Source organism: Neorhizobium sp. AL 9.2.2, from assembly GCF_013317225.1.
Classification (GTDB): domain Bacteria; phylum Pseudomonadota; class Alphaproteobacteria; order Rhizobiales; family Rhizobiaceae; genus Neorhizobium; species Neorhizobium soli.
Genome location: NZ_JAALXU010000003.1, coordinates 664,894 through 894,956 on the forward strand (window position 1 = coordinate 664,894; position 230,063 = coordinate 894,956).

The 230,063-nt window shown below is 60.1% G+C and carries 203 protein-coding genes, 2 tRNA genes and 2 other RNA genes (2 of these 207 only partly in view); 121 read left to right on the top strand and 86 right to left on the bottom strand.

Annotation, left to right across the window (positions count from 1 at the left end):
- On the bottom strand, positions 1–814 hold the 5' portion of the coding sequence (lgt, locus tag G6K99_RS09945; protein ID WP_062457920.1) for a prolipoprotein diacylglyceryl transferase. 5 nt of this gene lie to the left of the window's left edge; the window shows 814 of its 819 coding nt (coding positions 1–814); it begins with the start codon at positions 812–814; the stop codon falls past the left edge of the window.
- Positions 815–1,048: 234 nt separating this feature from the next.
- Here lgt and G6K99_RS09950 point away from each other — a divergent pair, with 234 nt between their 5' ends.
- The 4 genes from G6K99_RS09950 (at position 1,049) to G6K99_RS09965 (ending at position 3,535) form a co-directional block, all read left to right on the top strand.
- On the top strand, positions 1,049–1,333 hold the full coding sequence (locus G6K99_RS09950) for an accessory factor UbiK family protein (RefSeq protein WP_062582967.1): 285 nt from the start codon (positions 1,049–1,051) through the stop codon (positions 1,331–1,333).
- 538 nt (positions 1,334–1,871) lie between these two features.
- Positions 1,872–2,372 (top strand): YbjN domain-containing protein, encoded by a 501-nt coding sequence (locus tag G6K99_RS09955; protein WP_062455815.1) that lies wholly within the window; start codon positions 1,872–1,874, stop codon positions 2,370–2,372.
- Positions 2,372–3,187, top strand: a complete 816-nt coding sequence (gene proC / locus G6K99_RS09960) for a pyrroline-5-carboxylate reductase (protein WP_174196439.1) — start codon at positions 2,372–2,374, stop codon at positions 3,185–3,187. The genes G6K99_RS09955 and proC overlap by 1 nt, the downstream gene beginning before the upstream one ends.
- A gap of 6 nt (positions 3,188–3,193) precedes the next feature.
- Complete coding sequence (locus G6K99_RS09965; RefSeq protein ID WP_062455821.1) at positions 3,194–3,535, top strand: tRNA-binding protein; 342 nt, start codon at positions 3,194–3,196, stop codon at positions 3,533–3,535.
- Between the two features lie 93 nt (positions 3,536–3,628).
- Here G6K99_RS09965 and G6K99_RS09970 read toward each other — a convergent pair whose 3' ends face one another.
- The 3 genes from G6K99_RS09970 to G6K99_RS09980 are packed head-to-tail and all read right to left on the bottom strand — an operon-like array spanning position 3,629 to position 6,284.
- A complete protein-coding gene (locus tag G6K99_RS09970; protein ID WP_174196440.1) occupies positions 3,629–5,008 on the bottom strand; it encodes an ATP-binding protein in 1,380 nt (459 codons plus the stop codon).
- Between the two features lie 39 nt (positions 5,009–5,047).
- The gene (locus G6K99_RS09975) at positions 5,048–5,746 is read right to left on the bottom strand and encodes a response regulator (RefSeq protein ID WP_062455827.1); all 699 of its coding nucleotides are present in this window, start codon (positions 5,744–5,746) and stop codon (positions 5,048–5,050) included.
- 13 nt (positions 5,747–5,759) lie between these two features.
- A complete protein-coding gene (locus G6K99_RS09980; protein WP_062582974.1) occupies positions 5,760–6,284 on the bottom strand; it encodes a MarR family winged helix-turn-helix transcriptional regulator in 525 nt (174 codons plus the stop codon).
- Positions 6,285–6,500: 216 nt separating this feature from the next.
- On the opposite strand from G6K99_RS09980, the gene G6K99_RS09985 reads away from it, so the two are divergent.
- Complete coding sequence (locus tag G6K99_RS09985) at positions 6,501–6,695, top strand: hypothetical protein (protein ID WP_062455833.1); 195 nt, start codon at positions 6,501–6,503, stop codon at positions 6,693–6,695.
- Between the two features lie 68 nt (positions 6,696–6,763).
- Complete coding sequence (locus G6K99_RS09990; RefSeq protein WP_174196441.1) at positions 6,764–7,411, top strand: MBL fold metallo-hydrolase; 648 nt, start codon at positions 6,764–6,766, stop codon at positions 7,409–7,411.
- A gap of 78 nt (positions 7,412–7,489) precedes the next feature.
- Here the strand turns inward: G6K99_RS09990 and G6K99_RS09995 are convergent, their stop codons facing one another.
- Positions 7,490–7,705, bottom strand: a complete 216-nt coding sequence (locus G6K99_RS09995) for a cold-shock protein (protein ID WP_006725577.1) — start codon at positions 7,703–7,705, stop codon at positions 7,490–7,492.
- Positions 7,706–8,183: 478 nt separating this feature from the next.
- Complete coding sequence (locus tag G6K99_RS10000; protein WP_174196442.1) at positions 8,184–9,125, bottom strand: EAL domain-containing protein; 942 nt, start codon at positions 9,123–9,125, stop codon at positions 8,184–8,186.
- 220 nt (positions 9,126–9,345) lie between these two features.
- On the opposite strand from G6K99_RS10000, the gene G6K99_RS10005 reads away from it, so the two are divergent.
- From G6K99_RS10005 to G6K99_RS10015, 3 genes are all read left to right on the top strand, one after another.
- Positions 9,346–10,548, top strand: a complete 1,203-nt coding sequence (locus tag G6K99_RS10005) for a pyridoxal phosphate-dependent aminotransferase (protein WP_062455840.1) — start codon at positions 9,346–9,348, stop codon at positions 10,546–10,548.
- A 104-nt stretch (positions 10,549–10,652) separates the two neighbouring features.
- Complete coding sequence (locus G6K99_RS10010) at positions 10,653–10,937, top strand: type II toxin-antitoxin system Phd/YefM family antitoxin (protein WP_113166401.1); 285 nt, start codon at positions 10,653–10,655, stop codon at positions 10,935–10,937.
- Positions 10,938–11,390 carry a type II toxin-antitoxin system VapC family toxin gene (locus G6K99_RS10015; RefSeq protein WP_174196443.1) on the top strand — a complete coding sequence of 151 codons (453 nt, stop codon included), beginning with the start codon at positions 10,938–10,940 and terminating at the stop codon, positions 11,388–11,390. It abuts the gene before it with no gap.
- Here G6K99_RS10015 and G6K99_RS10020 read toward each other — a convergent pair.
- Positions 11,330–12,550, bottom strand: a complete 1,221-nt coding sequence (locus G6K99_RS10020; protein ID WP_174196444.1) for a PQQ-dependent sugar dehydrogenase — start codon at positions 12,548–12,550, stop codon at positions 11,330–11,332. The genes G6K99_RS10015 and G6K99_RS10020 overlap by 61 nt on opposite strands.
- Before the next feature lie 124 nt (positions 12,551–12,674).
- Positions 12,675–13,787 (bottom strand): calcium:proton antiporter, encoded by a 1,113-nt coding sequence (locus G6K99_RS10025; RefSeq protein ID WP_062455845.1) that lies wholly within the window; start codon positions 13,785–13,787, stop codon positions 12,675–12,677.
- Positions 13,788–13,988: 201 nt separating this feature from the next.
- Between G6K99_RS10025 and G6K99_RS10030 the strand changes: the two genes are divergently transcribed.
- On the top strand, positions 13,989–14,249 hold the full coding sequence (locus tag G6K99_RS10030) for a DUF2188 domain-containing protein (RefSeq protein ID WP_062455848.1): 261 nt from the start codon (positions 13,989–13,991) through the stop codon (positions 14,247–14,249).
- An 80-nt stretch (positions 14,250–14,329) separates the two neighbouring features.
- Here G6K99_RS10030 and G6K99_RS10035 read toward each other — a convergent pair whose 3' ends face one another.
- The 4 genes from G6K99_RS10035 to trxB all read right to left on the bottom strand — a co-directional run bounded on the left by G6K99_RS10035 (position 14,330) and on the right by trxB (position 18,272).
- Complete coding sequence (locus tag G6K99_RS10035; RefSeq protein ID WP_174196445.1) at positions 14,330–15,454, bottom strand: N-ethylmaleimide reductase; 1,125 nt, start codon at positions 15,452–15,454, stop codon at positions 14,330–14,332.
- Positions 15,455–15,505: 51 nt separating this feature from the next.
- Positions 15,506–15,802 carry a helix-turn-helix transcriptional regulator gene (locus tag G6K99_RS10040; protein ID WP_062455854.1) on the bottom strand — a complete coding sequence of 99 codons (297 nt, stop codon included), beginning with the start codon at positions 15,800–15,802 and terminating at the stop codon, positions 15,506–15,508.
- A gap of 590 nt (positions 15,803–16,392) precedes the next feature.
- On the bottom strand, positions 16,393–17,295 hold the full coding sequence (locus G6K99_RS10045) for a LysR family transcriptional regulator VtlR (RefSeq protein WP_062455858.1): 903 nt from the start codon (positions 17,293–17,295) through the stop codon (positions 16,393–16,395).
- Positions 17,296–17,297: 2 nt separating this feature from the next.
- Complete coding sequence (gene trxB / locus G6K99_RS10050; RefSeq protein ID WP_174196446.1) at positions 17,298–18,272, bottom strand: thioredoxin-disulfide reductase; 975 nt, start codon at positions 18,270–18,272, stop codon at positions 17,298–17,300.
- Positions 18,273–18,613: 341 nt separating this feature from the next.
- Between trxB and G6K99_RS10055 the strand changes: the two genes are divergently transcribed.
- The 3 genes from G6K99_RS10055 to G6K99_RS10065 are packed head-to-tail and all read left to right on the top strand — an operon-like array spanning position 18,614 to position 20,939.
- A complete protein-coding gene (locus G6K99_RS10055; RefSeq protein ID WP_174196447.1) occupies positions 18,614–19,084 on the top strand; it encodes an Lrp/AsnC family transcriptional regulator in 471 nt (156 codons plus the stop codon).
- A gap of 49 nt (positions 19,085–19,133) precedes the next feature.
- Positions 19,134–20,147, top strand: a complete 1,014-nt coding sequence (locus G6K99_RS10060; protein WP_174196448.1) for a Stealth CR1 domain-containing protein — start codon at positions 19,134–19,136, stop codon at positions 20,145–20,147.
- 60 nt (positions 20,148–20,207) lie between these two features.
- On the top strand, positions 20,208–20,939 hold the full coding sequence (locus G6K99_RS10065; protein ID WP_092660400.1) for a hypothetical protein: 732 nt from the start codon (positions 20,208–20,210) through the stop codon (positions 20,937–20,939).
- 23 nt (positions 20,940–20,962) lie between these two features.
- Here G6K99_RS10065 and G6K99_RS10070 read toward each other — a convergent pair whose 3' ends face one another.
- From G6K99_RS10070 to greA, 3 genes are all read right to left on the bottom strand, one after another.
- Positions 20,963–21,853 carry a 3-deoxy-manno-octulosonate cytidylyltransferase gene (locus G6K99_RS10070; protein WP_174196449.1) on the bottom strand — a complete coding sequence of 297 codons (891 nt, stop codon included), beginning with the start codon at positions 21,851–21,853 and terminating at the stop codon, positions 20,963–20,965.
- Positions 21,854–21,923: 70 nt separating this feature from the next.
- On the bottom strand, positions 21,924–22,976 hold the full coding sequence (locus G6K99_RS10075) for a glycosyltransferase (RefSeq protein ID WP_174196811.1): 1,053 nt from the start codon (positions 22,974–22,976) through the stop codon (positions 21,924–21,926).
- Positions 22,977–23,039: 63 nt separating this feature from the next.
- Positions 23,040–23,516 carry a transcription elongation factor GreA gene (gene greA, locus G6K99_RS10080; RefSeq protein ID WP_062457929.1) on the bottom strand — a complete coding sequence of 159 codons (477 nt, stop codon included), beginning with the start codon at positions 23,514–23,516 and terminating at the stop codon, positions 23,040–23,042.
- 242 nt (positions 23,517–23,758) lie between these two features.
- Between greA and G6K99_RS10085 the strand changes: the two genes are divergently transcribed.
- The 3 genes from G6K99_RS10085 (at position 23,759) to G6K99_RS10095 (ending at position 26,920) form a co-directional block, all read left to right on the top strand.
- Positions 23,759–24,991 carry a putative DNA modification/repair radical SAM protein gene (locus G6K99_RS10085; RefSeq protein ID WP_062455876.1) on the top strand — a complete coding sequence of 411 codons (1,233 nt, stop codon included), beginning with the start codon at positions 23,759–23,761 and terminating at the stop codon, positions 24,989–24,991.
- Complete coding sequence (locus G6K99_RS10090; RefSeq protein WP_174196812.1) at positions 24,991–26,442, top strand: UdgX family uracil-DNA binding protein; 1,452 nt, start codon at positions 24,991–24,993, stop codon at positions 26,440–26,442. The genes G6K99_RS10085 and G6K99_RS10090 overlap by 1 nt, the downstream gene beginning before the upstream one ends.
- 100 nt (positions 26,443–26,542) lie before the next feature.
- Positions 26,543–26,920, top strand: coding sequence for a DUF6693 family protein (locus G6K99_RS10095; protein WP_062455881.1), 378 nt, complete (start codon positions 26,543–26,545; stop codon positions 26,918–26,920).
- A 4-nt stretch (positions 26,921–26,924) separates the two neighbouring features.
- Here the strand turns inward: G6K99_RS10095 and G6K99_RS10100 are convergent, their stop codons facing one another.
- Both G6K99_RS10100 and carB read right to left on the bottom strand, forming a co-directional pair.
- The gene (locus G6K99_RS10100; RefSeq protein ID WP_174196450.1) at positions 26,925–28,493 is read right to left on the bottom strand and encodes an MFS transporter; all 1,569 of its coding nucleotides are present in this window, start codon (positions 28,491–28,493) and stop codon (positions 26,925–26,927) included.
- A gap of 106 nt (positions 28,494–28,599) precedes the next feature.
- Complete coding sequence (gene carB / locus G6K99_RS10105) at positions 28,600–32,088, bottom strand: carbamoyl-phosphate synthase large subunit (RefSeq protein WP_062576875.1); 3,489 nt, start codon at positions 32,086–32,088, stop codon at positions 28,600–28,602.
- Positions 32,089–32,336: 248 nt separating this feature from the next.
- Between carB and G6K99_RS10110 the strand changes: the two genes are divergently transcribed.
- From G6K99_RS10110 to G6K99_RS10125, 4 genes are all read left to right on the top strand, one after another.
- Positions 32,337–33,350 carry a phosphatase PAP2 family protein gene (locus tag G6K99_RS10110; RefSeq protein WP_062455890.1) on the top strand — a complete coding sequence of 338 codons (1,014 nt, stop codon included), beginning with the start codon at positions 32,337–32,339 and terminating at the stop codon, positions 33,348–33,350.
- A gap of 71 nt (positions 33,351–33,421) precedes the next feature.
- The gene (locus tag G6K99_RS10115; protein ID WP_174196451.1) at positions 33,422–34,669 is read left to right on the top strand and encodes an MFS transporter; all 1,248 of its coding nucleotides are present in this window, start codon (positions 33,422–33,424) and stop codon (positions 34,667–34,669) included.
- Positions 34,670–34,769: 100 nt separating this feature from the next.
- Positions 34,770–35,666 carry a neutral zinc metallopeptidase gene (locus G6K99_RS10120; RefSeq protein ID WP_174196452.1) on the top strand — a complete coding sequence of 299 codons (897 nt, stop codon included), beginning with the start codon at positions 34,770–34,772 and terminating at the stop codon, positions 35,664–35,666.
- A 381-nt stretch (positions 35,667–36,047) separates the two neighbouring features.
- Entirely contained in the window at positions 36,048–37,463 is a 1,416-nt protein-coding gene (locus tag G6K99_RS10125) for an MATE family efflux transporter (RefSeq protein ID WP_174196453.1), read from the top strand.
- Positions 37,464–37,505: 42 nt separating this feature from the next.
- On the opposite strand, the gene carA is transcribed toward G6K99_RS10125, so the two are convergent.
- A complete protein-coding gene (carA, locus tag G6K99_RS10130; RefSeq protein ID WP_174196454.1) occupies positions 37,506–38,711 on the bottom strand; it encodes a glutamine-hydrolyzing carbamoyl-phosphate synthase small subunit in 1,206 nt (401 codons plus the stop codon).
- Between the two features lie 307 nt (positions 38,712–39,018).
- On the opposite strand from carA, the gene G6K99_RS10135 reads away from it, so the two are divergent.
- From G6K99_RS10135 to G6K99_RS10160, 6 genes are all read left to right on the top strand, one after another.
- The gene (locus tag G6K99_RS10135) at positions 39,019–39,471 is read left to right on the top strand and encodes a GatB/YqeY domain-containing protein (RefSeq protein ID WP_174196455.1); all 453 of its coding nucleotides are present in this window, start codon (positions 39,019–39,021) and stop codon (positions 39,469–39,471) included.
- Positions 39,472–39,853: 382 nt separating this feature from the next.
- Positions 39,854–41,869: a DNA primase gene (gene dnaG / locus G6K99_RS10140; RefSeq protein WP_113110709.1), complete on the top strand. Its 2,016-nt coding sequence runs from the start codon at positions 39,854–39,856 to the stop codon at positions 41,867–41,869.
- A 537-nt stretch (positions 41,870–42,406) separates the two neighbouring features.
- Positions 42,407–44,458, top strand: coding sequence for an RNA polymerase sigma factor RpoD (rpoD, locus tag G6K99_RS10145; RefSeq protein WP_062455900.1), 2,052 nt, complete (start codon positions 42,407–42,409; stop codon positions 44,456–44,458).
- 113 nt (positions 44,459–44,571) lie between these two features.
- On the top strand, positions 44,572–45,894 hold the full coding sequence (locus G6K99_RS10150) for a DUF930 domain-containing protein (RefSeq protein ID WP_174196456.1): 1,323 nt from the start codon (positions 44,572–44,574) through the stop codon (positions 45,892–45,894).
- A gap of 25 nt (positions 45,895–45,919) precedes the next feature.
- The gene (locus G6K99_RS10155) at positions 45,920–46,342 is read left to right on the top strand and encodes a secondary thiamine-phosphate synthase enzyme YjbQ (protein ID WP_092660426.1); all 423 of its coding nucleotides are present in this window, start codon (positions 45,920–45,922) and stop codon (positions 46,340–46,342) included.
- A gap of 155 nt (positions 46,343–46,497) precedes the next feature.
- Positions 46,498–46,839, top strand: coding sequence for a hypothetical protein (locus G6K99_RS10160; RefSeq protein WP_113110862.1), 342 nt, complete (start codon positions 46,498–46,500; stop codon positions 46,837–46,839).
- Between the two features lie 78 nt (positions 46,840–46,917).
- Here the strand turns inward: G6K99_RS10160 and G6K99_RS10165 are convergent, their stop codons facing one another.
- Positions 46,918–47,685 carry an SIMPL domain-containing protein gene (locus G6K99_RS10165; RefSeq protein WP_062455912.1) on the bottom strand — a complete coding sequence of 256 codons (768 nt, stop codon included), beginning with the start codon at positions 47,683–47,685 and terminating at the stop codon, positions 46,918–46,920.
- A gap of 188 nt (positions 47,686–47,873) precedes the next feature.
- Here G6K99_RS10165 and G6K99_RS10170 point away from each other — a divergent pair.
- Together G6K99_RS10170 and G6K99_RS10175 are read left to right on the top strand one after the other, a co-directional pair.
- Positions 47,874–47,949 (top strand) — tRNA-Ile (locus G6K99_RS10170).
- Between the two features lie 16 nt (positions 47,950–47,965).
- The gene (locus tag G6K99_RS10175) at positions 47,966–49,699 is read left to right on the top strand and encodes a site-specific integrase (protein ID WP_174196457.1); all 1,734 of its coding nucleotides are present in this window, start codon (positions 47,966–47,968) and stop codon (positions 49,697–49,699) included.
- Positions 49,700–49,707: 8 nt separating this feature from the next.
- Here the strand turns inward: G6K99_RS10175 and G6K99_RS10180 are convergent, their stop codons facing one another.
- Positions 49,708–51,267: a hypothetical protein gene (locus tag G6K99_RS10180; protein ID WP_174196458.1), complete on the bottom strand. Its 1,560-nt coding sequence runs from the start codon at positions 51,265–51,267 to the stop codon at positions 49,708–49,710.
- Between the two features lie 2,045 nt (positions 51,268–53,312).
- Between G6K99_RS10180 and G6K99_RS10185 the strand changes: the two genes are divergently transcribed.
- Genes G6K99_RS10185 through G6K99_RS23500 form a run of 3 tightly spaced genes read left to right on the top strand, consistent with a single transcriptional unit; the run spans position 53,313 to position 57,390 of the window.
- Positions 53,313–54,053, top strand: a complete 741-nt coding sequence (locus G6K99_RS10185; protein WP_174196459.1) for a hypothetical protein — start codon at positions 53,313–53,315, stop codon at positions 54,051–54,053.
- 6 nt (positions 54,054–54,059) lie between these two features.
- The gene (locus G6K99_RS10190; RefSeq protein ID WP_174196460.1) at positions 54,060–54,848 is read left to right on the top strand and encodes a hypothetical protein; all 789 of its coding nucleotides are present in this window, start codon (positions 54,060–54,062) and stop codon (positions 54,846–54,848) included.
- 10 nt (positions 54,849–54,858) lie between these two features.
- Positions 54,859–57,390: an ATPase domain-containing protein gene (locus G6K99_RS23500; RefSeq protein ID WP_174196461.1), complete on the top strand. Its 2,532-nt coding sequence runs from the start codon at positions 54,859–54,861 to the stop codon at positions 57,388–57,390.
- 3 nt (positions 57,391–57,393) lie between these two features.
- On the opposite strand, the gene G6K99_RS10200 is transcribed toward G6K99_RS23500, so the two are convergent.
- Positions 57,394–58,437 (bottom strand): hypothetical protein, encoded by a 1,044-nt coding sequence (locus tag G6K99_RS10200; protein ID WP_174196462.1) that lies wholly within the window; start codon positions 58,435–58,437, stop codon positions 57,394–57,396.
- A 652-nt stretch (positions 58,438–59,089) separates the two neighbouring features.
- Here G6K99_RS10200 and G6K99_RS10205 point away from each other — a divergent pair.
- Positions 59,090–59,698 (top strand): recombinase family protein, encoded by a 609-nt coding sequence (locus G6K99_RS10205; RefSeq protein ID WP_174196463.1) that lies wholly within the window; start codon positions 59,090–59,092, stop codon positions 59,696–59,698.
- 143 nt (positions 59,699–59,841) lie between these two features.
- On the opposite strand, the gene G6K99_RS10210 is transcribed toward G6K99_RS10205, so the two are convergent.
- The 10 genes from G6K99_RS10210 to G6K99_RS10255 form a co-directional block, all read right to left on the bottom strand.
- Positions 59,842–63,033, bottom strand: coding sequence for a type I restriction endonuclease subunit R (locus tag G6K99_RS10210; RefSeq protein WP_174196464.1), 3,192 nt, complete (start codon positions 63,031–63,033; stop codon positions 59,842–59,844).
- A 16-nt stretch (positions 63,034–63,049) separates the two neighbouring features.
- A complete protein-coding gene (locus tag G6K99_RS10215; RefSeq protein WP_174196465.1) occupies positions 63,050–65,182 on the bottom strand; it encodes a DUF262 domain-containing protein in 2,133 nt (710 codons plus the stop codon).
- The gene (locus tag G6K99_RS10220; RefSeq protein WP_174196466.1) at positions 65,179–65,601 is read right to left on the bottom strand and encodes a hypothetical protein; all 423 of its coding nucleotides are present in this window, start codon (positions 65,599–65,601) and stop codon (positions 65,179–65,181) included. The genes G6K99_RS10215 and G6K99_RS10220 overlap by 4 nt, the downstream gene beginning before the upstream one ends.
- Positions 65,598–66,959 (bottom strand): restriction endonuclease subunit S, encoded by a 1,362-nt coding sequence (locus G6K99_RS10225; protein WP_174196467.1) that lies wholly within the window; start codon positions 66,957–66,959, stop codon positions 65,598–65,600. The genes G6K99_RS10220 and G6K99_RS10225 overlap by 4 nt, the downstream gene beginning before the upstream one ends.
- Positions 66,952–68,511 (bottom strand): N-6 DNA methylase, encoded by a 1,560-nt coding sequence (locus tag G6K99_RS10230; RefSeq protein ID WP_174196468.1) that lies wholly within the window; start codon positions 68,509–68,511, stop codon positions 66,952–66,954. Before G6K99_RS10230 ends, G6K99_RS10225 begins: the two co-directional genes overlap by 8 nt.
- Positions 68,512–68,645: 134 nt before the next feature.
- Complete coding sequence (locus G6K99_RS10235) at positions 68,646–69,788, bottom strand: hypothetical protein (protein WP_174196469.1); 1,143 nt, start codon at positions 69,786–69,788, stop codon at positions 68,646–68,648.
- A gap of 992 nt (positions 69,789–70,780) precedes the next feature.
- Positions 70,781–71,584 carry a M10 family metallopeptidase C-terminal domain-containing protein gene (locus tag G6K99_RS23505; protein ID WP_174196470.1) on the bottom strand — a complete coding sequence of 268 codons (804 nt, stop codon included), beginning with the start codon at positions 71,582–71,584 and terminating at the stop codon, positions 70,781–70,783.
- A gap of 422 nt (positions 71,585–72,006) precedes the next feature.
- Entirely contained in the window at positions 72,007–72,483 is a 477-nt protein-coding gene (locus tag G6K99_RS10245) for a TIGR02391 family protein (RefSeq protein WP_174196471.1), read from the bottom strand.
- On the bottom strand, positions 72,476–73,150 hold the full coding sequence (locus G6K99_RS10250) for a DUF5343 domain-containing protein (protein WP_174196472.1): 675 nt from the start codon (positions 73,148–73,150) through the stop codon (positions 72,476–72,478). Before G6K99_RS10250 ends, G6K99_RS10245 begins: the two co-directional genes overlap by 8 nt.
- 548 nt (positions 73,151–73,698) lie before the next feature.
- Positions 73,699–74,016: a hypothetical protein gene (locus G6K99_RS10255; RefSeq protein ID WP_062455952.1), complete on the bottom strand. Its 318-nt coding sequence runs from the start codon at positions 74,014–74,016 to the stop codon at positions 73,699–73,701.
- 372 nt (positions 74,017–74,388) lie between these two features.
- Here G6K99_RS10255 and G6K99_RS10260 point away from each other — a divergent pair, with 372 nt between their 5' ends.
- The 13 genes from G6K99_RS10260 (at position 74,389) to G6K99_RS10320 (ending at position 87,583) form a co-directional block, all read left to right on the top strand.
- Complete coding sequence (locus tag G6K99_RS10260) at positions 74,389–75,252, top strand: branched-chain amino acid ABC transporter permease (RefSeq protein WP_256413793.1); 864 nt, start codon at positions 74,389–74,391, stop codon at positions 75,250–75,252.
- A gap of 1 nt (position 75,253) precedes the next feature.
- Complete coding sequence (locus tag G6K99_RS10265; RefSeq protein WP_174196473.1) at positions 75,254–76,258, top strand: branched-chain amino acid ABC transporter permease; 1,005 nt, start codon at positions 75,254–75,256, stop codon at positions 76,256–76,258.
- The gene (locus G6K99_RS10270; RefSeq protein WP_174196474.1) at positions 76,255–77,034 is read left to right on the top strand and encodes an ABC transporter ATP-binding protein; all 780 of its coding nucleotides are present in this window, start codon (positions 76,255–76,257) and stop codon (positions 77,032–77,034) included. The genes G6K99_RS10265 and G6K99_RS10270 overlap by 4 nt, the downstream gene beginning before the upstream one ends.
- Positions 77,015–77,731 (top strand): ABC transporter ATP-binding protein, encoded by a 717-nt coding sequence (locus G6K99_RS10275; RefSeq protein WP_174196475.1) that lies wholly within the window; start codon positions 77,015–77,017, stop codon positions 77,729–77,731. The genes G6K99_RS10270 and G6K99_RS10275 overlap by 20 nt, the downstream gene beginning before the upstream one ends.
- Entirely contained in the window at positions 77,731–78,552 is an 822-nt protein-coding gene (locus G6K99_RS10280) for a phosphate/phosphite/phosphonate ABC transporter substrate-binding protein (RefSeq protein ID WP_174196476.1), read from the top strand. The genes G6K99_RS10275 and G6K99_RS10280 overlap by 1 nt, the downstream gene beginning before the upstream one ends.
- A gap of 92 nt (positions 78,553–78,644) precedes the next feature.
- Entirely contained in the window at positions 78,645–80,135 is a 1,491-nt protein-coding gene (hutH, locus tag G6K99_RS10285) for an aromatic amino acid lyase (RefSeq protein WP_174196477.1), read from the top strand.
- An 80-nt stretch (positions 80,136–80,215) separates the two neighbouring features.
- Positions 80,216–81,013 carry an NAD(P)-dependent oxidoreductase gene (locus G6K99_RS10290; protein WP_174196478.1) on the top strand — a complete coding sequence of 266 codons (798 nt, stop codon included), beginning with the start codon at positions 80,216–80,218 and terminating at the stop codon, positions 81,011–81,013.
- A 15-nt stretch (positions 81,014–81,028) separates the two neighbouring features.
- Entirely contained in the window at positions 81,029–82,462 is a 1,434-nt protein-coding gene (locus tag G6K99_RS10295) for an aldehyde dehydrogenase family protein (protein WP_174196479.1), read from the top strand.
- A 143-nt stretch (positions 82,463–82,605) separates the two neighbouring features.
- The gene (locus G6K99_RS10300; protein WP_092661083.1) at positions 82,606–83,493 is read left to right on the top strand and encodes a helix-turn-helix domain-containing protein; all 888 of its coding nucleotides are present in this window, start codon (positions 82,606–82,608) and stop codon (positions 83,491–83,493) included.
- A 140-nt stretch (positions 83,494–83,633) separates the two neighbouring features.
- Positions 83,634–85,808, top strand: a complete 2,175-nt coding sequence (locus G6K99_RS10305; RefSeq protein WP_174196480.1) for a TonB-dependent siderophore receptor — start codon at positions 83,634–83,636, stop codon at positions 85,806–85,808.
- A gap of 112 nt (positions 85,809–85,920) precedes the next feature.
- The gene (locus G6K99_RS10310) at positions 85,921–86,976 is read left to right on the top strand and encodes a siderophore-interacting protein (RefSeq protein WP_244631422.1); all 1,056 of its coding nucleotides are present in this window, start codon (positions 85,921–85,923) and stop codon (positions 86,974–86,976) included.
- A 112-nt stretch (positions 86,977–87,088) separates the two neighbouring features.
- Positions 87,089–87,178, top strand: a tRNA-Ser gene (locus tag G6K99_RS10315).
- A gap of 126 nt (positions 87,179–87,304) precedes the next feature.
- On the top strand, positions 87,305–87,583 hold the full coding sequence (locus G6K99_RS10320) for a hypothetical protein (RefSeq protein ID WP_062581198.1): 279 nt from the start codon (positions 87,305–87,307) through the stop codon (positions 87,581–87,583).
- 65 nt (positions 87,584–87,648) lie between these two features.
- Here G6K99_RS10320 and G6K99_RS10325 read toward each other — a convergent pair whose 3' ends face one another.
- Both G6K99_RS10325 and G6K99_RS10330 read right to left on the bottom strand, forming a co-directional pair.
- On the bottom strand, positions 87,649–88,308 hold the full coding sequence (locus G6K99_RS10325) for a peroxiredoxin (RefSeq protein ID WP_092660551.1): 660 nt from the start codon (positions 88,306–88,308) through the stop codon (positions 87,649–87,651).
- A 281-nt stretch (positions 88,309–88,589) separates the two neighbouring features.
- The gene (locus G6K99_RS10330; RefSeq protein ID WP_062455989.1) at positions 88,590–88,988 is read right to left on the bottom strand and encodes a DUF1236 domain-containing protein; all 399 of its coding nucleotides are present in this window, start codon (positions 88,986–88,988) and stop codon (positions 88,590–88,592) included.
- 390 nt (positions 88,989–89,378) lie between these two features.
- Here G6K99_RS10330 and G6K99_RS10335 point away from each other — a divergent pair, with 390 nt between their 5' ends.
- Positions 89,379–90,080, top strand: coding sequence for a hypothetical protein (locus G6K99_RS10335; protein ID WP_162734960.1), 702 nt, complete (start codon positions 89,379–89,381; stop codon positions 90,078–90,080).
- 11 nt (positions 90,081–90,091) lie between these two features.
- Here the strand turns inward: G6K99_RS10335 and G6K99_RS10340 are convergent, their stop codons facing one another.
- The gene (locus G6K99_RS10340) at positions 90,092–90,757 is read right to left on the bottom strand and encodes a response regulator transcription factor (RefSeq protein WP_174196482.1); all 666 of its coding nucleotides are present in this window, start codon (positions 90,755–90,757) and stop codon (positions 90,092–90,094) included.
- Entirely contained in the window at positions 90,754–92,136 is a 1,383-nt protein-coding gene (locus tag G6K99_RS10345) for a sensor histidine kinase (protein ID WP_371816157.1), read from the bottom strand. Before G6K99_RS10345 ends, G6K99_RS10340 begins: the two co-directional genes overlap by 4 nt.
- Before the next feature lie 271 nt (positions 92,137–92,407).
- On the opposite strand from G6K99_RS10345, the gene G6K99_RS10350 reads away from it, so the two are divergent.
- The 3 genes from G6K99_RS10350 to G6K99_RS10360 all read left to right on the top strand — a co-directional run bounded on the left by G6K99_RS10350 (position 92,408) and on the right by G6K99_RS10360 (position 94,552).
- Positions 92,408–93,070: a phosphatase PAP2 family protein gene (locus G6K99_RS10350; protein ID WP_062457946.1), complete on the top strand. Its 663-nt coding sequence runs from the start codon at positions 92,408–92,410 to the stop codon at positions 93,068–93,070.
- Between the two features lie 49 nt (positions 93,071–93,119).
- Positions 93,120–93,767 carry a nucleoside triphosphate hydrolase gene (locus G6K99_RS10355; protein WP_371816158.1) on the top strand — a complete coding sequence of 216 codons (648 nt, stop codon included), beginning with the start codon at positions 93,120–93,122 and terminating at the stop codon, positions 93,765–93,767.
- Positions 93,768–93,847: 80 nt separating this feature from the next.
- Complete coding sequence (locus tag G6K99_RS10360; RefSeq protein ID WP_062455998.1) at positions 93,848–94,552, top strand: Crp/Fnr family transcriptional regulator; 705 nt, start codon at positions 93,848–93,850, stop codon at positions 94,550–94,552.
- Here the strand turns inward: G6K99_RS10360 and G6K99_RS10365 are convergent.
- Positions 94,549–94,911, bottom strand: a complete 363-nt coding sequence (locus G6K99_RS10365; protein WP_174196484.1) for a response regulator — start codon at positions 94,909–94,911, stop codon at positions 94,549–94,551. The two genes, G6K99_RS10360 and G6K99_RS10365, sit on opposite strands and share 4 nt — an antisense overlap.
- Before the next feature lie 215 nt (positions 94,912–95,126).
- Here G6K99_RS10365 and G6K99_RS10370 point away from each other — a divergent pair, with 215 nt between their 5' ends.
- Positions 95,127–95,840 (top strand): Crp/Fnr family transcriptional regulator, encoded by a 714-nt coding sequence (locus G6K99_RS10370; protein WP_062456004.1) that lies wholly within the window; start codon positions 95,127–95,129, stop codon positions 95,838–95,840.
- Positions 95,841–95,849: 9 nt separating this feature from the next.
- On the opposite strand, the gene G6K99_RS10375 is transcribed toward G6K99_RS10370, so the two are convergent.
- The 9 genes from G6K99_RS10375 to G6K99_RS10415 all read right to left on the bottom strand — a co-directional run bounded on the left by G6K99_RS10375 (position 95,850) and on the right by G6K99_RS10415 (position 104,234).
- Positions 95,850–96,080 (bottom strand): hypothetical protein, encoded by a 231-nt coding sequence (locus tag G6K99_RS10375; RefSeq protein WP_062456007.1) that lies wholly within the window; start codon positions 96,078–96,080, stop codon positions 95,850–95,852.
- Between the two features lie 99 nt (positions 96,081–96,179).
- Positions 96,180–97,415, bottom strand: a complete 1,236-nt coding sequence (gene pepT, locus G6K99_RS10380) for a peptidase T (RefSeq protein ID WP_174196485.1) — start codon at positions 97,413–97,415, stop codon at positions 96,180–96,182.
- 125 nt (positions 97,416–97,540) lie between these two features.
- Positions 97,541–98,821, bottom strand: coding sequence for a TRAP transporter large permease (locus G6K99_RS10385; protein ID WP_062456012.1), 1,281 nt, complete (start codon positions 98,819–98,821; stop codon positions 97,541–97,543).
- The gene (locus G6K99_RS10390) at positions 98,821–99,342 is read right to left on the bottom strand and encodes a TRAP transporter small permease (protein ID WP_062456015.1); all 522 of its coding nucleotides are present in this window, start codon (positions 99,340–99,342) and stop codon (positions 98,821–98,823) included. The genes G6K99_RS10385 and G6K99_RS10390 overlap by 1 nt, the downstream gene beginning before the upstream one ends.
- A gap of 87 nt (positions 99,343–99,429) precedes the next feature.
- Positions 99,430–100,416 (bottom strand): TRAP transporter substrate-binding protein, encoded by a 987-nt coding sequence (locus G6K99_RS10395; RefSeq protein ID WP_062456018.1) that lies wholly within the window; start codon positions 100,414–100,416, stop codon positions 99,430–99,432.
- A gap of 51 nt (positions 100,417–100,467) precedes the next feature.
- Complete coding sequence (locus G6K99_RS10400) at positions 100,468–101,349, bottom strand: amidohydrolase family protein (protein WP_174196486.1); 882 nt, start codon at positions 101,347–101,349, stop codon at positions 100,468–100,470.
- The gene (locus G6K99_RS10405) at positions 101,349–102,500 is read right to left on the bottom strand and encodes a mandelate racemase/muconate lactonizing enzyme family protein (RefSeq protein ID WP_174196487.1); all 1,152 of its coding nucleotides are present in this window, start codon (positions 102,498–102,500) and stop codon (positions 101,349–101,351) included. The genes G6K99_RS10400 and G6K99_RS10405 overlap by 1 nt, the downstream gene beginning before the upstream one ends.
- Before the next feature lie 4 nt (positions 102,501–102,504).
- Positions 102,505–103,410: a 5-dehydro-4-deoxyglucarate dehydratase gene (gene kdgD, locus G6K99_RS10410; protein ID WP_062581182.1), complete on the bottom strand. Its 906-nt coding sequence runs from the start codon at positions 103,408–103,410 to the stop codon at positions 102,505–102,507.
- Between the two features lie 71 nt (positions 103,411–103,481).
- Positions 103,482–104,234: a FadR/GntR family transcriptional regulator gene (locus tag G6K99_RS10415; RefSeq protein WP_062456032.1), complete on the bottom strand. Its 753-nt coding sequence runs from the start codon at positions 104,232–104,234 to the stop codon at positions 103,482–103,484.
- 185 nt (positions 104,235–104,419) lie between these two features.
- On the opposite strand from G6K99_RS10415, the gene G6K99_RS10420 reads away from it, so the two are divergent.
- The 5 genes from G6K99_RS10420 to G6K99_RS10440 all read left to right on the top strand — a co-directional run bounded on the left by G6K99_RS10420 (position 104,420) and on the right by G6K99_RS10440 (position 109,538).
- A complete protein-coding gene (locus tag G6K99_RS10420) occupies positions 104,420–104,992 on the top strand; it encodes a DUF922 domain-containing Zn-dependent protease (RefSeq protein WP_180215476.1) in 573 nt (190 codons plus the stop codon).
- 31 nt (positions 104,993–105,023) lie between these two features.
- Positions 105,024–106,175, top strand: coding sequence for a M20 family metallopeptidase (locus tag G6K99_RS10425; protein WP_174196488.1), 1,152 nt, complete (start codon positions 105,024–105,026; stop codon positions 106,173–106,175).
- A 113-nt stretch (positions 106,176–106,288) separates the two neighbouring features.
- Entirely contained in the window at positions 106,289–107,845 is a 1,557-nt protein-coding gene (locus G6K99_RS10430) for a VOC family protein (protein WP_174196489.1), read from the top strand.
- Complete coding sequence (locus tag G6K99_RS10435; RefSeq protein ID WP_244631423.1) at positions 107,842–108,804, top strand: ROK family protein; 963 nt, start codon at positions 107,842–107,844, stop codon at positions 108,802–108,804. Before G6K99_RS10430 ends, G6K99_RS10435 begins: the two co-directional genes overlap by 4 nt.
- A gap of 5 nt (positions 108,805–108,809) precedes the next feature.
- Positions 108,810–109,538 (top strand): copper homeostasis protein CutC, encoded by a 729-nt coding sequence (locus G6K99_RS10440; protein WP_174196816.1) that lies wholly within the window; start codon positions 108,810–108,812, stop codon positions 109,536–109,538.
- 14 nt (positions 109,539–109,552) lie between these two features.
- Here the strand turns inward: G6K99_RS10440 and G6K99_RS10445 are convergent, their stop codons facing one another.
- The 4 genes from G6K99_RS10445 to G6K99_RS10460 all read right to left on the bottom strand — a co-directional run bounded on the left by G6K99_RS10445 (position 109,553) and on the right by G6K99_RS10460 (position 112,909).
- Entirely contained in the window at positions 109,553–110,194 is a 642-nt protein-coding gene (locus G6K99_RS10445) for a helix-turn-helix domain-containing protein (RefSeq protein WP_371816159.1), read from the bottom strand.
- Between the two features lie 78 nt (positions 110,195–110,272).
- Entirely contained in the window at positions 110,273–110,644 is a 372-nt protein-coding gene (locus G6K99_RS10450) for a transcriptional regulator (RefSeq protein WP_139283807.1), read from the bottom strand.
- A gap of 140 nt (positions 110,645–110,784) precedes the next feature.
- Entirely contained in the window at positions 110,785–111,405 is a 621-nt protein-coding gene (gene fixJ, locus G6K99_RS10455; protein ID WP_062456050.1) for a response regulator FixJ, read from the bottom strand.
- Positions 111,392–112,909, bottom strand: a complete 1,518-nt coding sequence (locus tag G6K99_RS10460; RefSeq protein WP_062581169.1) for a PAS domain-containing sensor histidine kinase — start codon at positions 112,907–112,909, stop codon at positions 111,392–111,394. Before G6K99_RS10460 ends, fixJ begins: the two co-directional genes overlap by 14 nt.
- Before the next feature lie 306 nt (positions 112,910–113,215).
- On the opposite strand from G6K99_RS10460, the gene G6K99_RS10465 reads away from it, so the two are divergent.
- Positions 113,216–113,611 (top strand): response regulator, encoded by a 396-nt coding sequence (locus G6K99_RS10465; protein WP_062456056.1) that lies wholly within the window; start codon positions 113,216–113,218, stop codon positions 113,609–113,611.
- Positions 113,612–113,627: 16 nt separating this feature from the next.
- Here G6K99_RS10465 and G6K99_RS10470 read toward each other — a convergent pair whose 3' ends face one another.
- The gene (locus G6K99_RS10470) at positions 113,628–114,884 is read right to left on the bottom strand and encodes an AGE family epimerase/isomerase (RefSeq protein WP_174196491.1); all 1,257 of its coding nucleotides are present in this window, start codon (positions 114,882–114,884) and stop codon (positions 113,628–113,630) included.
- Between the two features lie 160 nt (positions 114,885–115,044).
- On the opposite strand from G6K99_RS10470, the gene metH reads away from it, so the two are divergent.
- Entirely contained in the window at positions 115,045–118,815 is a 3,771-nt protein-coding gene (gene metH / locus G6K99_RS10475; protein WP_174196492.1) for a methionine synthase, read from the top strand.
- Between the two features lie 126 nt (positions 118,816–118,941).
- On the opposite strand, the gene G6K99_RS10480 is transcribed toward metH, so the two are convergent.
- The 4 genes from G6K99_RS10480 to G6K99_RS10495 form a co-directional block, all read right to left on the bottom strand.
- A complete protein-coding gene (locus G6K99_RS10480) occupies positions 118,942–120,003 on the bottom strand; it encodes an ABC transporter ATP-binding protein (RefSeq protein WP_174196493.1) in 1,062 nt (353 codons plus the stop codon).
- A 27-nt stretch (positions 120,004–120,030) separates the two neighbouring features.
- Positions 120,031–120,819, bottom strand: a complete 789-nt coding sequence (locus tag G6K99_RS10485) for an ABC transporter permease (protein ID WP_174196494.1) — start codon at positions 120,817–120,819, stop codon at positions 120,031–120,033.
- Between the two features lie 11 nt (positions 120,820–120,830).
- Positions 120,831–121,706: an ABC transporter permease subunit gene (locus G6K99_RS10490; RefSeq protein ID WP_174196495.1), complete on the bottom strand. Its 876-nt coding sequence runs from the start codon at positions 121,704–121,706 to the stop codon at positions 120,831–120,833.
- Positions 121,707–121,786: 80 nt separating this feature from the next.
- A complete protein-coding gene (locus G6K99_RS10495; RefSeq protein ID WP_062581155.1) occupies positions 121,787–122,890 on the bottom strand; it encodes an ABC transporter substrate-binding protein in 1,104 nt (367 codons plus the stop codon).
- A gap of 667 nt (positions 122,891–123,557) precedes the next feature.
- Between G6K99_RS10495 and G6K99_RS10500 the strand changes: the two genes are divergently transcribed.
- Positions 123,558–125,057 carry an amino acid permease gene (locus G6K99_RS10500; protein ID WP_062456074.1) on the top strand — a complete coding sequence of 500 codons (1,500 nt, stop codon included), beginning with the start codon at positions 123,558–123,560 and terminating at the stop codon, positions 125,055–125,057.
- Positions 125,058–125,272: 215 nt separating this feature from the next.
- Positions 125,273–125,989 (top strand): ParA family protein, encoded by a 717-nt coding sequence (locus G6K99_RS10505; RefSeq protein ID WP_062456077.1) that lies wholly within the window; start codon positions 125,273–125,275, stop codon positions 125,987–125,989.
- A 78-nt stretch (positions 125,990–126,067) separates the two neighbouring features.
- Here G6K99_RS10505 and G6K99_RS10510 read toward each other — a convergent pair whose 3' ends face one another.
- The gene (locus tag G6K99_RS10510; RefSeq protein ID WP_174196496.1) at positions 126,068–127,486 is read right to left on the bottom strand and encodes a L,D-transpeptidase family protein; all 1,419 of its coding nucleotides are present in this window, start codon (positions 127,484–127,486) and stop codon (positions 126,068–126,070) included.
- Between the two features lie 182 nt (positions 127,487–127,668).
- Here G6K99_RS10510 and G6K99_RS10515 point away from each other — a divergent pair, with 182 nt between their 5' ends.
- From G6K99_RS10515 to G6K99_RS10525, 3 genes are all read left to right on the top strand, one after another.
- A complete protein-coding gene (locus G6K99_RS10515; protein WP_174196497.1) occupies positions 127,669–128,502 on the top strand; it encodes a DUF4432 family protein in 834 nt (277 codons plus the stop codon).
- A gap of 74 nt (positions 128,503–128,576) precedes the next feature.
- On the top strand, positions 128,577–128,915 hold the full coding sequence (locus tag G6K99_RS10520) for a TIGR01244 family sulfur transferase (RefSeq protein WP_174196498.1): 339 nt from the start codon (positions 128,577–128,579) through the stop codon (positions 128,913–128,915).
- Positions 128,916–128,994: 79 nt separating this feature from the next.
- Complete coding sequence (locus G6K99_RS10525; protein WP_174196499.1) at positions 128,995–129,336, top strand: RidA family protein; 342 nt, start codon at positions 128,995–128,997, stop codon at positions 129,334–129,336.
- Between the two features lie 77 nt (positions 129,337–129,413).
- Here G6K99_RS10525 and G6K99_RS23410 read toward each other — a convergent pair whose 3' ends face one another.
- The 5 genes from G6K99_RS23410 to G6K99_RS10545 form a co-directional block, all read right to left on the bottom strand.
- Positions 129,414–129,536 carry a hypothetical protein gene (locus G6K99_RS23410; RefSeq protein WP_256413794.1) on the bottom strand — a complete coding sequence of 41 codons (123 nt, stop codon included), beginning with the start codon at positions 129,534–129,536 and terminating at the stop codon, positions 129,414–129,416.
- Between the two features lie 61 nt (positions 129,537–129,597).
- Positions 129,598–131,247: a thiamine pyrophosphate-binding protein gene (locus G6K99_RS10530; RefSeq protein WP_174196500.1), complete on the bottom strand. Its 1,650-nt coding sequence runs from the start codon at positions 131,245–131,247 to the stop codon at positions 129,598–129,600.
- Positions 131,244–132,443, bottom strand: coding sequence for a CaiB/BaiF CoA-transferase family protein (locus G6K99_RS10535; RefSeq protein ID WP_174196501.1), 1,200 nt, complete (start codon positions 132,441–132,443; stop codon positions 131,244–131,246). Before G6K99_RS10535 ends, G6K99_RS10530 begins: the two co-directional genes overlap by 4 nt.
- A 2-nt stretch (positions 132,444–132,445) precedes the next feature.
- Positions 132,446–133,411 carry a DMT family transporter gene (locus tag G6K99_RS10540; protein ID WP_174196502.1) on the bottom strand — a complete coding sequence of 322 codons (966 nt, stop codon included), beginning with the start codon at positions 133,409–133,411 and terminating at the stop codon, positions 132,446–132,448.
- A 54-nt stretch (positions 133,412–133,465) separates the two neighbouring features.
- The gene (locus G6K99_RS10545) at positions 133,466–134,428 is read right to left on the bottom strand and encodes an alpha/beta fold hydrolase (protein WP_174196503.1); all 963 of its coding nucleotides are present in this window, start codon (positions 134,426–134,428) and stop codon (positions 133,466–133,468) included.
- 149 nt (positions 134,429–134,577) lie between these two features.
- Here G6K99_RS10545 and G6K99_RS10550 point away from each other — a divergent pair, with 149 nt between their 5' ends.
- From G6K99_RS10550 to metF, 4 genes are all read left to right on the top strand, one after another.
- Positions 134,578–136,380 carry a hypothetical protein gene (locus G6K99_RS10550; protein ID WP_174196504.1) on the top strand — a complete coding sequence of 601 codons (1,803 nt, stop codon included), beginning with the start codon at positions 134,578–134,580 and terminating at the stop codon, positions 136,378–136,380.
- Between the two features lie 120 nt (positions 136,381–136,500).
- Positions 136,501–138,150 carry an energy-dependent translational throttle protein EttA gene (gene ettA / locus G6K99_RS10555; protein WP_062456108.1) on the top strand — a complete coding sequence of 550 codons (1,650 nt, stop codon included), beginning with the start codon at positions 136,501–136,503 and terminating at the stop codon, positions 138,148–138,150.
- A 150-nt stretch (positions 138,151–138,300) separates the two neighbouring features.
- On the top strand, positions 138,301–139,299 hold the full coding sequence (locus tag G6K99_RS10560) for a metalloregulator ArsR/SmtB family transcription factor (protein ID WP_062581130.1): 999 nt from the start codon (positions 138,301–138,303) through the stop codon (positions 139,297–139,299).
- Positions 139,300–139,309: 10 nt separating this feature from the next.
- Complete coding sequence (metF, locus tag G6K99_RS10565; protein WP_062456114.1) at positions 139,310–140,206, top strand: methylenetetrahydrofolate reductase [NAD(P)H]; 897 nt, start codon at positions 139,310–139,312, stop codon at positions 140,204–140,206.
- A gap of 411 nt (positions 140,207–140,617) precedes the next feature.
- On the opposite strand, the gene G6K99_RS10570 is transcribed toward metF, so the two are convergent.
- From G6K99_RS10570 to G6K99_RS10590, 5 genes are all read right to left on the bottom strand, one after another.
- Complete coding sequence (locus tag G6K99_RS10570) at positions 140,618–141,532, bottom strand: DMT family transporter (protein WP_174196505.1); 915 nt, start codon at positions 141,530–141,532, stop codon at positions 140,618–140,620.
- Between the two features lie 89 nt (positions 141,533–141,621).
- The gene (locus G6K99_RS10575) at positions 141,622–142,851 is read right to left on the bottom strand and encodes a lytic murein transglycosylase (RefSeq protein WP_174196506.1); all 1,230 of its coding nucleotides are present in this window, start codon (positions 142,849–142,851) and stop codon (positions 141,622–141,624) included.
- A 130-nt stretch (positions 142,852–142,981) separates the two neighbouring features.
- Positions 142,982–143,776: a GH25 family lysozyme gene (locus G6K99_RS10580; protein ID WP_113167058.1), complete on the bottom strand. Its 795-nt coding sequence runs from the start codon at positions 143,774–143,776 to the stop codon at positions 142,982–142,984.
- A 133-nt stretch (positions 143,777–143,909) separates the two neighbouring features.
- Positions 143,910–144,593: a class I SAM-dependent methyltransferase gene (locus G6K99_RS10585; RefSeq protein WP_244631425.1), complete on the bottom strand. Its 684-nt coding sequence runs from the start codon at positions 144,591–144,593 to the stop codon at positions 143,910–143,912.
- Positions 144,593–145,852 (bottom strand): DUF3419 family protein, encoded by a 1,260-nt coding sequence (locus G6K99_RS10590; RefSeq protein WP_174196507.1) that lies wholly within the window; start codon positions 145,850–145,852, stop codon positions 144,593–144,595. Before G6K99_RS10590 ends, G6K99_RS10585 begins: the two co-directional genes overlap by 1 nt.
- Before the next feature lie 108 nt (positions 145,853–145,960).
- Between G6K99_RS10590 and G6K99_RS10595 the strand changes: the two genes are divergently transcribed.
- Entirely contained in the window at positions 145,961–147,319 is a 1,359-nt protein-coding gene (locus G6K99_RS10595; protein ID WP_174196508.1) for a serine hydrolase, read from the top strand.
- On the opposite strand, the gene G6K99_RS10600 is transcribed toward G6K99_RS10595, so the two are convergent.
- The 3 genes from G6K99_RS10600 to G6K99_RS10610 form a co-directional block, all read right to left on the bottom strand.
- The gene (locus tag G6K99_RS10600; RefSeq protein WP_244631426.1) at positions 147,259–148,401 is read right to left on the bottom strand and encodes a transglycosylase SLT domain-containing protein; all 1,143 of its coding nucleotides are present in this window, start codon (positions 148,399–148,401) and stop codon (positions 147,259–147,261) included. The genes G6K99_RS10595 and G6K99_RS10600 overlap by 61 nt on opposite strands.
- Before the next feature lie 112 nt (positions 148,402–148,513).
- Positions 148,514–149,149, bottom strand: coding sequence for a hypothetical protein (locus G6K99_RS10605; protein ID WP_174196509.1), 636 nt, complete (start codon positions 149,147–149,149; stop codon positions 148,514–148,516).
- A 49-nt stretch (positions 149,150–149,198) separates the two neighbouring features.
- On the bottom strand, positions 149,199–150,410 hold the full coding sequence (locus G6K99_RS10610; RefSeq protein ID WP_174196510.1) for a pyrophosphate--fructose-6-phosphate 1-phosphotransferase: 1,212 nt from the start codon (positions 150,408–150,410) through the stop codon (positions 149,199–149,201).
- Positions 150,411–150,765: 355 nt separating this feature from the next.
- On the opposite strand from G6K99_RS10610, the gene G6K99_RS10615 reads away from it, so the two are divergent.
- From G6K99_RS10615 to G6K99_RS23415, 19 genes are all read left to right on the top strand, one after another.
- On the top strand, positions 150,766–151,509 hold the full coding sequence (locus G6K99_RS10615; protein WP_062456142.1) for a DnaJ family molecular chaperone: 744 nt from the start codon (positions 150,766–150,768) through the stop codon (positions 151,507–151,509).
- Entirely contained in the window at positions 151,506–152,276 is a 771-nt protein-coding gene (locus G6K99_RS10620; RefSeq protein WP_174196511.1) for an N-acetylmuramoyl-L-alanine amidase, read from the top strand. Before G6K99_RS10615 ends, G6K99_RS10620 begins: the two co-directional genes overlap by 4 nt.
- A gap of 243 nt (positions 152,277–152,519) precedes the next feature.
- The gene (locus G6K99_RS10625; RefSeq protein WP_062581112.1) at positions 152,520–153,146 is read left to right on the top strand and encodes a lytic transglycosylase domain-containing protein; all 627 of its coding nucleotides are present in this window, start codon (positions 152,520–152,522) and stop codon (positions 153,144–153,146) included.
- 67 nt (positions 153,147–153,213) lie between these two features.
- Positions 153,214–154,434 (top strand): FAD-binding oxidoreductase, encoded by a 1,221-nt coding sequence (locus G6K99_RS10630; protein WP_174196512.1) that lies wholly within the window; start codon positions 153,214–153,216, stop codon positions 154,432–154,434.
- Positions 154,435–154,476: 42 nt separating this feature from the next.
- Positions 154,477–154,923, top strand: an RNA gene (gene rnpB / locus G6K99_RS10635) — RNase P RNA component class A.
- A 443-nt stretch (positions 154,924–155,366) separates the two neighbouring features.
- Positions 155,367–155,801, top strand: coding sequence for a division/cell wall cluster transcriptional repressor MraZ (gene mraZ, locus G6K99_RS10640; protein ID WP_062457964.1), 435 nt, complete (start codon positions 155,367–155,369; stop codon positions 155,799–155,801).
- Between the two features lie 14 nt (positions 155,802–155,815).
- Positions 155,816–156,841, top strand: a complete 1,026-nt coding sequence (gene rsmH, locus G6K99_RS10645; protein WP_174196513.1) for a 16S rRNA (cytosine(1402)-N(4))-methyltransferase RsmH — start codon at positions 155,816–155,818, stop codon at positions 156,839–156,841.
- Between the two features lie 3 nt (positions 156,842–156,844).
- Entirely contained in the window at positions 156,845–157,312 is a 468-nt protein-coding gene (locus G6K99_RS10650) for a hypothetical protein (RefSeq protein WP_062581108.1), read from the top strand.
- Complete coding sequence (locus G6K99_RS10655; protein ID WP_062456158.1) at positions 157,312–159,060, top strand: penicillin-binding protein 2; 1,749 nt, start codon at positions 157,312–157,314, stop codon at positions 159,058–159,060. Before G6K99_RS10650 ends, G6K99_RS10655 begins: the two co-directional genes overlap by 1 nt.
- Before the next feature lie 59 nt (positions 159,061–159,119).
- Positions 159,120–160,592 (top strand): UDP-N-acetylmuramoyl-L-alanyl-D-glutamate--2,6-diaminopimelate ligase, encoded by a 1,473-nt coding sequence (locus G6K99_RS10660; RefSeq protein ID WP_062456161.1) that lies wholly within the window; start codon positions 159,120–159,122, stop codon positions 160,590–160,592.
- Complete coding sequence (locus G6K99_RS10665) at positions 160,589–162,022, top strand: UDP-N-acetylmuramoylalanyl-D-glutamyl-2,6-diaminopimelate--D-alanyl-D-alanine ligase (RefSeq protein WP_174196514.1); 1,434 nt, start codon at positions 160,589–160,591, stop codon at positions 162,020–162,022. The genes G6K99_RS10660 and G6K99_RS10665 overlap by 4 nt, the downstream gene beginning before the upstream one ends.
- Positions 162,023–162,052: 30 nt before the next feature.
- On the top strand, positions 162,053–163,156 hold the full coding sequence (gene mraY, locus G6K99_RS10670) for a phospho-N-acetylmuramoyl-pentapeptide-transferase (RefSeq protein WP_062456167.1): 1,104 nt from the start codon (positions 162,053–162,055) through the stop codon (positions 163,154–163,156).
- A 4-nt stretch (positions 163,157–163,160) separates the two neighbouring features.
- Positions 163,161–164,567: a UDP-N-acetylmuramoyl-L-alanine--D-glutamate ligase gene (gene murD, locus G6K99_RS10675; RefSeq protein ID WP_174196515.1), complete on the top strand. Its 1,407-nt coding sequence runs from the start codon at positions 163,161–163,163 to the stop codon at positions 164,565–164,567.
- A 2-nt stretch (positions 164,568–164,569) separates the two neighbouring features.
- Positions 164,570–165,724 carry a putative lipid II flippase FtsW gene (gene ftsW, locus G6K99_RS10680; RefSeq protein ID WP_062456173.1) on the top strand — a complete coding sequence of 385 codons (1,155 nt, stop codon included), beginning with the start codon at positions 164,570–164,572 and terminating at the stop codon, positions 165,722–165,724.
- 4 nt (positions 165,725–165,728) lie between these two features.
- Positions 165,729–166,853: an undecaprenyldiphospho-muramoylpentapeptide beta-N-acetylglucosaminyltransferase gene (gene murG, locus G6K99_RS10685; protein ID WP_174196516.1), complete on the top strand. Its 1,125-nt coding sequence runs from the start codon at positions 165,729–165,731 to the stop codon at positions 166,851–166,853.
- On the top strand, positions 166,850–168,259 hold the full coding sequence (gene murC / locus G6K99_RS10690) for a UDP-N-acetylmuramate--L-alanine ligase (RefSeq protein WP_062456179.1): 1,410 nt from the start codon (positions 166,850–166,852) through the stop codon (positions 168,257–168,259). Before murG ends, murC begins: the two co-directional genes overlap by 4 nt.
- A 1-nt stretch (position 168,260) precedes the next feature.
- On the top strand, positions 168,261–169,235 hold the full coding sequence (murB, locus tag G6K99_RS10695; RefSeq protein WP_113110663.1) for a UDP-N-acetylmuramate dehydrogenase: 975 nt from the start codon (positions 168,261–168,263) through the stop codon (positions 169,233–169,235).
- A gap of 5 nt (positions 169,236–169,240) precedes the next feature.
- Positions 169,241–169,507: a hypothetical protein gene (locus tag G6K99_RS10700; RefSeq protein ID WP_092660619.1), complete on the top strand. Its 267-nt coding sequence runs from the start codon at positions 169,241–169,243 to the stop codon at positions 169,505–169,507.
- Entirely contained in the window at positions 169,504–169,626 is a 123-nt protein-coding gene (locus G6K99_RS23415) for a hypothetical protein (RefSeq protein ID WP_256413795.1), read from the top strand. Before G6K99_RS10700 ends, G6K99_RS23415 begins: the two co-directional genes overlap by 4 nt.
- A 79-nt stretch (positions 169,627–169,705) precedes the next feature.
- Here the strand turns inward: G6K99_RS23415 and G6K99_RS10705 are convergent, their stop codons facing one another.
- Positions 169,706–171,010 carry an MFS transporter gene (locus tag G6K99_RS10705; RefSeq protein WP_174196517.1) on the bottom strand — a complete coding sequence of 435 codons (1,305 nt, stop codon included), beginning with the start codon at positions 171,008–171,010 and terminating at the stop codon, positions 169,706–169,708.
- Positions 171,011–171,404: 394 nt separating this feature from the next.
- Between G6K99_RS10705 and G6K99_RS10710 the strand changes: the two genes are divergently transcribed.
- The 8 genes from G6K99_RS10710 to ligA all read left to right on the top strand — a co-directional run bounded on the left by G6K99_RS10710 (position 171,405) and on the right by ligA (position 182,819).
- On the top strand, positions 171,405–172,331 hold the full coding sequence (locus G6K99_RS10710) for a D-alanine--D-alanine ligase (protein WP_174196518.1): 927 nt from the start codon (positions 171,405–171,407) through the stop codon (positions 172,329–172,331).
- Positions 172,319–173,239 (top strand): cell division protein FtsQ/DivIB, encoded by a 921-nt coding sequence (locus G6K99_RS10715; RefSeq protein WP_174196519.1) that lies wholly within the window; start codon positions 172,319–172,321, stop codon positions 173,237–173,239. Before G6K99_RS10710 ends, G6K99_RS10715 begins: the two co-directional genes overlap by 13 nt.
- Positions 173,236–174,567 carry a cell division protein FtsA gene (gene ftsA, locus G6K99_RS10720; RefSeq protein WP_062581091.1) on the top strand — a complete coding sequence of 444 codons (1,332 nt, stop codon included), beginning with the start codon at positions 173,236–173,238 and terminating at the stop codon, positions 174,565–174,567. The genes G6K99_RS10715 and ftsA overlap by 4 nt, the downstream gene beginning before the upstream one ends.
- Positions 174,568–174,649: 82 nt before the next feature.
- On the top strand, positions 174,650–176,410 hold the full coding sequence (gene ftsZ, locus G6K99_RS10725) for a cell division protein FtsZ (protein WP_062581089.1): 1,761 nt from the start codon (positions 174,650–174,652) through the stop codon (positions 176,408–176,410).
- A gap of 367 nt (positions 176,411–176,777) precedes the next feature.
- Positions 176,778–177,734, top strand: a complete 957-nt coding sequence (gene lpxC, locus G6K99_RS10730) for a UDP-3-O-acyl-N-acetylglucosamine deacetylase (protein ID WP_092660624.1) — start codon at positions 176,778–176,780, stop codon at positions 177,732–177,734.
- 192 nt (positions 177,735–177,926) lie between these two features.
- Positions 177,927–178,793, top strand: a complete 867-nt coding sequence (locus G6K99_RS10735) for an outer membrane protein assembly factor BamD (RefSeq protein ID WP_174196520.1) — start codon at positions 177,927–177,929, stop codon at positions 178,791–178,793.
- Between the two features lie 41 nt (positions 178,794–178,834).
- Positions 178,835–180,508, top strand: coding sequence for a DNA repair protein RecN (gene recN, locus G6K99_RS10740; protein WP_174196521.1), 1,674 nt, complete (start codon positions 178,835–178,837; stop codon positions 180,506–180,508).
- A gap of 133 nt (positions 180,509–180,641) precedes the next feature.
- Positions 180,642–182,819 (top strand): NAD-dependent DNA ligase LigA, encoded by a 2,178-nt coding sequence (ligA, locus tag G6K99_RS10745; protein WP_174196522.1) that lies wholly within the window; start codon positions 180,642–180,644, stop codon positions 182,817–182,819.
- Between the two features lie 3 nt (positions 182,820–182,822).
- Here ligA and G6K99_RS10750 read toward each other — a convergent pair whose 3' ends face one another.
- On the bottom strand, positions 182,823–183,362 hold the full coding sequence (locus G6K99_RS10750; RefSeq protein WP_174196523.1) for a GNAT family N-acetyltransferase: 540 nt from the start codon (positions 183,360–183,362) through the stop codon (positions 182,823–182,825).
- A 275-nt stretch (positions 183,363–183,637) separates the two neighbouring features.
- Between G6K99_RS10750 and G6K99_RS10755 the strand changes: the two genes are divergently transcribed.
- Together G6K99_RS10755 and G6K99_RS10760 are read left to right on the top strand one after the other, a co-directional pair.
- A complete protein-coding gene (locus G6K99_RS10755; protein ID WP_174196820.1) occupies positions 183,638–184,228 on the top strand; it encodes a 3'-5' exonuclease in 591 nt (196 codons plus the stop codon).
- Between the two features lie 66 nt (positions 184,229–184,294).
- Positions 184,295–184,792, top strand: a complete 498-nt coding sequence (locus G6K99_RS10760) for a CreA family protein (protein ID WP_174196524.1) — start codon at positions 184,295–184,297, stop codon at positions 184,790–184,792.
- Between the two features lie 79 nt (positions 184,793–184,871).
- On the opposite strand, the gene G6K99_RS10765 is transcribed toward G6K99_RS10760, so the two are convergent.
- A complete protein-coding gene (locus tag G6K99_RS10765) occupies positions 184,872–185,339 on the bottom strand; it encodes a chemotaxis protein CheW (protein ID WP_062457968.1) in 468 nt (155 codons plus the stop codon).
- Positions 185,340–185,462: 123 nt separating this feature from the next.
- Here G6K99_RS10765 and G6K99_RS10770 point away from each other — a divergent pair, with 123 nt between their 5' ends.
- The 3 genes from G6K99_RS10770 to G6K99_RS10780 all read left to right on the top strand — a co-directional run bounded on the left by G6K99_RS10770 (position 185,463) and on the right by G6K99_RS10780 (position 187,265).
- Positions 185,463–185,618 (top strand): hypothetical protein, encoded by a 156-nt coding sequence (locus G6K99_RS10770; RefSeq protein ID WP_165699872.1) that lies wholly within the window; start codon positions 185,463–185,465, stop codon positions 185,616–185,618.
- Between the two features lie 99 nt (positions 185,619–185,717).
- On the top strand, positions 185,718–186,317 hold the full coding sequence (locus tag G6K99_RS10775; RefSeq protein WP_062456221.1) for an SCO family protein: 600 nt from the start codon (positions 185,718–185,720) through the stop codon (positions 186,315–186,317).
- A gap of 66 nt (positions 186,318–186,383) precedes the next feature.
- Entirely contained in the window at positions 186,384–187,265 is an 882-nt protein-coding gene (locus G6K99_RS10780) for a 50S ribosomal protein L11 methyltransferase (protein ID WP_174196525.1), read from the top strand.
- Between the two features lie 80 nt (positions 187,266–187,345).
- Here G6K99_RS10780 and G6K99_RS10785 read toward each other — a convergent pair whose 3' ends face one another.
- Positions 187,346–187,519: a hypothetical protein gene (locus G6K99_RS10785; protein ID WP_062456227.1), complete on the bottom strand. Its 174-nt coding sequence runs from the start codon at positions 187,517–187,519 to the stop codon at positions 187,346–187,348.
- 238 nt (positions 187,520–187,757) lie between these two features.
- Between G6K99_RS10785 and G6K99_RS10790 the strand changes: the two genes are divergently transcribed.
- Positions 187,758–189,593, top strand: a complete 1,836-nt coding sequence (locus tag G6K99_RS10790) for an aminopeptidase P family protein (protein WP_174196526.1) — start codon at positions 187,758–187,760, stop codon at positions 189,591–189,593.
- 6 nt (positions 189,594–189,599) lie between these two features.
- Here G6K99_RS10790 and G6K99_RS10795 read toward each other — a convergent pair whose 3' ends face one another.
- From G6K99_RS10795 to pncA, 3 genes are all read right to left on the bottom strand, one after another.
- Entirely contained in the window at positions 189,600–189,923 is a 324-nt protein-coding gene (locus G6K99_RS10795; RefSeq protein ID WP_062457971.1) for an AzlD family protein, read from the bottom strand.
- Between the two features lie 11 nt (positions 189,924–189,934).
- Complete coding sequence (locus G6K99_RS10800) at positions 189,935–190,681, bottom strand: AzlC family ABC transporter permease (RefSeq protein WP_174196527.1); 747 nt, start codon at positions 190,679–190,681, stop codon at positions 189,935–189,937.
- 117 nt (positions 190,682–190,798) lie between these two features.
- Positions 190,799–191,425, bottom strand: coding sequence for a bifunctional nicotinamidase/pyrazinamidase (pncA, locus tag G6K99_RS10805; RefSeq protein WP_062456237.1), 627 nt, complete (start codon positions 191,423–191,425; stop codon positions 190,799–190,801).
- A gap of 304 nt (positions 191,426–191,729) precedes the next feature.
- Between pncA and G6K99_RS10810 the strand changes: the two genes are divergently transcribed.
- Positions 191,730–192,953, top strand: coding sequence for a YeeE/YedE family protein (locus tag G6K99_RS10810; RefSeq protein ID WP_062581070.1), 1,224 nt, complete (start codon positions 191,730–191,732; stop codon positions 192,951–192,953).
- A 507-nt stretch (positions 192,954–193,460) separates the two neighbouring features.
- A complete protein-coding gene (locus G6K99_RS10815) occupies positions 193,461–194,909 on the top strand; it encodes a DUF2778 domain-containing protein (RefSeq protein ID WP_174196528.1) in 1,449 nt (482 codons plus the stop codon).
- A 44-nt stretch (positions 194,910–194,953) separates the two neighbouring features.
- Here G6K99_RS10815 and G6K99_RS10820 read toward each other — a convergent pair whose 3' ends face one another.
- Both G6K99_RS10820 and G6K99_RS10825 read right to left on the bottom strand, forming a co-directional pair.
- Positions 194,954–196,099, bottom strand: coding sequence for an amidohydrolase (locus tag G6K99_RS10820; protein WP_174196821.1), 1,146 nt, complete (start codon positions 196,097–196,099; stop codon positions 194,954–194,956).
- Between the two features lie 68 nt (positions 196,100–196,167).
- Complete coding sequence (locus G6K99_RS10825; protein ID WP_174196529.1) at positions 196,168–198,744, bottom strand: ATP-dependent helicase; 2,577 nt, start codon at positions 198,742–198,744, stop codon at positions 196,168–196,170.
- Positions 198,745–198,962: 218 nt separating this feature from the next.
- On the opposite strand from G6K99_RS10825, the gene G6K99_RS10830 reads away from it, so the two are divergent.
- On the top strand, positions 198,963–200,141 hold the full coding sequence (locus G6K99_RS10830; RefSeq protein WP_174196530.1) for an efflux RND transporter periplasmic adaptor subunit: 1,179 nt from the start codon (positions 198,963–198,965) through the stop codon (positions 200,139–200,141).
- Positions 200,138–203,323 (top strand): efflux RND transporter permease subunit, encoded by a 3,186-nt coding sequence (locus G6K99_RS10835; RefSeq protein WP_174196531.1) that lies wholly within the window; start codon positions 200,138–200,140, stop codon positions 203,321–203,323. The genes G6K99_RS10830 and G6K99_RS10835 overlap by 4 nt, the downstream gene beginning before the upstream one ends.
- Positions 203,324–203,333: 10 nt before the next feature.
- On the opposite strand, the gene G6K99_RS10840 is transcribed toward G6K99_RS10835, so the two are convergent.
- On the bottom strand, positions 203,334–204,770 hold the full coding sequence (locus tag G6K99_RS10840) for a PLP-dependent aminotransferase family protein (protein ID WP_174196532.1): 1,437 nt from the start codon (positions 204,768–204,770) through the stop codon (positions 203,334–203,336).
- A 94-nt stretch (positions 204,771–204,864) separates the two neighbouring features.
- On the opposite strand from G6K99_RS10840, the gene G6K99_RS10845 reads away from it, so the two are divergent.
- From G6K99_RS10845 to G6K99_RS10855, 3 genes are all read left to right on the top strand, one after another.
- The gene (locus tag G6K99_RS10845; protein WP_174196533.1) at positions 204,865–205,728 is read left to right on the top strand and encodes a DMT family transporter; all 864 of its coding nucleotides are present in this window, start codon (positions 204,865–204,867) and stop codon (positions 205,726–205,728) included.
- An 87-nt stretch (positions 205,729–205,815) separates the two neighbouring features.
- A complete protein-coding gene (locus G6K99_RS10850) occupies positions 205,816–207,231 on the top strand; it encodes an FAD-binding oxidoreductase (RefSeq protein WP_174196534.1) in 1,416 nt (471 codons plus the stop codon).
- Between the two features lie 87 nt (positions 207,232–207,318).
- Complete coding sequence (locus G6K99_RS10855) at positions 207,319–211,047, top strand: AsmA-like C-terminal region-containing protein (protein WP_180215514.1); 3,729 nt, start codon at positions 207,319–207,321, stop codon at positions 211,045–211,047.
- Positions 211,048–211,098: 51 nt separating this feature from the next.
- On the opposite strand, the gene G6K99_RS10860 is transcribed toward G6K99_RS10855, so the two are convergent.
- The 4 genes from G6K99_RS10860 to ssrA all read right to left on the bottom strand — a co-directional run bounded on the left by G6K99_RS10860 (position 211,099) and on the right by ssrA (position 212,642).
- Positions 211,099–211,344: a ribbon-helix-helix domain-containing protein gene (locus tag G6K99_RS10860; RefSeq protein ID WP_062456265.1), complete on the bottom strand. Its 246-nt coding sequence runs from the start codon at positions 211,342–211,344 to the stop codon at positions 211,099–211,101.
- 98 nt (positions 211,345–211,442) lie between these two features.
- Positions 211,443–211,649, bottom strand: a complete 207-nt coding sequence (locus G6K99_RS10865) for a DUF4169 family protein (RefSeq protein ID WP_174196536.1) — start codon at positions 211,647–211,649, stop codon at positions 211,443–211,445.
- A gap of 9 nt (positions 211,650–211,658) precedes the next feature.
- Positions 211,659–212,162 (bottom strand): SspB family protein, encoded by a 504-nt coding sequence (locus G6K99_RS10870; RefSeq protein ID WP_062456270.1) that lies wholly within the window; start codon positions 212,160–212,162, stop codon positions 211,659–211,661.
- 111 nt (positions 212,163–212,273) lie between these two features.
- Positions 212,274–212,642: a transfer-messenger RNA gene (gene ssrA, locus G6K99_RS10875) on the bottom strand.
- 124 nt (positions 212,643–212,766) lie between these two features.
- Between ssrA and G6K99_RS10880 the strand changes: the two genes are divergently transcribed.
- The 5 genes from G6K99_RS10880 to G6K99_RS10900 all read left to right on the top strand — a co-directional run bounded on the left by G6K99_RS10880 (position 212,767) and on the right by G6K99_RS10900 (position 218,334).
- On the top strand, positions 212,767–213,561 hold the full coding sequence (locus tag G6K99_RS10880) for a thymidylate synthase (protein ID WP_062456273.1): 795 nt from the start codon (positions 212,767–212,769) through the stop codon (positions 213,559–213,561).
- Positions 213,561–214,088, top strand: coding sequence for a dihydrofolate reductase (locus G6K99_RS10885; protein ID WP_174196537.1), 528 nt, complete (start codon positions 213,561–213,563; stop codon positions 214,086–214,088). The genes G6K99_RS10880 and G6K99_RS10885 overlap by 1 nt, the downstream gene beginning before the upstream one ends.
- 162 nt (positions 214,089–214,250) lie before the next feature.
- A complete protein-coding gene (gene hflK / locus G6K99_RS10890; RefSeq protein ID WP_062456280.1) occupies positions 214,251–215,360 on the top strand; it encodes an FtsH protease activity modulator HflK in 1,110 nt (369 codons plus the stop codon).
- A complete protein-coding gene (hflC, locus tag G6K99_RS10895; protein WP_062581041.1) occupies positions 215,360–216,322 on the top strand; it encodes a protease modulator HflC in 963 nt (320 codons plus the stop codon). The genes hflK and hflC overlap by 1 nt, the downstream gene beginning before the upstream one ends.
- A 236-nt stretch (positions 216,323–216,558) precedes the next feature.
- Positions 216,559–218,334 (top strand): Do family serine endopeptidase, encoded by a 1,776-nt coding sequence (locus G6K99_RS10900; protein ID WP_371816162.1) that lies wholly within the window; start codon positions 216,559–216,561, stop codon positions 218,332–218,334.
- Between the two features lie 9 nt (positions 218,335–218,343).
- On the opposite strand, the gene G6K99_RS10905 is transcribed toward G6K99_RS10900, so the two are convergent.
- Both G6K99_RS10905 and serB read right to left on the bottom strand, forming a co-directional pair.
- Complete coding sequence (locus G6K99_RS10905) at positions 218,344–218,946, bottom strand: GNAT family N-acetyltransferase (protein WP_174196538.1); 603 nt, start codon at positions 218,944–218,946, stop codon at positions 218,344–218,346.
- Positions 218,947–218,972: 26 nt separating this feature from the next.
- The gene (serB, locus tag G6K99_RS10910) at positions 218,973–219,866 is read right to left on the bottom strand and encodes a phosphoserine phosphatase SerB (protein ID WP_174196539.1); all 894 of its coding nucleotides are present in this window, start codon (positions 219,864–219,866) and stop codon (positions 218,973–218,975) included.
- On the opposite strand from serB, the gene miaA reads away from it, so the two are divergent.
- On the top strand, positions 219,867–220,760 hold the full coding sequence (gene miaA, locus G6K99_RS10915; RefSeq protein ID WP_174196540.1) for a tRNA (adenosine(37)-N6)-dimethylallyltransferase MiaA: 894 nt from the start codon (positions 219,867–219,869) through the stop codon (positions 220,758–220,760).
- Positions 220,761–220,776: 16 nt separating this feature from the next.
- Here the strand turns inward: miaA and G6K99_RS10920 are convergent, their stop codons facing one another.
- The gene (locus G6K99_RS10920) at positions 220,777–222,966 is read right to left on the bottom strand and encodes a helicase HerA domain-containing protein (RefSeq protein WP_174196541.1); all 2,190 of its coding nucleotides are present in this window, start codon (positions 222,964–222,966) and stop codon (positions 220,777–220,779) included.
- Between the two features lie 382 nt (positions 222,967–223,348).
- On the opposite strand from G6K99_RS10920, the gene G6K99_RS10925 reads away from it, so the two are divergent.
- The 3 genes from G6K99_RS10925 to G6K99_RS10935 all read left to right on the top strand — a co-directional run bounded on the left by G6K99_RS10925 (position 223,349) and on the right by G6K99_RS10935 (position 226,811).
- A complete protein-coding gene (locus tag G6K99_RS10925) occupies positions 223,349–225,127 on the top strand; it encodes an acetolactate synthase 3 large subunit (protein ID WP_174196542.1) in 1,779 nt (592 codons plus the stop codon).
- A 70-nt stretch (positions 225,128–225,197) separates the two neighbouring features.
- Entirely contained in the window at positions 225,198–225,770 is a 573-nt protein-coding gene (gene ilvN, locus G6K99_RS10930) for an acetolactate synthase small subunit (RefSeq protein ID WP_062456299.1), read from the top strand.
- A gap of 30 nt (positions 225,771–225,800) precedes the next feature.
- A complete protein-coding gene (locus G6K99_RS10935) occupies positions 225,801–226,811 on the top strand; it encodes a capsular biosynthesis protein (protein WP_174196543.1) in 1,011 nt (336 codons plus the stop codon).
- Here the strand turns inward: G6K99_RS10935 and G6K99_RS10940 are convergent.
- Positions 226,808–227,650, bottom strand: a complete 843-nt coding sequence (locus tag G6K99_RS10940; RefSeq protein WP_174196544.1) for an aldo/keto reductase — start codon at positions 227,648–227,650, stop codon at positions 226,808–226,810. The two genes, G6K99_RS10935 and G6K99_RS10940, sit on opposite strands and share 4 nt — an antisense overlap.
- Positions 227,651–227,846: 196 nt before the next feature.
- Between G6K99_RS10940 and nthA the strand changes: the two genes are divergently transcribed.
- The 5 genes in view from nthA to G6K99_RS10965 are tightly spaced (at most 45 nt apart) and all read left to right on the top strand, a layout consistent with a single transcriptional unit that may run on beyond the window.
- Complete coding sequence (gene nthA, locus G6K99_RS10945) at positions 227,847–228,500, top strand: nitrile hydratase subunit alpha (protein WP_174196545.1); 654 nt, start codon at positions 227,847–227,849, stop codon at positions 228,498–228,500.
- Entirely contained in the window at positions 228,497–229,156 is a 660-nt protein-coding gene (gene nthB, locus G6K99_RS10950; protein ID WP_174196546.1) for a nitrile hydratase subunit beta, read from the top strand. Before nthA ends, nthB begins: the two co-directional genes overlap by 4 nt.
- Positions 229,143–229,532 (top strand): nitrile hydratase accessory protein, encoded by a 390-nt coding sequence (locus tag G6K99_RS10955; protein WP_174196547.1) that lies wholly within the window; start codon positions 229,143–229,145, stop codon positions 229,530–229,532. The genes nthB and G6K99_RS10955 overlap by 14 nt, the downstream gene beginning before the upstream one ends.
- Positions 229,533–229,577: 45 nt before the next feature.
- Positions 229,578–229,766 (top strand): type II toxin-antitoxin system HicA family toxin, encoded by a 189-nt coding sequence (locus tag G6K99_RS10960; RefSeq protein ID WP_174196548.1) that lies wholly within the window; start codon positions 229,578–229,580, stop codon positions 229,764–229,766.
- A gap of 3 nt (positions 229,767–229,769) precedes the next feature.
- Positions 229,770–230,063: the 5' portion of a type II toxin-antitoxin system HicB family antitoxin gene (locus G6K99_RS10965; protein WP_174196549.1), read on the top strand. The gene runs 138 nt beyond the window's last position; only the first 294 of its 432 coding nucleotides appear in the window; the start codon lies at positions 229,770–229,772; its stop codon lies beyond the right edge, outside the window.

Genomic DNA, 230,063 nt, shown 5'->3' on the forward strand with positions numbered 1-230,063 from the left:
CTTTCGCCGCGGAGGCGACGCGAGCCCGCGTGATCGCCCAGATGCCAACAGCAACCATCGGTAGTGATAGCACCATGCCCATCGTTAGCCAATTGGTGCCGAGCAAATAGCCGAGCTGCACATCCGGTTCGCGGAAGAACTCGACAAAAATTCGGCAGAGCCCGTAGCCGAGGACGAACGCGCCGCAGATGGTGCCCGGTACACGAAGGGCCTTGAAACGATAGATCAGGAGTGCCAGCACCAGAAGCAGGATGATGCCTTCCAGGCCTGCTTCATAGAGTTGGCTCGGATGGCGGGCGAACGGGCCACCGGTCGGGAAGACGACAGCCCATGGTGCATCGCTCAACCGTCCCCAGAGTTCGCCGTTGACGAAGTTCGCAATGCGGCCGAACAGCAGGCCGAACGGCACGACGGCGGCGACGATGTCGAACATGCTCCAGACGGGAATGGCATGGCGGCGGGCAAACACGATCATCGCGATCGTCGCGCCGAGGAAACCGCCGTGGAAGGACATGCCGCCGTTCCAGATCTCGATCGCGCGGATCGGGTTTTCCAGGATCGGGCCGAGATCGTAAAACAGGATGTAGCCGATGCGGCCGCCAAGGACGACGCCTGCTGCGATCCAGACGAGGAAGTCGTCGAGATGGACCGCGGTCATCGGGGCCTGACCGTTGGGCCACAGTGACGCGTTTGCGGTCAGCTTGCGGGCGTAAAGCCAGCCCAGCATGATACCGGCAACATAGGCAAGGCCATACCAGTGTACCGCAAGCGGCCCCAAGGAGAACGCGACCGGATTTATCTCGGGAAATGGCATGAGAGCAAAAAAATGAAGCGCTTCGTACAAATTACAGGTGTCTCGCTTACTCACAGTCGTTTGAAAAGATGGACTTGGGGACATCGCCGGTCAAGATGAATCTCATTCTGAGACGCGCGCAACAGTGGATGACGCTTGCAACGCGGCGACCCAAGCCCTACTTCAGATCCGATAGGACAAACACAGGCCGATATCGGGCCGATATCGCTGCCGATGGCAAGGAGACGGAACCTTATGTCGACCGGAACGAACCGCATATTCGACGATTTCGCACGGCTGATGACGGACGCTGCCGGCGCTGCACAGGGTGTGCGCAAGGAAGTGGAGACGGCTTTCCATGCCCAGGCGGAACGGTTCCTTAACAACATGGATCTGGTCAAGCGGGAGGAATTCGAAGCCGTTCGCGAGATGGCTGCCCGCGCCCGCGACGAGAATGTTGCGCTAAAGGCCCGTCTCGATGCGCTGGAAGCAAAATTCGGCCAGAGCCAGAGCCATGATCAGGGCCATTCAGGTCAGTAGGCCACTTCAGATCGGGCCATAAACTGTGGCCCCTCAGGGGATTCGCAATCTCCGTTTGAGATCGCCGTCAAAGTCCAGCGCCAAAAGCCTGCGCGGCGATCTTTCCCAGCCTATTCGCGATTGAGCGTCATCGCGTCTAATCGGCACAGTCAGGCGTCTGTTTTGCCTCGCCAAATCCCCATAAATTTACAAAAAATTAAGCCCTGTGGACACTCTTAAAAAAGCCAGCGTCCAGAGTCATTTAACCATCCGTTCTGATCTCATGCGCGAACCGGTTTCGGGGTTCAATCCACGGAAATCGGCATTCAGGGGATGGCAGCCGGACTCCGTCTAGCTACACTGATTTTACACGATGATTCGAAACGAGCCGGTGAGCTTCCGGTGGTGACCGATAGGTTACCGACGAGGCTGAAGGTAAGCTCCAGACAGGGTAACTCAGTTATTCTGGCGGCGACGAGCGATCATCGAAATGTAGTTCCGGTTAAGTGTTGGCGCGTTCCGCTCGAATTCGCAATCAGTCCGGTCAAAAAGGTGCCGCATGAGCCTCATGGAATTAAACGTTGAGCGTCAGTCGAACCCGGTGGACATGATCGAGTTCGTCGCAGCTTCCAACGATTGGACATTCGAACGGTCCGGCGAAGACGAGATCGCCATGACCGTGGAGGGTCGGTGGACGGACTACCACGTATCCTTCTCCTGGATGGAGGAGTTCGAGGCGCTGCATCTCGCCTGCGCCTTCGATCTGAAGATCCCCGATATCCGCGTGAACGAGGTCATCCGGCTTCTGTCCTACGTGAATGGACAGACGCTGATGGGGCATTTCGACCTGTGGCGTCAGGAAGACGTGGTGATCTTCCGCCAGTCGCTTCTGCTGGCCGGCGGTGCCGAGCCCACGAACCAGCAGGTCGAGGTTCTGTTTTCCAGCGCGCTTGATGCCTGCGAGGCCTATTATCAGGCGTTCCAGTTCGTCGTCTGGTCCGGCATGGAAGCCAAGGCTGCCATGGATTGCGTTCTGTTCGAGACGGTCGGCGAGGCTTGATGGCGTTGCAGCTGGGTTCGATCGTTCTCGTCGGTGCCGGCAATATGGGCGGCGCCATGCTTTCCGGCTGGTTGAAGAACGGCGTTCCCGGCGCATCCGTCACCGTCGTTGACCCATCGCCGTCCGAGGCGATGAGAGCGATGATGTCCGACGCCGGCGCGACGCATGTTACGGCACTTCCAAACGGTGCGTCGGCAGATATCCTGTTTCTCGCGGTCAAGCCGCAGCTGATGGATGCCGTTCTGCCGCCGCTGAAGCCTGGGGTCGGCGCTTCGACAGTCGTCGTCTCGGTCGCAGCCGGCAAGACGCTGTCCTCCATGCAGATCCATCTCGGGGACGGTGCAATGGTGCGCGCCATGCCGAACACGCCGGCCATGATCGGCCGTGGCGTGACCGGTGCCTATGCCAACGACAAGGTGTCGGCCGCCCAGCGCGATGCGGTGCATGCGCTCTTGAAAGTCAGCGGTCCGGTGGAATGGGTTTCGAGCGAGGCGGATATCGATGCCGTCACCGCCGTTTCCGGCAGTGGCCCGGCCTATGTCTTCTATCTGGTCGAATGCATGGCGGAGGCCGGGCGCAAAGCCGGTCTTCCTGCCGATCTTGCGATGCGGCTTGCGCGCGAAACCGTGTCGGGTGCGGGAGAACTTCTGCACCAGTCGACCGAGGATGCCTCAAGGCTTCGCCAGAACGTGACGTCTCCGGGCGGCACCACGGCTGCTGCCCTCTCCGTGCTAATGGCAGACGATGGGATGCAGCCGCTGTTCGACAAGGCAATCGAGGCAGCGCGGAGCCGCGCGGAAGAACTGGGACGCTGAGCAGCCATGTCTGACGAGATAAGCTTTGCCGACTTCGAGAAGGTCGATATCCGGGTTGGCACGATCGTCGAGGTCGAGCCGTTTCCGGAAGCCCGCAAGCCGGCCTTCAAGCTGAAGATCGATTTCGGGCCTGAGATCGGCGTCAAGAAATCGTCGGCGCAGATTACCGTCCACTATACGCCTGAAACGCTGCTCGGACGCCAGGTGCTGGGCGTCGTGAATTTTCCGCCGCGCCAGATCGGGCCGGTCCGTTCCGAAGTGCTGACGCTTGGCTTTGAAGACGAGAACGGCGCGATCGTTCTGGCTGCCGTCGAGCAGGGCGTTCCAAACGGCAAGAAGATGATGTGAGACGGCGCTAGGGCGTCCTCACCGGACACCCTTGCCGTTTCGCCAACAGTCTCCCCAACTCTCACGTGAGCTCTTTGACTGCCCGGCCTTCGCTCAGGCCGGAACGCGAACGATTGCCCTCAAGCCACCGCTCGGACTGTCGTCCAGCGTGACATTGCCGCCATGCGAGCGGGCGATGTCGCGGGCGATCGCGAGGCCGAGGCCGGTTCCGGACGCATCGAGATTGCGGGCCTCGTCGAGCCTGTGGAATGGCTTGAACACGTCCTCGCGGGATTGCGCAGGAACGCCCGGGCCGTCGTCATCGAGGGTCAATGTCAGCCACTTGGCGCTGTGGCGCGCATCGATATGCAGGTTGTCTGCGTAGCGCTGGCTGTTTGAGACGAGGTTTCCGAGAAGGCGGTTGAAGGCGTTCGGCCTGACGGCGATCTCGTCATCGCCTTCGATGTGGTAGGTGAGGATCTGGCCGTGCAGGCTGAAGCTCGCGCGGAATTTCTCGAGAAGCTCGCTGAGATAGAGCGTGCCGAAATCCTCCTCGGCCTCGCCCTTGGCAAACGCCAGATAGCCTTCCAGCATAGACTGCATGTCTTCGACATCCTGTTCCATGCCGGCGAGCTCAGGCTTGTTGCCGGCAAGTGCCAGCTGCAGCTTGAATCGGGTGAGGATGGTGCGCAGGTCGTGGCTGATGCCGGCCAGCATCGCGGTGCGCTGCTCCATCTGCCGTTCGAGCCGTTCGCGCATCTGGATGAAGGCAAGGCCTGCGCGCCTTACCTCGTCTGCACCGCGCGGCGAAAAGCCTTCGGTCTTTTGTCCCTTGCCGAAACTTTCTGCCGCCTGGGCAAGTCTCAGGATCGGGCGGATCTGGCCGCGCAGGAACAGGATCGAAATCACCACCAGCACGAAGGCGGTGCCGATCATCCAGATCAGGAAGATGTGGGTGTTGGACGCGTAGGTAGAGCCGCGTCTGGCAAACACCCGCAGCACCCGTTCGTCCATTTTTACGCGGATCTCGACGAGCCGACTGTCGCCCACCGTATCGATCCAGAACGGCATGCGGATCTGGCTGCTCAACTGTTCGGCAAGGATGTTGTCGAGGATCGCGAAGAAGGGGCGCTGGCGGGGCGGCGGGAGCTGGCCGTTCTCCTCGATTGCGATCGTCAGGCCGAGAGAGCTGTCGGCGATGCGGCTGACTTCGTTGTAGTTGCTGTCTTGCGGATAACTGCGGATGATCTCGATAATGGCGGCGATGTCGCGAACGGTGCCTTCAGACAGGCGCTCCGTCACCATGCGCCAGTGGCGTTCCATGAACACCGCGGCGACGACTGTCTGCAGCAGGAGCATGGGGAGAATGACGATCAGCAGCGAACGGGTGTAGAGGCCCGTCGGCAGCCAGCGACGCAGCCAGCGCGTGAACGGACGCCAACCGGGGAGGGTAAACCGGCTGGTCTCTCGCTTCAGCGTGTTGAAAATTGCCATTCGCCGCCCGTTATCGTCCTGTCGTCGGTCTCTTGTGCATCAGTCGATACTCAGCCTGTACCCGATGCCACGCACGGTCTGGAGATAGACCGGGTTGGCGGGGTCTTCTTCGATCTTACGACGCAGCCGGTTGATCTGCACGTCGATTGTGCGCTCGCCGACATCCGTATCGTCCCCGATCAGTTCGTGGCGGGGGATCGTTTCGCCGGCGCGCAAGGCAAACAGCATCATGATTTCCTGTTCGCGGTCGGTCAGGCGGATCGTCTCGGCCGCCTTGCGCAGTTCCTTGCGCGGGATCGAGAAGGTGAACGGACCAAACATGATCTGCTCGATCTTCGGTGCATCGGCCGAGCTGCTGCGGCGCAGGATGTTGTTGATGCGCAGGACCAGTTCGCGCGGATCGAAGGGTTTTGACAGGTAATCGTCGGCACCTGCCTCGAGACCGGCGATGCGCGATTCTGCCTCGACCCGTGCCGTCAGGAGGATGACCGGGGTGGTCTTCTTTTCATAAAGCGACTGGGTGAGCGACAGGCCTGTTTCGCCCGGCATCATCACGTCGAGAATGATGAGGTCGAAATGCAGTCCTTCCAACTTGCGCCGCGCTTCGGCGGCATCTCCCGCGACCGTGATGCGGAAACCCTGCTCCACCAGATAGCGGTTGAGGAGATCGCGGATGCGGGTGTCGTCGTCGACAACGAGAAGGTGAGGGGCGTCGTCCAAAAGCGGTGTATTGGTCATCTGTCTGTCCCGGTCAGATATCCTGACTGATGTCGATATCAGAAATCACGAGGTTCGGGTCACGTCCACGCATCCGTTGAAGGAAAAGGGTTACGCTTTCCCGCATCCCGGGGGTGAAGTCTTCCATGGCGCGTGCGATACGCTTGGATTGCGGCTCGCACAGGGCCAGCGCCAGTTCGCGGCCGGCAAGGGTCGGATAGAGGCGGCGCTGTCTGCGATCCTTGGCCCCGGCCATCTGCCGGATATAGCCAGTCTCGATCAACTGCTTCAGGACGCGGGCGAGGCTCTGCTTGGTGATCTGCAGCAGATCAAGAAGATCCGTCACCATCATCCCCGGCTGGCGGCAGACGAAATAGACAACCCGATGGTGGGCGCGCCCCATGCCGATCTTCGCCAGGATAGCGTCCGGATCGGACACGAAGTCGCGATAGGCAAAGAAGAACAGCTCGATCGCTTCGAAATCGATCTGGCCCTCGTCGACCACGGGCATCTGTGGCGGGACTTTCTTGACGGCTTTTCCCGTCGCTGCAGGCGGCACGCCGTTTCCTTTCGCTCGCTACGTCTTCATCGTGTGAAGCTGTTTAACGTAATCCTTTTGCGCTGTCGCCCGTGATAAATCGCTCTGGCGGTCAAAATTCGACCGGTTGTGTTGCTTTCAGGGAGAACACGCACTTTCTTTTGCGCGCATGACTTGTCCGGCGGAACCTTTATCCCCAAGCGCCATTATTCCCAGCGAACGACTGGAGATTATTCAATGAACGCGCACACTTATTCCGCAATGCCGCCGATCGAGCTGAACCAGACCAAGGCCGAAGCTCATCCGCTGCGCCCGGTCTTCATCACGGTGATTGCGCTGAAAGTCGTCGTCTCGGCATTTCTGCTGGCGACTGTTTCGCTGGCCCCGCCGGTTGCTGCCGAAGGCACGTATCTGGCCGCCGCTATCAACTGATTTTGAGGCTGTCATCGGCAAGCCTTCCGGCTATGAAGAACGACAACGTTCAGGGCAGGACAGGCATTATGGGTCGATTGCAGGCAAGCGTCATTCCGGTGACGCCATTTCAACAAAACTGTACCGTCTTCTTTGACGACGATACAAAGACAGCCGTCATTGTCGACCCAGGCGGTGACATCGGGGTTATTCTGGACCTCGTGCGCAAAAGTGGCATTACCCTTTCCGAGATCTGGCTGACCCACGGGCATATCGATCATGCCGGAGGCGCCGACGAACTCCGCGAGGTGCTGGGCATTCCGGTCGTCGGACCCCACCGCGACGATCTTCCCCTTCTTGAAAACCTTGAAAAGCAGGCTCAGATGTTCGGTGTCGACGGCGACGTCCGCAACGTCGTGCCTGATCGGTTTCTTGACGAAGGCGAAACAGTCTCGTTCGGCGAGCATGTGTTCGAGGTTTTTCATTGTCCGGGACATTCGCCCGGTCACATCATATTCTACAACAGAGACCATGCCTTCGCGCATCTTGGTGACGTCCTGTTTGCCGGGTCGGTCGGACGGACTGATCTACCCGGAGGCGATCACGCGACGCTGATGGACTCGATCCGCACCAAGGTTCTGCCGCTGGGAGACGAGGTAGGTTTTATCTGCGGTCACGGACCGGGAAGCCGGATCGGCGACGAGCGCCGCAGCAATCCATTCCTGAAGGGCCTGTAACCGGCAACAGGTATCACGGGCATAAAAAAACCCGGCATCACTGCCGGGCTCCAACTGGAATGAGCGAGCTTTTGAAGCTCAACCGGAGATCTGCAGATTGACGGCCTTGGGGCCTTTTCCGCGACGATCCGGTTCCGTGTCGAAGCTTACTTTCTGGTTTTCAGTCAGCCCGGACAGGCCGGAAGCCTGTACGGCGGAGATATGAACGAAGATATCGGCGCCACCGTTGTCTGGTTTGATAAAGCCGAATCCCTTGTCCGTATTGAAGAATTTCACAGTGCCAGTCTCGGCCATGCAGCAGGTCCTTTTCCTTCTGTCCGTGTTCAGCGGCGGACAGCATCAGAGTGTGCCCTCACGGGCGGCGGCAGGCAGCTTTAAGAAAGGGTCCCTGTGTTTACCGCGGCGACTGGCAGATAAGGTATAAAACCAAGCCCCCAGTTCCCGCCCGAAGTCTTGGCGCCTTCGGAGCGCGTCATTATAGGTCTTCCCATGCTCGTAAATTGCCCGAACATGGACAGAGTGCTGTGTTTATCAAAAATTGGCAAGAAAAAGTTTTTTGAAAGGCAGGCCCCTTCCAGCCTGCCTCATTTGGCCAAAAGCGCTGCAAATGCGGGCTTTGCGCATGGTCCGAAGGAAGTTGGATGGGCAACGGATCGCTGGCGATGCTTCGTCCGATCGGCTTTATGCCTGTTCGCGTCATGTTTGTAGCCGTTTCTCAACGTCTACACTCTCTGCGGGAAGTTCCACTGCGAACCGGTGAAAGTAAGGACGGCTAGCTGCCCTGATGTCTGCGGCCGAAGGTTTTCATCCGCTTGAGAGGGGTGGCCGACGGAAACGGGGCGGCGGCAGAGACGCGAATGGCGGATGCAGGCGAGGAGCTCATGTCGAGGTCGCCGCCGATGCGCGGCAGGCCGTGTTCCGGGAATGTCCTGTCGAACGTGGTCGGGGCGAGTTCAGGCCGTGCGAGCGCATATCCCTGCACGAGAGACGCGCCGAATTCCTCGCACACCTCCACCTGCCACATTTCCTCCAGTCCTTCGATGATCGGTTCGATCCCGTCATCCAGCATCTGCTGCAGGACGACGCGCAGGAGTGCTGCTCCTGCCGGATTGTCGAGAAAGTCGCGGACCCAGCCGGGTTCGAATTTGACGTAGTCAGGCTTCACCCGCTTGAGAAGCGCCAGATCGGACTCGCCCGCACCGTAATCATCGATCGCCACCTGGAAGCCGATGGCGCGCATGTGGCTGGTGAAGTCGGCGATGACGGCGGCGTTGGTCTCGGCGGTCTGGCGGATTTCGCAGACGATCCGGTTGACGGCAAGTCCGGCTTCGTGGCTCGCAAGTTTGATGCGTTCGACTTCGTGGCGCATGTCTTCGGGCGTGCGCACCAGACCCGGCTGGAACTTGACGAAGATCTTCGCCTGGCGTCTGTCGAGCCGGCCGGTGTTGAGAATATGGATCGTCCGGACCATGCTGTCGATATCGGCAACTTCGGCGGGATCAACGAGGCTGAAGAATTCGTGCGGGGGAACGGGCTCTTCGCCACGATAGGCGCGCACGAGCCCGACAAAGGCTTCGATGGCCAGCCGATTGCCGGGTTTCGACGTTCTGAAAATGGGCTGAAGCGCGGATCTGAGAATGAAAGGCCCGTATGCGGTCGACCATGCCCCGTCGTCGCCGCGAACCAGGTTGGCGAAAATGCTTCTCGATGCCATACCCGTACCGTCTCCTGCGCAATTTTGCAGATTGTAGGCGAGACGGGTTACGCGGTCGTAAATACGCGTCCGAAGGTTTTAATCAGCGACATTGATGGCATTCATTAATGCTTTTTTCTTGAAAGGCGCCGGTTCATTCTCCATACAGCTTGAGGCGGCCGCTCGGCGGCGAATGAGCGCACCCCGCCGTAGTGTTCAATCAGCCCAGGACCGAAACGACATGGCCTTTCTTGCCGACGCCCTTTCCCGTGTAAAGCCTTCAGCGACAATCGCTGTTTCCCAGAAAGCTCGCGAACTGAAGGCGAAAGGGCGTGATATTATCGGTCTCGGTGCCGGTGAGCCTGACTTCGACACGCCTGACAATGTCAAGCAGGCGGCGATCGACGCGATCAACCGCGGTGAAACCAAGTACACGCCGGTTTCGGGTATTCCAGAGCTGCGCAAGGCGATCGTCGACAAGTTCAAGCGCGAAAACAACCTCGACTACAAGGTCGAGCAGACCATCGTCGGAACCGGCGGAAAGCAGATTCTGTTCAATGCCTTCATGGCGACGATGAATGCAGGGGATGAAGTGATCATCCCAGCACCCTACTGGGTTTCCTACCCGGAAATGGTCTCGATCTGCGGCGGCACGCCGGTAACGATTTCGACCAAGCAGGAAAACAACTTCAAGCTGACGGCCGAAGAGCTGGAAAGCGTGATCACGCCGAAGACCAAGTGGTTCATCTTCAACTCGCCGTCGAACCCGACGGGCGCTGCCTACAGCGCGGATGAACTTAAGTCGCTGACCGACGTGCTGCTGAAGCATCCGCATGTGTGGATCCTGACCGACGACATGTACGAGCACCTGACCTTCGGCGACTTCAAGTTCGCGACGCCGGTCGAAGTGGAGCCGAAGCTCTACGACCGGACGCTGACGATGAACGGCGTTTCCAAAGCCTATGCGATGACCGGCTGGCGCATCGGCTATGCGGCCGGTCCGATCGAACTGATCAAGGCGATGGACATGATCCAGGGCCAGCAGACCTCGGGCGCATCGTCGATCGCACAGTGGGCGGCTGTCGAGGCACTCAACGGTCCGCAGGATTTCGTGACCAAGAACAAGGCGATCTTCGAAGGCCGCCGCGATCTCGTCGTGTCGATGCTCAACCAGGCGTCCGGCATTGTTTGCCCGAAGCCTGAAGGCGCATTCTACGTCTATCCGTCCTGCGCCGGCCTGATCGGCAAGACGGCTCCGACCGGCAAAGTCATCGAAACGGACGAGGATTTCGTGTCCGAGCTCCTGGAATCGGAAGGTGTCGCCGTGGTTCACGGATCGGCCTTCGGTCTTGGCCCGAACTTCCGCATTTCCTACGCGACGTCGGAAGACATTCTCGAAGAAGCCTGCAAGCGCATCCAGCGCTTCTGCGCAGCCTGCAAGTAAGTTTCGAGACACGAGTTTGATGGGAGAGCCCGGCCAAGCGCCGGGCTTTTTCGTGAGTGGTGGTCAGATTGACGCAGTGAAAGTGCGGGACTACTTTCTGCGGAATGAAGACCGTCTCGATCCGTGAAGCGCAGGACAAATTCGAAGAGCTTGCCCAGTCCGTGGAGCAGGGCGAGACCGTGACCGTGACCCGCGATGGCAAGCCGGTGCTTGATCTGGTACCCCGCATTGAGGCACTGACCGTCCTGCAAGGGAAACCTGGCGGATATGATCCGGAGGCGGGCGAAGCCTATTTGCGATCGAAAGGAATTGTCCGAGCGAAGGGCTTCGTTTCTACCGATTTCGACGATCCGCTGCCGGAGGATTTCCTGCTGAGGCCTTTTCCGTAGATGCGTCTGCTGCTCGACACGCATGTCGTCATTTCGATGGTCAATGACCGGTTCGCCGTAGAGTTTCCTCTCATTTACCGAATGCTGATCGACCGGTCGACTGACGCGACAGTGAGCGTCGCAAGCATTTGGGAGATAGCGATCAAGTCCCGGCTCGGGAAATTACGGACAGAGATCTCGGTTTCGCAGATACCGGCCTTCCTTCTAGCGTCCGGCATAGCGATCCTGCCGATATACGTTCCGCACGTGATAGCCATGGCGGAACCGGAGCTGTCGACGCGGGATCCGTTCGACCGGCTGCTTCTGACGCAATGCCAAGTGGAAGGCCTGCGGCTTGTGACGGTCGATCGTGCTCTGACCTCATCCACTGGCCTTCCTGGCTTAAGCTACCGTCACGCCTTGGTTAGCTTGACGATCGTCGAGGAGCCGGAACGGGTTTCGGTGACGGCGTAGACGGCGCCATCGGGGCCGACCTTGACGTCGCGGATGCGAGCCTTGAGCGGAACGTGTTCTTCGTGGCTCACCTTGTCGCCATCCATATGCAGGACCACCACGCCCTGGGTTACCAGACCGCCGACCAGGAATGCGCCCTTCCATTCGGGGATCGCATCGCCATCGTAGAAGGCCATACCGGAGGGGCCGATGACCGGATCCCAGTAATAGACGGGCTGTTCGGTCTGAGCCTTCTCGGTGATGCCGTCGCCTACCTTGCCGCCGCTATATTCGACGCCGTAGGTAACCTCCGGCCAGCCGTAGTTCTTGCCGGCTTCCGGTCGGTTCAACTCGTCGCCGCCCTTGGGGCCATGTTCGACCGTCCAGAGGCGGCCGTTGCCATCGAGTGCTGCTGACTGGAGATTGCGGTGGCCGTAGGACCAGATTTCCGGCCGCGCTTCGGGCTGATCGACAAAGGGATTGTCGGGCAGGGCCTTGCCGTCCATGTCGATGCGGAACACTTTTCCAAGACCGCTTTTGAGATCCTGTGCCTCGACACGCGGCTCCGGATCGGACCGCTCGCCGACCGTGACATAGAGCTCGTTGTTGGGGCCAAAAGTGAGGCGCGAGCCGAAATGCTTGTTGCCGTCATAGCTTGGCATCTGCTGGAAGATCACCTTGACGTTTTCCAGCTTGCCGCCGCCATCGTCGTTGGCGACGAGCTTGGCGGAGGCGACGGATGTGCCGTTGCCGTCTTCACGCTCTTCGGAGAAGGAGAAGAAGATCATGCCGGACGTTTCGTGATCCGGGGCGAGGGCCACGTCGAGAAGACCGCCCTGGCCAGCGGACAGGACTTTCGGAACGCCTTCGATCGCAGGGCCGGGCTTGCCGTCCTTGATGATATGCATCGCGCCTTCCTTGGCGGTCACGAGCATGCGGCCATCGGGGAGAAATTCCAAAGACCAGATGTGCGGAAGCCCTTCGGCAACGACTTCGGTGGTGATCTGAGGCATTTCCGTTGGCTGCGCTGCGCGGGTCTGACCGGTGAAGGCAGGCTTTTGATCCTTCGCATTTGGAGCGCCTGTTTCAACCGGTTTGCCACCGGTTTGCGCCATCGCGGGAGCGCCGACCAGTGCGAGAGCCAGGGCCGTGCCTGCAAGGAAGATGTTCGTGCGTTTCATGGGTCACCTCCGGACTTTGTCTTGATGCCTTTCAGTGGCGATCGCTCGCCAGACATTGTCCCATCTAGGGCGGCCAGTCCCGAAGACCGAACACAGGGTGTTCAACTCTTCTTTATTGCAGATGTCACAATCCGATCATCGTCAGCATGATGAAGGTCGCAAACAGCACAAAATGGGTCATGCCCTCGATCGCATTGGTCTGGCCGTCGTTGAGGTTGATCGCCGCAACCACGAGCGTGATCGCCACCATCACCGTCTGGACCGGCGTCATCGCCATGATGAAGGGCTGGCCGGTATAGAGCGCGATGCCTTCCATGACCGGGACGGTGAGAATGACCGTCGAGAGCGACGCGCCCATGGCGATGTTGACGACGGACTGCATGCGGTTCTTGAGCGCCGCCCGCATGGCGGTCAGGATTTCCGGCGCGGCGGAGATGGCGGCGACAACGACAGCGGTCAGCGCGATCGGCGCGCCGGAGCCTTCCAGGCCTTCGCCCATGAAGACCGACATGAATTCCGCCAGGAAGCCGATGATCAGAACGCCCAGAAGAATTATGCCGATCGATACGGCCGCGGAATCCTCGGCGGCCTCCTCCTGAGGCGCGGACGCTGTCCCGGCGGCTGCCGCCTTCTGGGTCCGCGGATAGGTGTAGCTGAAGAAGTAGCTGTGCGGCCCGACCTGCATCTTGAGAAAGACGCCGTAGAGCGCGATCATCGCGCAGATGGTAAAGGCGGAATAGTAGTGCCAGCTTTCACGCGGTACGAATTCCGGCACGATCATCGAAATGCCTACCGCCGTCATGATCATGACAGTGTAGGTGCGGCTTGAATCGTCGTTATAGGGTTGCTCGCCATGGCGCAGGCCACCGAGCAGGGCCGCGAGGCCAAGAATGCCGTTGATATCCAGCATCACCGCCGAATAGATCGTGTCGCGCACCAGCGTCGGTGAGGAATTCGAACCCATCATGATGGCGAGGATCAGGACCTCGACCGCCACCGCGGACAGGGTGAGGATCATCGTGCCATAGGGGTCGCCAACCTTGTGCGCCAAAACCTCCGCATGATGGGCGACACGTGTCGATGCAAGCACGATCACGCCGACGAAGAGCGCTGCTGCGATCAGCGACACCGTCTTTCCGGCCTCCAGAATTGAGTGTTCGATGAAGAAGCCGAGAATGGCGACGACGAGGGCGATCAGCAGGAATTTCTCCTGCCGGAGGTGGGTCGCGATTTGCACTGGAAGCTCCTGGAAACGATCTCGGAGAAACTAGGGTTGTCGGTCGACCTGCACAGAGGACGGTTTGCGATAATCGGTCTTTGGTGCCATTATCCTCGCCAGTGGAAGGAACTTCGCGGCGTATTCCGGCTTTTTTGCTCTACGCGGCCTTCTGGACCGAGACCGGTCGGGGCAGCCACGAAAAAACATACAGGAGGATCTATGACCAAGGTCGTTTACACAATCGTGCCACATGATGGCGGCTGGGCCTATCGACTGGGCGACGTTTATTCCGAAACATTCCCGAACCACAACGACGCGCTGCAGGCGGCCCGGATTGTGGCTGCCGAACAGCAGGTGGGTGGTGAGCCCGAAGAGATCAGCTGGCAGGACGCAAAGGGCGTCTGGCACACCGAGCACAGCGACGGCGGTGACCGTCCCGAAGCCGAAGTTGTGGATGGCGATCAGGCGGACGCGCGCTAAGCATTCGCTGCGACCAAAAACAAGGCCATGCCCGGGGTTTGTGCCAGGCATGGCCGATTTCAGGAAGTAGAGCCTAAAGCTTAGGCTTCTGCTGATTCAAGCGACGGGTAGTCGGTATAACCCTTTGCGCCGCCGCCGTAGAATGTGTTCTTGTCCGGCTCGTTGAGCGGCGCGTTTGTCTTGAAACGCTCGACCAGATCCGGGTTGGCAATGAACAGCTTGCCGAAGGCGACGCCATCCGCATAGCCGCTGGCCACAGCCTTTTCAGCCGTATCCTTTTCGTAGCCATTGTTGACCACCCAGGCGCCAGTGCCGCCAGCGTTGCGGTAGGTATCCTTAAGTTCCTGGTAATCGAACGGCTTGCCGCCCTGGACATAGTCGCGGTCACCACCGGTCGCACCCTCGATGACGTGGATGAAGGACAGGTTGCGGGTCGCGAGTTCCTTGACCAGATAGTCGAAGACCGTCTGCGGCGCATCGTCGGTGATGTTGTTGGCAGGCGTAACAGGCGACAGGCGAATGCCGACGCGACCGCTGCCGATGGCTGCAGCGACGGCGTCAACGACTTCGAGCGCGAACCGGGCGCGGTTCTCGACGGAGCCACCGTATTCGTCTTCGCGGAGGTTTGCGCCAGTCTTCAGGAACTGGTCGATGAGGTAGCCATTGGCGCCGTGGATTTCGACGCCGTCAAAGCCGGCCTCGATTGCAGCCTTTGCACCGGCAGCAAAATCGGCAACGACGCCCGGGATCTCGGAAAGTTCGAGAGCGCGCGGCTCAGATGTATCGGCAAACGCGCCGCTGCCATCCGGGTTGATGATGTAGGTCTTGCCCTTGGCGCCCAGTGCGGACGGGGCGACAGGTGCGCCTTCATTCGGCTGCAGCGAGGTGTGCGACACGCGACCGACGTGCCAGATCTGGGTAACGATCTTGCCGCCCTTCTTGTGAACAGCTTCCGTCACCTTCTTCCAGCCGTCGATGGCCGGAGCGAGGTAAAGGCCCGGAACGTCGGCATAGCCCTGTCCCTGCTGGCTGACCGGGGTGCCCTCGGTGATGATGAGGCCCGCGGAGGCGCGCTGTTCGTAATAGGCGATGTTGAGATCGTTGGGGATCGCCTTCGGCGAACGGTTGCGGGTGAGCGGCGCCATGACGACGCGGTTCTTCAGTTCGATGTCGCCGAACTTTACCGGTTCAAAGAGTGAGGTCACAGGAATATCCTTCCATGCTGCTTTGGGAGTGATTGAGTTAAGGGGTGGCATTCAGAGAGCGGAGCGAAGATTGGTCACGAAGTCTGCGATCTTCTCCTCGTCGCGGCTGTAGAACGCCCATTGACCAACCCGGCTCGTTTTCACGAGGCCGGCTTTTTCGAGGGTCGAAAGGTGCGCAGAGACGGTCGATTGCGACAGACCACATCGTCTTTCGAACTGCTTGGCACAGATGCCCATTTCGAGCGGATGATCCTGATCGGAAAAATGCTGCTCGGGCTGCTTCATCCATTCGAGGAACTCAATCCTCGTCGGATGGGACAGTGCTTTCAGTATCTCGGTGCGATCCATCGTCTTTCCATATCGTCTCTAACCGATATATAGATCGTCTGAAGACGATTTAAAGGAATGACGTTCCCATTTTTTTGAGGAAGGCAAAAAAAAGGGCCTCCAGATTGCTCCGAGGCCCGTCAGGTGTGAAGGTCTAAAACCTCCAGAGGGGAACAGCCGGCGCTGATAACGGGGACGTCATCAATTGCTCCGGCTGATCCCTATATGGGCGCAGCGATTTGTGAGAGCAAGGGGGGTGGCCGAAATATTGACCGTTTCGGTCCAATTACTCTGACAGGCAGCCGAGGATTGCGGCGGGCCGGCAAACCGCAGGGCAAAAAAAGAGGGCCACCGGATCACTCCAGGGCCCTTATAATTATGAAGGTTAAAAACAACCTCCAGAGGGGAACAGCTGCTGCGGTGGAACTGGGAGGAAAGCCACCATATGCATCAGCTGAGTGCGATATGATGGTTTTTTGGGCAAGCGGCAACGCTTTTTTGCGCAGGACTGCCATGCACGTTCTGCACAGCTTACTCTAGTCACTGAGTCGTGTATGAAATCGCTGCGAGAATCCCGGTGCCCATTCTGAGCGAAACGTCTTCGACAGCGATCAGAAATTCCAGTTACGCGCCTTGGCGACGATAAAATCGCGGAAGACCTTGAGCTTTGCAGCGTTCTTCATTTCATCCGGGTAGCAGAAGTAAGTGTCGAATGAAGGGATGTCGGCGCTCAGCGTCAGCTGGATCAACCCAGGGTCGCGGCCGACGATATAGTCGGGCAGGCAAGCGATGCCGATGCCAAGCAGGCAGGCTCGTTTGATGGAGGTCTGGCTGTTGATCTGCAGATGCGGCGTGCGGGTGTTGTCCGAAGAACGGCCGGCGGATTCGAGCCAGTTGACGTCGAGAAGGTAATTCGGGGCAGGCTCGCCGAAGGAGATGATGCGGTGGGTGTCGAGATCCTCGACCGACTGCGGTTCGCCATAGCGGTTGATATAGGACGGGGCTGCATAGACGTGCATGTGCACGGTGAACAGCTTGCGCTGGATCAGGTCCGACTGCTGCGGCTGGCGAAGGCGGATGGCGCAGTCCGCATGGCGCATGTTGACGTCGACTTCCTCGTTATCGAGGATGAGCTGGATCGACATTTCCGGATAAAGCTGCAGGAACTCCTGCACCTTGTCGGTGAGCCAGCCCTGGCCAAGGCCGACCGTCGTCGTGACGCGCAGCTTGCCCGACGGCTTTTCCGTCGTCTCGGTCAGCTGCATCTTCACGGTTTCGAGCTTCAGAAGCACGTCATGCGCGGTGCGATAAAGAAGCTCGCCCTGTTCGGTAAGGATGAGGCCGCGGGCGTGGCGGTGGAACAGTTTGACGCCGACGTCCTGTTCCAGCGCGCTGACCTGCCGGCTGATTGCCGACTGGGACAGATGCAGCTTGTCTGCCGCATGGGTGAAGGATCCCGCCTCCGCCGCAGCGTGGAAGATGCGCAACTTGTCCCAGTCGAGAGGTACGCCCATGCTTACTCCGCAGCAATGGCAACCGGCTGAATGCCGGCGAGGTAACGTTCGGCTTCGAGCGCTGCCATGCAGCCCATGCCGGCGGCGGTGATCGCCTGTCGGAAGGTGTCGTCGGTGACATCGCCCGCGGCAAACACGCCGGGAACGTCGGTCATCGTGGAATCAGGTGCCGTCCAGAGATAGCCGCCGTTCTTCATCTTCAGCTTGTCCCTGAAGAGTTCGGTCGCGGGCGCATGGCCGATTGCCACGAACACGCCGTCGATCGGCTGGTCGGAGATCGTGCCGGTCCTGGTGTCACGCAGGCGCACACCCTCGACCGATGGCGGCAGCGGCGCGCGGGCCGGCTTGCCGGTGACCTCGGCAATTTCGGTGTTCCACATGACCTTGACGTTGGGGCGCTGGAACAGGCGCTCGGACAGGATCTTTTCCGAACGGAACGAGTCACGCCGGTGGACGACCGTCACGGTCTTCGCGATATTGGAGAGATAGAGCGCTTCCTCGACTGCGGAGTTACCGCCGCCCACCACGATGACGTCCTTGTTGCGATAGAAGAAGCCGTCACATGTAGCGCAGGCGGAAACGCCAAAACCCTGGAACTGCTGCTCGCTTTCGATGCCGAGCCATTTGGCCTTCGCGCCGGTGGCGATGATGATCGTATCAGCGGTCCAGACGGTGCCGGAGTCGGTGCGGATCGTGAAGGGGCGATGGTTCATCTCGACCTCGGTCACGAGATCATTGACGATCTCGGTGCCCACATGGACCGCCTGCTGCAGCATCTGCTCCATCAGCCAGGGACCCTGGATCGGATCGGCAAAGCCCGGATAGTTTTCAACGTCCGTGGTGATCATCAGCTGACCACCCTGTTCCATGCCTGCAATCAAGACCGGCTTCAGCATCGCACGCGCTGCGTACACCGCAGCTGTATAGCCGGCGGGGCCGGAACCGATGATCAGAACCTCTGTATGACGGGCGGACATGATGACGTTTCCTTTCCAAGACCGTGTCGGGCGCCTGGCGCCGCTTCCTCATATAGGAAGACATTATTCGGTCTGCCGCTTTTGACACGTCATGTAAGGGCCATCCATGCAACATTGCAAGGGCAGCCTTGCGATAACAACAAGACAGTTGGAACCGCCCGGCAGAAACGGCAGGTCAACTGCGATTGGATGGGTCTCTAGGTGCACCTCGGTTGACAACATCTGGACCGGCGCGCGAAATTTTCTTGCGTCGGAACGATGTTATTGTATGTCTTCGCGACACCGAGATGGATACCCGGGAGCCTGCGTGCTCCCGTCAATTTTGAAGGCAGGCACTACACATGGTCGTGAAAGTCGAACTCGATACCATCGACCTGAAGATCCTTCGCGAATTGCAGAAGGACGGACGCATGACCAATGTCGAGCTGTCCGAACGGGTCGGCATATCGGCGCCGCCCTGTCTGCGGCGCGTTCGCAAGCTGGAAGAGAACGGCATCATCAAGGGTTATCGCGCCATGCTGCAGGCGTCGCTGCTCGGATACGATCTTGTCGCCTTCTGCATGGTGGGACTGAAGCAGCAGTCGGACAGCAAGCTGAAGGCCTTCGCGGCGGATATGGAAACGCGGACCTTGGTGCGTCAGGCCTGGATGGTCTCCGGCGAGACCGATTTCCTGCTGCAATGCGTGGCCGAGAACCTCACCGTCTTCCAGGATTTCGTCATCGAGGATCTGACCGCGGTCGACAATGTCGATACGGTTCGCACCATGCTGACGATCCGGCAGGTCAAGGACGCACCGGTCGTGCAGACCTAGGATCGTCGAGATCGAGGTCGTCCGAGGGACAGGGAGCAGGAACCAGAGCATGTCCAGCCGCGACATCGAGCTTGTGATCACCTGGGTTGATGGTTCGGACCCGGAGCATCGCGCGAAGCGCCTGCAATACGATGACGTTGCGTCGAGTTCGCACGCGGTGGCATCCAGCCCGACGCGGTTTGCCGATAACGGCGAGATCTACTATCTCATCGCCTCCGTGCTGAAATACGCGCCGTTCATCACAAAAATTCACATCGTCACGGACGGGCAGAAGCCGGAATTCGTCGACAGTTTTGCGCAGGCGGGTTTCTGCACGGAAGATTTCATCGCCATCGTTGATCACAACGTGGTCTTCGACGGGCTTCCGGCCGTGCTGCCGACGTTCAACTCGCTGTCGATCGAGGCTGCGGTCTGGAATATTCCGGGGCTTTGCGAGAATTTCGTCTACAGCAATGACGACTTCTTTCTGAACGCTCCGACATCTGCCTCCGCGTTCTTTCGCGACGGCAAGCCGATGCTTTACGGGCGCGTGAAAAGCGGATTGCGATCCCGCCTCAAGCAGTGCCTGCGGTGGTTCAAGCGGCAGCGGGCGGAAGCGTCCAACGCTGTTCCGAGCTTTACCGTCGCGCAGGAGAAGGGGGCAGAGCTGGCGGGTGCGAAGAACCGGTTTCTGCAGGTCGGCCATTACTTTCACGCGGTCAGACGCTCAACGCTTGCCGATTACTATGCAGCGCATCCCGACGTGCTTCGCCAGCAGCTCTCCCATCGCTTTCGCAACATCGCCCAGCATTCGCCGGTTGCGCTTGCCAATCATCTCGAGATGGAGCGCTTTGGCGCGACCCCGTTACCCGAACACCGCACGGCCTATATCAAGCCGCGGCAGAAGCGGGCGACCGCACCTGTACTCGCCATGATCGAACAGGGCAGCGCCCCGTTCGGATGTATCCAGAGCCAGGACGAACTCAGCATCGAGCTTCGCCAGGCGCTGCCTGACGTGATGATAACGAAATTTCACACCCATCTGCCGCACCGGCTTATCGAACACCTGCGGGCGGCAGACTGACGAGGTTACCGGTGTAGACAGGACTGCCGAGGCTACGGCAGCAAGACTTGGAGAACGTGCGTGGTACGCAAGAAGAGTAAGCTCGAGGCACTGCTGTCCTTCAACCGCTACCGCAAGCGCTGGGGAGCAGCAAAATACGCCAAGCTCGACCAGGATTACGCGGGCATGAAGCAGCGGCTGATCGAGGATTCGGATCGCGAGCACCGGTCGGGCAAGCAGAAGTCGCTCGACGATCACATGGCGAACCTGAGACTGGAGTTCAAAGGCCAGCCGGAACTGCTGTTCTATCATGCGCAGCTTATCGTCCTCATGCGGCGCGAATATAATGTCCGGGAGACGTACCAGCAGTTCAAGACCCTGTGGGAGAATGAAGCGCCGTTCCTCACCGCCCATCTCGATCTGCGTTGGCTGATTTCCGCGAGTGACAGCATTGCCGATCTCGACGAGGACATGACGGCAAGGGCGATCGCCATGATCGGCTCGTCGCTTGCCAACACGATCAAGGTCTACGAGACCGACCGCTTTATCCATGGCGGCGACGAGCGTCCTGTCTCACAAGATGCGATCGAACAGACGCAAGGTGCGCCGATGCACAGGTTCAACGGGATGTACCTGTTCAAGGTGGGGACCGACGACACGCTGCGAAACATGCGCTGGCGGCTCGATCCGTTTTTCAAGCAGGGGATTGCCGGCGAGATCGCCAAGGCGATCTACGACCGCCTGCAGGAGAACGACACGGCATTCAGCCGGTTACGAGCGCTCCACCACCGCGATCGCAGCGGGTGGTGGTAGCAGGCGCTTAAGCTGTCCCGGGTTCAGGATGGCTCGCCATTCTTTGCGCGCTGCTTTTTGCGCTGCTTCACCAGCCTGTCCTTCTTGGACCTGATCCGCAGACCTCTTGCGAGATTGTAGATGACGCGAAGCGGCATGGTGATCGTGATCAGCTTGCCGAGGTTGCGGTTGCTGTTTTCCAGCCGTTCGGAAAGGACCTGGATGGCGGCAAACACAAAGTTGCTATTGTCGATATCGGGGAAGTGGCGCGATAGCGCCTTGTAAGGATTGAAGGCCGTGCGTCCCGCCATTTCGAGCTTGTCGCTGTTGGCGAGCAGTTGCAGCACCGACTGTTCGAACGTCCAGTCGTGGATGTGGAACATCTGCCACTTGCGGCTGCGGCGTCCCGAGAAACCGCACAGCACGACCTTGGCCTGCGGCACCTTCTCGCAGAGCCAGACCGAAAGCGCGAAGCCCGAGCTGGCGGTATGGTCGCGCGGGTAGAAATCTTCGAGGTAACCGCACAGGTCGATGGCACCTGCTGCGACGCCGCCGAACTCGGCCGGTTCCGTCACCTGTTCCATCGTGGCGGCGCGCATGCTCATGACGCCGGTAAACCCGGGGCCCGGCAGCAGGGCCAGCACCTTGTCGAGAGCGTTGTCGTAGATCAGTTCGGACCCGACGCGGCTGGTGCGTGCCACCAGCAGCGAATTGCGCGTGAACGGCGTTTTCAGCACCTTGCTGACGTAGTTGAAAAAGACGAACAGCGTCGTTTCCGGATAGGCGGCGTGGATCTCGTTGAAGTTCTGCTCGTCACTGTTGGCGACAAGGACGATGTGGCTATAGCCGGCGAAAAACTGCTGCCAGTCTCCCTCGCTCAAAAGTCCGCTCGTCGTCGGTCTGTGCTGCGCCATCCCGGCAGAAAGTTCCGTCATTCGAAGCGTCCTCCATGCAGATGCGGGCAGAGCCGGACCGGTCGCGTGACACCGGATGCCTCTGAAGTTTTCATGGTCTGGTCTCTAAAAGCGTTTCGTAGATTTCCGCCAGATTGTTGGCTTCCTTTTCGATGGCGAAGGCGACGCGCACATGCTCGCGACCGCTCCAGCCCTGCTGGCCGGCCAGTGCAGGGTTTTCGAAATAGGTGCGCAGCGCATCGCGAAGCGCCGTGTAATCGCCGGCCGGAACAACCGATCCCGTCTCACCTTCGACGATCATTTCGGAATAGGCGCCGGCATCGCTTGCAACGACTGCGGTTCCCGATGCCATCGCCTCGAGCGGCGTCAATCCGAAGCCTTCATTGCGGGACGGTGCCACATAAAGAGACAGGCGACGGTACCAAGGTTTGATGTCGTCCACTTCGCCCATGAACAGGATGCGATCTGTCAGACCGCTCATGGCGACATCGGCTTTCAACGCATCGCCGAAAACCTTGTTGTCCGGCGTGACACGTCCGCAGACGACGCCCGTCCATTCGGGATAGGACGGCAACAGTTCGATCAGGGCGCGCACGAAAAGGTCTGTGCCCTTTTGATGCCGAACGCGCCCGAAGCATCCGATCAGATGCTTGCCGAAACCATCTGCCGGGGAGGAAGGGTCGGATGGGCCGGAGGGACGGAAGAGATCGAGATCGACGCCGTGGTGCACCACCTTATAGGGCGCTTTCAGGTATGAACCCGATCGTGCAGACGTCGCGACGACCGCATCCATCTTGCTGATCAGAAAACCCGTCCAGGCGGAATGGGTTCGTTGCGCGGCGGAGGTAAACAAGAGCTTCAGCGGCATCCGCAGCACATCGCGCATGAAGAGGCCGGGCAGCATTTCGATATTGCGGCGGGCATGCCAGACACGGGCGCGCCGCCCTGATGGCGGTGACCACAGCGCGGGAAGGTCGGCATAGCGGATGTGGGGGAGGTGGGAGGGCAGGCCGGGCCCGAGGACCGCGATCTTCTGACCCTTTGCCCTTTGCACCGGAATCAGCTGGACGATCGTGGACGTCACGCCGGAGAGCCGCTTCTTGAAGTTCGGCGCAATTACTTCGATATCGGATATATCGACCACGGAGCCGGGAGCGATACCGCTGCCCATCTCCGTGGCGACTTCGCCAGACGTTTCCACGAGCGATCAGCCCCAGGAAATGGCAAGGATCTCGTAGGCCTTGGAGCCGCCGGGGGCGACGACTTCGATACTGTCACCCTTTTCCTTGCCGATCATGGCACGGGCGATGGGCGAGGAGATCGAGATGCGACCAGCCTTCACGTCGGCTTCCTGATCGCCGACGATTTGATAGGTCTTTTCCTCTTCGGTATCCTCATCGATCAGCTTGACGGTTGCGCCGAACTTGATCGTGGAACCGGACATCTTGGAGAGATCGATCACTTCGGCGCGGGCCGTGAAATCTTCCAGCTCGCCGATGCGGCCTTCGTTGTGGCTCTGGGCTTCCTTGGCCGCGTGGTATTCGGCGTTTTCCGAAAGGTCACCATGGGCGCGCGCTTCCGCAATCGCTTCGATGATGCGGGGACGCTCCTCCTGCTGGCGCCAGCGCAGTTCTTCCTGCAACTGGGTAAACCCCTTCGGCGTCATCGGTACCTTTTCAACCATTTTCTTGTCCTTAAGGCGCATGTCCGCGGATGCCGCGGACACAAAAAGAAACAGGTTCCGGAGCGGTAACTTCGGAACCATCTGCAGCATCTGAATTTAGGGCATCATAACAGAATTTCGACTGCTCCCGCTAGGAAAATCGAAATGGTGTCAGATGCGCCAGCTGGAGTTGAATGAATCAAACGTCCCTCGATTTGTCAACGGGTTGACGCAGTCATAAAGAACATATAGAGAACGTACTAATGAAGAAGTCGCTGAAAGAACGGTTGGCGATCCTGTCGGACGCTGCCAAGTACGACGCCTCCTGCGCCTCCAGCGGGACATCAAAGAGAGATTCGTCGGTATCCGGCGGTTTGGGTTCGACCGAAGGGTCCGGCATCTGCCATGCCTATGCCCCGGATGGCCGCTGCATCTCGCTTCTGAAAATCCTTATGACGAATTTCTGCATCTACGATTGCGCCTATTGCATCAATCGTTCCTCCAGCAATGTCGAGCGGGCCCGGTTCACGCCCGAAGAGGTTATCTGGCTGACGCTGGAATTCTATCGGCGCAATTATATCGAGGGTCTGTTCCTGTCGTCGGGCATTATCCGCTCGTCCGATCACACGATGGGCGACATGGTGCGGATCGCGCGGGAATTGCGGACCGTTCATAATTTTCGCGGCTACATCCATTTGAAGACGATCCCAGAAGCTTCGCAGCAGCTGATCGAGGAGGCGGGGCTTTATGCCGACCGTCTGTCGATCAACATCGAACTGCCGACCGACGCAGGGATCAGCCAGTTTGCGCCGGAAAAGCGGCCCGCCAATATTCGTCGCTCGATGGGCGATCTGCGCCTGAAGATCGAGGAAATGCGCGATCCGACGCTGCAGACCAAGCGTCGCAAGCGGTTCGCGCCTGCCGGCCAGAGCACGCAGATGATCGTCGGGGCAGACGGCGCCAACGACGCGACGATCCTCGGGACGAGCGCCAGACTTTATGGCAGCTACAGCCTCAAGCGCGTCTACTACTCGGCCTTCAGCCCGATCCCGGACTCCTCGAAGACACTGCCGCTGATCAAGCCGCCGCTGATGCGCGAGCATCGGCTCTATCAGGCTGACTGGCTTTACCGGTTCTACGGGTTCGAGATCGGCGAGATTACGGCGTCGACGGAAAACGGCATGCTGGATCTGGACCTTGATCCGAAGCTTGCCTGGGCGCTCGGCAACCGCGACAAGTTCCCGGTCGATGTGAACAGGGCGGACAAGGAGACGCTGCTGCGGGTGCCGGGTTTCGGGACCAAGACCGTCGGAGCGATCCTGTCGTCGCGCAGGTTTCGCAAGCTGCGACTGGAGGATTTAAAGCGGCTGAGCGTGTCTCTGAAGAAGGTACAGCCCTTTATCACCTGCGAAGGGTGGACACCGCGCAAGCTTGCCGACCGGGCCGATCTGCGATCCATGTTCCAGCCAAAGCCGGAGCAGCTGTCGCTTCTATGATGTACCGAGTCTTGTTGCGGGGGAGAGGCGATCTGACCGAGTGGCGCGATGCTGCGCGTGCCTATCTCGCCGCCGGCATCGCACCTGATCGTGTCGAGTGGCGCACGATGGACGACACGGACGGATTGTTCGGGCTGGACGGCAACCAGTTGCCTGAGCCTGTCGACAAGCCGGTGACGCAGGGTGTTCCTCCAGCCTTTCTGAAGCTTGCCGCCTCGGTCATCTGCCATTCCGATCCGACGCGGTTCTCGCTTCTCTACCGGATGCTGTTTCGCATGGCGCACGGGCGCAATTTTCTGGGTATGGCGACCGATCCGGATGTGGTTGCGGCAAACCGGATGGCGAAATCGATCGGCCGCGACTATCACAAGATGACCGCCTTTGTCCGTTTCAAGGAAATCCCGCTGCCGGAGGGTGTTGCCGGACGCCGGCGCTTTGTTTCCTGGTTCGAGCCTGATCATTTCATCATCGACCGTGTGGCCCCGTTTTTCCAGCGTCGTTTCAACGACATGGACTGGCTGATCGTGACGCCCAGGGGTTCGGCGTCCTGGGATGGCGAGACCCTGCGGACCAGCGATGAGCCCGCCGAAAAGCCAGACCTTCGCGACGACACGGACGATCTGTGGCGGACGTACTATGCCAATATCTTCAACCCCGCGCGGCTGAAGGTGAAGATGATGATGTCGGAAATGCCGAAGAAGTACTGGAAGAACCTGCCCGAGGCAGAGCTTATTCCGGGCATGATCGCCAGCGCCGAGGCAAGTGTGATCGAGATGGGACGCAAGGCGGCGAGCGAACCCCTGGCGTTCCACCATCGCATCCAGGAAGCCGCAGCACGGGTGCCAATGCCAGAAGGGCCGACCGCCGGTACAATCGAGGCATTGCGGGAGGAAGCACGTCGCTGCACCCGCTGCGACCTCCATTGCATGGCGACCCAGACGGTTTTCGGCGAGGGGCCCGTCAATGCCAAGGTGATGATCGTCGGCGAGCAGCCGGGCGATCAGGAGGATCTGGCCGGGCGTCCCTTCGTCGGGCCGGCGGGCAAAGTGTTCAACGAGGCGGTGAGCGCGGCCGGGATCGACCGGACGCAATTCTACATCACCAATGCGGTGAAGCATTTCAAATACGAGCCACGCGGCAAGCGGCGCATTCACCAGAAGCCAAATATGGGCGAGGTGCAGCAGTGTCGCTGGTGGCTCGTCCAAGAACTCGATCTGGTGCAGCCCAAGCTGGTCGTCGCGATGGGTGCGACCGCGCTGTTTTCACTGACCGAGATGCGCCACAAGCTGGAGGACGTCCGGGGCAGGCCGATTGCCATGCAGAACGGTCGGATGCTGTTTGTCACCGTGCATCCGTCCTACCTGCTTCGCATCCCCGATCTGGGGCGAAAGGCGGAGGAGGTGGCGCGGTTCAAAGAGGATATCGTGGCAATCGGACGGTTGGCTTCGTAAGCGAAGCATCAGGTTCATTGGCGGGCCCAGGTTTCAATTGACTTCGTCTTAAAATGAAAGCTGTATTCGGCGGGGTCTCTCAAGACTATAGCTGGGGAATATGTCGAATACAGACGTTGCGGTCACGCCGCCATTCAAGACGCAACCTTTCGGATCCACGCTTCGGTGCGAATATTCGCTAATGGAGGCGGTCGGGTATATCATACTCTGGGTGATCATCAGTGTATTGACACTTGGGATCGGTGCGTTCTTCGCGGTTTACTACTTCTACAAGAGCATCATCAACAAGACCTACCTGATCGGCCGGGACGGCCAGCGGATCGCGCGGCTCGAATGTGAACTCAACCTGGCGGAGATGATAGGTCATATCCTGATCTGGATCCTGATCTCCATCGTGACGCTCGGGATCGGTCTTGTGTTCTACGTCTTCCGCACCTTGCGGCTCTGCTTCAACAGGACAAGGCTCGTTTATATCTGACAGCTCAGTGTCCCGAGCCGATCGCGCTTTCGTCGATATGGGCGCGGGCGTAGATCGTGCGAGCAGTCGCTGCGAGGATAAGCAGGACCAGTGAGGCGAGGAGGCAGCAGCTGGCAAAACCCGTCGAGAAGGATTGCCGGGCGGCCTCCAGCCAGACCGGGCCTTCGCCTGCCTGAAGAGCGCTTCCGCCGAGCCCGCGGGCCGTCTCGACGGCGCCGCCGATGGTCGCCCTGACCGTTGCTGCCTGGGCAGGGTCGAGGCCGGTCACATCCGCGCCATCCATTAGAATGCGATAGACCAGTGTGCCGAAGCTGCCGAGAAGGGCGACACCGAGGGCGCCGCCGAATTCGGCGCTGGTTTCGGAAATCGCCGAGGCCGAGCCGGAGCGTTCCGGTGGCGCGGTGCCGACGATCAGGCCGGTTGTCGTCAGGACGACCGGCACGAAGCCGATGGCGATGATCATGGTCGAGCCGAGGACGCCGTAGAGGCTCTCGGAATAGGCAGCGATCGACATGGAGAACATGCCGGCCGCGTTGATGACGAGACCGATGAGGACGGTGTTGACCGGGCCGAACCGGTTGGTGAAACGGTAGGCCTGCAGCGACATTACGGTAAAGACGATCGATGACGGGATCGACCAGAGGGCGGCTTCGAGCGGCGACAGGCCGAGAACGAACTGCAGGAAGAGGTTCTGGTAGAGAAACACCCCGAAGACGAAGAACATGCCCGCGAGATTGACGAGAAGCGAGGCGGTGAAGGCGGGGATGGCAAACAGCTTGAGGTCGATCAGAGGCTGCGTCAGGCGCTTCTGACGGCGGATGAACAGGTAGCCGAACGCAACGCCGACCGCGATCGGGATCAGATGCTGGCTCTGGAACCCATCTGCCGCCATGTGCTTGAAGCCGTAGATCACCGGCAGCACGGTGGCGAGCGACAGGACGACGCTGACGAGATCGAGCTTGGCACTTTCCGGGCTTTTGTATTCCGGCAGGAGGAACGGGGCGACGACCAGAAGCACCAGCATGATCGGAATGTTGATGAGAAACACCGAGCCCCAGTGAAAATACTGCAGGAGAAAGCCGCCGAGGAGCGGGCCAATTAGTCCGCCCAATGCGAAAGCTGTTCCCCAGATGCCGATCGCCCGGTTTCGCTCGGCTTCGTTCTTGAACAGGTTGACGATCAGCGACAGGGTCGAGGGCGCGATCGTCGCACCGGCGATGCCGAGAAGTGCACGGGCGGCGATGAGTTCCTGTGCTGTCGAGGAGAAAGCGGCAAGTGCCGAGGCGATCCCGAAGGCGAATGCGCCGATCAGCAGCACGCGGCGGCGGCCGATCCGGTCTCCGAGCGTGCCCATGGTGACGAGAAAACCGGCGACCATGAAGCCGTAGATGTCGTTGATCCAGAGCAGTTCGGACGCGGACGGGTCGAGATCGGCGACGATCGCGGGGACGGCGAGAAACAGGATGGACAAGTCCATCGAGTAGATCAGGCAGGCGATCGACAGGACGCAGGCACCGATCCATTCCCGGCGACCGGCAGGCTCGTGGCCCGGATGTTGCGACGGCGTCTGCATCGTTCCTCTCCCAGATATCGGCTTGCGGATTTACCGCACGTCTCAGGATCGGGCAACCGCGGGGCCAGCAAAGAAAACGGGCGCCAGAGGCGCCCGTTGGAGAGTGTTACGCGAAGTAGCTTTGCAGCGTACGCACTTCGAGATTGCCGGCCTTCAGCGCCTTGATCGCCATCGCAGCGGATTCGGCACCTGAAATCGTCGTGTAATACGGCACCTTCTGCATCAACGTTGCACGGCGCAGCGATTTCGAGTCCGAGATCGCCTTGTTTGAATCCGTCGTGTTGATGACAAGCTGGACCTGGCGGTTGCGGATGGCATCCTCGATATGCGGGCGTCCTTCCAGGACCTTGTTGATCTTGGTCGACTCGATGCCGTTTTCGGCGAGGAAGCGGGCGGTACCGCCGGTGGCGATGACCTTGAAGCCTATTTCCTTCAGCATGCGGATGGCCGGCAGCACGCGTGGCTTGTCGTCGTCGCGGACCGACACGAAGACCGCACCGTCGCGGGGCAGTTCGACGCTTGCACCGAGCTGGCTCTTGGCAAAGGCGAGCGCGAAGTCCGTATCGAGACCCATCACTTCGCCGGTCGAACGCATTTCCGGTCCGAGCAGGATGTCGACGCCGGGGAAGCGGGCAAACGGGAAGACCGCTTCCTTGACGGCGATGTGCTTCAGGTTGCGCGGATCGGGCTTGGTGCCGTAGGCCGCAAAGATCGCGTCGAGCTTTTCGCCGGCCATGGCACGGGCGGCGATCTTTGCGATCGGCGCGCCGATGGTCTTGGCCACGAAGGGGACGGTGCGCGAGGCACGCGGATTGACTTCGAGCACGTAGACGGTGCCGTCCTTGATGGCGAACTGGACGTTCATCAGGCCGACGACGTTAAGCGCCTTGGCCATCGACGTTGCCTGGCGTTCCAGCTCGTCGATCATCTCGTTGGACAGCGTGCGCGGTGGCAGCGAGCAGGCGCTGTCGCCCGAGTGAATGCCGGCTTCCTCGATATGCTCCATGATACCGGCGACATAGACGTCGGTGCCGTCGCAGAGGCAGTCGACATCGACTTCGATGGCGTTGGAGAGGTAGCTGTCGAACAGAAGCGGGTTCTTGCCGAGCAGCGTGTTGATCTGGCCGGTCTTGTCGTTCGGATAGCGCTGCTTGATATCCTCAGGCACCAGTTCCGGCACCGTATCGAGCAGGTAGCTCTGCAGCTGGCTTTCCGAATGCAGGATCTGCATGGCGCGGCCGCCGAGAACGTAGGACGGGCGAACGACCAGCGGGAAGCCGATTTCCGAAGCCACGAGGCGGGCCTGCTCGACCGAGTAGGCGATGCCGTTGTTCGGCTGCGTCAGGTCGAGCTTCATCAGGAGCTTCTGGAAGCGGTCGCGGTCTTCGGCCAGGTCGATCATGTCAGGCGCCGTGCCGAGGATCGGGATGCCGTTCTTTTCGAGCGCTTCGGCAAGTTTCAGTGGCGTCTGGCCACCGAACTGTACGATGACGCCGACGACTTCACCCTTTTCCTGTTCCGCGCGGAGAATCTCGATGACGTCTTCTGCGGTGAGCGGCTCGAAATAGAGGCGGTCGGACGTGTCGTAGTCGGTCGACACGGTCTCGGGGTTGCAGTTGATCATGATCGCTTCGTAGCCGGCATCCTTCAGAGCGAAGGCGGCATGGCAGCAGCAATAGTCGAACTCGATGCCCTGGCCGATGCGGTTTGGACCGCCGCCGAGGATGACGACCTTCTTCGCAGTCGAGACTTCGGCTTCCGAGCGCAGTTCGCCGACGAACGGCGTCTCGTAGGTCGAGTACATGTAGGCGGTCGGCGAGGCGAATTCGGCAGCGCAGGTATCGATGCGCTTGAAGACGGGCCGCACGTTGAGCGCGTTGCGCAGTTCCGCGACTTCCTTCGGGCGCTTCTTGGTCAGGCTGGCAAGGCGGGCGTCGGAGAAGCCCATGGCCTTCAGCATGCGCAGGTTCTCGGCATCGGCAGGCAGGCCGTGTTCGCGAACGCGGGCTTCCATGTCGACGATCGCCTTGAACTGGGCGATGAACCACGGATCGATCTTGCAGGCTTCATGCACTTCGGCTTCGGAGAGACCAAGACGGAGAGCCTGGGCGACCTGGCGCAGACGATCCGGCGTCGGCGTGCCGATGGCGGCGCGGATGGCGTTCTTGGAGCCTTCGCCCTCTTCCATGCCGGGGATCTCGATCTCGTCGAGGCCGGTCAGACCGGTTTCGAGACCGCGGAGCGCCTTCTGCAGCGATTCGGCAAAGGTACGGCCGATTGCCATGACTTCACCGACCGACTTCATGGCCGTGGTGAGGACCGGCGAGGCGCCCGGGAATTTCTCGAAGGCAAAGCGCGGGATCTTGGTGACGACGTAATCGATCGACGGCTCGAACGAGGCAGGGGTTGCGCCGCCTGTGATGTCGTTGTCGAGTTCGTCGAGCGTGTAGCCGACGGCAAGCTTTGCCGCGACCTTGGCAATCGGGAAGCCGGTGGCCTTGGAGGCGAGCGCCGAAGACCGCGACACGCGCGGGTTCATTTCGATGACGACAAGACGACCATCGGCCGGGTTGACCGCGAACTGGACGTTGGAACCGCCGGTCTCGACACCGATCTCGCGCAGGACCGCGATCGATGCGTTGCGCATGATCTGGTATTCTTTGTCGGTCAGCGTCAGGGCCGGTGCGACGGTGATCGAGTCGCCGGTGTGGACGCCCATCGGGTCGATGTTTTCGATCGAGCAGATGATGATGCAGTTATCCGCGGTGTCGCGGACCACTTCCATCTCGTATTCCTTCCAGCCGAGAACCGATTCCTCGATCAGCACTTCGGTGGTCGGCGAGGCATCGAGGCCGCCGCCGATGATCTCGAAGAATTCCGAGCGATTGTAGGCAATGCCGCCGCCGGTGCCGCCCATGGTAAAGGACGGGCGGATGATGGCGGGTAGGCCGACGACGTCGATAGCCTGTGCCGCAATCGCCATCGCGTGGCTGATATAGCGCTGCTTGCGGTCGGTTTCGCCGAGGTTCCACTGGTTTTCGAGCGCGTCGAGCGCCTTGTCGAGCTCGGCGCCGGACAGTTCGGCCTTGACCTTGTTGCGCTCGGCTTCGTGCGTCTTGCGGTCGGCATCCTTGATGTCGGTGGCGTTGGCCAGCATCGACTTCGGGGTTTCGAGGCCGATGCGGCTCATGGCTTCGCGGAAGAGGGCGCGGTCTTCGGCCATGTCGATGGCGGCGGGCTTGGCGCCGATCATCTCGACATTGTAGCGGTCGAGCACGCCCATTCTCTTAAGCGAAAGCGCCGTGTTCAAGGCCGTCTGGCCGCCCATGGTCGGCAGAAGCGCGTCAGGGCGTTCCTTGGCGATGATCTTGGCCACCACTTCCGGGGTGATCGGCTCAATATAGGTGGCATCGGCCAGGCCCGGATCGGTCATGATCGTTGCCGGGTTGGAGTTGACCAGAATGACCCGGTAACCCTCTTCGCGCAGCGCCTTGCAGGCCTGGGTGCCGGAATAGTCGAATTCGCATGCCTGGCCGATGACGATCGGGCCCGCCCCGATGATGAGGATCGATTTGATGTCTTGGCGCTTCGGCATGATCTCTATCCACTTTTTTCTGCGCGAAAAACCGGCACGGGGCGTGAAGCTCCGGTCGGGTGGCGTGCGCATGTTTTTTCTGGCTAGACGCGGCTTATAGGGAAATGTGCCGGGGAACGGAACCCCATAATTGAGCATATCGACAGGAATTGTCCGGATTGGACGTTGCACACGCAACATTCGGTGTCAGGCTGGTTTTAACTTTCGACGGATACACTCGTGCTGTTTGTGCAAGGTAGTCTGACGTCATGGATTTGGAACTGATCAGGGCGCGGTACGGGTTGCTGTCGCTCACCGTCGCCTCCTATGTGGTGGCTTTCGGATTGGCGCAGATTACCGGACTGAAAGTGGATTATGCCGGCGTCGGCAGGTCCGCGGGTTACTTTGTCGCATTGCTCGTCGTCGTCGGGTTTTACTGTCACGTCCGCAAGCTGAATGCGATGACGTTCGTTCTCGAAACGGTCACCTGTACTCTGCTTCTCATCGTGCCGGTACTCGTCTCTACCTATCTCAGCATCCGGGTCGGCATGCCGACTGCGGACGCGGTGCTTATGTCGTGGGATGCGGCACTTGGCCTGTCATGGCGAGGGTTCATAGCATTTGTTGATGCAAGGCCGTTGCTGGCTGAGATCCTCGGCCTCGCGTACCTGTCGTTTTCGTTCCAGTTGCTCCTGATTCCGGTCGTCCTCATCGCGACGGGGCGTCCTTTGCGTGCCTATCAGATGGCGATTGCATACGCGGTGCTATGCTACATCTCGAGCGTGATATCGATCTGGTTTCCGGCACTTGGAGCCTATGTCGTGTACGGTGTCGAGCCAGAGCAACTGACAAGCATCAACGCGTATTTCAGCTTTTTCTTTCTCGATCAGTTCAATGCCTTGAGGACAGATCCTGATTTCATTTTCAGAATGGAGGAGGTCGCCGGCATTTTGACATTCCCATCCGTGCACGCCGCAGTCGCCGCACTTTGCGCCTGGGCCGCATGGGATCTTAGATTCGCGCGCTATCCGATGATGGTGATCAACATCCTGATGGCTGTTGCGGCTGTTTCGCATGCCAGTCATTATTTTGTCGATGTGCTGGCAGGCGGGGTCGTCGCCGGCGTTTCCATCGTTGCCGTCAAACGGCTGACACGGGGACCAAACAGATCGCCGGTAATGGAAAACCAGGCTCTGTCACAGCCTCGACGAGACCCGTTTCCGAACCACGATCGTACCGTTTGCTCCCGTCCTGACATGGACAGGCCTGATTTGCCGCTCTAATCCTTGGCATACGTCAATATTTGCAGCGGCAACGATCCTTGAAGGACGAACACCCGCGCGGAGGAGCCCCGATGGCGGATGCCACGTCCAGACCCGTTGATGCAGCTGCAACCGTGCAGCCGGAAAATTCGGCTTCCGCCGCCCAGGCGGACAAGACTGTGATGCCGATCATTTTTGCGGTCAGCTTCTGCCATATGCTCAACGACATCATGCAGTCGATGATCTCGGCGATCTATCCGATGCTCAAGGCCGACTACAATCTCGACTTCTGGCAGATCGGCATTCTGACGCTGGCCTTCCAATGCACCGCCTCGCTGCTGCAGCCGGTGATCGGCATCATCACCGACAAGAAGCCGTTTCCGTATTCTCTGCCGATCGGCATGGGGGCGACATTTGTCGGCCTGTTTCTGCTGGCCGGTTCGCATGTCTATGTGATGCTTGTGGTGGCGGCGGCGCTGATCGGCATTGGGTCGGCGGTGTTTCATCCGGAATCGTCCCGGGTGGCGAGGCTGGCGTCCGGCGGGCGCTATGGTTTTGCGCAGGCGACCTTTCAGGTGGGCGGCAATTTCGGTCAGGCGATCGGGCCGCTTCTGGCCGCCTTCATCATCGTGCCGATGGGGCAGGGCAGCGTCGCCTGGTTTTCGGCAATCGCGCTCCTCGGCATCGTGATCCTCTCCTGGGTCGCGCGCTGGTACAAGGCGCATATGCTGGCCAACAAGGGGCGCAAGAAGAGCCTTGGCATCCACAGCCTGCCGCGGCGCACGGTGATGGTTGCGCTGGTCGTGCTGGCGATCCTCACCTTTTCGAAGAACATCTACATGGCGGCGATCGGCAGCTATTACACGTTCTTCGTTATCGAGCGCTTTGGCGTCACCGTGCAGTCGTCGCAGATCATGCTGTTCGTGTTTCTGGGCGCGACGGCGCTGGGCACGTTGATCGGCGGTCCGATCGGCGACCGGTTCGGCTCCAAGGTGGTGATCTGGATCTCCATTCTCGGCGTGCTGCCGTTCACGCTGGCGATGCCGTTCGCCAATTTGCCGATGACGATCGTGCTGTCGGGTATTGTTGGGCTGCTGATGGCGTCGTCGTTTCCGGCCATTATCGTGATGGCGCAGGAGCTGGTGCCTGGCCGGGTCGGGATGATCGCCGGCATCTTCTTCGGGCTCGCATTCGGCATGGGTGGCATTGCCGCCGCCGTGCTCGGCATCATCGCCGACCACAGGGGCATCAGTTTTGTCTATTCCATCTGCGCTTTTCTGCCGGCGCTTGGCCTTCTCACCGTCTTCCTGCCCAGCAAGGCGCAGCTCAGGGTCGCCTGAGCCAACAGCCTGACATCCCGACATGGATATTTGGCGGGCCTGTTCTATATCGTCGTCAGGGATCATTTCCGACCGAACTTATTAGAACCTGGGGTGCGATATGGAATGGAAAGGGCGTCGGCAATCCGACAATGTCGAGGATCAACGGGGTGCCTCGATGGGTGGCCGCGGTGGCGGTTTCCGCATCCCGATCGGTGGCGGCGGACGTGGCGGCGGTGGGCTTAGCATCGGCGGTATCGTCGTCGTTTTGATCATCTGCTGGGTGACCGGCATCAACCCGCTGACGCTTTTGTCGGGTGGCGATACCGGCATGGATACGGGCACCAGCACCACGCAGCAGGCGCCGCGTACGCCGGCTGACGACGAGATGACCGGTTTCGTCCGCACCGTTCTTGCCGACACCGAAGATACCTGGAACGAAATTTTCCAGAGCAATGGCGCTCGCTACGAAGAGCCGACGCTGGTTCTGTTTGGCGGCCAGGTCAAGTCTGCCTGCGGTTTTGCATCTTCGGCAAGCGGCCCGTTCTACTGCCCGGGTGACCGCAAGGTTTATCTCGATACGGAGTTCTTCAAGGAACTCAGCCAGCGGCTTGGGGCCGGCGGCGATTTTGCCGAGGCCTATGTGGTTGCCCACGAAGTCGGGCATCACGTTCAGAATTTGATCGGCGTGCTGCCGAAATTCAACCAGGCGCGACAGAGCATGAGCGAGACCGAGGCCAACCGCATGTCGGTTCGTGTCGAGCTTCAGGCCGACTGCTTTGCAGGCGTGTGGGGCAAGCGGACCCAGCAGAAGGGCTTTCTCGAAAGCGGCGATCTGGAGGAGGCTTTGAACGCCGCCCAGCAGATCGGCGACGATACGCTGCAAAAGCGCAGCCAGGGCTATGTCGTGCCGGAAAGCTTCAACCACGGAACATCCGCCCAGCGTTCGCGCTGGTTCAAGAAGGGCTTCGACACCGGCGACATGAAGGCCTGCGACACGTTCTCGGGTAATGTCTGAGCAGTGATCTCTGCTGCTCCGGCGAGCAGCAGAGCCGTGATTTAGAGATCAATCTTCGAAAAATCGTGTGGGCGGCGAAACCGATCGCCCGCACTTTCCCGGTTTCGGCGTGCTCGACTGCGCAAAGCCGGGGCCTATGCCGGGCTGCATTCGGCACCAGCCGGCGGCGATGGACAAGGCCGAGAATCCTTGCCGCACCATCCTCCCATCGATCGGTCCGTCAGACCTGTCACGTCACCCATCAACGTTAGTGAACTTCGCCCTACAATTTTTGCTGGATCGGTGCCGAGCCTTGATGAACCCCGATGCCTTCTTTATAGGCAGGGTACCGTGCCGCTGACCGTTTCTGGAAGCGGCTTTTTCCATTTGTAGGATTTATCGATGTCGGGCTTGCCGAACACTGCCGGTGCATCTGCGCCGCATGACGCCGTCATTACGGATCGTTCCTTGTCGTCGCATCTGCGCGGCACGTTTGCGCTCGGCATCCCGCTGGTGGGAGCCCAGCTTGCGCAGATGGCGATCCATACGACCGACGTCATTCTGGTCGGCTGGCTTGGGACGACCGAACTTGCCTCCGTGGTCATTGCGACGCAGCTGTTTTTCGTCGTTTTCATCTTCGGCACCGGGTTCACCAGCGCCGTCGTGCCGCTGGTTGCGCAGGCGCTCGGCCACGGTGACCGGATCGGCGTGCGCCGGTCGGTGCGCATGGGGCTGTGGGTGGTGATTGCCTATTGCACGGTTGTCGCGCCGCTGCTCTGGTTTAGCGAACCGATGCTGCTCGGCCTTGGTCAGGCGCCCGATGTCGCGGCCAATGCGCAGAGCTATCTGCGCATTGCGCAATGGGGCATGTTCCCGGCGCTCGGCCTGATGGCATTGCGCAGCTTCGTGACCGGGCTGGAGAAGGGCGGGATCGTTCTCTACATCACGATCGGCATGTTCATCATGAACGCGATCGTCGCCTATCTGCTGATCTTCGGTCATTACGGAGCGCCGCAGCTGGGTCTTCATGGCGCGGCGATCGCAGCCGTGTCCGCCAACCTGGTCGGCTTCCTGATCGCGATTGCCTATGTGCAGGCGCAGCCCGCCATGCGCGCTTATGAACTCTTCGTGCGCTTCTGGAAGCCTGACTGGTCGATGGTTCGGGAAGTCTTCCTGCTCGGACTGCCGATCAGCTTCACGATCCTTGCCGAAACGAGCCTGTTTGCGGCGGCTTCGCTGATGATGGGCAGTATCGGCAAGCTCGAGCTTGCCGCCCATGGGATTGCGCTGCAGCTTGCCTCGATCGCCTTCATGGTGCCGCTGGGTCTGGCGCAGGTCGCAACGGTTCGGGTCGGTCTTGCCAACGGTCGTGGCGACATGGTCGGTGTTCGAAGGGCCGGTGGGGCCGTGCTGATCGTCAGCATCATCTTCACGGCGATCGGCGGTGTCCTTTACGCCGTGATGCCGGGCGCGCTGGCGGGGCTTTTCCTCGACACCAGCCAGCCGGACGCCGCTGCGGTGCTCGCGCTCGCCACACCGCTGATTGTCATTGCCGGCATCTTCCAGCTGGTCGACGGGCTGCAGGCCGTAGGGGCCGGGCTTTTGCGCGGATTGAAGGATACGAAAGTGCCGATGCTGCTGGCGCTGATCGCCTACTGGCCGATCGGCTTCGTCTGCGCCTGGGTGTTCGCATTTCCGCTCGGCTATCGCGGCGAGGGTGTCTGGTTCGGTTTCGTGATCGGCCTTGCCGCCGCAGCTCTCTTCCTGTGCGGACGGTTCTGGATTCTTTTGCAGCGTCATAAGCAAATGGCCCGCTGAGAGCAGCGGGCCATCTGATTGAAACCGTGACTTGAGAAGGTTTTAGCGCTCGGCGAGCGCTGCCTCTCCCTTGTTCTCGCGCACCATGTTGATGAAGCGGCGGAACAGGTAGTGGCTGTCCTGCGGACCGGGCGATGCTTCCGGGTGATGCTGGACGGAGAAGACCGGCTTGCCGGACAGACGCAGACCGCAATTGGTGCCGTCGAACAGCGAAATGTGAGTCTCCTCAACACCCTGCGGCAGCGACTTCGAGTCGACCGCGAAGCCGTGGTTCATCGACACGATCTCCACCTTGCCGGTCGTGTGATCCTTGACCGGGTGGTTGGCGCCGTGATGACCCTGGTGCATCTTTTCGGTCGTGGCACCGAGTGCGAGGCCGAGGATCTGGTGACCGAGGCAGATGCCAAAGGTCGGGATGTCGGTCTTGACGATGTCCTTGATGACAGGGACAGCGTAAGCGCCGGTGGCTGCCGGATCGCCCGGGCCGTTCGACAGGAAGATGCCATCCGGCTTCAGCGCCAGAATGTCTTCCGACGAGGTCTGGGCCGGGACGACCGTGACCTTGCAGTCGAGGCCGGTGAACAGGCGCAGGATGTTGCGCTTCACGCCGTAGTCGATGCAGACGATGTGATACTTGGCATCCTCGGCCTTCAGTTCCTCGGAACCTTCGTTCCAGACCCAGGGCTTTTCGGTCCATTGCGACGACTGGCCTGATGTCGCTTCCTTGGCGAGGTCGAGGCCTTCGAGCCCGCTCCAGGCCTTGGCTTCCGCCTTCAGCGCTTCGATGTCGAAATTGCCGTTCGGGTCATGGGCGATCACGGCGTTCGGGGCACCGTTCTGGCGGATCCAGGAGGTCAGCGCGCGCGTGTCGATGCCCGACAGGCCGATGACGCCACGGCTCTTCAGCCAGGAGTCGAGATCCTTTGCCGAGCGGTAGTTCGAGGGTTCGGTGATATCGGCCTTGAAGATCGTGCCAACGGCGCCGCGGCGTGCAGCGGGCGTCAGGTCTTCGATATCCTCGTCATTGGTGCCGATATTGCCGATATGCGGGAAGGTGAAGGTGACGATCTGGCTGAGATAAGACGGATCGGTCAAAATTTCCTGGTAGCCGGTGAGGGCGGTGTTGAACACCACTTCGGCGGTGACCTTGCCGGTCGCGCCGATGCCTGTTCCTTCAATTACGGTTCCGTCGGCAAGCACGAGAACGGCGGTGGGTTTTTTCGTGGTCCAAGGGGTGGTCGCGGTCATATCCATCCTTCTGCCCCAGCGGCCCGTTTCCCGGAGAGGAAAACAGGGTGTCGAGGTCATCTCTCGTCGCAGAAAAGGGCGCGCGGAAACCCGCTTGCGGCCCACTATCCAAATGTTGTGCAGGTCCTCGACATAAACAAGGCAGAACAGCCGGTCAATTGCAGTTTACGAGAAAGCTGCGCGCAAAGCCCGGCAATCGGCGAGTTTTCTCGTGTGGGCAAATCGTTTGATCGGTGTTCCCGGTTGTTCTATGACGTCGCAAAAGATCGGTCCGCTGCGGATCGAGCGACGTTCAAGGAGACAGGCCATGTTGCGCGAGAAGCTTTCCGAAGCGATGAAGGAAGCGATGAAGGCGAAGGAAACCCGCAGGCTTTCGACCGTGCGGCTGATCCAGACCGCCATCAAGGACCGCGACATCGCCAATCGCGGCACCGGCAAGGACGCCGCCACCGACGACGAAATCCTGCAGATCCTGCAAAAGATGGTGAAGCAGCGCGAAGAGTCGGCGAAGATCTACGAAGACAACGCCCGCCCGGAACTTGCAGCACAGGAACGCGAAGAGATCGCAGTGGTCAAATCCTTCATGCCGGAACAGATTTCCGACGAGAAGGCGAGCGAGATCGTCGCTTCCGTCATCGCCGAAATCGGCGCTGCTGGCATGAAGGACATGGGCAAGGTGATGGCGATCCTGCGCGAGCGCTATGCCGGCCAGATGGATTTTGCCAAGGCGTCCGGGACGATCAAAGCGCAGCTGAGCTAAGGCTAAGGCTTCACCACAAGAAACGAGAAAGGCGGGAAGTCCTTCATGGAGTTCCCGCCTTTTGCTCTCCTACGCCTCCCATCGGTCGACCGCGGACATGCCACCGGCGGGAGAGGACGATCGCCTGCAGTCATTGCCGGCCGCCGTCCTGAAGAGCAATCCGTGACGCCGGTACCCGCCGGTTAAGCGAGTGACGGCACGATTGTCCGTTTCAAGGCTATGCAGGGAACCCGTATACCGCAAGTTACAATTCGTTAATTTCTGTGGGTTGGTCGGGGCGGTGTCCCGGAGCGGCGGCCTGTGAATAGCGGGCATGATTTGCCGCCGGGCTGGCGTTCCCGCTCGCTGAGCCTTAATATGGCATCTGGCCCACGAGGTAGACATGCGCTTTTCAAACAGTTTTCTTGACGAGATCCGGGATCGGGTGCCGATTTCGACGGTGATCGGCCGTCGTGTCACCTGGGATCGCAGGAAGACGAATGCTGCGCGCGGCGATTTCTGGGCCTGCTGCCCGTTCCATGGCGAGAAAAGCCCGAGCTTTCACTGCGAGGACCGCAAGGGCCGCTATCACTGCTTCGGATGTGGCGTGTCGGGCGATCATTTCCGCTTCATGACGGATCTGGAAGGGCTGAACTTTCCCGAAGCGGTGCAGCAGGTTGCCGATATGGCTGGTATCGCCATGCCGCAACCCGATCCGCAGGCGGAAAAGCGCGAACGGGAGCGGATGTCGCTTCTCGACGTCATGGAAATGGCGACGCGCTTCTTTCAGGACCAGTTGCAGAGCCCGACCGGCGCCAAGGCACGCGCCTATCTTCGCGACCGCGGACTGACGGCGCGCACGATCGAGAATTTCCGGCTCGGCTATGCGCTGGACAGCCGCAATGCGCTCAAGGAGTTCCTGGCCGGCAAGGGTGTGGCCAAGGAGCAGATCGAGGCCTGCGGGCTGGTGCGTCATGGCGAGGGGATTGCCGTATCCTACGACTATTTCCGCGACCGCATCATGTTCCCGATCCTGTCGTCGCGCGACAAGGTGATTGCCTTTGGTGGACGCGCGATGGCGCCGGATGCGCCGGCCAAATACATGAACTCGCCGGATACCGAACTCTTCCACAAGGGTCAGGTGCTCTACAATTTTACCCGCGCCAGGCGGGCGGCCCAGCCAGGGCCGGGATCCAAGGAGCCGGGCACGATCATAGCCGTCGAGGGCTATATGGATGTGATCGCGCTCAGCCAGGTGGGCGTCGAGAATGCCGTCGCGCCGCTCGGTACGGCCTTGACCGAAAACCAGCTGGAGCTGCTTTGGCGGATGACGCCGGAACCGATCCTGTGTTTCGATGGCGATGGTGCCGGTATCCGTGCTGCAAACCGTGCTGCGGATCTCGCGCTTCCCTCCATCAAGCCCGGCCGCTCGGTGCGGTTCGCGTTGCTTCCAGACGGCAAGGATCCGGACGATCTCGTCAAGCACGAGGGAAGAGCGCCGTTCGATGGCGTGATCGCGCAGGCGCGTCCGCTTGCGGAGATGGTCTGGCAGCGGGAAACCAATGGTGCCGCCTTCGAGACCCCGGAAAAGCGGGCGGAACTCGAGGCAAGGCTCAAGCAGATCGTTTCCGTGATTGCCGACGAAAGTGTGCGCCGTCACTACCAGCAGAATGTGCGCGATCGTCTCAACGGCTTGTTCCAGCCGCAGCGCAATGGCGGCGGTGGCGATCGTCGTCAAAGCTACCAGCAGCGCGAAGGCGGCGGGTCCGGCAGAGGCGGTGCGGCCGGCGGACGGGGTGGATCGTCGTTCCAGCAGCAGGGGCGCGGAATGGGTGTTTCCGACCGCCTGACGCGATCGGGGCTGGTGCGGGGACATCTCGACCTTCCGGCCCTGCGAGAAAGCGTGCTGGCGCTGACCATCGTCCATCATCCGCAGCTTCTGCTCAACGAGTATGACGAGATCGCCTCGATCGAATTCGAGAACCGCGATCTGAAGCGGATGTGGTCTTGCGTGCTGACTATTGTCGGGCAGGCCGGTGCCGGTTTGACGGTGCAGGAACTGAAACGGGAACTCGGCGAGAATGGCTTTGAGGAACTGTTGAAGTCAATGAACCAGCAGATCCGCAATGCGCGACTGTGGACGGCGACGGAAGAGGCCGATCCGCAGGATTCGCTGCAAGCCTACCGTCAGACCCGGGCACTGCATTCCAGAAACAAGGAGCTCCGCTGGCAGAAGATCGAGCTGGAGCGTGAACTCGCGGAGATGACCGAGGACGAGGCCGAGCGTGCCGAGATCCTGCTGCGTGCACTTCTGGAGGTACAGAATGAAATTTCCAGGCTTGAAAACCAGGAAGCGATCATCGACGGCTTCGGTGTTCTGTCAGGACGCGTCAAGGGCGCTGCCGTCAGTCACGGATAAAGGAGAGCTGCGCAGATACTAAACCGTGTTGAATTGGTCGCCTGATGGATTAACAGCGCGAGTGGAGTGGTCTATACAGCTCTTGATTGATCACTGTATTGTTGCAACGCATCGGAAAATGGCGTCAATCCCGCGCATTTCGGGTAGAGCCAAGGGTTTTTACCGGGCGGCGGGCTCTTGTCTTTCATTGTGCACCGCTTACATATGGCTTCAATATGACGGGAGTACCGCCAACGGGGACATGGTCGTAAGGTAATTTCCACTTTTCCTGGGCACAAGCTTTGGAAGAACTTGACGAAGCGTTATTTTGTGGGAATCACCATTTCGGGCAATATTGGTGGAGTGGGTCTAGCGCCGCGGCGATGTTCGGCATCTTCGTTCTGGCGGTCCCCGCGAGTAGCGGTCGCCGATGGTAATCGGGAGTTAAAGGTCATTCCGTTACGAGTTGGATATTGATTCGCGGCTGGTGTGGCTTTTGCCCTCCGCCGCAGGCCACGAAGCGCTGCGCAGTGGCGTTCAGGGAAAGCGACGACATACATGGCAACTAAAGTCAAAGAAAACGAAGAAGCCGATACCGAGCGCGAAGGCTCGGTCGACGGTCCGCTTCTCGATCTTTCTGACGACGCGGTCAAGAAGATGATCAAAGCCGCGAAGAAGCGCGGCTACGTGACGATGGACGAGCTTAACTCGGTTCTTCCGTCCGAAGAGGTCACTTCCGAACAGATCGAAGACACGATGGCGATGTTGTCCGACATGGGCATCAACGTCGTGGAAGATGAAGAAGCCGAGGAGGCCACCACCGAGGAGGAGGACTCCAACGAGAGCGAAGAGAGCGAAGGCGGCGAACTTGCCCCGACGTCCAGCACAGCTCTTGCCACGGCGAAGAAGAAAGAACCCACCGATCGTACCGACGATCCGGTGCGCATGTATCTGCGCGAAATGGGCTCGGTCGAGCTTCTGTCGCGTGAAGGCGAAATTGCGATCGCCAAGCGCATCGAGGCTGGCCGCGAGACGATGATCGCCGGTCTGTGCGAAAGCCCGCTGACGTTCCAGGCGCTGATCATCTGGCGCGACGAACTGAACGAAGGCACGACGCTGCTGCGCGAGATCATCGATCTCGAGACGACCTATTCGGGTCCCGAGGCGAAGGCTGCGCCACAGTTCCAGAGCCCGGAAAAGATCGAGGCGGACCGCAAGGCTGCCGAGGAAAAGGAAAAGACCCGCAAGGCTCGTTTCTCTGCTGCCAACGATGACGACATCACCGCTGTCGGCGGTGACCAGGGCTTGGAAGAAGAGGAAGAGGACGACGACGAGTCGAACCTTTCGCTTGCCGCCATGGAAGCGGAACTGCGCCCGCAGGTCATGGAAACGCTCGACACGATTGCGGATACCTATAAGAAGCTGCGCAAGCTTCAGGACCAGCAGGTCGAGCAGCGGCTTGCCGCCTCCGGCACGCTGTCTTCCGCTCAGGAGCGCCGCTACAAGGAACTGAAGGACGAGCTGATCACGGCAGTGAAGTCGCTGTCACTGAACCAGAACCGCGTCGAAAGCCTTGTCGAACAGCTCTACGACATCTCCAAGCGTCTGATGCAGAACGAAGGTCGTCTTCTTCGTCTGGCTGAATCCTACGGCGTCAAGCGCGACTCGTTCCTAGAGCAGTATCAGGGTGCCGAGCTTGATCCGAACTGGATGAAGTCGATCGCCAATCTGTCGGCACGCGGCTGGAAGGATTTTGCCAAGGCGGAGTTCAACGCCATTCGCGATATCCGTCAGGAGATCCAGAGCCTGGCCACCGAAACCGGTATTTCGATCACCGAATTCCGCCGGATCGTGTCGATGGTGCAGAAGGGCGAGCGCGAAGCGCGGATCGCCAAGAAGGAAATGGTCGAGGCGAACCTTCGTCTCGTCATCTCCATCGCCAAGAAATACACCAACCGCGGCCTGCAGTTCCTGGACCTTATCCAGGAAGGCAATATCGGCCTGATGAAGGCCGTCGACAAGTTCGAATACCGTCGCGGTTACAAGTTCTCGACCTATGCGACCTGGTGGATCAGGCAGGCGATCACCCGCTCGATCGCCGACCAGGCCCGCACGATCCGTATTCCGGTGCACATGATCGAGACGATCAACAAGATCGTCCGGACATCGCGCCAGATGCTGCACGAGATCGGCCGCGAGCCGACCCCGGAAGAGCTGGCCGAAAAGCTGGCCATGCCGCTCGAAAAGGTCCGCAAGGTCCTGAAGATCGCCAAGGAGCCGATCTCGCTCGAAACCCCTGTGGGTGACGAAGAGGATTCGCATCTGGGTGACTTCATCGAGGACAAGAATGCGCTGCTGCCGATCGATGCCGCCATTCAGGCGAACCTTCGTGAAACGACGACGCGGGTTCTCGCATCGCTGACGCCGCGTGAAGAACGTGTTCTTCGCATGCGCTTCGGCATCGGCATGAACACCGACCACACGCTCGAAGAAGTCGGCCAGCAGTTCTCGGTCACCCGCGAACGTATCCGCCAGATCGAGGCGAAGGCGCTGCGCAAGCTGAAGCACCCGAGCCGGAGCCGCAAGCTTCGCTCGTTCCTCGACAGCTGATCGCTGGACCATACCCATCAAAAGCCCGGCCGTTTTGACGTGCCGGGCTTTTTTATTGATGTTGTGATCGGGCCAGACTCGATCATGCCCGCAAACCATCCTACATGGGAGCCATGCCGGATATGTCTCCCGCCCCGCATAAGAAGGTGATCGCAACGGCGCTGGGTGCGTCCGTCGCTCTGCATCTGATCATCGCGGGCGCGCTCCTCGTCAAATTGCCGCTGCCGACCAATGCGGTTCCCGAGGAGGAAACCGTCCAGGTGGAGATCGTGCCGCCGCCGGAAGAGGAAAGGCAGGAGCCGGTCGAAGAGGCGAAGAAGCCTGACGAGCTGAACCTCAAGGAAGAGGCGAAGGCCGAAGAGCCGCCACCGGAAAAGCCGCCCGAGCAGAAGCCTCAGGAAGATCCGCTCGAGGACCCCGTGATTTCGGCGAGCAAGGCTTCGGCACCCGAGGCTGCTCCGCCGCCTTCCCCTGCGCAGGACGAACAGCCGGAGGAGACGAAGCCGCCGGAACCTCAGCCTCCCAAGCCTGAAGAACCAAAGCCCGAAGAGCCGCAGCCTCAAGAAAAGCCGCCCGAAGAAAAGGCGCCGGAAGAAGCGAAAGAGCCCGAGGCACCGCAGAAGGCCGAGCAGCCGGCACCGCCGCCGCCGCCTGCAAGCCCGACACCGGCCGAGGAGGAGAAGCAGGCGTCAGCGCCGCCGATGTCCGCACTGCGGCCTGTGTTCCAGTTTGGCGAAAAGGACAGCGGTCCGCGCCAGGCGCTTGACGGCAATGCTGCGGAGGATGCGCCAGCGCCCGCTGCGACCGATGCCGATCCGCCAGCGCCGGAGGAGCCTGCACAGACGGCGGGTCCCGACGTGCAGGGCGAGGGCGCGCCACAAGAAGCGCCGGTTCCGACCCAGATGACGCCACCGCAGCTCAGTGTTCCAGGCTCCGATCCGTCGGGAATGCCCGGACCTGCCGGCGGTGCGTCTCCTGATGCGATGACGGCCGGGCTCTTTACAGGGCCGCCTTCCTCCGCACCCGTGCCGACGCAAAGGCCGGCGCCGTCGAAACCATCCGATGCGGCCGGCGATCTCAAGCCCGTGAGAACGCTGTTTTCCGCGCGTGATACCGGTGATGCGCTTGCAACCGTTGCGATGGCCGGCATTCCGCGCGGCGTTCGGGCAGGGCAGCTCTGCTCGTCGGAACTCAGCGCGCAATTGCAGAACGGCTCGCCCGCCTACAATCCCGATGTCTTGCCCGCACCGAAGCTGCCCAATGGGACGGTTCTCGAGGCGCGCAATATCGGCTTTCGCGCCAAAGGCCAGTGGCATGATGTCAGCTTCCGCTGCGAAGTCGATGCCGATGCCACGAAAATCGTTTCGTTTTCGATGAATCTGGGTGGCCTCGTGCCGCGCTCGGAATGGCGCAAGCGCGGTTTTCCCGAGTTTTGATCTTCAAGCAGACAAGAGAATTTCGATGCCGCAGACCGCGATCCAGATTTCGACCAGAGGCCAAGGGCTATACGAGTTCACGGATGAAGCCGAACGCTTCGTGCGCCAGGCCGGGCGCGACGAGGGCCTGCTGACCGTCTTCGTTCGCCACACGTCCTGTTCGCTGATCATTCAGGAAAATGCCGATCCGGACGTGAAGCGCGATCTGAATGCGTTCTTTTCCCGCCTCGTTCCGCCGTCGGATGATCCTTCGATGGGCTGGGTCAGCCATACAATGGAAGGGCCAGATGATATGCCGGCACATATCAAGGCGGCACTGACGGCAGTCTCGATCGGCATTCCGATAACCGGCGGTAGGCTGGTGCTCGGCACGTGGCAGGGGATCTATCTCTTCGAGCACCGCGACAGCCCGCACAGGCGCGAGATCGTGCTGCACCTTTCGTCGTGATGATCGTTGTTTTCCAAATGAACAAATACTGAATGATCGGTTTTGCAGGCATTCAGCTGGGTTGGATAGAGTTGCATCGACCGTTGGCCCGAAAGGCCGGCGCGAGACAGCCGGACAACCGGTGACAGGTTCAGGAGAAGCAAAAGATGACTACAATCACACGCCTGATGGCGAAGGCCGGCCTTGCAGCCTTGATCGCCATGACAGGGATTTCGGCGTCCGCGCCAATCGCCGCCGCCGCCGGCCCTGAATTCGTACAGTACCGTGAGCGCGACTGGCGTCCGCATCACCCGCCGCGCTATGAGCGCCCGCGCCACATGCGTCCCGTCGGCTGCTCGCCGCGCCTGGCTGAACGTCGCGCCGAAGCGATGGGTCTGCGCCGTACCCGCGTCGTCGACATCTCCCGCCGCAGCGTGACCGTCGTCGGCGTCGACCGCCGCGGACGCGACCGGGTCGTGTTTGCCAATGTGCGCGGCTGCCCGCTCATCCGTCGCTAACGGATCTCAAGCGTCCCAGTCTATCTTCAGCCCCGTCCGGCATTCGCCGGGCGGGGTTTTGTCGTTGAAGCGATCCGATCAGGGATCGATGGAGAACACGACGTTGACGTTGACCGTGTAGCTGGTCTCGCCGGCCGCCACCGGAACGCCGTTGCCGGAATCCTTTGCCATTGTCATGCGCATCATCGGCGGGGCCATGGGCGGTGCCGAATTCTCGCTGATCTCCATGATGCGGCCAAGCTTGACGCCGGCGGCTTCCGTCAGCGTCTTTGCCTTGGCGAGCGCTTCGGCAACGGCTGCCTTGCGCGCCTGCGTCATCACTTCGTCGGTATTGGTATTGGTGAACTCGATCTGTCCGCCCTGGTTGACACCGAGCTTGACCGTCTTGTCGATCAGACCGCCGAGCTTTTCGAGATCGCGCACCTTCAGCGTCAGCGTGTTGGACACTTCGTAACCGATAATTTCCTGCGGCGGCTCGATGCCGTCCTTCGGGGCTACCTGGCGATATTGCGGGTAGATCGCAAAGCTGCTGGTCTGGACGTCGCGATCGGCAATGCCTTCAGCCTTGATGGCGGCGAGCACTTCGCTCATTGCCGTGTTGTTGGCGGAGACGGCCGCATCGGCGGTCTTTGCCTGCCTCACGACGGCAAGCGACAGGATCGCCATATCGGGCGCGACCGCGGCCTTGCCCTCACCGGACACGCTGATGATCGGTTCGCGCGGCGTGCGGGCTTCCTGCGCAGAGGCGACCGTTGCCGAAAACGGCGACAGCGGGAGGAAGGCCGTGCCGAGGGCAAGGGCTAGGAAAGCCGGCGCGAGAGAAGGGGCGGTGGGCAAACGGCGCATTGTGTCTCCTTTGATACTGGTTGTTCGACGATCCCGGCCAAATGCCTGAGTTGAAAGCCGAACACCCTCTAGGTGACGTGTGATTGTGAACCTATTGCGGCGAGGCCTTGTGAGCGTTCACAATTTGAGCTAGACGGACCCTTGCGACCGGCGAACCATTGCGCCAGTCGTCATGCCTTCAAAGGGCAGGGCCTGTAGCTCAATGGTTAGAGCCGGCGGCTCATAACCGCTTGGTTGGGAGTTCGAGTCTCTCCGGGCCCACCATCATCTGCTTAGGCATTTGATTTCGTTCGAAATACCTGTAAACAAAGACTTTATACCGTGCTTAGGTTCCAACATCGGTTCCAACATGGTGGGTCTTGCAGGTATTATTATGGCGAAAATTTCGGGCCTCACTAGAAAGAAATCGGCATACTTTTACGTGCGCCGCATCCCAGCCGATATCGCGGCACTATTTGGGAACCGACAACAACTAACAATTCCCCTTGATACGACAGATTACCGAATCGCATCTGATCGTGCGCGAGCGAAAGCCGCCGAGGTGGATAGGCAGTTTCAGGACGCAAGACTCGGCGTGCCAACAGTTGTCGAGCGGGCCGCCAAGGCTTCCCGCCAACACATCGAACAGGCTGTTCGTGTCTATCTATATCAGCGAGAGAAAGACGCCGAGAGCAAACCGGTTTCAGAAGTCGACCCCGAAACTGTCACCGAGTGGCTTAGTGTTCTGGACTCATCCTATGAGGGTTGGGCTGGGGACGTGCACAGAATTGCCATCGATATCGCGAGCCAATTTCAAATCAAGATAAAGCCCGGCGATCAGCACTGGCAGGATTTTATCCGGCTCGTGCATCGCGCAGAGCTGGAATTTTCCCGGCGCTCGCTGGATCGCGTTGCCCACATATACAGTTCGAAAGGTCATGACCGGTTATTCTCAGAGGTGTTTGCTACTGCGCCCGCGCCCAAACTTGTCGGCAGCAGGGGCCTGACTGTCGACGAATTGATCGCGCGTTTTGAGAGTGACCCTCTCCGAACGAACCTCACGGAAAGTGCTGCGAAAAAGTACCTTATTCCCTTTGAAGCGCTACGTGAAATTGCTGGTCGGGATTTTCCTGTCAGGGAAATAGATCGGGCAATGTGCGCTGATATGATTGAAACGATAGCCGCCTTGCCGCCGAACTATCGGAAGTACAAGCTCTTTGAAGGAAAATCTCTTCGGGAGATTGGAGAGATAAACGCGAAGCGCGGCGGGGCAAAGCTTGTCCGGGGAACCGTAGAGGTTTACGCACATCACCTTTCGGCATTCTTCAATTATGGAATATCGAAGGGCATTATCGAGACTAACCCAGCGACCCGGCTCCTCGCGGGCGCCGGAGCGCCGACAGCGCGCAAGCCCGTATTTGATGCCGATGAGTTAAAGCGGCTGCTCACGTCCCTTCCTGCATGGGGCGAGAATAGTCCGGGCAGACGTTGGCTTCCCCTGATCGCGTTGTTTTCCGGCATGCGACTGGGTGAAATCATCTGGCTCCGCCACTCTGATGTCCGTAAGGTTGATGGTGTCACCTGCTTCGTACTTGTTCCTATGGATGACCGGACCTTAAAAACCGAAGGCTCGGAGCGAGTCGTGCCGGTCCATCCGATGCTTGTAAAACTTGGTCTCCTAGACGAGATCGGGCAAGCCACAGACGTCGATGCACGCATATTCCGTGATCTTCCGGGAGACGATCAGAGGCATGCCGTTGACTTGTTTCAGAAGCGGTTTAGCTACTTCCTTCGAACTGACGTGCGAGCCCGAAAAGGCGTGTCCTTCCACTCGTTCCGACACAACTTCCGGGATGCCATCCGACATGCAGGCGTCCCTATCGATGTGACTAAGGCGCTTGGTGGATGGGGGCGCGGTTCGGGTATAGAAGACCGCTATGGGCAGGGCACGAGGGCTTCGGTGCTCGCCGGTTGGATGGCGAAGATCGAGTATCCCGAAATCGACCTGACGCCGATGATGAAGACGACGGGTTAGCTCCACACTCATCCCTTATCGTAGCCAGCATTCTGCCAGCCGATATCAGCGGCGGCGATAAGGTCGGGGACAGGGTCGTTTTCGCTCAAGGGCTGGATGTTGTGCTCCCGGCGGTATGCCTCCGCGCGGGCGTCCTCTTCGGCCTTGCGTGCTTCGCGCGCCGTGATCGAGTCCGGGTGCACTACCTGCCGGGAGCCCATCCGCTTGATGTTGCGCTCGACAATAGCGGCCTTCTGCCAAGCGGTGTCTGCCTGCTTCTTCGCCTTGGCGTTTTCTTCGCGCATCTTCCGGGTGGCGCGGTCTTCTGCGATCCGCATTCGGGCGGCTTCGTCTGACATGCCTTGCTTGATCGTCAACCGGCCGAACTCGCGCTCCTCAAAATCCTGCATGTCGGCAATCCAGCGGTCGGTGGTTTCCCTACCCCTCTCCACGAGGAAGTTGGCGTGATGCGCGAGCCAGAAACCGAGTTGCGGAAACTCCGGCGCGCGGTCCCTTTTCATCCAGACAAAACACGGACGGGACATCATGGCTTGCCAGTTGCCGACCGACCACCGGACGAAGGCGTGTGCCTCCTCAACGGTTCCCGCCCAACGCTTAATGAAAATATTTTTGACCATGCCCATGTCCTTCGGCGTCCACACTGGGAACACGGCTCCCGGCTGGTTCTTGAAGCGGTCGGCAAACTCCCGGCGGAAGGTCACTTCCAGTGAAACCGGTTTCAAAACCTTCTCTGCCTTGTCCCGGAGCTTGCGGTCACTCGCCGCCACCGGGGCCATCAAACTTTCCGAGGTCGTGAAGGAGGGGGACGGCGCAATGGGGGTGGACGAAAAACCTTTCGGGCGAGCCGCAGGCTCGCTATCCCAGCCGGAGGCGGGGTCAAATTTCAGCGAAGCGGAATGGGGAGCAGTGTCGAGCGGAAGCGAGGCAGGGCCTAACCCTTCTTGCTTAGAAAAATCCTGCTTAAGAAGTCTTGCTTTAAAGGGGTGACTGTTTTGGCACGGGGGTGGTGACTGTTCTGTCATGGGGGTAGTGACAGCCGTGTCACTGGTTTCCGCCCATCGGTCCATGTCTTCCGCCGTTACGGCGACAGGATTTGTCCCGTTCCGCAAGCCTTTTGGAACAGCGATCCTACAAACGTCTGGCGTCCATTGAAAGTTGATCGTGATGTCAAGCCCGGTTTGCAAGTCGGAGCGATCTACGAGGATCACCCGGCGCTCTTCGAGCGAGGCGATGATACGCATGAGGTTGCGCTTCCCGTGCCCGGTCCCCGCGTGCTCAGCGTCACCGAACTCCAGAAACCGATAGGTAAACTTGCGGGTTTCCTTGCCCCACGCCGTCATGGCTCCAAAGATCACAGAAATGACCTTGAACTCCTGATCGGGAAGAACGGACCACTTGCGCATAAGGATGCGCGCCGCATGAATTTGCCCAAGGGGCTGTGCGATGTTCCTCAAGTCGTTTTCTGATACCTGCCCACGCGAGTAGGCTTTCAGCGAGACCACCTCGCCTCCAGGCGTTTGCGCATGGCTATAGGCCTGCTGACGGCCAGAGGCCGGTAGTTCTGTCATTTGAATCCCCTTTGAGCCCCGACCCGCCAAGTGCCCGTTCAAGGGGTAAAAGGCGAGCACTTGGCGTCGGTGTGTTCCGCGCTGGCCAGCGCGATCAAAGCCGCGAGACTTGACCCCAAATACATACGCCACGATACACGTAATTTCAACGCATTTAAACTTAGGGTTGTTGACAAATACTTCGTACTTTTGTTGACGAATAGTTCGTTGCGCGCTGAATAGATTACGTTTTATGTTCTACTGCTCGGGATTTTTTGAAACCGGGTGCAAACAGCAATGGCTTCAGCCAGGGTAAGAGGTCACCTCATGTGACGATGGCGACTACAAGGAGACTATCAATGACGGTGAACTTCTTAATTGCCGTTCTCAGCACCTATCTGGCCGCTGGAGCTTGGTTCCCTCATGGCGTGGTTACCGATTAAAACGCGGCTACCATCCTAGATCGCAGTTCAGTGCAGACGGCCTTGCCCGCCTCAATCCCGGAGCAATCACCGCTATAATTTTGTTTATTGCTATCTGGCTTATCGTGCTTATCGCGTCCTTTTGTACTCGCTATCGAAAGTGACCAATGCTGCCCGACACGTCGTTTTTCCCCTTCATTCGAACCTGGACCAAACGCAGAGGATACGCATCCGTGACGTGGCGCCTAGGCAGATTAATTCTGCGGTGGAATTTGGCATGAAGCCGTCACGGCTGCGCTGTCACGCCGCTGGGGCAACGAGGGCAATATCGTGAGAAATTCGTGAGTATAATCATTCGCCACGCTGTTTGAGTGCACAGGCAATTTCCACGACCCGTCACGCTGTCGCCGAACTCGCCGCAAACGACGACAGAAGGAGCGCCGTGACGCTCTGGCCCCAACTCCTTGACCTTATGGTCGGGAGCCTGCGGCGTATGCAACAGGTTCTCCGAACTAAAGGCCGTAGGGACCGTATCCATTCGGTTTTCCAACTCCCTGATCACCAGAGATCAAGGGGATTCTTCGCGGGGGCGTACCGCGCGATTCCCTTATGGGGAAGCAATGGAAGTTCTAGCAGTATTTATTGGGTTAGGTGCGCTGATCGGGTGGCTCAGCTCTAGGAAGCGGATCTCCGTCGGTGCAGAGACCAGAGGTAACATTCCGGGTTCAGGCCCATCGCTGCGATACGTGGGAACCTCTGGTGCCGGGATTTTCGTCAGTTTGGACGGGACTATGCTTGCTCTGTGGGGAGATGGTCGTCCCCTAGACGTCTACAGATTGGATGATGCAGAAGATCGTCGCTTCAGGGAAGCTATCGGCTTCATCTACCAATCTGGTACCACGGAATATCTGCTTGTCCCAACTGTTCGCCTACCGGAGCTTTTTGGGGTGCATATGGGCATCACCACATTGCGCGATCAGATGGTAGCAAGGGAATGCTGCTTAAAACAGGTGGTCAGAAGCCGAAACCGAGTTGGGCAAAGCTTCCGAACGGTCTTGCACTAAGCCATTACCGAGTAATCACATCTAAGATTGTCGAGTATCTTGGTGATTTGTCCCATTCTGCCAAAGATTTTGCTTTGTCGCCGTTGAGTGCAGAAGGAGAGGCTATGCGAATCAGTCTGTTAGAGACGCTTTCTTCCCTTTCTGCTCATTCAGCCGTGGCGGCTAGATAGGCAACAGCCGCGGCAAAGCGAATACGAACGAGAATGAAAAATTCGGATCTCAAGCATTCTCTTCGCAGTGGAAGAACGGGCAGAAACCTAGTGCAGGAGAGGTCAACCTGCTGATTTGTCACCGTCATTCGTTCAGCCCTATGCAATCGCTCTCCGGAAACGGGGAAAGAATAGGGCTGATAAACAGTGCGGTGGATGTCGGAACTTGAGGTTGATGAACGGACGATAGAGATTGAGGCGGACGGCTTCGTCTGCTGCTGCGGTTGCAGCTATATCTCCTGTCGGATTGTTGCTCGTTTGCACCTTTGCGCGCTATCCGTGCTCGATTGACATCCCGTGCTCGCTGTAGTTTATTTGACGAAGCATTCTACCGGGTGATCTAGATGGCGTTGCCACCACGACCGGCTCACATGAGTCAAAGCGTTTATGAAAAAGTATATAGCGATTCGAATCTTGAAGACCTAGTCAAAGCTGAACTTCTAAACCTCTGCGCCAGTGCGACCAGCGAAATAGGGGTCAAGGAGACGTTCGATGCTTTCGCTTCAACGCGCCGTCTTACAGGCAGCAATGTAGTTTCGCTGAATAACGGCGAGATCGTCGGCAACATCAAGAACCTTCGGGGTCTGTCTGAATTCCTCGAAAGGGTGCTAGGCCAGCCACGAGCAGATATTGAGCAATCCTTTAGGATGCTCGCTGGGGCCGGAACTACCCTCGACGAAGAGGCGGCAAAGATCTGGTTTCGGGACGAGATCCTGGGACATACCGAAGTGATATATATCGCGCGCTCCCCGGCCTGGTTTTTTCGCAGCAATCCTGGCTGGAATGCTGAGGACGTATTTCGGCATTCAGACGTTGGTTGTTTGCCCTGCAGGCTGGGGCTGCCTATGTTGGTTGAGGAGAATCCGCTTCAGGCTGGCGTAGAGTATCTGGGTATATGCGTTCCAGGTGATCACCTTAGTAATATCCGCTTGCCTAGCTGTCTCGATGGGGACTACAAGTCTGTGAAAGATATCTGGCTTCATACGGGGTATACGCAACCCATCCCCCATGGATCCGGTACATGTGTCTCTCTGGGAGGCCTCCCGGAAGTGGTCGCCTCTGCCCCATCCTTCGCAGCTATATCTACAGACCTAACTCTTTTTGAGACCTGAAGGCTAATGGATCAACAACTCACCCAAACGATCGCGGACTACTGCGCGGGCCAAGAAGATTACTCAGGGACAGCCGCTATCGATTTGATGATCGCGCGCCTACGCAACGAAAATAGATTCAATGAAATTTCGGAGGCCCTGCAGCGGTATGTGAAGTCTAAGCCGATGCAAGAATCGCGAGAATGGTCTGCAATAAATTTGATCGTTGAAAAGCTGAATTTGCAGGATAGCAAACTCGCCCGGGAAATCGAGTTGACGCTGGATCGAAGTTTCCCACCGGAAGTTTTTGACCGCTTCCACCAGCTTCGAGCTTTCCAGGCTGCAGGAGGTTCTGTGACGCCAAAAGTTCTGAAGGGTGAATATCGTCTTCGAGACGAGCTTCCAGCTTTTTGGCTAGATCTGGCGATCGATGCCTATAAAGGCGATGAAATTGGCTTCGTAGACGCCGCAAGCGGATTAATACACTCAACTACCGTGACTTGGAAAGACATTCGGAAGCGTATCATAAAAATTGTAGCCGCTCTAGGTACTGGAGCCGGAGTTAGCGGACTTGCCGCCATTTCGAAAGCCTTTGCGGACCACGGAGACAGAAACGGCTTTCTCCAGGCAGTAAACGAGAGGCTAGGCACTCATCTTTCTGCCGATGCCGAGGGTGGTGCGGTGAAGGCCAAGTCCCATAGCGGGTCGGCCGGGCGCACCGTTAGCAAAAAAAGCGAGCTTCAACAGCGTGTGGTGGCATCTCTTACTAAGAGGAAGGTCTGGTACTCACAGCTAAACGACACCGTCGCTGCATAAAGGGTTAAAAGTGCGAGGAATTTCGATTGAAAATATTACCGCCCAGAATTTCCTGATCGAAAAGCCATTTGAGGATGGGTCGGACACTCTCTTGCGAGAGTGGTTCGCCGCTGCGAAGTTATTTACAAGTGCAAGCTCCCTAGACGAGCGGGAAGAGTTTATTGCTTCCGTCAACAGCTGCTTCCGATCTCTGACGAAACACTCAACACGGTTTGATGCTCATCTGTTCAGGGGCAAAAGTCCTATCTACAACAGCGCTCGCAGCCCTTCCGGTCGTAAAAATACCGGGGAAACGCGAGCGTTTTTGCTTATGGAAAAGGACTTTCAGGCATGGAGCGAAGTCGACTTAGATCTCTTTGTCAGCGAAGTCGGTGTTACGGCGTCCGAAAAGATTAAAGTATTCTCACCGCTATACTTCCTAAGACGTATGCTGACGGCTGACGACTTCCTCGAGAGTGAGGCGTACGCCCACGTCGTCATTAGGGCGGAGATCTATGCTGCGGCTGTGCGAAGCTTTGCCCCCCCTACGGGTGCAAATATCTATGAGTATATTGCTGATGCAATAAGATTTGAAAAAATATCGAAGTCGCTCACAACGATCGAGTCTTATATAGGCCGTCGTGACTCGTTTTACATGCATACAATAACCGACTTTATTGTGGGCAACCTATTGGCCTCCCAGGGTTACGGTCACTATGCTCTCGAACGTACCGACACAAGGGGACAAAAGAGAAGGAGGAGCGAACGCGCGTGGATGTCTTTGAACGAGTTCTTATCTAGGGCCGACATCGCGTTCACTGACAACGCCGGTTATGAAATTAAGTTCGTTTCTGACTTGGATGTTTTACCCTCTGCGTCGCAGATCCTGGCAGATCTCGATGGTATACCTATCGCTGTACCTGGTGCCCGAACGATCTTCTCAGGTGGGATACGTACGACGGAATCAAACGGCTCCGTCGTCCGCATTACGGGTAAGAGTGGAACGGGGAAAACGACACTAGCTCTGGCATTGTGTACTGCTCTCGCTCCTTTGGGTACTCGCAGCTTCTACCTCTCATGTGAGGAGGAGGAAGAGGATCTTGTCGATAGGATTTATAGCGTAACGCCGGGGTTCATAAACAAGATGCGCAATTACAGTGCGCCGCGCGCGAATGAGCCTCCCGGAGAAAGTTGGTTTACCGCGTATCATCTTGATGATCCAAATTCAGCGGAAAATCTTGATGCAGTTGATGTGTTCATCGATGCAGTGCTTGATTTCTACGAAAGCAACAATCTCGCGCTCGATCAGAAGAGACCTCCAGGTATCGTCCCGTTTGTGGTCGTGCTCGATGGCGTCCACGAGGTTATCAACAGCGAGCAAGCTGAGCAGGCAGTCTCTCAACTTCATCAACTGGTACAACGGCTCCGGGAGCTCAATGCCCTAGTAGTACTATTGTCAGCCGATGTTGATAGCCACGCATTTCGTTCACTAGATTATCTGGTCGATGTTGTTGTAAGGCTGGATAGTCTTGACGGGTCCGGAAATGCATTTGAAAAGTTAAGATCATTCCGTCTTGAGAAAACTCGCCGTCAGTTCTCTAACACGGGTAACCATAGATACCACATTTCCAAACAAGGCGGTGTGAAGATATACCCAAATCTTCCTTCAATACTTGAGACATTTAAGAGGACGAAATGGCAGGAAGCTAACACGGCTAGCTACTTTGACTTCCTCGGTGCTCAAGATCCAAACGTAGCACGTGAATTGAGGCGGCCGTGGCTAAAAATCTTTCAGAAGTCTCACACGCTGATCACTGGGAAAGGCAGCAGTGGCAAAGCCAGTTTTGCCCTGCGCCTACTAACGTCGCCGCTGCGGACCAATGGAACAAACGAGACGCTGTTTTCGGAAGGACGCTCACGCCGCGCACCATTCTACCGAAGAATTCTGATCGTTTCCTTCCTCTACCCGGAGTCTTACTACTCCACCCTCTTAGATCGGCTGCGTAGGGCCAAATTTAGCGATAGGCTTGGTCGCGTTCCTACCCCGGACATCGCCTACCATGTGATCGGGTTCTATCCCGGATTTTTACAGCCAGAGGTGCTGCTAGGTAAGATTTCAGATGAAATTCAGCGCGGTAATATAGATGGATTCCCTTATGATAGCATCTTGATTGATGGCCTTCATAACGTGTTCTTGCAGTTTCCTGGTATCGAAAGTAGTACGCTCATATGGCCTGTGCTCTCGGAGATCTTTCGTCGATGCGGGTTAACTGTAGCGATCACTCATGCCCATTTCAACGTTATTGGTATGGATCATGATCGGGATCTTGGGCATGAGGTTCGGACAATGGCGAACCGCTCCGTACCGCTGCTTCAAAATCTAGTCAATTCTGCTGATTACTACCTCGATGTGTCGCCTGCTCCTATGTCAACTCTGGGCGGTTCCGAGGCAAGTACTCTGAACGGTTCGATCACTGTCGCCACGGCTCTCGGCCAGCCGATCCCGCGACGTGCAAAAATTTGGAACCGGAGTACCCTAACTGTGGAAGACCCTGCCGACTAATCCCTACGACAGGATGAGAAGGTTCTCTGAGAGGTTCTTTTGTCCTCCTTGTTGAGGTGAGCTCCGCATATCACGAGTGTTGATGTGCCGCTCAATTTTGTACCCAACGGCGGCTGCTAACTCGCCGAGAATGACTGACGATCTGATCTCAACCCCGGCATATCTGCTGTTACCCACGATAATCCAGATCTTTCCGTTTGAGCGCAACCTCTGTCTCATCTGACTAAGAAGATCACGTAGCTCTGCGAAATACGCTCCAATCATGTCGATGAGCTTTGAGTGCCAGAGCCTTTCCTCAACACCGCGCAGTGCACGTATAGTTGTCTCAAGGGTTGGTGAACCTTCAGGCGGAGGGGCAAAGCTCCGAATGACTTGAACGTGCGACGCGAGAGTCCTCGAACGAAGAACGTGGTTTTCACGCCGTGAAGACAGGTAGCCAAGCATCCACAGTTCCAGATTATAGACATCTGTGTAGTCGAAGGAGTTTGGATAAGGTGGCGAAAACACCGCTAAATCGAATTCAGGGATACTTCCGATAGCGGCACGAGCGTCGTCATTAAGCACTTCTATGTGGGCCGCATGTCGATCCTTGAAGCTCTCGATATCAGAAAGGTACTTCATGAGGCGCGTTGAGAACTCAGATCTAAGCCTATCTGCACTTATAGATCGCCGTTCCCAGTTCGGCCGGTAGCGCCTACCTTTGCCATTGATAACTACGTTGGACGCAAAGGGCAGCATCGAGCCCATAGCAGTAAGAAACAGTCGTTTAATCTTAGGGTCGCGTTGCTGGTCGATCGCAGTTCTAGCTGAAGCCAAAACCCCAGCTGCTTCTCTGTTGAATATCCATCTATTGTTTTTTCCCGGCTCGATAAATGTCTCCGGACAACCACCAAAAACAGCTTCAGGATCTACTGTTGAGTGCAGAGCAGCAGAAAACTCATCGATTGCACTTTTCAAAAAAGCAGTGTCATATTGTTCTGTCTTTGCGCGTATCAAGTCCGCTAGAAACGGATTAACCTCGATCGTATGACAGGCAACCCCCAGCATCTGGCATGTTAGCGCCGTAGTTCCTGCCCCACCAAAGGGGTCGACACACCGTCTAACAGGGCGTCGACTCTCGCTAATCGCTTGCCTGATTACTTCGGGATTAAAGGCTTCTTTAAAACGATACCAGTCAGCGATTGGTAGTGATGCCGATCGGTGGTTGGTCCCGAGGTGAATCGGCGCGTACCCGCCCATCCATCGCTTTGACAGTGAATGGGTCGGCGCTTCTCGTAGGGGTTCAGTATCCAAGGGGGGGGCGTCAGATCTTTGCATCATCTACGACTAGACGAGTCTCCCGCCCCCGATAAGCGCATGGTTCAACACTTCGGGTCCTTTAGAGGCTTATCCCACGGAGTCTTGCGGCAAGCTGCAATATCGTCGCAGCTAGGTGACTAGTTTCTGACTTGGACACAGACGGATGCTCAATGGGAGCAGCTTTGTCCAATTCAAAGGCGGATGTCCCAAAGTTACTTCCTCAGGTTCTTTGGCGGGATAGCAGGCATAATTCGCCGGGTTCAGTAGGTCCTGATTGCTAGTTCAATTAGGGCATGCTCCAATAATACCACTCTAGGTCTGGTTCAGAAAATATGCTTTGACCAACCAAAATGTACCGCCTATTTCTGAACCATCCAAAGTGAACCGAAAGGCTTAACAAATGTTTGTTCGTTCGTATTTGCGTGCGTCCACGAACGAACAAGACGCCACTCGGGCGCGGGCACAGCTTGAAGCCTTTGCCAACGAACGTGGCTTGTCCATCGCGGCGACCTATGTTGAAAATGAAAGTGGAGCAAAGCTCGCCCGGCCGGAACTCTTCCGCCTTCTCTCCGACGCCCTTCCCGGTGACATTCTTTTGATCGAACAGGTGGATCGGCTCTCACGTCTAACCGCTGCTGATTGGCAGAACCTCCGCGCTGAACTTGAAACTCGACGGGTCCGCGTAGTCGCGCTAGATCTTCCCACCTCTTGGACACTGGCCGTACCCGCTGACGAATTTACCGGGCGTATGTTCTCTGCAATCAATGGCATGATGCTCGATGTGCTCGCCGCTGTTGCTCGGAAGGACTACGATGATCGCCGCCGTAGGCAAGCTCAGGGACAGGCCCGAGCAAAAGCTGAAGGTCTTTATCGCGGACGGCCCGAGGACGCCAAACGGAATAAAGGTATCGCTGCCATGCTGAAAGCCGGCGCTTCTTGGACGCAAATCCAAAACGCAACGGGGTGCTCTCGTGCAACAATAGCAAAAATCGCAAAGCGGGCGACATAATGCTCGCCGTGCAGAGTTTTTTTGCAACCGGTTTCAAATTTTCCTTTGGCTGAGAACCAAAGGTAAAATGACGCCTTCCTTTCCGTCGAAGAGCGGGGACTGACGCCGAAGCGAACCGCTCTAGAAGGTACGCCGCCGCGCTATCAGATGTGATTTGAAACTATCTCTTTCAACAACAACTCGGCCTGAGCCAGTACAGTCTGGACGGCCTCCTGCTCCAAGTCCGGCGGATATCCGAATCGCTTCAGAATACGCTTCACCAGAATCCGCATTTTCGCTCGGGCACTTGCCTTGTGCTGCCAGTCGACCGTGACCGAGCCACGCATCTGCTCGACGAGCTCGTGGGCAATTACGCGGAGTTGCTCGCTTCCCATTGCCTCAACGGCGCTGTCATTACCCGCCAGGGCATCGTAGAAGGCGATCTCCTCCGGAGTAAGCCCCATCTCTTCGCCACGGGCGGAAGCGGCCTGCATCTCCTTTGCCAAGGCAATCAGTTCCTGGATCATCTCGACAGTAGAAATGGCATTGGCATGGTAGCGCGTTACGGCTTCCTCCAGCCGACGTGAAAAGGTTTTGGCCTCGACCACGTTGGATTTCGAGCGGCTCTTGATCTCGCCGTTAAGCAGCTTTTTCAACGCCTCCAGGGCAAGATTCTTTTTCTCCATTTTCTGGACGTCGGCGAGGAACTGGTCGGACAAAACGGAGATGTCAGGACTCTCTAGGCCTGCAGCTTTGAGGATGTCGACGATCTCGGCATTGGCTACAGCTTGATTGAGAAGTTGCTCGACAGCCAGCGACTTTGCCCTATCGGAAATCTTGCCAGTGGCTGTGGTCTTGACGAGCGCGGCTCTAACGGCCTGGAAGAAACCCACTTCATCCCTGATCTCGGCGGCATCATCACTCGCAGACGCAAGAGCATAGGCCTTGCTGAGTTCCAGAACGGCATCCTGATATCGCCGGTGGGCCTGTTTCTTGGCCTCCTGACTGTCGACTTTCGCGGCCTCCGCCTGCTGCCACTTCAGGATCCAGTCGATGCCGTCTGCAAGTGCTCTGAGCCGCTCGAAGGGCTTACCCGATATGCCGAGCATGTAGTCATGACCAGCGAACATCCCGCGGACGATCTCATACTTCTCCAACAAGAGCGCTACAGCCTGTTCCTCATCGATCCCCGTTTTTTCACGGTCAGACTGGGAATACTGGGCGAGCGCCTTTTTCAGGTTGGTGGCGATGCCGATGTAGTCCACCACGAGGCCGCCCGGCTTTTCCTTGAACACACGATTGACGCGGGCAATCGCCTGCATCAGCCCGTGGCCCCGCATTGGCTTGTCGACATACATCGTGTGCATGCAAGGCGCATCGAACCCCGTCAACCACATGTCGCGCACGAGGACGAGCTTTAGCGTGTCCTCGACCTTCCTGGCCCGCTTGGCGAGATCGTCTCGACGCCGCTTGTTGCCGATATGCGCTTGCCAATCGAGCGGATCGGAGGCCGACCCGGTCATGACGATCTTGATTGCGCCTTTGTCATCGTCATCGGAGTGCCATTCGGGACGAAGGGCGACGATCTCCTTGTAGAGATCAACGCAGATGCGGCGGCTCATGCAAACTGCCATGGCTTTGCCCGGCAGGCCTTCGATGCGCTTTTCCAGATGCGCAACGAGGTCTGCAGCGACCTGCTTGAGGCGTTTTTCCGCACCTACCAGCCGTTCAACTGTGGTCCACTGAGACTTCTGTTTCTCCTGCTCGGTCAGCGCCTCATCTTCAAGCATCGCCTCGATAGCTGCGTCAATCTTCGGCTTCTCATCCTCATCCAGGGTAATCCGGGCGAGGCGGCTTTCATAGTAGATGGGCACCGTCGCACCGTCTTCGACGGCCCGGCTGATGTCGTAAATATCAATGTATTCGCCGAAGATGGCCGGCGTATTCACATCGGTTGCCTCGATAGGGGTGCCCGTGAACCCCATAAAGGAAGCATTCGGCAGCCCCTGGCGTATATAGTGGGCATAGCCATAACTGCGCTCACCGGTTTCCCGGTTCAGCTTGGCGTCAAATCCGTACTGGCTGCGGTGTGCTTCATCCGCCATGACAATGACGTTTCGGCGCTCGGTAAGAACCGGAAACACCTCCTCACCCTTTTCGGGCGTGAACTTTTGCACCGTGGTGAAGATGACGCCGCCGGAGGCACGGTTCAGCAGCTTGCGCAGATCTTCCCGACTGTCCGCCTGTTCAGGCGTTTGCCGGATCAGATCCTTGCACAGGCTGAAGGTACCGAAAAGCTGGTCGTCGAGATCGTTACGGTCGGTGAGCACGATCAGGGTGGGATTTTCCAGCTCACGGGATCGCACGATCATCCCGCCGAGGAAGGCCATCAGCAGGCTTTTGCCCGAACCCTGCGTATGCCAGATCACGCCGATCTTTCGGTCGCCCTCCGGCTTCACCGCTTCGACAGCGCTAGTGATGGCTTTACGGGCACCGTGGAACTGATGGTAGCCGGCAATGATCTTGAACGGACCTTCTCCGAGGTCGCCAAACACTGTGAAGTCCCGGATCAGCGCCAGAAAGCGCTCTTTATCGAACACACCGCGCAGCAGCGTATCCATCTCATAGGGACCGTGGGGCGTGAAGTCGCCATCCGCACCGGTAACCGAACGCCAGGGCATGAAGCGTTCTTCGTCTGCTGTCAGCGAGCCGATCCGCGCCAGCATGCCGTCAGACGCCACCATGATGGCATTGGTGCGAAACAGCGACGGGATCTGCTTCTTGTAGGTCTGAAGTTGCTGGTAAGCCTGATCGATGGTGGCGGTCTTGCTTGCGGCATTCTTGAGCTCAATGATGCCGAGCGGCAGGCCGTTGACGAAAACCATCACGTCAGGCCGCCGCGTATGCTTGCCCTCGGCGACGGTGAACTGGTTGGTGAGGAGAAATTCGTTATTCTCTGGGTGCTCGAAATCGATCAGCCAGACTTTGTCGCCTTTTACCTCGCCATTGCCGATGGAAAACTCAACATCGACGCCTTCGGTGATGAGCCGATGGATCCGACGGTTCTCTTCCACCAGCGACGGCGTTTCCGTGATGGAGAGCTGGCGGATCGCCTGTTCACGAGCATCTGCTGGGACGTTTGGGTTCAAGCGCTCAACAACAGTGGCAAGAATGCCAGACAAAAGGACGTCACCGTAGGCTAGGCGAGCTGGATTGCTGCCGTCCGGCGAGATCACCTGCGACGGCTGATATTTATAGCCGAGGTCCACTAAAGTGGAGATGACGACCTCCTCGACGAGGCCTTCAGAGAAGCCGGCGTGAGAAGTTGACTGCTGATGATAAATGACGTCGCCCATGATCCCGCAGCTCCGATCACACAAAGCGTTCTTTGATGTAGGCGATCGATTGGTCGCCGGTCATCTCGCGTGACGAGTTACCATTGCGGACGTAGAACCGATCCTGGGCAGCCCCGCCCTTGTCTGCCAGCTTGATGTAGATCGGCTTGTTGGCCGGCAGGATTTCAACCCGGCAGAGTTCCTTCTCTTCAACTTCAGGAAAGGCAAGCTTGAGCTTGGTTGCCGCAAAGGCCTCGCCGAAAGTGTTGATGATTAGGGTCTTGAGATGAAGTTCGAACTTGTCGCGATTGCCGCCGTTGAGCGATTTGTAGTCATTGTCCAGACCTGCGATCTCGCCGTTGTCGGCAACGCCGATCAGAAGCGTGCCGCCATGGGCATTCGCGAAGGCCGCAATCGTTTTCATGATCACGCCTTCCAACTCCTTGTTCACGGTGCCGAGCTTGATGTCCCAGCGCAACGTCTGCTTGAACTCGACCTCCTCGTTCTCCCCTTCGGCGATCATATCCTCAAGAGAGACTTTTTCGGCGACCGCATTGGTCTCTGCAAGTCCTTCCAACCAGGCATTCAGGCTGTCGGCGAGCATCTTGCGGCGGGTCTTGAGGAAGAGTTCGTAATTGTCGATCTGCCAAAGCTCGCGATCATCCGGGATGAGCTGCAGGCCGAGCGCGTTTGGCTGGTTCTGGGCAACGCCGGAGAGATAGGCTTCTGTTTCCTTGGCACCCTTGGATCTGTTGGCGGTCTGGGTGAGAATGGCGCGGTTTGTGAGTTCCTGCGCCAATTGATAGCGAAGTCTGTTCTCCTGGCCATATCCGGCTGCCTTCAAGTTGGCGAAGGCGAAGATGTGGTCGTATTCCAGCTTGTACTTCTCGCCCATCGGCTGGTGAATGGAGACGCCTGTCGTGAGACATTTTGCGCCCCGGCTCTTCAGATGCCAGCGCAGCAGCCCGAACAAGGGGTTTTGCACGGCACTGCCCACAAACTCGTCCGGCGTGATCGCGATGTTGCCGCCACGATCCTCGCGGATCACGTCCAGCAGCCGATCAAAGGGCGTTTCTGATGTCGCGACAATCTTGAGGTCATGATCCAGCTTCTGCGGAAGCTGGCTGACGTAGCGCCGGCGAACCTGCGAATAGTAGAACCACTTCACCACTTTCTGGATGTCGTTATGGCTGAGATTGCAGTTCATCCGGTGGCAATAGGCGACGATCGGGATGACCGCATAGATCGAGTTGATTTCATCGGTATGGTCGACGAAGGCATGGCCGCGCAGCAGGTTCGCCACATAGTCCAGGACCTTAGCGTCAAGCGCCTTCCAGACCTCGCGGATCGCATCGTTGTTGTCCACCGAGTGCAGCTTGCGCATATCGGAGCCGCCCTGATGCAGAATGGCCAGCAGCGCATAGACGATGAAATCCAGCTTGAAGATGAAGCCGTTTGTCTTCAGCGTATCAAGCTTCTTTTTGAACGCCTCGCGGGCCTGGGGCCAGTATCCGGAGATCTGGGCCAGCGCGAGTTCGGCGTCCGTCAGCGCCACGCCACCGGCATTGACGATGTAGAAGATATCGATGGCTTCTCGCAAAGAGGCTTTGATCGGAATATTCTGCTCGGGGAAGTCCCGGTCCAATATTCCTTGAACCGCGGCGAACGTATCGTCGATGCGGTCATAGTCCTCATCTGTGAGTTGCCGTCCCGCTTCCCCCAACGCCTTATCAACGTCCTTGGCCCGGACCTTCTTCTTAAAAATGTCGGTCAGGTTGATCCAGCGCGGATCGTTTTCCATGCGCTTCTGCCGATATTCGACCTCGCGCGTCTGAACTTGAACATGAAGCCCGCGCGTATCCTCGGTGATCTCCTCAAGCGTGTAGTAGGGCGGCAGTTCACCACGGATCAGCATGTAAAGCGTCGTCACGCGCTGCTGGCCGTCGAGCAGGATCTTGATTGCCCCCTGGAGCGGATCATAGACGTGACCGCCCTTCAGTTCGGGGGGCTGGTTGGTATCCCAGGTCAGGATGGTGCCTGTCGGATAGCCTTTGATCATTGAGTCGATCAGCAGCTTGGCGTCTTTCTTCTTCCAGACATATTCGCGCTGGAAGGCCGGCACGAAGAGCTGCCGTTCGTCGATTTTTTCCAGAATGCTGCTGATTTTCATGATGGCGCTCTGCCTGAGGTTGAGATTCCAGGATTTTCTGAAAGGGCTTTGATGGCGTCGATGATCGCCCGGACGTCGGTCAGCGTCTTCGGCACGAATTTGGCTAAGTCGGCGTTGGCAAGTTGCGGCATGTGTTCCAAGGCACTGTGGCGACCATACTGTCCAGGAACCTGTCGGAGCCGATCGGCACGATCGATCTCACACTCCACATCCGCTACATGCTCGGCTACCTTGGCGAGGCACCAGATATTGGGCGGTGTCTTAGCGCCTTTCTCGTACATCACGTCGAATGGGCCCCCGCCAGTTACTTGGATGACATATCGATTGGCATGGACGCCTTGATGCTTCGAGCGGTGCTCTCGCCCCGCTTGGTCCAGCAGCCGCTCAATCTGCTTCTTGAAGTTTGTGTCTTGGCTCATTGCGCGGCCTCCATCAGTTGCTCAGCCTCGGACAGGCGGATTTCGCCCGACATGAGCTTGGGGAGGAGGAGGTCGCGGGTTGCGGATAGTGTGCCATTTTGCTGATCATTCTCTTCTCGCAAAGCCAGCGTCGGTTTGACCATTTGCTCGAACGCTGCAAGCGATGCATCGCTGGGATAGAGAAGAGGCATTTCAGCTAACGTAGATGTGTTTAGGTTGGGCATCGTCGCCCCGATCGCGCGAGCGCGTATCCAATCTAGAGTGTTTTGATGATCGAGGGAGTAAAAGAGGTACTCAGCGGGAATATGCCCAGGCGGAAAGCTGATTTTGAGACATCCCGTGCCACACAACCATCCTTCATTGTACGGTCCGATCAATGCTTTTCGCCCAATATCGCCTCTTCGGCCATATACGATGTCGCCTGTCTTTAGACGATGCTTGTTCAGGCGTTCCGTCGTCTCCAGAGAAACGTATGAAAAATCCCCTTGGCGGAAGCCCGAGTAAGTCAAGTTTGCCGGCATCACCACAGGAAGTCCTGCGGACACGTAATCCGATTGATGAAGTTGGCTGCCAAAGGGTCCTGTTTGGACAATCCCTCCGGTCGCTTTGGCAACCGCACCAAGACTTGTTTCCCTCCAACCCAACGGCAGCCCATCATCACCAAGCGTGGCGGGGAAGAGATCGGCAAGGGCTTGCGCGCGTTCAGTGTCCTGTACGAGGCCACCCATGATGGTGCCCGGATCGATTGCGCCGTCCAGCTTGCGGCGGGTGGGGCCGAAATCCACAAACCAGTCGCGGAAGTTCGCTTGTGCCATCGCCTCCAGCGTCTCGTTCATCCGCCGATTCAGTTCGATCTTGTCGTCAAGGGAGCCGAGGACGTCAGCGATGGCACGTTGTTCCCTCAGATCTGGCAGCGCTACAGGGAATGAGGGGAACTCCTTGAGAGCTATCCGATCAACGGTCGCTCCGAAGACTGTCCGGCTCCGCAGAAAATCCTGAAACAACGGTGACAAATAGTAGTACAGGAAAAACTTCGGGTCGAGTTTACTTCGATCCGTGCGAACCAATCCCATGCGCCGACCCAAGCAACACTCGAAGCCTTCTGGAATGATGGCCGCCTGACCGAGCCTTGTTTCATAAGAAAATACCACATCCCGCGGCTGAGGTTTCACCCTGCGGGTCCATGACGCAAAGTCTTCCGGTGTGACGTGACGCGTTTCCCCTAGATTGATCCGTCCATCTTGTAACGCTCCGATACCGAGAAAAATCGGGCCTGCCGTGACTGTTTTAGGGGTCGCATGTGGGCCGTCAAATATCTTCGCGACATCTCCGATCGCGACGGTGGGCCACTCAGTCATTGTGAATGATCCCGCCTAGAGCCGCTTCGATATGTTTCTCAAGGTCTCGCCCTTGCTGGAATTGCCCGAGCAAGGTCTCCCTGAGTCCCTCGAACTTCTCCGCAAACGAAATTCCATCATCCTCGGCATCCGCCGCGCCCACATACCGCCCCGGCGTCAGCACGTGGCCATGGCTTCGCACCTCATCGAGACTGGCCGATCTGCAGTAACCCGGCTCGTCCGCATACTCCGCCCAGCCGTTCTTCGCCCGCGTTTCCGGCTTCGAGCGCCAGCGGTGATAGGCGCCCGTGATCTTGTCGATATCCTCAGCCGTAAACTCGCGGCGCACCCGGTCCACCATGAAGCCGAGCTTGCGGGCATCGATGAAGAGGATTTCGCCGCGCCGGTCGCGGTGGCCATTGGCGCTCTTGTCGCGGGCGAGTATCCAGAGACAGGCGGGGATCTGGGTGGAATAGAAGAGCTGGCCCGGCAGCGCCACCATACAATCCACCTGATCCTTCTCGATCATGTCTTTGCGGATATCGCCTTCGCCCGATTGCTGGGAGGACATGGAGCCATTGGCCAGCACCACACCCGCCGTGCCGCGCGGGGCAAGGTGGTGAATGATGTGCTGCAGCCAGCCGAAATTGGCATTGCCATTCGGCGGCTTGCCAAACTTCCAGCGGGCATCTTCCGACAGCCGCTCGCCGCCCCAATCGGAAATGTTGAAGGGCGGGTTGGCGAGGATGAAATCAGCCTTCAGGTCTGGCAGTTCGTCGCGGTGGAAACTGCCCTCGTTGTTCCAGCGGATATCGGCATCAATGCCCTGCACGGCGAGGTTCATCTTGGCCAGGCGCCAGGTGGTGTGGTTGATCTCCTGGCCATAGACGGCAATGTCGTTTCGCCGTCCGCCATGCTCCTCGATGAACTTTTCCGACTGCACGAACATGCCGCCCGAGCCGCAGCAGGGGTCATAGACGCGGCCTTTATAGGGCTCCAGCATCTCGACCAGGGTTCGCACCACCGAACGTGGCGTAAAGAACTCGCCACCGCGCTTGCCTTCCGAGCCGGCGAAACCGGAGAGGAAATATTCATAGACCCGCCCCAGCAGGTCCTTAGCCGTGTCCTTGCTGTCATGCAGGCCGATATTGGAGAAGAGGTCGATCAGTTCGCCGAGCATGGTCTTGTTCAGCGTTGGGCGTGCATAGTTCTTCGGCAGAACGCCCTTCAATCCCTCGTTCGACGGGAAGCGCTCGATGGCTTCCATCGCCTCATCGATCAGCTTGCCGATCTCAGGCCGCTTGGCATTGGCCTGCAGAAAAAGCCACCGCGCTTCCGTCGGCACCCAGAAGACGTTTTCCGCCAGATATTCTTCCGGATCTTCCGCATCAGCATGCTCGTCCGCCATCAGCTTGGCGTGCAGACCTTCGAAGGCATCAGAAATGTATTTCAGGAAGATGAGGCCAAGCGCCACATGCTTGTATTCCGAGGGCTCCAGATTGCCCCTGAGCTTATCGGCAGCCTTGAAAAGCTCGGCCGTAAAGCCGAGGTCACCATTATTCTCTTTCGCCACGAGGGCAGTCTCCCCAATTCATATCCAGTCGAGGCGCGTCGGCGACATCTCTGAGTGCTCCGTCTAGGTGAGCTGAGTTCAACATGGTCGAGTTTGTTGGCGCAGGCAGATGTTTACGATAGGGCCACCCATACTCAGGCCATTTTCGCGCGTTGGTAGTTTAGTATCTGTGTTTGCTCAGGTGAGAGCACTACGGGATGCGGAATTTGAAGCGCTTTGATCCGCAATTCGTCAAAAATCGATCGGTGGTAGTTCGGTCCGTGAGGAGAAAGATCAAACATGTCTTCGAGAATTTTAGACTTCCGGTCCGCGGGTATCGGATCCCAAACTGACGGTCTCAGAAACCAGTGATCCGTGTGGAAAACCATCCATGCTTCAACGAGATCTATCAAGGAAAGGTCCGTTTTCAACCCTCTAATGTACCGGTTTATGACATCCTTATCTTTGTCACTTCCAGCCAAATATATTAAAGATCCCTGCGACTGCGGTATCACGCCACATACCAAGGTTACCGACCGGCTCTCTACCTCATAGTCGATCAATCCTGATAGCGCGACGGGAATCAAAATATCCCCTTGGATCGAAGCAATATAAAGTTTTGACTCCCCGGTCCGCTCGATTGTCGGGAAATGCTGGTCGTAAAGGCTTTCAAGCGAGCTCAGCGCTCTGTTTCCGGTCAGTATATGGGTCTGCGCTACGCCAAACACACCGTCTTCTATTTGAGCACCTTCAAAGATGACGTCGTGCGTGCGTGCCTCTTCCCGAGCCTTAGTTTCAAACCGCAACATCATCTCTGAATAGGTTCGTTCAAGCCACTCCACATCATACCGTTTGCGTCGGATCTCGCGGCATATTGTCCGAAAAACCTGCAGCTCAACCGCTACTGCTGTATCGATCAAAGATTTTCTTTCAAATTCTCCAAATATAAGCTCGTGTTTCGAGCAAAATCCTGGAAAAGTTGAAGCTTCAGATGCGCCAACTCGTTTTAGCTGAAGTTCTCCGTCAGAAAAATGAGGTGTCAGCACGTGCCCCTTTTCGATTAATCCTGTAATGGGGCCGGTACGTTGCACCGTATGTGACTTTGAGATACTAGGCGACTGACAACCTCGAAACATGCACTGAATCGGTTGCTTCCAGCCCGCAGCTTTAGATTTCATCGACGCGAACAATGCTGCTTTGAGTTCACCTTCCGATGCGAACAGCTTTGACGGATCGTCAGCCAAAGCAAAAAGGCGGTCCATGTAATCTTGAACGTTGCGCGGAAAATTGGCGGTCATAGATTTTGCTTGCCTATCGTGAGAATCGAGCTGTCACCGTTATGTTTCAACTTTTGTCGGTGAACTAGAACTATCACGGGGTGATTAAAGCGTTTTGCCCTTTAACGAAAATTGTAATAGTGGCTCTCATAGATGGATTTGTCACATGCGACTTTGAGTGTGATCCGTAGCCAAGCCTACGCCCGTACGACCGAGTATGCCCGCACCGGTACGTTTGCAACGGGTCTCACAAAAACGACCAATTCCAACAACAGCTCCAACATAGGGTATTAGCTAGTTGATTTATAACGATTAAAATGGAGAGGTTCCCCTCTCTCCGGGCCCACCACCTTAATTCTTAGTTACTGTAGCCGGACGCGAATTTTCCGGAATTTTGACACGAGGTTCCGGAAATTCCATCTTTGTCAGAGCCAGTTAGCAGCCCGAGAGGCACTGATGGATGCCATTCCGTCGAGTCGCTCGTAGTAACTTCGGAAATGCTTTAGCTCCACGGTGCGTCCATGTGTGATGTAAATCTGCAGGAGCCAAACCAATTTTGGGAAGGCTTCAGAGGTTCCAAAGAGAGCACGAGGTCGGTCCCCTCCATAGCGGACCGGCATATCGAGTTGCTTTGTGGGTTGTAGGGAATGATGTAGCCGTCCGTCAAAGAGAAGATACCATTTGGCGCTAGCGTCTTTTCTGTTTTAGACGCGAGCTGTAAGGCCCGATCCAGAACGGTGGCAGCGTGCTACAAAGTGAGCCTGGTAGGCTATTCCCGCAACTGAAAGCACTTTTGGCTTAATTCATCCGATGTAGCTAGTGCCACTTCTGCGACGACTATTCGTGAACGGTGCGGGGATCGTCTAAAAACTCGAAGCATAACAAAGCGGCCTTGAAACCCCGCACCTATGCGGGTTTTCGTTGTTTCCGCTTGCGAAATTCAGCTATTTCGCCGTCCAATTGGGACTCGAATTTCTCTGGTGAGGCCGCCATCCGCGCTAAGATGTCACTCGCTAGAGCAGGAAGTCGTCCTTGTAGAGGGTTACGGCGTCGTCATACTTGATGGCGAAATCTACTTTTTTGTCGCCGTTCACGTCGGCATACACCATAGAATATGACCCGTGTTTTTCATATCTAAGCTCGCCAGCGTGGCCAGTGAATTTCTTGGTGCCGATCCAGTCGAAACCTTGATCCCCAACTACCTTCGCGTTCGCATCTATTTGGGAAAGATCCACGTGATCTCGGATGCCGCCTTTAGGGGCGTGCTCCCAGTCAGTGATGACGTCGAACGCAGTGGCTGTGCTTTCCTTGATCGACTTGAACAGAAACGTGTCTGCTCCTTGTCCGCCGGAAAGATAGTCTTTCCCCATTCCGCCGTACAAAATGTCGTTTCCGTCAAAGGCTATGAGCTTGTCATTTCCTGCGCCGCCCAACAGCTTATCCATACCGAAACTGCCACTGAGGGTATCGTTGCCGGGCGTGCCGCTTATGTCTTCCATCACGTCGGAGACGTCGTACATAATTCCTTTTGTGTCCAGTATTTGGCCGTCGAGATGGGCTGAAACGCGTATCAAAATATGCAGCTCGAGCGCTTCCATCCGCTCATAATCGAACTTCCCCGCGATGAGGATCTGGCTGCCCGATATGCTGAAGGAGTTGTCCTCAAGCGTAGATCCGTGATCACCATAAAGCTCGGACTGCACCGTATATGTGACGCCTGCCTGCTCAGGGAACGTCGAAACCGTGGCGAGCACTGTTCCAGCTTTTGACCCCTCAGGTACAGAGTTCAATACCTTGGTGATTACGATCTCGGTCACTGTTTCTGCTCCTCCAAGTTGCACGGGACTAGCAATAGCGAAAGTTTGGCATTTGACAACATCTGTCAGCGGCGATGGACACCGTCATTTGAAAGCCATATGAGGAGGGGAGCGGGGGCGGCATTTTGATTACACCGGAGGTCGGTTTCATAGCTGATCTTGCGAGGGGGGCGTTCAAAAAATCGCAATAAGATCCAGGGGAGGGCAGAGGGGCGTTTTGGGCCGAACGCTGTTGTTTTCGCTGCGCTAATCGACTTTCTCTGGGCCCACCATTTATGTCCATCGCCACAACAGGCTGGACTCTCCTCGCACAAGTCTGGATTCTTCGTCAGATGAAGTCGGATTCCGCACATGCAGACCGGAAAAGAAAGCTCCAAACGCTTATGCGAGGGGTGAATTCAATTTCGGCCGCCGCTGCAAGGTCACGGTGACATCCTGTCCTGAAGCCGCCGGAGCAAAGTCGAGGCCATCGAGAGATGATCGAGGCATTGATCTATCGTGTCGTGAATTATCTCATGTCCCCTCGGATTACGAATCGCCGACATAGAACCCGCGAATATGAATTTATAACCGCTCTGTTCGTCCAGCTCGCTCTGGGTGAGCATCTCTGTCAGCTTGATCTTAGTGTTCTTTTCTCCGAACGCGTTCATCATAAGACCATGACCGCTGTCGCTGACACCTGAGATTTTTTTTACATGAGTGTCTAGGAACTTGAAGGCTTCGAAAGTCGCCTGCGAATAATGTCCGTCGTCGAAAAGAGCCTTTGAGACTTTGGTGATTGCAGAGTGAATGTTTCGCTCGTCGAATGGATGGGCGGTCGGCACTGACGACTGGGGTGTGCTCCCAAAATTTCCCGCCGTTCTGGCGATCCGCTCGAACCGAGTGAGGTTCTTAAACATCGATCAGGTTGGCCTTGATGCTTTTGAAGATGTTGTCGTAAGTTTCCTGCGATCCTTCGGCTGGCAGATTGATCTCGATCCGCACCGTCAGCGCCATATCTCTTTTAGATGATGTGTGGTTTGGCAAGGAAACGGAGACAGGCTCCGTGGCGGTCTGAGCTGACTTGGCCTTTGCAGGTTTTGCTTTCGGGGTCTTGGAGTTGCCATTGGAAGCGGTTGCACGGGATTTGGAGGGAGCCGCCTGCTGCTCGTTTCCCGCGAGGCTGCTGAACGCCTGAAAGACCCCCGCCTGCCTCGCGCCGATGACTTCGCTGGTCTTGTCGTTGGTGCGGAAATACGCTGTCAGTTCGGGTTTAGTCAAAGTCCAAGCATCATCACCCCTAATTTCAAAGAGGTCCGCATATGCCTCACGGACTAGAGATGCGAATGCCTTTTCGAACTCTTCTGGAGGCAAGACAAATACTTCGTGTCCCTTTTCTGTGCGCTTCCCTTCTTCGTCGATGACCCCGAGAAATTGCAGGGCATTGATCACATAGCTCTCGTTGTTCGAAGCAACTTGGTATTTCTTGACAGTATCGGAAGACACGGTCGCAGGAAAATTCTGACGCAGGAAACCAATCATCTGTGTGATGTTGCCCGCGCCAGAGATATACGGATGCGATGCCATAGAATTCTCCTTGAATCGAGTGATCGATCAATCACGCGAGCCACGAAGTTAGTCAACCGAATCAAGTCTTGGTTGTGGAGTAGGACCGTCGCAGACGTACTTCATAAACAGATATTTTTCGGTGGTTGATTTGCGGGTGAAAATTTCCCTGTTCGACGTTCCGCACAGGGAACCTCACGGGTCCGGTGTTATTCGTCACCAACAGAGTTGGGCGGGCCCGCGATGACTGTTCGTGCCGGGCGTTGGCCAGGGACGTTGTTCAGGGTCTAACGGGATAGACAAGGACCCGTCTTGAGAACGGAACCTGGATCAACGATCCCGGGAACTGGAAGGTTTTTGTGGATAGTCTTGTGCTGACGACCGACCCGAAGACCAATGTCTAGGGCTGCCAGAGCCGAAAGTGGCGCCGGTCCCTGGGGAGAATACCGGTTGCCCTAAATCTCTGCCCATCGATAGGACAGCACACTACCCCAATTACTCCCACCACCACCCAAAAAAAAGCGCCCCCCGCGATATCGCGGAGAGCGCTTTTGGGGAAAAACTGCTGATTAGCAGTTGGTGCCCTGGACGGTTGTGCCGGTGTTGTTCGGGAGGTTGCCCGAGTTGGCTGCGTCACCTGGCTGGCCGCCGTTGTTGCACTTCTTGCTGCCTTCGCCCATCGTGCTGCTGCTCGGCATGGTGCTGTTGGTAGCTGTCGAATCGACGGTGCCGGAAGCTGCTGGCTTCGGCGGGATGTTGCCACCTTCGCCTGCGGTGTTCTGCTGTACATTGCTGCGGTCTGCGGCGGTGCCGGACGTTGCCGTCTGGGCCATAGCCGACGTTGCGAGACCAGCGGAAAGGATCGTTACTGCGAGAAGCTTCATCATTATGGTGTTTCCTTGTATTCCCTACGGTGACTTAACCCGATGGCGGGCAAAAGGTTTCCTCACATTAGCAAAAGATCTTCATGCGGGCGGGCCGTGGGTTTTTGATGATTGGCAGCTTCGTCGGTTCGGTTGCGTCATTCGGGAGCACGGTTGCCGGCAACTTCTAGGCCACTCGCTGGCGACTGGTCGGCCACGAGGCGGCTGGGGGCGTTCTTGCATGGTCGGTTCGCTTCGTTCGCCATGCCGGAGCCCCGCTCTGTGGATAACCGCATCTCGGGTGAATTCCGGCTTTTGTCACCCCAGCAATTTTCTTGACCTTCGGCTTCAATTATAAGCAGCCTGCAGTTCGGGACCGCATGGGAGGCGAGACGGTTGCAGACGATTTTGAGCATCGGTATCGATGCGCTCGCCTATGGCATGATCCTGTTCGTGATTTCGATCGGGCTTTCAGTGACGATGGGGCTGATGCGGGTGGTCAATCTCGCCCATGGTGCCTTCGCGATGATCGGCGGCTATGTCGCCTCCTACGTTTCGCGGGATCTCGGCCTTGGCTATGCGCCGGCCATCCTTGCCGCCGTGGTTGCGACGATCGTGATTGCGGCGCCGATCGAGCGGTTTCTCTATCGGCGCATCTATGGCGCGCCTAAGCTGACGCAGGTGCTGATGACGATCGGCATCACCTTTTGCATCATCGGGCTTGCCAATTACCTGATGGGGCCGACGCTGAAGACCATTCCGCTTTCGGATGTGCTGCAACAGCCGGTCGATCTCGGGTTCCGCAGCATTTCCGCGCATCGGCTGTTTGCGATCTTCTGCGGTCTTGCCGTGGCGCTTTGCCTGTGGCTTGCGATCGAGAAGACCGGTTTCGGCATCAGGCTGCGGGCCTCGGTCGACAATGCGGCGATGGCCTCAGCGCTGGGGGTTCGCACCGAAATCATCTATGCGGTCAGCTTTGCGGTCGCGGTCGGGCTTGCGGCCTTCGGCGGCGTGGTCGGGGCCGAGTTACTGCCGGTCGAGCCCTATTATGCGCTGCGCTATCTCGTGACATTCCTGGTCGTCGTTTCCGTCGGCGGGGCAGGCTCGATCGGGGGCACGTTGCTCGCCTGCCTGCTGCTCGGCGCGGTCGATACGACGGGCCGCTATCTCCTGCCCGAGTTCGGCGAGTTCTTCTTCTACCTTGCGGTGATCGCCATCATCTGCGTGTTTCCGAACGGCCTCATGAAGGGGGCGAAGTAGAATGGCGGTTGATGTGAGTTCAAGGGATATGGGCGCGATGCGCCGGCGGCGTTCGCTGATGCGCGATGTCGTGGGGTTCGGCGTGATCGTCCTTGCCGCGGCGATCGGCTATTTTGCCTTTCCGGATAATCTGGCGCTTCTGACGCGGATCATCGCGGTGGCGCTGCTCGTGCTTTCGCTCGATCTCGTTACCGGCTATTGCGGCGTGGCGACGCTTGGTCATGCGGCGCTGTTTGGCAGCGGCGCCTATGCGGCGGGTATTCTCTCTGCCCATTACGGCATCAACGATCCGCTGCTGATGACGCTTGCGGGTCTTGTCGGCGGAGCGCTTGCCGGGCTGTTGTCGGCGCTCGTCATGCTGCGTGCGCATGGGCTGCCGCAACTGGTTCTGTCGATCGCCCTCATTCATCTGTTTCACGAGCTTGCCAACAAGATGTCGTCCTTTACCGGCGGCAGCGACGGTCTTTCGGGGATCGCGCCGGATCCGATCTTCGGCCGTTTCGAATTCGATCTGTTCGGCAATACGGCCTATGTGTTCGCGGTCGTGATCCTGCTCGTCGTTTTCGTTTTCCTGCGCATTCTCGTGCGGTCGCCGTTCGGCATGCTGTGCCGCGGGCTCAAAGAAGATCCGCTCAGGATCCGGGCGATGGGCGCCTCGCCGAAGCGGGCGATCGTCAAGATGTACGGAATTTCCGGCGCGGTCGCAGGGCTGGGTGGCGCGCTCAACGCTATTTCCACGCAGGTGGTCGGGCTTGATACGCTGTCGTTTACCCAGTCGGCGGAAGCGCTGGTCATGCTGGCACTCGGCGGCACGGGATCGCTGTTCGGGGCCCTGGCCGGCACCGTCGCCTTCATGATGTTTCAGGACTATGTGTCGTCAGTCAATCCTTTCCACTGGCTGACCATGGTCGGCGCGCTTTTAATTGCCGTCGTGCTGTTTGCGCCGAAAGGCATCTACGGAACGGTGGCGGCGTTTCTTGAAAAACGGCGGGAGGGACGGCCATGACCGCAGCTGTCAGAAGTCCCGTGTTCGAAGTCGTCGCCCTCAAAAAGTCGTTCGGCGGGCTGGTTGTCACGAACGATGTGTCGCTGTCGATGGCGGCGGGCGATCGGGTGGCGTTGATCGGCCCGAACGGTGCCGGCAAGACGACCTTCGTCAATCTGGTGACGGGAACGCTGGCCCCCAGTTCCGGCGAGGTGCGGCTCGGCGGCGAGGTGATCACGGGGCTCGATGCAAGCGCTCGCGTCAAACGCGGGCTGGTGCGGTCCTTCCAGGTGACGAGGCTGTTTCAGGATATGACGGCGGCAGAGCATCTGGGCCTTGCGGTTCTTCAGCGGGAAGGGCGATCCGGCCGCATCTTCGGCAATTTCCTGACCATGCCTGATGTGATGCAGGAGGTGGAGCACCGGCTCGAGACATTGCGGCTGACCGCGCTCATGCACCGCAAGGTCCGCGAGATCGCCTATGGTCAGCAGCGTCTTCTGGAAATCGCCATCGCGCTTGCGTTGAAGCCGAAAGTGCTGCTGCTCGACGAACCGGCGGCCGGCGTGCCGCAAAGCGATGTCGGGCTGATCGAGCAGGCTCTCGACGAACTGCCGGCCGATCTGGCGGTGCTGATGATCGAGCATGACATGGATCTCGTCTTCCGGTTTGCCAAAAAGGTCGTGGTGCTTGCCGCCGGCGCTGTCATTTTCGACGGCGCGCCGGGCGACGCCACACGCGATCCCCGCGTCAGGGAAGCCTATCTGGGGAGCTATGCCGATGCCGGCCGCGTCGCTTAAGATCGAAAACCTGTCGGCGGGCTACGGCCCAACCAGGGTGCTGGAAGACATTACCATCACTGTTCCGGCCGGACGTCGGCTGGCCGTTCTCGGCCGCAACGGCATGGGCAAGACGACGCTTCTTGCGAGCCTTGCCGGGCAGACCCGTCGTTACGGTGGCCGCATTGCGATTGACGGTGCCGATATCAGCACTGCCGCGAGCGCCGACCGCGCCCGTGCGGGCCTCGGCTATGTGCCGCAGGAACGCTGCGTATTCCCGAGCCTGACAGTGGAGGAAAACTTGTTCGTCGGCCTCAAGGCGCGCCCGAAGGATGCGATCGAGGAGGCCTATGCCATGTTTCCGCGGCTGAAGGAGCGGCGCAGCAATCTGGGTAACCAGCTTTCCGGCGGCGAGCAGCAGATGCTGACGACGGCCCGCACCATTCTCGGCCGTCCCTCCGTGTTGCTTCTCGACGAACCGCTCGAAGGTCTCGCCCCCGTCATCTGCGAGGAACTGATGGTTGCCTTCACGGCGCTTGCGACATCAGGCGATATGACCATCCTACTGGTGGAGCAGCGGATCCAGAGCGCGCTCGATTTTGCGGAAGACGTCATCATTCTGGAGCGCGGGCGCATTGCCTGGAGCGGCACACCGGATGCCCTGTCGAAGGATCAGCAGACCGTGGACCGTCTGCTCGGCGTCGGCGGTCTGCATTGATGGACAAGGTCTCGCGGCTCGCCAGTCTGGCGATGTATGTCGCGCCGCCACTGGTTGCGCAGGCGACGGATGCGCTGTGGACGTTTCTTGCCCGCAGGCTCACCGATGCGGGCATGGCCGGGGTTCCCGGTACGCTCGACCGTTCGATCTCCCATGACGATGCCTGGATGCGGCCGGAGCTGCTTTTGTCGCAGACCTGCGGATACCCTTACGTCAGCAGTCTGCGCGGAAACGTGCGGCTGGTGGCGACGCCCTGCTATGCCTATCCGGGTTGCGACGGGCCGGATATGCGCAGCTTCGTGATTGTCCGCAAGGATGCGGGGATAGTCTCGCTCGAGGACCTGCGCGGGCGGTCGGCGGCGATCAACAGTCGGGACAGCAATTCGGGCGCCAATCTGTTTCGCGCCGCGATCGCGCCGATTGCGCGTGGATCCCGCATCTTCGGGAAGGTCATCGAAACCGGTGGGCATGCCGCCAGCATCGCGGCGGTTTCCAAGGGCAGGGCGGATTGCGCTGCGATAGACTGCATCACGTACGGTCATGTGGCGCGGTTCGCGCCTGAAGATCTCGCTGATATCGTCGTGGTGGCAGAGACACCGTCTGGGCCAGGACTGCCGCTGATCACCCGTGCATCTGCATCCGATGACGAGGTGGCGCTTTTGCGAGAAGCGCTTGAGGCAGCACTCGTTGACCCGTCACTTGCGGATGTGCGTGACGTGCTGGCACTGTCCGGTTTCGCGGTTCTCGACGATTCCCGTTACGAGAGGCTGCTCGAGCTTGAGCGGCAGGCCGCAGCGCTTGGCTATCCTGCCGTCGCCTGACACATCGACGCCGCTGCCGGGACTTTGCCTTATCCCTTGAGACGCCTATCGTAGCGCCTTCGCCAACCCCGGCCTTTCAAGGGACGCTGCCCGTGACGATCCTTATCGACAAGGTACTGACGTGGCGTGATGTCGCTCACGTTGCGGAAGGCGAGGATCTCGCGCTTTCGCAAGGGGCTTGGGACCGAATTGCTTATGCCCGCCGCATCGTTGAAGCGTTGGTAGACAGCGGCGCGAGGGCGTATGGCATCACGACGGGTGTCGGCGCGCTGTCCGATACGGTCGTCGATCGCGACGCACAGAGCCGGCTTTCGCGCAATATCGTCATGAGCCATGCCTGCGGTGTCGGACCGCTGCTTGGCCGCCGCGACGTGAGGGCGGTGATCGCGGCGCAGATCGCCAATTTCGCGCATGGGCATTCCGGTGTGCGGCCTCAGATCGTCAGGCATCTCTGCCGGTTTCTCGAGGCCGACTGCATTCCGGATATGCCGTCGAAAGGCTCGGCCGGGTATCTCATCCACAATGCCCATACGGCGCTGGTGCTGATCGGCGAGGGGCATGCGTCCGTGGCGGGGGAGCGGATGACCGGCCGCACGGCGCTTGCCGCAATCGGGCTCGAACCGCTGGTGCTCGGCGCCAAGGAAGGGCTCAGCCTCGTCAATGGCACCGCCTGCTCGACCGGTCTTGCCTGCGTGGCGCTCGCCCGTGCCGAACGGCTGCTCGATTGGGCCAATGCGATTGCCGCTGTGACGCTGGAGGCTGCCGGTTGCCAGATGGCGGCCTTCGATGAGGATGTGCTGGCGCTGAGACCTTCGGCCGGCATCGCTATGGTCGGAGCGGCGTTGCGGTCACGTCTTCAGGGAAGCGGCATCATCGCCGCCGCGGTCGGGCGGCGAACACAGGATGCGCTCAGTCTTCGCGCCATACCGCATGCGCATGGCGCCGCCCGCGACGTGTTTGCCCACGCGTGCGGAATTGTCGATCAGGAGCTTGCCTCCGTCACCGACAACCCCGCAATCGCCGGGACTCCGGATGCGCCGCTGGTCTGGTCCGAAGCCCATGCGGTGGCGCCGGCGCTCGGTCACGCCGCCGATGCTCTGGCAGCTGCGATTGCCCAGGTTGCGGCCATGAGCGAGCGTCGCATCGACCGACTGGTCAATCCGCTGGTGAGCGGCCTGCCGCCGTTTCTTGCGACCGATGCGGGAAGCCATTCCGGCTTCATGATCGCGCAGTATACAGCTGCCGCACTCGTCAACGACAACCGTCGGCTGGCCGCGCCCGCCGCGACCGATGGCGGTCTCACGTCGGGGCTTCAGGAGGACTTTTTGGCGCATCCGACCGCGGCAGCCAACAAGCTGCTCGCCATACTCGACAATGCCGAACAGGTGTTTGCGATCGAATTGATGGCGGGCGTCCAGGCGCAGGACATTCTCGCCGAAACCAATTCTCCCGCAAACGGCACCCGCGTCGTGCATGATTTGGTGCGGCAGCATGTGGCCATCTACGCGGACGATCGCCCGCTGGGTCAGGATATGGACTTGCTGCGCCAACTCATCGCCGGCAATCCGCCGCCGCCTGCTTGACCTCCCTTGCGCATCTTATAGTATGACTTCAGACATCATGTATGATGACATGCGATGGGAATCTGTCCTGGGGAGGATCAATGCTGAAGAGACTTTTGCTGACCGGCGCCGCCGGCGGGCTTGCGCGCGGAATTCGTCCGCTGCTGAGCGAGCTTGCAGAAGAAGTGGTGCTGTCGGATCTCACCGACATCGATGATCCCGGTGCGAACCAGCGTTTCGTGCGCTGCGATCTGTCCGATGCCGCAGCCGTCGCCAAACTGGTTGAAGGCGTCGACGGTATCATCCATCTCGGCGGTGTTTCGATCGAAAAACCGTTCGACATGATCCTGCAGGCCAATATCGTTGGCCTCTACAATCTCTACGAGGCTGCCCGCCACAGCGGCAAGCCGCGCATCGTGTTTGCCAGTTCCAACCATGTCGTCGGCTATTACAGACGCGACGAATTCATCGACAACAGCGTCGCACCGAAGCCGGACTCGCTCTATGGTGTTTCCAAAGTGTTCGGCGAGGCGGTTGCCAGCATGTACTGGCAGAAGTTCGCTCAGGAGACGCTGTCGATGCGGATCGGGTCCTGCTTCGACAAGCCGCTGACCCGTCGTATGCTGGCAACATGGCTGAGCTACCAGGATTTCGTATCGCTTTGCGGGCGGGCCTTCTCCGCTCCACGGCTTGGCCATACGGTGGTCTACGGCGCTTCGGCAAACGATGAACAGTGGTGGGACAACGGCAACGCGTCCTTCCTTGGCTGGAGGCCGCAGGACACGTCCGCGAAATGGCGCGTGGAAGTGGAGGCAGCGGCGGTTGACGATCCGGCCGATCCCGCGGTCATTTATCAAGGCGGTGCATTCACCACGGCCGGGCATCCGGACGATATCTGAGATAGGAATTTTGCAATGACGATCTACCAGAACCTGATTGCCGGCGAATGGGTCGGCACGGATGCGTCCGAGAACATCAGCCCGTCCGACACGAAAGATGTCGTCGGTCTCTATGCCCGCGGTAGCGCCGAGGATACCAAGACCGCGATCGCGGCGGCGAAGGCTGCGTTTCCCGCATGGTCGCGCTCCGGCATCCTGGAGCGGCACGCGATCCTGAAGAAGACCGCGGACGAGATCCTGGCCCGCAAGGAAGAGCTCGGCAAGCTGCTGGCGCGCGAAGAAGGTAAGATCCTGCCGGAAGCGATCGGCGAGGTGACGCGAGCCGCGCAGATCTTCGATTTCTTCGCCGGCGAAGCGCTGCGCCTGACCGGCGAGATCGTGCCGTCGGCACGGCCGGGCATTACTGTGGAGATCACCCGCGAGCCGCTCGGCGTCATCGGCATCATCACACCGTGGAATTTTCCGATCGCCATTCCGGCGTGGAAGATCGCGCCGGCGCTTTGCTACGGCAACACGGTCGTGTTCAAGCCGGCCGAACTCGTGCCGGGCTGCGCCTGGGCGATCGTCGATATTCTGCACCGCGCAGGACTTCCGAAGGGCGTGCTCAACCTGGTGATGGGAAGCGGCTCGGTGGTCGGTCAGGCGATGCTCGACAGCCGGGATCTCGGCGGCATCACGTTCACAGGCTCGACCGGAACCGGCAAGCGGGTGGCGCTTGCCTCGATCGAGCATAACCGCAAGTTCCAGCTGGAAATGGGCGGCAAGAACCCGATGGTGGTGCTTGACGATGCTGACCTTTCGGTCGCTGTCGAAGCTGCTGCCAATTCAGGCTTCTTCTCGACCGGCCAGCGCTGCACGGCCTCGTCGCGGCTGATCGTGACGGAAGGCATTCACGACAAGTTCGTGGCGGCCATGACCGACAAGCTGAAGTCACTGATCGTTGACAACGCGCTGAAGGCCGGCACGCATATCGGTCCCGTCGTCGACGAACGGCAGCTCAAGCAGGATACCGACTATATCGAGATCGGCAAAAGCGAAGGCGCCAAGCTTGCCTTCGGCGGTGAGGTCGTGTCCCGCGATACGCCCGGCTTCTATCTTCAGCCGACGATGTTTACCGAAGCGACCAACCAGATGCGCATCAGCCAGGAAGAGATTTTTGGCCCTGTCGTGTCGGTTATCCGGGTCAAGGATTATGACGAGGCGCTCGCCGTTGCCAACGATACGCCGTTCGGCCTTTCCGCCGGCATCGCCACGACCAGCCTGAAGCATGCGACGCATTTCAAGCGCAACTCCGAAGCCGGGATGGTGATGGTCAACCTGCCGACGGCGGGCGTCGATTTCCACGTTCCGTTCGGCGGCCGCAAGGCGTCGTCCTTCGGTTCACGCGAACAGGGCAAGTATGCAGCGGAATTCTTCACCGTAGTGAAGACAGCCTATACGCTGCCGTAACCGAATTTGGCCCCGGCGTAGCAGATGTTGCGCCGGGTGCAATCACCGTGATCCTCTGCAACGGGCAACCGGAATTGGCGGGGATTGATGCAAGCGCTTAAACTTGATAATCACAAACAAGTTTAATGTGCCACGGTGAATCGATGACCTTCCAGCCTCGGATGCGAAACCAGATCGAGGGTTTTTCGGTCATCGGCGGCATGCGTCGAAGGCACTGGAATGGGATCACCGTAGATCTGTGGGATGTGGAATGCGGCCCGCATGCGGGCGGTTATTACGTGGCGCAGGATCCGCGACTTTTCATCCTGCTGGAGCACCGGGGTGGTGGACGGCCGCTGGTTAAACGCAGTCCCCGGGCAGGCGGTTCGCCGCAGGACAGTTGCAAAAGCCCGATTTCCTATATTCCGGCCGAAATGGATCTCTGGGTGGATATCGAAGACGTCCAGTATGTGCGGCACCTCGACATTCATTTCGATGCGGATGGTTTGCGGCGCCGGCTGATGGACGAACTCGATCCGCGGCGTCTGACGGAGCCGCATCTTCTGTTTGCCGATCCGCGCGTGATGTCGCTGGCGCAGCTGATCGCGATGGAAGTCGCCAATCCGGACCCGCTCCATGATCTCTACGGCGATGGACTGGCGGTCGCGCTGCTCGTCGATGTGCTGAAGATCGTCAAACTCTCGGACACCCGCAAGCGCAGCACACTTGCCCCGTGGCAGTTGCGGCGCGCTGTGGAATTCATCGAGGCCAATTGCCTTCGCAGCATTCGGCTACAGGAGATCGCGGCCCTGACAGGGCTGTCGCAATCGCATTTCAGCCACTCGTTCAAGGCGTCGACAGGGTTTGCGCCGCACGAGTGGCAGATGAATGCCCGGCTCGACCGTGCCAAGCAGATGCTGATTTCCGGCGCCCGGCCGCTGACCGAAATCGCGGTCGAGAGCGGCTTTGCCGATCACGCCCATTTCAGCCGCGTGTTCCGCAAGCATGTCGGCACCACGCCGTCGAAATGGAAAAAGTCACACTCGGTTTGAATCGGCTGCGATGGGGTTCAGTCCAGCAACTTTGCCCAAGATCGTTCAAATATCGCGGATGCGGGCAAGCGACGGCGTTTAATTTGAGTTAAACACTCATCTATTGTGCCAGGTAGTGTGGCGGCGTGAGTGGGGCGAATATGAGTGGAATGTTGGGGAAGAACAAGGTGAAGGCGGCGCTTGGGGCAGGGGTTGCCCTTATGGCGCTCAGCGCATCGTTTAGCGCGCGGGCGCAGGTGCAGAGCGAGGGGACAACGCTTGCACCTATCGTCATCGAGGGCCAAGGAACGGAAGGCGGCGGTACCGGCCCTGTTGAGGGTTACGTCGCCAAGCAGACCACGACGGGGTCCAAGACCGATACGCCGATCAATGAAATTCCGCAGTCCGTATCCGTCGTCGGACGGCAGGAGCTGGAGGATCGCGGCGTCGTCGACAAGGTCGATCAGGCGCTTCTCTATACGCCCGGCGTCTTTGCGCAGCCTTACGGTTCGGATCCCGATACCGACTGGATTTATGTGCGCGGCTTCAACGCTTCGCAGACGGGTCTCTTTTACGACAATCTGGCTCTGACCAGCCACGCCTTCGGCAATTTCCAGATCGATCCGTTCCTGCTGGAACGGGTGGAGGTCCTCAAAGGCCCGGCATCGGTTCTGCTCGGGGGCGCCAATGCCGGCGGTGTCGTGAACCTGGTGCGCAAGCGCCCCACGGACGAGCCCTATTTCTACACCGAGCTCGGAGTGGACAGCAACGGCAGCGGTTATGCCGGCTTCGACTTCTCGGACAAGGCGCTCGGCAGCGATGTCGTCAGCTACCGCTTCACGGGCAAGCTTTCCGGCGGCCAGGGCTATTCGGATGAGCAGGATGACATCCGCGGCGTGTTCATGCCGCAGATCACATTCCAGCCGACCGACACGACCAGCCTCAATGTCTGGGGCTCCGTCAGCAAGCTCGATCAGACCCATACGTCCAACGGTCTGCTGCCCTATACGGGCACCGTGGAAAGCAATCCCGTGTTCGGCAAACTTGACCGTGACGTGTTTGTCGGCGATCCGGATTTCGATATCGGTCGCTCGACCCAGGCAATGGTCGGCTACGAGTTCGAGCATGAATTCGATAGCGGCTGGAAGTTCACGCAGAACCTGCGCTACGCGCATCTCGACAAGCGCGAACGCCAGATCTACGCGTTCGACTTCCTCTCGCAGACCGATGGTCTGGTGCTGACCTACGCAGACGACGTGCGCTCTTCGGCCGACTCGTTCAATATCGACAACCGGCTGGAGAACGAGTTCGAGCTTGGCGGCGCGAGCCACAAGGTGATGGCTGGCGTGGATTATCGCTACTACCGTCTCGACAACGATCAGCTCGCGACACCCTTCGGTTCCTATCCGCCGCAATACGATCCGCTCAACCCGAGCAATGACCTGCCAACACCAACACTCGTGCCTTCGACGCATCAGATCTACACGATCAATCAGGTCGGTGCGTATGTTCAGGACCAGATCAAGTTCGGCGGAGGCTGGGTCGCCACCCTCAACGGTCGCTTCGATTATCTTGAAAGCGAGGTGGACGACCGCCTTGGCACCGGTGATGCCAAGCTGAACGATACCGCCTGGAGCGGCCGTGCGGGCATCGCCTACGAATTCGAAAACGGTGTGACGCCCTATGCCAGCGTCGCCACCTTCTTCAGCCCGCTGGTCGGCACCGGTGCGGATGGCGCGCTGAAGCCCGAAGAAGGCGAGCAGTACGAGGCCGGCGTCAAGTACGAGCCGACCTGGCTCGACGGAAGTCTGACGGCGTCGGTGTTCCAGATCGACAAGCAGAACTATACGGTCAGTATCCCGGCCATCGGTGACCGTCAGCTCGGCGAAGTCCGCTCACGCGGTGTTGAACTCGAAGGCAAGTTCAATCTCGATCGCAACTGGAAGCTCATCGCTGCCGCCTCCTACACCGATCTCGAGTTCACCGAAAACCCTGGCGATTCGTCGCTGGAGGGCAATACGCCGGCGGTGGTGCCGAACGCGCAGACATCGCTCTGGCTGGACTACACGGTCACGGACGGACCGCTCGCAGGCGTGGGTCTCGGGGCCGGTGTGCGCTACCGCGGCAAGTCCTGGGCTGACGACGCCAATACGCTTCGGGTGGAGGACGCAACGGTGTTCGATGCCGGGATCCGCTATGAGAAGAACGACTGGAAGGCTGCGCTCAACGTGACCAACCTGTTCGACAAGGAATACGTTGCGGGCTGCAACACGATGTATTTCTGCGGCTACGGCGAAGCGCGTACGCTGACCTTAAAGGTGAGCAAGGTCTGGTAACTTGACAGCGCCGGTAAAGTTTAGCAGGAAGGCCCTACGGGGCCTTTCCATTTGACCGGCTCATGAACTGTTGACGAACGGGTGAGCGCAGAGGAGCGCGACGGGAATGTTGATGGACAGGTTTACGCTTTCCGGCCAGGCAATTCCGGTCGACCCGGAGCGCATGCTGTGCGAGATCTGCGAACATTTCGTCGAGCATAGCGAGGTCAAGCGCGACGGCGACCACGTCAATCTCGCAAGCGAGGTTGGCGAAGCCAATATCCGCAAGCAGGGCGGCTGCCTTTCGATCGATATTTCCTGCCCGTCGGCGCAGTTGCTGCAACTGGTGCGCAGCTCGATTGCCGAGCATCTCTTCATGTTTGCCGGCGAAGAGCCGCTTGAGCTGAACTGGCATGACGAAGCGGCCCTGACGCCGATCCCGGGCCTTACCGAAATTCGCGTCGTTGCCGCGCGGCATGTAACGCCGCATATGCGCCGCCTGACGCTTGCCTGCGACGACATTGCCCGGTTCGTCGGCGCCGACTACCACATTCGCCTGCTGATCCCGAAGAAGGGCCGCAAGCCCGTCTGGCCGGTCACCCGTGCGGATGGTCGCCTCGGCTGGCTGAACGGCGAAGACGAAATGGTGATCCGCATCTACACGATCCGCAGCGTCGATGTGGTCCGCGGCGAGATGGATATCGACTTCGTTCTGCATGAAAGCGACGGCCGGCCGATGCCGGGTGCCGAGTTCGGCCGCCATGCCGAACCGGGCGATGTCGCAGGTCTGCTGGGCCCGGGCGGCGGCGGTCTGCCGGATGCCCGGCACATGATCCTTGCCGGCGACGATACGGCCTTGCCGGCGATTTCCCGCATCCTCGCCGAAGCGCCTGCCGATGCGCGGCTGCAGGTGTTTATCGAAGTCGACGACGTTGCCGATCAGTTGCCGCTCTGCTCCAGGGCGTCGGTCGAGATCACCTGGCTGCATCGCAAGGGGATTGCGCCTGGCAAAGCCGGGATCCTCGGTCCCGTCGTTCTTCCTGTCATCGAGCAGGCGGGGCCTGACACCTATATCTGGATCGGATGCGAGAAGTCCGAAGCTCGGCCGATCCGCAATCATCTCAAGTCCCGCGGCCACGACAAGAAGCGCATGTGCGTGATCGGATACTGGGGCGAGAACAAGCACTGAGAGCGATTGCCGTGGGGCAAAGGCCCTAATCGTCGCGTGCGAGCGGCAACACGGTTGACGCCGGCAGGGCGAAGCAGATAGGACGCGATCGTTCCCTTTTAGGGAACAGTGCGGAGAGGTGGCCGAGTGGTCGAAGGCGCTCCCCTGCTAAGGGAGTATACCCGGAAGGGTATCGTGGGTTCGAATCCCATCTTCTCCGCCACTATTTTCCCAGATCGTTTCGTCTCGACATCTTTTCTGGGAACTTTTGCACCTTCAGAAAGATAAGTCAGGAACCACCTCGCGACGTACCCGTTGATAGTCATTCACCTATCAAGAAGGATACCCCATGGCTCGCGATATTTCCTCCGACATCGATCGTCTGTCCGATCAGCTCGCCGACCTGCGTTCGGCTCTCATGAAACAGGCCAGCTCTTCGGCAAGCGAGGCATCCAGCTATCTCGCGCCGCGTGCCCGCCAGGTGGCGCGGCAATTGCAGCACGGCAGCCATGACATTTCGGAGGTCGTACGCCGCAACCCGGGTACCGCAACCGGTGCACTCGTCGGCGCGCTTGCGATTGGAGCCGCAATCGGCTTCCTTCTGTACAGTGCCGCTGAGCGCGACTAGTTAGACCTGAAACAGGCGCGTGGATTTCTTCCATGCGCCTGTTTGCACATTGTGGACCGTAGGGCTCAGGCCGACGGCTGCTTCGTCTTGCGCAGATACGGAAGAACCGTGTCGAACGATCCAAAACGCGCAAGCGCATCCTCATTCGAAACCCCTGCCGTAATGATCACATCGTCGCCCTGCTGCCAGTTGGCGGGCGTTGCGACCTGATGCTTTGACGTCAGCTGGATCGAATCGATCGCCCTCAAGATTTCATTGAAATTGCGACCTGTTGTCATCGGGTAAGTGAGGATCAGTTTGATCTTCTTGTCTGGACCGATGACGTAGACGGAACGTACCGTCGCGTTGTCTGCAGGTGTGCGGCCCTCAGACGATGACCCGGCGCTTGCCGGCAGCATGTCGTAGAGTTTCGCGACGTTGAGATCCTTGTCGCCGATCAACGGATAATCGACATCGTAGCCGGTTGCCGTGCGAATATCGTCCTTCCACTTGCCGTGGCTTTCGACAGGATCGACCGAGATGCCGACGATCTTGACGCCGCGCTTGGTGAATTCGCCTTCGAGCCCCGCCATCGTGCCGAGTTCGGTGGTGCAGACGGGCGTGAAGTTCTTGGGGTGGGAAAACAGAACCGCCCAGCCGTCGCCGATCCAGTTGTGGAATTCAATCGTGCCTTGGGTTGTTTCGGCAGTAAAGTCCGGGGCGATGTCGTTGATACGCAGGCTCATGGTGAAGTCCTCCAGTGCTTTTCGCATTGTGATCGGTGACGGCGACATATCCGGTCGGGCGCCGCCTTTGGGCCACCTTAGATATTAGCGGTCGGCCCACTGAATACCACCACGTTTGTTCCAAATTGCGAGCGAGATGGGGCGAAAAGTTGCGCATCGAGTAACGATATCGAAGTCGCATTGCGCGGTCTGAGTTCGTCGCCGATGACCGGCATCTGAATGCAAATCAGCCTCGCGTTCCTTTCGGAAGGCGAGGCTGACGGGAAATCCTTCGATCGCGATTAGCGGATGATCTGGACGACCTTGCGGGTCTGCGGATCCACGATCACGCGTTCCTCGTTGACGACCGTGTAGGAATATTCCGGCGCTTCTGGGATCTGCGAGAGAACGACGGTTTCAGGAACCGCCTGGCCGACCACGATGCGCTCCTTGACGACGACGCGTTCGGTTGGCATCGGCTGCTGCTCGACATAGGTGACGACGCGCTGCGGCGGCGGATCGATTGCGCTGCCGACGATCGCGCCAGCGACGCCACCAACGGCTGCGCCGACAGGTCCGCCGACGATTGCGCCGGTAACCGCGCCGCCTGCTGCACCATTAACCGTGCCCTGCTGCGCCATAGCGACCGGCGCAATGCCGATGCTGAGAAGGGTAGAAAGAACGAGGATCTTCGTTTTCATAACGTTTACCTTTCGATGCCTGCGACGGGACCGGCCCGGCAGTTTTATGTTCCGCCAGATGCAACGGTCGTTTTCGACCCCGTTCTGGATGAGTATGGCGATGTCCTGATACCCAAAAGGATAATGTGTTCAGCGCCTTGATACGACCTGACAATGGCCGAGCGGGTGGTTCGTTCCAGCCATTGGGCTTCAGTCCTGTGCGGTATGGGACCAAAGGCTGACACTTCGCTGATCTTGCCGAAGAGACGGAAAAGACGGAACAATTCCGGCGGCCGATGGATTTCAAATACTCAGTGCACTGCGCAGGCGGGATGCTGACACCTCATGTGGCAAGAGGCCGATACGACGGGCAATGCGCCCTTTGTCACGGCACATTTGAAGAGCCAACAGATGATCACACGCCGAGACATACTCACCGCCGTCACCACCGCAGCATTCGTCACGGTGTTTCTGCCTGTGCAGCTTCGTTTCGATGTGGCGTCGGATGGAATGCTGATCAGCATCGCCCAGGCACAGGCGCAAGGCAATGGCGGTGCAGGGTCTGGGGGCGGAGCCGGCGGTAATGGTGGCAAGGGAGGCTCGGGTCAGGGTGGCTCGGGGCAAGGTGGTTCTGGCTCGGGTGGCTCTGGTCCCGGTGGCTCTGGCCCAGGTGGTTCAGGCCAAGGCGGGTCAGGGCAGAGCGGCGGCTCAGCGGGTGACGGCGCGGATGGCGGATCGAAGGGTGACGGGGGCAAGGGCGGCTCTGGTAGCGGTGCGCCGGGAGAGGGCAATCGCGGGGACGCGCAAAATGCCGGTACGTCGGGGACACCCTCTGATGCTCCGGCGAATGGAGCCGTGACTGATGGACCGCAGAACACCGGCACCCAAAAGGACAATGCGATCGGGACGACACCCGAGACACCGGACGTCTCGGCCGAAGGACGGAAGAAGACCTCTAAGAATTCGCGCTCGCTGTCTGTTCGTCATGCGAACGGAACCACAGAGCGGATCTCAGGCGATCGGTACGAGATGCGGGATTCACGGCAAAGACCGATCGTGAACCGCGAGGCCACACGATCGGACCGAAAGCGACTTGAGACGCTGAGCCGCTAACGGTTACCGCGCTAGGCTGCTCCGCCCGTCCGACTTTCGGTCGCGTCGCGAAGGGCCAGCGCTGCTTCGGTGCGGTTGGAGACTTTGAGTTTCGACAGAATGCGCGTCATGTGGTGCTTGACCGTCTTCTCATGCAGATCGAGCAGTTGCGCCACCCGCTTGTTGCTGAGACCCGATGCCACGAGGTTGAGGACTTCCTGTTCGCGATCCGTCAATTCCGCCATCAGATCCTGCTTGGCGGCATTTTCCCTTTCCTTTGCCATGCCGGCGAGAAGCCGGGCAGAGAGGCTAGGGGCCAGGTAGGGTTCTCCAGAGGCAACGGTGCGGACGACGTCGGCCAGTTCGCGGGATCCGATGCCTTTCAGAACATAGCCTTTCGCTCCAAGCTTCAGGGCACCTGCAATGTCCTCGTTGGCTTCCGATACGGTCAGCATGACGATCTTGATAGGGGGCCAGACCTCGACGGCGCCGGCAACGGCCTGCAGTCCGTTTCCGGGCATCGAGATGTCCATCAGCATCACGTCGGGGCGTATATGCTCGACGATATGAAGCGCCTCGTCCTTTGAGCCACCTTCCGCCACGATCTCGAAACCCCCCATTTCAGAGAGGCTGCGGATCACTCCCTCGCGAAACAGCGGGTGATCGTCGATGACGGCTATTCTGGTTGGGGCTTTCATACATGCTCCGATTCATGAACGTTCAGCGACATTCTGACCGTTGTTCCACGAGAAGACGTCGCGAGATCAAAGGTTCCCCCGAGGCTTTCAATCCGCTCCCTGAGACCAGCGATCCCCAGGCCTTCCGGCCTTATAGTGGATTTGTCGAAGCCGGGTCCATCGTCGCTTACCTCGACAATGATCATGTTGCCTTCGTAGGTTTGGGTGACTGTCTGGTTTGCGCCAGCGGCGTGCCTGTATCCGTTGTTCAACGCTTCCTGGACAAAGCGGTAGATACAGATCTTGGCGGAAGGAAGAAGCGGTCTGGCGGGCGATGCGATCTTGAGGTCAACGGTCGCCGCAGTCCGCTCGCGGTGAGCGCCAACGACCTTTTCGAGGATTTCCGGCACAGCTGCCGTCTCGATCTGCGGCAGGACAAGCCCGCTGCAGATGCTGCGGATCTCATCCATCGCTTCCTGCAAGCGCGCCTTGATTGCAGCAACCTCCGCTTCCCGGACATCGCGGGGAGCTTCCGGATCGACCAGGAGCGCGCTGTCGACGCGCAGCGCCGCGTAGGCGACAAGCTGGGCCGGGCCGTCGTGCAGGTCGGCACCCAGCCGCCGCAGGTAGCCTTCGTTCAACGCTGTTGCGCGTTGCGACGCGCGCTGTGCACGGCTGTGCAAGGTCCTGTTCTGGGTCAGCAGGCTCTGCAGATCCACCACCCGCTCCGTGAGGCTGCGCTGCTGCGCCTCGATCATCCGGCTGCCCTTGAAGACGATCGCCGACAAAAGCAGGAAGAACGTCGTCGTGACCCCGGCGACGGCCAGCCAGCTCTGAAGGCGCGCCTGCGACAGGCTTTGCTGGAAATCATCGGCGATCTCGTAGAATTCCGTGACCGCGATCACCTCGCCGGACCACGGCTGCAGGATCGGATTGTAGATTTCGAGAAGCGGCTTTCCGAAACTGCGCTGATCGAAACTTTCGGCATCATCGACATAGTCGAACTGTGCGACCATCTTGCCGGAAAAGGCTGCGGTCAGATCCTTGCCCGGCGGGAAACGTTTGCCCTGGATCGTTTTGTCCGTCGCATAGAGAACGGTGCCGTCTGCGCGCCACAGCCTGAAGGAGACGACCTGCTTCCCGAGAGCGCCCTGACCGAAGGTTTCGTCGAGAACCCGGTTGGTCACGTCGTCGAGCGTGTCCGTTGTCTTGAGATCCGGCAGGATCGGCGCAATGATGCTATCGACATAGAGTGCGGTGGTAGCCGCAGAATTGCGTGTGACCGCATCCTCGATGAGGTTCGTCACGAAGGCGCCGACCAGCAGCATTGCAACGATGGACACGATGCCGCCGGCAAACAGGAATTGCCGCGCCAGCGTCTGTTGGTTCCAGCGTTCCAAAATTCCTGTCTTCAGCAATGCCCCGTGGCCCCGATTGATCGAGCCATACCTATGGCAGCCGAAAGCAGGATCAATTGTGGCCGTGTCGTGAAAGGAGCGATGATGCCTCCACAACACATTCTTCATGCACCTTCTTTGCCTTCACGTCTCTCCTGCCTATCTGTTGCAGCAATGAAACCGACAACGACGTCGTCGCCATCGCGGCTGATGATGCAAACCCGGAGACGATGCCGTGCTGCAACGCCTGAGAACGATCATTGCCGAGCGGTTCATGACGTTTGAGCCTCTTGGCCTGATCATGTTCTCACTCCTGGCCGGTAGCCTCTTCCTGTTCATCAGCCTGACCGGTATCGTGATCGATGGCGAAACGCACGAATTCGACGAACGGATACTGCTTGCTCTGCGCCAGGCAGGCGACCCTTCGGTGCCCATCGGTCCCTACTGGCTGACCCATGCGGTCGGTGACATCACCGCGCTTGGCGGCATCACCGTGCTATCGCTTATGACCGTGCTTGCCACGATCTATCTTCTGCTCGCGGGCCGCCGCTCGATCGCCGTCTTCATGTTTCTATCCATTCTCGGCGGTTGGCTGCTCAGCAACCTTCTCAAGCTCGGCGTGGCGCGGCCTAGGCCGGACATCGTACCGCATCTCGTCAATGTCCACGACCTGAGCTTCCCGAGCGGGCATGCGATGCTTTCGGCGGTGACCTATCTCACCCTTGCGGCCCTGCTGTCACGTGCCGAACAATATCGCTCGACCCGCATCTTTTTCCTCGCGACCGGCATCCTGCTGACCCTGCTGGTCGGTCTCAGCCGCCTTTATCTCGGCGTTCACTATCCAACAGACGTGATGGCGGGGTGGTGTGCGGGTGCAGCCTGGGCTGCCGGCTGCTGGATTGTCGCGCGACGGTATATTTCATCACGCGCATCTTGAATGAAACGACCGCGTCGGGAATGAGTGGGCAAACGAAAAGGCAATAGCGATGGCGGACATGCAACTCGACGAACTGTGCGACCTTATCCTGAAGACGGAGGAGGGAAAGTCTCGCTCGCTCATCGCGGTCGCAGGACCGCCCGGAGCGGGGAAGTCGACACTGGCCGACATTCTGGCATCCAAGCTCTCCGGACGGGGGGAAACAGCCGAAGTCCTGCCGATGGATGGTTTCCACATGGACAACGGCATTCTCGAGGAGCGCGGATTGCTCGCCCGCAAGGGTGCGCCCAATACGTTCGACCTGCGCGGTTTTATCGATGTCGTCCAGGCCGTGAAAGCGGCCAAGGATGAAGTGCTCGTACCCGTGTTCGACAGGTCGCGCGAACTGGCGATCGCTGCGGCACGGGTCGTCTCGCCACGCCATCGGTTCATCGTGATCGAGGGCAACTATCTTCTGCTGGGCGAGGGTGGCTGGGAGCGTCTTGCACCGCTGTTCGACTACCGGATCCTGCTCGCCCCGCCGATCGAGGAGCTGCAACGGCGTCTGGAGGCGCGATGGACGTTCTACGGTCTGGCCGGCCAGGCGTTCGAAGACAAGATCCACGGAAACGACATGCCGAATGTTCGGTTGGTGCTGGAGAAATCGAAGGGCGCCGATCTGGTTCTCGGAAGACTGGATCTCGAAGCCGAACGATAAGTGCCCCCGGGGGGCTACACAGATCGACTTCGTGATCCAAATATAACAGGGTAACGATCACAGAGGACGGGTGAAAACCAATGCGATCACCCAACACGCTGCTATCCCTGTTGTCCGAGGACGACTACTCGCACGCGGAACGCTGCATGGAGGAGCTCGAATTGCCGCAGGGCATGCTCCTTTCCGGACCCGACGAAGTCGACCGATACTGCTATTTCCCCTATTCCGGGATCGGGTCGACCGTCGCGATCTCTGCGCGCGGCAAGCAGTCCGAGATCGGACTGTTCGGGCGGGAAGGCATGTCTCCCGCGTCGGCGATACTGGGATCCGATCGTAACCCGTACAAGGTCATCATGCAGGTTCCGGGGCACGGCGCACGCATCGAGGTCGGGCAGATGGTTGACCTCATCTGGAGCAGGCCGGAGATACGCCGGGTGTTTTTCCGGTGGGCGCATGTTTCTTCGGTGCAGGTTGCTCTGACTGCGCTGACCAATGCCACCCAGACGATTGAGCAGCGTCTGGCCCGATGGATCCTGATGTGTCACGACCGCACGGGCAGCGACGAAGTCAACCTCACGCACGAATTCCTGGCAATCATGCTTGCCGTCCGGCGTCCGAGTGTAACGACCTCGCTGCATGTGCTCGAAGGTCGGCAAATGATCCATTCGTATCGGGGAACGATTGTCGTGCGAGACCGTCCGGCGCTGGAGAAACTCGCAGCCGACTGCTATGGCGGAGGTGAGGTTGAATATCAGCGCGTGATGGAGATGTCAGCGTCAGTCTAAGCTCTGGCTGAAACCGCGGCGAGCTTCTGCTCGACGACGGAAACGACGAACGCTGGATCGGCCGGCTTGTCAATCCAGACGCCATCGCTGAAGAGTTCGTTTTCCCAGTCCTGCGGCTTTTCACTGCCCGAGTAGACCACGAATGGGATGCGAGCGTCATGCAACACCTGGATGACCGCATAGCAATCACCATCGGTCAGATGAAGATCGAGAATGACAATGCTCGGAACATTCTTCTGCAGCCATTCCAGCGCAGCTTGTTTCGAGCGCAGATTGATGACGTTATTCAGCCCAGCAGCCCCGAGCGCGTCCTCGATATCCAACGAAATGAGCGGCTGATCTTCAAGCAATAAAATCATATGTTTCGACAAACCAGTTCCAAAGGGTCACTGTGTTGAAAGCGCGGATTCGTTCTAATCAATTTGCTTCGGACTTTGTCCGTTGGTCTGATAGCGTACCGACGTTGGGAAGCGGGTTGTCTCGCTTATTTTATGGACATAGATGGAATCATTCTATTCAGGCGGAGATATCTCCATAGGCCGAGCAGGCTGGTCTCTGCCTTCAAGGGTTGGCGATGGGTGACATTCAGAAAGATACGGTCCGGAATTCGCTTCTCCGGCTGATGCCCCGAGAAAGCTTCGAAGCAATTGCGCCGCATCTCGAACATGTCGATCTTCCGCGTGGAACCGAGCTATCGGCTCCGAACGAAACGCCCCTGCACGCCTATTTCCCGGAATCCGGTATCGCCTCGATTGTGGCGAGGTCTCCGCAAGGGCAGCATGCGGAGATCGGAATTTTTGGTCGCGACGGAATGACCCCCACGGCGATGGTCCTTGACGCGGAATCGGACCCCTATTCGATCTTTATGCAAGTGGAGGGCCGTGGTTACCGTCTGGCCTCAGATCAGTTGAAGCTGGCTTTGAAGGATCGCGCCTGTCTCAACCTTCTGACGCGCTACAGCCAGGCCCTGTCAGTCCAGGGGGCCTACACGTCACTGTCCAACGCCGTCCATCACATCGACGAACGTCTGGCCCGGTGGATCCTGATGTGTCACGATCGGACCGACGGCGACGAGATCAGCCTTACCCACGAATTCCTCTCGATCATGTTGGCTGTCCGCCGACCGAGCGTGACGACGGCACTGCATCTGCTCGAGGGTCGCAAGCTGATCTACTCCGAGCGTGGCATGATCATCGTCAGAGACCGTAGCGCACTCGAGGATTTCGCCAAAGATGCCTACGGGGAATGCGAGCGGGAATACGAGCGTCTGATCGGACCCTTGAGGTAGACGTCGACCTCAGTTTGTCGCCGCGGGCAGGGAGAACTCCCCAACCTTCGTTCCCTTGTAGTCGCGAACTTCAATCATTGGTGAGACGGAAGGACGACCCTGTCGCAACCGGTCGGCCATGATTTCGCGCGCAGACGCCTCGGCCTCGGCCAGGGCGCTTGGAAGATCCGGAAGATCGTTGCCTTCTTCGTCTTCGATCAAATCTTTGCCGTCACGAACGTGGAAATAAAATCGGGGCATGTGGGTACCTAGCGAGCTTTTTATTCATACCCGCGAGGCTCGCTTAGGTTCCAGATCCGTGTTCATGTCGGCAAAGACTGTACGGTTGCGTACATAGGCTCAGGCGCGCTCTTCCCAGAGCTTGGCCAGTTCAACGATCGTGTCGACCGCCTTTTCCATATCCTGGCTGCTGACCCATTCCAGCGGGGAGTGGAATGCATGGCCGCCGGCAAAGATGTTGGGGCAGGGCAGGCCCATGAAGGATAGCCTTGAACCGTCAGTGCCGCCGCGGATGCTGCCGCGCTTCGGCGTCAGACCGGCCCGCTTGATCGCATCGATCGCATTCTCGACGATCTCAGGATGACGGTCGAGCACCAGCTTCATGTTGCGATACTGCTCGATGACGGTGAACGTGTAGGTCGAACCGGGATAGTCGTGCATGACGTCCTTGACGATATCCTCGAGCAACGTCTCCTTGGTCTTCAAACCCTCGTCGGCGAAGTCCCTGATGATCAGGCTGATCTTTGCCTTCTCCATGCTGCCGCTCAGATCCGTCGGATGGATGAAGCCGTCCCGGCCTTTCGTCGTTTCCGGCGCCATGTGTTTTGGCAGGCGATCGACGATGGCGCCGGCGATGCGGATCGCGTTTTCCATCTTTCCGTAGGCGAAACCGGGGTGGATCGCGACGCCGGTGATGGCGATCTCGACCGCGTCGGCAGAAAACGTCTCATCCTCGATCGTGCCGACTGTTTCGCCATCCAGCGTATAGCCAAAATCGGCGCCGAGCTTTTGAATATCCACCTTTTCCACACCGCGGGCGATCTCTTCGTCGGGCGTGAAGAGGAGGCGGATCGCGCCGTGCTTGATGTCGGGGTTGTCGATCAGGTATTTCGCGGCCGTGACGATTTCGGCAAGGCCCGCCTTGTCGTCGGCGCCGAGAAGCGTCGTGCCGTCGAAGGTGATGATGTCGTGGCCGATCTGGTTCTTCAGTTCCCTGTGCTCGCTCTCGCGGATCACGCGACCCGCATGGCCGGGAAGTGCGATATCGCCGCCCTGGTAGTTACGGATTACCTGCGGCTTAACATCGGTGCCGCTGAAGTCTGGTGCCGTATCCATATGCGCGCAGAAGCAGACGACGGGCACGTTGTTCTTACCCGTATTGGACGGCACCGTTGCATAGACATAGCCGTGTTCGTCGAGATGCGCGTCTGAGAGGCCGATCTCCAGCAGTTCTTCGACCAGAACACGGCCGAGCGTCAGCTGTTTCGAGGTCGATGGCTGGGTGGGTGAGGAGGCATCCGACTGGGTATCGATGACGACGTATCGGAGGAAGCGGTCGGTAACGGTATCGGTCATGAGCAAATATCCGGATCAAATCAAAGCCGGACTGTAGCCTGACATCTCCAAAATGCAAAAGGTCCCGTGCTGGACGGGACCTTTGATTTCAGGAGCGATGACTATCCGACTTGAACAGCCTCGGCCTACTTGAACAGAGCCGGCAGCCAGAGCGACAGGCCGGGGATATAGGTGACCAGCAGCAGCACGAAGATGCTGGCGCCAAAGAACGGCCAGATGGTCTTCATAGCTTCGCGGATGGTGATGCCGCCCACCGCGCAGCTGACGAAGAGCACGGTTCCGACCGGAGGCGTGTTCAGTCCGATACCGGCGTTGAGGATCATTACCACGCCGAAATGGACGGGATCGATGCCGAACGCCTTGACGACCGGCAGCAGGATCGGCGTTGCGATGATCACCATCGGCGCCATGTCCATGAACGTGCCAAGCACCAGCAGGATGATATTGATCATCAAGAGCACGATGATCGGATTGTCAGAGATGGCCGAGATCGCGGCGATGATCAGCGTCTGCACCTGCAGGAAAGCCATCAGCCAGCCGAACGAGGCAGCCATGCCGATCACCAGCAAGACCATTGCCGTGGTGCGGACAGCACCCATAACCGCTTCGACGAAACCATCCCAGTTCAGTTCGCGATAGACGATCATCGCGACAAGGAAGGCGTAGAGTACCGCGATGCAGGAGCTTTCCGTTGCCGTGAACACGCCCGAGCGGACACCGCCGAAAATGATGGCGATCAGGAGGATGCCCGGGAGCGACGCCAGGAAGTAGTAACCCACACGCCTGAAGCCGGGGAACGGGTCCGCCGGGTAACCGCGCTTGACGGCAACCCACCAGGCCGTGACCATCAAGGCGGCGGCGAGAAGCAGTCCGGGAATGATGCCCGCGGTGAAGAGATCGGCGACGGAGACATTGCCGCCGGCTGCGATCGAATAAAGGATCATGTTGTGCGACGGCGGGATCATCAGCGCGATGATCGCAGCATTTGCCGTCACGTTGACAGCATAATCCCGGTCATAGCCGCGAGCTGCCATCTGCGGGATCATCAGGCCGCCGACCGCCGAAGCGTCGGCCACCGCAGAACCGGAAATGCCACCGAACAGGGTCGAAGCGACCACGTTGACCTGGCCGAGGCCACCCCGCATGTGGCCAACCAGGCCGGCCGCAAAGCGGATCAGCCGAGTGGCGATACCGCCGCGTACCATCAGGTCGCCTGCGAAGATGAAGAACGGGATCGCCATCATGGCAAACACGTTCATGCCGGAATTCATCTGCTGGAAGACGACGATCGGGGGCAGGCCGATATAGAGCACTGTCGCGAAGGATGCGATGCCGAGGCAAAATGCGATCGGCATCCCGATGATCATCAGAAAGGTGAAGGCGCCGAAAAGAATAGTATAGGCCATTATGCGGCCTCCTGCACAAGTACGTCCGCTGCGATTTCCTCGCCGATCGCGACGTCGATGAAACGTTCGAGTGAAAAGATCGATATCATTGCGCCACCGACGATCATCGGAAAGAAATCCGTACCGCCAGGCCATCCGAGAACGGGGATGCGCGCCGTCCAGGTCCCGATCGCCAGAAGCGATGAGTAATAGGCCATGCCGATGCCAAACAGCACGATCAGTCCGAGGCTGAGCAGGTCCATGGCCCGCTGGATGGCCGGCGGCATGATGTAGCGAACAACGTCGAGCCCGAGATGGACGCTTTCGCGCACACCGACCGCAGCGCCAAGCATGATGAACCAGGACATCAGATAGAGCGACAACGGCTCCGACCAGCTGGGACTATCGTTGAGAATATAACGGCTGAAAACCTGCCAGCCGACGATCAGGGTCATCGAGACCATGCCGATACCGGCGATCCACAATGATGATCGGCTGATCATGCTAAGAACAGGTCTTATCGCCTGCATGAAATTTCGCATTGTCCCGTCCTCCAAAGCCCGACAGGTTCCCCGATGTCGGAAAAGCACAGCCGACCCCGGTGTGGCGGGGCCGGCCGATCAGGGCTGTCAGTTGACGGCCTGGATTTCTTCCAACAGGCTCTTCATCTTCGCGTCGGTCACGAACTTGTCGTAGACTGGCTTCATCGCGGCCGAGAACTCGTCCTTGTTGACGGTAATGACCTTTACGCCGCCGGCGCGGACCTTTTCTTCCGAAGACTTTTCGCGGGCAGCCCACAGTTCGCGCATCTTGACGACGCTGTCCTTCGCGGCCTGGCGGATGACCTTCTGGTCATCGGGCGTCAGCTTGTCCCAGGAGACTTTCGACATGACCAGAATTTCCGGGTTCATCGAATGCTGGGTCAGCGAATAGTTCTTGGCGACCTCGTAATGACGGGCCGATTCGTAGGACGGCCAGTTGTTTTCAGCACCGTCGACAACGCCGGTTTCCAGCGACGAGTAGACTTCGCCCATCGGCATCGGCGTCGGGTTTGCACCGAAGGCCTGCATCATCGCGATCCAGAGGTCGGACTGCTGGACACGGATCTTCATGCCCTTGAGGTCGGCCAGTTTTTCGACCGGCTTCTTGGTGGTGTAGAAGGAGCGCGCGCCGCTGTCGTAGTAGGCCAGACCGATCAGGCCGTGTGGTTCGAAGGCGGCAAGGATCTTGTCGCCGATCGGGCCGTCGACGACCTTATGCATGTGGTCGGTCGAGCGGAACAGGAAGGGCAGGCCAAGAACGACCGTCTCGGGGATGAGGTTGTTGAACGGCGCGGCATTGACGCGGTTCATGTCGATGACGCCGAAACGGGTCTGCTCGATCGTGTCCTTCTCGCCGCCGAGAACCGAGTTGTTCATCACCTGCACGCCGATGCGGCCGCTGGTGCGTTCCTTGACGAGGTCGCCCATGTATTTGACTGCCTCGACAGTCGGATAGCCATCAGGATGGATATCGGCAGAGCGCAGGGTGATCTCCTGCGCGCGGACGCTGGTATGGGCCGTGGTGGTGGCCAGCGCCAAGCAAAATGCGAGCCCGAGGGCTTTCGTCAGTTTCATGTCTTCCTCCTCCAAAAAGCCGTCGCCTCCACGCGCCGGCGGTGATTAAATTTATTTGGTCGATGCACTCCAGTCCGGAAGGCCAAACAGCTGTTCCGGGTTCTTCACGAGCGCCAGCTCAAGCGCTTCTTCGTCCGCCAGCCAGCTTAGAACCGTGTCGGTCAACGCGACGTCGTCCGGATAGTCCTTCTGCTCGCGTGCAAGGTTGTGCGGCCAGTTGCTGCCCCAGACGATGCGTTCAGGCGCGTAGGCGGCGATATCGCGCGAGAAGGCCGCGACATCGGCATAATCAGGTGCGCCGGACTTCGAGGACTCGTAGACGCCTGCAAACTTGAACCAGCATCTGCCGATATCCATCAGTCGCTTCAGCGCTGCGATTTCCGGGCCGTCAGGCGTTGCGCCGGAGAAGAACTTGCCGTGATGGTCGAACACCCAGCGGCTCTCGAGTTTGGCAAGGCGTGGCTCATGCTCGAGGATATTGCTGCCGTCGAACTGGACTGCGAGCATCCAGCCGCGGGCGGCAGCCTTGGCGTCGAGTGCTTCGAGCGCCGAAAGGTCCACGGCACCGCCGGGCAGATCCATGATGCGCAGGCCGACGATACCGGCTTCGGCGAGTTGGTCGAGTTCGCCATCGGAGACATCACCCGCGACTGCAGCGACGCCACGGGCAACATCGCCCATTTCCTTCAGGCAGGCGACCAGGTTGGTGTTGTCGCGCTGGTGGGCATTGCCCTGCGTGATCACGACACGATCGATGCCGAGCCATGCCATGAACTGGCGATACTGGTCCGCATCGGGAAGTGCGCCGACTGGAAGGCCCGGACCACCGGGCTGCGATGGGAAACCCGGCAGGTACATATGCATCTGCGAGTCGACTGCGCCCGCCGGCAGTTTGGTCGTTGGCGCGTCTCCGGAGAGCGGACGAACAAGCATCAGACGTCTCCCGACTTCGGTTCAGGCATTTTGAATTCCTTGAGCGCATCGCGGTTGATCTCGATCCCGAGACCAGGGCCATCGGGGATCTGCACCACGCCGTGCCGATGTTCGATCGGTGTTTTGATCACCGCCTGGCGGAAAGGGTTGTCGGTGCGGTCGAATTCGAGAATGGGTTCGATCGGATTGACACGAACCGGGCTCGGGATCATCGCCGCCATGAACTGCAGGGCGGCGGCGATATGGACGGCCGTTCCCCAGACATGGGGCACGACGCGGATACCATGGAGCGCTGCGAGATCGGCGACGCGCTTGGCCTCGGTAAACCCGCCGACGCCGGCGAGATCCGGCTGGAGAATGTCAACGGCGCGGGTTTCCACCGGCTCGCGCATGCCCCACCGGCTGTGCCACGTTTCACCGCCGGCAACCGGGATCGGCTGGCGGGCGCGCACTTCGCGGTAGGCGGCCAGCTGTTCCGGCACGACGGGTTCCTCGAACCAGTCGATATCGTATCGTGCCGCCGCATTGCCGAGTTTGACGGCTTCCACCGTGTCATAGCCATGGTTGGCGTCGATCATCAGGCGCATGTCGGGACCGGCTGCCTCGCGTACGGCGCGGATGACGCGGAGGTCTTCCTCGACGCCGAAGCCGATCTTGATCTTCGTCGCGTGGAAACCTTCGTCGCGGTAGCGGGCGACATCGCGGGCATTGTCTTCGACGCGGTCGACGCCGTCGCGCTTGAAGCTGCCGGTGGCATAGGCCTTGACGCTTTCGCGAAAACGGCCGCCAAGCAGGATTGAGACCGGCACGCCGAAATGCTTGCCCTTGATGTCCCACAGCGCGATGTCGATGCCCGAGAGAGCGGTGACTGCCAGGCCGCGCTGGCCTTGGTCACGCAGGGCGTTGTACAGTTTCGCCCAGATCTTTTCGGTTTCCAGCGCGTTTTCGCCGATCAGCCAGTTTGTATACGCCGCCACCACAGCTGCGTTGGGCCGGGCCGGGCCGAGGCATTCGCCCCAGCCGATGGTTCCGTCGTCGCACTCGATCTCGACCAGGATATGGGCGCGGCGATCAAAGCGCATCGAGGCGCTTTCGAAGGCGACATCCAGCCTGTGTTCAAGAAGGTGGGTGCGGACCGCAGCGATCTTCATGGGTTCACCGCTTCTGATCGCCGATGAGCTTCAGCAGAATCTGCTCTTCCTCTTCCGTCAGGTCGTCGAGCGGCGGGCGGACCTTGCCGGCATCAAAGCCCTGCAGGCGCACGCCGGCCTTGATGGCGGAGACCGCATAACCCTTGCGGCGGCCGCGAAGCGCCATGAAGGGGTAGAAGAATTCGGTGAGGATCTGTTCGCAGCGGGTGCGATTGCCGGCACGCAGTGCCTTGTAGAACTCGACAGCAAGACCCGGCACGAAGTTGAAGACGGCCGACGAATAGGTGGTGAAGCCGGCGCCGAGATAGGCTTCGGCGAACAGTTCCGCCGTCGGCATACCGCCGAGATACATCAGCCGGTCGCCCATCGTGGCCGTGATCTGGCGCACGAGGCCGATATCGCCGGTGCCGTCCTTGAAGCCGATCAGGTTCGGGCATTCGTCGCAGAGCCGCTGCAGCGTGTCGACCTGAAGCACGGAGTTGTCGCGGTTATAGACCATGACGCCGATGCCGACCGACTGGCAGATCGCCTTCACATGCTTGTACAGGCCTTCCTGCGGCGCATCGATCATGTAGTGGGGCAGAAGCAGAATGCCGTCCGCGCCTGCTTTCTCGACCTTCTTTGCAAGATCGACGCCCACATGCGTGCCGAAGCCGCAACCGGAGACGATCGCGGTCTTGCCGGACGCTTCCTTGGCGGATTTCACGATGGCGGGAATTTCATCGGGGGCCAGCGAGAAGAATTCTCCGGTGCCGCCGGCGGCAAAGAGAACGGGCGCCTCGAAGCCGGAAAGCCACTCGATATGACGCTGATAACTTTCAGGCTGAAACTGGCCCTCGGCATCGAAATGGGTCACAGGGAACGACAGCAGGCCGGCGCCAAGCGCTGCCTTGATCTCTTCAGGCGTCATGTAGTGTTATCCTCTCAGTGTCTCCTCCAGACAATGTTGTCGTACATGTATGATGAATTTGTGTCAACACGTCATCTGACAGATTGGCGAACTTCGCGCAGCAACGTCCGGTAGCGCAGTTGCGCGCCACGCAGATGGCTGCGCATGGCCTGCCTTGCGCCTTCTTCGTCGCCTTCCGAAATTGCCACGACGATCGCGTCATGCTCCTTGTCGAGAAGGGCGATATAGGCCGCCTGATCGGATTCGGAATCGTCCGGACGCAGGGCCGCACGGGGGATCAGCCGCTTGCCGATCATGGTCAGGAACTCGCGGAAACGTGGGTTGTTGGTCGCTTCTGCAATGGCGAGATGGAGGGCAAAATCCGCCTCGCTGGTCGGCTTGTCTGCCTCGAGACAGGCGCGGACGGCGTGGTGGTGTTCGAAGATGCTTTCTTCCTGCGCGGGCGAGCGGCGCACCGCTGCAAGGCCTGCAGCCTCGACTTCGACGGCGGTTCTGAGCTCCAGGAGCTCGATCATCGAGGACACCTGAGCAAGATCGATATTGTTGAGCGAGAGCATCGTGGGCTGGTTGTTTTGCCGTGGTTCCAGCACAAAGACGCCGGCACCCTGGCGCGCTTCCACAAGACGGTCGGCGCGGAGTGCGGCGATCGCCTCGCGCACAACGGTGCGGCTGACGCCGTGGGTCTCCGTCAGCTGCGCTTCGCTTGGCAGCCGCGCACCGGCCGTGAACTGACCGGCGGCGATCGCCTGGCGCAATGTATCCGTCAGCTGAGACACCAGCGTTCCTGCACCCTTTGCCGGCTCCAGCCTCGTCTCTCCAGCCATGCGTCTCTCCTTGCGCTCTCGTTATCTGCTCCCGTTAACCTGTATGATAAGTCGGCTTCGTTGTCACGGCTTTTGCTTATGGAGCCTTTGCGGCAGTTGAAAGCGGCCGCACTTGTCTCTAGGTTGCGGCATTGATTTCAGATGTCGGGTGATGAGTGCGCGAGAGAGTTCGGTGTATCGGTCTGTTGTGTGCTCTTAGTCTCTGGCCGGCGGCAGCCCAGGCGCAGTGGAAGCCGGTGGAGCAGGTGAAGACCTATCCGGTCAAAGGCACGTCCGGCATCGAGCTCTACTCCTCGATCGGCGAAAACGGCCCCAAGGTCGGCAGCCAGGTTCGGGCGATCGCCCATACGGATTTCAAGCTGACCTGGTCGCGCAAATACGAGCCGCAGCCCGACGGCGCCTGCACGCTGGTTTCGGCACGCCCCAACATCGTCATCATCTACACGCTGCCAAAGCTTGTCTCGAAGCTGTCGCCAGCGCTTCAGCAGAAATGGGACGCGTTTACTGACGGCGTGCGCCGGCATGAGCGGGTCCACGGCGCGATGATCGAGGATCTCGTGCGCCAGATCGAAGCGGCCAGTATCGGGCTTTCGGTGCCTAGCGATCCGAAATGCACCAAGGTGCGGGCTGAACTGCAGAGCAAGATCGCCGTCATCTTTCCCGCCCATCAGCAACGCAACCGGGATTTCGACAAGGTAGAACTCGGCGATGGCGGCAATGTGCAGCAGCTGATCCTCCAGCTCGTCAACGAGCGCTAGAGACAGGCGAATTTTTCAAAGGAAGCTTTCAATGACGCAGGTTCTTTCCGCTGGTGATGTCGATGCCGAGGCTCTGATCGAAGAGCTGAAAGAGTGGGTGCGGATCGAGACACCCTCCGGCAATGCGGCGGCGGTGAACCGTCTGGTTGATCGCGTCGAAGCAATCGCGGAAAAGGCCGGGCTTTCCACCGAACGGCTGCCGGGCACGCTCGGGTTCGGCGATATTCTCGCAGTCCGATCACCCCGGCAGGCAGGGAGCAACGAGAGATCGGTTCTGGTGCTCGCTCATCTGGATACGGTCCATGCGATCGGCGTGATCGATAACCAGCTCCCACTTCGCCAGGACGGCGACAAGCTCTACGGACCCGGGATCTACGACATGAAGTCCGGTGCGCTGATGGCGCTGGAGGCGTTGAAGATCGCGGTTGCAAAGGGCAGCAGAATGCCGGTCGATCTCGTTTTCGTGCCGGACGAAGAGGTCGGAAGCTTTTCGTCGCGGGCCTTCATGGAGGAATGCGCGCGTAGCGCCGGTTATACGCTGGTGGTGGAACCCGCGCGCGACGGCGGCAAGATCGTCATCGCCCGCAAGGGTGTGGCGATGTACGATATCGTCGTGCGTGGCCGGGCCTCGCATGCGGGCACACGGCCACAGGACGGACGAAGCGCCGTGCGGGCGGCAGCAAGGCTTGTGCTCGATCTGGAGGCGCTGAACGACGCAGGGCGCGGCATCACCGTCACGGTCGGAACGATCAGCGGCGGCACCGGTCGCAATACGGTGCCGGCGGAATGCCGCATGCAGGTGGATGTTCGCGTGCCCGACGATGCGACAGCCACGGAAGTCACGGCGAAGATCGCCGCCATGCAGCCGGTCGATCCGGATATCACGTTCGAGATCAAGGGTCAGATGAACCGGCCGCCGTTTGCGCAGTCGGATGCGGGGCGGAGACTGTTCGATAGCGCAGCGAAGGTCGCAACGGATCTGGGCATCGCGCTGGAGGGCGTCACGACCGGCGGCGGTTCCGACGGCAATTTCACCGCAGCGCTTGGCGTGCCCACGCTCGATGGTCTCGGCGCTGATGGCGCAGGCGCGCATACGTTCGAAGAGCATATCTTGCTGTCGAGCGTTGCGCCGCGGACCGCGCTCTTGGCCAACCTGATGATGTCGCTCGAGCCCGAAGCCTGACGGGTGCCGCTTTGTGAACGGTGCGGCACCGGCCGCACCCATCACGGCATCTTTTCATCGTCCAGAAATTGCGTCCATATGGCTGATATCGAAGACCAATCGGGAATTCCGACATGACCAGCGGCCTGCACCACATCACCGCCATCACCCGCAAGATACAGGCGAATGTCGACTTCTATGTCGGCTTCCTCGGATTGCGGCTGGTGAAACGCACCGCCGGTTTCGAGGATGCGCAGCAGTTGCATCTGTTTTACGGCGACGGTGCCGCATCGCCCGGATCGATCGTGACGTTTCTCGCCTGGGAAGATGGATCGCTCGGTCGGGTCGGGCATGGGGCGCCGAGCGAGATCAGCCTGGAGATTTCGCCGGAAGCGATCGGCTTCTGGCTGACGAGGGCCCTCCAATATAACATCAAGCTATCCGGGCCTGCGCAGGAATTCGGCCAGCCCGTGCTGCGGCTGACGGATCCGGACGGTATCATCGTCAAGCTCGTCGGCGTCGAGGAGACGGGACCCTGGGTCTGGTGGCCGGATGGCGGTATCGCCGAAGAAAACGCAGTCCGCAGGCTTTACGGCGCGACGATTCTTTCCGAGAAGCCCGAGGAGACTGCTGAATTCCTTGTGAGGCATATGGGGTTGGCTGTCGGAAGCCGGGAAGGCAACATCCAGCGTCTGGTCTCGGATGCGCATGATATCGTCGATGTCCGCGACGCTTCAGGCTTTTGGACTGCAGCACCGGGGACGGGCGCAATCGATCATATCGCGTTCCGGGCCTTGGATCGCGTGGCGGTCGAGGCGGTGTATGGAGATCTTGTTGCTGCCGATTCGGGCGAGATGAACATCCACGACCGGCAGTATTTCCATTCGCTTTACGTGCGCGAGCCGGGCGGCACGCTGATCGAACTCGCCTCGGACGGGCCGGGTTTTGCCACCGATGAACCGGTCGAGACGCTCGGAAGCCAGCTGTTCATTCCGAAGCATTTCAAGGCGGATCACGAGGCGCTGAAGGTGATGCTGCCGCAGTTCGGTCTCCCCGGCGAAGAGCGCGTCATCTACCGCGATCTGCCGTTTGTTCATCGTGTTCACATGCCTGACAACTGGGACGGCACGACGCTGGTGCTGATGCACGGCACCGGCGCCAACGAAACGGCGCTGCTGCCGCTCGGACGCAAAGTGGCACCCAACGCCCTGTTGATCGGTCTGCGCGGCCGCTCGCTGGACGAGGGCTATCCGCGCTTTTTCCGCAGGCTCAGCCAGACGACGTTCGACCAGAAGGAGATCACTTCTGAAGTGGAGGCTTTCGTCGGGTTCATCGAGGATATCGCTCCGGCCTATGGTGCCGACCCCGCTCGCACCGCGTTCCTAGGTTATTCCAACGGCGGCAACATGATTGGTGCGACGATGCAGCTTTACCCGGAGGTCATCCGCAGAGCGGTGCTGCTGCGCTCGATGAACGTGCTCGAAGACCGACCCGTCGTTGATCTTTCCGGGGCAGAGGTCCTGTCACTCAGCGCCACCAACGATTTTTACGGCCCACTTGCCGGCGAGATCGAGGACAGGCTACGGACGGCCGGGGCCGACGTGACGGCCCGGGTACTCGATGCCAATCATGGCCTCGACGCGGAAGACGAGGTCGTCGTGCACGAATGGCTCAAGGAGCGGATTGGTTGACAGGTAACGTGTTCACGACCGGAAACGACAAGCCGGTATTCTGTGCCGATATCGGCGGTTCGTTCATCAAGTTCGCGGTGTCGCCGAAGCCTGGTGTCATCGAGCCTCTGGAGCGGGTTCCAACACCCGCTTCCGACTGGGATGCGTTCGTGGCAGCGCTGTCTGACCTGATCGCGCGGCATGCCCATCTGGTCGAAGACAATGACTCGACGCCGCTGGCGTTGTCGATCACCGGGATCGTCGATCCCAAGACCGGCGTTTCGATTGCCGCCAACATTCCCTGCATCACAGGACGTCCCGTGGCGGCGGAACTTTCCGCGCGGCTCGGAAGGCCGGTCGTTGCGGCCAACGACGCCGATTGCCTGACGCTTGCCGAAGCCAGTGAAGGTGCCGGCAAGGGCCATGACGTCGTGTTCTGCGCCATCATCGGCACCGGGATCGGCGGTGGTCTGGCGATTGATGGCAAGCTGGTGCGCGGTGCGGGCGGCGTGACCGGCGAATGGGGCCACGGGCCGATCGTCAATACGACCGTCGAGATCGCCGGCGAGACGATCCACATTCCGCGCCTGGCCTGCGGTTGCGGCCAGTCCGGCTGTGCCGATACGGTCGGCGGCGCACGCGGGATAGAGCGTATCGACGGCCTGCTCCATGAGAGAGCCGAGACCAGCCACACGATCATCGCGGACTGGCAGGCCGGCGACGTGTTGGCGGAAAAGACCATCGCCGTCTGGCTGGAACTGATTGCCGATCCCCTGGCGCTTGCGGTCAACACGATAGGGGCGTCGGTCGTGCCCGTCGGAGGGGGACTGGCCTCCGTTCCGGCACTGATCGACCTGTTGGACGGAGCAGTGCGCAAACGCATCCTCAACCGGATAAGTTACCCATTGGTGATCCCGGCGCTTCGGCAGGCGGATGGTGGGCTGGTCGGGGCAGCGGTGCTCGGCCGGCAGGAGGGCTGATGGCGATGCGGATCACGCTCGAAGTCTGTGTCGATACGCCTGAGGGGTTCGAGGCGGCTGTGGCGGGCGGGGCCGACCGGATCGAACTCTGCGCGGCGCTCGATCTGGGCGGACTGACGCCGTCGCCGGGGCTGATGGCACTGGCGGCGAAAGCGTCGACCCCGGTCTATGCGATGATCCGACCGAGGGCAGGGGATTTCGTCTTCGGTCTCGGTGACGAGGCCGCCATGCTCGGCGATATCGACGCTGTGCGGTCCGCCGGGTTGGCGGGTGTGGTGATCGGTGCGAATCTGGCCGACGGCCGTCTCGATGTGGCGCTGCTCGAACGCCTGATGCGACATGCTGACGGTCTCGGTGTGACGCTGCACCGTGCCTTCGATCTGGTGCCGGATCCGGTTGAGGCCCTTGACGTGGCGATGACGCTCGGCGTTGGGCGCATCCTGACGTCCGGGCTGGTTCCGCGCGCCATAGACGGCGTGAACCTGTTGAAGCAACTGGTCGATCAAGCCGGGACACGGTTGTCGATCATGCCGGGCAGCGGGGTCACGCCGGCAAACGTTGTCGAATTGTTGAACTGCACCGGTGCCCGCGAGGTCCACGGCTCCTGCCGCGCTGTTCTCAAGCGCGGTGACGGCAGAGCTGTCGAGTTCGGTTTTGAAGCTAACCAATCATACCGGACAAGCGAAGTCATCGTGCGCGAGATGCGGACGATCTTGGATGGTGTCGGCGGCTGAGGGTTCGCTCAGCCTCAGGCGCAGAGGCTGGCGAGGGCCTTGAAGTCCTGGATCTGCACGCAGCGGACGCTTTGCAGTTTGATCAGGTTGGATGCGCGCAGCTTTGCGAACACACGCGAAACGGTTTCAATCGTCAGGCCGAGATAATCCGCGATGTCGAGTCTCGACATCGGCAGGTCGAAATGGTCGAGATTGCCCTGGCGGTTGGCCATGTCCAGCAGGAAGCCGGCGATGCGCTCCACCGCGGTCTGGCGACCGATGACCGCCAGGTGCTCCTGGGCGCGCAGCATGCCGCACAAGGCGAGCTTCAGAATGTCGTCGCCACTGCCGCGCTGGGAAAAGCTGCGCAGTCCCGTCGGAACGATCGCTTCCGCAAAAAAGGCATGCGTGCGGTCGGCTTCAAACCCAAAGGTCTCGCCGGAAAGGTAGAAGCCGATGACCTGACGGCGGCCATCGGACAGCAGCCGATGGAGGCGGACGGCGCCGAATTCGACCTCGTAGAACGTCCCGGATTTCTCGCCGGGCGTGTAGATTTCCTTGCCGCCGGCATAGGTCTGGACCTGGGTAACCCGGGTGACTGGTGCGGAGGAACACGGAAACGCGATCGGCGTTGCGTTTAGCATCTTTGCCTGGGCGTTCGCGACGGGAGCGTTCACGGCTCTTCCTCCAAGTTATCAGAGCTAGGATGCCGCAAGCCACTCGTCGGCGATATTGAGGTGTCTCCCTACGGAGTTCTACGTAGCGACCGGTGCCGGCGTGGCGTGGCTCAGATGGGCGAAATCCCTCACCATCCGCAGCAGTTCGGCGCCATCGAATGGCTTTATCAGGATGCGCGCCGTGTTTTTGGATGGGATCGGCGTCATTCCGTCTGCCAGCATGATGAAACGGCTGGGAGAGTCGAGAAGCTTGTGCTGGGCGTCGAGGTTGCCGTGGACCTCGTGGGAGTCGATGATCGTGCACGCGGACGAGGCTGCCGAAGCGTGGCCCGCGCACCAGCTTTCGTAGGAGAGAACCTGAAAACCTTCGACCTCCAGCGCGAACGCCAGCGACTGTCTAAGCCCGGCATCCGGAGCGATCACTGCAATAGTGGTCGAGGGTGACAACACGTGGACTATCCAGGATCCGGGGGGCGCTAGGGCGACATTGGACGCCGATTGTAATATGCGCGCCACGCCCCAAGCGGACTTTGCGTTAGATCAAGAAGTTGCAATTAAATCGCGGATTGTCCGTTTGTTCAGGTTCGGCGTCACTCCTGGTCGAAGCCGGCCGCCATGGTCATCCGAACCAGTTGCGGCAGGCTGCGCGCCCGCATCTTGGCCATCACGTTGGCGCGGTGGACTTCAACCGTCCGGGGGCTGATGTCGAGATCGTAGGCGATCGACTTGTTCGGCAAGCCGGCAACGACTGCCAGAAGGACCTGGCGCTCGCGATCGCTGAGCGACTGGAGGCGGCTCAACACTTCCTGCACCTCGGTCACTTCCGTCGGCTTTTCGACGAGGAGCTTGGCAGCCCGCTCGATTGCTTCGATGATGGTCGTATCGTCGAACGGTTTTTCGATGAAATCGACAGCGCCAGCCTTCATTGCTTCCACTGCCATCGCCACGTCGCCGTGGCCGGTTATGAAGATCACAGGCATCCGGATCTTCTGGGCGGCGAGCGACCTGATCAGCTCGAGTCCCCCGATATCGGGCATCCTGAGGTCGCTGATGAGCAGGGCGTTGCGAGTTCCGGGCGCAAATTTCAGGAAGGCTGTCGCGCTTTCATGCACGCGCACGGCAAATCCGTTCATCGTCAGCATGAAGGCGAGCGACTTGCGCACCGGCTCTTCATCGTCGACGATATGCACCACGTAGTCAGCGGTCGGCATTCTCTTCGTCCTCCTTGTACAACGGCAGCGTGAACCGGAACGTGGCACCTCCGGCGACATTTCGGGTGACCACCATCTCACCGTCATGGGCTTCGATAATACGTTTGCATATCGAAAGTCCGATTCCCATACCACCCGCCTTGGTCGTCACGAATGGCTTGAACAATTGGGCCTCGATCTCCTCCGCAATCCCGGGGCCTGTGTCTTCGACGACCACGGCCACGTGCTCGTCGTCCTGGACCAGCGTGCGGATCGTGAGCTCTTTCCGCTCACTGTCGCGCATCGCTTCGATTGCGTTGCGCATCAGATTGGTCAGGACCTGCTGGATCTGGATCTTGTCAGCGACGACGATTTCCGGGCCGTCGTTGAATTCGAACATCGTCCGCACGCCGTTTTCGCGAGAACCGACCAAGGCCAGAGCCGCCGCTTCTTCAATCAGCCGGCGGATGTTGTGGGGTGCTTTTTCCGTTTCGCCCTTCGTCACGAATTCGCGCAGGTGCTTGATGATCTGCCCGGCGCGGAGAGATTGGTTGCCGGCCTCCTTCAGCGCATCTCGCAATCGCGACGCCATGTCGTCGTCCATGTCCCGCAGGAGTCTTGCGCAGCCGTGGACATAATTCGCGATGGCCGAAAGCGGTTGGTTCAGTTCATGGGCAAGGGTCGAGGCCATTTCACCCATCTCGTTCAGTCGCGCGAGACGGGCGACTTCACCCTGCATTTCCTGCAATCGTGCCGCCGATTCGGCTCGTTCGGTAAGATCTCGCACGAAGCCGGTATAGAAGGTCTCGCCACCCGACCGGGTTTCGCCAACGGCAAGCTTCATCGGGAAGGTGGAGCCATCCTTGCGACGGCCGACCACGACGCGATCCCGGCCGATAATCCGCTTCTCGCCGGTGCGCGCGTAGCGCTCGAGATAGCCGTCATGCTCCCTGTGGTAGGGCTCCGGCATGAGGATACGCAGGTTGCGTCCGACGACCTCGTCTTCCGTATATCCGAACTGGCGAACGGCCGCGGAATTGAAGGAGACGATGATGCCTTCCTTGGTAATGACGATGGTGGCATCGAGCACGGTGTCGAGGATCGATCGCAGATGCGCCTCGCGAACCTCGGCCTTGGCCTGGGTCTTTGCGATGATGATCCGGGCGATATGCAGGACCTTGCCGGTGACGGCGATTGCCAGGCTGGTCAGAGCGACCACTCTCAGTTCCGCCGAGGTCGCGCTGACGGGTGACAGTTCCTTCAATGCCCAGACACCGATTACGGAGAGGACTGCAGCGACCACACCCGGTCTCAAGCCTCCGATGACGGAGGCGAAGATGATCGACGGCACGAAAAAGAAGTAGATTCCCTTGCCGTTCATGGGAACGGACAGAGCCAGACGAATTGCAAAGCCGACCAGGAAGCCGACCACAGCAAGGAGATAGACCTCACCACGGGTGAAATCACGTTTCTGAATGAACTGTACGAAGCGTTCGGTGCGCCCGGTCATTTCGCTTAGGATCATCGCTCATCCTACTGAAAAGGCGATCGACAGGCGCGCGGAGAGACGGGCGCGGATGTCTTGAACGCGTTGTAGCACAGGCTTAAATGCAGCGTCCAACGGGCAAATCAGGGAGGGGTCTTCATACACATGCTTTTCACCATATGTCAGAGAAACCGCGCATTCGCTCCGGAACCCTGTTCATCCCGGCGTGCAATTGATCGGTAAACCCGATAAGGCTGGGCCTTGGCCTAAACATTCCGCTAGGTTATCAACCAGAATCAGACTGGTAACACACACGCAGCCATGGCTGCTGCCGGAGAATTTGATATGTCGACCGTAGCCGCCGAAGCAAATGAAGGGCGCGCCGCACCGATCAAGGTTTTGTTCGTAGAAGACGAAGCCCTGATCCGCATCTCTACAGCCGATTTCCTGCAGGATGCCGGCATGGGCGTCGTCGAAGCCGGCACAGCGGGTGAGGCGCTGGGCCTTGCCTCCGAGCAGCCGGTCGATATCCTGGTTACCGACGTGCATCTGCCCGACATGACAGGCCTGCAACTGACCATCAAACTCCGCGCCCAATTTCCGGATCTCCCGGTCATCTTCGCGACGGGCGATCGCAATGTCGAAGGCGCCGAAGGCCTGTCGCGTTCGGGCCTGGTGACCAAGCCCTATGACTACGACAGCCTTGTATCGCTGATCCGCTCGATGGTCTCGGCTGGCTGACCGGCGGAACCGGCCGTCAGATTCGGCCGTCCGCCTCCACGATCATCTTCGTCAGGCTGCCATCCGCGGGAAACAGCGGGATGAGGCATGCCTGCAGCGCGTGATAGATGTCGCCCTTGCCGGGAAACAGGGTGTGAGCCGGCGCCAGATCTTCCGTGAGTTCCTCGTGCCAGCCGCCGTTCTTGTGGTCGATGAACTTGTTGGCGATGGTGCCCCAGATCAGCCTGTAGCTGTCTTCGTAGAAGCTGTCGGCCGGCAGATGCTGGTTGATGAAGTGGGCCGCTGCCGCGCCCTCGCACATCGGCCACCAGAGCTTGTTGGTCTTGGCGGGCTTGTCGTCCCAGTCGAGTGTGTAGAAAAAGCCGCCTTTTTCCTTGTCCCAGCCGAGTGACATGGCCTGCACGAACAGGTTCTTGGCCGCATCCGGCATCCAGGCGTGCTTCTTGTCGCCAAGCGTCCACAGTTGCAGCGTCAGGCGGGCCCATTCAAGCCAGTGGCCAGGTGTCGTGCCGGCCGGGCGGAACATCTCGTCCTTGTGGTAGTAGTTCTTGTCGATCTGCCAGTCGGTATCGAAATGCTCGGCGACACGGAAGCCCACGCTGCCGGCAAGGCGGCGGATGACGAGGTCTGCAATGCTTTCGGCCTTATCCAAATAATGCCGTTCGCCGGTTGCCTCAAAGGCCGCCATCAGCGCTTCGGTCAGGTGCATGTTTGAGTTCTGGCCGCGGTAGCTGCCACCGTCGATCGGCGACCAGTCGGACGCGAATTCTTCGGCGATGGCGCCGTGTTCGCGATCCCAGAACCGCGTTTCCAGCACGTCGGTAACGTCGGCGAGCATCGCGTCGGCCAGCGGATGGCCGACGACCTTGGCAGAGGATGCGGCGAGAAGCACGAAAGCATGGCCGTAACCCTGCTTGTTGCTGTCGGCCGGGCCATCGTCGTTCATCGACCAGGCATAGCCACCGTTTTGTTGGTCGCGGTGACCGTTCCAGAGAAAATTCATGCCGTGGTCGACCAGGTCGCCCGTACCCGGACGTCCCAAGAGATAGCCGATAGAATAGCAGTGCACCATGCGGGCAGACGCGTGAATGCCGCGAACGGGATTGTCGCCGGGGAGCGGGTTGCCGGTAGGATCGAGATCGAAGAAGCCGCCCTTGGGGTTGATGGCCCTGTGTTGGAAGAAATCGAACAGGCCGTCAGCCTGTTGCAGCAGCCAGCGCCGGTGGTAGGGCAGATCGCTCCAGAATTTCGATACCTGGCCCGCGTCGCTCATGCTTCTCTCCCTTTTGCATTCTGCTTCAAGGCTATACCGTGAGGAGTATGGCCTGTCATCGACAATTCGTTTATTACTCACGGCACGACGGCTGGACATCATATAAACGCATCTTTATATGATTATGAATACCGTTTGATGCTGTTCAGGAGTGTGTCCCTTGTTTGATGAACTCTTCGGTCCCGAAGGCGATCGCCGCGACGGTGCGGAAATCCTTGCAGCGCTAAAGGCCGCCGCACGCGAACGCATTCTCGTGATAGATGGCGCCATGGGCACCCAGATCCAGGGGCTCGGCTTCAACGAAGACCATTTTCGTGGAGAACGCTTTATCGGTTGCGCCTGTCACCAGCAGGGCAACAACGACCTTCTGATTCTCTCGCAGCCCCAGGCGATCGAGGATATCCACTATCGTTACGCCAAGGCCGGCGCCGATATTCTCGAAACCAACACGTTTTCCTCTACCCGTATCGCCCAGGCGGATTACGAGATGGAAGGCGCTGTCTACGATCTCAACCGCGATGGGGCACGGCTTGCCCGCCGCGCCGCGATCCGCGCCGAAAAGGAAGACGGCCGCCGCCGTTTCGTGGCCGGCGCCATCGGCCCGACCAACCGGACGGCCTCGATTTCCCCCGATGTCAACAATCCGGGCTACCGCGCTGTCTCTTTCGACGACCTGCGGATTGCCTATGGCGAGCAGATCGACGGTCTGATCGACGGCGGTGCCGATATCATCCTGATCGAGACGATCTTCGATACGCTCAACGCCAAGGCCGCGATCTTTGCCTGTGAGGAGCGCTTCGAGGCAAAGGGCATTCGCCTGCCGGTCATGATATCGGGCACGATCACCGACCTTTCCGGACGCACGCTGTCCGGCCAGACGCCGTCTGCGTTCTGGAACTCTGTGCGCCATTCGAACCCGTTCACGATCGGCCTCAACTGCGCGCTCGGGGCAGATGCGATGCGTCCGCACCTGCAGGAACTGTCGGGCGTTTCCGACACGTTCATCTGCGCCTATCCTAATGCCGGCCTGCCCAACGAGTTTGGCCAGTATGACGAGACGCCTGAGATGATGGCGAAGCAGGTCGAGGAATTCGCCCGCGAAGGTCTGGTCAACGTCGTCGGCGGCTGCTGCGGCTCGACGCCGGAGCATATCCGCGCGATTGCCGAAGCCGTCTCCAAGCACAAGCCGCGTGAGATCCCGGAGCATTCGCCGTTCATGTCGCTGTCGGGCCTCGAGCCCTTCACGCTGACCAAGGACATTCCGTTCGTGAATGTCGGCGAACGCACCAACGTCACCGGTTCGGCCAAATTCCGCAAGCTGATCACCGCCGGCGATTATGCGGCAGCGCTGGTTGTTGCCCGCGACCAGGTCGAGAACGGCGCGCAGGTCATCGACATCAACATGGACGAGGGCCTGATCGATTCGGGCCAGGCGATGATCGAGTTTCTCAACCTGATCGCCGCCGAGCCGGATATCGCGCGCGTTCCCGTCATGATCGACAGCTCGAAGTTCGAGATCATCGAAGGTGGACTGAAATGCGTTCAGGGCAAGCCGATCGTCAACTCGATCTCGCTCAAGGAAGGCGAGGAAAAGTTCCTGGCGCATGCCAAGCTGATCCGCAATTACGGCGCAGCCGTCGTGGTCATGGCGTTCGACGAGACGGGGCAGGCGGATACCTATGACCGAAAGGTCGAGATCTGCAGCCGCGCCTACAAGATCCTGACCGAGCAGGCAGGCTTTCCGCCTGAGGATATCATCTTCGATCCGAACGTGTTTGCGGTGGCGACCGGGATCGAGGAACACAACAATTACGGCGTCGATTTCATCGAGGCGACGCGCACCATCCGCGAGCGCATGCCGCTGGTGCATATTTCCGGCGGCGTTTCGAACCTCTCCTTCTCGTTCCGCGGCAACGAGCCGGTGCGCGAGGCGATGCATGCCGTGTTCCTCTACCACGCCATCCAGGCGGGTATGGACATGGGCATCGTCAATGCCGGCCAGCTGGCGATCTACGAGAACATAGATCCGGAACTGCGCGATGCCTGCGAGGACGTGGTGCTGAACCGCCGCGCCGACGGGACCGAGCGGCTTCTGGAAGTGGCCGAAAAATATCGCGGCGGCCCCGGCAAGGAAGCAAGGGTGCAGGATCTGGCCTGGCGCGAACGCTCGGTCGAAGAGCGGCTGTCGCATGCTCTGGTCAACGGCATCACCGAATTTATCGATGCCGATACGGAAGAGGCCCGGCTGCAAGCTGCGCGGCCGCTGCATGTCATCGAGGGGCCGCTGATGGCCGGCATGAATGTGGTCGGCGATCTGTTCGGCTCGGGCAAAATGTTCCTGCCGCAGGTGGTGAAATCCGCCCGCGTGATGAAACAGGCGGTTGCGGTGCTGTTGCCTTACATGGAAGAGGAAAAGCGCCTCAACGGCGGCGACCAGCGCAAGACTGCCGGCAAGATCCTGATGGCGACCGTCAAGGGCGACGTCCACGATATCGGCAAGAACATCGTCGGCGTCGTGCTCGCCTGCAACAATTACGAGATCGTCGATCTCGGCGTGATGGTGCCGGCGACGAAGATCCTCGAAACGGCAATTGCCGAGCAGGTCGATATCATTGGCCTGTCGGGCCTGATCACGCCGTCGCTCGATGAAATGGTGCATGTGGCAGCCGAAATGGAGAGGCAGGGTTTCAACGTGCCGCTGCTCATCGGCGGTGCCACGACCAGCCGGGTGCACACGGCCGTCAAGATCCATCCGCGCTATGAGCGGGGCCAGGCCGTCTATGTCACGGATGCTTCGCGCGCCGTCGGCGTCGTCTCGGCACTTCTGTCGCCGGACGCGAAGGATGGCTATGTCGAGACGATCCGCGGCGAATATGCGAAGGTCGCAGCGGCGCATGCCCGTTCTGAAGCGGACAAGAAGCGGCTGCCGATCGAGCGCGCCCGTGCCAATGCCGAGAAGGTCGACTGGACATCCTACGATCCGAAGCCACCGCAGTTCTTCGGCACGAAAGTGTTCGAAGGCTACGATCTGGCGGAACTCGCGACCTATATCGACTGGACGCCGTTTTTCCAGACCTGGGAACTGAAGGGTCGCTATCCGGCCATTCTCGAGGACGAAAAGCAGGGCGAGGCCGCGCGTCATCTGTTTGCGGATGCGCAGGCGATGCTGGAGAAAATCATTGCGGAGAAGTGGTTCCGGCCTCAGGCGGTGATCGGCTTCTGGCCGGCCAACGCTGTTGGCGACGACATCAAGCTGTACACCGACGAGACGCGCAGCACGGAGCTCGAGACGCTTTTCACGCTGCGCCAGCAGCTTTCCAAGCGTGACGGACGGCCGAATGTGGCGCTGTCGGATTTCGTGGCACCGGTTTCGAGCGGCAAGGCCGATTATGTCGGCGGCTTCGTGGTGACAGCCGGTATCGAGGAAGTGGCGATTGCCGAACGGTTCGAGCGGGCGAACGACGATTACTCGTCGATCCTGGTCAAGGCGCTCGCCGACCGGTTTGCGGAAGCGTTTGCCGAACGCATGCACCAGCGCGTGCGCCAGGAGTACTGGGGCTATGCGCCGGATGAGACGCTCACGAGCGACGAGTTGATCCACGAGCAATATGCCGGCATTCGTCCGGCGCCCGGCTATCCGGCGCAACCCGACCATACGGAAAAGGAAACGCTGTTCAGGCTGCTCGATGCCACCAAGGCGACAGGCGTGACGCTGACCGAAAGCTATGCGATGTGGCCGGGATCATCCGTCTCGGGCTTCTATATCGGCCATCCCGCCAGCTACTATTTCGGCGTTGCCAAGGTGGAACGGGACCAGGTCGAGGATTATGCATCCCGCAAGGGCATGGCCATCGAGGAAGTCGAACGCTGGCTCGGCCCGGTGCTGAACTATATCCCGACCAATGTGACCGCGGTCGAGGATGCCGCTTAGGCGGTCTGCCGCCATGTTCACAGATTGAATCAAGAAGCCGGCAAGTTGAATCACTTGCCGGCTTCTTCTGTTTGATATTGCTGTATTGTTAGCGATCGAGCATTTTCCGATCGCGGCGCGCTGCGCCTATTCCTTGACCACCAGCAGGTCGCTTGCGGCAAAGCGCAGGGTCACGGTTTCGCCGGGCTGCGGCAGGACCTTGTCCGGTGCGTTGAACATGTCGAACGAGATCTGGTTGCCGCCCACGGTAAACCTGGTGCGCACGACGGACCCTAAGAAATGCGTCGAGACGACGGTGCCGGTCAAAGCCGTATCGCCCGTGGCGCTCTCAGACAGCGAGCCAGCTTCGGGGCGCAGCGCGATCGAAACGGTGTCGCCCTGGTTCAAGGCGCCGATCGGTTCGCGCAGCGTGATGATGTTGTCGCCGATGCGGATGGTGTTGGCGGCCGGATCGACGACGATCGCATCGATGATGTTGAGCGTGCCGACAAACGATGCGACGAAGCGGGTGGCCGGGCGGTTGTAGATCTCCGACGGCGTGCCGATCTGGTCGGCGCGACCGGCGTTCATGACGACGATCCGATCCGAGATGGACAGTGCTTCTTCCTGATCGTGGGTGACGAAGACCGTGGTGATGCCGAGCTTCATCTGGATCTGGCGGATCTCCTCACGCAGGGATACGCGGATCTTTGCGTCGAGCGCCGACAGCGGTTCATCCAGCAGCAGGACCTGCGGTTTCGGCGCGAGCGCACGCGCCAGCGCGACGCGTTGCTGCTGGCCGCCGGACATCTGGTACGGGTAACGGTCGGCTAGATGTTCGAGGCCGATCAGCTTCAGCATTTCCTTCACGCGGGCGTCGATATCCGCCTTCGACATGCCAGCGACCTTGAGGCCGAAGGCGACGTTGTCGAACACGCTCATGTTGGGAAACAGGGCATAGGCCTGGAACACCATGCCGATATTGCGCTGGCTGGTTTTCAGGCCCGACTGGTTGCGGCCGTTGATGAAGATCGTGCCGTCGCTCGGGTTCTCGAACCCGGCGATCATCCTCAGAACCGTGGTCTTGCCGCAACCGGACGGTCCGAGAAAGGAGACAAATTCCCCTTTCTCGATCGCCATATGGAAGTCCTTGACGACCTGCGTCTGGCCGAAGCTTTTCTTGATACCGTCGAGAACGAGAAACGACATGAGGTGAAAATCCTTGAGGCGCAGTCCCTAAGCCCGGGAGGGTGCCATCTTGCTGAAACGGGAAACGAGCTGGAGCAGGCCCATCGAAAGCCAGGTGATTGCAAAGGCGATCACGGCGAGCGCCGAAGGCTCATAGGCCTTATTGGCGCCCACGAGCTGGAGATAGGGACCGAATGCGGGTCGGTTGAGGAGGGCGGCCATGGTGAACTCGCCCATCACGATCGCGAAGGTGATGAAGGCGCCCGACAGCACGCCCGACATCACGTTCGGGAAGATGCAGCGAAACAGGATCGTCGGCCATTTGGCGCCAAGGATTTCCGCCGCTTCCGTGAGGGTTCGAACGTCGATGGTGCGCATCGCCGTATCGACCGAGCGATACATGTAGGGCAGCGACAGGGTGATGTAGGACATGACCAGAAGCACGTTGGTGCCGAAGGTCGAACCGGTGAACGGGATGTAGGACGACGAATTGTAGAGCCTGAGATATCCGAAGACGATGACGATCGCCGGGATGACCAGCGGCATCAACGTGATGAACTCCATCACCGGTCGCATCTGGGGGACGCGCAGCCTGACCCAGTAGGCCGTCGGCACGATCAGCAGCATGCCGAAGATGATGGTGAGCAGCGCCATCAGCATGGAGAAGCCGAAGGTTGCCCGGAAGGCGGCATCCGAAAACACCGAGTCGTAGGCATCGAACGAGTATTCGCCGCGCCGCATGCGCAACGAGAATTCAAACGTGCCGAGCAGCGGCACGAAAAAGTAGATGACGCCGACGGCGATGGCGAGCCAGGCGAAGAATTTTGTCATCTTCATCTCGCGCATCCTCACTTCTGCCAGCGTTCGGCGCGCATGCGCAGCCAGATGTACAAGACGTTGGACACGCCTGTGATGACGATCATGCCGAGTGCCAGCGCATAGCCGAGGTTCGGATTGTGCAGCACGTCGCCGCGGATCTGCGCATAAAGCAGGATCGGTACGATGTTGAGCGAGGAGCCGGTCAGCGCATAGGCCGTCGCGATCGCGCCGAAGGCGTTGGCGAACAGAAGCAGGCTGGTGCCGAGGAGGCTTGGCCACAGGATCGGCATCGCCACCATGCGCCAATATTGCCAGGTGGAGGCACCGAGGATCTCGGAGGCTTCACGCCACTCCTTCTTCAGACCGTCGAGTGCCGGGGTGAGGATCAGCACCATCAGCGGGATCTGGAAGAACATGTAGGTGAGGGTCAAGCCCACGAAGGAGAGGAGATTGAAGCCGGTCGAATAGAGATTGAAGCCAAACCAGTCGCGCATGAAGACGGTCACGAGCCCTGTGCGGCCGAGCGTGGCGATAAAGGCGAAGGCGAGGGGCACGCCGGCAAAGTTCGAGGCGACACCGGAGAAAGTCAGGAGGCTCGATCGGATCCAGGACGGCAGGCCACCAAGAACGATTGCCCAGGCGAGCGCAAAGCCGATGATCGCGCCACCGAGCGATGAGGCGAAGGAGACCTTGATCGAGATCCAGTAGGCCGAAAGGATTGTCGGCGTGAACAGGTCTGCGATATTCTTGAAGGTGAACGTTCCCTCGGGCGTGAAGAAGGCGCCGACGACGAGATAGAAAGTCGGGACGATCAGAAACATCAACGCGAAGATCATGAACGGCGCGACGCCGAGCCAATCGACGACGGTACGGCGGTCGATGAAGGACGATGATGCGGTGGACATGAATCCAGTGTTTCTGTCGGAGGAGGAAAAAGGCCTCCCCGCGCCCATGAAAGCGGAGCGGGAAGGCCGTCTAGGCTAGATTACTTGACGTTGGCGCCGACCACGGAATCCCACTTCGTGGTGATCGCGGTCTTGCCGGCAGCCTGCTCTTCGAGTGTCGGGAATACGGCCTTCTCATAGGACGCGGCCGGCGGCAGGGCGTCGAGCAGTGCCTTCGGGATCTTGTTGTTCTTGGCAAGATCGTTGAACCGGATCGGGTGGCAATAGCCCTTCAGCCAACCGAGCTGACCTTCGTCGGAATAGAGGTATTCCATCCACAGCTTGGCAGCGTTCGGATGCGGTGCGAAAGCGGAGATCGCCTGCACATAGACGCCCGCGACGACGCCCGACTGCGGAACGACGACTTCGTAAGGCGGGTTGCCCTTCAGGCTTTCGCCCCAGGACAGAGCGTTGTAGTCCCAGGCGATGATGATCGGGGTGGAGCCCTGTGCGAACGGGGCAGCCTTGCCGATGACCGGAACGAAGTTGCCGGCCTTGTTGAGTTCTGCGAAGAACTTCAGGCCTTCTTCGCCAGCCTTGGCGGCATCGCCCTTAGCGGCGGAGAGACCGGCAGCATAGACGCCCTGGACAGCCTGGTTGGCAGAGCGCGGGTCGCCGGCGAGTGCGACGGCGTTCGCGTAGTCGGACTTCAGAAGATCCTTCCAGTCCTTCGGCGATTCCTTGACGAGATCCTTGTTCACCATGAACGCGAGAACGCCGTAATAGTCGCCGTACCAGTAGCCTTCAGCATCCTTGGCTTCGGCCGGGATCGAGTCCCAGGTGGAAACCTTGTAAGGCTGGATCAGGCCTTCGGCCTTGGCGGACGGGCCGAAGGACAGACCAACGTCGATCACGTCAGGAGCCTGCGGGCCCTTGTTGCCCTTGTTGGCCTTGATGGCTTCGATTTCGTCGCCCGAGCTCGCGTCCGGGTTCAGTTCGTTGACTTCGATTCCGTACTTTGCCTTGAAGCCGGCGATCACGTCGCCGTAGCCGCACCAGCTGTGGGGCAGGGCGATGGTGGTCAGCGCGCCTTCCTTCTTGGCGGCGGCGATCAGTTCCGCGCTCGGCTCGGCTGCTGCAAGGCTGGTGGAAGCGATGAGGACTGCTGTCGTCAGAGACAGCAGACGATGGGCGTTCTTGAGCACGGGTGTCCTCCTGGGGTTGAGCGTCTCGGCGCGACTCGTAGAGCCATTGTGTGTATCGTATGTGACAGCGCGCATTCCAAGCGCATGCTAGAAATCAGGCCTGTATTTCAGGAATTTAGAAGATATCCCTCACCAATTGAATCCGTTTGTCCGGAGGGAACTGCGCTCGGACACGGCAATCGTGTTTGCCCTGTCATCACTGGTCAATCCTGCCGGTCATACGAAAGCCGTTCCCTCCGGTCTGCGCCGGTTTGTGACAGGATTAACATTCGTTTCCAGGACCGAGTCAACGGGGCCTATGGAGGAGATTTGAGATTACCGTTGACGACGCGGCGGAAGTGAAGAATTCTCGTCGTGGTTAATGCGTGTTCATACTTCACGAAATCGCTTCAAGACCGATGTCGGCGGGATCAAAGGACAGTCATCGCGTCCGGCACTGACTTCACGACCTAGACTATGAACGAGTTTATTCGAAACGAAGCCGCCTACGGTCGAGGCAGGCTTTCGACGGGCCGGTGTGGGAACTCTCCAGCCGGTTTACTGAGAGACCAGGGGAACAGCCAGAGCTGCGGGATACCGACACCGACAAAAGCGGGCGGATCCGGAATGGACGGGGACGGCGGGCCGGACGGCCTCGCTGCCTATTTCTTTGATCAGGAGAGAAGGCATGGAAAGTTCATCAGCGGGCGTCAGCTACAAGAAGGCGGATGCTGCCTATTTCGAAAAGCGCGGGCTTTCGCGCTATGCAGGGGTCTGGTCGCTTTGGGCGCTCGGCGTCGGCGCCGTCATCTCAGGGCATTTCTCGGGCTGGAATTTCGGTTTCGCGACCGGCGGATGGGGAGGGATGCTGGTTGCCGGCATCATCATCGCCGTCATGTATCTCGGCCTGACGTTCTCGATCGCCGAGATGAGCCCGGCGCTGCCGCACACGGGTGCTGCCTATTCCTTTGCGCGAACGGCGATGGGACCCTGGGGCGGCTTCATTACAGGGCTCTGCGAGAACGTCGAATACGTGCTCACGCCCGCCGTCATCGTTACCTTCATTACGGCCTATGTGAATTCGATCCTCGGCCTCGATCCCGTCTACTCGCCGATCCTGTGGATCCTGTTCTACATCATCTTCCTAGCGCTCAACGTGTTCGGCCTCGAACTGTCGTTCAAGGTGACGCTGGTCATCACGATCGTTTCGCTGGCGGTGCTGGTGTTCTTCTGGGTCAGCGCCATCCCCAACATGGACTTTTCCCGCTGGGCGCTGAACATCGGCGTCGGACCTGATGGTGCAGCGATCGAACTGCCTGAAGGCAATGGCGACTGGTTCCCGTTCGGGATCACAGGCGTGCTTGCAACGCTCCCCTTCGCGGTCTGGCTGTTCCTTGCCATCGAACAGTTGCCGCTGGCGGCAGAAGAATCGGTCGATCCGAAGCGTGACATGCCGAAGGGCATCATCCTCGGCATGATGACGCTGATGCTGTCGGCCTTCATGATAGTGCTCCTCAATCCCTCTCTGCCGGGTGTCGGCGCCTTTCATCTGAGTACGGCGCTGGAGCCGCTTCTCGACGGGTTCAAGTCCGTTTATGGCGACGGCGGCGTCGTTATCCTCGGTCTGGTGGCGCTGACGGGTCTGATCGCCAGCTTCCATACGATCCTCTATGCACAGGGTCGCCAGATCTACTCGCTCTCACGGGCCGGCTATTTCCCGACGGCGCTCTCGGTCACGCATCCGACCTACAAGACGCCCTACGTCGCGATGCTGGCTGGAGCGCTGGTCGGTCTTGCCGTGATGCTGGTCATCTGGTTCTCGCTCGGTGCGGAAGCAGGCGGCAGCGCCATCGGCAGCGTGTTGCTCAACATGGCGGTGTTCGGCGCGATGTTCTCCTACATCATGCAGGCGATCTCGTTCATCATCCTGCGCAAAAAACTGCCCAATATCGAGCGGCCGTTCCGGTCTCCACTGGGCATCCCGGGTGCCGTCCTGACGATCGTCATCGCAGTGGTGACGCTTCTCTATCAGGTTCAGGATCCCAACTTCTTCAAGGGCGTCGTCTGGGTGGTGATCTGGTTTGCAGTCGCGATCGCCTATTTCGCGCTTGTTGGCCGCCATCGTCTGATCCTTTCGCCGGAAGAAGAGTTCGCGATGGAGCACAAGCAGGCGGCGGCGCTGGTCTGATCCCTAGACATCCGTGATCAACACGTGGCCCGCGATCGCTTCGCGGGCCACATTTGCGTTCTCAGCCTTTTTAGGTCGGCATGCTGAAATGTGACAGGCAATATGCGTTAACCCTTAATTTACGTCTCGTTAACCAAGTTCATGAAGAATACGTTAACTGCGCATGAAGCGGCGTGGTGGTGAGCGATGCGGCTCTATTTCATCAAGGACCGAGAATGCCCGTAATTTCATTTGCCAATGCCAAGGGCGGTGCCGGCAAGACGACTGCAGCCCTGCTGCTTGCCACGGAACTCGCCCACCAGGGATTTCGCATCACGATCATCGATGCCGATCCGCAGAAGTGGATCAGCCAGTGGTGCGAGATCTCTGGCCCCGTGCCCAACCTCTCGGTGATCTCAGAAGTCACGACGGCGTCGCTTCCATGCCACCTGCGCGAGATGGCATCTTCGACCGACTACTTCATCATCGATCTTGCCGGCGCGCGAGACGCGCTGGTAACCACTGCAATCGGGCTTTCCAACCACGTCATCATCCCGGTCCAGGGCTCGGCGATGGATGCGAAGGGCGCAGCACAGATTCTCGATCTGCTCGCGCAGATGAAGGACAAGGCCAAGCTCGACATTCCCCATTCCGTCGTCCTTACCCGTGTCACCTCGATGGTAACGACGCGAGCCATGCTGGCGATCAAGGGGTTGCTGGCGGCCAAGGGCGTCAATGTGCTGGAGACGTCGATCGGCGAACGGGTCGCGTTCAAGGAATTGTTCGAGACCGGCGGAACCCTGCACACGCTCGACGCGACAAAGGTCAGCAATGTCGACAAGGCAAAAGACAATGCGCGCAGTTTCGCTCAGGAAGTGATGCGCATGATGCCTGTCCGCGTCGTGCGCTCGATGGGATCGAAACTGTTTCCGTTTCGCCGCAACGCCGCCTGAAGCCAATTCAACGTAGCCATAAAAAAAGCCTCTCCGGTTTGCCGGAGAGGCTTTTTGCGTTGTAAAGTCTGGCAAAACCTACTCGAGGAATTCGACGGTCGTGCCGGGCTTGACCATCTTGGCAAGTTCCGTCGCATCCCAATTGGTGAGGCGCACGCAGCCGTGGCTGTTGGTCTTGCCGATCTTGGAAGGCTCCGGCGTGCCGTGAATGCCGTAGGTGGGTTTCGACAAGGCGATCCAGACCGTGCCCACCGGGCCGTTCGGACCCGGAGGGATCTGCAGGATCTGGGTGTTGTTGCCCTGTGTGAAGTTGATCTTCGGATTGTAGGTGTAGCCCGGATCGAGCGCGATGCGCTGGACCGTATGGTTGCCCGACGGCGATGGCGTATCGCTCGAACCGATCGTGGCCGGATAAGCCGAAATCAGCACACCGTCTTCACCGTAGGCGAAGACCTGCTTGCGATACTTGTCGGCAACGATCCGCGTCACCTGTCCGGTCTTCGGCGTGCCGGGGTTGATCACCTTGATGGTCATGCCGGGAATGGTGAAGTCGACGTTCGGGTTGAGCGACTTCAGGTAGTTCTCATCCATGTGGAACTGCTCGGCGAGCTTTTCGGTCACGGATGTGTAGGACATCGCCGGCAGAGTGGCCTTGTGAGCGTAGTCTTCCGGGATAGACGCAACATATGGTCCGGCAGCGTCCGCGGCCGTGATCGTATAATCGATGATCGGCAGGCCGCCCGAATAGGTCAGGCGCTGCATGATGTCTTCGGAATTGTTCGGATCAAGCGTCTCGCCGGTCATTTCCTGCCAGGCGGCGATCGCCTTGTTGACGTTGTCGCCAAGATGGCCGTCGATCACACCGGGCGAGATGCCCTCGCGGTCAAGAAACACCTGGAGTGCGGCGATCTCGGCCTGCGGCTTCTTGGTGACGGTGATGACCGGTTTGGCATCATGCTGCGGTGCCGGAAGCTGCGAGCCCGCATTCGGGTCGATCGAGGCTTCTTCGGGCTCGGAATAGTTCTCGTCGATGCCGGGAAGTGCATCGTTGGTAAGAGGCTCGCGGGTAATCGAACCGGGGCCGGCAATCGACCCGGTCACGGCACCCGGTTCTTCGCCGGGACGATACTGGCGGTAATCCTGATATCCGCCCTGGTCTTGCGGATACTGATCCTGCGGCTGATAGACGGTGTCGCGACGGTTGCGGTAGCCACTCGGCGCCGGCGGATATTCCGCCTGCTGGGGGCGGTAGGCATCCTGGCGCGTTTCGGTCGCAACGATGTTTCCGCGGCGATCGAGATAGACGCGGCGGCCCATACCGTCGCGGCTGATCACCACGTCGCGCGGATCCGGCATGTAGTCGAGTATGGCGCCATCAGGTGCCACGAGGGTCGTCTGCTGCTGATAGCGATATCCGCTCTGAGCCTGCGCCGACGATGGCCCGAAGGCTGCTGATATTGCCATTAGGCTGATACTTGCGAGAATGAGACGCTTCACGTTTCCACCGAAAGAAATTATTCCGTCTACGGTAAGCGGGGAAATGCGCATATGGTTCCCGACTCCGTATCTGGTGCCATAGACAACGTAATTTCGACTTTACCGTGAGAAAAGTGAATTCGTTATGAACCGATGGTTAAATTCGATCACGATCCGGCGAGAGGCGCCGTGAGGGAGGTTTTATGAAAGCGTTTTCAGCAGGAAACGGGCCGAAGCTCACTCTGGACGAGGGATCGGTGCTGGATATCGGCGCGTGTTTCGTCGGCGGCGTCGACATCGCGCCCGGCCGGGCCATTCCTGACGATGGCGATCCGCGAATCGACCATTCGCTGGAAGGGTTTTTGTTTACCTGCGGTCCCGACCACATCCGTCATCCCGAACCCATACCCGGTCGTCCCGATGGCGCGAGATTTCCGCTGCACGGCTCCTACTCGTCGCACCCGGCCGAGATCGTATTCTGGGATATGCAGGAGGATGCCGAATGCCGGGCGCGCATCGCGGTTCTAACCGCCGAGGGCGGATCGGTGCTTCTGGAGCGCCACTGGCGGATTGATGGCGCAACGGGTGAAGTCTGCCTGTCCGACAGGGTGACGAATACCGGCACGAAAGCCATCGCCCGGGTGCATATGTACCATATGAATATCGGGGCCTGGCTGCTGGACGACAACGTCAGTCTTTCGAGCGCGATGTTCGAGCAAAAAGAGATGCCCTGGAATTTCGGGCCCGAGCCAGGGAGCGTGTTCTGCGTGCCGGCAGCGGGCGGCGATCCCTGGGCGGAACTGGCACTGGGACCGATCGCGGCGCTCGGTGGTCTCACGCTCAAAGTGCGCTTTAAGAGCGACACGCTTCCATACCTGCAGATGTGGCGCAACCAGAAGCAGCCGGCGCATGTGCTGGGGATCGAGCCGGTCTCGCACCGGCTGGCCACCCGCGGCGAACTGGAGGCGTCAGGCGAGCTGAAATGGCTTCAACCCGGCGAAAGCGTCGACTACGGCCTGCGCTTCGTGTTTGCGTAAAAGGCCGCTTGGCGATTGACGCTCCCCGGGGTGCATCGTAAAGCTTGCCCCCTATCGAGAATGGAGGCTCTGCCATGGATATCCGCGAGATCAACGACGAATACTCGGTCTCAGGCCAGATCACGGTCGAAGACCTCGACCAGATCAAGGCGCTCGGCTTCAAGTCCATCGTCTGCAACCGCCCCGACGAGGAAGAGCCCGGCCAGCCGGACTTTGCCGAGATCGAGGCACGCGCGAAGGAGCTCGGTCTCGACATCCGCCATATCCCCGTCGGTCGTATGGGCCTGACACCGGAAGGCGTGACCGAGATGCTCGACGTGCTCGAAGATTTCCCCAAGCCGCTGCTCGGCTATTGCCGCTCGGGCGCCCGCTCGACGGCTATCTACGAACAGAGCTCGCGCCTGCGCGGCTGATCGGTTTCAAACCTTTCCCACGCAGGGTCGCGGCTTGCCACGCCCTGCATTTCCGAAGCTCAGCATTCAGGAGCATTTTATGAGCATTAAGCGTATCGAGCCCGGCGCCCGCATGAGCGGCGCCGTCGTCCACGGCAACACCGTCTATCTGGCCGGCCAGGTTGGCGAAGGCGACAGCGTTACCGAACAGTGCAAGGACGCGCTCGCCGAAGTCGATCGTCTGCTTGCCGCTGCCGGTTCCGACAAGTCGAAGATCCTGCAGACCCTGATCTATCTCTCCGACATCGCGGATTTCGCCGAAATGAACGCAGCCTGGGAAGCATGGGTCGATCCGGCCAATACACCAGCCCGCGCCACCAGCGAAGCCAAGCTTGCTGCACCTAAGTACAAGGTCGAATTCATCGTTACCGCGGCGATCTGATCATTCAGTTCGTGTGACCATGAAAAAAGGGGGCCGGTGAAAACCGGCCCCCTTTTTGTGTCGATTATCCCTTGGGATCACGGCTCGCCCGGCGTCATGCCGATGAAGTAGTAAGCCGCGAGTGCGAGACCGATAAAAAAGATGACGGCGACGAAGGTCGTCATGCCGCCCAGTGCTTTGCGTTTTGTGTCATTTGCCATGCGCCATCAACGGCATGGCCGGCGAAATGTTCCACCCGTCGACTGCTCAGATGCCGCCGTTTCAGTTCCTGTTGCGGATCTGCGTCAGCGTTTTGGCCGGCGTGATCGCTTCCGGATCGAGCCTGATTTCGATGATGGCTGGCTTGCCGCTTGCGCGGGCCCGAAGGTAGGCGGGACCGAAATCCTCCGTCTTCTCGACCAGTTCGCCATGCCCGCCGAAGGCTTGCGCATAGGCGACGAAATCCGGATTGACGAGATCCGTCGCCGACACGCGGCCGGGATATTCCCGTTCCTGATGCATGCGGATCGTGCCGTAGATGCCGTTGTTGACGAGGACGGTGATGATCGGCAATCCGTAGCGGACGGCGGTGATGAATTCCTGTCCATGCATCATGAAGCAGCCATCGCCGGCAAAGCAGACGACTTCGCGTTCCGGAAACAGCTGCTTTGCCGCGACCGCCGCCGGAAGGCCGTAGCCCATCGATCCTGATGTCGGTGCCGACTGCGTGTTGTATTTCCGGAACCGGTGGTAGCGGTGCACCCAGGTGGCATAGTTGCCGGCGCCATTGGTGAAGATCGCGTCGGTCGGAACGTTTTTCTCGATCCAGGCCATGATCGGTCCCATTTGGACGTCGCCGGGGCCGCTTTTCGGGGGCGTCGACCACTTCAGATAGGAATCGTGCATCGACGATTTGCGCTCGGTCCAGAGTGGCAGCGCCGGCGGCTGCAGATCCTTGATGGCTGCGACGAATTCCGCCGGTGCCGCGCAGATCGCCAGATCCGGGCGGTACATCCGGCCAAGCTCTTCCGGATCCGGGTAGACATGGACCAAGGTCTGCTTGGGGTAGGGAATGTCGAGAAGAGTATAGGAGGAGGACGGCATTTCCGACATGCGGGCGCCGATGAGGATCAGGAGATCGCTGTCCTTTATTTCATGCGCAAGCGCCGGGTTGATGCCGATGCCGACATCGCCGGCATAGGATGGATGGAGGTGATCAAACAGCATCTGGCGACGGAATGAGCAGCCGACCGGCAGCTTGAAGCGGCTGGCGAAATCCTGGAAATCCGAAACCGTCTTCTCGTCCCAGCGGGTGCCGCCAAGGATCACCATCGGCCGGCGGGCATTGCGCAGCATCTCGTCGAAGGTCGCGATCTGGCTCTTGCCGGGATGGCTTTCGACCGGGGTATAGGGGCGGGCGTGAACCGCCTCGACGGCTTCCGTCAGCATGTCCTCGGGCAGTGTCAGCACGACCGGGCCGGGGCGACCGGAGGTGGCGACGGCAAAGGCGCGGGTAACGAATTCCGGAATGCGGCGGGCATCGTCGATCTCGCCGACCCATTTGGCGAACTCGGTAAAGGCGCGGCGGTATTCGACTTCCTGGAAGGCTTCGCGTTCCTTCATGTCGCGGCCGATCTGGCCGATGAACAGGATCATCGGGATCGAATCCTGCTTGGCGATGTGAAGGCCCGCAGAGGCGTTGGTGGCGCCTGGGCCACGGGTGACCATGCAGATGCCGGGTTCGCCCGTCAGGCGCCCCCAACTGTCGGCCATCATCGCGGCGCCGCCTTCCTGGCGGCAGACGAGAACCTCGATACCGCTTTCATAGAGCGCATCGAGCACGGCGAGATAGCTCTCGCCCGGAACGCAGGACACTCTGCTGACCCCGTTTGCCTTCAGTGCCTCGACGATCAGTTCTCCACCCGTTTTCATCGATTGCGTTCCTTCTCGATCATATTCAGTTCGGCAAGAATTTCGGCCGTGTGCTCGCCCACGTTCGGGCTCGGCCGGTGATAGGCAAGCGGCGTCTCCGATAGCACGATCGGGCTGCGGACGCCGGGAATGACGGTGCCGTCGGCGGCCTCCAGATCGACACGCAGACCGCGCGCCTTGACCTGGGGATCCTCGAACATTTCACCGATCGAATTGATCGGTCCGACAGGCACGGCATTGTCGCCGCAGGCGGACAGGAGATCAGCCTTGGTCCACTTGATCGTCTCGGCGATCAGCAGACTGCGGACCTCGATCCGGTGCGCGACACGCGCCTTGTTGGTGGAAAACCGCTCGTCGTCTGCCACATGCTCGATGCCGAGAATTCGGCAGAAGCGGCGGAACTGGCCGTCATTGCCAACGGCGAGAATGATGTAGCCGTCCTGGACGTTGATCACCTCATAAGGAGAGATGTTCGGATGGGCGTTGCCGAGGCGGACCGGCGAGATGCCTGATATCAGGTAGTTCATGTTCTGGTTGGCAAGGACCGCCGACATGACATCGAGCAGCGCCATGTCGATATGCTGGCCTTCGCCCGTCCTCATGACGTGGATCAGCGCGCTCTGGATGGCGGTGACGGAATAGATGCCGGTAAAGATGTCGGCGATGGCGACGCCCGACTTCATCGGCTGGCCGTCGGGTTCGCCAGTGATCGACATGAAGCCGGACATGCCCTGGACGATATAGTCGTAGCCGGCAAGGCTCGCATAGGGCCCGTCCTGGCCGAAACCGGTAATCGAGCAATAGACCAGTTTCGGATTGATCGCCTTCAGGCTCTCGTAGTCGAGCCCGTATTTGTTGAGGCCGCCGACCTTGAAGTTCTCGATCAGGACGTCCGACTGCGCGGCGAGGCGGCGGACGATGTCCTGGCCTTCTTCGGTCTTGAGATCGACCGCGATCGACCGCTTTCCCCGGTTGGTCGAATGGTAATAGGCGGCAGAGAGGTTTTCGCCGTCGACGCTTTCGACGAAGGGAGGGCCCCAAGCGCGGGTATCGTCGCCGCCGTCAGGGTTTTCGACCTTGACCACATCGGCACCCATATCGGCCAGCATCTGGCCGGCCCAGGGGCCTGCGAGCACGCGGGCCAGTTCGAGAACGCGAATGCCGGCAAGCGGCGGCTTTTTCTTGGGCTCATCCATGATCAGGGGCTTACCACTGTGTTTTCGCTGTTGGTGACGGGCTTAAGCGAGGCGGCGCGGCGTTCGCGCCAGATGATGTAGAGGCCTGACCCGATGATGATGGAGATGCCGAGCCATTTGACCGGATCCGGGAAGTCGCCGAACACCAGCCAGCCCAGCAAAGTGGCCGAGACGATCTCGAAATACTGAAGCGGCGCAATGACCGAGGCGGGCGCGGCGCGATAGGCATAGACTGCGAGCAGGCCGGAGAGGGCGGCGACAGTGCCGACACCGACCATCCATGTGGTCGTCGTCAAATCGGGGACCGAGGGGGCCATAAATTCGATGCCGCTGACATGACCGATCAGGAGGAGGGCACCTGATATCGGAATTCCCCAGAGCGACATCTGAAACTGCATCGACCATGGGTTTTCGCGATGGGCGAGCGCCCGCGTCATCAGGGCGAAGACGGCGACGCCGAAAGCTGTGACCACGGGCAATACCGCGATATAGCCAATTTCCTGGAAGCTCGGGCGGATGACGATCATCGCGCCCAGGAAGCCGACGCCGCAAGCCGTGTAGCGCCGCCAGCCGATGATTTCCTTGAGGAAGATCGACGACATGACGGTAAGGATGATCGGCTCGACGAAGAAGATCGCGACGGCGTCTGCGACTTCCATGACGGCAAGCGTTGCAACGAAGCAGATCATCGACAGCGTGATCACCGCTGCGCGGATGGCGTGATAGAAACTGAGTTCCCACGAGAAATTGCGCCACGATCCGGTCCACAGCACGATCGGCAGCATGCAGAGGCCCTGGACGATGAAGCGCACCATGGTGATCAGGGTCGGGGATGCACCGTCGGTCGCGAGCTTGGAAAACACGTCGATCAGCGGCGTGATCAGCATGGCAAGCAGCATCAGGCCCATCCCGGCGGAAATGCCGGATGCTTGCAGAGCAGGTCTCGTATGCGCATGCGGTGACGTCATGGCAAAGCTATACCTTCGGCATTCTCCGAGCGCACTTGAGGAAATGTCATGAACTCATTCCGTTTGCGTGCGGTCATCGCGCGACGGATCAGAGCGGCGCGAATTGAGCGTTTTTGCCCATGCGGCAAAGGCGTTTGTCGCGCGATCCCGGACCCGATCGTTGAGAGTCTCGTGACGGGTTTGCGGGTAGATGATCGTCTCGACATTGTGCATGCCGCGTTTCTGGAACCTGTCCGCGAGCCAGCGCATGGCGCGCCCGCCATCGGTCGCCGGATCGTCCGTGCCACCGACCAGATTGACCGGCATGTCGGCGGGCAGGCGATCCAGCAGCGCGGGTCCCCGGTAGGACATCTCGAAGATGTCGAGCCAGAGCGAGACACTGGCATCGAAGCCGCAGAGCGGGTCGGCAATGTAGGCATCCACTTCGGCCGGGTCGTGGCTCAGCCAGTCGAAATCGGTGCGATGGCCGGGGATCGATCTGCCCCATGCGCCAAAGGTGAGTTTCGGCAGATGCGTGCTTGGAACATCAGACCCTTTCAGCGCGCGCTCGACAAGCAGAATTGCCTGGGCACCGCGCCCGGCAAGGCCTGGATTGAAGTTGGAGTTCCAGACGGCAATCCCGTCAAAGGCTTGCGGATAATCGATTGCGGCATTGAGGGCGATCAGGCCGCCCATCGAATGCCCGACGAGAATGATCGGCAGGTCCGGATGGGCATCAGCCGCGAGATCGCGAATCGCTTTCACATCCGCAGTTACAAGCCTTTCACCGTCCCGCAAAGCAAAGCGGCCTAGCGGTATGCCGGGTGCCGTGGTCTCGCCATGGCCGCGATGGTCGGGGGCGTAGACGTGGAAACCATGGGCCGCCATCGCCTCGGCAAACCGCCGGTAACGGCGGGAATGGTCGGCGAGACCGTGCAAGACGAGGATGACGCCACGGCCGTCCGATGTCGCGGGTTGATGATGAAATGCTATGCGTGCGCCCGTCGAACTATTGAGCCAGTTGGTTGTGTCAAACATCGCTATTCCTGCGGCACCGACGCTGTCAGTCGCTTGTCCTGCCCGGCCGCTTCTCCCGTTCGATCTTTCGCAGAGGCAATCCGGTAGCGCAATGTTAATTCAAGCTAGGTAAGCCGGTGCTGAAGGGCAAAACGCAGGTGGCTTCGAGGATGGCTGGCGCGAGGAGAGGCGAGGCAGGCGCGTCATCGACGCGGCAGGAAGGATCGCTTCTGCGGATCTTTTTCGTTGTCTACCTGACGGCAATCGTTTTGCTGCTACTCGACCTTTCCGATGGACGGCTGTTCTTCGCGGATGTGGATGATGTTCTCCGGGGCGTTCAGATTCGCCATCTGTTATCCGCATCCGGGTCCTTCTGGGACCTGACATTGCCGATGATCGACAGCCCAGGGATCTACGTCTCGCCCTGGTCTCGTCTCGTCGACCTTCCCTATGCCGGCCTTTCGCTTCTGCTGACGCCGCTGCTCGGCCGCGACGGCGCCATCTCCGCATCCCTGCTGATCTGGCCGCCGATGCTGCTTTCGGTCTATGGGCTGTTTGTTGCCATGATCTGGAAACGCATTGCTCCGATCACCGAGGGTATTCATTATCTCCGGCTGGCGGCTGGGACGTTTGCGATGCTGTATGCGGTCTTCGAATTTGTGCCCGGTCGGATCGACCATCACAATGTCCAGATCGTTGCTTTGATGGCCGTCGCCTACGGTCTTGTCCGCTTCGATCGTATCGGCGGTATCGTTGTCGGGGTAGGCACCGTCATGTCGGTCGCCATCGCACTCGAAGGTCTGCCGTTCCTGGTCATCATGTTCGGCGGACTTGTTGTGGCATTCGTCGCAGGGGCGACCAGGGCGGCCGAAACGCTCTCGGCGGCGTCGGCCACAATATGTATCGCCATTGTTCCAACAGCTTTGGCACTGCTTGGTGCCTCGGGTACGATGTCGACGCAGTGCGATGCGTTTTCTGCACCCTATATCGGTCTTCTTGTCGGTCTGTCCGGCACATCCTGGATTGCCTGCAGATGTTTCGCCGATGCATCCGGCTGGGTAAAACTCGCCGTTCTTGCCGCTGCCTCGATCGGCGTCATCGTTGCAACCGGAACCTCTTTTCCTGAATGCCTTGCGGGCCCCTATGCCGGGATGGATCCGCTCGCCAAGCAGCTATGGTTCGACCGGGTGCCGCAGGAGCAGGGACTGCTCCATTATGCAGGCGGCTCGCCGTTGCCGGGCATCTTGTTGATCGGTATTTTCGTCACCATATTGGCGCTCGCGGCGCCACGGGTTTTGAACGAGGTTCGCGCCGGTAACCCGGGCGTCGCGATTGTGTTCGTCACCGCGATCGTCAGTGTGGTGCTGGCGATCTGCCTGCTTCGCTACATCCGTTTTCCATTCGTCTTTGCTGCACTTTTCGTGCCGCTGGCGCTCCGCCATATCGACGAGGAATCCAGGCAACCCGGCCGGGCAGCAAGGACCGTGTTGGGCGTCGGGGGCGGCGTCGTCATGCTGATTCTCGGTCTGTGGATGCTCTCGCGGCCACAAGCGATACACGGCGATGCCGTCCAGGCGATGACCGTTGGCGACTGCAAGACCAGTGACCTGTCGGCGATCTCAAAGGTCGGAGGGGGACACATTCTAGCGCCGCCGGCCCTTGCAATGTCGGTGCTGAGGAACCCGATGCCATCAGGGCTGACGGTCGGGCCGATCCCGTTTCACCGGGCCTCACGCGGGATGGCGAACGCCTATACAGCCTTCATCACAACCGACCCAGAGACGCGTCGCGAAGCGCTTGCACCGTTCGATTATGTGGCGGTCTGCCGTTTCCCTGCGCAGACTGAGCCTGGATCGGCGCCGCTTTACGATGCATTGTCCGCGAGCAAGGACTGGCCCGGTCTCGCACGGCTCGAGACCGGTCGCGCAAATCCGTTTCAGCTTTTCCGGATCGACCACGCAAACCTGCGCTAGAAAGCCTCCGGTCCCACGATTCCGTTCGGAAAGCGCATGGTTTGCGCCTCGTATGCGTTGCTCCCAGGCCCGTCTTCGCCTACATAGCGGGCAAACAAATTCCCCGGAGCACATTTATCCATGGCACGTCAGTTCATCTATCACATGTCGGGGCTGAACAAGTCCTACGGCGCCAAGAAGATCCTCGAGAACGTCAACCTGTCCTTCTATCCGGATGCCAAGATCGGTATCCTCGGTCCGAACGGCGCGGGTAAGTCGACGGTTCTGCGCATCATCGCTGGACAGGACAAGGAGTTCACCGGTGAGGCCTGGCTCGCTGAAGGTGCGACCGTCGGCTATCTCGAGCAGGAACCGCATCTCGACCCAACGAAGACGGCTTTCGAGAACGTCATGGTCGGCGTTGCTGCCAAGACCGCGGTGCTCGAGCGCTACAACGAACTGATGATGAACTATTCCGACGAGACGGCGGACGAAGGCGCCAAGCTCCAGGACGTCATCGACGCACAGAACCTCTGGGATCTCGACAAGCAGGTCGAAATGGCGATGGAAGCGCTACGCTGCCCGCCGAAGGATTCGGACGTCACGCTGCTTTCGGGTGGTGAGCGTCGCCGTATCGCGCTCTGCCGTCTGCTTCTGTCGCAGCCGGATCTGCTGCTGCTCGACGAACCGACCAACCACCTTGACGCCGAGACCATCGCCTGGCTCGAAAAGCACCTGCGCGACTATCCCGGCGCCGTGATGATGATCACCCACGATCGCTACTTCCTCGACAACGTCACCGGCTGGATCCTCGAGCTCGACCGCGGCCGCGGGATTCCATACGAAGGCAACTACTCGGCTTACCTGCTGGCGAAGGCCAAGCGCATGCAGCAGGAGTCCCGCGAAGATGCCGGCCGCCAGAAGGCGATTTCGCGCGAACAGGAATGGATCGCCTCCAGCCCGAAGGCCCGTCAGGCCAAGTCGAAGGCCCGTATCAAGGCCTACGAACAGCTGGTCGATGCTGCCGACGGCATCCGTCCCGGCGATGCGCAGATCATCATCCCCGTGTCCGAGCGTCTCGGCCAGGTGGTGATCGAGATGGAAGGCATCAACAAGGGCTTTGAAGGCCGCACGCTGATCAACGACCTGTCGATTAAGCTGCCACCGGGCGGTATCGTCGGCATTATCGGCCCGAACGGCGCCGGCAAGACGACCCTGTTCAAGATGATCACCGGACAGGAAAAGCCGGATGCCGGTTCTGTCCGCATCGGTGAAACCGTGCATCTCGGCTACGTCGACCAGAGCCGCGACGCTCTCGACGGCAACAAGACCGTGTGGGAAGAAATCTCGGGCGGTGCCGAAGTCATCAAGCTCGGCAAGTTCGACATGAACTCCCGTGCCTATTGCGGCGCGTTCAACTTCAAGGGCGGCGATCAGCAGCAAAAGGTCGGCAACCTGTCGGGTGGTCAGCGTAACCGCGTTCACCTCGCCAAGATGCTGAAGGCCGGCGGCAACGTTCTGCTGCTCGACGAACCGACCAACGACCTCGATACGGAAACGCTGGGCGCTCTTGAAAGCGCGCTCGAAGCGTTTGCCGGCTGCGCGATCATCATCAGCCATGATCGCATGTTCCTCGACCGGTTGGCGACGCATATCCTCGCGTTCGAAGGTGATGGCCATGTGGAATGGTTCGAAGGCAACTTCGAGGATTACGAAGAGGACAAGATCCGTCGTCTTGGCCCTGATGCTCTCAATCCCGGCAGCCAGGCCCACAAGCGCCTGACGCGCTAACTGCGACCGACGCAGTTTTGAAGCTTACAAAACCCGGGGTCGTCCCCGGGTTTTTTTGTAGGAATGCAGGCTGAAATCCCGTTGCGTCTTGCATGACAATTTGAAATCACATAAACATATCTTTATATGTTGATTGTGAAGGCGTGTTGTATGGGGTTGGTCCTCGATGAACTGGTGGATGTGCTTAAGACGGCAGGGGAGCCCACCCGGTTCCGTTTGCTGGTGCTTCTGGCCGCGGGCGATCTGACCGTCACGGATCTGACCGAAATTCTAGGTCAGTCCCAGCCGCGGATCTCGCGTCATCTCAAGCTGTTGACCGAAGAAGCGCTGATCGAGCGATACCAGGAAGGCGCCTGGGCTTACTTTCGGCTGCGCCAGGAAGGGAACGGCGCTGCACTGGTCCAGACCTTGCTCGCCTCCGCTTCGCAGGATGATCCGGTGCTTGTGCGCGACCGCGAGCGTCTGACAACTGTGAAAAACCAGCGCTCGGCGAAGGCGCAGGAATATTTCAGCCGCAACGCTTCGCAGTGGGACGAGCTTCGTCGCCTGCATGCGAGCGACGAGACGGTCGAAGAGGCGCTGCTGCGGCTGATCGGCCCATCGCCAGTTGATTCGCTGCTCGATCTCGGCACGGGAACGGGCTGGATCCTGCAGTTGCTGGCAAGCCGCTATCGCCGCGCGATCGGTGTCGATGCCAGCCGCGACATGCTGTCTGTCGCCCGGTCCAATCTCGACGATGCAGGCATCGTCAAGGCATCCGTCCGGCACGGCGACATTCTCAATCCGCCTGTTGAAGGCCAGGATTTCGATCTCATCACCATTCACCAGGTGCTGCATTTTCTCGACCGGCCTGATCTTGCGATCGCCGAAGCCGCCCGCATGCTGCGGCCCGGCGGGCGATTGCTGATCGTCGATTTTGCGCCGCATGCGCTGGAGCATCTGCGTGACGAGCACGCGCATCTGCGCCTCGGTTTCTCCCATCAGGCGATGAACGAGTGGCTGAACAGAGTGGGCCTGGACGTCCAGAAGGTGATCGACCTCAGCCCCGGCCGCGAAGGCGCACTCACGGTGACCGTGTGGCTTGCCGGCGACCGTCGCCTGCTGATGGCGAAAGCCGACACACCCGCTCTCGCCGAAACCGTTATCTAGGAGCCTGATCATGGATACACCCGCAGCCAAGGCCCCGTTCAAGCTCTCCTACGAGTTCTTTCCGCCGAAGTCCGATGAGATGCAGACGCAGCTCTGGGAAACGGTCGATGCGCTTGCAGCCTTCAAGCCGGAATTCGTCACGATGACCTATGGCGCCGGAGGCTCCACGCGCGAGCCGACGCTCGCAGCGGTTCAGCGTATGATCAACGATGCCAAACTCCAGACCGCTGCGCATCTGACCTGCGTCGATGCCGCGCGCGAGGAGGTCAAGTCTGTTGTCGAGGAGTACCGGGCAGCGGGCGTTCGTCGCATCGTTGCGCTGCGTGGGGATTCGAGCGCAGGCGTCGGCGCGGCCTATACGCCGCATCCCGACGGTTTCTCGGACACGGCCGATCTGGTGCGCATGCTGGTCGAGTATGGCGACATGGATATTTCCGTCTCCGCCTATCCGGAAATGCATCCGGAAAGCCCGAGCATGGCCGCCGATATCGATACGCTCAAGCGCAAGGCAGATGCAGGTGCCAACCGCGCGCTGACGCAGTTCTTCTTCGACAACGAAGTGTTCGAGCGTTATCTCGAGGCCGTTCATGCGGCCGGCATCACCATCCCGATCGTGCCGGGTATCATGCCGATTCAGAACTTGACGCAGTTGAAGCGTTTTGCGGGCCGCTGCGGCGCCACCGTTCCGGCGTTTCTCGATGCCCGTTTCGAAGGGTTGGACGACAAGCCTGATGATCGTGCCAAGGTTGCGGCCGATGTTGCAGCCGAGCAGATCGCAGACCTGATGCGCCGCGGTCACGATCACTTCCATCTCTACACGATGAACCGCGTCCCGCTGGTCTCAGGTGTGCTGGAACGGCTTGGCCGGCACCCTGACAAGGATGCAAACGTCGGTAACGCTGCGTAGCTCCGACAATGAAAAAGCGCATGTTCCATGCGGGAACATGCGCTTTTGTAATGCTGCCGATTATCAAACGGTCAGTCCGAGGTATCACCGGTCACCGGTTGCATGCGTTGTTTTGGAATGCGTCTAGATGAACAACATCGAAGCGACGAACACAAACGCAATACCAACCACCAGGACATTGAGAGGGTAGGTTCTTCCCATGTCTGCCTCCTTGCGTTGACTGACAGAGTTTATGTCTGTTTCATGGCAAATGGGAAGAGGGAAACTGTGCTGCAGCGCATCAAGACGCGGCCGAAACCGACCAATGATTTGCCATCTCATTGATTTGACAACGGAAAGTCCCGTTAACGGAAGTTTTCAAAGTGTTAAATATCGCGATCAGACGGTTAACAGTACCGTTTCCAGCGAGGACTACGTCGCTGTTGTGCGGGTGCGAAGGATTCGCCCATCCAGCAGAAGGAGCCCTGCACAGATGACCGCCATGCCGGCAATATCATTCCATTCCAGTCGTTCGCCGAGGAAGAATACTCCCAGAAGAATGGCGCTCGGAGGGATGAGCAGCGTGACGAGGGAAGCGTTGGTTGCGCCGGCCAGTGCCAGGACCCTGAAGAAGATCAGGTAGGCGAGCGCGGTCGAGAGTAACGCCAACGCTACGATAGCCATGACGACGTGAGGAGACGGTGCAGCAAGCGTCCAGGGTTGGTCCGCGACCAGCGAGACCGGCAGTATCATCAGGCTCGACGCCGTGAGCTGTCCCGTGGCCGTCACCGGGGCCGGTATGCCGCGGAAGCGTTTTCCGTAGGTGCCGGCGATACCATAGGAGATCGCGGCGCCGATCGGCAGGAGCAGCGCCCAGAGCGGTGCTGCCGTATCTGTAATCGTGCTCGGGCCGATCAGGATGCAGGTGCCGACAAGGCCTGCAGCGCATCCTGCGAGCTTTGCCCCGGTCAGCTTTTCGTCCGACGTCCACTGGTTGGCGATGATGACGGTCCAGATCGGCGTCGTCGCGTTGAGGATCGAGGCAAGGCCTGCGCCGATCTCCGTCTGGCCGAAGAAGATCAGCGTGTGCGGCAGAGCGTTGTTGAGGAAGCCCATGACGAGAAAGGCGCGCCAGTGGGTGGCAAGGATGGAGTAGGTTCCGTTGCGGCCGTGCAGGTAGATGTGGAGAGCGAGCGCCGCAAGACCGAGGCGCAGAAACACCAGCGTGAACGGCGGTACTTCCTGGACGGCGATGCGGGCGAAGAAGAACGAGCCGCCCCAGAGAAGGCCGAGCACGAACAGCAATGCCCAGGCGACGGGGGTCAGTCTGGCTGCGGCGGATGACATGGAATGCCTTTGTTGATGCTGCTCGAAGATAAAACGGGCGGCGGTCAGCCCGCCACCCGTTTCATGTCATGTGATGCAAGGCCCGCTGATCAAAGCGCGGACAGCAAAGCCTGGGTCGGCCAGCCGTCTGCCGGCATGCCGAGGCGTGCCTGTTCCTTCTGGACGGCAACGCGGGTGCCGGAGCCCAGAATGCCGTCGATCTTGCCGACATCGTGGCCGTGCGCCTGAAGCTTGGTCTGCAGTGCCTTCATGCCCGTATCGTCGAGGCCCGGTTCCGGGTTGCCCTTCAGGTAAGGCGGGGCGCCGGACAGGCGGGTGGCGAAATAGGCGGCAGACGTCGTGTAGATGAACGACTGGTTCCACTGCAGGTAGATACCGAAGTTCGGATAGGTCAGGAACGCGGGTCCCTTGCGGCCCTGCGGCAGAACGAGTGCTGCCGGCAGGTTGCCAAAGGACGTGACACCATCGCGCGGCGTGACACCGTAGGAGAACCATTCGCTGGCGGGGATCTCGTTGCCGAGGCCGCTCTTTTCGAAGGGCAGGCTTTCCGGCAACGTCACTTCCTGGATCCAGGGCTGGCCGGGCGTGAAGCCCATGCTCTGAATGAATTTGGCCGCCGTCAGGATGGCGTCGGGACCGCTCGTCTTGACGTTGATGTGGCCGCTGTTGTCGCCATCGACGCCGTGGGCGATGATGTCTTCCGGCAGCATCTGCACCTGGCCGATTTCGCCGGCCCAGGCGCCGGTGTTGGTGGCCGGGTCGAGATCGCCGTGCTGGACCATTTCGATCAGCGCGATCAGCTGCGGCCGGAACAGGCCCGGACGGCGGCAATCATGCGACAGCGTGACAAGCGCGTTGCGGGTGTTGAAATCGCCCTGAACGGCACCGAAATCGGTTTCCATCGCCCAGAATGCGGTGATGACTCCCGGCGCAACACCGAATTCGCTCTGGGCGCGGCCGAACACGTCCGAAAGCTGCTTCATCTTCTGACGACCGATATCGAGGCGGCCCTGGCTGACGGTGCGCTGCGAGAATTCGAGGAAGGTCTGGCGGAAGACGCCCTGCGCGCGGTCGCGTGACAGAACTTTCTGGTCGATCTCGGCGCCTGCAAATGCCTGATCCGCGGCGGCAGCGGTAGCACCGGCTTTGATCGCGTCAGCCTTGACGCCGTCGAGGAAGGTCGCAAGATCGCCGCCGCAAGGTGCTGCCGGAATTGGTGGAGCGGTCGGCTGAGCGGCTGTCTGGGCAAGGGCGGTGGAAGAGAGGCACGCGGCGAGAGCACAAGCCAAAGCTGCGCGGCGGACAAGTGTCGAAGACATCAGCGGTTTCCTAAAATCGATTTCTTCCGCGCGACATGGTCACTGGTGGACATGGGCGCAGACCCTCAGGTCGCGCCGGTTTTAGCGTAACGTCAGATACATTGCCAGAGAGCTTGTGCGGGTTAGCACATCAGTCGGCCGACGCAATAAAGGTCTTCCACGCTTTGCTGTTTCCCGCAAAGACATTGATATCGGTTGCGCCTTTGACGCCCGGGACAACGCCGGTTGCCGTGTACTGCCAGAACGCCCACTTGCGGTCCGTATAGATCTTGGTCGGATGGGCGGCGACCGAGCGAACCCAGAAATGGTAGTTGGGGAAGGCGCCGACGAGGTTGTCGCGGTGGAAATCGACCGACGTGTAGATGATCGGGCGCTTGCCGTAATGGGCCTCGATCCTGTCCATGAAGCGTTTCATGCTGGCGCGTACAGTCACCGGATCCGGCTTTAGCTTGCAGGTGGGCGAGGCGTGGTTCCATTCCATGTCCAGCACCGGCGGCAGCATGTTTGCTTCCTTGGGAACATTGGCGATGAACCAGTCTGCCTGATCTTCCGGTGTCGAGCAGAAATAGTAGAAATGATAGGCCGCGTGCGGAATGCCTGCATTGGCGGCGTTGCGCCAATGGGTGGTGAAGGCGGAATCGATGCGGTCCTTGCCCTCGGTGCCCTTGATGAAGACGAAGGCGACGCCGGATTTCTTCACCGTCTGCCAGTCGATGTCGGTGCCGTTCCATTTAGACAGGTCGATGCCGTGAACCTCGTGGCGGCCCGGATGGTTGGCGCCGAAATCCTGCGGATCCGTGTCCTTGAACTTCATCTGCCGGACAGAGCCAGTATCGACCAGATCGTAGCTCGTGGACGTACAACCGGACATCAGAAGCGCGGCAGACAGGACGGCAGCAGAAAGAACGGTTGGAAGCCGGGGCATGAAGGTTCCGTGTTAGGGCAGAGACAAAGAGCCTTGTCCGCGATCGAGTGGGCAAAAGGGAGGCGTAGCGTCCCGTTTACCATAAGCTCGTAAAAATTCAGTTAGAAAGCAAGATCTGGAATACGCTTAGTGATTATCCCCGGCGGCGAAGGATCGCCCGCCAGGCATAGCCGCGGCCGATCACCTCGAACATCATGTCGGCCTTTGCCGTTGCGAGACGCTTTTCCAGCGCCTGTTCGAGGGTGGCGCGCGGGGTCACATGAAAGCGGGCGAGCCAGGACTTGAGCGCAGACCCCATGATGTTCGGCAGGTTTTCCTGCTGTCCGAAGTCGACGATATGCAGCGACCCTTGAGGCGAAAGCGCCGCAAGGGCGGCGTCGATCGCCTTCTCCCAGTCTGGGATCATCGACAGGGCATAGGAAATGAGGATCCGGTCGAAACCGTTGACGCCGAACTCCTCCGCCGTGAATGTCATGGCATCTGCGACCTTCAGAATAGGCTTTATTTCCGTGCCGCGAAAATTCGCGTCTGCCGTCTGGAGCATCTGCGCGGAGATATCGAGGCCGTAAAGTTTCGCGTTCGGGAAAAGCTTGTGGGCGAGGAGAAGGTTGCGGCCGGTTCCGCAGCCGACTTCCAGCACGCTTCCTCCGACTGGCGGGGCAAGGCCTGCGATCGTGCCATCGCGTCCCAGGAGATAGTATTTGCGGGTGAGGTCGTAGATATGCCGCTGGTAGCGGTACATCCGGTCCATCCTGCCGGCATGGCCGATCTCTTCACGATTGGCCGGTCCGAGGTTGCCTGCGTCGGTCTCTGCCATCAGTCGGCCTTTGCGTAGACATGGAAGCCGCCGTAGATGGCGGAGCGGTCCTGCAGGTTGAGGGCCTGCGAGCGCTCGTCGAGATAGGTCCAGCGCGCGGCAAGCGAGGGCGAGAGGCGCCCTTCGATGACACTGCGCTCGGCGGCCGTCCGGAAGATCACCCTTGCGCCGACAGCGGCCGTCCGGTCGATCTCCGACCAGAGGTCGTTGATCTGCTGGTCGTTCATCCAGTCCTGCGCGTCCAGCAAGACGTAGCGATCGACGGAGCCCGCCGTCTTGCGCTTGAGGAGAGCGGTGAAACTCTCGTGGTGAACCGCGACCCGGTCTGTGGCGGCCCGGATCGCCTTGTAGTTGCCTGCCTTGAGATAGGTGGGCAGCGTGCCTTCGTGGGCGGCGGGATAGCGGCGGACAAACGCCTGCCAGGCGAAATAATTGTCCTTCAGAGGAAAATGACAGGCGAGCTTTTCGAGACGCTCCCGCAGCACGGTCGCGATTGAGCCGTTATCGCTGCCGCCTGTCGCCATGCCGGCCAACTCGTCATATTGCTGCGGCGGAATGCCAAGTCCGAACAGCGAGCTCTTGTTCGAGGTAATCCAGCGGACAAGTTTTCTGTCGAACAGGGGCGCGATCTCTTCGTCGAAGAAGCGGCGCTGATCTCGGACCGATTTGGTCTGCGCCATCTTCGTCAGATCGACGCCATGCAGGCGCGCCAGAAGGTGTCCCGCGCCGATGAACCGGCCGAGAAGACCGGTGCGGTAGATGTTGCGGTCGAACACGGAGATGCGGCGACGGCCGGTGATAGACCGCTTCTGCCAGTAGCTGCGGGTTGCGCGATCTAGATGCGACGCGATCAGTCTGTCGAAGGTGACGCTGTTCGATCGTGTACCCTGCGCCGAGAGAAACCTGACGACATCCATATGGCTCGACAGATGACGGAATGCCGCGAGCTTCAGCCGATTCAGCGCGACATGGTGGGGGTTAAGATCTACGACATCGATCCTGCGCGGATTGCGGGAGAGGTAGGCCAGCATGTTGCAGCCACCGGAGCCGATGGTGACGATCGCATGCTCCGATGAGAGCTCCATTGCTTCCATGTCGACGTCTGGATCTTCCCAGATCTGAGGATAGACGAGACCGGAAAACAGGAGCCCGAACAGCCGTTCCGACAGCCCTTCGCGCGACAAGAGTTTGTGCTGGAGAAGCGCATCCTTGAGCTTCTGGTTGCTGGTGAAACCGGTTTCCCTGACGACGTCGGCCATTGCGTCTCTCGCTGCGTGAATTATTTCGCGATCTGTAGAACGCAGGCCTAAACCCGGCATGCTACAGCTGGATGACGCGGGCTGTTGGTGAACAAGGACATTTGACATATGCGCCTGATGAAGCGGATCGTGACGGGAACTGCCGGGGCATTGGTACTTGGTATCGTCGGGGGACTTGCGTGGATCACCATCGCGCCGCCGCAACTGCTTAGGGTCGGGAGCGGCTATGCGGCCAAGATCGTCTGCTCCAACGTGTTTCTGGCCGGACGCGATCCGCAAGAGGTGCTGGCGAGCGACGTGCAGGCGCCGGGCAACCCGCTGCTCCTGATGATGCGGGTGACCGTTGACCGCGATGCCGGACGTGTCGATGCCGGGCTGCTTGGCTTCATCGGAACCAATCAGGCAACCTACAGGCCTGGCCTCGGCTGCACCGTTTCGCCGGATGGTTCGGCGTTGCCGCAAGTCGCGCTGCCGCCGCGATCGTCACTCTCGGTCGATCAGGCTTCGCCCTGGCCGGTGGGGCAGGGGGTCGAACGCGATCCGCGTGTGATGGCGGTGCTAGAGGATAAGGCACTGACGGGGCCTGGCATGGGGGCTGTGGTGGTCGTCAAGAACGGGCGCATCATCGGCGAGGGGTATGGAGACGGCTTCTCGAAGGATACGCCGTTGCTCGGCTGGTCAATGACGAAAACCGTCAATGCGGCGCTGATCGGCACATTGATGAACAGCGGCCGGATGTCGCTCGGAGATCGTGATCTTCTGCCCGCGTGGAGCAACGACAACCGACGCGAAATCACGCTTGCCAACCTTCTTGCCATGGAGAGCGGGCTTGGTTTCAACGAGAACTACGGTGCGGTCGCCGATGTCACACGGATGCTCTACCTCGAACCCGACATGGCCGCCTTCACGGAAACGATCCCGCTCGAGGCCGATCCCGGTTCGCGTTTCAGTTACTCGTCGGGCTCCAGCGTATTGCTGTCGAAGATCTGGATGGACAGGATCGGTGATCGCGCGACGGCTCTTGGCTATCCCTCTCGCGCATTGTTCGATCCGCTCGGCATGACAAGTGCCGTGATGGAGCCAGATGCGGCGGGGACGTTTGCCGGCAGTTCCTATCTCTATGCGACCGGGCGCGACTGGGCACGGTTCGGCCTGTTTCTGGCGCGCGACGGGGTGTGGAACGGGATGCAGCTGCTGCCGGACGGTTTCGTGCATCTGATGCAGGAGCCGAATGCCCATTCGGGCGGACGGTTTTCGAAGATGCAGACGTGGCTACCAAAGCCAGACGACGTGGCGCTGCCTGAAGATACGTTCTACCTGCAGGGCCATGACGGGCAGACCATCGCGGTCATGCCGTCGGCTGATCTCGTGGTGGTGCGGCTTGGGCTGACGCCCCGGTCGCTGGGTTACGAACCGGGCTTGCTGTTCGGCGCTGTTGCGAAGGCGACGGGTGTCGTGGGGCTCTGATCAGCCTTCAGCACATGCAGCATGTCGCGGCGCTTGGCGTCGTAGTAATAGCCGCGAGCGTAGAGGCGGATCGCGTTGTCGTTCTTGTTGTCGGCGACGAGCCAGGCGCCACGGAGATATCGGATCGCGTATTTGAGATTGGTCTCGGCGTCCAGCAGTCCTTCCGGCTTGCCCTGGTAGCCCATCGACTTCGCGGTCGAGTACTTGATCTGCATCAGGCCCCAGTAGCCGTTCTTGTGATAGGCCTTGGGATTGTATTTGCTTTCGCGATGGACGACGCGGTGCACCAGCGATTCCGGCACGCCGTAGAGACCGGCATAGCGCTTGATGAGCTTCTTGAGGTCTGCGGGCGCGTTCGACGCGGTATCCGGCATCGGCTCGCCGGGAGCCGGCGGAAAGTCCTTGATATTGCCCATGGCCGAGACCGCAGCCACAGCGCGGGGTGCGGCTGCATAGGCAAGCGTGGAGCTTGCGGCAGCCGGCGTTGCAGCACCAGCAATAGCGCTCGATGTAAGCGTGGCCGGACGCGGTGTCGGCACGACCGATTGCAGCGCCACCATATCCGGCGTCAGTTCTTCCTCGTCGAGCGCGATGGCCTGCGCTGCTGCCGGCTGGATCTGGCCGGACGCAACGGCGGTCGCGACCGGCGGCGACACGAGACGGCTCGACTTCTGGGTCATGACCGAACCGGCTGCGGGCTTGAGCGGCTGCGCGGATGCAAGGCTCACGGGCTGGACTGCGGTTGCGATCGGCGGCGGCGTGAAGGCAACGATCGGCGCCATGGTCGGAGACGCCATGGCGGCATTCTGAGCCGATACGGTTTCTACGGTTGGCGGAACCGGAACGGCGATGCGACCGCTCTTGGCGATCTGCGCCATTGTCTGGCCGGGCGCCATTTGTTGAGATTGATCGGCGGCGGAAGAATTGTACTGGATGACGAGCTGACCGTCAGCTGACGTGGTCTGAGACGGCTGACTGGAAGCGACTTTTGTATCGCGCTCAACGCTGGAGCATCCAGCCAGAACGGAAGACATCGCAAGCGCCACAGCAGCTCTACGGCTGACGAATCTGACCACCGTCATCAGGTTGCTCTCATTTGAAATGGTTACCGTACCCGCCAAAAAGTCACCGATTGTGGATTTCCATTAACGTATAAGGCGGCGCCCGGCAAGTCGAAGGACGCTTTCTGTTTCCTCAAGCGGCGATTCGCCGAAAACCAGCCGTCACGGCACGCCTGGCGATGAATACCGTGCCGGGCTTGTTCAAGGCTGGATTGTGCCTCGAAAATCGCTTTGTGCCCCGCAGCGCAAGGCTGGGGATGAGTGCCTGTGCCAACGCACCGGCAGCGATGGAGGCGAGAAAAATCGCCGTCAGCACTTCGGCCTGAAGGGAGAGCGAAAGCGAAGGGCGCAGAAACTGTGCAGTCAGGGCGGCAACAACGATCGCGTATCTGGGGGTGCGAACGCAGCGAACGAAGACGTCTGCGAAGATCCGGTCAAATCGCCGCGTCGGCAGATTGTCATTGTCGGCGAGCGGCGCGCGGACCTGTGGGTCTTGGAAGCACCAGAGTACATAGACCATGGCGTAGGCGATGCCGACCCAGCCGATCGCGGTCATTGCCGATGGCGCGTAGAAACAGACAAGCAGAAGCGGCGCGAGGCCCGCGGTGAAGGCGAGACCCAGTCCCAAGGCCAATGCGGGGACCGTCACGACTGCGCTCAGACGGCCGCGCTGCTTGGAATAGAGCGCGACTGTCCTCGTCAGCGGGTTGGGAAGGATGACGAGGGCCACAGAGGTCGCGGCAAATGCGAACCATGTTTCGATCGTCATCACATTCCTCCGGAGCCCACGGCTCTCGTTTGTCGCTCAGCGCGACGCGTTATACGGTTTCGTAGGGCTGGCCGATATGGTCCATCACCTCGCCGAACCATTTTGCCGTCAGATCGAAATGTTTTCCACCCTTGATTCGGGGAAATTCGATGGTTCTCAGTTTTCCGCCCTGGTCTTCATCATGGCCGGTGACGCCGGACACCTTGTTGAGAGCGCTTTCGACCGCAAGATCGACCATGCCCTGGATGAGGCGAAGGTCATCACCATTGGCCGGGGCCGAGCGGGCGAAATAGCCTGACTTCTGGACCATCGAGCGTTCGGCACCGATGAGGCCCGCAAACTGGTTCTGGAACCAGCCGCCGACATTGATCGTGTCGAGCTTCACATGGCCGAACGCATCGCGCTTGACGGTGTCGCCGGCGGCTTCCCGTTCCGCGATGATCGTATTCATGCCGGCACCTTCCGAGACGAAGATCGTCACGGTGCCGCGTTCTTCCATCACGCGCTTCAGGCGTGCCGACTCTTGTTCGAGGTCGAACTCCAGTTCCGGCAAATAGAGGCCATCGATGCTTTTCAGCTCGGCGTTCATCATGAGGCCGTCGACATACTCGTTGCCGCGGCTCTGCTCGATATAGGCGCGTGCCGTTGCAGCCGTCAGCCAGCCGCAGTGGCGACCCATGACTTCGTGGATCACGAAGGTGCGGGGGGCTGCGGTCTGCTCGTTGCTGACATTGTCGAAGAAACGCGCGCCGACTTCGGCCGCCGTCCAGGCGCCGAGCGACTGGCGGATCGGCACGACGTCGTTATCGACGGTCTTCGGAAGACCGACGACGGTGAGATCATAGCCATTGGAGCCGAGGTAGGCTGCGAGATCGGCTGCCGTCGTGTTGGTGTCGTCGCCGCCGATCGTGTGAAGGATCGTCACGCCGTCCTTGGCAAGCCGTTCGGCTGCGACCTGCAGTGGGTTGTCGCCTTCCTTGACGAGGCCGCGCTTGACGCAATCGGCGGCGTTGGTGAGCTTGACGCGACTGTTGCCGATCGGCGAGCCGCCGTAACGATGAAGGAGAGGAGCCTTTTCACGCATCTCGGATGTGATCGCGATGCTGTCGCCCAAGAGCACGCCCTGGTAGCCGGAGCGGTAGGCAATGATGTCCAGATCAGGGGCAACATCCGAGTAGCGCTCGATCAATCCGCCGACGGCAGACGAGAGGCAGGGCGCAAGGCCGCCGGCGGTCAGCAGTGCGACTTTCTGTTTGGACATCGATCCTCCTTGATGCGCTCAGGGCGCAAGAAACTGACAAAACGGGATGAATGGATGCGACACCAGCTGGAGCCTGTAAAGTGAATTTCTCAAGAAAATTCCGTCGCTTCGAGGTTTTTCCTGTCCGTTCCCCGATCTAATCGTTTCAAAGAAATCACCAGCCTTGCGGGCTGCCGTGGCACGACAGGGCAGGTCGTTTTCGTCGGCGTTTCGACCCATTGGCCGTCAACGACTTTGTGCCGTTGCCGGACAGACCGGGCTTTCAGCATGATTGTTCGAAAAACATGAACAGAGTTTAATCTTCAGCGGACCGTCCTCAGCTTGCCAAAACGTCGGTTATCTGGTCATTTAAGGGATGATTTTCGATTTCAATTGCCTCCAATTGTCCTCCCTGTGGGAAAGGTTGCTCGGTGCCGTCGGCGATGCCGCGGGCGGTGTGCTCAACCGAGTCGTCGATGCGATCCGCACCATGTTCGAGGGCGATCCGGAAACCCGGCGCCAGGTTTCCTTCTCGGTGGCGATCATTGCCCTGTCTGCAAAGATGGCGAAGGCCGATGGCGTGGTCACCGAAGCCGAAGTGAGTGCCTTCCAGCAGATTTTCGATTTTCCGGCCGAGGAGGCGCGCAACGTTGCACGTCTCTATAACCTCGCGCGCCAGGACATTGCCGGCTACGAGGCCTATGCCACGAAGCTTTCGGGGCTGTGCAGCAGCGGCGACATGGAAAACTGCCCGATGCTTGAGAGCGTCGTCGATGGTCTGTTTCATATCGCCAAGGCGGATGGCCTCGTGCATGAGAGCGAGCTGGCATTTCTGGCGCGCATCGCCGAAATCTTCCGGATCGACGAGGAACATTTCCGCCGCATCATGGCCCGCCACGTGCATCTCGACGGTCGTGACCCGTATCTGGTGCTCGGCGTTTCGCGAGACGACGATTTCTCGGCAATCCGCAAACAGTACCGCCTGCTGGTTTCGGAGCATCATCCCGACCGGCTGATCGCACGCGGCGTGCCGGCAACACTGCATGCGGCTGCGACCGAACGGATGGCAGCGCTCAACGCGGCTTATGAAGCGATCGAGAAAGAGCGCCGCGCGGCATGACAATTCCGGCTTCCTTTGCCGCCGATCATGCCCGCGCCACGGTCGAGCCTTCGCCAAATCATGGGGAAAGGGCAGGCGGGCGCCAGCCGGACATGATCCTCCTGCATTATACCGGCATGCCTGATGCCGATCAGGCGCTGGCATGGCTTCGCAACGAGGCGAGCCAGGTCTCCAGTCACTATTTCATCCATGAAGACGGCCGGATCGTGCAGCTTGTTCCCGAGGCGCGGCGCGCTTGGCATGCGGGCAAAAGCAGCTGGGCCGGCGAAACGGACATCAATTCCTGCTCCATCGGGATCGAAATCGCCAATCCCGGACATCCCGGCGGACTTCCCCATTTTCCGGATATCCAGATCGACGCGGTCGTCGAATTGTGTCGAGACTGCGGCAATCGCTGGGGAATATCCCGGGAACGGGTCGTCGGACACTCGGATGTCGCCCCCATCCGCAAGCTCGACCCGGGCGAAAATTTCCCCTGGCAGAAATTGTATGTGGCGGGGATCGGTCACTGGGTCGAGCCCGGTCAGATCAGCGGCGGCCGGTTTTTCCAGCACGGCGAAAGTGGTCAGCCGATCGAGGCCCTGCAGTCGATGCTGTCGCTCTACGGATACGATATTGAAATCACGGGCACATTCTGCGATCGCACGAAGGGCGTCGTCGAGGCTTTCCAACGGCATTTCAGGCCCGCGCTGGTCGATGGGATTGCCGATTTTTCGACGATCGACACGCTGCATCGGCTGCTCAAGGCACTGCCGAAATACAGCTAGGCGCAAGCTTCGCGAAACTGTCGGAAGCGTTTGCGGACAGGGCTTTTTTGCATTGCCACATGATCTCCTTAATGCGGCTTTCTAAAGAGTTGCTAACGCAGCGTGCCCAGACGGGGGCTGCCAAGATAAACCTACAGGTCTTGTAAAACCTCGCGTCGTCGTCCGGCGTCGCGACGAGGGATGTTTGCGTATCACGATATCCCGCGAGCCTGTTGTTCCGGAGATACTTTAGAATTGACTAAGATGACTTGTGCGGTCGCGGCAGGCATTGCCATGCTTTTCGCGGGATGTGGATCTGTGCGTGCCGAAGACGGCGGAGACGTGGTTCGGGTTTATGTCAAACCGCTGACCATTCCCTGGGAGACACGCGAAACCGGGTTTGCGGCCCCGACGGCCACCGAGAGGCAGATGGTTCGCCGGATGCATTATACGACGCTGATCGCCAAATATGCCGATCAATACGATGTGCCGTTCGACCTTGCTGAGGCTGTCGTGCAGATCGAAAGCAATTTCCGCCCGACCGTGAAGGGCAGTGCCGGCGAGATCGGCCTGATGCAGGTGAAGCCGGCGACCGCAAGGCTGATGGGCTACAAGGGCCCTGATTATGGCCTCTACGATCCGGAAACCAACATTCGCTACGGCATGAAGTATCTGGCGGGCGCCCATGATCTGGGTGGCGGCAAGATTTGCGGCACGATCCTTAAATACAATGCGGGCCACGCCGCCAAGCGTATGAACCCGACGTCCAAGCGCTACTGTCAGCGGGTCGAAGCGGTTCTTGAAGACAACAAGGACGATGTGATCGAAAAGACCTTCGCGTTCGATTTTCCGCCGAAGGGGTATGCGGTGCTGGCGCCTCTGGTATTCTGATTCCGGAAACGGTTAGAACTGCCTGAAAAGAGCGGCATTTCGAGCTAGGGAATCGAAAGGACAGGGCATGGCGGCGCGGTTCAAATACATCATCATCGGAAGCGGCATGATGGGGGCGGCAGCGGCCCGGCATCTTTCCAAATGGACCGATGGTGTGGCGTTGATCGGGCCGGGCGAACCTGACGATTACCAGCGGCATGACGGCGTGTTCGCAAGCCATTACGACGAGGCGCGCATCACCCGGACGATCGATCAGGATCCAGTCTGGGCCCGCCTCGCCAATCGTTCGATCGAGCGCTACGGCGAGATCGCGTCCGAAAGCGGTATCGATTTCTACTCGGAAGTGGGCTGTCTGATGGTCGGGCCTGGGCGCGCCGGACTGCAGTCCTATGCGCCCGGGCGTACCGGGCAGCCATCCTATGTCGGTCGCGTGCTCGATGCCGCCGGGCGGCTCGGGGTCGAGACCGAAACGCTGGGGCATGATGCTCTTTCGAGCCGGTTTTCATATTTCGCCTTTCAGGATGGCGCCGAAGGCGTCTGGGAGGAGAAGCGGGCGGGGCACATCAATCCGCGCCGGCTGGTGAAGGCGCAATGCCTGCTTGCGGAGCGCCAGGGTGCCACGCTGATTGCCGAGACCGTTTCGGCCGTAAGCCAGGACGGAGCGATCGTGACCGTGACGACGGCGGAAGGGCGCAGTTACACGGCCGACAAGGTTCTTGTGGCGGCAGGCGGCTTTTCCATCAACGAGGCACTTGTCGGCGCTCGTCTCGATCTCTCAGTCTATGCAAGGACCATCGCGTTCTACGAGGTCGGCGAGGGGGCGATGGAGGAGCTGAAGGCCATGCCATCGCTGATCTGGAAATGGAACGAGGAGGATGACGGGATCTACCTTCTGCCGCCGGTCCGTTATCCTGACGGGAAGACCTATGTGAAGATCGGCGGCGATCCGGATGATCTCCTGCTGCCGTCAGAGCCCGAGATACGGGACTGGTTCAAGAGCGGCGGACGCGAGACGACCCGGCGCCACCTGACCGACGTGATGGAACGGCTGATGCCGAGGCTCGATCTGTCGCGATCTTCCATGGCAGCCTGCGTCACGTCTTTCACGCCGAACAACTATCCGGCCATCGCCATGACGGCGTCCGACCGGATCGGTGTTCTGACCGGCGGTTGTGGCGCTGCCGCCAAGAGTTCCGACGAGATAGGCCGGCTCGGCGCCGAACTGATTTTCCACGGGTCGATCATCGACGATGGCTATCCGGTCGATTTCCATGCGGAATACCGGTAGGCCTATGGCCTTATCTGCGCATCTCGGCTATGAGCCGCGCGACCAGTTGGCCGGGCAGCCGCACTTTACCAATGCCGAAAGGCGGTAGGGTGAGGAAAGTCCGGGCTCCACGGAAACACGGTGCCGGATAACGTCCGGCGGGGGCGACCCTAGGGACAGTGCCACAGAAAGGAAACCGCCCCGCTTTCTGATCGACCGGATGACGCAATGCGTCAAGGGTCGATGAGATAGCGGGGTAAGGGTGAAAGGGTGGGGTAAGAGCCCACCGCGCGACCGGTAACGGAAGCGGCATGGTAAACCCCACCGGGAGCAAGACCGAATAGGGATGACGCGGGACGTGCGACAGTACGTCTACAGCCTGTTTCCGGGCCAGTCATCCGGGTGGGTTGCGCGAGGCGACGTGTAAACGGCGTCCCAGATGAATGGCTGCCACGTTCCGGTGTTCGCACCGGGGCCATACAGAACCCGGCTTACAGGCCAACTGGTCACTACTCTCTTCTGATTCGTCAATTGTGCCCGTCCCCGACGGGGCAATCTGACATGCAAATTGCCCGATTTCGGTGCCGCTTTTTATATGAGCAGGCCGGAAAGCGCCTTGCGTTTCCGGCTCTTAGCAACTGTCAAAATATCACTTGCGAAGGGTCGCAAAGGCAGTTTCTCCAAAGCGCTCAATAACCCTTTGTTAAACTTAACAGCTTATAAATAAATCCGAACATGGAGGAGCTTGCAGGGCCTCTCCCATTGACGCCCATATGGTCCCATGGTATCCCAAATTCGCACTGCACAAGGGCTTTTTGCCCATCAAATCAAGAGTTTCGATCTCACAATCGGGCAAGCATCTGCTTATCCGCACGGATCTCCCTTGTTTGAATCTAAGCAGTCTGGCGGGAAGTTTCCCGTGTCTTTTGCGAACGGGGCGGGTGTTTGTTGCGATGAGCCGCTTCCTGTCGAATGCGACGAACAGGATCGATACGAAGGGGCGGGTCTCTGTGCCTGCCGGCTTTCGCGCGGTTCTTTCCGAGCGCGGAATTCAGGAGCTCTACTGCCTCCAGGATTTCATCTATCCGGCGATCAGCGTCGGCGGTCCGGATCTGCTCGATCGCTACGAGCGGCAGATTGCGTCCGTCGATCCGTTTTCACCGGACGCCAACAGGATGTCGCTGCTGATTCACGGCGGCGGTGTCTTCATGAGGCTCGATGCGGAAGGCCGGCTGATGGTCTCGGATTTCATCCGGGATTTCACGGGTATCAGCTCGGAAGTCACTTTCGTCGGGCGTTCGGATCATTTTCAGCTTTGGCAGCCGCAAGCATTTCACGAGGCGCAGGCGGCAGCACGGGAGGGACGTTTGAGTTCACGTCCCGCATAGTACAGGAGAGCGGGATGTCGGCGAATCCAGGCGAAGGTCAAACTGAGCCCGAAGGCGGACCGGTTCGCCATATTCCAGTTCTTCTGCACCAAGTGGTGGAGGCGATTCAGCCTCTTCCTGGTAAGGTCATCCTTGATGGCACCTTCGGGGCGGGCGGTTATTCGTCCGCCCTGCTGGCTGCCGGTGCTGACGTCATTGGCCTTGATCGCGATCCTTCCGCAATCGCCAATGGACAGGCGCTCGTCGCCGCGCATGCCGGTCGCCTCTCTCTCATTCATTCACAGTTCTCGCAGCTTGCCGATCATGCGCCGGAAGGCGGGCTCGATGGCGTCGTGCTCGATATCGGCGTGTCCTCGATGCAGATCGATGAGGCCGAGCGCGGCTTCTCGTTCCAGCGCAACGGTCCCCTCGACATGCGCATGTCGAGCAATGGCGTATCGGCGGCTGATGTCGTCAATCGCGCGAAGGTCGGCGATCTCATCCGCATCTTCGGCTTTCTCGGCGAGGAAAAACATTCCGGTCGTATCGCACGTGCCATCGAAAAGCGCCGCGTGACCGAGCCCTTCCGCACGACGCGCGATCTCGTCAATCTCATCGAGAGCGTCAATCCGCGTAAAGCCAAGGACAAGCTCCATCCGTCGACGCGTGTTTTTCAGGCGCTGCGCATTTTCGTCAACGACGAACTCGGCGAGCTGGCACAGGCGCTGTTTGCCGCCGAGCAGGCGTTGAAGCCCGGTGGCCGGCTCGTGGTCGTCACCTTCCATTCGCTGGAAGACCGGATCGTCAAGCAGTTCTTCGCCGATCGCTCGTCCAAGACCTCCGGCTCCAGGCATCTGCCGATGGTTGCGGTGAAGGAAGCGATCTTCGATCCGCTCGGCAAGGCGATGGTGGCGGCAAGCGAGGAGGAGGCGGAGATCAATCCGCGCGCCCGTTCCGCCAAGCTGCGCGCCGGTATCCGCACCGAAGCAAAATCGCGTGGCTCCGACATGTCGATCTTCGACCTGCCGAGCCTCGCAAGCCTTTCGACATTGGGGGTCTGACGGATGTTGAGAAGCTTCGATCTCGTGCTGATCGGCGTCATGACGGCAACGGCTGTCGTGACCTATTCGATCAAGCATCGCGCCGATGAGAAACTTGAAGAGGTCCGGCGTCTCGAAACCGAGATCAGGCTCGAGAAAGATACGATCGATCTCTTGAGGGCTGACTGGGCGCTTTTGACTCAGCCAAACCGTCTTCACCGGCTGATCGGCGTCTATGGCACCGAGCTCGGCCTTGGCGCGACCGATACGACGCAACTCGCCATGCCCAAGGAATTGCCGATGATGAAGTCGCGTCTGCCGCAGCCCGAGACCACCATCGAGGACATCATTTCCGGCAAGGACAGTGAAGTCGCAGCGGCGCTGAAGGGCGTCGAGGCTGCAAAGTCCAGGCCTCCGTCCAAAATACCGGTACCCAAAAACCGTGGTGCTTCTTCTCTTGATGTTCATTCAACCGGATCGGTGAGACGCTGATGTCCTTCCTGTCACGAATCATGGTTTTGAAGAGCAGGGCGCATTTTTCGGCCGGTGGCCGTGGCCGCCCAACGATGCGCGGCGCGTCCTTTGAAGGTACGCGCAAGCGCAAGTCCGCCCAGGCGAAAAACCGCGTCGGCCTCCTGATCGCCGGCTTTGTCGCGTTCTACGGCGTCATCGGCGGACGTCTCGTGCAATACGGCTTTGCGATGCCGGAGGTAACGTCGAGCATTCTGCCGGCAGACCGGTTCATGGCGTCGCGCCCGGATATTGTCGACCGCAACGGCGAGGTGCTGGCCACCGACATCCGCACCGTCTCGCTGTTTGCCGAGCCGCACAAGATCGTCGACGCCGACGAGGTGATCGAAAAGCTCGCGACCGTGCTGAACGATCTCGACGTGAAGGGCACCTATACGAAGCTTCGCTCCAATTCGCATTTCCAGTGGCTGCGCCGCCAGCTGACCCCGAAGCAGCAGAGCCAGATTCTGGCACTCGGCATCCCGGGTATCGGTTTCCGGCCTGAGAAGCGCCGTTTCTATCCCGGTGGCAGAACTGCTGCGCATCTCGTCGGTTACGTCAATATTGACAACCGCGGCGTCGCCGGAATGGAACGCTACATCGATTCCCAGGGTCTCGCGGACCTTGCGGCCGTCGGCATGACCTCCGATCAGCCGCTTGAGCCGGTCAAGTTGTCGATCGATCTGCGCGTGCAGGCAATCGTTCAGCAGGTCGTTGCCGAATCGATCGGCAAATACTCGGCGATCGGTGCAGGCGCCGTCGTCATCGACGTTCACACCGGTGAAATCCTCGGTATGGCATCCGCACCGGATTTCGATCCGAACGACCCGAACGGCGTGGACGCTGAAAAGGGCTGGATGAACCGCATGTCGAACAGCACGTTCGAAATGGGCTCCACCTTCAAATCCTTCACGCTCGCCATGGGTCTCGATGACGGCAAGATGAACCTGCAGAGCTCGTTCGATGCGCGCTTCCCGATCCGCATCGGCGGTTTCACCATCAAGGACTTCCATGGCAAGGGGCGCGTGTTGAGCGTTCCGGAAATCTTCCAGTATTCTTCGAACATCGGCACGGCGAAGATCGCCGACATGGTCGGCATTGCGGGACACAAGGACTTCCTGACGCGGCTTGGACTTCTCAGCCGGATGAAGACCGAACTGCCGGAAATCGCGATGCCAAGTCAGCCGCGTGAATGGAAGAAGATCAACTCCATCACCATCTCGTTCGGTCACGGCGTGTCGACGACGCCGCTACAGACGGCTGTTGCCGGTGCGGCACTGGTCAACGGCGGCAAGCTCGTTCCGCCGACATTCCTGCCCCGCACCCAGGCGCAGGCCGACGAGATCGCCACCCAGGTCATGAAGCCCACGACCAGCAAGGACATGCGCTTCCTGTTCGAATGGAACGGCATCAACGGATCGGGCCGCAATGCGCGCGTGGCCGGCTTCAATGTGGGCGGCAAGACCGGAACGGCGGACAAGGTCGTCAACGGCCGCTACGCCCACGACAAGAACTTCAACGCGTTTCTGTCTGCCTTCCCGATGGACAATCCGCGCTATGTCGTCCTGTCCTTCAGCGACGAGCCGAAGACCGACAAAGGCAATGGCGCCGCGCTTGCTGCAATGTCCGCAGCACCCATGGTCAAGGAGATCATCGCGCGGTCTGCTCCCATTCTCGGTGTAAAGCCAAAATTCGGCAATGACGGTTCTGCCCTGCTTGTGTCTTATTGAGGATCAAGAACGGGCCCTCGATTCGTGAGGGAGCCTGCTGTTAGATGGAAAGATTACCGATGAAACTGCGCGATCTTGCCGGAGACGATTTTCCGGAAGCGGCCGATATCCTGGCTGGACCAGCCGGTGATGTGGATATTCTCGGTCTTTCCTCGGACAGTCGGCAAATCGCCGAGGGCATGCTGTTCGCAGCTCTTGCTGGATCCAAGGCTGACGGGTCGCGCTTTGTCGACGATGCCGCCGCCAAGGGCGCGGTTGTCGCCATCGCGTCCCATCCGGCAGACAGCAGCATCCCGGTTGTGGTCGTGGACAATCCACGCCGCTTTCTAGCAATCGCTGCCGCTCGGCTGTATGGCGCTCAGCCGGAGACGATGGTTGCGGTAACAGGCACTGCGGGCAAGACTTCGGTTGCCTCTTTCACCCGGCAGATCTGGGCCTATGCCGGCCATGCGGCTGCACAGATCGGCACCACGGGCGTCGTCTCGCCTGATCGCAACGACTACGGCTCGCTGACCACGCCTGATCCCGTCGAGCTTCAGAAGCTGCTGGCGGAACTCGCGTCCGAAGGCGTCACCCACGCGGCGATGGAAGCGTCCAGCCACGGTCTCGACCAGAGCCGTCTCGACGGCGTCAAGCTCTCGGCTGTCGGTTTCACCAATCTTGGCCGCGACCATATGGACTACCATCCGACCGTCGAGAGCTACATGGCCGCCAAGATGCGGCTGTTCGATACGCTGGCACCTGCGGGCGCTCCGGCCGTGATCTTTGCCGACGACCGCTGGACTGAAACTGCGATCGAGGTGGCACTTGCTTCAGGCCTCAGCATCCGGACCGTCGGGCGCAAGGGCGGTTATCTCTGCCTGAAGCGTGTCGAACACTTCCGTCACAAGCAGACCGCGGAGATCCATGCGGACGGCAAGATCTATGAGGTCGATATCCCGCTCGCGGGCGACTTCCAGGTGGCCAATGCGCTGGTTGCCGCAGGACTTGCGATGTCGACCGGCGTTCCGGCCGCCGTCGCCATGGCAGCGCTTGAAAAGCTCGTCGGCGCGTCCGGCCGGCTCGAGCTTGTCGGCCAGACGAAGGATGGCGCGCTTGCCTATGTGGATTACGCCCACAAGCCCGATGCGCTCGAGAACGTTCTGAGCTCCGTGCGTCCGTTCACCACCGGCCGCGTGGTCGTTGTGTTCGGCTGCGGCGGAGATCGCGACAAGGGCAAGCGTCCGATCATGGGGGAGATTGCCACCCGCCTCGCGGACGTGGTGATCGTCACCGACGACAATCCTCGCTCCGAGGAGCCAGCCACGATCCGCTCCGAGATCATGGCGGCAGCGCCGGGCGCGGAAGAGATCGCCGACAGGGCAAAGGCAATCCGTCACGCGGTCGGACTGCTCAAAACTGGCGATACGCTGATCGTTGCCGGCAAGGGGCATGAGGAAGGACAGACGGTTGGGGCAACGACATTGCCGTTCTCCGATCATGTCGAAGTGCGCAAGGCATTGCAGGACCTGGCGGAGGGCGTAGCATCGTGAGCTTTCTTTGGACCTCGCAGGAAATGGCCACCGTCATGGACGGCCGGCCGATCGGGCAGATGCCGGAAGGCGTCACCGGTCTTTCGATCGACAGCCGCGGCATCACCGAGGGTGAAGCCTTCTTCGCCATCAAGGGTGACCGGGTCGACGGGCATGACTATGCCAGCATGGCGATTGCCAACGGTGCATCGCTGATCGTCGTTTCAGAATCGAAGCTGCCGGCAATGGGCCGTCTGACGATCCCGATGATCGTCGTCGAGGACGTGCTGGCCGCACTCGTCAAGCTCGGGATCGCGGCGCGTGACCGCAGCCGCGCCCGTATCGTTGCCGTGACCGGTTCGGTCGGCAAGACGACGACCAAGGAAATGCTGCGGCATGCGCTTGCCCCGTCCGGCAAGGTGCATGCGGCCGTCGCCTCGTTCAACAATCACTGGGGCGTCCCGCTGACGCTTGCGCGCATGCCGTCCGATACGGATTTCGGCGTGTTCGAGATCGGCATGAACCATGCCGACGAAATCCGGCCGCTGGTCAAAATGGTGCGCCCGCATGTGGCGATCATCACGACGATTGCGGCCGCCCATCTCGGGCATTTCAACAGTCTCGAAGAGATCGCGGCTGCCAAAGCCGAGATCCTTGAGGGTATCGAGCCCGGCGGGGCTGCCATCCTCAACCACGACAATGCACAGTTTGCGCTGCTGGAACAGAAAGCCCACGAGTTGGGCGTCAGCCATGTCATGACCTTCGGCCAGCATGCAAAGGCCGACTATCGCCTTGCCGATTTCGAGGGCAATGCCGAGAGCTCCGTTATCTGGGCCGTTCTCAATGGCGAGACGAAGGAGTTTGTGATCGGCGCACCTGGCCGCCACATCGCCGAAAATGCCATGGCAGTTTTAGGAGCGGCGCTCCTCCTCGGTGCCGACATGGGCTCGGTGGGGCAGGCGCTGGCCGAACTCAAGGCCGTCAAGGGCAGGGGACAGCGCCATCGTCTCGGTATTGGCGAAGGCCATTTGACGCTGATCGACGAGAGCTATAACGCTAATCCGGCCTCGGTTCGGGCCGCGATCTCCCTGCTCGCAGCGACAGCACCGGAACTCACCGGTCGCCGTATTGCCGTCCTCGGCGACATGCTGGAAATGGGCGAGTTCTCTGCCCAGGTGCACGAAGAGCTGGGCGGGCCATTGCTCGCCTCCGGGATCGAGCACGTCTGGCTCGCCGGCAAGGAAATGGGCGCTCTGCGGGATGCGCTGCCTGATAGTGTCGACGTACAGTATTTCGAAACGACGGACGCACTGACCGAATACGTCGTGCGCTCCGTCATTCCCGGCGACGTGCTGATGGTGAAGTCGTCACTTGGGCTTGGTTTCGGCAAGATCGTTGCCGCGCTGCTTGACAACTACCCGGCTTTTTCCGACACGGACCGCCAACCTTAAGACGACGCGGCTTTTTTGAAAGGGCCCTTTATGCTGATCTGGCTCGTGGAACTGGCAGACAAGATTCAGTTCTTCAACCTGTTCCGATACATCACGTTCAGGACGGGAGCAGCGCTCTTCACCTCGGCGTTCATCGTCTTCATGTTCGGGCCACGGATGATCAATTCGCTCCGAATCCGCCAGGGCAAGGGTCAGCCGATCCGCGCCGACGGACCGCAGACCCATTTCAAGAAGGCCGGTACGCCGACGATGGGCGGGCTGATGATTCTCGCCGGCATCGTCGGCGGATCGCTGCTCTGGGCCGATCTTTCCAACATCTACGTGGTCGCCACGCTGCTCGTGACGCTCGGATTCGGCGCGATCGGTTTTTACGACGACTATCTCAAGGTCACCAAGCAGACCGACAAGGGATTTTCCGGCAAGGCGCGCCTCGGCATCGAGTTCCTGATCGCCGGCATCGCCGTATTCTTCATGATGCGGCTTGCGATGGTGACGGAGCCGGCGGGAAACCCGCATCTGGCAACCTCGGTCGCCTTTCCCTTCGCCAAGGATTTCCTGATCAATATCGGCTATTTCTTCATCCTGTTCGGTGGCTTCGTCATCGTCGGCGCCGGCAATGCGGTCAACCTGACGGACGGTCTCGACGGGTTGGCGATTGTGCCGGTCATGATTGCCGCCGCGTCGTTCGGGGTGATTGCCTATCTCGTCGGTAACGCCGTCTTTGCAGGCTATCTGCAGATCAATTTTGTCCCCGGAACCGGTGAGCTCGCCGTCATCATGGGCGCGGTGATCGGGGCTGGCCTCGGCTTTCTCTGGTTCAACGCCCCGCCGGCTGCGATCTTCATGGGCGATACGGGTTCGCTGGCACTCGGCGGCCTGATCGGTTCGGTTGCCGTCGCCACCAAGCACGAGATCGTCATGGCGATCATCGGCGGCCTGTTCGTGATGGAAACGATGTCCGTGATCATTCAGGTTGGCTTCTTCAAGATGACCGGCAGGCGTGTGTTCCTGATGGCGCCGATCCATCACCATTTCGAAAAGCTTGGCTGGACCGAAAGCCAGGTCGTGATCCGGTTCTGGATCATCGCCGTCGGCCTCGCGATGCTCGGCCTCTCGACCCTCAAGCTGCGGTGATCCGATGATCCCGGTCACGACATTCAACGGAAAACGTGTCGCGCTTTTCGGTCTCGGTGGTTCGGGACTGGCGACCGCGCAGGCGCTGGTTGCCGGCGGTGCCACGGTTCTGGCCTGGGACGACAATCCTGACAGCGTCGCCAAGGCAAACGTTGCCGGCATCGAGACGGCGGACTTGCGAACCATCGACTGGAGCGCGCAGGCGGCCTTCGTTCTGTCTCCGGGCGTTCCGCTGACCCATCCAAAGCCGCATTGGAGCGCCGATCTGGCGCGTGCTGCCGGCGTCGAGATCATCGGTGATGTGGAGCTTTTCGTGCGCGAGCGCCGGGCGCATGCACCGGACTGCCCGTTCATCGCCATCACCGGCACCAACGGCAAGTCGACCACGACGGCGCTGATTGCGCATATCCTGCGCTCAAGCGGGCGCGACACGCAGCTGGGCGGCAATATCGGGACGGCGATCCTGACGCTCGATCCGCCGAAGGCCGAACGCTATTACGTCGTTGAATGCTCGTCCTACCAGATCGATCTGGCCCCGACGCTCAATCCCACGGCCGGCATATTGCTTAACCTCACGCCCGATCATCTCGACCGTCACGGCACGATGCAGCATTATGCCGACATCAAGGAGCGATTGGTTGCTGGGGCGAAGACCGCCGTCATCGGCGTCGACGACAGCTATTCGACGCTGATCGCCGACCGGGTCGAGCGCACAGGCGTCAAGGTTCGGCGCATTTCCAAGCGCAATACGGTCGCCGATGGTATCTATGCCGAGACAACCCGGCTCATCGAGATGAATGGCGGCGTTTCGTCTGCGCTCGTCGACCTCGATGGCATCCCGACGTTGAAGGGCAGCCACAACGCTCAGAACGCGGCAGCCGCAATTGCAGCCTGCCTGGCTGTCGGCGTGTCTGCCGATGACATCCGCGCCGGTCTGCGGTCATTCCCGGGCCTCAAGCACCGCATGCAGCCGGTCGGGAGACGGGACCATGTTGTTTTCGTCAATGATTCGAAGGCAACGAACGCCGAAGCCGCGGCCCCTGCGCTTTCCAGCTATGAGCGGATCTATTGGATTGCGGGCGGTCTTCCCAAGGAAGGCGGTATCGCAAGCCTCGCACCACTCTTCCAGAATATAACAAAAGTCTATTTGATCGGAGAAGCAGCACCGGCATTCGCAGCAACTCTTGGAGACACGGTCCCTTACGAGATTTCGGGCACGCTCGAACGGGCCGTTACCCATGCAGCCGCAGATGCGGCAGCCGACACTGTTTCGTCGGCAGTGATGTTGTCGCCGGCATGCGCCAGCTTTGATCAGTTTAAGAATTTCGAAGTGCGCGGCGATGCGTTTGTCGCACTCGTCGCAGCTCTCGACAGTGTGGACATGCTGGTCGATACCGGAAAAGGAAACTGAATATGGTAAGCCGCGCAGACCGTGGACCGCTCGCAGACTGGTTCTGGACGATCGACCGTTTTTTCCTGGCGGCCTTTATCATGCTGATGGGCATCGGGTTCATGTTGTCGTTTGCGGCATCGCCAGCCGTTGCCCAGCGCATCGGTCTCTCAGACTTCCACTTCGTCGAACGCCATGCGGTTTTCCTCATTCCGTCACTCGCCATCATGATTGGCCTGTCGTTCCTGACCCCGCGTCAGGTACGAAGGACCGCAATCGTGCTTCTTGCTCTTTCGCTGGCCGCGATGGTTCTGGCGTTGTTCTTCGGCGTCGAGGTCAAGGGGGCGCGGCGCTGGATCGGTGTCGGCGCGCTGTCCATTCAGCCCTCCGAATTCATGAAGCCCGCCTTCGTGGTGGTCTGCGCCTGGCTGTTTTCAGAGCACGCACGGCAGCCTGAAATTCCGGGCAATCTCTTCGCCATCATCCTGTTCGGCATCGTCGCGGCCCTTCTTGTCGCGCAGCCCGACCTTGGGCAGACGATCCTGACCAGCATCGTGTGGGGCGGCATGTTCTTCATGGCCGGCATGCCGTGGCTCTGGATCGTTCTGCTCGGCGGTGTCGGTGTCGGCGGTCTTCTGGCGGCCTATTACATGCTGCCGCACGTGACGGCCCGTTTCGACAAGTTCCTGACCGGCGAAGGCGACCGCTTCCAGGTGGAAACCGCGCATGAGGCGATCGTGCGTGGCAACTGGTTCGGTCAGGGACCGGGCGAGGGCATCGTCAAGCGGATCCTGCCCGACAGTCACACCGACTTCGTGTTCTCCGTCGCGGCCGAGGAATTCGGCATCATCTTCTGCATGGCGCTTGTTGCAATCTTCGCCTTCATCGTGCTGCGCGGCCTCAAGCATGCCTTCAACGAGCGCAACGACTTCAACCGCTTTGCCGTCGCCGGTCTGGTGCTGCAGATCGGCATACAGTCGATGATCAATATCGGCGTCAATCTCGAGTTGATGCCGGCCAAGGGAATGACGCTTCCGTTGATCTCCTATGGCGGATCGTCGATGATCGCCATATGTGTGACAGCTGGTTTTATTCTGGCACTCACACGTCACCGGCCGGAACGGCGCGCGCAGGAACGCAGCTTGTTCCGCGTCGCGTCCGGCGTTCCCGCGGAGTAGGTATATGAGCAAGGGCATTATTCTGTTAGCCGCCGGGGGAACCGGCGGTCATCTTTTTCCTGCGGAAGCATTGGGTCACGAGCTGAAAGCACGGGGCTTTTCCGTGCATCTGGTGACCGACAGCCGCGCCGAGCGTTTTGCTGGCAAGTTTCCGGCTGATGAGATTCATGTCGTACCGTCGGCGACGTTCGGATCGAAAAATCCGATCGCGATGGCGCGGACTGCCTGGAAGCTCTGGACCGGTCTTCGCGCCGCGCGCAAGCTGATATCGCGTTTGCGGCCGATCGCGGTCGTCGGCTTCGGTGGCTATCCAACAGTCCCGCCATTGATGGCCTCGACCGGCATGGGTGTGCCGACGATCATCCACGAGCAAAATGCGGTGATGGGCCGCGCCAACAAGGCGCTGGCTTCGAGGGTGCAGGCGATCGCTGGCGGGTTTCTTCCCGAAACGACCGGCACATACGCGGCAAAGACCGTAACGACCGGCAATCCCGTGCGTCCCGCGGTTCTGGAAGCCGCAAACGTGCCCTACGTCGCGTCGCGGGGAACTGATCCGTTCCGGCTCGTCGTGTTCGGTGGTAGCCAGGGCGCTCAGTTCTTCTCGTCTGCCGTGCCCACGGCCTTGAGCCTTCTCGATCAATCCGAGCGGGAGAGGCTGGTTGTTACACAGCAGGCACGCCCCGAGGATCAGGGCCGTGTCGGCTCGTGCTTCGGCAAGCTGAATTCAAAGGTAGAAATCTCGCCGTTCTTCCCCGATATGGCCGAGCGTCTTGCGGCGGCACATCTCGTGGTGTGCCGCTCGGGTGCATCGACGGTATCGGAGATCTCGGTGATCGGGCGACCGTCCATTCTGGTGCCCTATCCCTATGCTCTGGATCACGACCAGGCGGCCAATGCGGCGGCGCTCGTTGCGACCGGCGGCGCCGAGGTCGTGGCGCAGTCCGAGCTTTCGCCGGAACGCCTCTCGGCGATGATATCGTCTGCCATGAATGAGCCGGAGCGGCTGGAACAGACGGCGGCAGCCGCCAAGCGGGCAGGTCGGCCCAATGCGGCGATCGCACTCGCAGACCTCGTCACCGCGGTTGCTGAACGTAAAAATATTGCAGAATTCAAGGGAGTACGGGCATGAAGATGCCGAAGGCTATTGGCCTCGTTCATTTCATCGGCATCGGCGGGATCGGCATGAGCGGTATCGCCGAAGTGCTGCACAATCTCGGCCACAACGTTCAGGGCTCCGACCAGGCCGATAGCGCCAACGTGCAGCGCCTGCGCGACAAGGGTATCCCGGTTTTCGTTGGCCATACCGCCGAAAACCTCGGCGATGCGGAAGTCGTGGTCGTTTCGACAGCGATCAAGAAGAACAACCCGGAACTGGTTGCTGCGCGCGAAAAATCGCTGCCGATCGTCCGGCGCGCGGAAATGCTGGCGGAACTGATGCGCTTCCGCAATGCGATCGCGATCGGCGGCACGCATGGCAAGACCACCACGACCTCGATGGTCGCGGCATTGCTCGAAGCCGGCAATCTCGATCCGACCGTCATCAACGGCGGCATCATCAACGCCTACGGCACCAACGCCCGCATGGGCGAGGGCGAGTGGATGGTGGTGGAAGCCGACGAATCGGACGGTACCTTCCTAAAACTGCCCGCTGACGTCGCGGTTGTGACCAATATCGATCCGGAGCATCTCGACCACTACGGCAATTTCGACGCGGTGCGGGCGGCCTTCCGGCAATTCGTCGAGAACGTGCCGTTCTACGGCTTCGGCATTCTCTGCCTCGATCACCCGGAAGTGCAGGCGCTGGTCGGCAAGATCGAGGACCGCAAGGTCGTCACCTATGGCGAGAACCCGCAGGCCGATGCGCGGTTTTCGAACATCCGCATGGAGGGCACCAAGTCGATCTTCGACGTGGAAATCCGTCGCCGTCGCACCGGCCGGATCTTCACCTTCAAGGATCTCGTGTTGCCGATGCCAGGCCGCCACAACATCTCCAACGCAACGGCCGCGATTGCCGTCGCCAACAGGCTCGGGATATCGGAAGAGAATATCCGCAAGGGGCTTGCGAATTTCTCCGGCGTCAAGCGCCGCTTCACCCTGACCGGCACTGTCGACGGCGTTTCCATCTTCGACGATTACGGTCACCATCCGGTCGAGATCAAGGCCGTGCTGAAGGCAGCGCGCGAGGCATGCCAGGGGCGTGTCATCGCCGTCCACCAGCCGCACCGTTTCTCCCGGTTGTCGAGCCTGTTTGACGATTTTGCGAATTGTTTTAACGATGCCGACAGTATCATCCTTGCGCCGGTCTATGCCGCGGGGGAAGATCCGATCGAAGGGGTCAATTCAGAATCGCTGGTGTCGCGGATCAAATCGAGCGGCCACCGCGATGCGCGTTACATGACCTCTCCGAGCGAACTGGCTTCGATCGTCTCCGGCATTGCTAAGCCGGGGGATTTCGTGGTGCTTCTGGGGGCAGGCAACATCACGCAATGGGCTGCGTCGTTGCCGAAGGAACTTGAGAGATTTTCGGGACAGTAGAATGAAACAAGTAAATGGGGAAAAGCTGCTGACGTCACTCGGGGACGGCGTCAAGAACTTGCGTGGTCGTCTGACGCCGAATGCACCGATGGACCGTGTCACGTGGTTCCAGGCGGGCGGACTTGCCGAGCTGATGTTCCAGCCGCATGACGCCGAGGATCTCGCGACTTTCCTCAAGATGCTACCGCAAGAGGTCCCGTTGACCGTTGTCGGCGTCGGCTCCAATCTGCTGGTGCGCGATGGTGGTATTCCGGGCGTTGTGGTCCGTCTCTCTGCTAAGGGGTTCGGCCAGCTCGATCTCATGGGTGACAACCGGATCAAGGCCGGTGCGATCTGCCCGGACAAGCACCTCGCTGCGATGGCGATGGACAATGGTATCGGCGGGTTTGCCTTCTACTACGGCATACCGGGTTCGATTGGCGGGGCGCTGCGGATGAACGCCGGCGCCAATGGCGGGGAGACTGCCGAGCGGCTGGTCGAAGTCCATGCCGTCGATCGCGAGGGCAACGAGCATGTGCTTTCCAACGAGGACATGGGATACAGCTACCGCCATTCATCGGCTTCCAAGGACCTGATCTTCACCCATGCGGTGTTCGAAGGGTACCCGGAGGACCGTGCCAAGATCCGCGCCGACATGGACGCTGTGCGCCAGCACCGCGAGACCGTGCAGCCGGTCAAGGAAAAGACCGGCGGCTCTACCTTCAAGAACCCGGAAGGCCATTCCGCCTGGAGCCTTATCGACGAGGCCGGCGGCCGCGGCCTGATGAACGGCGGCGCCCAGATGTCGTCGCTGCATTGCAATTTCATGATCAATATCGGCCATGCCACCGGCTATGATCTCGAATATCTCGGCGAGATGGTGCGCCAGCGCGTGTTCGACAAATCGGGCATCAAGCTGGAGTGGGAGATCAAGCGCCTCGGTATCTTCATGCCGGGCCGGGAAGTGCGGCCCTTCCAGGGTGCGACGACGGAGTAGCTGACATGAGCGACCCGTTCGATTTTGGAAAGGAGGAGCGGAAGCTCCTTCTTGTCCACAACGAACGGACCAAACTCCGGGCCAACGCGCTGGACAGGCTCTCCAGCGCGTCCGTTGCGGCCGGCTTCATTGCTCCGATCGCATCGATGTCCAATAACGGCGTCACGTTTGGTATTTCGGTATCAATCGTTGCCTCGACCACGGCTTGGATTTTCACCGCATTGGTACTACATTTTGCTGCACAGCTCATGTTGGGGAAACTGAGGCCATGAATTTCGCTGCAGCTTTTTATCTTTACATCCTGCCGTTGAGTATCTCAGGCATTGCCCTGGCATGGATGGCTTATGAAAAGTGGAAAGAGCGACGCGGGCCGCCGCATGCCGGCGAATAGGGAACGACAAGTTTACAAAGAAAAGCCCGCGAAGTCAGAGACTTCGCGGACTTTTTTGTCAGTTTGATTCCGGCTTAGTTCAAACTTCGTCTTTGCCCGACAGGAGAATGCAGACCAGCGTGATCACGGCAGCGATGCCGAGATAGTAGCCGACATAGGTCATGCCGTAATTGGCCTGCAGGTAGGTTGCGATATAGGGCGCGAGAGACGCGCCGAAGATGCCGGCGAGGTTGAAGGTGATCGAAGAGCCCGTATAGCGGACAGCCGTCGGGAAGGGTGCTGCAAGCGCCGTTCCGATCAGGCCGTAGGTCATGCCCATCAGCACCATCGCCAGTACGACGAACAGGAAGATCATGCCTTCGCCATTGGTCATCAGTGCCGGCAGGACAAACGAGAACAGCCCGATCAGCACCGTCGTCACGATCAGCATCTCGCGGCGTCCGTAGCGGTCACCCAGCTTGCCAACGATCGGAATGAAAATGCCGAACACGATCGAGCCGAGCAACTGCACCTCGAGCGCATCGAGGAACGGCATCTTCAGGATCTTGACGTTGTAGGACAGAAGATAGGCCGAGCCGATGTAGAACAGCACGAAGGTTGCAAGCGCCACGAAAGTGCCAAGCGCCAGGCTGCGCTTGTGCGTGCGGAACAGTTCCACGACCGGGATCTCGACCCGCTCCTGCTTGTCGATCGTCTTCTGGAAGGCTGGCGTCTCGGTGATCGAGAGGCGTACCCAAAGGCCAACGGCAATCAGCAGGATCGATGCAATGAACGGAATGCGCCAGCCCCAGGATAGAAGCGCATCCTGCGACATGAAGTGCAGCAGGATCCAGAACACGCCCGAAGACAGGAACAGGCCGACAGGAGCGCCAAGCTGCGGGAACATGCCGTACCAGGTGCGCTTACCCGGAGGTGCGTTTTCGGTCGCGAGCAGAACAGCACCGCCCCATTCGCCGCCGAGGCCAAAGCCCTGGCCGAAACGGCAAAGCGCCAGAAGCAGCGGTGCTGCCACGCCGATCGTCTCATAGGTCGGCAGCAGGCCGATGATCACGGTGGAAATGCCCATGGTCAAAAGTGCGGCAACCAGCGTTGTCTTGCGTCCGATCCGGTCACCGAAATGGCCGAACACGACGGCACCGAGCGGGCGGGCAAAAAATGCGATCGAGAAGGTTGCGAACGAGGCAAGCAGTGCGGTCGTCGGATCGCTGTTGGGGAAGAACAGCGCCGGGAAGACGAGGACCGCAGCCGTCGCGTAAACGTAGAAATCGAAGAACTCGATCGTCGTGCCGACCAGGCTGGCCGTCAGGACGCGTGCAGGAGAATTCATTGCAACATGCGCTAACGGCTCAGCTGACGGCGAAGCGGGAGGCGTCGCGTTTGTCATACTGATTCCAATTCAGGAGATTTAAATATGCGGCTCTCTAGGAGTACCGGCTGCGACATACAGCAGTTTTCTGACGAGTAAAACAAAAAACGCGCAATAAACGGCACGTTTTCACCCCTGGATCCATTGCGATCTTACCGCGCTCGAGCAGCTGTTCGAGCTGCATGTCCCGTGCGGTACCATGCGACCTCAAGTCCTGCATTAACCATTTCAAAATCTAATTTGTGCTTCAATTTCAGCCTGTTGGGTTCTCCTATTAAGGAAAGTAAACGATTTGTTAACCATTTTGGTGCACCAATAGCCTGGCGATCAGATCTGAGAAAGAATCGTTGGTCGTACAAGTTTGGCGCAAGCGATGTCGCTTAAGCCTAAAGCCCTTTTCCGGGAGTGGTTGATGAACGACATGCATGTGGCTGTATTGATGGGAGGGTTTTCCTCCGAGCGGCCGGTCAGCCTGTCTTCCGGCAACGCCTGTGCTGAGGCTTTGGAAGGCGAGGGTTACAAGGTGACGCGGGTTGATGTCGATCGTGATGTCGCAGCGGTTCTTGCCAGCCTGCGCCCGGATGTCGCCTTCAATGCGCTGCATGGTCCCTTCGGTGAAGATGGCACCATCCAGGGCGTGCTCGAATATCTCGAGATCCCCTATACGCATTCCGGCGTTCTTGCCTCCGCTCTCGCGATGGACAAGCAGCAGGCGAAGCACGTGGCCAAGGCTGCCGGTATTCCTGTTGCTGAAGCCAAGGTCATGGATCGTCATGACTTCACGAACGAGCATCCAATCGCCACGCCTTACGTCGTCAAGCCGGTGCGCGAAGGCTCGTCCTTCGGCGTCGTCATCGTCAAGGAAGGCCAGTCTCACCCGCCGCAGATCATTACCTCGCCGGAATGGAAGTACGGCAGCCAGGTGATGGTCGAGCGTTATGTCTATGGCCGCGAGCTGACCTGCGGCGTCATGGGCGATGTGGCGCTGGGTGTGACGGAAGTCATCCCGAACGGCGACGCGTTCTATGACTACGATGCGAAATATGCGGTCGGTGGTTCGAGCCACGTCATTCCCGCACAAATTTCACCAAATATTTACCAAAAAATTCAATCCTTGGCGCTTGAGGCGCACCGGGCGATGGGGTGCCGTGGCGTCAGTCGCTCGGACTTTCGCTTCGACGACCGGTTTTCCGAAGACGGCGAAGTCATCTGGCTCGAAATCAACACGCAGCCCGGGATGACGCCGACCTCGCTTGTGCCTGAGATGGCTGTTCATGCTGGTCATACTTTTGGTGGTCTCGTCCGTTGGATGGTGGAGGACGCGTCGTGTTTGCGTTGAATAGCAAAAAAGCTGACGATCACGGCCGGGCAAACTATCTCGGCGCTGAAGAGCGTCGTGTACTGCCGCGTCCACTGCGCCGCGTCGTCCGCTTCGGCTTGAGCCTTGCGACGGGCCGCATCCATATCCCTGACCATACCGGCACGTTTGCGACATTCGGTTTCTTCGCAGTCGTCGGCCTCTACGGAATGTCGCTTGGCGGCCATGCCCAGACGGTTGCTCAGGCGACGACGGCTGCCGTCGGTTTCGCCATCGAAGACGTTCGCGTCTCGGGCAATGACCAGACGTCGGAAATCGACATCCTGCAGCTTCTCGGTCTCGACGGCACGACCTCGCTGGTCGCTCTCGATGTCGGTCAGGCGCGCCGCAAGCTGTCCGAGCTTCCCTGGGTTCGCTATGCCGAAGTCCGCAAAGTCTATCCGCGCACCATCGAAGTGATGCTCAAGGAGCGCGAGGCTTTCGGGATCTGGCAGAACGGTTCGGATCTCGCTCTGATCGAAAAGAACGGTTCCATCATCGCGCCGCTGCGGGACAGCAAGTTCGCTTCCCTGCCACTGTTCGTGGGTCGTGAAGCAGACAAGGCCGCATCCGCTTTCGTCGATCAGATGGCTGCGTGGCCGGAGCTTCGCTCGCGGGTGAAGGCCTATGTTCGCGTCGCCGGTCGTCGCTGGGATTTGCACATCGACAACGGCGTTGTACTCAAGCTGCCGGAAACCCAGGTCGAGACCGCGCTCAGCGTGCTGGCTCGTCTGGAAAAGGAAGAACGGATCCTGGAGCGTGACATCGCTGCCGTCGATCTTCGCCTGCACGACCGCACAACCGTTGAACTTACTTCTGCCGCCACCGAACGCCGCAACGAGGCAGTCGAGGCACGCACGAAGGCGTTGAAGAAGGCAGGAGAGACGTGAGTGTATTCGGTTCTTCCAATTACGGGCTTCCGCACATGAAGCCACTGTCTTCCAAGCGCAGCCACATCGTTTCGGTGCTCGACATCGGCTCGACCAAGGTCGTGTGCATGATTGCGCGGCTGACGCCAAAGCAGGAAAGCCAGATCCTGCCGGGTCGGACCCATCATGTCGAGATCATCGGCATCGGCCACCAGCGTTCGCGCGGCGTCAAGTCCGGCGTCATCGGCGATCTCGATGCGGCGGAAAGCGTCGTCCGTCTTGCGGTTGACGCTGCAGAGCGCATGGCCGGCCTCACGGTCGACAGCCTCATCGTCAATGTTTCGGCTGGTCGTCTGACCAGCGACGTCTATACGGCATCGATCGACCTCGGTGGACAGGAAGTCGAATCGGCCGATCTGAAGCGTGTTCTCGTCGCAGCCAGCCAGAAGTCGGCTCGCCAGGACCGCGCAATCCTTCACTCGCTGCCGACCGGCTTCACGCTGGATGGCGAAGTCGGGATCCGCGATCCGCTGGCGATGTACGGCGATATGCTGGGCGTCGATATGCATGTCGTCACCGCCGAGCGCGTGATGCTGCGCAACCTCGAGCTCTGCATCAACCGGGCGCATCTGTCCGTCGAGGGCATGGTGGCAACGCCCTATGCCAGCGGCCTTGCAGCACTTGTCGACGACGAAGTCGAACTGGGTTGTGCGGCGATCGACATGGGCGGCGGCACGACAACAATTTCGGTGTTTGCCGAGGGCAAGCTCGTTCATACGGATGCGATCGGCCTCGGTGGCCATCACGTCACCACTGACCTTGCACGTGGTCTTTCGACCCGGATCGAGGATGCCGAGCGGATGAAGGTCGTGCATGGCTCGGCCGTCTCCAACGGCGCAGACGACCGCGACATGATTTCGGTTCCGCCGATCGGCGAGGACGACCGCGACCAGCCGACCCAGGTTCCGCGCTCGCTCGTGACCCGGATCGTCAAGGCCCGCATCGAAGAAACGCTGGAACTGATTCGTGACCGGATCCAGAAATCCGGTTTCAGCCCGATCGTCGGCAAGCGCGTGGTTCTGACGGGCGGTGCCAGCCAGTTGACCGGCCTGTCGGAGACAGCCCGTCACATTCTGGCCCGCAATGTTCGTATTGGTCGTCCGATGGGCATTTCCGGCTTGCCGGCTGCCGCCAAGGGCCCGGCCTTTTCGACGGCCGTCGGACTGATGATCTACCCGCAGGTCGCGGACCTCGAAACACATGCATCCCAGAGCGGCCTGATCGGCTCGCTCGGAAATGGAAACGGCCGTCTCGCCCGTGTCGGGCAATGGCTCAAGGAAAGTTTTTGACCCGGGCTCTGCTCCCGGATCAGAGAAGTTGCAATGAATTGGCCAGCTCGGCAATGCGGCCACGAGAAGAAGGACAGGTACAATGACGATCAAGCTTCAAAAGCCTGATATTACCGAGCTGAAGCCTCGGATCACCGTATTCGGCGTCGGCGGCGGCGGCGGCAATGCCGTCAACAACATGATCACCGCAGGGCTGGAAGGCGTCGATTTCGTCGTTGCCAATACCGATGCCCAGGCGCTGACCATGACCAAGGCCGAGCGGATCATCCAGATGGGTGTGCAGGTCACCGAAGGTCTCGGCGCAGGTTCGCAGCCGGAAGTCGGTCGCGCTGCCGCTGAGGAATGCCTCGACGAGATCATCGATCACCTCAACGGCACGCATATGTGCTTCGTCACCGCCGGCATGGGCGGCGGCACCGGCACCGGTGCGGCTCCAGTCGTTGCACAGGCTGCCCGCAACAAGGGCATTCTCACGGTTGGCGTCGTCACCAAGCCGTTCCACTTTGAAGGCGGTCGCCGCATGCGGCTTGCCGAACAGGGCATCCAGGAACTGCAGAAGTCGGTCGACACGCTGATCGTCATTCCGAACCAGAACCTATTCCGCATCGCCAACGACAAGACGACGTTTGCCGACGCCTTCGCCATGGCCGACCAGGTTCTCTATTCGGGCGTTGCCTGCATCACCGACCTGATGGTCAAGGAAGGCCTCATCAACCTCGACTTCGCGGACGTTCGTTCCGTGATGCGCGAAATGGGCCGTGCGATGATGGGCACCGGCGAAGCTTCGGGTTCGGGCCGTGCGATGCAGGCAGCGGAAGCTGCTATCGCCAACCCGCTGCTCGACGAGACTTCGATGAAGGGTGCACAGGGCCTGCTGATCTCCATCACCGGTGGTCGCGACCTCACACTGTTCGAAGTCGACGAAGCGGCAACCCGCATCCGCGAAGAAGTCGATCCGGACGCCAACATCATCCTCGGCGCAACCTTCGACGAAGCGCTGGAAGGCATCATCCGCGTCTCCGTCGTTGCCACCGGCATCGACCGCGCCCATGGCGAAATCGACCTGCGTGCCGCTGAAATGCGCGCAGCCCAGAAGCCGATTATCCGTCCTTCGGCGGCCGTTGCTCCGGCTCCGGCCGCACAGCAGCCTGTCATGATGCAGGCACCGGTTCAGGCCGCAGCGCCTGCGCCAATGGCTCCGAAGGCAGTCGATCCGATCGCCGAGACCATCCGCCAGGCCGAAGCCGACATGGAACGCGAACTGGCTATCCCACAGCCGGTCTTGCAGCAGCCTGCAGCGCCCGCGCCGCAGCCTGTCATGCAGCAGCAGCCGCCGGCCGAAGAGGCTTTCCGTCCGCAGAGCCGTCTGTTCGCACAGTCTGCACCGGTTGAAGCCGCTCCGCAGGTTTCGCGCCCGGCTCCGCAGATGACGCAGCAGCCAGCACCGCGCATGACACAGCCGGTTCAGCAGGAACCTGTCTACCGCGAACCTGTCATGGAACCGGTCCGCATGCCGAAGGTCGAGGATTTCCCGCCGGTCGTTAAGGCCGAGATGGATCACCGCACGCAGCCTGCCAGCCATGTGCAGGAAGAGCGCGGCCCGATGGGGCTTCTGAAGCGAATCACCAACTCGCTTGGCCGTCGCGACGAAGAAGAGCACGTCGAACCAGCCGCCGCACCGGCTCCGGTTCAACAGCAGCGCCGTCCGCTGTCGCCTGAGGCAAGCCTCTACGCACCGCGTCGTGGCAACCTCGACGATCACGGTCGTTCGGTTCCGCAGAGCTCGCAGCATGACGACGATCAGCTCGAAATTCCGGCATTCCTTCGCCGTCAGTCGAACTGATTTGTGGGAGCGTCGCAGCGTCAGCGCGCGGCGTTCAACAAATGTCTGCAGAGCCCGGGTCGTTGCACCCGGGCTTTGTGTATCCGGACGTCTGAGGCGTTAAGGATTTTGTCCTGAACCTCTGGGAAAGCTGCCTTAATTCAAGTTGTTAACCGGTAGACGTCCGCGTTTGTGTCTTGAGTCCTAACACCGCGTCATTCTGCGGGTTGGTGGCGTAACAATCCGATACGAACAGTGATTTGGAATGTTAAAGACGCCTGCGTATGTAAGACGATAAGTGATGCTGACATGAACGTTTGAGAGGCGTTGTCGCCGGTATCTAACCAAGCTCGATCCCAGACCAGGGGTCTTGAGAGAAGGCATTAGAATGACCATCGGATTGCTCGGTTTCCAGACCACCATCGCGGCCCCGGTTTCTTTGACCGGTATTGGCGTGCATTCGGGGTCTCCGGTCAGCATCACATTCCAGCCTGCTGAAGCCAATTCCGGTATCATCTTCGCGCGTCAGTTTGATGACGGGTCTTCTGCCGAATACCGCGCCGTTTCCTCTCAGGTTGGACCGACCGATCTCTGCACGATCCTCGGTTCATCGCCTGCCACCTGGGTTGCCACGATCGAACACGTGATGGCAGCACTCTACGCGCTCGGGATCGACAACGTGACTGTCGATGTCGATGGCGCCGAAATGCCGATCATGGACGGCAGCTCCTATCCTTTCATCGATGCGATCGAACAGGTCGGCATCGTCAATCTCAATGTGAAGCGTCGCTACATCCGTGTCATCAAGCCGGTCCGAATCGAATCGGGCGCGTCCTGGTCAGAGTTCCGGCCGCATGATGGTACCCGCTTTGAAGTCGAGATCGATTTCGCATCTCCGCTGATCGGCCGTCAGAGCTGGAACGGTGAACTGACCGCAGCGCGGTTCAAGCAGGATCTTTCACGGGCTCGTACATTCGGCTTCATGCGTGACGTCGAGCGCCTTTGGGCTGCTGGCTACGCTCTCGGTTCGTCGCTTGAGAATTCCGTCGTCATTTCCGATGACGAAACGGTCGTGAACGTCGAGGGTCTCCGTTACCAAGACGAATTCGTGCGCCACAAGACGCTGGACGCGGTTGGCGATCTTGCGCTTGCCGGCGCTCAGTTCATTGGCTGCTACCGCTCCTATCGCGGCGGCCACAAGATGAACGCCAATGCGCTGAAAGCTCTGCTCAACGATCCGACGGCCTATGAAATCGTCGAAGCGCCATCGTCGCGGGTTGCGCGCGTGAGGGCCGGAGATTTCGTTCCGGTCAGCGTCAGTGAACTGGCGCCGTCTTTTGCTTGAATAACAACTCCAGTCGACTTGGCCGCTTCCGTTGGAAGCGGCTTTTCTTTTGAATAGCCATGTGTGCTGCGGTCGGTGCCACAAAAATGCGTTAATGGGTGAGCATTGCGTTGCTCTGCCAATACTTTTATGGCTAGAACGACCTGCTTTCGGGCAGCAGGGCAAAACGGGCGAGACATCGGGAATTGTCGAATGGCGTATGCGAAGGCTGTAGAAATGCGTAGAGCGGCAAGGATCGCACTTGTATCGTTGGTGTTTGCGGGTGCCGGTCTCGGCCTTACCGCATGCCAGTCGGACAAAGACATCGACATCACCAAGCTCGGCTTCGAAAGCGAATCGCCCGAGGCGCTCTACAATCAGGGCCTTGCCAACATGAAGGCGGGCAATGTCGTCGAGGCGAGCCGCAAATTCGACGCCATCGACAAACAGAACCCGTTCACCGAATGGGGCCGCAAGGCTCTCGTGATGAGCACGTTCAGCAAATATCGCATGGGCCGCAACGACGAGGCCATCACGGCCGGCAACCGTTATCTCAATCAGTATCCGCGTTCGGCTGATTCCGCCTATGTGCAGTATCTGGTTGGCCTGTCCTATTCCAAGCAGGTGGCCGACGTCACGCAGGACCAGAAGGCCGCCAACAGCACGATCGATGCGATGACCAAGGTCGTGCGCGATTATCCAGATTCCGAATATGTCGAGGACGCGCAGGCCAAGATCCGCTTTGCCCGTGACCAGCTTGCCGGCAAGGAAATGCAGATCGGCCGCTACTATCTCGAGCGCAAGGAATATCTTGCGGCCGTCACGCGCTTCCGCAGGGTCGTCGAGACCTTTTCCAATACCAACCAAGTCGAAGAAGCCCTGGCACGTCTGACGGAATCCTATTACGCGATGGGCATCGTCGAAGAGGCGCAGACCGCAGCGGCCGTGCTTGGTCGCAACTATCCGGATAGCCAGTGGTACGCAGACTCCTATAAGCTCCTGCAGTCCGGTGGCGTGCAGCCGCGCGAGAACAAGGGCTCGTGGATTGCGCGTGCCGGCGCAAAGATCATTGGCGCCTGAGACCTTTCAACCAAAGTGCCTGACATGATAGGCGAGGCCGCATGCTGATCCAGCTTTCGATCCGCGACATCGTTCTGATCGAGAAGCTGGACCTTGCTTTCGAAGCGGGCCTATCCGTGCTGACCGGCGAGACCGGTGCAGGCAAATCCATCCTTCTCGACAGTCTTTCTCTGGCGCTGGGCGGCCGCGGCGATGGTGGCCTTGTGCGCCATGGCGAGGACAAGGGGCAGGTGACGGCGGTCTTTGACGTGCCTGTCAACCATTCCGCCCGCAAGCTTTTGCGCGATAATGGCATAGATGACGACGGCGATCTGATCTTCCGGCGTATCCAGTCTGCCGACGGTCGCACCCGGGCCTCGATCAACGACCAGCCGGTCAGCGTGCAGATGATGCGCCAGGCGGGGCAGGTTCTGGTCGAGATCCACGGCCAGCACGACGATCGTGCACTGATCGATACGGGTGCCCACCGCACTCTTGTCGATGCCTTTGCAGGCCTCAACGATGAGGTGCTTGCGATTTCCCACCTTTTCAAAGCCTGGCGGGATGCCGACCGCACCTTGAAGACGCATCGCGCCAAGGTGGAGGCCGCCGCGCGGGAAGCCGATTATATCAGGGCCTCGGTCGAGGAACTGGAAGCGCTCTCTCCCCGCGACGGCGAGGAGGAGGAACTGGCCGAGCAGCGCTCGAAGATGCAGAAGTCCGAGCGCATCGCCGGCGACATTTCGGAAGCCTCGGAATTCCTCAACGGCAACGGTTCGCCTGTGCCGCTGATCGCCTCCATGGTGCGGCGTCTCGAGCGCAAGAGCCATGAGGCGCCGGGCCTGCTGGAAGAGACCGTCGAGCTTCTGGATCAGGCGCTGAACCATCTGTCGAACGCACAGATGGAAGTGGAAACCGCGCTTCGCCGGACTGAATTTGATCCGCGCGAACTGGAACGGGTCGAGGAGCGGCTGTTTGCACTTCGTGCCGCCGGCCGCAAGTATTCGGTCGCCGTCGTCGATCTTCCAGCCCTTGCCGAAAAGATGGTGGCTGACCTTGCCGATCTAGATGCCGGCGAGGAACGGTTGGGCGAGTTGGAAAAACTTGCGGCGGCTGCGAAAGAGGAATTCGATCGGGCTGCTCTCGTTCTCTCGGACAAACGTAAGATCGGTGCGGAGACGCTGGCCGAAGCGGTGATGCAGGAATTGCCAGCGCTGAAGCTGGAGCGGGCGCGCTTCATGGTGGAGGTTACCGCCAATCCGGAGGCTGCGGCCGCCGAGGGTATCGATACGGTCGAATTCCATGTCCAGACCAATCCGGGCACACGCCCCGGGCCGATCATGAAGGTCGCGTCCGGCGGCGAGCTTTCGCGCTTCCTTTTGGCGCTCAAGGTGGCGCTTGCCGATCGCGGTTCGGCACCAACGCTCGTCTTCGACGAAATCGACACCGGTGTCGGCGGTGCAGTGGCCGATGCGATCGGCCAGCGGCTGAAGCGTCTGTCGGGCACCGTGCAGGTTCTCTCGGTCACCCACGCGCCGCAGGTGGCGGCCCGCGCCGCGACTCATCTTCTGATCTCCAAGGGTCCGGCCGGCGACGGTTCCGACAAGATCGCCACGCGGGTGGCAACCATGGCGCCGGAAAACCGCACCGAGGAAATTGCCCGCATGCTGGCCGGTGCTTCGGTAACGGACGAGGCGAGGGCGGCTGCAAGAAGCCTGCTCGCGGGCAACGGCTGAGGTCTCGGGAGCGTGCGGTGAGGCTTGCCCGGACACTGCATCTCGGGGCGTCCAGCGACAGCAGAGATGGCCGCTGCTTCTTCCAATCTTTTCAGATTGCACTAGAAATGCCGTTGAAGATGGAGATTCCCGCATGACCGCTGAGCAGACCCCGACCGAGACCCCTGTTGACGATTTGACAGGACAGGCCGCGGCCGATGAACTGGAGCGTCTGGCGAAGGAACTTGCCCATCACGACGAGCTCTACCACGCCAAGGACGCGCCTGACATTTCCGACGCCGCCTACGACGCGCTGAAGAAGCGCAATGCGGCAATCGAAGAGCGTTTCCCGCAGCTGATCAGGGCAGACTCGCCGTCCATCAAGGTCGGTGCAGCACCTCTGCCGACCTTTGCGCAGATCACCCATTCGCGACCCATGCTCTCGCTCGACAACGCCTTTGCCGACGACGACGTCCGCGACTTCGTGAACTCCGTCTACCGCTTTCTCGGCCAGTTGCCGGATGGTTCGATCGCGTTCACGGCGGAACCGAAGATCGACGGCTTGTCGATGTCGATCCGCTACGAAAACGGGATCCTCGTCAATGCCGCGACCCGCGGCGATGGCACGACAGGCGAAAACGTCACGGCCAATATCAAGACGATCAAGGAAATCCCCAATCGCCTGCCCAAAGGCGTTCCTGCCGTCGTCGAGGTTCGCGGCGAAGTCTATATGGGCAAGAGCGATTTCCTGGCGCTCAATGCGGAGATGGAAGCGAAGGGCAAGCAGCTCTACGTCAATCCGCGCAACACGGCGGCAGGCTCACTGCGCCAGCTCGATGCCAAGGTGACGGCCAGCCGCAAGCTGAAATTCTTCGCCTATGCCTGGGGAGAGATGTCCGAGCCGAACGATCTGCCGACCACGCAATACGAGATGGTGCAGACCTTCAAGGACTGGGGTTTCCCGGTCAATCCGCTGATGAAGCGGCTGAATTCACTCGAGGATATTCTCGGCCACTACCGCGAGATCGGCCTCGAGCGTCCCGAACTCGACTATGATATCGACGGTGTCGTCTACAAGGTCGACCGGCTCGATCTGCAGGCGCGCCTCGGTTTCCGCTCGCGCTCTCCGCGCTGGGCGACGGCCCACAAATTCCCCGCCGAGCAGGCGTTCACGACGGTCGAGAATATCGACATCCAGGTCGGCCGCACCGGCGCGCTGACACCGGTGGCGCGATTGACCCCGATCACCGTCGGCGGCGTGGTCGTTACCAACGCGACGCTGCATAACGAGGATTATATCAAGGGCATCGGCAATTCCGGCGAGCGGATCCGCGAAGACGATCACGACATCCGCATCGGCGACACGGTCATCGTGCAGCGTGCCGGCGACGTCATCCCGCAGGTTCTCGACGTGGTCATGGAAAAGCGGCCGGCGGATGCCAAGGCCTATGAGTTTCCGAAGAAATGCCCGGTCTGCGGCAGTCATGCGGTGCGCGAGAAGAACGAGAAGACCGGCAAGCTCGATTCGGTCACCCGCTGCACCGGCGGCTTCGTCTGCCGTGCGCAGGCGACCGAACACCTGAAGCATTTCGTCTCACGCAATGCCTATGACATCGAAGGGCTTGGGGCAAAACAGGTCGACTTCTTCTTCGAGGCGGAAGATCCGGCGCTGCAGATCCGCACTGCGCCCGACATTTTCACGCTGAAGAAGCGTCAGGAAACATCGAAACTGCTGAAGCTCGAAAACATCGACGGGTTCGGCAGGATCAGCGTCCGGAAACTGTTCGACGCGATCGACGAGCGGCGCTCGATCGCGCTCAACCGCTTCATCTACGCGCTCGGCATCCGCCATGTCGGCGAGACGACGGCGAAGCTTCTGGCGCGCCACTACGGCACCTACGAGGCCTTTGCCGAGGCCATGAAGGACGCGGCCAGTCTCTCCGGGGATGCCTGGGCTGACCTCAACAATATCGAGGGCATCGGCGAGATCGTCGCCCGCGCCATCGTCGAGTTCTTCAAGGAGCCCCGCAATCTCGACGTCGTGACGCGTCTCCTGACCGAGGTGACGCCGCAGGCGGCGGAACAGATCGCGGCATCGAACAGCCCTGTCGCCGGAAAGACGGTCGTCTTCACCGGCTCTCTGGAGCGCTTTACCCGCGACGAGGCCAAGGCCCGTGCCGAAGGGCTCGGCGCCAAGGTGGCCGGTTCCGTTTCCAAGAAGACCGACTATGTCGTTGCCGGCCCCGGCGCCGGTTCCAAGCTCGACAAGGCAAGGGAACTCGGCGTCGAGGTGATGACGGAAGACGAGTGGCTGACGTTTATCGGTGGCTGATCATCAAGTCCTCAGCCGCGCCATCGCATAGGCGTCGACGTAACGACCGTCGCGAAAGGCGTCGTCCCTGAGATGCCCTTCGATAACGAAGCCGTAGCGCTCGTAGAGCCTGATGGCGTCGTGGTTGTCGGTGAAGACGTCGAGTTCCAGGCGGTGCAGGTTCAGCCAGTTGTCGGCAAGGTCGATCGCGGCCTTCATCAAGGCCGAGCCGACGCCGCGGCCGACAAAGTCGTCGTGCACGCCCATGCCGATCGTCCCGACATGCCGGCGGCGGCCCTGTAGCGGACCGAGAAAGATGTCGCCGATGATGACGCCGTCCATGTCCGCCACGAGCTTCTTTGCGCCGGGCGCCGGGTTTTCCAGATATTGGCGCGTCTCAGCCACGGCCTGATATGGCAGCCTCAGCGTGCCGTAGCGATATCCGGGAAGATTGGCGAGGGCCGTGATGGCCGCCGCATCGTCAGGTGTCGACGACCTGATGACGTAACCTCCTAGCCGTTCGGCTCGGGGTGGTTTTTCCTGGATTTCGTCGCTCGATGGCATGATGGCTCTCCTTCAGGTATGACCGAGGCAGAGCGGACCAGCCGATCCCTGCCAGTTTCGGCAGGGTGGTGGACGGATGATCGACTAACGCGCCAAACCCGCCACACGCCCTGCAAGGCGGATGGTCATGGTAAGATGGGTAAGGGCGATAGCGTTCATCATGGATCACATTGGGCCTGACAATCATGTGGAGGTCAAGATGCAGGCGGGGATCCGCTTTGCCGAATCGCTCCATCCGGCATAAAAGTCCGATGACCGAAGATTAGGACGTGACCTTGAAGACCATTGCGATCGATTTCGAAACCGCCAACGAACAGCGCGGCAGCGCCTGCTCGGTGGGCCTCGCGTGGATCGAGGATGGTCGTGTTGTGCGGGTCGAGGAACGGCTGATCCGGCCGCGGGACATGCGGTTTTCGTCCTTCAACATCGCCATTCATGGGATTCGGCCCGACCATGTCGAGGATGCCGGCGAGTTTCCCGAAGTGATGGACGAGTTCATCGACGATTTTCGCGGCGCGACGATGATCGCTCATAATGCCGCATTCGATTTCAGCGTCTGGCGCGCCTGTCTTGATCAGTACCGCCAGTCCTATCCGGAACTGTCCTATCTCTGCAGCGTCAAGATGGCGCAAAAGGTCTGGCCGCATCTGATCTCGCACAAGCTCAATATCCTCGCGCAGCACCTGGGGCTGAGCTTCCTGCATCACAATGCAGCCGAGGATGCCGCCGTCTGTGCCGAAGCCTCGATCGCGATTGCACAGTCGCTTGAGGTCATGCATATCCACGATATTCCAACCGCGATCGGCATGCGGGCAGGGCGGTTGTTTTCCGGTGGCTATGATGCCTGCACATTGCGCAAGCAGTGATCACTTGTAACCCCGCTGCCGAAGCTTATCTCTGATCACGTATCGTTGACTGGAGATTTTGCCACTATGACTCGTTCGAGCCGCCGCCTTGCCATTCTCGCGACCGCCGCTATCCTCGGCGGTCTTGCCGTTCCCGCTCTTGCCCAGGTGGTCGGCAAGGTCGGCGTTGACTGGATCGGCAACGACATCATCGTCGAGGCGGTGCAGGACCCGAAGGTGAAGGGTGTCACCTGCCACGTCACGTATTTCGATCGCAGCGTCATCGACAGACTGAAGAACGGCAAGTGGTTCGAGGACCCGTCCAACAATTCCATCTCCTGCCGCCAGACCGGGCCGATCGAGATTGGTGACATCGAGCTCGACGACGGTGGCGAGGAAGTGTTTCGCCAGGGGCGGTCGCTGATCTGGAAAGACCTTCTGGTCAAGCGGATCTACGACAAGCCGAACGATACGCTGATCTACCTTGCCCATTCGCGACAGGTTGTCGAAGGATCGGCGAAGATGGCGATCTCCAGCGTGCCGCTGTTCAACCAGCCGGTGACCTGGGAAAAGGGCAAACCCTGATCCGCTCTACGTCCTGACGTAAGAAAACCGGGCTCCTTTCGGAACCCGGTTTTAACTAGGACAGCTCTAAGGCTTACGATCAGGCGGCTTCGCGCGACAGTTCGTCTGCAATGACGGTGTCGAGGTTCAGGAAGCAGACCATGGTCTTTTCGAGAGCAACGATGCCGCGGCAGAAATCGCGCTGGGCTTCCGGAATGATTTCCGGCGCCGGCTGCAGATCTTCGCTTCTGATCGTCATCATGTCGGAGACCTGTTCAACCAGAAGGCCGACCAGCTTGCCGGCGATGTCGGTCACGATGATGGCCGAACGCTCTGATGGTTCGGTCATCTTCATGCCGAGGCGGCAGGCCATGTCGATGACCGGGATCACTGCGCCGCGCAGGTTGATAAGGCCGAGCACGTAAGGCGGGGTATGCGGCATCGGAGTGACCGGCGCCCAACCGCGAATTTCGCGGATCGCCATGATGTCGATGCAGAATTCCTGGTCTCCCAGATGGAAGGAGACGATTTCGAGATAGGCTCCCGACTGCTTGATGGCGTTACTCATGTCGATCATCCTGATGTCGTTTTTTTGAAGGTCTCACGTCCCCGTTAAACTTCCCCTAATCTTTGCCGCCACAACGCGCTTTTTGTTCTATTTCCGGGCCGGTCGACGATGCTATAGTGGGTCATGCAACCGATCGCTCCATCGCTTCGACTTCCGGTTTTTCTGATCGCCGCGCTTGCCGCGATGCTGATCGGCGTCCTCGCTTTTGTTGGTTGGGCGCAGCACGGTTCTTCCATCTTCCTCGCGATGGCCGAGGGAACGCTCTCCTGGTGCATGTGACGGCCACGTCTGTGAAAACGTGGTGGTGATTTGCAACAATCGTCGTCTGCGGCTATCAGCGGTCACGATCTCAACTGATGATGCAGCAGGCAAACTACGATGAAGACTTTCCGAATTGTACTTTGGCTCGCCGTCGTCATTCTGGCCGGTGTTCTGGCCTGGCTGACCCTGGAGGTCACGCGTTCGAAGCAGCAGGTTGCCGAAGGGCCGTTCGGTGTGCCGTTCGAGCTTGTGGCGCAGGATGGCAGCCCGATCACCGAAGCAGCGTTCCGCGACAAACCGACGGCCGTGTTCTTCGGCTTTACCCATTGCCCGGAAGTCTGCCCGACAACGCTGTTCGAGCTGAACACCTGGCTGCATCAGGTCGATCCCGATGGCACCAAGCTCAACGCTTACTTTGTGAGCGTCGACCCGGAGCGCGATACGCCGGAGCTGATGGGACAGTATGTCTCGAATGTCTCCGACCGTATTCGCGGTATTTCAGGCCCGCCTGCCAAGGTGATGGAGATGGTCAAAGGGTTTCGCGTGCTTGCCCGCAAGGTGCCGGTGGATGAGAAAAACCCTGGCGGCGATTACACGATGGACCATACGGCATCGATTTTCCTCCTGAAGGACGGCGGCCGTTTTGCCGGAACGATCGCTTACGGCGAGGATCCTGCAGCGGCGGCGAAGAAGCTCGAGAACCTGACCAAGGGATAAGTCGCTTGAGGCGGATGCCTTATCTGTGGCAAAGCTTGCCGCGAAGATTATGAAAGGCGACTTCCTTTGAGTGAAATCCGGCTTTACGTGACATCCACCGAAATCGGTTCGGCCGAGATCCTCGACCTCCTGTCGCTGGAGTTCGGCGAAGAGGACGTGGCGATTGCCACGACCGAGGTGGACGAGAAGAAGGATATCTGGGAAGCCTCCGTCTACATGATGGCGGACGACGAAGAGGTCTTCAGGGAACGCATCGCAAAGGCGATCAGCGAGGATTTTCCCGATCTTTCGATTGCGATGGAGGTTATCCCGGATGTCGACTGGATTGCCAAATCGCTCGAAGGGCTCAAGCCTGTCAGGGCAGGGCGGTTTCTGGTTCATGGCTCGCATGACCGCGACAAGGTCAAGATCAACGACATTGCCATAGAGATCGATGCTGGACAGGCGTTCGGGACCGGCCATCATGGGACAACGGCGGGGTGCCTCGAGGTGATCGACACGGTCGTTCGAGCAACCGAGCCGAGAAATGCGCTCGATCTGGGAACGGGCAGCGGCGTTCTGGCGATTGCGGTGCGCAAGTTGCGCAACATCCCGGTTCTGGCAACGGATATCGATCCGGTCGCCGTTCGGGTTGCCAAGGAGAATGTTCGCCGCAACGGCATTGCCAGCGGACTGCGGCTGGAGACGGCACCGGGTTTCCACTCCTCGGCCTTTCGCCAGGACGGTCCGTTCGACCTCATCATCGCCAATATTCTGGCGCGGCCGTTGATCAAGATGGCGCCGCAGCTGGTGACGCATCTGACACCGGGCGGATCGGTGATCCTGTCCGGTATTCTAGCCGAGCAGCGCTGGAAGGTGATTTCCGCTTATGCAGGCACCCGCTGCCGGCATGTGCGCACGATCTGGCGCAACGGCTGGGTGACCATGCACTTCGTGCGAGGCATGTGACGGGCCATGGGCTGGCCTGTCAGGTTCTGTAGGCTTGCCGGCACACCGAGTTGCGTGCCGGGTATCGCGTCGTCCTCAGATCAGAAGATGTAACGGGTCGCACCCTGGCGCTGAAGTTCTTCGCGCGTCGTGCCGAGGCTCTTCAGCGTCGCATCATCAAGGCCAAGCATTGCGCCGTTGACGTAACGGGAGACCTGACGCTGACGGGCTTCGACCACGCGGTTCATTGCATTGCGGAGAAATGAGTTGGCCATCGTGTTCGTCCTTTTCAAAGTGATGACCCCAGAGGTCATCGAACATTGACGACACCTTAGATGATAAAAAATGAGGCAGGCAGTGGGTCTGCATCATGTGTGGCATGCGTCGGCTGCATGGATAGGTTCCTGACCCTGACTGCCCTGTCACGTATCTGCATAGGATACTGGCGGCGGCGCGGGGAAATGTTCTAACATGGCGGCCATCAGTCGGAATCAAACCAGCCGGAATTCACTCATGTTTCAATCGTTCGAGACCAAGTCCGCCCCGCAGTTCGGCCGCGAAAGGGTGACTGCCCTGCGCGACGGCTTTGCCGAACTCGGCATCGACGGGTTTCTCGTGCCCCGCGCCGACGAGTATCAGGGCGAGTATGTGCCTGAGTCGGCCGAGCGCCTGTCATGGTTGACCGGCTTTACCGGATCTGCCGGCATGGCGCTCATCACGCAGCGTGAGGCGATCGTGTTCGTCGATGGACGTTACGTGACGCAACTGGCCGAACAGGTTGACGGAACTGTGTTTTCCGGCGGCGATCTGGTCGGCGAGCCGCCGCATGCCTGGATTGCGAAACATGCGCCAAAAGGGTTCCGCCTCGGCATCGACCCTTGGCTGCATGCCGGTGCGGAAGTGCGCAGGCTGGAAAAGGCGCTTGCGGAGATCGGCGGCACGCTGGTTTCGCTGGCCCACAATCCGCTCGATGCGATCTGGAGCGATCGCCCAGCGGAACCGGTTGGCGCGTTGACCATCCAGAGAGAAGAGTTTGCCGGGAAGCCGGCCGGCGACAAGCTGAGCGAGATCGCGCGGCAGACCGAAGCGAAGGGACTGTCGGCGGTGCTGATCACGGATCCGTCCTCCGTCGCCTGGATCTTCAATGTTCGCGGGGCTGACGTGCCGCACACGCCACACCCGCTGGCGCGCGCGATCGTCTTTTCAAACGGCAAGGCAGAACTCTTCATCGATGCGGCGAAGCTCGGGAGCGAAGAGGCGGCCTACCTGGACGCTCTCGCCCTCCGGCGGGATCCCTCCGAGTTCCTCGGGCGTCTTGCTGAGGTTTCAAAAGACGGCGCCCGCATCCTGATCGATCCGGATCTGACACCGCTCGCGCTGACGGCTGCAATCGTCGCAGCCGGCGGCGAGGTGATCGAGGGGATCGATCCGGCAAAGCTGCCGCGCGCCTGCAAGAATTCGGCGGAACTCGATGGATCGGCGAAGGCGCATCTGCAGGACGGCGCAGCTGTCGTCGAGTTTCTCTCCTGGCTCGATGACCAGGTGCCCAGCTCTATAACTGAGATCGATGCGGTAACGGCGCTGGAAGCGACGCGCGCCCGCGTCGGCCAGAGCATGCAGAACTCGCTGAAGGACGTTTCCTTCGATACGATTTCCGGTGCCGGCGAGCATGCCGCGATCATGCATTACCGGGTGACGTCCGAAAGCAACCGGCAGATCCTACCCGGCGAACTGTTCCTGATCGATTCGGGTGCGCAGTATGTGAACGGCACGACGGATATCACCCGCACGGTTGCGGTCGGCTCGGTTTCCGAGGATCGCAAGCGCTTCTTCACGCTGGTTCTGAAGGGCATGATCGCCATCAGCACGGCGAAGTTTCCGAAGGGAACGCGCGGCTGCGATCTCGATCCGCTCGCTCGGATCGCGCTGTGGAAGGCGGGGGCGGATTTCGCGCATGGCACGGGACACGGCGTCGGGTCCTATCTCTCGGTTCATGAGGGACCGCAGCGCATTTCGCGGATGTCGACGCAGGAGCTTCTGCCCGGCATGATCCTTTCGAACGAGCCCGGCTATTATCGCCCCGGCGCCTTCGGGATCCGCATCGAAAACCTGATCTTCGTGAAGGATGCGCAGCCCATCGAGGGTGGGGACATGCCGGTTCTGTCGTTCGAGACGCTGACCTGGTGCCCGATCGATCGCCGCCTTGTGGTCCCCTCGCTGATGACCTCGGAAGAACTGCAGTGGCTGAACGACTATCACACACAGGTGCGCGAAAAACTGATGCCGCTGATCGACAAGGATTCGGTCAAGGCCTGGCTCACTGCAGCGACGGCGCCGATCTCCGGCTGAGTCGGATTACATGCCGATACCGAAACCGTGCCGGGCGGCCATGACTGCCGCCCAGCCGACGACGAGGACCATGAGGCCCGGAAAACGCAGGCCGAACACCAGCGCCGCGATCATCGCAATGCGCACATCCCAGCCGCTGTTGACGAAGGGTGGAGCGACGAGTGTCACCAGAACGGCGGCCGGCACGGCGTTGAGGGCCGATTCCACCCGTGGCGGTATGCGTTTCAGGCTGTTGACAAGGATGTAGCCGCCGAGCCGCGTGGCGTATGTCGCAATTGCCGCCATCAGGATCAGGGTGACGGTCTGGCTATCGACGGAGAAGGCGCTCATGCCGGTTTCCATCACGCAGCCTCCGTTTCAAGGGCCGGGTCTTTCACGTCGTGATCCGAGGCTCCGGGAGGAGGTAGGATGGCCGCGACAACGATCCCGAGCGCTGCCCCCACACTGATATGCCAGGGTGACCCGACGACCCAGTAGGCGACAACCGATCCGACTGCTCCGGCGACGAGGACGGGTAGAAAATTGTGCCGCTTGCGAAAGCCCATCACCAGACCGAGAAAGTAGACGGGCAGGAGGACATCGATGCCGATCGCCTTCGGGTCGCCGATCAGGCTGCCGAACAGCGCGCCGACAATGGTATTGCCGACCCATCCAATCCAGACCACGCCGCCCATGGCGATGTACCAGGCGAAGGTTACGGGGGTCTGTTCTTCACGTTTCTCCGTCTCGGCAAATTGCGGATCGGTCAGCAGGAAAAACGAAAGACAGCGCTTGAGGAGCGGGAAGCGCCCGAGGATCGGCGATACTGCCGCGGAATAGAGGACGTGGCGGAAATTGACGGCGAGCACCGAGAGCACGATCATCCAGGCCGCGACATGGTGGCCGAACAGTTCGATCCCGACCAACTGGCTCGCACCGCCGAAAACAAACGCGCTCATCAGCGCCGCTTCCGCCATGCTGAAACCGTTGTCGATGGCGATCGCTCCGAACAGGATGCCGAACGGGGCTGAGGAGAGGACGATGACGAAGCCCTTCTTCAATCCGTTCCTGATCTGGCCGCTTGTGGTGATCGGTTCGCTGAAACTCATGAGTCTTCCGATGCGTGCGCGTGCAATGCTTCGTTTATGCACGTGAGCGCCCGGTGACAATCGAATTGCGTTGATGCGTGTATCGATTTTGCTGAACGATCGGCGGCGCGGAGTGCGTCAGTCCGCGAGAATCTCGCTGCTCTTGATAATGCCGACGCCGTTGGCGCGCATCTCCTCGATGGCAGCCCTGACACCCTCGGGTGTTATGCCGCGGCTCGCATCCTCGATGAAGCGCACTTTGACGTCCGGCAGCATTTCGACAGCGTCCAAGGCTGAAAACTTCACGCAGTAGTCCGTGGCGAGACCGCAAACGTCAAGCTCCGTAATCTGCTGCGCCCGGAGGTAACCGGCAAGGCCGGTAAGGGCGGCCTGGTCGTTGTCGCGAAAGGCGGAATAGCTGTCGACCGCAGGGTTTTCGCCCTTCTGCTGGATATAATCGACTGCGCCGATATCGAGATCCGGGTGGAATTCCGCATCCGGTGTTTCCTGCACGCAGTGATCCGGCCACATGACCTGCGGCTGGCCCGAGAGCTCGCCCATGTCGAATGGTTTCTTGCCCGGATGCTGGGAGGCGAAGCTGCCGTGATTGGCGGGATGCCAGTCCTGCGACGCGACGATCACGTCGTAACCGCCATCGGAAATGAGGCTGTTTGCGATCGGCACGATGTCGTCACCGTGGGCAACGGCAAGGTTCCCGCCAGGGCAGAAGCCATTCTGGATGTCGATCAGGAGCAGCGCTTTCATAGATCGTCCTCATGAGTGGTTCTTCCTTGTCACACGAAGATGCCAAGCATGGCGGCATCGATCAAGCCTCTTCTGCGCAACACGATCGTCGCTCCAAATCACTTGAGACGAAACGGTCGGCCTTGGTGGCAGGTTCTGCGGTCATCTGATCTCCGCGTTTTCTGCGATTTCGAAAGATATCTCGATCGCTTTTGCTGACCGATCTGAAATCTCAATCCGGTTTCGAGCCCAATGTTGAAACGTGATTCCTCGTCGGATGCGGACCACGACCCTATCTAGAGGTCATCTTCACGGAGTTCCTCCCATGTCACTGTCGTCTTCGCTAGAAACGCGGGCTGAAGGCCTGCCGCCGATCGGTTTTCCCGGTCTCGGCGCTCTCATCGTGCTTGTTGTCGGCACCGTTGCGCTCGGCCTCGCTTATGGTCCAGCCCAAGGTGCGCTCTTCCTCATCGGAGGCGGGCTTGGCATCGCGCTCTATCACGCGGCCTTCGGGTTCACGTCTGCCTGGCGTGTCTTCATTGCGGAGGGCCGGGGCCGGGGTCTTCGCGTTCAGATGATTCTTCTGGCGCTTGCCGTCATCCTGTTTTTCCCGGCTCTATCCAACGGCGTGCTGTTCGGCACCGAGGTGCGTGGCAATATTTCGCCGGCCGGTATCGGCGTGATCGTCGGCGCCTTCATGTTCGGCATCGGGATGCAGCTTGGCGGCGGTTGTGCATCCGGCACGCTGTTTACCGCCGGTGGTGGCAATGCGCGCATGCTGGTGACCCTGTTCTTCTTCATCGTCGGTTCGGTTCTCGCCACCATCCACTTCGACTGGTGGGTCAGTCTTCCTTCGCTGCCGCCGACGTCTCTGTTCCAGACCTTCGGTGCATTTGGCGGCATTGCGGTATCGCTTGCCATCTTTGCGGCGATCGCCGCGATCACTGTGGTCGTCGAGAAGCGGCGCAACGGCGCACTTGAACAGGCACCACCTTCGCCACGGCATGGTCTTGCCCGCTATCTGCGTGGTCCGTGGCCGCTGGTGGCTGGCGCGATTGCACTCGTCATCCTCAATTTCGCGACGCTCGCAATCGCCGGCCGTCCCTGGGGGATCACGTCCGCCTTCGCGCTCTGGGGTGCGAAGGGCGCGCAGGCGATCGGCTTTGATCCGACAGCCTGGGCCTACTGGCAGCAGCCGGGGAATGCCAAGGCTCTGGCCGGAAGCGTGTTTGCCGATGTCACATCCGTCATGGATTTCGGCCTCATCGCGGGCGCCATGCTGGCGGCGGCGCTGGCCGGAAAGTTTGCTCCCAGCCTCGACATTCCGCTGCGTTCGATCCTTGCGGCCGTCGTCGGCGGTCTGCTGCTCGGCTACGGTGCGCGAATCGCCTATGGCTGCAATATCGGAGCCTATTTCTCCGGCATCGCGTCCGGCAGCCTGCATGGTTATCTCTGGGCAGTCGCGGCGTTTGCCGGAAATGTGCTGGGTGTAAAACTGCGGCCCTTCTTCTTCATGGAAGGTCGGTCCATTCGCCGGGCCGACGGTTGAGCCGTTCACCGCATCCCTTCAAAACTCCACGATCCATGGGCGCCTCCACAGAGGCGCCCATTTTCGCATGTGGGTTCAGACAGAGTGTCGCCACACTTCGGTTCTGGCTTGCCGCATCTTACCCCCTCAAAATTGCGGGTGCGATTTCGTACCTCAAATGTCGCACCAGTTAAAAACCGGTGTAAGCCTTGAGTTTGTTAACTTTTGTCGCTAAACAGCAACAGTCGACGAGCTAGACACCGGACTTGCGGGCAGGGTCGAACACCCCTTTGCCGCATTTCTGCTTAACTTCCGGCGGTATGCGCTTTTAAGTGCACCACCGAAACCAAATCGGGGCGGCGTAAAGACATTGGTTACCATAATCGTTCATTCTCATATGCAGTCGATTGGCGGCGATGAGCAGATCCTGTCTGCTTTCTCAGTCCGCTTTGATCTTGCGGGCAAGACTGCGAAAGCAGGCCTTGCCGGTGTGAGTAACGGTTCGGGTAACGAGTAATGGCGCGTCAGTTGGAATCAAAAGCTTCGAAGCAGAACGGTCGCAAAGCGGCATCGAAAGCATCCTCGGCGCAGGCGCGCCGCAAGAAGTCCCGCTCACTCATGACGAATATGGCGCTTGGCGTCGGCTTTACCGTGGCGGCGCTGGTTGGCGCCTCGATGGTCACGGTCGCGACCTCGGTCAAGTCTGCCCCCAGCATCAGGTTCGAAACGGCCCTGCTTGCGCCACCAACGGCGCGCGAGCATCTCGCGGCTGCATCGGCGCGCACTGCGGACCGCAATCTCGATATTTCGAAATTCTCCCGCCTTCCAGGCAGCGCGCCGGCCGAGCCGAAGCGCGGTCGTCTGGAAGGAGCGCAGCTTGCTGCTCTCTCTTCCCAGCGTCCGGATGACGCAAGCGTTCGTCAGTCGATGCATCTCGCGATGGCAAAGGCTGCCCGTCACGCCGAAACCGAACAGCAGTTTGCGGCCCTTGGCAAGCTTCGGCCCGGCTCCGACCAGATCAAGTCCGCCCTCGGTTCTGCCATGGAAAGTCTTGTGGTCGTAGCGCCACGCGGTAGCGAAGCTCTGGGCGCAATGCCCGACATTCTCCAGGAAGTTCAGCCGGCGACAGAGGTGGCGGAACTCAACACGATGAAGCCGGTGGAACTGGCGTCGCTCGAAAGCGATCTGCCGGAAAGCATGTCGGAGGATACGGTGGCGATTGCCGAACAGGCGACGCCGCTGCCTTCACCTGCGCCGACATCTCTCGCCCAGGCGCTGCCGAAAGCCGGACCACTGCCGGTCCTGCGTCCCGGTGCGGCCACCACCAGCGCTTCCATGGCCGTCGCTTCCGTCAAGCCTGAAAAGCCGAATGCACTTGCCGCAATCGCAGCCGTCGCACCGCAAAAGCCTGGCCGTGGCGACAACGATAACGACAAGCCAACCGTGCTTGCCTTTGCCAAGCCGAACAACCCGATGCGCGAAGAGCCTCTCGCGCCGTCGCAGGGTTCGCCGAAGTGGCCTGGTATCGGGACCAAGGTTGCGATCTACGACATCACCAACGGCGTGGTCATCATGCCGAATGGCAGCAAGCTCGAAGCCCATTCCGGCATCGGCAGCATGCGCGACAACCCGAAGTTCACGCATGTGAAGATGCGCGGCCCGACACCTCCGGGCACCTACAAGCTTTCGATGCGCGAATCGCTGTTCCACGGCGTTGCGGCAATCCGCCTGACACCGACCGACGGCAAGGCGCCGCAGGGCCGCACGGGTCTTCTCGCCCACAGCTTCCTGCTTCGCGTTCGCGGCGACAGCCACGGTTGCGTGGCCTTCGCCGACTACGACAAGTTCCTGAAGGCCTTCCAGCGCGGCGAGATCACGCACATGATCATCGTACCGAAGTGGGATGGCAAGCGCCCCGGCGCCGGCCCAAGCGGCGGCGGCATCATGGCAAAGCTGTTCGGCAACAAGGACGCCTGATCAAACTCAAAACAAACGGAGCCTTTAGGCTCCGTTTTTCGTTGTCAGCCCAGCACTTGGCGCGTTGCGGCCAAGAAGATGCGGGCACCGGTCGCGATCAGATCATCCGGATAGTCGTAAGTCGGGTTGTGCAGGGCAGGGTGGTTTTCACCGGCGCCGAGAAACAGCATGGCCGATTTCGAGACCGTAGCGAATCGGCCGAAATCCTCCGAAGCGCGATAGGCTTGCCCCGCTTCATGCGGCACACCCTCGGCATCCATCGCGGCCCTCAGGATGTCGGCAGCGGTTGGGTCATTGATGCAGTGGCCGAACACATCCTGATAGGAAACGGTCAGGGCCAGTCCATCCGCCGCAGCCGCCTCTCTCGCCATTGTCTCCGCCTGTTCGACAAGCGCCGACATCTGATCATCCGTCGACGTGCGCAGCGTCACCCAGATCTCCCCATGCGCCGGCGAAATGCCGGCGGCGGGTTCACCGATCGTCACGTGGGTCACCGTCGCTCGCACGAGATCATCATGCTCAACAGAACCGGCCGAAATGCCGCCCAGGGCAGGCAGCAGCCTGGCCACGGCCGAAACCGGCGAGATCCCGGTCTCTGGCCATGCCGCGTGGGCAGTCTTGCCGGTCAGGATGATCTTCATGCCGCGCGATGCGCAATTGGTCGGCCCGTCCTTCAGATGGACGTGGCCGAGCGGGATGCCCGGCATATTGTGCAGCGACAGGCTGATATCGGGCGTCAGGTGCCGAAACTTGTCGTCGGCAAGGACCGCTGCCGCCCCGGCGCCGTTCTCCTCCGCCGGCTGGAACAGGAGAACGACACGACCCTTGGCGGGACGTCGACGTCCGAGCGCACGGCCGACAGCCGCAAGCGTTGCCATATGCCCGTCATGCCCGCACATATGGCTCTTTCCCGATACCTTCGACTTGTACTCGGGATCGCCCAACTCCTCGATCGGAAGAGCATCGAGCTCCGCCCGAAGCATCACCGTCATTCCGGGCACGCCACTGTCGTAGACGACCGCGACGCCGGTGCCGCCCAGACCTTCGACGATCTCGTCCGGACCGGTCTCCGACAGGAACCGCACCACCTCGCGCGCCGTCCCCGCTTCCTCACCGGAGACATCAGGCATGGTATGAAGCCGGCGGCGCCATGCGGTGAGTTCGACGACGTCGCTGTTGCTGAGGGAGATGTCATTCATCGAATTCTAAAGCCCTCATCATGGTCACGACCCTCGTTTGCGAGTGAGTAGACGTCTCGTCAGCCCGCCTTCTCCACGAACCCGTCCAGCACCCGCTTTTGCCCTGCCTTGTCGAACTCGATCGTCAGCTTGTTGCCTTCGATCGCGGTGACATTGCCGTTGCCGAATTTGATGTGGAAGACCCGGTCGCCGGTGGTGAATTTCGAGGGCGTGTCGGTTGTCGACTTGGCGACCAGCTCGCCGTCGATCGTGCGGCCGCGGGGGCCGCTTTCGCCGTAGCCGATGCGTTCCACGGCGTGGCCTGAGCGGCTGCCCCAGTTGTCGCGGGTGGCATCTGTCTTGTTGGCCTGGGCGCGTTTCCAGCCGGGCGTCGCATAGGAGTTGCCGGCGAAGGCATCCGCCTTGTCGAAGCGCGACTGGCCGTAGCCGCCGCGGCCGCCATAGCCGCCGAAGCTCGAGGATTCCGATGACGCCACATCGACGTGGCTCGGCGGCAGCTCATCGAGAAAGCGCGAGGGCATGGTCGATTGCCACAGGCCGTGGATGCGCCGGTTGGAGACGAACCAGATGTGGCAGCGGCGTTTTGCGCGGGTGATGCCGACATAGGCGAGGCGACGTTCTTCTTCCAGTCCCGAGCGGCCGCCTTCATCCAGCGCGCGCTGATGCGGGAACAGGCCTTCTTCCCAGCCGGGCAGGAAAACGGTCTCGAATTCCAGCCCCTTGGCCGAGTGTAGCGTCATGATGGACACGGCGTCGAGGTTTTCGTTGGTCTCGGCATCCATGACGAGAGAGACGTGTTCGAGGAAGCCGCGCATGCTCTCGAACTGCTCCATCGAGCGGATCAGTTCCTTGAGGTTTTCCAGCCGCCCCGGCGCTTCGGCGGTCTTGTCGTTCTTCCACATGTCGGTATAGCCCGACTCTTCGAGGATCTGCTCGGCCAGTTCCGTATGCGGCACGGTTTCGAGACGTGCCTGCCAGTTGCGGAAATTCTGCACGACGTCGAACAGGGCCTTGCGGGCCTTCGGCTTCAGCTCGTCGGTCTCGATCATTTCGCTTGCGGCCTGAAGCATGGGCACATCGCGGGCGCGGGCGCTGTCATGCAGGTAGCGGATCGTGGTGTCGCCGAGGCCGCGCTTCGGCGTGTTGACGATGCGCTCGAAGGCCAGGTCGTCAGCCGGCTGGCAGACCATGCGGAAATAGGCCATCGCATCGCGGATCTCGAGCCGCTCGTAAAAGCGCGGGCCGCCGATGACGCGGTAGTTGAGACCGAGCGTCACGAACCGGTCTTCGAACTCGCGCATCTGGAACGAGGCGCGCACCAGGATCGCCATGTCGTTCAGCGCGTGTTTCTTGGAATCGCTGCGACCATCGCCGCGCTGCAGCCGCTCGATCTCCTCACCGACGGCACGGGCTTCCTCTTCGCTATCCCAGGCGGCGTGGACGATCACCTTTTCGTCCTCGGGATCGACCCGGTCGGTAAACAGCGTCTTGCCGAGGCGTCCTTCGTTATGGGCGATCAGATGGCCGGCAGCGCCGAGGATATGTTCTGTCGAGCGGTAGTTGCGCTCAAGCTTGATGACCTTGGCGCCCGGAAAATCCTTGTCGAAGCGAAGGATGTTTTCCACTTCGGCGCCGCGCCAACCATAGATCGACTGGTCGTCGTCGCCGACGCAGCAGACGTTTTGCGGCACATCCTTCGGGCGCTGAGCGAGGAGACGCAGCCACATATACTGGGCCGTATTGGTGTCCTGATACTCGTCGACGAGGATATAGCGGAACCGCTGGTGATACTCCTTGAGCAGATCCGGTGCCTTGCGGAACAGGGCGATCGGGTGCAGCAGAAGGTCGCCGAAATCGCAGGCGTTGAGCGTGCGCAGGCGGGCCTGATAGGCGGCATAGAGTTCGCGGCCCTTGCCGTTGGCAAAGGCCCGGGCGTCGCCTTCCGGAATGTCGGGCGGCAACAGGCCCTTGTTCTTCCAGCCATCGATCATGCCGGCGAACTGCTTGGCCGGCCAGCGCTTGTCATCGAGACCCTCGGCCTGGATGAGCTGCTTGATCAGGCGCACGACGTCGTCGGTGTCTAAGATGGTGAAATCGGATCGCAGGCCGACCAGCTCCGAATGGCGCCGCAACAGCTTGACGCCGATCGAGTGAAACGTGCCGAGCCACGGCATGCCTTCGACGGCGCCGCCGACGAGAACGCCGATGCGCTCCTTCATCTCGCGCGCCGCCTTGTTGGTAAAGGTCACGGCGAGAATCTGGCTCGGATAGGCGCGGCCGGTCTCCAGCAGGTGAGCGATACGGGTGGTGAGCACGCGCGTCTTGCCGGTTCCAGCGCCGGCGAGCACCAGAACGGGGCCATCCAAGGTCTCGACCGCTTCGCGCTGTTCCGGGTTGAGGCCGGTCATATAGTCGGGCGGCGGCCGGTTGCCACCGCGCGCCGCCATGGCCCGCGCTGCAATCCCCAGACCACCGGAGGCGCCGCCGGCACCACCAGCAGGAACGGCAGCCGAACCATGGTTACCAGCCGATGCTGGCACCGGGCGCTGGTCCGATTGGTCTTCGCCTCGCGCCTTGCGGGGGGCGGGCTCCGGCTCCTCATCGAAGAAAGGGATGTCGTCGTAACTGTTACTCATCCGGCCAATGTAGTGATTCGGGCTCGAAAGACCAGCCGATGTTCTCTTTTCATTCCTATGTTTCCCCTAGGAATCGTTCGGATTGGTGTCGTTGAAGCTCTGACACATCCGTGAAATCGCGTGATGTTACAAAACAGTAAGGTAGGTTCCTCGACCTTGCCAGTTGGGCGCGAAACGGGGATACTTGCACCACTTATCGATAGACTTGCGAGGAATGAATGCGGATCTGGAACCAGCTTCTGATGTCGGTTGCGGTACTGCTCGGAGGGCTCTGTCTCTGGGTCTACCTGTCGGCAGATGCCGGGCGGTCACTGATTTCGATGGGCGTTCCCGCAGGCATGGTGACTTCCATCAATCCTGATGTCGCCGAGCCGGCGGCCGCAACGGTTGCGGGCGCACCGGCTTCGTCATCGCGCGGCGGGCAGCGGGGCGGCGGTGAGAGCCAGGTGGTGTTGGTTGCAACCAGACCCGTCGGAACCGGTGTGGTCAACGACAGACTGTCGGCGATCGGTGACGGCGAGGCGATCCAGTCGGTTATCGTGATGCCGCAGGCGACGGGCACCGTAAACGAGATCCTCGTCAAATCCGGCGACATGGTCAAAAAGGGCCAGAGTCTTGCGCAGCTCGATGACGACGAGCAGATCATCCTGCGCGATCAGGCGCAGGTGGTGTTGCGCAGTGCCCGCGAGAAATCCGATACTTACCGGAACCTCAAGAGCTTCTCCCGTCTCGACGTGCTCGACGCGCAGATTGCGTCCGAAACGGCGCAGCTGACGGTCACCAACGCCGAACTGGCGCTGAAGCGTCGCTCGGTCGTTGCGCCGATCGACGGGATCGTCGGCATCGTCGCGGTCAATATCGGTGACAACGTCACGACCGCGAGCAATATCGTGACGATCGACAACCGTACCGAGCTGCTGGTGGATTTCTGGGCGCCGGAGCGTTTCGCGGTTCAGGTCAAGCCTGGCATGCCGGTCGAGGCCGCCTCCGTCTCGCGTCCAGGCCGCACCTTCGAGGGTTCGGTCGAGGCCGTCGACAACAGGGTCGATCCGGCAAGCCGTACGATCCGCATTCGTGCCAGAATTCCCAATGTTGATGACGAACTCCGCGCCGGCATGTCTTTCGGCGTGACGATGCGGTTTCCGGGCGAGACCTTTCCAAGCGTCGATCCGCTTGCAGTCCAGTGGGATGCGAAAGGCTCGTTCGTCTGGCATATCGTCGATCACAAATCGGTCAAGGAGCGGGTGAGGGTGATCCAGCGCAATCCCGATGCGATCCTCGTCTCGGCCAATCTGAAGGATGGCGATGTCGTGGCAACCGAAGGGTTGCAACGGGTCCGGGAAAATGGTGCCGTCCGCATTGCCGGTGAAAAGCCGCCGGAGGTCGCCAGCCGATGAGCAGCAGCCACAGCGGTAACGCCAATAACAACGGGTCGTCCGGCCAGTCTTCCGGAAAGCAGAACAGCTTTACCGCGCTCTTTGTGCGGCGGCCGGTCCTTGCCGCGGTTCTCAACACGCTTCTTGTCGTCGCAGGCCTTGCCGCTCTTGCCGGCGTCGAGGTGCGCGAGTTGCCGGATGTGGACCAGCCGGTCATCACCATCCGCACCACCTATGACGGCGCTTCTGCCCAGACCATGGACCAGGAAGTGACCGATATCATCGAGGGCGCGGTTGCCCGGGTCGCCGGCCTCAAGGCCGTTTCATCGGAATCGCAGTTCGGCCAGAGCCGTGTCACGCTGGAATTCAACGACACTGCCGATCTTGCGGTGGCCGCCAACGATGTGCGCGATGCGCTTGGTCGTGTCACCGGCCAGTTGCCTGACGACGTGGACGAGCCGCGCATCATCAAGGCCGATTCCGACAGTCAGCCGATCATGCGGCTTGCGGTCACCTCGAACACGCTCTCCATGGAAGACCTAACGCTTCTCGTCGATAACGAGGTGTCCAACCGGCTTGCGTCGGTTGACGGCGTCGCTGACGTGGAACTCTACGGCGATCAGGAAAAGGTCTTCCGCGTCGACGTGAACCAGACGGCGCTTGCCAGTCGTGGGCTGACGATTGCAGATCTCTCCGAGGCGCTATCGACGGCTGCGCTCGACGTGCCCGCCGGTTCGCTGGAATCCTCGACGCAGGACATTGTCGTGCGCGCGACGGCGAGCCTGACCAAGCCCGAAGACTTCGAAAACGTCATGCTGGGCAACAATGTCCGGCTGCGCGATGTGGCGACAGTGATGCTTGGGCCGGACGACGGCACGACTGCGCTGCGATCGAACGGCGTTCCGGGCGTCGGTCTCGGCGTGCTGCGCCAGGCGCAATCGAACACGCTCAGCATTTCGGAAGGTGTGCGGGCCGCCGTCGCCGATCTCCAGAAGACGTTGCCCGAGGGCACGCGCATTGCCATCACCAGTGACGATGCGGTCTTCATCGAAGGCGCGCTGCACGAGGTCGAGATCGCGCTGGCGCTGTCGGGCACAATCGTCATTGCGGTCATCTATCTCTTCCTGCGCGACTGGAAGGCGACGCTGATCCCGGCGCTGACCATGCCGGTGGCGCTGATCGGTACGCTGGTCGCAATCTATGCCGTCGGGTTTTCGATCAACATCCTGACGCTGCTGGCGATCGTGCTCGCGACCGGCCTTGTGGTGGATGACGCGATCGTCGTTCTCGAAAACATCGTGCGACGACGATCGGAAGGCATGGGTCCGCGCGCGGCCGCCGTGATCGGCACCCAGGAGGTTTTCTTCGCGGTGCTGGCGACGACCGCAACGCTTGCCGCCGTGTTCATTCCGCTGTCCTTTCTCCCTGGCCAGATGGGCGGCCTGTTCCGCGAGTTCGGGTTCGTTCTGGCGTTTGCCGTCGCGCTGTCTTCGGTCACGGCGCTGACGCTTTGCCCGATGCTTGCCTCGCGCATGCTGACAAACCCGATACAGGAAAAGAACGACGGCCTGCTTGGCCGGTTCGGAACGCTGTTTGCCAATTTCTACCGGGTGACACTGCATGCCTGCCTTGGCGCGCCGGCGATCGTCATCGTCTTTGCGCTGCTGTTCGGCGGTGCCGGCTATATGGCCTTCAAGACGGTCAAGAGCGAACTCACCCCGCCGGAAGACCGGGCCATGGTCATGCTGCGGGCGACGGCGCCCGAAGGCATCAGCCTGCAATATATGCGCGACAAGCTGCAGCAGATCGAAGAAAAACTGCAGCCGCTGGTGGCGTCCGGCGAGATCCAGAACATCTATTCGATCTCGGGACAGGGTGGCGCCACCAATAACGGCTTCATGGTTCTGACCCTTGCACCGTGGTCCGAGCGAGAGCGTAGCCAGGCCGATATCGTCCGAGATATCAACGCGGCCACCGCGACCGTGCCGTCGCTTCGCGCCTTTGCGACGCAGCAGAACAGTCTGCGTATCCGCGGCGCCGGCAACGGCTTGCAGATGGCGATGGTTGGCACCAACCATGAGCAGCTGACGGCCGCCGCGCTGAAACTGGTAGACCAGCTGCGCGCGAGCGGAATGTTCGATACGCCGCGTCTCAACAACGAGCCGACACAGGCCCAGATCTTCGTGTCGGTGAACCGTGAGCGGGCATCGGATCTCGGAATCGACATCACGAATCTCGGCACGTCGCTGCAGTCTCTTCTCGAAGGCCGATCTGTGGTGGACGTGTTTGTCGACGGCGAGGCGACACCGGTCAAGCTGACATCGACGACGCGTCCGATCGATGACCCGACGGATCTCGAGAACATTTTTCTGAAGGCCAAGGATGGCCGCATGGTGCCGCTCTCCACCGTCGCGACGCTCGAGGAACGGGCCGTGGCGCCGAGGCTCAACCGAGAACAACGGCTTGCGGCAGTCTCCTTCTCGGCAAGCCTCAAGGACGGTGTCTCGCTCGGTCAAGCGGTCCAGGCGGCGACCGAGCTCGCGCAGCCGCTCCTGCCAGCTGGATCACGTCTGATACCGTTGGCAGAGGCTGCGACACTCAAGGAAAACTCGAGCGGCATGGCGCTGACATTCGGCTTTGCCATCGCCATCATCTTCCTGGTGCTTGCGGCGCAGTTCGAAAGCGTTCTGTCTTCGATCATCATCATGTCCACGGTGCCGCTGGGACTAGCGTGTGCTGCCTTCGCCTTGGTTCTGACTGGCTCCAGTCTCAACGTCTACAGCCAGATCGGGCTTGTGCTGCTTGTCGGGGTCATGGCGAAAAACGGCATTCTGATTGTCGAGTTCGCCAACCATCTGCGCAACGAGGGCGCGTCTTGCCGCGAGGCGATCGAACGGGCGTGCGCGATCCGTCTTCGACCGGTGATGATGACGATGATCGCGACCGTGATCGGCGGCGTGCCTCTGGTTCTTGCCAAGGGCGCCGGTGCCGAAGCCCGTATCGCGCTCGGCTGGGTGATCGTCGGTGGCCTCGGCATGGCAACCATGGTGACGCTCTACATCACCCCCGTCGCATACTTGTTGATCGCCCGCTTCTCCAAGCCACAGGTGCACGAGGAACAGCGGCTGCAGGACGAGCTGGAAAGCGCCCGCAAGGGACGCGCCAACGATACGAAAGAGCAGCAGCTGATGGCAGCCGAGTAAGGGCTTGCCTTCAGGCAACGGTTTCGGGGTTCCGCATGTCGGCGAAAATCTGCTTCAGGACGTCGTAGATCCGGCCATCGAGCGATTGCGACACGTTGAAGCGCATGGAACTCGTCGCTGATTGCGACGGGCTGAAGACATTGCCCGGGGCGAGCACGATGTTGTTCTTCAGTGCCGCCCGTGCGACGTCGGCGGAATCGAGACCATCGGGCAGCCTGCACCACAGAAACATGCCTGCCTGCGGCTCGATCCACGGCACGATGCCGATCGCCTTCAGCCGTCCCGATACCTCGACCCTTGCGCCGGCGAGCCGCCCCCTGATCGTATCCAGATGCTTGCGGTAGCTGGCATCGCTCAGCGCCTGGTAGACCAGTTCGGACGCAAGCGATGGCCCGCCGAACGAGGTCGCGATCTTGAGGTCGGTCAGACCCTCGATCCAGTCCCGCTTGGTGGCGATGAAGCCGCAGCGGACCGAAGCGGAGAGCGTTTTTGAAAAGCTGCCGATATGAATGACCCGGTCCAGACCGTCGAAGGCGGCCAGCCTCGGTGCCGGCGTGTGCTCGAAATCCGCAAAGATATCGTCCTCGACGATCGTCAGGCCGAACTGTTCGGCTAGTTTCAGGACGCGATGCGCGGTGACGGGACTAAGCGTCGCCCCGGTCGGATTGTGGACCGCCGAATTGGTGATGTAGAGGCGAGGGCGGTGCTCAGTGAGGACGTTTGCGAAAGCGTCGAGATCGGGCCCGCTTGGCGTATAGGGCACGCCGACGATCCGGGCGCGATGGGCGCGCAGGATCGCCTGGAAATTGAAGTAGCACGGGTCGTCCACAAGCACGGTGTCTCCGGGCTCGATCAGGAACCGGCAGAGAAGGTCGATCGCCTGGGTGCCGGAATCGGTCAGCACGATCTGGTCGGGCGAAGCCTCGATGCCGCGCTCTCCCATTCTGCGCGCAATCAGGCTTCGAAGCGGTGTCAGGCCGAGCGGAGAACCGTAGTCCGTAAGTGCTGCCGTATCGCCGCGGGACAGTGTGCGAAGCGATCGCCGCAGGGTCTCGTCCGGTAACCAGGACGGCGGTAGCCAGCCGCAACCAGGCGTGAGGCCATCGCGCCGGACATCGAGCGATTGCCGTGACACCCACAGGGGATCAACGGCGCGGTCGAGCTTCGGACCGATCTGCGCGAGCGACAACGGTGCCGTCTGGCTGGCAACGTAGAAACCGGAGCCGGGGCGGGAGGTGATCACGCCCTCTGCCGCCAGCCGGTCATACGCATCGACGATCGTGGAGGTGGACACTTTCAGCGTCGCCGCGAGGCTTCGCACGGAGGGAAGCTTTGCTCCGGGCACAAGGCTGCGCCCGGAAATCCTTTGCCGGATGGTCGAAACGACCATGGCGACCTTCTGCCCACCTTGCGTCCCCAAGTCCATCCGTACTGCCTCATGCACCATTACAGTTTTGTCAAATCGTACCCGAGTGTAGCTGTCTCTGCCAGAGGCTTGCGCGCATAAGCGTCGAAGGATTTCGGTGAGGGTGTGCAGGCTTATGGATCGTTCTCTTTCAGGTTGGATCAACGGCATGATCGGTGTGGTCATCTTCAGCGGCTCGCTGCCCGCGACAAGGGTTGCCGTCACGCAGTTCGATCCGGTTTTTCTAACCGTTGCCCGTGCCGCGATTGCCGGCATCCTCGCGCTCTGCATTCTCCTTGTTTTCCGGGAGAAATGGCCGTCGCGCCGCGACCTCGTGTCTCTTGTGGTCATCGCGCTCGGCGTCGTGGTGGGTTTTCCGCTTCTCACTGCGCTGGCACTCCAGCACGTGACATCGGCCCATTCCATCGTCTTCATCGCTCTGTTGCCGCTCGCGACGGCATGCTTTGCGGTTCTGCGCGGTGGCGAGAGACCCAGGCGGGCATTCTGGATCTTCGCGATTGCCGGGAGCGCTTGCGTTGCCGGTTTTGCGCTGTCGCAGGGTGTGATGGCGTCACCCTATGGCGACGGCATGATGCTTGCCGCGGTTCTCGTCTGCGGCCTCGGTTATGCGGAAGGTGGCCGCCTGTCGCGGACGCTCGGGGGGTGGCAGGTGATCTGCTGGGCGCTTGTTCTATCTCTGCCGGTGATGGTCGTCATCACGCTTACGCAGCTGCCGCCGGATTTCTCAGCAATCCGCATGCCGGCATGGCTTGGCCTCGGCTATGTCTCACTCTTCAGCATGCTGATCGGTTTCATCTTCTGGTACCGCGGGCTGGCGCAGGGCGGCATTGCTGCGGTGGGCCAGCTGCAGCTGACGCAGCCATTCTTCGGCCTCGTGCTTGCCTCCCTGCTTCCGGGCGAAAGCATCAGCCCGATGATGATCGCGGTCACGCTTGCCGTCATCCTCTGCGTCGCCGGTGCTCGCCGCTTCGCGCGATAGGCCCACCGTACCGATGCGGGGTTGTTCGTTCTGGACAAACCTTGCCGTGTCTCCTAACCAAGCCGTAGCATCTTGAGGAGACGTAGCATGGCAATTCGCGACGTGAAGGCAGGCCAACGGAACGAGGAGGGCATTGCCGCGGTCCTCGGGATCTTGAAACAGGCTTTCGGCGAACGGTTCCAGACCGGCCAGTCGTTCCGCGAACAGCATGCCCATACCACGACCTACCTTCCGGGCCAGCTTCCCGATGGCGTCGTGTTTGTCGAGACGGGCGACGACGTGAAGTCCTTGGTGAAGGTGTGCGGCGAACACCGGGTTCCGATGATCCCGTTCGGCGTCGGTTCCTCTCTGGAAGGTCAGGTGAATGCGCCGTCCGGCGGCATTTCGATCGATTTCAGCCGCATGAACAAGGTCCTTCGCATCAGCCCTGAAGATCTCGACGTCACCGTGGAGCCAGGGATCACGCGTGAGGAGCTGAACCGCGAACTGCGCGATACCGGCCTGTTCTTCCCGATCGATCCCGGTGCCAACGCGACGATCGGCGGCATGGCGTCAACTAGGGCGTCCGGCACCAACGCGGTGCGTTACGGCACGATGAAGGACAATGTCCTGGCACTAACCGTCGTGACCGCTGATGGCGAGGAGATCCGCACCGCCCGTCGCGCCCGCAAATCCTCGGCCGGCTACGACCTGACCAGGCTTTTCGTGGGCTCCGAAGGGACGCTCGGCGTGATCACGTCGGTGACGCTGAAGCTTCAGGGCATTCCGGAAAAGATCGGCGGCGGCGTCTGCGCCTTCCCAAGCGTCGAGGCCGCCTGCGATGCCGTCATCATGACCATTCAGATGGGCATTCCGGTTGCCCGTATCGAACTTCTCGACGACGTGCAGATCCGCGCCTGCAATGCCTATTCGGGCCTATCCTACCCCGAGAAGCCGACATTGTTTCTCGAATTTCACGGCACAGAAAAAACGGTCCGCATCCAGTCGGAACAGTTCGCCGAGATTGCCTCCGACTGCGGCGGCGACGAGTTCCATTGGACTGCCAATGCCGAGGAACGCACGAAGCTGTGGAACGCCCGCCACAATGCCTACTGGGCAGGCCGGGCGCTCGATCCGTCGCTCAACGGCCTTTCCACCGATGTCTGCGTGCCGATCTCGCGGCTGGCGGAATGCGTCGCCGAGACCCAGGCCGATATTCGCGACGCGGGGCTTCTGGCGCCGATCGTCGGCCATGCGGGCGATGGCAATTTCCATGTTCTCGTGCTTTTCGACGACAAGGATCCGGCTTCCGTTGCCAATGTCGAGGCGTTTACAGGACGCCTGAGCCGCCGTGCTCTCGCGATGGACGGAACCTGCACCGGCGAACACGGCGTCGGGCAGGGCAAGATGTCCTATCTCGACGAGGAACTGGGCGGTGCCGTCGAGCTGATGCGGTCGATCAAGAAAGGCTTTGATCCGCAAAACCTCTTCAATCCGGGAAAGATCTTCCGCATCGCGGAATAACACTCCCCAATGATTGACTTGCCAGTCCGGCGCGTGGAACTACTCTTGCCGTAGAAACAGGGAGATAGGCCGGTGCTCGGACGCATCATGTTGGCTTTGGGCGGATTGGTCGTGGCGGCGCTGTTTGCGGCGCTGCTGGTGCCGTTCTTTGTCGACTGGTCAAGCTTCCGCGTCGCTTTCGAGGATCAGGCCAGCCGTCTGCTCGGCAAGAAGGTCGCCGTCCACGGCTCGGTCGATGCGCGGATCCTCCCATTTCCGTCGGTTACACTGCATGACGTCCGCGTCGGCCAGGACGTCGATGGCCAGCCGCTCGTGCAGGTGGCGCAATTCTCGATGGATATGGAACTCGCGCCGTTTCTTTCCGGCGAGGCACGCATTTTCGATATGCGCATCGACAAGCCGAAGGTTCGCTTCCGCATCCTGAAGGACGGCACGTTCGAATGGCTGCGCGGCAGTCGCCCGACGATCGCCGCCCGCAGCGTCATCCTCGAAGACGTCCATATCATGGGTGGCGAAATCGAGATCATCGACGATCGCAACGGCCAGGTCCGCCACATGACCGGACTGTCCACCGACCTGTCGGCGGGGACGCTTGCCGGGCCATGGCGGGGCGAGGGCAATGCGGTGCTGGATGGCCAGGAGGCCCGCTTCAGCCTGACAAGCGGTGAAGCCGCCGCCGAGGGACGGCAGATTCCATTGCGGCTTCGCGTCTGGCCGGATGCCCATCCGGTCGTGGTCGATTTCGATGGCGAACTTGCCGCAGTGGACAACAAGCCCAGCTACAACGGCAAGTTCAACCTTGCCTTCCTGCAGGAAGAAGACGAGTCCGAGCCGGTCAAGGCGCCGCCGCCCGGTCCGCGTGTCTCGGGCGATTTCGAGCTGACCGGCGAGCGCGCCCGCATTCCGCAATACCGGGTCGAAGTCGGTCCGAAGGAAAACCCTTACATCGTCACCGGCGAGGCAACGCTCGATACCGGGCCGAAGCCGGAATTCCTGCTGACGGCCGATGGCCAGCAGATCGACGTCAACCGCCTGAGCGACGGTCCCCAGGCTAAGACCGGTCGCAATCCGGCGGCGTCCGCGCAGCGCCGCCTGAATGCCTTCGTGCAGATGGTGGCATCGATCCCGATCCCGCAGGTACCGGGGCGGGTCAACCTCAAGCTGCCGGCGATCGTCTTCAACGACACAACGATCCGCGACATCCATCTCGACGTTAGACCGGCCGGACGCGGCTGGGCCGTCGACAACGTGACTGCCACCCTGCCGGGCCGCACCCAGCTGGAGGCCAAGGGAAATCTCAACCTTGCAAACCGAACCGCTTTCGTCGGCGACATGCTGGTTGCCTCGACACAGCCGTCAGGTCTCGCCGACTGGCTGTCCGGCAGCGTTGATCCTGCGATCCGGCAGCTGAAAAACGCCGGCTTCTCGGCCAAGGTGAACCTCACGCCGGAACTTCAGAGGTTCGAAGCTCTGGAACTTGGGATAGGGCCTGCAACGCTTAAGGGTCGGCTGGAGCGCCAGTCGCCGAATGGCCAGGCGCCAAGCCTTTCCATGGCGCTTGCCGGCAACGAGATCGATATCGACGCGATGCGCGCGCTCGCTTCGCTGGTCACCGGCGACGATGCCGGTCAGGACGTGCTGGATCACCGGGTCGCAGCAAGCCTCAAAGCCGACCGGCTGACGGCTCTCGGGGTCGTTGCAACCAAGGTCGATACCGCTTTCAGCGTGGCCGAGGGCGTGTTGTCGCTGGAGCGGCTGACTGTCGGAGATATCGAGGGCGCCACCTTGTCCGCCAAGGGCAGGGTAGAGGGCTCGCTGGTTTCCTACGGCGGGACCGGGTCGGTGAGTTTCCGTTCACCGGACCCTACGTCTTTCATCACCATGCTGCGGGATCGGCTGCCGCATCATCCGTTGCTCGACCGGTTGGCCCGCAACGGCAGCTGGTATGCGGGTTCAGATCTGATCGCCGATATTTCGCTTGGCGGCAGCGGTCTAGGCGGTGCCAATATCAAGCTGCGCGGCAAGGCGAATGGCAGCACGGTCGATGCCGATCTGAAGCTGCCCGGCATCTTCGATCTCACGGCCGGCAACGCAATGACGCTGTCTGCATCGCTTGCCAACCCGATGGCGACGGTCCTGCTCGGTCAAGCCGGTCTCGATCCCTTGCCTTTCGATGGTGACGGCGCGGGAAGGTTGGCGCTGACCTTGCAGCAAAAGGAACAGCAAGCGGCCACCACCGAACTGAGCTTCACGACGCCCAAGACATCTCTGCTGATGGCCGGCGACGTGAATATCCAGAATGCGGGATTTGGCGAAGGGCGCGCGCGGGTGTCGCTCAAGAGCGCCGATATTGAGCCCTATCTTCTTGTCACCGGTGTCAGCCTGCCGCAATTTGGCAGCGGAATGCCTGTCGATCTCGCAGCCGATGTCGAGCTTTCGGCGGACACTGTGAAAGTCTCTGGCCTCAGTGGCGATGTTGCCGGAAACGCTGTCGCCGGATCGCTTTCCGCCGATCGCCGCGCTCCCGGCCTGCCTGTTACCGGCGATATGTCTGTCGACACGATCGATCTTGCCTGGATGGGCGAGGCGGTATTCGGGCCGATGGAGAATGGCGTGACAGGCGCCCCATCGAAGACGCCGTTCGCCACGCCGCTGATTGGATCGACGGATGTCGGCATCAATCTGTCGGCAAAAACGCTGCGGGCGGATGCGCTTGGAACAATCACCGGTTTTTCGGGCAAGGTGAACGGCAAAGCCGGTGGTCTGACGATCGACAACGCGTCCGGAACCTGGCAGGGCGGAAAGCTGTCCGGACGGCTGATGATGTCGAACGGCGATGCGACCGGTATCGTCCAGGCAAAGCTGCAGGTCGAAAACGCCGACCTCGCGCCGCTCGTCTGGCAAAAGGGCGGCACACCGGTCGCGACGGGCAAGCTGGACAGCACTGTCAGCATCGAGGCGACTGGCAAGAGCATGGACGAACTCATGCATGGCGTCAGCGGCTCCGGCGAGATGCGCCTCAAGGATTTCGAGATTGCCGGGATCAATCCGGATGCGCTCGCGCCGATACTTGCCGGTGCCGACAAGCTGCAGGGCGAGGTCAACGAGGCAGTGGTTCGCCCGATCGTGACAACTGAGGTCCTGAAAGGGACGACCCGGCTCGGGTCCGTCACCATTCCGATGACGATTACCGGCGGCGCGGCACGGGTTCAGAATTTTACGGCAACGGCCGGCCCCGCACAGGTCTCGGCTGAGGGCGTGCTCGACTTTGTCGATGGCCGCATCGATGCCGGGCTGTCGATCCGTTACGATGCGGGTGAAGAGGCTGTGGCGGGCGGAGAACCGACTGTCACGCTCGGTTATTCCGGATCGCTCGAGCAGCCGGACCGGCGGATCGATATGGCCGCAATGGCAAACTTCCTGTCACTGCGGGCATTCGAACAGGAACGCCGCCGCGTCGAAACGCTGCAGGCCAGCGTGCTCGAGAAGCAGCGGCTGCGCCGCGAAGTCGCGCTCTACACGTTCCGGGGCGTGGAACGGGAGGCGGCACGCGTCAAGGCAGAGGCCGAGGAGCGGGCACGCCAGGAGGCGGCGGAGGCAGAACGCAGAAGCCAGGAAGCCGAACGGCAGGAGGCAGCAAGGCGCGCTGAAGCAGCCCGGCTCCAGCAGGAGCGGCAACGGGAAATCCAAAGGCAGAACCAGCAGCCATCGGCGCCGGCGCCGTTCACGATGCCACCCGCCGGCGACCTTTTCCAGGAGCAGCCTTCGGGTACGGGTCGCTCCTCAAACCCAAGTTTGCCGGGCGTGCAGCCGTGAGTGCGGCGGCACGCTGATCAGAGCAAATGGGGGGCGGGAGGACGCTGACCGTCAGCGCCTGGCTGGCAGCCCGGCAAGACAGTCTGCCAGCGAGGTCTTGAACCAGCGCAGCACATGCAGGCGGAGTGCAGAGGAAAGATTGTTGTCTTCCGAACGACCGTCGTCGACCTCGGCGATCAAGGCGGCCAGGCTGATGCCCCGTTTGGCCGCAATGGATTTCAGTTCATGCCAGAATTCATCTTCCAGCGAAAAACTCGTTCGATGACCGTGCAGGGTCGCAGAATGTTTTCGGATCAAGTGTAGGCCCCGTCACCCTCATGGTGATTGATGGAGCGCAATTGAGGATGTCGCATGCGCACGGTCAAGCCGTTGCCATGAGTCAGCCTAACGAAGCCTTAACGCCGTTCGTCCGTTTCCGGAGAAGGCTTTTCGAGCTTGCCCTGATCGAGGATTTTCCCCGCTTTTTCGTTGAGGGCCGTCGTCAGCTGCTTTTCACTCTTGGTGCGGCCAAAGCTGATGCGGTTCTGTTCGGCAGCCGCGTCCTTTTGCGAACGCGCCTTGCCTTTGCGAAACTGCCGAAGGTTGACGATCTCGGCGCACATCGTGTCTGCCTACTGCTTCTTGCGGAACGAATCGAGGGAGACGACGGAGCCTTCCTTCTTGTCCTCGCCGGTGGCGGCATCCGCATCCACAACCTTTGGCGTGGTATCGACCGGGATCGCGGTGATCTCGGCGGAAACTTCGCCTTCCTCGACCATCGGCACTTCGAACTCGAGTTCGAAATTCACGGACGGGTCGTAGAAGCCGCGGATCGTGTTGAACGGGATGACCAGGCGTTCCGGCGTATCGTTAAACGACAGGCCGATTTCAAAAAGCGTATCGGTGATCTTGAGGTCCCAGAACTGGTGCTGGACGACGATCGTCATCTGTTCCGGATATTTCGACTTCAGCGCCGGAGAGATTCGTACCCCGGGTGCGCCGGTCAGGAATGTGATGAAGAAGTGGTGGTCACCCGGCAGTCTGCCGGTTGCCGCGACCTCGGACAAAACCTTGCGGATAACGCCGCGGAGGGCGTCCTGTGCCAGAATATCGTAGCGGATGTGATCCTGCCCCATGCGATCCTGTCTTTCTATTGCTCTTCAAACGCCGCTTATGTCACGAGACGCGCCCGCGGGGAAGTCCGCTTCGGCGTCGAGTCATGTCATGATATTCCACCGGGGAGCGAAGGTGAAGGCTTCTGTTGCCAGGTGCCTCCGGACCCCGCCTTACGGGGCTAACCGTAAGGACTTAGTTCGGGTTTCCCGCACCGCCATTAGGCAGCGAGAGCGTAACCCTTAGCGTTGTTGTCATTTGCAACTACACTTGTGACCCGATAACGGCGGTATCATGCCGAGCAAAAGTTCGATCTTTACACCCTTGTCGATCCTATTTCGCCCCCATCACAAGCCGGTCCAGATTGACCGACCGGTTTGTGGTGGAGGCGCCGGGTACCGCCCCCGGGTCCAATAGGCTTATTTCATCGACCGTTTATCGCCATATCCGAACCGAAGTCCGGCACGAGTGATATAGGGGTTTGCAAACCGGATGAAAAGAGGTCTCGTCATATTCCTATCATCAACGTGAAAAGCTTGGAAAAGCCGCGCCGGTGACGGGTAGGTGATTGGTGAGTAGGCTTCGTGCTATTATGTAGGACGATCTCGACCAATCGGCGGAAGACCTATGAAGCAGTATCTCGACCTTCTCCGGCACGTGATGGAGACTGGCGCCGACCGCGGCGACCGCACCGGGACCGGTACCCGCTCGGTCTTCGGCTATCAGATGCGATTCGATCTGAACGAGGGTTTTCCGGTCCTCACCACCAAGAAGCTGCATCTGCGCTCGATCATCCATGAGCTCTTGTGGTTTTTGAAGGGCGACACGAACATTGCCTATCTCAAGGAGAATGGTGTCTCCATCTGGGATGAATGGGCGGACGAAAAAGGCGATCTCGGTCCGGTTTACGGATATCAGTGGCGCTCATGGCCGACGCCTGATGGCGGTCATGTGGATCAGATCGCCAACCTGATCGAGAACCTGAAGGTCAACCCGAACTCGCGCCGGCACATCGTCACAGCCTGGAATCCTGCACAGGTGGACGACATGGCGCTGCCGCCCTGCCATTGCCTGTTCCAGTTCTACGTGTCGGAGGGGCGGCTGTCGTGTCAGCTCTACCAGCGGTCGGCGGACATATTTTTGGGGGTTCCGTTCAACATCGCCTCTTACGCGCTCCTGACCATGATGGTGGCGCAGGTGACCGGGCTGAAGCTTGGCGATTTCGTGCATACGCTTGGCGACGCGCATATCTATTCGGATCATTTCGAACAGGCGCAGCTGCAGATGACGCGCGAGCCGAAGCCGCTGCCGACACTGCGTATCAATCCTGATGTAAAGGACATCTTCTCCTTCCGCTTTGAGGATTTTGCGCTGGAGAATTACGTCGCTGATCCCAGCATCAAAGCACCGATTGCAGTCTGATGGCGGTTCCGGTCGCAATCTTCGTCGCGGTGTCGCGCAACAATGTCATCGGCAGAGATGGCGACATGCCCTGGCGGTTGTCGACCGACCTCAAACGTTTCAAGGCGATGACGCTCGGCAAGCCGATGGTGGTGGGGCGAAAGACGCTCGACAGCTTTGGCGGCAAGCCGCTGCCCGGCCGCCCGCATGTCGTGGTCACCCGCAATCGCGATCTCTCGGTCGAGGGTGTGGAGACGGCGGCGTCCCTAGAGCAGGCGATATCTAGGGCGAGGGAGATCGCTGCAGCGACCGGTGCCGGAGAGGTCGGCATTCTCGGAGGCGGTGAAATCTACGCGAAAGCAATCGATCTGGCAGACCGACTTTACGTGACCCATGTGGAAGCGGAAATTGCAGACGGTGATACGATGTTTCCAGCAATCGATCCAACCGTGTACGAAAAGATCGAGGAGATCTTCGTCCCGGCCGGCGAGCGCGACAGCTTTGCCACCCGTTTTGCTGTCTACAGCCGCCGATCGATGCCAAAGTGACATAATTCGTTACCGAACACCGGGAAGTTATTGAAGCTGCGTTGAAAGCGGCTCTTCCGATACTTATAACGGCATGACCGGGGGCACGGACCGCGAGCTGCTGCATTTCAGGCGGCTCGGACAGGCGACCGGTTAGGGAGTAGCACTAACAAAGAGGTTTTGATGCCCTGGAGCAATCAGAATGGCGGCGGCGGCCCATGGGGCGGCGGCGGCGGCGGTAACAATCAAGGACCTTGGGGACAAGGCCCGAACCGTCCGCGCGGCGGCGGTGGTGGCGGAGGGGGAAATGGCGGACCGCCTGACCTCGAAGACATCCTGCGGCGCAGCCAAGACCGGCTGAAGGGTTTTATGCCTGGTGGTTTCAACGGCGGAGCAGTCGCGGTCGTCTTTCTGGCCGTTCTCGCATTCCTGGCATTCGAATCGATCTATACGGTTCAGCCGGACGAGCGGGGCGTCGAACTTCGGTTTGGAAAGCCCAAGGAAGAGCTGTCGATGCCGGGCCTTCACTTCCATCTCTGGCCGTTCGAAACGGTGGAGATCGTCAAGGTCACCGAGCAGCAGCAGAATATCGGTGCGCGCAGCAGTGCCACCAATTCGAACGCCGGATGGATGCTGACCGGCGACCAGAATATCGTCAACGTCCAGTTTTCGGTCCTCTTCACCGTCACCGATCCACGCGCCTATCTCTTCAACGTCGAGGCCCCGGCCCAGACACTGCAGCAGGTTGCAGACAGCGCCATGCGCGAAGTCGTCGGACGCCGCCCGGCTCAGGATATTTTCCGCGACGCTCGTGAAGGCATGTCGACGCAGGTGCGCGACATCATTCAGGGCACGATGGACCGTTACGGCGCAGGCATTGCCATCAACGCCGTGCCGATCGAAGATGCAGCGCCGCCGCGTGAAGTGGCAGACGCGTTCGAAGAGGTCCAGCGCGCCGAGCAGGACGAAGACCGTATCGTCGAGGAAGCCAATCGCTACGCCAACCAGAAGCTTGGTGGCGCCCGTGGTCAGGCCGCGCAGGTCCGCGAAGAGGCGTCCGCCTATCGTGACCAGACGGTCAACGAGGCTCAGGGTGAAGCGCAGCGCTTCGTGTCGATCTACGACCAGTATGTGAACGCACCGGACGTGACGCGCGAACGCATCTTCATCGAGACCATGGAGAACGTTCTGAAGAACTCCAACAAGGTCATCATCGAGCAGGGTCAGAACGTCGTCCCTTATCTGCCGCTCAATGAAATCAACCGGCCGGCAGCCGCACAGGGGGGCAACTGATGATCTCGAACAAATTGCCCGCTTTCCTGATCGGTCTCGCCGTTCTCCTGTTCCTCGTCTACTCATCGGTCTTCGTCGTCAACGAACGGCAGCAGGCGCTCGTGCTTCGCTTCGGTGAAATTCAGAGCGTGAAGAACGAGCCGGGGATCTATTTCAAGCTTCCCTTCGCCTTTGCCGATGCGGATCGCGTTCAGTATATCGAAGACCGCGCACTTCGCCTGGATCTCGACAATATCCGCGTTCAGGTCCGCGGCGGCGCCTTCTATGAAGTCGACGCGTTCGTGATCTACCGGATCGAAAACCCGCAGCGTTTCCGGGAAGCGGTTTCGGGCGATCGCGTGTCTGCCGAATCGCGTATCAGCACGCGTCTCGACGCCGGTCTGCGCCGCGTCTACGGTCTGCGCAGCTTTACTGAAGCACTCTCCGAAGAGCGTGCGTCGATGATGACCGAGGTCAAGCGTGATCTCGACGTTGCCGCCGAAACGCTTGGCGTCAAGATCCAGGATGTCCGCATCCGCCGTACGGATCTGACGCAGGAAGTCTCGCAGCAGACATTTGCGCGCATGCGGGCAGAGCGTCTGGCGGAAGCGGAACTCATCCGCGCCCGTGGTAGCGAAGAAGGCCAGCGCCGCCGTGCTATCGCCGACCGCCAGGTTGTCGAGTTCGTCTCGGAAGCGCAGCGCGATTCGGAAATCATCCGAGGTCAGGGCGATGCCGAGCGTAACCGCATCTTTGGGGAAGCGTTCCAGCGTGATCCGTCGTTCTTCCAGTTCTACCGGTCGATGCGCGCCTATGTCGCCTCGATGGCCGGGAAGGATACGACCCTGGTGCTTTCGCCTGATTCACAGTTCTTCCGGTTCTTCAACTCGTCGGACGGCGTGGTAACGCCGCCTGCAGCGGGACGGCCTGCACCGGCCCAGCCGACGCCAGCCCAGCCGGCACCGGCGCAACCGACGAACTAAGCACCTAAGAAAAGGGCGGCCTGTCATGGCCGCCCTTTTCGCAACTGCCCTTTTCACCCGTCATCCACATCCATGTTCGCTGATGGTCGCGGTTTCACGAAAAGGTAATTTTCCCGGCCGTTATTCCGCCCTATGCTTTCTTCAGAACGGGGCGCGAGTTATCAATGCGTAACGTTGTGGGTTGCACGGATGCTTTTCTGCCGCGGCAGACACCGTGACAGAAAACGAGGATGCCAATGGGCCATTCGAAACTATCGTCCTTGAAGGGTTCCGTGAGCCTCGGTCTAGTGGTTGCCGTCATGGTCAGTCCGCTTCAGGCACTGGCGCAAGGCCCGGCCCAGCCGCAGCAGGTCCAGGCCCCGGCCCCTCGTCCACAGGCGCCAGCGCCTCAGGGACAGGCGCCCGCTCCGCAGGGGGAAGCCCCGGCACTTCCGGGACAAGCGCCGGCTCCACAGGCTAATAGCCAGCCGGCCACTCAGCCCGGCGGCATGCTGCCCGCGCCACCAGCGCCAGTCGGCAACAAGTTCAATCCGCCACCTCCGGTCAGCCCGTCCGCGGTGCCCGCAGGTCCAGCGCCTATCTCCGATCTGGCGGAAGGCCTGCTCGACGCCGTCGTCAACATCTCGACGTCGCAGAGCGTCAAGGACCAGGGTGCCGGCCCGCAGCCGCAGATCCAGGAGGGCTCACCCTTCCAGGAATTCTTCGACGACTTTTTCGACGACAAGGACAATCAGGGCGGAAACCAGAAGGTGTCTTCGCTCGGCTCCGGCTTCGTGATTGATTCCTCCGGCTATGTGGTGACGAACAACCACGTTATCGAAGGCGCCGACGATATCGAGGTGATTTTCCCGGATGGCCGTAAGCTGAAGGCTCGCCTGGTCGGCACCGACACAAAAACCGACCTCTCCGTGCTGAAGGTCGAGTCCAAGACGCCGCTCAAGGCCGTTCCCTTCGGTGATTCCAAAAAGATCCGGATCGGCGACTGGGTCATGGCGATCGGCAATCCGTTTGGTCTTGGCGGGTCGGTGACGCTTGGCATCGTGTCCGCACGCGGCAGAAACATCAATGCAGGGCCCTACGACAACTTCATTCAGACGGATGCGGCGATCAACAAGGGCAATTCCGGCGGACCGCTGTTCAATATGCGCGGCGAGGTGATCGGGATCAACACGGCGATCATTTCGCCCTCCGGCGGCTCGATCGGGATCGGCTTTGCCGTCCCGACAGAACTTGCGGAAAACATCGTCCATCAGCTGATCGAGTTCGGCGAGACCCGCCGCGGCTGGCTCGGTGTCCGCATTCAGCCCGTGACTGACGATATCGCGGCGAGCCTGGGGCTCGACAAGGCCCGTGGAGCACTGGTTTCCGGCGTCGTTGAAAACGGTCCGATCAAGAACGGTGAAATCAAGTCGGGCGATGTCGTGCTCGCCTTCGACGGACAGTCGGTCAGTTCGATGCGCGATCTGCCGCGGATTGTTGCCGAAAGCCCTGTGGGCAAGGATGTCGAGGTGCGGTTGCTGCGCGACGGCAAGGAGCAGACCGTCCGCATCACGCTCGGGCAACTCGATGATACGGCCGATGCCGCAGATGGCGATGAGCCGGCAGCACCCGATGGACAGTCGCCAGACGCACAAAGCCCTGACGATCAGTCCCCGGATGACCAGGGCAAGAATGACAGCGGCTCCCCGGACGCCGGCGAGAAAAGCAGCGAGCCCGTCACGGTTTACGGCATGACGCTGAGCGTGCTGGATGAGGCGCACCGCAAGACGTTCGGGATCGCGGAAAGCGTCGAGGGCGTGGTGGTGTCCGAGGTGAAGGCTGGTTCGGTTGCCGCTGCCAAGGGCTTCAAGGCCGGCGACGTGGTGGTCGAAATCGCCCAGGACTTCGTCGAGAACCCGGGTGAGGTCGCCAAGCGCTTCGACGTGCTGAAGAAGGAAGGCCGCCGCAACGCGCATGTCATGGTGGCCGACAAGACCGGAAACCTGCGGTTCGTGGCACTTCCGCTGGAATAGCCTGAGAGTTCAGGCTTTCTCGACAAGGCGGGCGTTCCGCCTTGTCCATTCCTCCGGTGTCATTGCGTAGACGACATGGCGCTTGAGGTGGGGATGCGTCTCCGGCACGCGCGGATGGTCGAAATCCATGCCGGCCGCCCGATGCATTCCAAGGCGCTTCATGACAGCCGTCGAGCGGTTATTGTCCGCTACGGCGAACGAGACGACGGCCTTGATGTCCTTCTCCACGAAGGCGAAATCGAGAAGCGCTTCTGCCGCTTCCGTCACATAGCCATTGCTCCAGTAACGGGCAGCCAGACGCCAGCCGATCTCCACCGTTTCGGCCGGAAAAATCCCCGGCATATTGGCATAGGTCAGCCCGCAAAACCCGAGAGGCTCGCCGGTTTCCCTGAGTTCGAGCGCGTAAAAGCCAAGCCCGTTTTCGGAAAACATGTCGTTCAGCTTCCCGAGGAACGCATCCGATTCGTCGTGGCTGCGACGGAACGGGAAGAACGCCATCACGTCAGGGTCTGCGTTGATTTCGCGGAACAGGTCCCGGTCCGTGGGGAGCCAGCGGCGCAGGACGAGGCGTGAAGTTTCGAGGAGCGTGGTTGCGACAGGCTGCGGTTGCATCGTGATGCTCATCCCTCTGTTGAGCCTCAGCCCGGAATGACGAAATCCGTCTTCCGGTAGCCCTGGATATAGAGGAGCGCGGTCAGGTCGCCGTGGTCGATGCGGATCTTGGCCTGGGCCGCGACGGTGGGCTTGGCGTGGAGGGCCACGCCGGAGCCTGCGATTCCGAGCATGCCAAGGTCGTTTGCGCCATCGCCGACAGCAATCGTATCATCAGGGGTGATGCCGAGTTCGCGGGCGACCTCTTCCAATGCATCCACCTTGGCCTGTTTGCCGAGGATGGGTTCGGCGACTTCGCCGGTCAGGATGCCGTTTTCTTCGAGAAGGATGTTGGCGCGGTTGATGTCGAAGTCGAGCATTGCGGCGATGCGGCTCGTAAAAACGGTAAAGCCACCGGACACGAGTGCCGTGTACCCACCCTTCGCCTTCATCGTCGCGATCAGTTCCCGTCCACCCGATGTCAGCGTGATCCGCTTCTCGATGACCTCGTCGACGACGCCGATCGGCAGGCCTTTTAAGAGCGCCACCCGTTCTCTCAAGGCCGGCTCGAATGCGATCTCGCCGTTCATGGCACGTGCCGTTATCGTCGCCACCTTGTCCTTCAAACCGACGACGTCCGCGAGTTCATCGATGCATTCCTGGCCGATCATGGTGGAATCCATGTCTGCGATGAGGAACGACTTGCGCCGGGTTTCCGCCTCCTGCACCACGACATCGATCCGCTCCTCGCCGATCAAGCCGCGAAGTGTTTCTTCCGCAGCCGACGGATCGGTGCCGTCGCGAAGGGCGATATCGCAGGCGATCCCGTCTGCCAGCCAGTACAGACCGGAGGCGTTGACCGCTTCAGCGGCCCGTTCGGCGATGGCCGGAGTGAGAACGGGGTTTGACGGATGGGCAATGAGCGTGGCAACGAAAGCCATATGACCGACCTTATGCAAAATACTGATGCGATCCTGATAACCGGGCCGACTGCCAGCGGCAAGTCGGCGCTTGCCGTTCGCATGGCACGCGAATGCGGCGGCGTCGTCGTCAACGCCGATAGCATGCAGGTTTACGATACGCTCAGGATCATCACCGCGCGTCCGTCAGAGGAAGAGACCGCGGACATCACCCATTACCTCTATGGGCATGTGCCGGCGACACACGCCTATTCGACGGGCGAATGGCAGCGGGACGTATCCGCACTCCTGCCGGTCTTGAAAGAACAGGGGCGGATTCCGGTCTTCGTCGGCGGCACGGGGCTGTACTTCAAGGCGCTCACGGGCGGTCTTTCGGACATGCCGGAGATTTCCCAGGATATTCGGTGCCGTGTGCGCTTGCGGCTCAAGGAGGAGGGACCGCAGGCACTTCACTCGGAGTTATCGGCACGTGACGCGGCGGTTGCCGCCAATCTGAAGCCGATGGACGGACAGCGAATCCTGCGGGCACTGGAGGTGCTGGAAGAAACAGGCCGATCCATCACCGAGTTTCAGGGCAAGGCAGGCCCGGTCATCATCGATCCGTTGCGAGCGCGCAAAATCGTCGTTCTGCCGGATCGAAAGATCCTGCACGATCGTATCAATGCCCGCTTCGTCAAGATGCTGGATGGGGGCGCCGTCGAGGAGGTCGAATCGCTGCTAGCCTCTAATCCTGCCCCGGACCTGCCGATCATGAAGGCGATCGGCGTGCGGGAGATCGGCGAAATGCTCGCGGGACGGATGACCCGCGACGCGGTCATCGAGCGTGGCTCCGCGCTGACGCGGCAATACGCCAAGCGTCAGATGACCTGGTTCCGCAACCAGATGGACGAAAGCTGGGAGCGCCTCGCGACGTGAGGGCGCTCGCTCGCGATCAGTCCTTGTCGTAGAGACTGCTCAGCGGCTTCTTGAGAAGGCCATCGCGCAACGAACCTTCCCTTGGCGGAGCTTCGCGCCGCAGGAATGCGTTCGGACGCGGTTCCAGTGACGGCGAGCCCGGTCGCGGAGTCTCGGACGAAACCTGCCGACGAAGATCGGCGAAACGGTCGTGAATGGCGGGCGGGCGATCCGTGAGCCGGTCGGTCTGACGCTCCACGGGACGCTCGGCAAAGCGCTCAACCGGCCTGTCGCGTTCCGGGAAGCGCGGTGCAAGCCGCTCCGCTGCACGCGGGGTCGGCAGCATGTCGGATCTGTAGGGTGCCAACGAGGGCGGCTCCGGCGAGCGCGGGGCAGGCGCATCGAGCGGCGGTATACCGCTGCCGATTTCACGCCGCCAGTCATTCAGTTCCGCGTCATCGGCGGCCGGCACAGCCTGCCTGTCTTCGGGGGGGATCGGCAGACCTGCCTCCGGGGCGGGTGGATTGGCGGAATAGCTCTGCTGGAACGATGAGATTTCCGGCGCTGTGACCGAGCGCATGCGGGACACGATCGAACGCAAATCAACCGTGTCGGGCGTTTCTTCGCTGCCCTTGTTTGCAAGACTGTTGGTCTTTGGAAGATAGCGTTTCTCGACGCGTGAGAAGCGCATGCGCATGGGAACCGAGATGGCCTCGCCGAACGCGATTGCCTCGCCATTGCCGATCGACGACAGGAAGCTCGTCGTTGAGATCGACGAATTTGGGATCGCCGACTTGATGATGACCTGATCCCGCTCATTCGACAGGCGCATGGCAAACAGCGTCGAACACTGGGACAGGATCGTCTGGTCAAGCTCGCCGGGGCGCTGCGTGATGATGCCAAGCGAAACGCCGTATTTCCGGCCTTCCTTGGCGATGCGGGAGATGGCCTGCACGGTCGGCGCAAAACCGAGCTCCCGGTCTGCCGGTACGTAGCGGTGCGCTTCCTCGCAGACAACGAGCATGTGAATTGCGCCATTGCTCCAGAGCGCAAGCTCGAACGCCATACGGCAGAGGATAGAGGCGACAGAGTTCACGACTTCCGATGGGATGCCGGCAAGCTGGAACGTCGAGATCGGCCGGTCGTCGCCGGGAATGCGGAAGATATGCGCGATCGTCTCCATGATCGTGTCTTGGATCGTGTTGTTGGAGAACATGAAATGGTAGCGCGGATCGTTGATCGCCGACGTGATGCGCATTTTCAGAGCGCGCAGGAACGGCTTGTCGGAGCGACCCTCCAGCCTGCCGAGCCGTTCGTCGATCAGGGCCAGCAGATCGGCCATGCGGTAAGGGACGGGCGTATCGGCGGTCAGTGAACTTTTTTCCGAAGCGGAGCGGCGCATCAGGCCCGAATCGCTGCCCTTGAAAGCGCGTTTTGCTTCCGGAATGAGGTCGCGCATGATGTCGAGCTCTTCGGGGATAGCCGGGCGGCCACGGAAAATGACCTCCGAGAATTCCTCAAGGCGCATCAGCCAGAAAGGCAGATCGAGCGTGTCGGTATCGATGACGACCGCATGATCGGGAAAGGCTGCCGCAAATTCGTTGTGCGGATCGAGGATCAGAACGCGGAGCCGATGGTCGGCTTCGATCGCTTTGTGCAGGAGAAGCGAAACGGCTGTCGACTTGCCGACGCCGGTGGAGCCGACGATGGCGAAATGCTTCGACAGCATTGAAGGCACATGGATCGCCGCATCGATGCTTTCATCCTGGCTGAGCTTGCCGATCGTGCACGTATCGTTCTTGCCGGCATCGTAGATGCGCAGAAGGTCGGCCGAGCGGATACGATGGGCAATGGCGCCGAGATAGGGGTAGGCGGAAATGCCGCTCGAAAACTCTTCGCGACCATCATGCCCGACACGGACCTCGCCGAGCAGCTCGACTTCGATGTGGAATTTCGTGTCTTCGCCTTCCGCCCACTGGCGTTCGCCAGATTGCATCGAATAGGCAAGCGCGACGACGCGGTTGCTGCCGACGGAAATGGAGATCAGCCGGCCGACGGACCAGAGTTCTGTGAGATCGGTGTCGCCATGCTCGGCGACAGCTGCGATCGTCGCATGCGAGCCGTTGCAGGCGACGACACGGCCCAGCATCCGGTTACCGATTTTCTGGGCATCGCGACGCTCTTGCTCCCCGGCAGAGATCGAACGGTGAAGGTCGTTGTTCAACAACAGTAACGGCCCTGCAAATGGGGTGGCAATCGAAAGGTGATATGGAGATCAGGTTCCTCCAATCTCGCGACTGTAGCCTTGCCGGCTTAACAACTTGTGTAGGACCTCGTGACTTTCGGCGCGAACTGCGAGCGATCTCAATGAGATGACGTTTTTGCTGACGGTCTGCGTTGACGAATGGGGCATATCCGGCTAACACTCACGGCCATGAAGATTTCGAACGCACTTATCGTGGTGGGAACGCGCATGGGCAGGACGGTGTAACCGTCCGGCGATAGCCACCCATGCGCGGAAAGACAGGCTCCTCAAGGGGCCTTTTTTTATGTCTTCAAACCGGCTCGGAGGAGCCGCCGGTAAATCCAGAAGTGAACGGATGACGATGATGACGGATACGAATAACAGGATGACGGGCGCAGAGATCGTCCTGAAGGCGCTCAAGGACAACGGCGTCGAGCATATTTTCGGCTATCCCGGCGGCGCGATCCTGCCGATCTATGACGAAATCTTCCAGCAGGATGACATCAAGCACATCCTCGTCCGCCACGAACAGGGCGCCGGCCATGCTGCCGAAGGCTATGCCCGTTCGACCGGTAAGGTCGGTGTCATGCTCGTCACGTCAGGTCCAGGCGCCACCAACGCGGTTACGCCGCTGCAGGACGCGCTGATGGATTCGATCCCGCTCGTGTGTCTGACTGGCCAGGTTCCGACCAACCTGATCGGCTCGGATGCCTTCCAGGAAGCCGATACGGTCGGCATCACGCGCCCCTGCACCAAGCACAACTGGCTCGTCAAGGACGTCGACCAGCTGGCTGGCGTCATCCACGAGGCGTTCCGTATCGCCCAGTCGGGCCGTCCGGGACCTGTTGTCGTCGATATCCCAAAGGATATCCAGTTTGCGACCGGAACCTACACGCCACCGGGCGCGACGCCTGCCAACAAGAGCTACGCGCCCAAGCTTGCCGGCGATATGCAGGCAATCGAGGCAGCCGTCCAGCTGATGGCTTCGGCCCGTCGGCCGATCCTCTACACAGGCGGCGGCGTCATCAATTCCGGTCCGGAAGCATCGCGTTTGCTGCGCGAGCTGATTGAGCTGACGGATTTCCCGATCACCTCGACGCTGATGGGGCTCGGCGCCTATCCGGCATCGGGCAAGAACTGGCTCGGCATGCTGGGCATGCACGGTTCCTATGAAGCCAACATGGCGATGCATGACTGCGACGTCATGGTCTGCGTCGGTGCACGTTTCGACGACCGCATCACCGGGCGCCTGAACGCGTTCGCGCCGAACTCGCGCAAGATCCATATCGATATCGACCCGTCTTCGATCAACAAGAATGTCCGCGTCGAGATCCCGATCATCGGTGATGTCGGTAATGTTCTGGAAGAGATGGTTCGCCTGTGGCGCGCCCTGCCGCAAAAGCAGGACAAGGCGCAGATCTCCGACTGGTGGAACGAGATCCAGAGCTGGCGGGGTCGCAAGTCGTTTTCCTACAAGAACTCGACCGACGTCATCATGCCGCAATACGCGGTCGAGCGTCTCTACGAGGCGACGAAGGGTCACAAGACCTTCATCACGACCGAGGTCGGCCAGCACCAGATGTGGGCGGCACAGTTCTTCGGTTTCGAAGAGCCGAACCGCTGGATGACATCGGGTGGGCTCGGTACGATGGGTTACGGCCTGCCGGCAGCTCTCGGCGTTCAGGTCGCGCATCCCGATGCGCTCGTCATCGACATTGCCGGCGACGCGTCGATCCAGATGTGCATCCAGGAAATGTCCTGCGCGATCCAGCACGATCTGCCGGTCAAGATCTTTATCCTGAACAACCAGTATATGGGCATGGTGCGCCAGTGGCAGCAGCTGCTTCACGGCAACCGCCTGTCGAACTCCTATACGGAAGCGATGCCTGACTTCGTCAAACTCGCGGAAGCCTATGGCGCGGTCGGCATGTATTGCGACGATCCGAAGGAGCTGGACGACAAGATCGCCGAGATGATCGCAATCCGGCAGCCAGTCATCTTCGACTGCCGTGTCGCAAACCTTGCCAACTGCTTCCCGATGATCCCGTCAGGCAAAGCCCATAACGAAATGCTGTTGCCGGACGAGGCGACAGACGAAGTTGTTGCAACCGCGATCGACGCCAAGGGCCGTCAGCTGGTTTGATCGGCGCATCTGGGGCGTCAGCGGAGGGCTGGCGTCCTGAACCTATCTCTGAGGAAACGGACCTGAGACCATGAATGCACATCAGCAGCCGACCGGTTCTGCCTACTTCTTCCAGCCGGAAACGGCCAAGGTCGAGAGCCACACGCTTTCGGTTCTCGTCAGCAACGAGCCGGGGGTTCTTGCCCGCGTCATCGGGCTTTTCTCCGGCCGCGGCTACAATATCGAAAGCCTGACGGTTTCGGAGACCGAGCATGAAGCGCACCTATCGCGCATCACGATCGTCACCAACGGAACGCCGACCGTGCTTGAGCAGATCAAAGCGCAGCTCGAGCGCATCGTGCCTGTCCACCGGGTTCTCGACCTGACGGTCCGGGCCCGCGATCTCGGCCAGGACCGGCCGATCGAGCGGGAAGTGGCACTGCTCAAGGTCGTCGGCCACGGCGACCAGCGGGCCGAGGCCTTGCGTCTCGCCGACGCGTTCCAGGCGAAGGTCGTGGACGCGACGATCGAGCACTTCATCTTCGAGATCACCGGCAAGTCGTCGAAGATCGATCAGTTCGTGGCGGTCATCCGGCCACTCGGCTTGATCGAGATCTGCCGCACGGGCATCGCTGCGATGAACCGCGGCTCGCAGGGCATGTAAGTGTCGGGCCGCGGCGCCGGGGATACTCCATTGCAAAAGGACTGGCTGCCGAAACCTGGAACGCGCATCGGTGCGACCTTCTATGTCCGGCAGTCGCAGCCCTTTCTGCGGCATTACTTCGGCGTCGAGGCACTTGAACCGACGCTTCGGCCGGGGATCGGTGGGATCGTTCTGTGGGGCGGTCGCGTCCCGGCAAAGGCGGCGCGGCTGATTGCTGCGTTGCGCGGGCTGCCGAGTTGGTATCTGGAAGACGGGTTCTTGCGCTCGGTCGGGCTCGGCAAGCAAAACGCGCTGCCGATTTCGATCCAGATCGACGACCTCGGCATGCCGGTAAGAGCATCCGCTCCCTCACGCCTGGAAACGGTGATCGCGGCTTCCGCCGACGATTGGAACGCCGCGTCTCTGGGTGGAGACATCCGCGCCGCGCTGGTGCGTGAAAAGCTGTCGAAATACAACAACCTTCCGCACCGGGAACCAAAGCTCGATAAATCCGCGAGGAAGCGGATCCTGCTCGTGGACCAGGTGTTCGGCGACGTCTCGGTGCCGATGGCGGGCGGCTCGCCAGACAGTTTCTCGCGGATGCTCAAAGATGCGATCGCGAGCGGTGCACAATGCGTGGTGCGCACCCATCCGGATGTGATGGCCGGCTTCCGCAAGGGCTATCTGACCGAACAGGCAGCGAAAGCGTCCGGCGTGATTCTCCTGTCGGATGCAGTCTCGGTTCCCTCCATTCTCGATGTGGTGGATGAAGTCTGGACGGTCTCCAGCCAGTTCGGGCTGGACGCGCTCCTGCGCGAAAAGCCCGTGCGGTGTTATGCCGGTCCGTTCTATGCGGGCTGGGACCTGACCGAAGATCACCTCGGTGAGGGCGCGCAGGCCACGCTGTCTCGTCGGACCGCCCGTCCCACCATCGATCAGCTGGCAGCGGCAGCCTTCGGCCTCTACCCGGTCTATCGCGACACGAAGAGCTTTGCCGAAATCGACGTGTTTACCGCGATCGAGACGCTCGTCGCCGAGCGTCGTCAGCTAGACCTCGACTAGAGCATTTCCAGCGGCTGCTTGCGTTCCGGCGGCGGGAAGGCGGCGTCGAGCGCTTCCCAGTCCTCGTCGCTGATCTCAAGGTCCGCAGCACCGGCATTTTCCTCGACGCGCGACGCCGTCGAGGATTTTGGAATGGCGATCACCTTGTCCCGCTCCAGCAGGAAAGCGAGCGCCACCTGTGCCGGCGTTGCCTGGTAGGCTTTGGCGATGCGGATCAGTTCCGCATTGCGCAGGATCCGTCCCTGTTCGATCGGGGAATAGGCCATGACCGGAATCTCGTGCTCCTGGCACCAGGGCAAGAGATCGTATTCGATGCCGCGGCGCGACAGATTGTAGAGGACCTGATTGGTCGCGCAGTTGCGCCCATCCGGCACCTCCATCAGTTCCTCCATGTCGGCGATGTCGAAATTGGAGACACCCCAGGCGCCGATCTTGCCGTCGCGGCGCAGTTCCTCGAACCCGGCGACGGTTTCTTCGAGCGGATGCTCGCCGCGCCAGTGCAGAAGGTAAAGGTCGAGCCGATCCGTTTTCAACCGTTCGAGACTGGCCTCGCAGGCCTCGATCACACCGCGGCGGCTGGCATTCCAGGGATAGACCTTGCTGACCAGAAACACCTCGTCGCGTCGGCCTTCGATGGCTTTTCCTGTCAGCTCTTCCGAAGCGCCTTCGCCATACATTTCCGCCGTGTCGATCAGCGTCATGCCAAGGTCGAGGCCGCGGCGCAGACTTTCGATCTCGGCCTTCGCGTCGTTCGGGGACTCGCCCATCTTCCAGGTTCCAAGACCAAGCGCTGGAACCGAGATGCCGGAGGGCAGGGTGACGGTTGGAATATCAGGCATCTTCGACCTCGCTGATGAGTGATCTGATGTCAGATAAGGCGCTCTGCCGTGATGCCAAGCCTCCGGTTCGTCCGGTGGCGGCAAAGGCTTGCCGGGCATGAGGAAGGCGCATACGCTGAACCGACGACGACAACGTTTGCATCTCCTCGATGCGGACGCTGGAAAAGGTATTCCGCAGCGATCATGAGGTCCGGCCATGCACGACGATCACGAGACCGATCACCACGACCACCATGGCCACGCTCACAGTCACTTTCACGACCACGACAACCGCTACACCGACATGCAGGCGCGGGTAAGGGCGCTTGAAACGGTGCTGGTCGAAAAGGGCCTGATTGATCCGAAAGCGGTCGATGCGATCGTCGAGACCTACGAGACGAAGATCGGGCCGAAGAACGGCGCCCGCGTGGTAGCGAAAGCATGGAGCGATCCGGTGTTTGCGGACTGGCTGAAGGCAGATGCCACGGCGGCGATCGCCAGCCTCGGCTATACCGGCCGCCAGGGTGAGCATATGCGCGCCGTATTCAACACGCCGGGTACCCATAACCTCATCGTCTGCACGCTCTGCTCCTGTTATCCGTGGGCGGTGCTTGGCCTGCCGCCGACCTGGTACAAGGCCCCGGCCTATCGCTCCCGTGCGGTGATCGATCCGCGCGGCGTGCTGGCCGAATTCGGCTTGGCTCTTCCCAAGGAGACGAAGATCCGCGTTTGGGATTCGACGGCCGAACTGCGCTACCTCGTCATTCCGGAACGACCTGACGGGACGGACGGGCTCGACGAGGCAGCGCTTGCCGCACTGGTCAGCCGAGACGCGATGATCGGCACGGCGATCGCAGGGGTGCCGTCATGAACGGCCCGCACGACCTTGGCGGCCAGATGGGGTTCGGCCCGGTGGCGCCTCAAAGCAACGAACCCTATTTCCATGCGGACTGGGAGCGCCGCGCGCTGGGCCTGACGCTGTCCTGCGGAGCATTCGGTGCGTGGACTATCGATGAAAGCCGGCATGCTCGCGAGAATATTCCACCGGCAAGCTATCTCTCGGCCAGCTATTACGAGATCTGGACCCGGGCGCTGGAAGTGCTTCTGGAACGGCACGGTTTTGCGACCAGCGCGGAAATTGCCTCGGGCACAAAACAGGTCGAACCGGCGGTGCCCAAACGCATCTTGAAAGCCGAGATGGTTGCGGGCGTGCTTTCCAAAGGCGGGCCGTGCGACCGGCCGCTGGAGACAAGGCCTGCCTTTGCCGCGGGCGATCGTGTCCGCACGAAAAACTTCAACCCGGAGACCCACACGCGATTGCCGCGTTACGCACGCGCCAAGACCGGCGTGGTGGAGGCTGTGCAGGGCGCTTTCGTGTTCCCGGATGACAATGCCCATGGCAAGGGCGAGAACCCGCAATGGGTCTATACCGTCGTTTTCGATGCGGCTGAAATCTGGGGCGAGGGCGCCGATCCGACGCTGACGGTCTCCATCGACGCCTGGGAGAGCTATCTTGAGCGCTTCTGAACATAGATGCGATAGCAAAACCGACCTTGCGCATTCGCCGGGCTTGCCGGTGTCACTGGAGGGTGATCCGCTCTTTCCCGAGCCCTGGGCGGCCGAAGCCTTCGCGATGACCGTGCACCTGCACGAGCGCGGCGTGTTTACTTGGCCGGAATGGGCAGCGGCATTGTCGCGCCAGGTCCATCAGCCCGGCAGGGCAGACGATGGAAGCGATTATTTCGACTGCTGGGTGGCAGCGCTATGCGACCTCCTCGAAGAGAAACGTGTCGCCGACGAAGCGACGATCCTTAACCTACAGCAAAGCTGGCAGCGCGCGGCGGAAGCCACGCCGCATGGCATGCCGATCGAGCTGAGGAACGATCCGCACCGACAGAGTTGAAAACAGGCATCTTGAAAATACACATCAAGTGTGTATAGATAGCCCATGAAGAGTGGCGACATCATCTCTGCGTTGAAGGCTGATGGCTGGTACGAGGTCGCCAGGAAGGGCAGTCATGTCGAGTTCAAGCATCCAAGGAAGCTTGGTCGGGTAACTGTCCCTCACCCTAAGCGAGATATTCCAGTCGGAACGCTCAAGAGCATCGAGAAGCAAGCCGGACTAAATTTGAGGTAAGCCATGCGCAATTATATCGCACTGATTCATAAGGATGCCGACAGCGATTTCGGCGTTTCCTTCCCGGATTTCCCCGGCGTCGTTACCGCTGGTCGGGATCTGGACGAGGCGCGGCGCATGGCTGAGGAAGCGCTGGCGTTGCATGTCGAAGGATTGCTGGAAGATGGCGATGCCATTCCTGAACCGGCTTCGCTTGATGCCGTGATGGAAAACCAGGACAACAGGGACGGTGTTGCGATTCTTGTTTCTCTAAAGACCGAGGGCAAAAAGGCTGTTCGCATCAACATCACGCTTCCC

Excerpts from the sequence above, each read along its gene's own strand:
- G6K99_RS09950 (WP_062582967.1), top strand. The coding sequence starts at position 1,049 with ATGTCGACCGGAACGAACCGCATATTCGACGATTTCGCACGGCTGATG.
- G6K99_RS09955 (WP_062455815.1), top strand. The coding sequence starts at position 1,872 with ATGAGCCTCATGGAATTAAACGTTGAGCGTCAGTCGAACCCGGTGGAC.
- proC (WP_174196439.1), top strand. The coding sequence starts at position 2,372 with ATGGCGTTGCAGCTGGGTTCGATCGTTCTCGTCGGTGCCGGCAATATG.
- G6K99_RS09965 (WP_062455821.1), top strand. The coding sequence starts at position 3,194 with ATGTCTGACGAGATAAGCTTTGCCGACTTCGAGAAGGTCGATATCCGG.
- G6K99_RS09970 (WP_174196440.1), bottom strand. The coding sequence starts at position 5,008 with ATGGCAATTTTCAACACGCTGAAGCGAGAGACCAGCCGGTTTACCCTC.
- G6K99_RS09975 (WP_062455827.1), bottom strand. The coding sequence starts at position 5,746 with ATGACCAATACACCGCTTTTGGACGACGCCCCTCACCTTCTCGTTGTC.
- G6K99_RS09985 (WP_062455833.1), top strand. The coding sequence starts at position 6,501 with ATGAACGCGCACACTTATTCCGCAATGCCGCCGATCGAGCTGAACCAG.
- G6K99_RS09990 (WP_174196441.1), top strand. The coding sequence starts at position 6,764 with ATGGGTCGATTGCAGGCAAGCGTCATTCCGGTGACGCCATTTCAACAA.
- G6K99_RS09995 (WP_006725577.1), bottom strand. The coding sequence starts at position 7,705 with ATGGCCGAGACTGGCACTGTGAAATTCTTCAATACGGACAAGGGATTC.
- G6K99_RS10000 (WP_174196442.1), bottom strand. The coding sequence starts at position 9,125 with ATGGCATCGAGAAGCATTTTCGCCAACCTGGTTCGCGGCGACGACGGG.
- G6K99_RS10005 (WP_062455840.1), top strand. The coding sequence starts at position 9,346 with ATGGCCTTTCTTGCCGACGCCCTTTCCCGTGTAAAGCCTTCAGCGACA.
- G6K99_RS10010 (WP_113166401.1), top strand. The coding sequence starts at position 10,653 with ATGAAGACCGTCTCGATCCGTGAAGCGCAGGACAAATTCGAAGAGCTT.
- G6K99_RS10015 (WP_174196443.1), top strand. The coding sequence starts at position 10,938 with ATGCGTCTGCTGCTCGACACGCATGTCGTCATTTCGATGGTCAATGAC.
- G6K99_RS10020 (WP_174196444.1), bottom strand. The coding sequence starts at position 12,550 with ATGAAACGCACGAACATCTTCCTTGCAGGCACGGCCCTGGCTCTCGCA.
- G6K99_RS10030 (WP_062455848.1), top strand. The coding sequence starts at position 13,989 with ATGACCAAGGTCGTTTACACAATCGTGCCACATGATGGCGGCTGGGCC.
- G6K99_RS10040 (WP_062455854.1), bottom strand. The coding sequence starts at position 15,802 with ATGGATCGCACCGAGATACTGAAAGCACTGTCCCATCCGACGAGGATT.
- G6K99_RS10045 (WP_062455858.1), bottom strand. The coding sequence starts at position 17,295 with ATGGGCGTACCTCTCGACTGGGACAAGTTGCGCATCTTCCACGCTGCG.
- trxB (WP_174196446.1), bottom strand. The coding sequence starts at position 18,272 with ATGTCCGCCCGTCATACAGAGGTTCTGATCATCGGTTCCGGCCCCGCC.
- G6K99_RS10055 (WP_174196447.1), top strand. The coding sequence starts at position 18,614 with ATGGTCGTGAAAGTCGAACTCGATACCATCGACCTGAAGATCCTTCGC.
- G6K99_RS10060 (WP_174196448.1), top strand. The coding sequence starts at position 19,134 with ATGTCCAGCCGCGACATCGAGCTTGTGATCACCTGGGTTGATGGTTCG.
- G6K99_RS10070 (WP_174196449.1), bottom strand. The coding sequence starts at position 21,853 with ATGACGGAACTTTCTGCCGGGATGGCGCAGCACAGACCGACGACGAGC.
- greA (WP_062457929.1), bottom strand. The coding sequence starts at position 23,516 with ATGGTTGAAAAGGTACCGATGACGCCGAAGGGGTTTACCCAGTTGCAG.
- G6K99_RS10085 (WP_062455876.1), top strand. The coding sequence starts at position 23,759 with ATGAAGAAGTCGCTGAAAGAACGGTTGGCGATCCTGTCGGACGCTGCC.
- G6K99_RS10090 (WP_174196812.1), top strand. The coding sequence starts at position 24,991 with ATGTACCGAGTCTTGTTGCGGGGGAGAGGCGATCTGACCGAGTGGCGC.
- G6K99_RS10095 (WP_062455881.1), top strand. The coding sequence starts at position 26,543 with ATGTCGAATACAGACGTTGCGGTCACGCCGCCATTCAAGACGCAACCT.
- G6K99_RS10100 (WP_174196450.1), bottom strand. The coding sequence starts at position 28,493 with ATGCAGACGCCGTCGCAACATCCGGGCCACGAGCCTGCCGGTCGCCGG.
- carB (WP_062576875.1), bottom strand. The coding sequence starts at position 32,088 with ATGCCGAAGCGCCAAGACATCAAATCGATCCTCATCATCGGGGCGGGC.
- G6K99_RS10110 (WP_062455890.1), top strand. The coding sequence starts at position 32,337 with ATGGATTTGGAACTGATCAGGGCGCGGTACGGGTTGCTGTCGCTCACC.
- G6K99_RS10115 (WP_174196451.1), top strand. The coding sequence starts at position 33,422 with ATGGCGGATGCCACGTCCAGACCCGTTGATGCAGCTGCAACCGTGCAG.
- G6K99_RS10120 (WP_174196452.1), top strand. The coding sequence starts at position 34,770 with ATGGAATGGAAAGGGCGTCGGCAATCCGACAATGTCGAGGATCAACGG.
- G6K99_RS10125 (WP_174196453.1), top strand. The coding sequence starts at position 36,048 with ATGTCGGGCTTGCCGAACACTGCCGGTGCATCTGCGCCGCATGACGCC.
- carA (WP_174196454.1), bottom strand. The coding sequence starts at position 38,711 with ATGACCGCGACCACCCCTTGGACCACGAAAAAACCCACCGCCGTTCTC.
- G6K99_RS10135 (WP_174196455.1), top strand. The coding sequence starts at position 39,019 with ATGTTGCGCGAGAAGCTTTCCGAAGCGATGAAGGAAGCGATGAAGGCG.
- dnaG (WP_113110709.1), top strand. The coding sequence starts at position 39,854 with ATGCGCTTTTCAAACAGTTTTCTTGACGAGATCCGGGATCGGGTGCCG.
- rpoD (WP_062455900.1), top strand. The coding sequence starts at position 42,407 with ATGGCAACTAAAGTCAAAGAAAACGAAGAAGCCGATACCGAGCGCGAA.
- G6K99_RS10150 (WP_174196456.1), top strand. The coding sequence starts at position 44,572 with ATGCCGGATATGTCTCCCGCCCCGCATAAGAAGGTGATCGCAACGGCG.
- G6K99_RS10155 (WP_092660426.1), top strand. The coding sequence starts at position 45,920 with ATGCCGCAGACCGCGATCCAGATTTCGACCAGAGGCCAAGGGCTATAC.
- G6K99_RS10165 (WP_062455912.1), bottom strand. The coding sequence starts at position 47,685 with ATGCGCCGTTTGCCCACCGCCCCTTCTCTCGCGCCGGCTTTCCTAGCC.
- G6K99_RS10180 (WP_174196458.1), bottom strand. The coding sequence starts at position 51,267 with ATGACAGAACTACCGGCCTCTGGCCGTCAGCAGGCCTATAGCCATGCG.
- G6K99_RS10185 (WP_174196459.1), top strand. The coding sequence starts at position 53,313 with ATGAGTCAAAGCGTTTATGAAAAAGTATATAGCGATTCGAATCTTGAA.
- G6K99_RS10190 (WP_174196460.1), top strand. The coding sequence starts at position 54,060 with ATGGATCAACAACTCACCCAAACGATCGCGGACTACTGCGCGGGCCAA.
- G6K99_RS10200 (WP_174196462.1), bottom strand. The coding sequence starts at position 58,437 with ATGCTGGGGGTTGCCTGTCATACGATCGAGGTTAATCCGTTTCTAGCG.
- G6K99_RS10205 (WP_174196463.1), top strand. The coding sequence starts at position 59,090 with ATGTTTGTTCGTTCGTATTTGCGTGCGTCCACGAACGAACAAGACGCC.
- G6K99_RS10210 (WP_174196464.1), bottom strand. The coding sequence starts at position 63,033 with ATGGGCGACGTCATTTATCATCAGCAGTCAACTTCTCACGCCGGCTTC.
- G6K99_RS10215 (WP_174196465.1), bottom strand. The coding sequence starts at position 65,182 with ATGAAAATCAGCAGCATTCTGGAAAAAATCGACGAACGGCAGCTCTTC.
- G6K99_RS10220 (WP_174196466.1), bottom strand. The coding sequence starts at position 65,601 with ATGAGCCAAGACACAAACTTCAAGAAGCAGATTGAGCGGCTGCTGGAC.
- G6K99_RS10225 (WP_174196467.1), bottom strand. The coding sequence starts at position 66,959 with ATGACTGAGTGGCCCACCGTCGCGATCGGAGATGTCGCGAAGATATTT.
- G6K99_RS10235 (WP_174196469.1), bottom strand. The coding sequence starts at position 69,788 with ATGACCGCCAATTTTCCGCGCAACGTTCAAGATTACATGGACCGCCTT.
- G6K99_RS10245 (WP_174196471.1), bottom strand. The coding sequence starts at position 72,483 with ATGTTTAAGAACCTCACTCGGTTCGAGCGGATCGCCAGAACGGCGGGA.
- G6K99_RS10250 (WP_174196472.1), bottom strand. The coding sequence starts at position 73,150 with ATGGCATCGCATCCGTATATCTCTGGCGCGGGCAACATCACACAGATG.
- G6K99_RS10255 (WP_062455952.1), bottom strand. The coding sequence starts at position 74,016 with ATGATGAAGCTTCTCGCAGTAACGATCCTTTCCGCTGGTCTCGCAACG.
- G6K99_RS10265 (WP_174196473.1), top strand. The coding sequence starts at position 75,254 with ATGGCGGTTGATGTGAGTTCAAGGGATATGGGCGCGATGCGCCGGCGG.
- G6K99_RS10270 (WP_174196474.1), top strand. The coding sequence starts at position 76,255 with ATGACCGCAGCTGTCAGAAGTCCCGTGTTCGAAGTCGTCGCCCTCAAA.
- G6K99_RS10275 (WP_174196475.1), top strand. The coding sequence starts at position 77,015 with ATGCCGGCCGCGTCGCTTAAGATCGAAAACCTGTCGGCGGGCTACGGC.
- G6K99_RS10280 (WP_174196476.1), top strand. The coding sequence starts at position 77,731 with ATGGACAAGGTCTCGCGGCTCGCCAGTCTGGCGATGTATGTCGCGCCG.
- G6K99_RS10290 (WP_174196478.1), top strand. The coding sequence starts at position 80,216 with ATGCTGAAGAGACTTTTGCTGACCGGCGCCGCCGGCGGGCTTGCGCGC.
- G6K99_RS10295 (WP_174196479.1), top strand. The coding sequence starts at position 81,029 with ATGACGATCTACCAGAACCTGATTGCCGGCGAATGGGTCGGCACGGAT.
- G6K99_RS10300 (WP_092661083.1), top strand. The coding sequence starts at position 82,606 with ATGACCTTCCAGCCTCGGATGCGAAACCAGATCGAGGGTTTTTCGGTC.
- G6K99_RS10305 (WP_174196480.1), top strand. The coding sequence starts at position 83,634 with ATGAGTGGAATGTTGGGGAAGAACAAGGTGAAGGCGGCGCTTGGGGCA.
- G6K99_RS10310 (WP_244631422.1), top strand. The coding sequence starts at position 85,921 with ATGGACAGGTTTACGCTTTCCGGCCAGGCAATTCCGGTCGACCCGGAG.
- G6K99_RS10320 (WP_062581198.1), top strand. The coding sequence starts at position 87,305 with ATGGCTCGCGATATTTCCTCCGACATCGATCGTCTGTCCGATCAGCTC.
- G6K99_RS10325 (WP_092660551.1), bottom strand. The coding sequence starts at position 88,308 with ATGAGCCTGCGTATCAACGACATCGCCCCGGACTTTACTGCCGAAACA.
- G6K99_RS10330 (WP_062455989.1), bottom strand. The coding sequence starts at position 88,988 with ATGAAAACGAAGATCCTCGTTCTTTCTACCCTTCTCAGCATCGGCATT.
- G6K99_RS10335 (WP_162734960.1), top strand. The coding sequence starts at position 89,379 with ATGATCACACGCCGAGACATACTCACCGCCGTCACCACCGCAGCATTC.
- G6K99_RS10340 (WP_174196482.1), bottom strand. The coding sequence starts at position 90,757 with ATGAAAGCCCCAACCAGAATAGCCGTCATCGACGATCACCCGCTGTTT.
- G6K99_RS10350 (WP_062457946.1), top strand. The coding sequence starts at position 92,408 with ATGACGTTTGAGCCTCTTGGCCTGATCATGTTCTCACTCCTGGCCGGT.
- G6K99_RS10355 (WP_371816158.1), top strand. The coding sequence starts at position 93,120 with ATGGCGGACATGCAACTCGACGAACTGTGCGACCTTATCCTGAAGACG.
- G6K99_RS10360 (WP_062455998.1), top strand. The coding sequence starts at position 93,848 with ATGCGATCACCCAACACGCTGCTATCCCTGTTGTCCGAGGACGACTAC.
- G6K99_RS10365 (WP_174196484.1), bottom strand. The coding sequence starts at position 94,911 with ATGATTTTATTGCTTGAAGATCAGCCGCTCATTTCGTTGGATATCGAG.
- G6K99_RS10370 (WP_062456004.1), top strand. The coding sequence starts at position 95,127 with ATGGGTGACATTCAGAAAGATACGGTCCGGAATTCGCTTCTCCGGCTG.
- G6K99_RS10375 (WP_062456007.1), bottom strand. The coding sequence starts at position 96,080 with ATGCCCCGATTTTATTTCCACGTTCGTGACGGCAAAGATTTGATCGAA.
- pepT (WP_174196485.1), bottom strand. The coding sequence starts at position 97,415 with ATGACCGATACCGTTACCGACCGCTTCCTCCGATACGTCGTCATCGAT.
- G6K99_RS10385 (WP_062456012.1), bottom strand. The coding sequence starts at position 98,821 with ATGGCCTATACTATTCTTTTCGGCGCCTTCACCTTTCTGATGATCATC.
- G6K99_RS10390 (WP_062456015.1), bottom strand. The coding sequence starts at position 99,342 with ATGCGAAATTTCATGCAGGCGATAAGACCTGTTCTTAGCATGATCAGC.
- G6K99_RS10395 (WP_062456018.1), bottom strand. The coding sequence starts at position 100,416 with ATGAAACTGACGAAAGCCCTCGGGCTCGCATTTTGCTTGGCGCTGGCC.
- G6K99_RS10400 (WP_174196486.1), bottom strand. The coding sequence starts at position 101,349 with ATGCTTGTTCGTCCGCTCTCCGGAGACGCGCCAACGACCAAACTGCCG.
- G6K99_RS10405 (WP_174196487.1), bottom strand. The coding sequence starts at position 102,500 with ATGAAGATCGCTGCGGTCCGCACCCACCTTCTTGAACACAGGCTGGAT.
- kdgD (WP_062581182.1), bottom strand. The coding sequence starts at position 103,410 with ATGACGCCTGAAGAGATCAAGGCAGCGCTTGGCGCCGGCCTGCTGTCG.
- G6K99_RS10415 (WP_062456032.1), bottom strand. The coding sequence starts at position 104,234 with ATGGCTGGAGAGACGAGGCTGGAGCCGGCAAAGGGTGCAGGAACGCTG.
- G6K99_RS10425 (WP_174196488.1), top strand. The coding sequence starts at position 105,024 with ATGACGCAGGTTCTTTCCGCTGGTGATGTCGATGCCGAGGCTCTGATC.
- G6K99_RS10430 (WP_174196489.1), top strand. The coding sequence starts at position 106,289 with ATGACCAGCGGCCTGCACCACATCACCGCCATCACCCGCAAGATACAG.
- G6K99_RS10440 (WP_174196816.1), top strand. The coding sequence starts at position 108,810 with ATGCGGATCACGCTCGAAGTCTGTGTCGATACGCCTGAGGGGTTCGAG.
- fixJ (WP_062456050.1), bottom strand. The coding sequence starts at position 111,405 with ATGCCGACCGCTGACTACGTGGTGCATATCGTCGACGATGAAGAGCCG.
- G6K99_RS10460 (WP_062581169.1), bottom strand. The coding sequence starts at position 112,909 with ATGATCCTAAGCGAAATGACCGGGCGCACCGAACGCTTCGTACAGTTC.
- G6K99_RS10465 (WP_062456056.1), top strand. The coding sequence starts at position 113,216 with ATGTCGACCGTAGCCGCCGAAGCAAATGAAGGGCGCGCCGCACCGATC.
- G6K99_RS10470 (WP_174196491.1), bottom strand. The coding sequence starts at position 114,884 with ATGAGCGACGCGGGCCAGGTATCGAAATTCTGGAGCGATCTGCCCTAC.
- G6K99_RS10480 (WP_174196493.1), bottom strand. The coding sequence starts at position 120,003 with ATGTCGTTTCTCGTTCTCGACGGTATCAAGAAAAGCTTCGGCCAGACG.
- G6K99_RS10485 (WP_174196494.1), bottom strand. The coding sequence starts at position 120,819 with ATGAAGATGACAAAATTCTTCGCCTGGCTCGCCATCGCCGTCGGCGTC.
- G6K99_RS10490 (WP_174196495.1), bottom strand. The coding sequence starts at position 121,706 with ATGTCCACCGCATCATCGTCCTTCATCGACCGCCGTACCGTCGTCGAT.
- G6K99_RS10500 (WP_062456074.1), top strand. The coding sequence starts at position 123,558 with ATGGAAAGTTCATCAGCGGGCGTCAGCTACAAGAAGGCGGATGCTGCC.
- G6K99_RS10505 (WP_062456077.1), top strand. The coding sequence starts at position 125,273 with ATGCCCGTAATTTCATTTGCCAATGCCAAGGGCGGTGCCGGCAAGACG.
- G6K99_RS10515 (WP_174196497.1), top strand. The coding sequence starts at position 127,669 with ATGAAAGCGTTTTCAGCAGGAAACGGGCCGAAGCTCACTCTGGACGAG.
- G6K99_RS10520 (WP_174196498.1), top strand. The coding sequence starts at position 128,577 with ATGGATATCCGCGAGATCAACGACGAATACTCGGTCTCAGGCCAGATC.
- G6K99_RS10525 (WP_174196499.1), top strand. The coding sequence starts at position 128,995 with ATGAGCATTAAGCGTATCGAGCCCGGCGCCCGCATGAGCGGCGCCGTC.
- G6K99_RS23410 (WP_256413794.1), bottom strand. The coding sequence starts at position 129,536 with ATGGCAAATGACACAAAACGCAAAGCACTGGGCGGCATGACGACCTTC.
- G6K99_RS10530 (WP_174196500.1), bottom strand. The coding sequence starts at position 131,247 with ATGAAAACGGGTGGAGAACTGATCGTCGAGGCACTGAAGGCAAACGGG.
- G6K99_RS10535 (WP_174196501.1), bottom strand. The coding sequence starts at position 132,443 with ATGGATGAGCCCAAGAAAAAGCCGCCGCTTGCCGGCATTCGCGTTCTC.
- G6K99_RS10540 (WP_174196502.1), bottom strand. The coding sequence starts at position 133,411 with ATGACGTCACCGCATGCGCATACGAGACCTGCTCTGCAAGCATCCGGC.
- G6K99_RS10545 (WP_174196503.1), bottom strand. The coding sequence starts at position 134,428 with ATGTTTGACACAACCAACTGGCTCAATAGTTCGACGGGCGCACGCATA.
- G6K99_RS10550 (WP_174196504.1), top strand. The coding sequence starts at position 134,578 with ATGGCTGGCGCGAGGAGAGGCGAGGCAGGCGCGTCATCGACGCGGCAG.
- ettA (WP_062456108.1), top strand. The coding sequence starts at position 136,501 with ATGGCACGTCAGTTCATCTATCACATGTCGGGGCTGAACAAGTCCTAC.
- G6K99_RS10560 (WP_062581130.1), top strand. The coding sequence starts at position 138,301 with ATGGGGTTGGTCCTCGATGAACTGGTGGATGTGCTTAAGACGGCAGGG.
- metF (WP_062456114.1), top strand. The coding sequence starts at position 139,310 with ATGGATACACCCGCAGCCAAGGCCCCGTTCAAGCTCTCCTACGAGTTC.
- G6K99_RS10570 (WP_174196505.1), bottom strand. The coding sequence starts at position 141,532 with ATGTCATCCGCCGCAGCCAGACTGACCCCCGTCGCCTGGGCATTGCTG.
- G6K99_RS10575 (WP_174196506.1), bottom strand. The coding sequence starts at position 142,851 with ATGTCTTCGACACTTGTCCGCCGCGCAGCTTTGGCTTGTGCTCTCGCC.
- G6K99_RS10580 (WP_113167058.1), bottom strand. The coding sequence starts at position 143,776 with ATGCCCCGGCTTCCAACCGTTCTTTCTGCTGCCGTCCTGTCTGCCGCG.
- G6K99_RS10585 (WP_244631425.1), bottom strand. The coding sequence starts at position 144,593 with ATGGCAGAGACCGACGCAGGCAACCTCGGACCGGCCAATCGTGAAGAG.
- G6K99_RS10590 (WP_174196507.1), bottom strand. The coding sequence starts at position 145,852 with ATGGCCGACGTCGTCAGGGAAACCGGTTTCACCAGCAACCAGAAGCTC.
- G6K99_RS10595 (WP_174196508.1), top strand. The coding sequence starts at position 145,961 with ATGCGCCTGATGAAGCGGATCGTGACGGGAACTGCCGGGGCATTGGTA.
- G6K99_RS10600 (WP_244631426.1), bottom strand. The coding sequence starts at position 148,401 with ATGACGGTGGTCAGATTCGTCAGCCGTAGAGCTGCTGTGGCGCTTGCG.
- G6K99_RS10605 (WP_174196509.1), bottom strand. The coding sequence starts at position 149,149 with ATGACGATCGAAACATGGTTCGCATTTGCCGCGACCTCTGTGGCCCTC.
- G6K99_RS10610 (WP_174196510.1), bottom strand. The coding sequence starts at position 150,410 with ATGTCCAAACAGAAAGTCGCACTGCTGACCGCCGGCGGCCTTGCGCCC.
- G6K99_RS10615 (WP_062456142.1), top strand. The coding sequence starts at position 150,766 with ATGATTTTCGATTTCAATTGCCTCCAATTGTCCTCCCTGTGGGAAAGG.
- G6K99_RS10620 (WP_174196511.1), top strand. The coding sequence starts at position 151,506 with ATGACAATTCCGGCTTCCTTTGCCGCCGATCATGCCCGCGCCACGGTC.
- G6K99_RS10625 (WP_062581112.1), top strand. The coding sequence starts at position 152,520 with ATGACTTGTGCGGTCGCGGCAGGCATTGCCATGCTTTTCGCGGGATGT.
- G6K99_RS10630 (WP_174196512.1), top strand. The coding sequence starts at position 153,214 with ATGGCGGCGCGGTTCAAATACATCATCATCGGAAGCGGCATGATGGGG.
- mraZ (WP_062457964.1), top strand. The coding sequence starts at position 155,367 with ATGAGCCGCTTCCTGTCGAATGCGACGAACAGGATCGATACGAAGGGG.
- rsmH (WP_174196513.1), top strand. The coding sequence starts at position 155,816 with ATGTCGGCGAATCCAGGCGAAGGTCAAACTGAGCCCGAAGGCGGACCG.
- G6K99_RS10650 (WP_062581108.1), top strand. The coding sequence starts at position 156,845 with ATGTTGAGAAGCTTCGATCTCGTGCTGATCGGCGTCATGACGGCAACG.
- G6K99_RS10655 (WP_062456158.1), top strand. The coding sequence starts at position 157,312 with ATGTCCTTCCTGTCACGAATCATGGTTTTGAAGAGCAGGGCGCATTTT.
- G6K99_RS10660 (WP_062456161.1), top strand. The coding sequence starts at position 159,120 with ATGAAACTGCGCGATCTTGCCGGAGACGATTTTCCGGAAGCGGCCGAT.
- mraY (WP_062456167.1), top strand. The coding sequence starts at position 162,053 with ATGCTGATCTGGCTCGTGGAACTGGCAGACAAGATTCAGTTCTTCAAC.
- murD (WP_174196515.1), top strand. The coding sequence starts at position 163,161 with ATGATCCCGGTCACGACATTCAACGGAAAACGTGTCGCGCTTTTCGGT.
- ftsW (WP_062456173.1), top strand. The coding sequence starts at position 164,570 with ATGGTAAGCCGCGCAGACCGTGGACCGCTCGCAGACTGGTTCTGGACG.
- murG (WP_174196516.1), top strand. The coding sequence starts at position 165,729 with ATGAGCAAGGGCATTATTCTGTTAGCCGCCGGGGGAACCGGCGGTCAT.
- murC (WP_062456179.1), top strand. The coding sequence starts at position 166,850 with ATGAAGATGCCGAAGGCTATTGGCCTCGTTCATTTCATCGGCATCGGC.
- murB (WP_113110663.1), top strand. The coding sequence starts at position 168,261 with ATGAAACAAGTAAATGGGGAAAAGCTGCTGACGTCACTCGGGGACGGC.
- G6K99_RS10700 (WP_092660619.1), top strand. The coding sequence starts at position 169,241 with ATGAGCGACCCGTTCGATTTTGGAAAGGAGGAGCGGAAGCTCCTTCTT.
- G6K99_RS23415 (WP_256413795.1), top strand. The coding sequence starts at position 169,504 with ATGAATTTCGCTGCAGCTTTTTATCTTTACATCCTGCCGTTGAGTATC.
- G6K99_RS10705 (WP_174196517.1), bottom strand. The coding sequence starts at position 171,010 with ATGACAAACGCGACGCCTCCCGCTTCGCCGTCAGCTGAGCCGTTAGCG.
- G6K99_RS10710 (WP_174196518.1), top strand. The coding sequence starts at position 171,405 with ATGAACGACATGCATGTGGCTGTATTGATGGGAGGGTTTTCCTCCGAG.
- ftsZ (WP_062581089.1), top strand. The coding sequence starts at position 174,650 with ATGACGATCAAGCTTCAAAAGCCTGATATTACCGAGCTGAAGCCTCGG.
- lpxC (WP_092660624.1), top strand. The coding sequence starts at position 176,778 with ATGACCATCGGATTGCTCGGTTTCCAGACCACCATCGCGGCCCCGGTT.
- G6K99_RS10735 (WP_174196520.1), top strand. The coding sequence starts at position 177,927 with ATGGCGTATGCGAAGGCTGTAGAAATGCGTAGAGCGGCAAGGATCGCA.
- recN (WP_174196521.1), top strand. The coding sequence starts at position 178,835 with ATGCTGATCCAGCTTTCGATCCGCGACATCGTTCTGATCGAGAAGCTG.
- ligA (WP_174196522.1), top strand. The coding sequence starts at position 180,642 with ATGACCGCTGAGCAGACCCCGACCGAGACCCCTGTTGACGATTTGACA.
- G6K99_RS10750 (WP_174196523.1), bottom strand. The coding sequence starts at position 183,362 with ATGCCATCGAGCGACGAAATCCAGGAAAAACCACCCCGAGCCGAACGG.
- G6K99_RS10760 (WP_174196524.1), top strand. The coding sequence starts at position 184,295 with ATGACTCGTTCGAGCCGCCGCCTTGCCATTCTCGCGACCGCCGCTATC.
- G6K99_RS10765 (WP_062457968.1), bottom strand. The coding sequence starts at position 185,339 with ATGAGTAACGCCATCAAGCAGTCGGGAGCCTATCTCGAAATCGTCTCC.
- G6K99_RS10770 (WP_165699872.1), top strand. The coding sequence starts at position 185,463 with ATGCAACCGATCGCTCCATCGCTTCGACTTCCGGTTTTTCTGATCGCC.
- G6K99_RS10775 (WP_062456221.1), top strand. The coding sequence starts at position 185,718 with ATGAAGACTTTCCGAATTGTACTTTGGCTCGCCGTCGTCATTCTGGCC.
- G6K99_RS10785 (WP_062456227.1), bottom strand. The coding sequence starts at position 187,519 with ATGGCCAACTCATTTCTCCGCAATGCAATGAACCGCGTGGTCGAAGCC.
- G6K99_RS10790 (WP_174196526.1), top strand. The coding sequence starts at position 187,758 with ATGTTTCAATCGTTCGAGACCAAGTCCGCCCCGCAGTTCGGCCGCGAA.
- G6K99_RS10795 (WP_062457971.1), bottom strand. The coding sequence starts at position 189,923 with ATGAGCGCCTTCTCCGTCGATAGCCAGACCGTCACCCTGATCCTGATG.
- G6K99_RS10800 (WP_174196527.1), bottom strand. The coding sequence starts at position 190,681 with ATGAGTTTCAGCGAACCGATCACCACAAGCGGCCAGATCAGGAACGGA.
- pncA (WP_062456237.1), bottom strand. The coding sequence starts at position 191,425 with ATGAAAGCGCTGCTCCTGATCGACATCCAGAATGGCTTCTGCCCTGGC.
- G6K99_RS10810 (WP_062581070.1), top strand. The coding sequence starts at position 191,730 with ATGTCACTGTCGTCTTCGCTAGAAACGCGGGCTGAAGGCCTGCCGCCG.
- G6K99_RS10825 (WP_174196529.1), bottom strand. The coding sequence starts at position 198,744 with ATGAGTAACAGTTACGACGACATCCCTTTCTTCGATGAGGAGCCGGAG.
- G6K99_RS10830 (WP_174196530.1), top strand. The coding sequence starts at position 198,963 with ATGCGGATCTGGAACCAGCTTCTGATGTCGGTTGCGGTACTGCTCGGA.
- G6K99_RS10835 (WP_174196531.1), top strand. The coding sequence starts at position 200,138 with ATGAGCAGCAGCCACAGCGGTAACGCCAATAACAACGGGTCGTCCGGC.
- G6K99_RS10840 (WP_174196532.1), bottom strand. The coding sequence starts at position 204,770 with ATGGTGCATGAGGCAGTACGGATGGACTTGGGGACGCAAGGTGGGCAG.
- G6K99_RS10845 (WP_174196533.1), top strand. The coding sequence starts at position 204,865 with ATGGATCGTTCTCTTTCAGGTTGGATCAACGGCATGATCGGTGTGGTC.
- G6K99_RS10850 (WP_174196534.1), top strand. The coding sequence starts at position 205,816 with ATGGCAATTCGCGACGTGAAGGCAGGCCAACGGAACGAGGAGGGCATT.
- G6K99_RS10855 (WP_180215514.1), top strand. The coding sequence starts at position 207,319 with ATGTTGGCTTTGGGCGGATTGGTCGTGGCGGCGCTGTTTGCGGCGCTG.
- G6K99_RS10865 (WP_174196536.1), bottom strand. The coding sequence starts at position 211,649 with ATGTGCGCCGAGATCGTCAACCTTCGGCAGTTTCGCAAAGGCAAGGCG.
- G6K99_RS10870 (WP_062456270.1), bottom strand. The coding sequence starts at position 212,162 with ATGGGGCAGGATCACATCCGCTACGATATTCTGGCACAGGACGCCCTC.
- G6K99_RS10880 (WP_062456273.1), top strand. The coding sequence starts at position 212,767 with ATGAAGCAGTATCTCGACCTTCTCCGGCACGTGATGGAGACTGGCGCC.
- G6K99_RS10885 (WP_174196537.1), top strand. The coding sequence starts at position 213,561 with ATGGCGGTTCCGGTCGCAATCTTCGTCGCGGTGTCGCGCAACAATGTC.
- hflK (WP_062456280.1), top strand. The coding sequence starts at position 214,251 with ATGCCCTGGAGCAATCAGAATGGCGGCGGCGGCCCATGGGGCGGCGGC.
- hflC (WP_062581041.1), top strand. The coding sequence starts at position 215,360 with ATGATCTCGAACAAATTGCCCGCTTTCCTGATCGGTCTCGCCGTTCTC.
- G6K99_RS10900 (WP_371816162.1), top strand. The coding sequence starts at position 216,559 with ATGGGCCATTCGAAACTATCGTCCTTGAAGGGTTCCGTGAGCCTCGGT.
- G6K99_RS10905 (WP_174196538.1), bottom strand. The coding sequence starts at position 218,946 with ATGCAACCGCAGCCTGTCGCAACCACGCTCCTCGAAACTTCACGCCTC.
- serB (WP_174196539.1), bottom strand. The coding sequence starts at position 219,866 with ATGGCTTTCGTTGCCACGCTCATTGCCCATCCGTCAAACCCCGTTCTC.
- miaA (WP_174196540.1), top strand. The coding sequence starts at position 219,867 with ATGACCGACCTTATGCAAAATACTGATGCGATCCTGATAACCGGGCCG.
- G6K99_RS10925 (WP_174196542.1), top strand. The coding sequence starts at position 223,349 with ATGACGGATACGAATAACAGGATGACGGGCGCAGAGATCGTCCTGAAG.
- ilvN (WP_062456299.1), top strand. The coding sequence starts at position 225,198 with ATGAATGCACATCAGCAGCCGACCGGTTCTGCCTACTTCTTCCAGCCG.
- G6K99_RS10940 (WP_174196544.1), bottom strand. The coding sequence starts at position 227,650 with ATGCCTGATATTCCAACCGTCACCCTGCCCTCCGGCATCTCGGTTCCA.
- nthA (WP_174196545.1), top strand. The coding sequence starts at position 227,847 with ATGCACGACGATCACGAGACCGATCACCACGACCACCATGGCCACGCT.
- nthB (WP_174196546.1), top strand. The coding sequence starts at position 228,497 with ATGAACGGCCCGCACGACCTTGGCGGCCAGATGGGGTTCGGCCCGGTG.
- G6K99_RS10960 (WP_174196548.1), top strand. The coding sequence starts at position 229,578 with ATGAAGAGTGGCGACATCATCTCTGCGTTGAAGGCTGATGGCTGGTAC.